Annotated in this window: 205 protein-coding genes and 2 pseudogenes (2 of these 207 cut by a window edge); 118 read left to right on the forward strand and 89 right to left on the reverse strand. The window is 64.1% G+C overall.

Translation table 11 applies throughout. The features are described 5' to 3' along the window. Positions 1–191 carry the 5' portion of a DUF1521 domain-containing protein gene (locus QCE69_RS23550; RefSeq protein WP_309923536.1) on the reverse strand. The gene continues 730 nt to the left of window position 1, outside the view, so the window shows 191 of its 921 coding nt (coding positions 1–191); the start codon lies at positions 189–191; its stop codon lies off the left edge, out of view. A gap of 342 nt (positions 192–533) precedes the next feature. On the opposite strand from QCE69_RS23550, the gene QCE69_RS23555 reads away from it, so the two are divergent. Further along, the gene (locus tag QCE69_RS23555; protein WP_309933301.1) at positions 534–1,781 is read left to right on the forward strand and encodes a YadA-like family protein; all 1,248 of its coding nucleotides are present in this window, start codon (positions 534–536) and stop codon (positions 1,779–1,781) included. Between the two features lie 12 nt (positions 1,782–1,793). Here the strand turns inward: QCE69_RS23555 and QCE69_RS23560 are convergent, their stop codons facing one another. From QCE69_RS23560 to QCE69_RS23580, 5 genes are all read right to left on the reverse strand, one after another. Continuing rightward, positions 1,794–2,753, reverse strand: coding sequence for an ABC transporter permease (locus QCE69_RS23560; RefSeq protein ID WP_309933303.1), 960 nt, complete (start codon positions 2,751–2,753; stop codon positions 1,794–1,796). Between the two features lie 7 nt (positions 2,754–2,760). Further along, a complete protein-coding gene (locus QCE69_RS23565; RefSeq protein ID WP_409021239.1) occupies positions 2,761–3,744 on the reverse strand; it encodes an ABC transporter permease in 984 nt (327 codons plus the stop codon). Next, on the reverse strand, positions 3,744–5,309 hold the full coding sequence (locus QCE69_RS23570; RefSeq protein WP_309923544.1) for a sugar ABC transporter ATP-binding protein: 1,566 nt from the start codon (positions 5,307–5,309) through the stop codon (positions 3,744–3,746). The genes QCE69_RS23565 and QCE69_RS23570 overlap by 1 nt, the downstream gene beginning before the upstream one ends. Before the next feature lie 70 nt (positions 5,310–5,379). Beyond that, complete coding sequence (locus tag QCE69_RS23575) at positions 5,380–6,387, reverse strand: ABC transporter substrate-binding protein (protein ID WP_309933306.1); 1,008 nt, start codon at positions 6,385–6,387, stop codon at positions 5,380–5,382. Positions 6,388–6,503: 116 nt separating this feature from the next. Further along, positions 6,504–7,592, reverse strand: coding sequence for a LacI family DNA-binding transcriptional regulator (locus tag QCE69_RS23580; RefSeq protein ID WP_309933308.1), 1,089 nt, complete (start codon positions 7,590–7,592; stop codon positions 6,504–6,506). A 213-nt stretch (positions 7,593–7,805) separates the two neighbouring features. On the opposite strand from QCE69_RS23580, the gene QCE69_RS23585 reads away from it, so the two are divergent. After that, entirely contained in the window at positions 7,806–8,606 is an 801-nt protein-coding gene (locus QCE69_RS23585) for a phytanoyl-CoA dioxygenase family protein (protein WP_309923549.1), read from the forward strand. After that, positions 8,603–9,538: an aldose 1-epimerase gene (locus QCE69_RS23590; protein ID WP_309923551.1), complete on the forward strand. Its 936-nt coding sequence runs from the start codon at positions 8,603–8,605 to the stop codon at positions 9,536–9,538. Before QCE69_RS23585 ends, QCE69_RS23590 begins: the two co-directional genes overlap by 4 nt. Before the next feature lie 803 nt (positions 9,539–10,341). Here QCE69_RS23590 and QCE69_RS23595 read toward each other — a convergent pair. The 4 genes from QCE69_RS23595 to QCE69_RS23610 all read right to left on the reverse strand — a co-directional run bounded on the left by QCE69_RS23595 (position 10,342) and on the right by QCE69_RS23610 (position 12,730). Then, complete coding sequence (locus QCE69_RS23595; protein WP_309923554.1) at positions 10,342–10,650, reverse strand: hypothetical protein; 309 nt, start codon at positions 10,648–10,650, stop codon at positions 10,342–10,344. Between the two features lie 114 nt (positions 10,651–10,764). Then, a complete protein-coding gene (locus tag QCE69_RS23600; RefSeq protein ID WP_309933309.1) occupies positions 10,765–10,986 on the reverse strand; it encodes a hypothetical protein in 222 nt (73 codons plus the stop codon). 152 nt (positions 10,987–11,138) lie between these two features. After that, complete coding sequence (locus QCE69_RS23605) at positions 11,139–12,440, reverse strand: type II toxin-antitoxin system HipA family toxin (protein WP_409021228.1); 1,302 nt, start codon at positions 12,438–12,440, stop codon at positions 11,139–11,141. Then, on the reverse strand, positions 12,437–12,730 hold the full coding sequence (locus tag QCE69_RS23610) for a helix-turn-helix domain-containing protein (RefSeq protein ID WP_309933312.1): 294 nt from the start codon (positions 12,728–12,730) through the stop codon (positions 12,437–12,439). Before QCE69_RS23610 ends, QCE69_RS23605 begins: the two co-directional genes overlap by 4 nt. Positions 12,731–13,077: 347 nt before the next feature. On the opposite strand from QCE69_RS23610, the gene QCE69_RS23615 reads away from it, so the two are divergent. Next, complete coding sequence (locus QCE69_RS23615; RefSeq protein ID WP_309933314.1) at positions 13,078–14,289, forward strand: putative DNA modification/repair radical SAM protein; 1,212 nt, start codon at positions 13,078–13,080, stop codon at positions 14,287–14,289. Between the two features lie 10 nt (positions 14,290–14,299). Continuing rightward, entirely contained in the window at positions 14,300–15,715 is a 1,416-nt protein-coding gene (locus tag QCE69_RS23620) for a UdgX family uracil-DNA binding protein (RefSeq protein WP_309933316.1), read from the forward strand. A 3-nt stretch (positions 15,716–15,718) separates the two neighbouring features. Here QCE69_RS23620 and QCE69_RS23625 read toward each other — a convergent pair whose 3' ends face one another. Further along, positions 15,719–16,507, reverse strand: coding sequence for an SDR family oxidoreductase (locus QCE69_RS23625; protein ID WP_309923565.1), 789 nt, complete (start codon positions 16,505–16,507; stop codon positions 15,719–15,721). A 384-nt stretch (positions 16,508–16,891) separates the two neighbouring features. On the opposite strand from QCE69_RS23625, the gene QCE69_RS23630 reads away from it, so the two are divergent. The 3 genes from QCE69_RS23630 to QCE69_RS23640 all read left to right on the forward strand — a co-directional run bounded on the left by QCE69_RS23630 (position 16,892) and on the right by QCE69_RS23640 (position 21,195). Then, positions 16,892–17,665, forward strand: a complete 774-nt coding sequence (locus QCE69_RS23630; RefSeq protein ID WP_309933318.1) for a DUF4410 domain-containing protein — start codon at positions 16,892–16,894, stop codon at positions 17,663–17,665. A gap of 81 nt (positions 17,666–17,746) precedes the next feature. Beyond that, positions 17,747–19,018, forward strand: coding sequence for a cardiolipin synthase (gene cls / locus QCE69_RS23635; protein ID WP_309923569.1), 1,272 nt, complete (start codon positions 17,747–17,749; stop codon positions 19,016–19,018). A gap of 107 nt (positions 19,019–19,125) precedes the next feature. Then, entirely contained in the window at positions 19,126–21,195 is a 2,070-nt protein-coding gene (locus tag QCE69_RS23640) for an EAL domain-containing protein (protein WP_309934170.1), read from the forward strand. A gap of 23 nt (positions 21,196–21,218) precedes the next feature. Here the strand turns inward: QCE69_RS23640 and QCE69_RS23645 are convergent, their stop codons facing one another. Beyond that, positions 21,219–22,757 (reverse strand): DHA2 family efflux MFS transporter permease subunit, encoded by a 1,539-nt coding sequence (locus tag QCE69_RS23645; RefSeq protein WP_309933319.1) that lies wholly within the window; start codon positions 22,755–22,757, stop codon positions 21,219–21,221. Positions 22,758–22,901: 144 nt separating this feature from the next. Here QCE69_RS23645 and QCE69_RS23650 point away from each other — a divergent pair, with 144 nt between their 5' ends. Both QCE69_RS23650 and QCE69_RS23655 read left to right on the forward strand, forming a co-directional pair. Next, positions 22,902–23,345 carry a MarR family transcriptional regulator gene (locus tag QCE69_RS23650; RefSeq protein ID WP_309923573.1) on the forward strand — a complete coding sequence of 148 codons (444 nt, stop codon included), beginning with the start codon at positions 22,902–22,904 and terminating at the stop codon, positions 23,343–23,345. A 94-nt stretch (positions 23,346–23,439) separates the two neighbouring features. After that, positions 23,440–23,733, forward strand: coding sequence for a DUF4148 domain-containing protein (locus QCE69_RS23655; protein WP_309923574.1), 294 nt, complete (start codon positions 23,440–23,442; stop codon positions 23,731–23,733). A gap of 34 nt (positions 23,734–23,767) precedes the next feature. Here QCE69_RS23655 and QCE69_RS23660 read toward each other — a convergent pair whose 3' ends face one another. Both QCE69_RS23660 and QCE69_RS23665 read right to left on the reverse strand, forming a co-directional pair. After that, on the reverse strand, positions 23,768–25,477 hold the full coding sequence (locus QCE69_RS23660; RefSeq protein WP_309933321.1) for a POTRA domain-containing protein: 1,710 nt from the start codon (positions 25,475–25,477) through the stop codon (positions 23,768–23,770). 155 nt (positions 25,478–25,632) lie between these two features. Next, positions 25,633–27,306, reverse strand: coding sequence for a collagen-like triple helix repeat-containing protein (locus QCE69_RS23665; RefSeq protein WP_309933323.1), 1,674 nt, complete (start codon positions 27,304–27,306; stop codon positions 25,633–25,635). A gap of 611 nt (positions 27,307–27,917) precedes the next feature. On the opposite strand from QCE69_RS23665, the gene QCE69_RS23670 reads away from it, so the two are divergent. From QCE69_RS23670 to QCE69_RS23730, 13 genes are all read left to right on the forward strand, one after another. After that, positions 27,918–28,094, forward strand: coding sequence for a Flp family type IVb pilin (locus QCE69_RS23670; protein WP_309815697.1), 177 nt, complete (start codon positions 27,918–27,920; stop codon positions 28,092–28,094). A gap of 171 nt (positions 28,095–28,265) precedes the next feature. After that, the gene (locus QCE69_RS23675; protein ID WP_309933325.1) at positions 28,266–28,760 is read left to right on the forward strand and encodes an A24 family peptidase; all 495 of its coding nucleotides are present in this window, start codon (positions 28,266–28,268) and stop codon (positions 28,758–28,760) included. Then, on the forward strand, positions 28,757–29,230 hold the full coding sequence (locus QCE69_RS23680) for a pilus assembly protein (protein ID WP_309923584.1): 474 nt from the start codon (positions 28,757–28,759) through the stop codon (positions 29,228–29,230). The genes QCE69_RS23675 and QCE69_RS23680 overlap by 4 nt, the downstream gene beginning before the upstream one ends. Before the next feature lie 33 nt (positions 29,231–29,263). Further along, on the forward strand, positions 29,264–30,199 hold the full coding sequence (gene cpaB / locus QCE69_RS23685) for a Flp pilus assembly protein CpaB (protein ID WP_309933327.1): 936 nt from the start codon (positions 29,264–29,266) through the stop codon (positions 30,197–30,199). Positions 30,200–30,269: 70 nt separating this feature from the next. Further along, on the forward strand, positions 30,270–31,640 hold the full coding sequence (locus QCE69_RS23690; protein WP_309933329.1) for a type II and III secretion system protein family protein: 1,371 nt from the start codon (positions 30,270–30,272) through the stop codon (positions 31,638–31,640). Then, a complete protein-coding gene (locus tag QCE69_RS23695) occupies positions 31,637–32,920 on the forward strand; it encodes a fimbrial protein (protein WP_309933330.1) in 1,284 nt (427 codons plus the stop codon). Before QCE69_RS23690 ends, QCE69_RS23695 begins: the two co-directional genes overlap by 4 nt. A gap of 2 nt (positions 32,921–32,922) precedes the next feature. Further along, complete coding sequence (locus QCE69_RS23700; RefSeq protein ID WP_309815713.1) at positions 32,923–34,305, forward strand: CpaF family protein; 1,383 nt, start codon at positions 32,923–32,925, stop codon at positions 34,303–34,305. Continuing rightward, positions 34,298–35,287: a type II secretion system F family protein gene (locus tag QCE69_RS23705; RefSeq protein ID WP_404987425.1), complete on the forward strand. Its 990-nt coding sequence runs from the start codon at positions 34,298–34,300 to the stop codon at positions 35,285–35,287. The genes QCE69_RS23700 and QCE69_RS23705 overlap by 8 nt, the downstream gene beginning before the upstream one ends. Then, a complete protein-coding gene (locus tag QCE69_RS23710) occupies positions 35,284–36,264 on the forward strand; it encodes a type II secretion system F family protein (RefSeq protein WP_309923593.1) in 981 nt (326 codons plus the stop codon). The genes QCE69_RS23705 and QCE69_RS23710 overlap by 4 nt, the downstream gene beginning before the upstream one ends. Positions 36,265–36,274: 10 nt before the next feature. After that, the gene (locus QCE69_RS23715; protein ID WP_309933332.1) at positions 36,275–37,012 is read left to right on the forward strand and encodes a tetratricopeptide repeat protein; all 738 of its coding nucleotides are present in this window, start codon (positions 36,275–36,277) and stop codon (positions 37,010–37,012) included. Positions 37,013–37,049: 37 nt separating this feature from the next. Beyond that, a complete protein-coding gene (locus tag QCE69_RS23720; RefSeq protein ID WP_409021229.1) occupies positions 37,050–37,352 on the forward strand; it encodes a DUF3613 domain-containing protein in 303 nt (100 codons plus the stop codon). 21 nt (positions 37,353–37,373) lie between these two features. Next, on the forward strand, positions 37,374–39,104 hold the full coding sequence (locus QCE69_RS23725) for a TadG family pilus assembly protein (protein WP_309933333.1): 1,731 nt from the start codon (positions 37,374–37,376) through the stop codon (positions 39,102–39,104). Between the two features lie 13 nt (positions 39,105–39,117). Continuing rightward, a complete protein-coding gene (locus QCE69_RS23730; RefSeq protein ID WP_309923599.1) occupies positions 39,118–40,509 on the forward strand; it encodes a sigma-54 dependent transcriptional regulator in 1,392 nt (463 codons plus the stop codon). A 132-nt stretch (positions 40,510–40,641) separates the two neighbouring features. Here the strand turns inward: QCE69_RS23730 and QCE69_RS23735 are convergent, their stop codons facing one another. From QCE69_RS23735 to QCE69_RS23765, 7 genes are all read right to left on the reverse strand, one after another. After that, positions 40,642–41,514 carry an EAL domain-containing protein gene (locus QCE69_RS23735; RefSeq protein ID WP_309933335.1) on the reverse strand — a complete coding sequence of 291 codons (873 nt, stop codon included), beginning with the start codon at positions 41,512–41,514 and terminating at the stop codon, positions 40,642–40,644. A 305-nt stretch (positions 41,515–41,819) separates the two neighbouring features. Next, positions 41,820–42,776 carry a spore coat protein U domain-containing protein gene (locus QCE69_RS23740; protein ID WP_309923603.1) on the reverse strand — a complete coding sequence of 319 codons (957 nt, stop codon included), beginning with the start codon at positions 42,774–42,776 and terminating at the stop codon, positions 41,820–41,822. Continuing rightward, positions 42,773–45,244 carry a fimbria/pilus outer membrane usher protein gene (locus tag QCE69_RS23745; RefSeq protein ID WP_309933336.1) on the reverse strand — a complete coding sequence of 824 codons (2,472 nt, stop codon included), beginning with the start codon at positions 45,242–45,244 and terminating at the stop codon, positions 42,773–42,775. The genes QCE69_RS23740 and QCE69_RS23745 overlap by 4 nt, the downstream gene beginning before the upstream one ends. 61 nt (positions 45,245–45,305) lie before the next feature. After that, positions 45,306–46,085, reverse strand: a complete 780-nt coding sequence (locus QCE69_RS23750; protein ID WP_309933339.1) for a molecular chaperone — start codon at positions 46,083–46,085, stop codon at positions 45,306–45,308. 2 nt (positions 46,086–46,087) lie between these two features. After that, positions 46,088–46,597, reverse strand: a complete 510-nt coding sequence (locus QCE69_RS23755) for a spore coat U domain-containing protein (protein WP_309815740.1) — start codon at positions 46,595–46,597, stop codon at positions 46,088–46,090. A 176-nt stretch (positions 46,598–46,773) separates the two neighbouring features. After that, positions 46,774–47,061 carry a hypothetical protein gene (locus QCE69_RS23760; RefSeq protein ID WP_309933340.1) on the reverse strand — a complete coding sequence of 96 codons (288 nt, stop codon included), beginning with the start codon at positions 47,059–47,061 and terminating at the stop codon, positions 46,774–46,776. 124 nt (positions 47,062–47,185) lie between these two features. Then, a complete protein-coding gene (locus QCE69_RS23765; protein WP_309923611.1) occupies positions 47,186–48,307 on the reverse strand; it encodes a sn-glycerol-3-phosphate ABC transporter ATP-binding protein UgpC in 1,122 nt (373 codons plus the stop codon). Positions 48,308–48,564: 257 nt separating this feature from the next. Here QCE69_RS23765 and QCE69_RS23770 point away from each other — a divergent pair, with 257 nt between their 5' ends. The 6 genes from QCE69_RS23770 to QCE69_RS23795 are packed head-to-tail and all read left to right on the forward strand — an operon-like array spanning position 48,565 to position 54,614. Further along, the gene (locus tag QCE69_RS23770; protein ID WP_309923613.1) at positions 48,565–49,935 is read left to right on the forward strand and encodes a sugar ABC transporter substrate-binding protein; all 1,371 of its coding nucleotides are present in this window, start codon (positions 48,565–48,567) and stop codon (positions 49,933–49,935) included. Positions 49,936–49,963: 28 nt separating this feature from the next. Then, positions 49,964–50,893, forward strand: a complete 930-nt coding sequence (locus QCE69_RS23775) for a sugar ABC transporter permease (RefSeq protein ID WP_309923615.1) — start codon at positions 49,964–49,966, stop codon at positions 50,891–50,893. After that, a complete protein-coding gene (locus tag QCE69_RS23780) occupies positions 50,890–51,771 on the forward strand; it encodes a carbohydrate ABC transporter permease (protein WP_309923618.1) in 882 nt (293 codons plus the stop codon). Before QCE69_RS23775 ends, QCE69_RS23780 begins: the two co-directional genes overlap by 4 nt. 34 nt (positions 51,772–51,805) lie before the next feature. Beyond that, positions 51,806–52,786 (forward strand): sugar-binding transcriptional regulator, encoded by a 981-nt coding sequence (locus QCE69_RS23785; RefSeq protein WP_309815754.1) that lies wholly within the window; start codon positions 51,806–51,808, stop codon positions 52,784–52,786. A gap of 10 nt (positions 52,787–52,796) precedes the next feature. Next, the gene (locus tag QCE69_RS23790; protein WP_309933341.1) at positions 52,797–53,546 is read left to right on the forward strand and encodes an SDR family oxidoreductase; all 750 of its coding nucleotides are present in this window, start codon (positions 52,797–52,799) and stop codon (positions 53,544–53,546) included. A 30-nt stretch (positions 53,547–53,576) separates the two neighbouring features. Continuing rightward, entirely contained in the window at positions 53,577–54,614 is a 1,038-nt protein-coding gene (locus tag QCE69_RS23795) for an NAD(P)-dependent alcohol dehydrogenase (protein ID WP_309933342.1), read from the forward strand. A 17-nt stretch (positions 54,615–54,631) separates the two neighbouring features. Here QCE69_RS23795 and QCE69_RS23800 read toward each other — a convergent pair whose 3' ends face one another. Next, positions 54,632–54,997, reverse strand: coding sequence for a VOC family protein (locus QCE69_RS23800; RefSeq protein ID WP_309923624.1), 366 nt, complete (start codon positions 54,995–54,997; stop codon positions 54,632–54,634). A 94-nt stretch (positions 54,998–55,091) separates the two neighbouring features. Here QCE69_RS23800 and QCE69_RS23805 point away from each other — a divergent pair, with 94 nt between their 5' ends. Next, positions 55,092–55,880, forward strand: coding sequence for an aspartyl/asparaginyl beta-hydroxylase domain-containing protein (locus QCE69_RS23805; protein ID WP_309933343.1), 789 nt, complete (start codon positions 55,092–55,094; stop codon positions 55,878–55,880). 5 nt (positions 55,881–55,885) lie between these two features. Here QCE69_RS23805 and QCE69_RS23810 read toward each other — a convergent pair whose 3' ends face one another. Both QCE69_RS23810 and QCE69_RS23815 read right to left on the reverse strand, forming a co-directional pair. After that, a complete protein-coding gene (locus QCE69_RS23810) occupies positions 55,886–57,010 on the reverse strand; it encodes a VIT1/CCC1 family protein (RefSeq protein ID WP_309933344.1) in 1,125 nt (374 codons plus the stop codon). Between the two features lie 118 nt (positions 57,011–57,128). Continuing rightward, the gene (locus tag QCE69_RS23815) at positions 57,129–58,133 is read right to left on the reverse strand and encodes a zinc-dependent alcohol dehydrogenase family protein (protein WP_309933345.1); all 1,005 of its coding nucleotides are present in this window, start codon (positions 58,131–58,133) and stop codon (positions 57,129–57,131) included. A gap of 101 nt (positions 58,134–58,234) precedes the next feature. Between QCE69_RS23815 and QCE69_RS23820 the strand changes: the two genes are divergently transcribed. The 4 genes from QCE69_RS23820 (at position 58,235) to QCE69_RS23835 (ending at position 63,413) form a co-directional block, all read left to right on the forward strand. After that, a complete protein-coding gene (locus tag QCE69_RS23820; RefSeq protein WP_309923632.1) occupies positions 58,235–59,104 on the forward strand; it encodes a LysR family transcriptional regulator in 870 nt (289 codons plus the stop codon). A 306-nt stretch (positions 59,105–59,410) separates the two neighbouring features. Then, complete coding sequence (locus QCE69_RS23825; protein WP_309815769.1) at positions 59,411–59,866, forward strand: 2Fe-2S iron-sulfur cluster-binding protein; 456 nt, start codon at positions 59,411–59,413, stop codon at positions 59,864–59,866. Between the two features lies 1 nt (position 59,867). After that, complete coding sequence (locus QCE69_RS23830; protein ID WP_309933346.1) at positions 59,868–62,102, forward strand: xanthine dehydrogenase family protein molybdopterin-binding subunit; 2,235 nt, start codon at positions 59,868–59,870, stop codon at positions 62,100–62,102. Positions 62,103–62,114: 12 nt separating this feature from the next. Next, complete coding sequence (locus tag QCE69_RS23835; protein ID WP_409017903.1) at positions 62,115–63,413, forward strand: c-type cytochrome; 1,299 nt, start codon at positions 62,115–62,117, stop codon at positions 63,411–63,413. Between the two features lie 33 nt (positions 63,414–63,446). On the opposite strand, the gene QCE69_RS23840 is transcribed toward QCE69_RS23835, so the two are convergent. Next, positions 63,447–63,716 (reverse strand): DUF1488 family protein, encoded by a 270-nt coding sequence (locus QCE69_RS23840; RefSeq protein WP_309923637.1) that lies wholly within the window; start codon positions 63,714–63,716, stop codon positions 63,447–63,449. Between the two features lie 460 nt (positions 63,717–64,176). On the opposite strand from QCE69_RS23840, the gene QCE69_RS23845 reads away from it, so the two are divergent. Further along, positions 64,177–64,623: a DUF3331 domain-containing protein gene (locus QCE69_RS23845; RefSeq protein WP_309923638.1), complete on the forward strand. Its 447-nt coding sequence runs from the start codon at positions 64,177–64,179 to the stop codon at positions 64,621–64,623. 374 nt (positions 64,624–64,997) lie between these two features. Further along, the gene (locus QCE69_RS23850) at positions 64,998–65,492 is read left to right on the forward strand and encodes an H-NS histone family protein (protein WP_309923640.1); all 495 of its coding nucleotides are present in this window, start codon (positions 64,998–65,000) and stop codon (positions 65,490–65,492) included. A 5-nt stretch (positions 65,493–65,497) separates the two neighbouring features. On the opposite strand, the gene QCE69_RS23855 is transcribed toward QCE69_RS23850, so the two are convergent. The 6 genes from QCE69_RS23855 to QCE69_RS23880 form a co-directional block, all read right to left on the reverse strand. After that, positions 65,498–66,979 (reverse strand): amidase, encoded by a 1,482-nt coding sequence (locus QCE69_RS23855; RefSeq protein ID WP_309933347.1) that lies wholly within the window; start codon positions 66,977–66,979, stop codon positions 65,498–65,500. Between the two features lie 26 nt (positions 66,980–67,005). After that, the gene (locus tag QCE69_RS23860; RefSeq protein WP_309923644.1) at positions 67,006–67,938 is read right to left on the reverse strand and encodes an LLM class oxidoreductase; all 933 of its coding nucleotides are present in this window, start codon (positions 67,936–67,938) and stop codon (positions 67,006–67,008) included. A gap of 123 nt (positions 67,939–68,061) precedes the next feature. Beyond that, positions 68,062–69,543: a monocarboxylate uptake permease MctP gene (gene mctP, locus QCE69_RS23865; protein ID WP_309923647.1), complete on the reverse strand. Its 1,482-nt coding sequence runs from the start codon at positions 69,541–69,543 to the stop codon at positions 68,062–68,064. After that, positions 69,540–69,740: a DUF3311 domain-containing protein gene (locus QCE69_RS23870; protein WP_309923649.1), complete on the reverse strand. Its 201-nt coding sequence runs from the start codon at positions 69,738–69,740 to the stop codon at positions 69,540–69,542. The genes mctP and QCE69_RS23870 overlap by 4 nt, the downstream gene beginning before the upstream one ends. 205 nt (positions 69,741–69,945) lie before the next feature. Then, a complete protein-coding gene (gene mnmD / locus QCE69_RS23875; RefSeq protein WP_309923651.1) occupies positions 69,946–70,689 on the reverse strand; it encodes a tRNA (5-methylaminomethyl-2-thiouridine)(34)-methyltransferase MnmD in 744 nt (247 codons plus the stop codon). Positions 70,690–70,706: 17 nt separating this feature from the next. Then, positions 70,707–71,420 carry a YceH family protein gene (locus QCE69_RS23880; RefSeq protein ID WP_309923653.1) on the reverse strand — a complete coding sequence of 238 codons (714 nt, stop codon included), beginning with the start codon at positions 71,418–71,420 and terminating at the stop codon, positions 70,707–70,709. Between the two features lie 397 nt (positions 71,421–71,817). Between QCE69_RS23880 and QCE69_RS23885 the strand changes: the two genes are divergently transcribed. Together QCE69_RS23885 and QCE69_RS23890 are read left to right on the forward strand one after the other, a co-directional pair. After that, entirely contained in the window at positions 71,818–73,290 is a 1,473-nt protein-coding gene (locus QCE69_RS23885) for a circularly permuted type 2 ATP-grasp protein (protein ID WP_309933348.1), read from the forward strand. 75 nt (positions 73,291–73,365) lie between these two features. Further along, complete coding sequence (locus QCE69_RS23890) at positions 73,366–74,442, forward strand: alpha-E domain-containing protein (RefSeq protein ID WP_309933349.1); 1,077 nt, start codon at positions 73,366–73,368, stop codon at positions 74,440–74,442. Between the two features lie 16 nt (positions 74,443–74,458). Here the strand turns inward: QCE69_RS23890 and QCE69_RS23895 are convergent, their stop codons facing one another. Further along, positions 74,459–75,532, reverse strand: a complete 1,074-nt coding sequence (locus tag QCE69_RS23895) for a putative zinc-binding metallopeptidase (protein ID WP_309923659.1) — start codon at positions 75,530–75,532, stop codon at positions 74,459–74,461. A 171-nt stretch (positions 75,533–75,703) separates the two neighbouring features. Here QCE69_RS23895 and QCE69_RS23900 point away from each other — a divergent pair, with 171 nt between their 5' ends. Genes QCE69_RS23900 through QCE69_RS23910 form a run of 3 tightly spaced genes read left to right on the forward strand, consistent with a single transcriptional unit; the run spans position 75,704 to position 82,701 of the window. Then, positions 75,704–79,150 (forward strand): transglutaminase family protein, encoded by a 3,447-nt coding sequence (locus QCE69_RS23900; protein ID WP_309933350.1) that lies wholly within the window; start codon positions 75,704–75,706, stop codon positions 79,148–79,150. 36 nt (positions 79,151–79,186) lie between these two features. Continuing rightward, a complete protein-coding gene (locus tag QCE69_RS23905) occupies positions 79,187–81,808 on the forward strand; it encodes a circularly permuted type 2 ATP-grasp protein (RefSeq protein ID WP_309933351.1) in 2,622 nt (873 codons plus the stop codon). Further along, a complete protein-coding gene (locus tag QCE69_RS23910) occupies positions 81,805–82,701 on the forward strand; it encodes a transglutaminase family protein (RefSeq protein WP_309923663.1) in 897 nt (298 codons plus the stop codon). Before QCE69_RS23905 ends, QCE69_RS23910 begins: the two co-directional genes overlap by 4 nt. Positions 82,702–82,713: 12 nt before the next feature. Here the strand turns inward: QCE69_RS23910 and QCE69_RS23915 are convergent, their stop codons facing one another. After that, complete coding sequence (locus QCE69_RS23915; protein ID WP_309923665.1) at positions 82,714–83,568, reverse strand: oxidoreductase; 855 nt, start codon at positions 83,566–83,568, stop codon at positions 82,714–82,716. 233 nt (positions 83,569–83,801) lie between these two features. Here QCE69_RS23915 and QCE69_RS23920 point away from each other — a divergent pair, with 233 nt between their 5' ends. Then, entirely contained in the window at positions 83,802–84,779 is a 978-nt protein-coding gene (locus tag QCE69_RS23920) for an aldo/keto reductase (RefSeq protein WP_309923667.1), read from the forward strand. Positions 84,780–84,809: 30 nt separating this feature from the next. Here QCE69_RS23920 and QCE69_RS23925 read toward each other — a convergent pair whose 3' ends face one another. The 3 genes from QCE69_RS23925 to QCE69_RS23935 all read right to left on the reverse strand — a co-directional run bounded on the left by QCE69_RS23925 (position 84,810) and on the right by QCE69_RS23935 (position 88,805). Continuing rightward, positions 84,810–86,363: a phospholipase D family protein gene (locus tag QCE69_RS23925; RefSeq protein WP_309933352.1), complete on the reverse strand. Its 1,554-nt coding sequence runs from the start codon at positions 86,361–86,363 to the stop codon at positions 84,810–84,812. After that, positions 86,360–87,730, reverse strand: a complete 1,371-nt coding sequence (locus QCE69_RS23930) for a TAXI family TRAP transporter solute-binding subunit (protein ID WP_309923671.1) — start codon at positions 87,728–87,730, stop codon at positions 86,360–86,362. The genes QCE69_RS23925 and QCE69_RS23930 overlap by 4 nt, the downstream gene beginning before the upstream one ends. 169 nt (positions 87,731–87,899) lie before the next feature. Further along, positions 87,900–88,805 (reverse strand): hypothetical protein, encoded by a 906-nt coding sequence (locus QCE69_RS23935; protein WP_309933353.1) that lies wholly within the window; start codon positions 88,803–88,805, stop codon positions 87,900–87,902. 273 nt (positions 88,806–89,078) lie between these two features. Between QCE69_RS23935 and QCE69_RS23940 the strand changes: the two genes are divergently transcribed. Continuing rightward, positions 89,079–90,032 carry a D-2-hydroxyacid dehydrogenase family protein gene (locus QCE69_RS23940; RefSeq protein WP_309933355.1) on the forward strand — a complete coding sequence of 318 codons (954 nt, stop codon included), beginning with the start codon at positions 89,079–89,081 and terminating at the stop codon, positions 90,030–90,032. Between the two features lie 9 nt (positions 90,033–90,041). On the opposite strand, the gene QCE69_RS23945 is transcribed toward QCE69_RS23940, so the two are convergent. Next, on the reverse strand, positions 90,042–90,464 hold the full coding sequence (locus tag QCE69_RS23945) for a hypothetical protein (protein WP_309933356.1): 423 nt from the start codon (positions 90,462–90,464) through the stop codon (positions 90,042–90,044). A gap of 163 nt (positions 90,465–90,627) precedes the next feature. On the opposite strand from QCE69_RS23945, the gene QCE69_RS23950 reads away from it, so the two are divergent. Continuing rightward, on the forward strand, positions 90,628–91,776 hold the full coding sequence (locus QCE69_RS23950) for a peptidyl-alpha-hydroxyglycine alpha-amidating lyase family protein (protein ID WP_309923679.1): 1,149 nt from the start codon (positions 90,628–90,630) through the stop codon (positions 91,774–91,776). Here QCE69_RS23950 and QCE69_RS23955 read toward each other — a convergent pair whose 3' ends face one another. Together QCE69_RS23955 and QCE69_RS23960 are read right to left on the reverse strand one after the other, a co-directional pair. Further along, complete coding sequence (locus QCE69_RS23955; RefSeq protein WP_309923681.1) at positions 91,777–93,717, reverse strand: MFS transporter; 1,941 nt, start codon at positions 93,715–93,717, stop codon at positions 91,777–91,779. It lies immediately after the preceding gene. A 301-nt stretch (positions 93,718–94,018) separates the two neighbouring features. Next, positions 94,019–94,942, reverse strand: a complete 924-nt coding sequence (locus QCE69_RS23960) for an AlkA N-terminal domain-containing protein (RefSeq protein ID WP_309933357.1) — start codon at positions 94,940–94,942, stop codon at positions 94,019–94,021. Between the two features lie 192 nt (positions 94,943–95,134). On the opposite strand from QCE69_RS23960, the gene QCE69_RS23965 reads away from it, so the two are divergent. After that, entirely contained in the window at positions 95,135–95,302 is a 168-nt protein-coding gene (locus QCE69_RS23965) for a hypothetical protein (protein WP_309923685.1), read from the forward strand. Between the two features lie 27 nt (positions 95,303–95,329). On the opposite strand, the gene QCE69_RS23970 is transcribed toward QCE69_RS23965, so the two are convergent. Together QCE69_RS23970 and QCE69_RS23975 are read right to left on the reverse strand one after the other, a co-directional pair. Beyond that, positions 95,330–95,692, reverse strand: a complete 363-nt coding sequence (locus QCE69_RS23970; protein WP_309933359.1) for a hypothetical protein — start codon at positions 95,690–95,692, stop codon at positions 95,330–95,332. A gap of 104 nt (positions 95,693–95,796) precedes the next feature. Next, positions 95,797–96,537 (reverse strand): GntR family transcriptional regulator, encoded by a 741-nt coding sequence (locus QCE69_RS23975; RefSeq protein ID WP_309923690.1) that lies wholly within the window; start codon positions 96,535–96,537, stop codon positions 95,797–95,799. Between the two features lie 162 nt (positions 96,538–96,699). Between QCE69_RS23975 and QCE69_RS23980 the strand changes: the two genes are divergently transcribed. The 5 genes from QCE69_RS23980 (at position 96,700) to QCE69_RS24000 (ending at position 104,647) form a co-directional block, all read left to right on the forward strand. Beyond that, entirely contained in the window at positions 96,700–97,920 is a 1,221-nt protein-coding gene (locus QCE69_RS23980; protein ID WP_309933360.1) for an aminotransferase class V-fold PLP-dependent enzyme, read from the forward strand. After that, the gene (locus tag QCE69_RS23985) at positions 97,917–98,681 is read left to right on the forward strand and encodes a 2-keto-4-pentenoate hydratase (RefSeq protein WP_309933362.1); all 765 of its coding nucleotides are present in this window, start codon (positions 97,917–97,919) and stop codon (positions 98,679–98,681) included. The genes QCE69_RS23980 and QCE69_RS23985 overlap by 4 nt, the downstream gene beginning before the upstream one ends. Positions 98,682–98,706: 25 nt before the next feature. Continuing rightward, positions 98,707–101,760, forward strand: coding sequence for an FAD-linked oxidase C-terminal domain-containing protein (locus QCE69_RS23990; RefSeq protein ID WP_309933364.1), 3,054 nt, complete (start codon positions 98,707–98,709; stop codon positions 101,758–101,760). Positions 101,761–102,010: 250 nt separating this feature from the next. Next, positions 102,011–103,300, forward strand: a complete 1,290-nt coding sequence (locus QCE69_RS23995) for an MFS transporter (RefSeq protein WP_309923699.1) — start codon at positions 102,011–102,013, stop codon at positions 103,298–103,300. Positions 103,301–103,498: 198 nt separating this feature from the next. After that, a complete protein-coding gene (locus QCE69_RS24000) occupies positions 103,499–104,647 on the forward strand; it encodes a DSD1 family PLP-dependent enzyme (protein ID WP_309934175.1) in 1,149 nt (382 codons plus the stop codon). 7 nt (positions 104,648–104,654) lie between these two features. On the opposite strand, the gene QCE69_RS24005 is transcribed toward QCE69_RS24000, so the two are convergent. The 3 genes from QCE69_RS24005 to QCE69_RS24015 form a co-directional block, all read right to left on the reverse strand. After that, complete coding sequence (locus QCE69_RS24005; protein ID WP_309933366.1) at positions 104,655–105,692, reverse strand: FUSC family protein; 1,038 nt, start codon at positions 105,690–105,692, stop codon at positions 104,655–104,657. A 175-nt stretch (positions 105,693–105,867) separates the two neighbouring features. Next, a complete protein-coding gene (locus QCE69_RS24010) occupies positions 105,868–106,512 on the reverse strand; it encodes a LysE family transporter (RefSeq protein ID WP_309925265.1) in 645 nt (214 codons plus the stop codon). Positions 106,513–106,665: 153 nt separating this feature from the next. Then, positions 106,666–107,394: a hypothetical protein gene (locus QCE69_RS24015; protein WP_309933368.1), complete on the reverse strand. Its 729-nt coding sequence runs from the start codon at positions 107,392–107,394 to the stop codon at positions 106,666–106,668. Between the two features lie 387 nt (positions 107,395–107,781). On the opposite strand from QCE69_RS24015, the gene QCE69_RS24020 reads away from it, so the two are divergent. From QCE69_RS24020 to QCE69_RS24070, 11 genes are all read left to right on the forward strand, one after another. Next, positions 107,782–108,990 (forward strand): efflux RND transporter periplasmic adaptor subunit, encoded by a 1,209-nt coding sequence (locus QCE69_RS24020; protein ID WP_309933369.1) that lies wholly within the window; start codon positions 107,782–107,784, stop codon positions 108,988–108,990. A 1-nt stretch (position 108,991) separates the two neighbouring features. After that, positions 108,992–109,684 (forward strand): ABC transporter ATP-binding protein, encoded by a 693-nt coding sequence (locus QCE69_RS24025; RefSeq protein WP_309933370.1) that lies wholly within the window; start codon positions 108,992–108,994, stop codon positions 109,682–109,684. A gap of 6 nt (positions 109,685–109,690) precedes the next feature. Continuing rightward, on the forward strand, positions 109,691–110,845 hold the full coding sequence (locus QCE69_RS24030; protein WP_309923712.1) for an ABC transporter permease: 1,155 nt from the start codon (positions 109,691–109,693) through the stop codon (positions 110,843–110,845). A 9-nt stretch (positions 110,846–110,854) separates the two neighbouring features. Then, positions 110,855–112,021, forward strand: coding sequence for an ABC transporter permease (locus QCE69_RS24035; protein WP_309933372.1), 1,167 nt, complete (start codon positions 110,855–110,857; stop codon positions 112,019–112,021). 140 nt (positions 112,022–112,161) lie between these two features. Continuing rightward, positions 112,162–112,554 (forward strand): tautomerase family protein, encoded by a 393-nt coding sequence (locus QCE69_RS24040; RefSeq protein ID WP_309933373.1) that lies wholly within the window; start codon positions 112,162–112,164, stop codon positions 112,552–112,554. Positions 112,555–112,707: 153 nt separating this feature from the next. Then, positions 112,708–114,177, forward strand: coding sequence for an alkaline phosphatase family protein (locus tag QCE69_RS24045; RefSeq protein WP_309933374.1), 1,470 nt, complete (start codon positions 112,708–112,710; stop codon positions 114,175–114,177). A gap of 149 nt (positions 114,178–114,326) precedes the next feature. After that, positions 114,327–115,412 carry a linear amide C-N hydrolase gene (locus tag QCE69_RS24050; RefSeq protein ID WP_309933376.1) on the forward strand — a complete coding sequence of 362 codons (1,086 nt, stop codon included), beginning with the start codon at positions 114,327–114,329 and terminating at the stop codon, positions 115,410–115,412. A gap of 88 nt (positions 115,413–115,500) precedes the next feature. Beyond that, entirely contained in the window at positions 115,501–116,223 is a 723-nt protein-coding gene (locus tag QCE69_RS24055; RefSeq protein ID WP_309933377.1) for a DUF3348 domain-containing protein, read from the forward strand. A gap of 10 nt (positions 116,224–116,233) precedes the next feature. Beyond that, positions 116,234–118,570 carry a DUF802 domain-containing protein gene (locus QCE69_RS24060; RefSeq protein WP_309933379.1) on the forward strand — a complete coding sequence of 779 codons (2,337 nt, stop codon included), beginning with the start codon at positions 116,234–116,236 and terminating at the stop codon, positions 118,568–118,570. Next, positions 118,567–119,214 (forward strand): OmpA family protein, encoded by a 648-nt coding sequence (locus QCE69_RS24065; protein ID WP_309815917.1) that lies wholly within the window; start codon positions 118,567–118,569, stop codon positions 119,212–119,214. The genes QCE69_RS24060 and QCE69_RS24065 overlap by 4 nt, the downstream gene beginning before the upstream one ends. Continuing rightward, a complete protein-coding gene (locus tag QCE69_RS24070; protein ID WP_309933381.1) occupies positions 119,207–119,782 on the forward strand; it encodes a DUF2894 domain-containing protein in 576 nt (191 codons plus the stop codon). The genes QCE69_RS24065 and QCE69_RS24070 overlap by 8 nt, the downstream gene beginning before the upstream one ends. Positions 119,783–119,797: 15 nt before the next feature. Here the strand turns inward: QCE69_RS24070 and QCE69_RS24075 are convergent, their stop codons facing one another. The 9 genes from QCE69_RS24075 to QCE69_RS24115 all read right to left on the reverse strand — a co-directional run bounded on the left by QCE69_RS24075 (position 119,798) and on the right by QCE69_RS24115 (position 129,911). Further along, the gene (locus tag QCE69_RS24075) at positions 119,798–120,781 is read right to left on the reverse strand and encodes a transketolase family protein (RefSeq protein ID WP_309923729.1); all 984 of its coding nucleotides are present in this window, start codon (positions 120,779–120,781) and stop codon (positions 119,798–119,800) included. After that, on the reverse strand, positions 120,778–121,620 hold the full coding sequence (locus QCE69_RS24080) for a transketolase (protein ID WP_309923731.1): 843 nt from the start codon (positions 121,618–121,620) through the stop codon (positions 120,778–120,780). The genes QCE69_RS24075 and QCE69_RS24080 overlap by 4 nt, the downstream gene beginning before the upstream one ends. A 26-nt stretch (positions 121,621–121,646) precedes the next feature. Continuing rightward, positions 121,647–122,975, reverse strand: a complete 1,329-nt coding sequence (locus QCE69_RS24085; RefSeq protein ID WP_309933382.1) for an MFS transporter — start codon at positions 122,973–122,975, stop codon at positions 121,647–121,649. A 71-nt stretch (positions 122,976–123,046) separates the two neighbouring features. Further along, positions 123,047–123,796 carry an SDR family NAD(P)-dependent oxidoreductase gene (locus QCE69_RS24090; protein WP_309923736.1) on the reverse strand — a complete coding sequence of 250 codons (750 nt, stop codon included), beginning with the start codon at positions 123,794–123,796 and terminating at the stop codon, positions 123,047–123,049. A gap of 93 nt (positions 123,797–123,889) precedes the next feature. Continuing rightward, the gene (locus QCE69_RS24095) at positions 123,890–124,783 is read right to left on the reverse strand and encodes a LysR substrate-binding domain-containing protein (protein WP_309923739.1); all 894 of its coding nucleotides are present in this window, start codon (positions 124,781–124,783) and stop codon (positions 123,890–123,892) included. A gap of 4 nt (positions 124,784–124,787) precedes the next feature. After that, positions 124,788–125,378 (reverse strand): peroxidase-related enzyme, encoded by a 591-nt coding sequence (locus tag QCE69_RS24100; protein WP_309933384.1) that lies wholly within the window; start codon positions 125,376–125,378, stop codon positions 124,788–124,790. A gap of 39 nt (positions 125,379–125,417) precedes the next feature. Next, positions 125,418–128,042: a PAS domain-containing protein gene (locus QCE69_RS24105; RefSeq protein ID WP_309933385.1), complete on the reverse strand. Its 2,625-nt coding sequence runs from the start codon at positions 128,040–128,042 to the stop codon at positions 125,418–125,420. Between the two features lie 240 nt (positions 128,043–128,282). After that, positions 128,283–128,459, reverse strand: a complete 177-nt coding sequence (locus QCE69_RS24110) for a hypothetical protein (protein WP_309923743.1) — start codon at positions 128,457–128,459, stop codon at positions 128,283–128,285. A gap of 75 nt (positions 128,460–128,534) precedes the next feature. Next, positions 128,535–129,911, reverse strand: coding sequence for a gluconate:H+ symporter (locus QCE69_RS24115; protein WP_309923745.1), 1,377 nt, complete (start codon positions 129,909–129,911; stop codon positions 128,535–128,537). A 415-nt stretch (positions 129,912–130,326) separates the two neighbouring features. Here QCE69_RS24115 and QCE69_RS24120 point away from each other — a divergent pair, with 415 nt between their 5' ends. From QCE69_RS24120 to treA, 6 genes are all read left to right on the forward strand, one after another. Beyond that, entirely contained in the window at positions 130,327–131,208 is an 882-nt protein-coding gene (locus QCE69_RS24120) for an RNA polymerase sigma-70 factor (RefSeq protein WP_309933387.1), read from the forward strand. A 141-nt stretch (positions 131,209–131,349) separates the two neighbouring features. Next, positions 131,350–131,829, forward strand: coding sequence for a carboxymuconolactone decarboxylase family protein (locus QCE69_RS24125; RefSeq protein ID WP_309933389.1), 480 nt, complete (start codon positions 131,350–131,352; stop codon positions 131,827–131,829). 56 nt (positions 131,830–131,885) lie between these two features. Next, positions 131,886–132,275, forward strand: coding sequence for a cupin domain-containing protein (locus QCE69_RS24130; RefSeq protein WP_309925267.1), 390 nt, complete (start codon positions 131,886–131,888; stop codon positions 132,273–132,275). 98 nt (positions 132,276–132,373) lie between these two features. After that, positions 132,374–133,378 carry a LysR family transcriptional regulator gene (locus QCE69_RS24135; RefSeq protein WP_309933390.1) on the forward strand — a complete coding sequence of 335 codons (1,005 nt, stop codon included), beginning with the start codon at positions 132,374–132,376 and terminating at the stop codon, positions 133,376–133,378. A gap of 109 nt (positions 133,379–133,487) precedes the next feature. After that, positions 133,488–133,997: an Ohr family peroxiredoxin gene (locus QCE69_RS24140; protein ID WP_309933391.1), complete on the forward strand. Its 510-nt coding sequence runs from the start codon at positions 133,488–133,490 to the stop codon at positions 133,995–133,997. Positions 133,998–134,200: 203 nt separating this feature from the next. Continuing rightward, positions 134,201–135,781: an alpha,alpha-trehalase TreA gene (gene treA / locus QCE69_RS24145; protein ID WP_309933393.1), complete on the forward strand. Its 1,581-nt coding sequence runs from the start codon at positions 134,201–134,203 to the stop codon at positions 135,779–135,781. A gap of 18 nt (positions 135,782–135,799) precedes the next feature. On the opposite strand, the gene QCE69_RS24150 is transcribed toward treA, so the two are convergent. Beyond that, the gene (locus tag QCE69_RS24150) at positions 135,800–136,036 is read right to left on the reverse strand and encodes a 4-oxalocrotonate tautomerase family protein (RefSeq protein ID WP_309815964.1); all 237 of its coding nucleotides are present in this window, start codon (positions 136,034–136,036) and stop codon (positions 135,800–135,802) included. Positions 136,037–136,073: 37 nt separating this feature from the next. After that, on the reverse strand, positions 136,074–136,784 hold the full coding sequence (locus tag QCE69_RS24155) for an SDR family oxidoreductase (RefSeq protein WP_309923758.1): 711 nt from the start codon (positions 136,782–136,784) through the stop codon (positions 136,074–136,076). 178 nt (positions 136,785–136,962) lie between these two features. Between QCE69_RS24155 and QCE69_RS24160 the strand changes: the two genes are divergently transcribed. Continuing rightward, positions 136,963–137,685, forward strand: a complete 723-nt coding sequence (locus tag QCE69_RS24160) for a haloacid dehalogenase type II (RefSeq protein WP_309923760.1) — start codon at positions 136,963–136,965, stop codon at positions 137,683–137,685. A gap of 41 nt (positions 137,686–137,726) precedes the next feature. On the opposite strand, the gene QCE69_RS24165 is transcribed toward QCE69_RS24160, so the two are convergent. From QCE69_RS24165 to QCE69_RS24180, 4 genes are all read right to left on the reverse strand, one after another. After that, positions 137,727–138,020 carry a DUF1330 domain-containing protein gene (locus QCE69_RS24165; protein WP_309923763.1) on the reverse strand — a complete coding sequence of 98 codons (294 nt, stop codon included), beginning with the start codon at positions 138,018–138,020 and terminating at the stop codon, positions 137,727–137,729. 107 nt (positions 138,021–138,127) lie between these two features. Then, complete coding sequence (locus tag QCE69_RS24170; protein WP_309923766.1) at positions 138,128–139,009, reverse strand: oxaloacetate decarboxylase; 882 nt, start codon at positions 139,007–139,009, stop codon at positions 138,128–138,130. Positions 139,010–139,117: 108 nt separating this feature from the next. Then, a complete protein-coding gene (locus tag QCE69_RS24175; protein ID WP_309933394.1) occupies positions 139,118–139,981 on the reverse strand; it encodes an amidohydrolase family protein in 864 nt (287 codons plus the stop codon). A gap of 6 nt (positions 139,982–139,987) precedes the next feature. Continuing rightward, a complete protein-coding gene (locus QCE69_RS24180; protein WP_309933395.1) occupies positions 139,988–141,271 on the reverse strand; it encodes an MFS transporter in 1,284 nt (427 codons plus the stop codon). 136 nt (positions 141,272–141,407) lie between these two features. Here QCE69_RS24180 and QCE69_RS24185 point away from each other — a divergent pair, with 136 nt between their 5' ends. Together QCE69_RS24185 and QCE69_RS24190 are read left to right on the forward strand one after the other, a co-directional pair. Continuing rightward, a complete protein-coding gene (locus QCE69_RS24185) occupies positions 141,408–142,289 on the forward strand; it encodes a LysR family transcriptional regulator (protein ID WP_309933397.1) in 882 nt (293 codons plus the stop codon). 24 nt (positions 142,290–142,313) lie between these two features. After that, positions 142,314–143,492, forward strand: coding sequence for an alpha/beta fold hydrolase (locus QCE69_RS24190; RefSeq protein WP_309933399.1), 1,179 nt, complete (start codon positions 142,314–142,316; stop codon positions 143,490–143,492). A 16-nt stretch (positions 143,493–143,508) separates the two neighbouring features. Here the strand turns inward: QCE69_RS24190 and QCE69_RS24195 are convergent, their stop codons facing one another. Then, positions 143,509–144,414 (reverse strand): phytanoyl-CoA dioxygenase family protein, encoded by a 906-nt coding sequence (locus QCE69_RS24195; protein WP_309923775.1) that lies wholly within the window; start codon positions 144,412–144,414, stop codon positions 143,509–143,511. Between the two features lie 698 nt (positions 144,415–145,112). Here QCE69_RS24195 and QCE69_RS24200 point away from each other — a divergent pair. Further along, positions 145,113–146,333 carry an acyltransferase gene (locus QCE69_RS24200; protein WP_309933400.1) on the forward strand — a complete coding sequence of 407 codons (1,221 nt, stop codon included), beginning with the start codon at positions 145,113–145,115 and terminating at the stop codon, positions 146,331–146,333. Between the two features lie 122 nt (positions 146,334–146,455). On the opposite strand, the gene QCE69_RS24205 is transcribed toward QCE69_RS24200, so the two are convergent. Both QCE69_RS24205 and QCE69_RS24210 read right to left on the reverse strand, forming a co-directional pair. Next, positions 146,456–147,658, reverse strand: coding sequence for an MATE family efflux transporter (locus QCE69_RS24205; protein WP_309933401.1), 1,203 nt, complete (start codon positions 147,656–147,658; stop codon positions 146,456–146,458). A gap of 336 nt (positions 147,659–147,994) precedes the next feature. Continuing rightward, positions 147,995–149,368, reverse strand: coding sequence for a sigma 54-interacting transcriptional regulator (locus tag QCE69_RS24210; RefSeq protein WP_309923783.1), 1,374 nt, complete (start codon positions 149,366–149,368; stop codon positions 147,995–147,997). Positions 149,369–149,817: 449 nt separating this feature from the next. On the opposite strand from QCE69_RS24210, the gene QCE69_RS24215 reads away from it, so the two are divergent. After that, on the forward strand, positions 149,818–150,681 hold the full coding sequence (locus QCE69_RS24215) for a response regulator (RefSeq protein WP_409021230.1): 864 nt from the start codon (positions 149,818–149,820) through the stop codon (positions 150,679–150,681). Here the strand turns inward: QCE69_RS24215 and QCE69_RS24220 are convergent. After that, positions 150,639–151,643: a diguanylate cyclase domain-containing protein gene (locus QCE69_RS24220; protein WP_309923788.1), complete on the reverse strand. Its 1,005-nt coding sequence runs from the start codon at positions 151,641–151,643 to the stop codon at positions 150,639–150,641. The genes QCE69_RS24215 and QCE69_RS24220 overlap by 43 nt on opposite strands. 1 nt (position 151,644) lies before the next feature. Further along, complete coding sequence (locus QCE69_RS24225; RefSeq protein ID WP_309933403.1) at positions 151,645–155,613, reverse strand: response regulator; 3,969 nt, start codon at positions 155,611–155,613, stop codon at positions 151,645–151,647. A 202-nt stretch (positions 155,614–155,815) separates the two neighbouring features. Between QCE69_RS24225 and QCE69_RS24230 the strand changes: the two genes are divergently transcribed. Genes QCE69_RS24230 through QCE69_RS24240 form a run of 3 tightly spaced genes read left to right on the forward strand, consistent with a single transcriptional unit; the run spans position 155,816 to position 157,122 of the window. Continuing rightward, positions 155,816–156,058 carry a hypothetical protein gene (locus QCE69_RS24230; protein WP_309933404.1) on the forward strand — a complete coding sequence of 81 codons (243 nt, stop codon included), beginning with the start codon at positions 155,816–155,818 and terminating at the stop codon, positions 156,056–156,058. 34 nt (positions 156,059–156,092) lie between these two features. Then, on the forward strand, positions 156,093–156,269 hold the full coding sequence (locus QCE69_RS24235) for a DUF3563 family protein (protein WP_309923793.1): 177 nt from the start codon (positions 156,093–156,095) through the stop codon (positions 156,267–156,269). 25 nt (positions 156,270–156,294) lie between these two features. Continuing rightward, positions 156,295–157,122 carry an alpha/beta hydrolase gene (locus QCE69_RS24240; protein WP_309923796.1) on the forward strand — a complete coding sequence of 276 codons (828 nt, stop codon included), beginning with the start codon at positions 156,295–156,297 and terminating at the stop codon, positions 157,120–157,122. Here the strand turns inward: QCE69_RS24240 and QCE69_RS24245 are convergent. From QCE69_RS24245 to QCE69_RS24255, 3 genes are all read right to left on the reverse strand, one after another. Next, positions 157,111–157,758, reverse strand: coding sequence for a VC0807 family protein (locus QCE69_RS24245; RefSeq protein WP_309923799.1), 648 nt, complete (start codon positions 157,756–157,758; stop codon positions 157,111–157,113). The genes QCE69_RS24240 and QCE69_RS24245 overlap by 12 nt on opposite strands. 136 nt (positions 157,759–157,894) lie before the next feature. Further along, complete coding sequence (locus QCE69_RS24250; protein WP_309923801.1) at positions 157,895–158,224, reverse strand: hypothetical protein; 330 nt, start codon at positions 158,222–158,224, stop codon at positions 157,895–157,897. A gap of 150 nt (positions 158,225–158,374) precedes the next feature. Continuing rightward, positions 158,375–159,265, reverse strand: coding sequence for a LysR substrate-binding domain-containing protein (locus QCE69_RS24255; protein ID WP_309923803.1), 891 nt, complete (start codon positions 159,263–159,265; stop codon positions 158,375–158,377). Between the two features lie 82 nt (positions 159,266–159,347). Here QCE69_RS24255 and QCE69_RS24260 point away from each other — a divergent pair, with 82 nt between their 5' ends. Continuing rightward, positions 159,348–160,115, forward strand: coding sequence for a sulfite exporter TauE/SafE family protein (locus QCE69_RS24260; protein WP_309933406.1), 768 nt, complete (start codon positions 159,348–159,350; stop codon positions 160,113–160,115). A 177-nt stretch (positions 160,116–160,292) separates the two neighbouring features. Here QCE69_RS24260 and QCE69_RS24265 read toward each other — a convergent pair whose 3' ends face one another. The 7 genes from QCE69_RS24265 to QCE69_RS24295 form a co-directional block, all read right to left on the reverse strand. After that, positions 160,293–160,736 (reverse strand): hypothetical protein, encoded by a 444-nt coding sequence (locus tag QCE69_RS24265; protein WP_309933408.1) that lies wholly within the window; start codon positions 160,734–160,736, stop codon positions 160,293–160,295. 284 nt (positions 160,737–161,020) lie between these two features. After that, positions 161,021–161,224, reverse strand: coding sequence for a cold-shock protein (locus QCE69_RS24270; protein WP_008347993.1), 204 nt, complete (start codon positions 161,222–161,224; stop codon positions 161,021–161,023). A 324-nt stretch (positions 161,225–161,548) separates the two neighbouring features. After that, positions 161,549–162,820: an ABC transporter permease gene (locus tag QCE69_RS24275; protein WP_309933409.1), complete on the reverse strand. Its 1,272-nt coding sequence runs from the start codon at positions 162,818–162,820 to the stop codon at positions 161,549–161,551. A gap of 33 nt (positions 162,821–162,853) precedes the next feature. Further along, the gene (locus tag QCE69_RS24280; RefSeq protein ID WP_309933410.1) at positions 162,854–164,371 is read right to left on the reverse strand and encodes a sugar ABC transporter ATP-binding protein; all 1,518 of its coding nucleotides are present in this window, start codon (positions 164,369–164,371) and stop codon (positions 162,854–162,856) included. Between the two features lie 17 nt (positions 164,372–164,388). Continuing rightward, the gene (locus QCE69_RS24285) at positions 164,389–165,363 is read right to left on the reverse strand and encodes a substrate-binding domain-containing protein (protein WP_309933411.1); all 975 of its coding nucleotides are present in this window, start codon (positions 165,361–165,363) and stop codon (positions 164,389–164,391) included. Between the two features lie 75 nt (positions 165,364–165,438). Further along, positions 165,439–166,548, reverse strand: coding sequence for a LacI family DNA-binding transcriptional regulator (locus QCE69_RS24290; protein ID WP_309923813.1), 1,110 nt, complete (start codon positions 166,546–166,548; stop codon positions 165,439–165,441). Between the two features lie 96 nt (positions 166,549–166,644). After that, positions 166,645–167,226 (reverse strand): DUF1349 domain-containing protein, encoded by a 582-nt coding sequence (locus QCE69_RS24295; protein ID WP_309933412.1) that lies wholly within the window; start codon positions 167,224–167,226, stop codon positions 166,645–166,647. 145 nt (positions 167,227–167,371) lie between these two features. Between QCE69_RS24295 and QCE69_RS24300 the strand changes: the two genes are divergently transcribed. Further along, positions 167,372–168,724, forward strand: a complete 1,353-nt coding sequence (locus tag QCE69_RS24300; RefSeq protein WP_309933414.1) for a DUF308 domain-containing protein — start codon at positions 167,372–167,374, stop codon at positions 168,722–168,724. A gap of 15 nt (positions 168,725–168,739) precedes the next feature. On the opposite strand, the gene QCE69_RS24305 is transcribed toward QCE69_RS24300, so the two are convergent. The 4 genes from QCE69_RS24305 to QCE69_RS24320 all read right to left on the reverse strand — a co-directional run bounded on the left by QCE69_RS24305 (position 168,740) and on the right by QCE69_RS24320 (position 172,563). Further along, complete coding sequence (locus QCE69_RS24305; RefSeq protein WP_309816050.1) at positions 168,740–168,997, reverse strand: hypothetical protein; 258 nt, start codon at positions 168,995–168,997, stop codon at positions 168,740–168,742. A 128-nt stretch (positions 168,998–169,125) separates the two neighbouring features. Beyond that, positions 169,126–170,187 carry a glycosyltransferase family 2 protein gene (locus tag QCE69_RS24310; protein WP_309933416.1) on the reverse strand — a complete coding sequence of 354 codons (1,062 nt, stop codon included), beginning with the start codon at positions 170,185–170,187 and terminating at the stop codon, positions 169,126–169,128. A 1,002-nt stretch (positions 170,188–171,189) separates the two neighbouring features. Continuing rightward, the gene (locus QCE69_RS24315) at positions 171,190–171,435 is read right to left on the reverse strand and encodes a hypothetical protein (protein WP_309923820.1); all 246 of its coding nucleotides are present in this window, start codon (positions 171,433–171,435) and stop codon (positions 171,190–171,192) included. 75 nt (positions 171,436–171,510) lie between these two features. Further along, positions 171,511–172,563: a LacI family DNA-binding transcriptional regulator gene (locus tag QCE69_RS24320; protein ID WP_309933417.1), complete on the reverse strand. Its 1,053-nt coding sequence runs from the start codon at positions 172,561–172,563 to the stop codon at positions 171,511–171,513. Between the two features lie 147 nt (positions 172,564–172,710). Between QCE69_RS24320 and QCE69_RS24325 the strand changes: the two genes are divergently transcribed. From QCE69_RS24325 to QCE69_RS24335, 3 genes are read left to right on the forward strand one after another with little or no spacing between them, the layout of a single operon-like run. After that, positions 172,711–173,790, forward strand: coding sequence for a fatty acid desaturase family protein (locus QCE69_RS24325; RefSeq protein ID WP_309933419.1), 1,080 nt, complete (start codon positions 172,711–172,713; stop codon positions 173,788–173,790). A 20-nt stretch (positions 173,791–173,810) separates the two neighbouring features. Continuing rightward, positions 173,811–174,119: a non-heme iron oxygenase ferredoxin subunit gene (locus QCE69_RS24330; protein WP_309933421.1), complete on the forward strand. Its 309-nt coding sequence runs from the start codon at positions 173,811–173,813 to the stop codon at positions 174,117–174,119. Between the two features lie 4 nt (positions 174,120–174,123). Beyond that, a complete protein-coding gene (locus QCE69_RS24335; RefSeq protein ID WP_309933422.1) occupies positions 174,124–175,365 on the forward strand; it encodes an FAD-dependent oxidoreductase in 1,242 nt (413 codons plus the stop codon). 9 nt (positions 175,366–175,374) lie between these two features. On the opposite strand, the gene QCE69_RS24340 is transcribed toward QCE69_RS24335, so the two are convergent. Beyond that, positions 175,375–177,330 (reverse strand): Cache 3/Cache 2 fusion domain-containing protein, encoded by a 1,956-nt coding sequence (locus tag QCE69_RS24340; protein ID WP_309933423.1) that lies wholly within the window; start codon positions 177,328–177,330, stop codon positions 175,375–175,377. A gap of 95 nt (positions 177,331–177,425) precedes the next feature. Continuing rightward, entirely contained in the window at positions 177,426–178,298 is an 873-nt protein-coding gene (locus QCE69_RS24345) for a DMT family transporter (protein ID WP_309933424.1), read from the reverse strand. Positions 178,299–178,673: 375 nt separating this feature from the next. On the opposite strand from QCE69_RS24345, the gene QCE69_RS24350 reads away from it, so the two are divergent. Continuing rightward, entirely contained in the window at positions 178,674–179,963 is a 1,290-nt protein-coding gene (locus QCE69_RS24350; RefSeq protein ID WP_309923833.1) for an MFS transporter, read from the forward strand. Between the two features lie 49 nt (positions 179,964–180,012). On the opposite strand, the gene QCE69_RS24355 is transcribed toward QCE69_RS24350, so the two are convergent. After that, the gene (locus QCE69_RS24355) at positions 180,013–181,002 is read right to left on the reverse strand and encodes a LacI family DNA-binding transcriptional regulator (protein WP_309923834.1); all 990 of its coding nucleotides are present in this window, start codon (positions 181,000–181,002) and stop codon (positions 180,013–180,015) included. Between the two features lie 196 nt (positions 181,003–181,198). On the opposite strand from QCE69_RS24355, the gene QCE69_RS24360 reads away from it, so the two are divergent. The 3 genes from QCE69_RS24360 to QCE69_RS24370 all read left to right on the forward strand — a co-directional run bounded on the left by QCE69_RS24360 (position 181,199) and on the right by QCE69_RS24370 (position 184,514). Further along, positions 181,199–182,029: an NAD(P)-dependent oxidoreductase gene (locus QCE69_RS24360; protein WP_309923836.1), complete on the forward strand. Its 831-nt coding sequence runs from the start codon at positions 181,199–181,201 to the stop codon at positions 182,027–182,029. Further along, positions 182,026–182,934 (forward strand): SMP-30/gluconolactonase/LRE family protein, encoded by a 909-nt coding sequence (locus tag QCE69_RS24365; protein WP_309923838.1) that lies wholly within the window; start codon positions 182,026–182,028, stop codon positions 182,932–182,934. Before QCE69_RS24360 ends, QCE69_RS24365 begins: the two co-directional genes overlap by 4 nt. A gap of 233 nt (positions 182,935–183,167) precedes the next feature. Continuing rightward, positions 183,168–184,514, forward strand: coding sequence for an MFS transporter (locus tag QCE69_RS24370; RefSeq protein WP_309923840.1), 1,347 nt, complete (start codon positions 183,168–183,170; stop codon positions 184,512–184,514). An 85-nt stretch (positions 184,515–184,599) separates the two neighbouring features. On the opposite strand, the gene QCE69_RS24375 is transcribed toward QCE69_RS24370, so the two are convergent. Next, entirely contained in the window at positions 184,600–185,388 is a 789-nt protein-coding gene (locus tag QCE69_RS24375) for a FadR/GntR family transcriptional regulator (RefSeq protein WP_309933425.1), read from the reverse strand. 141 nt (positions 185,389–185,529) lie between these two features. Between QCE69_RS24375 and QCE69_RS24380 the strand changes: the two genes are divergently transcribed. From QCE69_RS24380 to poxB, 6 genes are all read left to right on the forward strand, one after another. Then, positions 185,530–186,375 (forward strand): NAD(P)-dependent oxidoreductase, encoded by an 846-nt coding sequence (locus tag QCE69_RS24380; protein WP_309933427.1) that lies wholly within the window; start codon positions 185,530–185,532, stop codon positions 186,373–186,375. A gap of 122 nt (positions 186,376–186,497) precedes the next feature. Then, the gene (locus QCE69_RS24385; protein ID WP_309923846.1) at positions 186,498–187,244 is read left to right on the forward strand and encodes an amino acid ABC transporter permease; all 747 of its coding nucleotides are present in this window, start codon (positions 186,498–186,500) and stop codon (positions 187,242–187,244) included. Next, positions 187,241–187,894 carry an amino acid ABC transporter permease gene (locus QCE69_RS24390; protein ID WP_309923848.1) on the forward strand — a complete coding sequence of 218 codons (654 nt, stop codon included), beginning with the start codon at positions 187,241–187,243 and terminating at the stop codon, positions 187,892–187,894. The genes QCE69_RS24385 and QCE69_RS24390 overlap by 4 nt, the downstream gene beginning before the upstream one ends. Next, entirely contained in the window at positions 187,878–188,606 is a 729-nt protein-coding gene (locus QCE69_RS24395) for an amino acid ABC transporter ATP-binding protein (RefSeq protein WP_309923850.1), read from the forward strand. The genes QCE69_RS24390 and QCE69_RS24395 overlap by 17 nt, the downstream gene beginning before the upstream one ends. Before the next feature lie 73 nt (positions 188,607–188,679). Next, entirely contained in the window at positions 188,680–189,477 is a 798-nt protein-coding gene (locus QCE69_RS24400) for a transporter substrate-binding domain-containing protein (protein ID WP_309923852.1), read from the forward strand. A 358-nt stretch (positions 189,478–189,835) separates the two neighbouring features. Beyond that, on the forward strand, positions 189,836–191,557 hold the full coding sequence (gene poxB, locus QCE69_RS24405; RefSeq protein ID WP_309933428.1) for a ubiquinone-dependent pyruvate dehydrogenase: 1,722 nt from the start codon (positions 189,836–189,838) through the stop codon (positions 191,555–191,557). A gap of 73 nt (positions 191,558–191,630) precedes the next feature. Here poxB and QCE69_RS24410 read toward each other — a convergent pair whose 3' ends face one another. The 3 genes from QCE69_RS24410 to QCE69_RS24420 all read right to left on the reverse strand — a co-directional run bounded on the left by QCE69_RS24410 (position 191,631) and on the right by QCE69_RS24420 (position 193,918). Continuing rightward, entirely contained in the window at positions 191,631–192,554 is a 924-nt protein-coding gene (locus tag QCE69_RS24410; RefSeq protein WP_309933430.1) for a hypothetical protein, read from the reverse strand. Next, positions 192,488–193,282: a DUF899 domain-containing protein gene (locus QCE69_RS24415; protein WP_309933432.1), complete on the reverse strand. Its 795-nt coding sequence runs from the start codon at positions 193,280–193,282 to the stop codon at positions 192,488–192,490. The genes QCE69_RS24410 and QCE69_RS24415 overlap by 67 nt, the downstream gene beginning before the upstream one ends. Positions 193,283–193,408: 126 nt before the next feature. Then, positions 193,409–193,918 (reverse strand): DUF6622 family protein, encoded by a 510-nt coding sequence (locus QCE69_RS24420; protein WP_309933434.1) that lies wholly within the window; start codon positions 193,916–193,918, stop codon positions 193,409–193,411. Between the two features lie 432 nt (positions 193,919–194,350). On the opposite strand from QCE69_RS24420, the gene QCE69_RS24425 reads away from it, so the two are divergent. Next, positions 194,351–195,310 carry a bile acid:sodium symporter family protein gene (locus tag QCE69_RS24425; RefSeq protein ID WP_309933435.1) on the forward strand — a complete coding sequence of 320 codons (960 nt, stop codon included), beginning with the start codon at positions 194,351–194,353 and terminating at the stop codon, positions 195,308–195,310. A gap of 74 nt (positions 195,311–195,384) precedes the next feature. On the opposite strand, the gene QCE69_RS24430 is transcribed toward QCE69_RS24425, so the two are convergent. Continuing rightward, on the reverse strand, positions 195,385–195,945 hold the full coding sequence (locus QCE69_RS24430; protein WP_309933437.1) for a thioredoxin family protein: 561 nt from the start codon (positions 195,943–195,945) through the stop codon (positions 195,385–195,387). 634 nt (positions 195,946–196,579) lie between these two features. On the opposite strand from QCE69_RS24430, the gene QCE69_RS24435 reads away from it, so the two are divergent. The 9 genes and pseudogenes from QCE69_RS24435 to QCE69_RS24475 all read left to right on the forward strand — a co-directional run bounded on the left by QCE69_RS24435 (position 196,580) and on the right by QCE69_RS24475 (position 206,765). Further along, entirely contained in the window at positions 196,580–197,866 is a 1,287-nt protein-coding gene (locus QCE69_RS24435; protein ID WP_309933439.1) for a glycine betaine/L-proline ABC transporter ATP-binding protein, read from the forward strand. After that, positions 197,863–198,756: a proline/glycine betaine ABC transporter permease gene (locus QCE69_RS24440; RefSeq protein ID WP_309933440.1), complete on the forward strand. Its 894-nt coding sequence runs from the start codon at positions 197,863–197,865 to the stop codon at positions 198,754–198,756. The genes QCE69_RS24435 and QCE69_RS24440 overlap by 4 nt, the downstream gene beginning before the upstream one ends. 86 nt (positions 198,757–198,842) lie before the next feature. Continuing rightward, positions 198,843–199,724, forward strand: coding sequence for a glycine betaine ABC transporter substrate-binding protein (locus QCE69_RS24445; protein ID WP_309933441.1), 882 nt, complete (start codon positions 198,843–198,845; stop codon positions 199,722–199,724). A gap of 46 nt (positions 199,725–199,770) precedes the next feature. Then, a pseudogene (gene glyA / locus QCE69_RS24450) lies at positions 199,771–201,065 on the forward strand (serine hydroxymethyltransferase). Between the two features lie 45 nt (positions 201,066–201,110). Next, positions 201,111–201,998 (forward strand): dihydrodipicolinate synthase family protein, encoded by an 888-nt coding sequence (locus QCE69_RS24455; RefSeq protein ID WP_309923874.1) that lies wholly within the window; start codon positions 201,111–201,113, stop codon positions 201,996–201,998. A 6-nt stretch (positions 201,999–202,004) separates the two neighbouring features. Continuing rightward, positions 202,005–203,336, forward strand: coding sequence for an FAD-binding oxidoreductase (locus tag QCE69_RS24460; RefSeq protein ID WP_309933443.1), 1,332 nt, complete (start codon positions 202,005–202,007; stop codon positions 203,334–203,336). Positions 203,337–203,354: 18 nt separating this feature from the next. Then, positions 203,355–204,848 (forward strand): aldehyde dehydrogenase, encoded by a 1,494-nt coding sequence (locus tag QCE69_RS24465; RefSeq protein ID WP_309933445.1) that lies wholly within the window; start codon positions 203,355–203,357, stop codon positions 204,846–204,848. 16 nt (positions 204,849–204,864) lie between these two features. Next, the gene (locus QCE69_RS24470) at positions 204,865–205,632 is read left to right on the forward strand and encodes a pyrroline-5-carboxylate reductase (RefSeq protein WP_309933446.1); all 768 of its coding nucleotides are present in this window, start codon (positions 204,865–204,867) and stop codon (positions 205,630–205,632) included. Between the two features lie 131 nt (positions 205,633–205,763). Then, a complete protein-coding gene (locus QCE69_RS24475) occupies positions 205,764–206,765 on the forward strand; it encodes a LysR substrate-binding domain-containing protein (protein WP_309933448.1) in 1,002 nt (333 codons plus the stop codon). A gap of 6 nt (positions 206,766–206,771) precedes the next feature. On the opposite strand, the gene QCE69_RS24480 is transcribed toward QCE69_RS24475, so the two are convergent. Then, complete coding sequence (locus QCE69_RS24480) at positions 206,772–207,224, reverse strand: YaiI/YqxD family protein (protein ID WP_309923885.1); 453 nt, start codon at positions 207,222–207,224, stop codon at positions 206,772–206,774. A 3-nt stretch (positions 207,225–207,227) separates the two neighbouring features. After that, positions 207,228–207,932, reverse strand: a complete 705-nt coding sequence (locus QCE69_RS24485) for a GntR family transcriptional regulator (RefSeq protein ID WP_309923887.1) — start codon at positions 207,930–207,932, stop codon at positions 207,228–207,230. Positions 207,933–208,101: 169 nt separating this feature from the next. On the opposite strand from QCE69_RS24485, the gene QCE69_RS24490 reads away from it, so the two are divergent. The 15 genes from QCE69_RS24490 to QCE69_RS24560 all read left to right on the forward strand — a co-directional run bounded on the left by QCE69_RS24490 (position 208,102) and on the right by QCE69_RS24560 (position 227,213). Beyond that, positions 208,102–209,376, forward strand: a complete 1,275-nt coding sequence (locus QCE69_RS24490) for a glucarate dehydratase family protein (RefSeq protein WP_309923890.1) — start codon at positions 208,102–208,104, stop codon at positions 209,374–209,376. A 45-nt stretch (positions 209,377–209,421) separates the two neighbouring features. Then, entirely contained in the window at positions 209,422–210,738 is a 1,317-nt protein-coding gene (locus tag QCE69_RS24495; protein WP_309923892.1) for an MFS transporter, read from the forward strand. Positions 210,739–211,304: 566 nt separating this feature from the next. Beyond that, positions 211,305–211,694, forward strand: coding sequence for a hypothetical protein (locus tag QCE69_RS24500; protein ID WP_309923894.1), 390 nt, complete (start codon positions 211,305–211,307; stop codon positions 211,692–211,694). A gap of 38 nt (positions 211,695–211,732) precedes the next feature. Beyond that, positions 211,733–214,744 carry an enterotoxin A family protein gene (locus tag QCE69_RS24505; protein ID WP_309933449.1) on the forward strand — a complete coding sequence of 1,004 codons (3,012 nt, stop codon included), beginning with the start codon at positions 211,733–211,735 and terminating at the stop codon, positions 214,742–214,744. Between the two features lie 330 nt (positions 214,745–215,074). Beyond that, entirely contained in the window at positions 215,075–216,673 is a 1,599-nt protein-coding gene (locus QCE69_RS24510) for an ABC transporter substrate-binding protein (protein WP_309923898.1), read from the forward strand. A gap of 11 nt (positions 216,674–216,684) precedes the next feature. Beyond that, complete coding sequence (locus tag QCE69_RS24515) at positions 216,685–217,665, forward strand: ABC transporter permease (protein ID WP_309933451.1); 981 nt, start codon at positions 216,685–216,687, stop codon at positions 217,663–217,665. A 17-nt stretch (positions 217,666–217,682) separates the two neighbouring features. Beyond that, positions 217,683–218,615 (forward strand): ABC transporter permease, encoded by a 933-nt coding sequence (locus tag QCE69_RS24520; protein ID WP_309933452.1) that lies wholly within the window; start codon positions 217,683–217,685, stop codon positions 218,613–218,615. 12 nt (positions 218,616–218,627) lie between these two features. Further along, positions 218,628–220,316: an ABC transporter ATP-binding protein gene (locus tag QCE69_RS24525; protein ID WP_309933453.1), complete on the forward strand. Its 1,689-nt coding sequence runs from the start codon at positions 218,628–218,630 to the stop codon at positions 220,314–220,316. A gap of 38 nt (positions 220,317–220,354) precedes the next feature. Continuing rightward, positions 220,355–221,566 carry an acyl-CoA dehydrogenase family protein gene (locus tag QCE69_RS24530; protein WP_309923907.1) on the forward strand — a complete coding sequence of 404 codons (1,212 nt, stop codon included), beginning with the start codon at positions 220,355–220,357 and terminating at the stop codon, positions 221,564–221,566. Between the two features lie 34 nt (positions 221,567–221,600). Beyond that, positions 221,601–222,944 (forward strand): LLM class flavin-dependent oxidoreductase, encoded by a 1,344-nt coding sequence (locus QCE69_RS24535; protein WP_309923910.1) that lies wholly within the window; start codon positions 221,601–221,603, stop codon positions 222,942–222,944. A 112-nt stretch (positions 222,945–223,056) separates the two neighbouring features. After that, positions 223,057–223,317: a hypothetical protein gene (locus tag QCE69_RS24540; protein WP_309923913.1), complete on the forward strand. Its 261-nt coding sequence runs from the start codon at positions 223,057–223,059 to the stop codon at positions 223,315–223,317. Positions 223,318–223,436: 119 nt separating this feature from the next. After that, complete coding sequence (locus tag QCE69_RS24545; RefSeq protein ID WP_309933455.1) at positions 223,437–224,411, forward strand: sulfonate ABC transporter substrate-binding protein; 975 nt, start codon at positions 223,437–223,439, stop codon at positions 224,409–224,411. A gap of 57 nt (positions 224,412–224,468) precedes the next feature. Beyond that, positions 224,469–225,617: an FMNH2-dependent alkanesulfonate monooxygenase gene (gene ssuD / locus QCE69_RS24550; RefSeq protein ID WP_309933456.1), complete on the forward strand. Its 1,149-nt coding sequence runs from the start codon at positions 224,469–224,471 to the stop codon at positions 225,615–225,617. Positions 225,618–225,624: 7 nt separating this feature from the next. After that, positions 225,625–226,410: an aliphatic sulfonate ABC transporter permease SsuC gene (gene ssuC / locus QCE69_RS24555; protein ID WP_309933457.1), complete on the forward strand. Its 786-nt coding sequence runs from the start codon at positions 225,625–225,627 to the stop codon at positions 226,408–226,410. Further along, the gene (locus tag QCE69_RS24560; RefSeq protein ID WP_404987429.1) at positions 226,407–227,213 is read left to right on the forward strand and encodes an ATP-binding cassette domain-containing protein; all 807 of its coding nucleotides are present in this window, start codon (positions 226,407–226,409) and stop codon (positions 227,211–227,213) included. Before ssuC ends, QCE69_RS24560 begins: the two co-directional genes overlap by 4 nt. Positions 227,214–227,252: 39 nt before the next feature. Here the strand turns inward: QCE69_RS24560 and QCE69_RS24565 are convergent, their stop codons facing one another. Then, complete coding sequence (locus tag QCE69_RS24565) at positions 227,253–227,891, reverse strand: NAD(P)H-dependent oxidoreductase (protein ID WP_309923925.1); 639 nt, start codon at positions 227,889–227,891, stop codon at positions 227,253–227,255. Between the two features lie 227 nt (positions 227,892–228,118). Between QCE69_RS24565 and QCE69_RS24570 the strand changes: the two genes are divergently transcribed. The 3 genes and pseudogenes from QCE69_RS24570 to QCE69_RS24580 form a co-directional block, all read left to right on the forward strand. Further along, a complete protein-coding gene (locus QCE69_RS24570) occupies positions 228,119–228,712 on the forward strand; it encodes a nitroreductase family protein (protein WP_309933458.1) in 594 nt (197 codons plus the stop codon). 82 nt (positions 228,713–228,794) lie between these two features. Further along, a pseudogene (locus QCE69_RS24575) lies at positions 228,795–229,493 on the forward strand (GNAT family N-acetyltransferase); the annotation flags it as partial. A 187-nt stretch (positions 229,494–229,680) separates the two neighbouring features. Beyond that, positions 229,681–229,714, forward strand: the 5' portion of a protein-coding gene (locus QCE69_RS24580) for an LLM class flavin-dependent oxidoreductase (RefSeq protein WP_309933459.1). 1,319 nt of this gene lie beyond the right edge of the window; 34 of the gene's 1,353 nt are visible here — the first part of the coding sequence; it begins with the start codon at positions 229,681–229,683; its stop codon lies beyond the right edge, outside the window.

Consider the following 229,714-nt stretch of genomic DNA (forward strand, 5'->3'; position numbering starts at 1 on the left):
GTCTGTTGCGAGAAATTGTTATAGCTCGACGTCTGATAGCCGCCGCCGCCGCAGAAGGGGGGCACGGGTGCTGGCATCGGCATCGGCATCGGCGCGGGCTGGCACGCGGGCGGCGTGGCAGGCCCGTTGCAGAAGCCGCCGCCGAACCGGCCTGGAATCCGCGGCGGCAGCGGCGGAAACGAAGTTTGCATGTTGACTGCCGAATTTGCCGTAAGTGAGAAAGTCATAAGAACGTCCTGATTGAGCGAAGGTTATGGTGATCTTTCCATGCAGTCGAACAAGCGCGACACGGAGTCGCGTCGTGTTCAAAGCTGCGAACAAAGTTTAAGTTTCGATAACCCGACGCGGGTGCTACATAGTTATCGCAATAACAAGGCATAACAATGCACATTGAATCTCGCTCCGGATTTTGGTCATGACCGGATACCACCTTTGCAAAGCCGGCGTGACTATCCTCTGAAATCACTGATATCAGGCGAGCGGCGCACAGTGCGCTCCTCGCGATCGAGAAGTTATCCAGTGAGGAATGGAAAGTGACAATCAGCGTCGAAGTAAGGGAGCCGTGCCCGGTGCAGGCGGATGACAACAAGCTGGCTCGCATGGAAGGTTCGGGCGCGGCAACGATGCGCCATGCGCTGACGGGCACGGTCAGGGCATTGACGCTGATCGGCCTCGCGGGTGCGAGTTCGCTAGCCGTCGCGCAGGGCGATGTGACGGACGCGTTCTCGAGCGCGAGTGTACAAAGCGTACATGCGTCCGAGACCGTGAAGACGGTATCCGCGCAACAAGTCGAGCCCGCTCGATCGCGCCGCAAGGGACGCGTCAGCATGCGCTTTGCGAGCGATGCAACTCCTTCCGTTGCGTCGAAAGCGACGACTGTCAAAGCCGCGAAGCCTTCAAAGCGGTCCACGCCGGGCAAGCGCGCCGCGTGGCGCAAGCAGAGACTCAAGCCGCTTCCGGGCGCGCTGCGATCCTATGCGACAGAGCCGGGACAGCGAAGCAGCAAGCGTGCTCCGGCGCATCCGGCCAGCGCCATCCGCCCGCAGCCTCGGACCGAAGCAGCGCGGCCGATGGCCATCGAGAAAGTGTTTCGCGCGGTCTCGCTTGCGGAGATCCAGGAAAATGACGAGAGCGTGCTCGCCGCTGCGCCGGTCGCCGCCACGGACACGGCGGCGCCGGCAGACGCTTCGGGAACGGATGGGCACGGGCAGGCCGCCTCCCTTAACGGCATCACGGCGCACGCGCTGGTTTCACAGGCGGCCCAGGCCACAGCCGCGAACAGTCTCGCCATCGGTAACGACTCACTGGCAAGCGGCGCGCGTTCGAGCGCGGTCGGCAACGGCGCCGTGGCAAGCGCGGCCAATTCAGTGGCGCTGGGCGCGGACTCGCTTGCGGACCGCGAGAACACGGTGTCGGTCGGCAGCGCGAGACACGAGCGGCAGATCACCAACGTCGCGCCGGGAACAGCAGCCACGGACGCCGTCAATCTCGGGCAGATGAACAATGCGATAGGCGGCGTGAACAGCCGCATCGACGATGTGGACCGGGTTGCGCGGCGCGGCATCGCGTCGGCGGCGGCGCTCAATATCGTGACGCCGTATCTGCCGGGACGCACCACGGTCAACGCGGGTCTGGCGAGTTATCGCGGGCAGTCGGCGCTTGGCATCGGCTTGTCGCGCTGGAACCAGAAGGGGACGGTCAACTACAACCTGGGCGTGTCCACGGCCGGCGGCAACAGCACGATTGTGCGCGTGGGCATCGGCATCGTCCTGCGAGCGTGAGCGCCACTGGATTCATCGCGCGACGGGCGTCTCCGTCGCGACGCCGCGCTTCAGCACCCGCGCCTGCAACACGATGACGAGCAACAGGAACATGCCGCGAATCACCGACTGCCAGTACGCGGACAACGAGATATAGCCCAGCCCGTTCTCGAAGTTGAGCAGGTTGAACACGAGCCCGAGCAGCGCCACGCCGGCGATGGTCATCGCGATGGAACCCTCGCCGCCGGTCAGCCGGGTGCCGCCGAGCACCACGGCAGAGATGGCGAACAGTTCCCAGCCGACGCCTTCGTTCGGCTGGCCCGCACCGAATTGCGCGGCGAGGATCGCGCCCGCGATGCCCGCGAGCAGACCGCTGACGGCATACACGAAGACGAGCGTGCGATCCACGTTCAGCCCCATCAGACGCGACGCTTCCTCGCTTCCGCCGATAGCCAGCGCATGCCGTCCAAAGCGCGAACTGCGCAGCGCCAGCCAGCCGATCACCGCGAGCACCGCGCAGACGATGCCTGGAATCGGCAGCCCGAGAAAATCCCCCTGGCCGAAGGCGGCGAAATTGGTATCGGACGAAATGGCGACTGCATCGTTATGACCGAGCAGCAGCGCGAGTCCGTGCGCACCGAGGCTCGTTGCCAGCGTGACGATGAACGGCAGGATGCGCATGTGCGTGATGACGAGTCCGTTCAGCACGCCGACCGCGAGGCCCGCGAGCGAACCGGCAAGCACGCCGGCCACGACGCCATGTCCGCTGGCCAGCGCCGCCACGACGCTCGCCAGCGCGGCCACTGCGCCGACCGAGAGATCGATGCCGCCCGTGATGATGACGAAGGCCATGCCGATGGAGATCAGCAGGAACATCGAGTTGTAGCGCCAGAACGACGTGATGTTGTAGGCGTCGGCGAAATGCTCGTAGCGCGTGACGCCGAGCACGAGCAGCGCGGCGAGCGCGATCAGGATGGGCAAGTTCTTTTTCATGAGCGGCTCAGCCTCGCTTGCGTTGCACGTACACGGCGGCGATGATGATCGCGGCCTTCAGCACGAGCGCGGCGGCGTCCGGAATGCCGTGCGCGAGCAGCGTGTAGCGCAGCAGCTGGATGATCAGCGCGCCGATCAGCGTGCCGGTGATATGGGCCTTGCCGCCCGTGAGCGCGGTGCCGCCCACGGCGACGGCCGCAATGGCATCGAGTTCCACGCCCAGGCCCACGACGTTCGCATCCGACGACGAATTCACCGAGATCGAAATCAGCCCGGCGAGCCCCGCAAGCGCCGCGCACGCGGTATAGGCGAGCATCTTCACGCGGGTGGTCGGAATGCCCGAGAGATAGGCGGCGGCTTCGTTGCCGCCCGTCACGAGCAGGTACTTGCCGAACAGGGTCTTGCGCACGATCCACGTGAACACAGCGACGAGCACGAGCATCAGCAGGATCTGGAACGGCACGCCCGCGACCTTGCCGAGCGCGATCCACTGGAACGCGGGATTGTTGAAGGCTTGCAGGCTGCCGTCGGTGACTACTTGCGCAATGCCGCGTCCCGCGATGAACAACACGAGCGTCGCGACGATGGGCTGCACGTTCAGGCGCGTGACGAGAAAGCCGTTGAAGACGCCGCACACGGCGGCGGCGAGCACCGGCAGCGTGAACGCGAGCACGATGCCGAGCGGGCCTGCGATGTTCGTGAAGAGCATCGGCGCGAGCGCGCCGGCAATCGCCATCGAGGCGCCCACGGAGAGGTCGATGCCGCCCGTCGCCACGACCAGCGTCATGCCGATGCCGACGATCACGATCGTCACCACCTGCGTGAGATTCACGTTGAAGGTCTGCAGCGACACGAAATGCTGCGTGAAGATCAGGTTGAAGACGATCATCGCGAGCAGCACGGCAATCTCGCGCTGGATCGCGATGCCACGTCGTTTCTTCGCCGGCGCGGCGGACGCGAGGGCGCCGGCCGGTTGGGTCTTGTCGATCATCATTCGCTTCCTCGCGCAGTCGTTTCCACGGCTTCGGCCAGCGTCGATTGTTCGCCCGCGCCGTAGGCGATGGCGTCCATGATCGCGGCCTCGTTCATCTGCGCGCCGTCCAGTTGCGCGACGGTCTCGCCGTCGCGGATCACCACGGCGCGGTCGGCGACCGCGGTCAGCTCTTCGAGTTCGGATGCCGACAGCAGCACGGCGAGCCCCGAATCGCGCAGCTCGCGCACGATCTTCGCGACATCCGCCTTCGCGCCGACATCGATGCCGCGCGTCGGTTCGTCGAGCAGCAGGAGGCGCGGCTGCGTGGCAAGCCAGCGCGCCAGCAACACCTTTTGCTGGTTGCCGCCGGACAATTCGCGGATGGGCTGGTCGGGTGAACGCAGCTTGATGCCGAGCGACTCGATGAAGCCATCGACGATCTCGCGCTGCCTTGCGACATCGACGACGCCGCGTTTCGTCAACGCGGGCAGGCAGACGAGCGTGAGGTTGTCGCGCACGGAGAGCTCCGGCACGATGCCTTCGGCCTTGCGGTCTTCCGTCAGATAAGCGACGCCGCGCGCGATCGCATCCTTCGGCGACTTGAACGCAGCGCTCTCGCCGTTCACGGCCAGCGTGCCCTTCGCGGGGCGGTCCGCGCCGAACAGCAGGCGCATGGTCTCGGTGCGGCCCGAGCCGAGCAGACCCGCGAGGCCCACTGCTTCGCCCGCGTGGACGTCGAGCGATACGTCGGTCACTTTCGCGCCTGCCGCCAGGCCTTGCGCGGCGAGCGCCACCGGGCCGCGCTTCGCGAGATTCGCTTCCTTCACCGCGCTGTCTTCGTGCACGACGGCGGCGAGCGTGCGGCCGAGCATCGTCGTGACGAGCTTGAGCTTGTCCATCTCCTGCATCGTGCTTTCGGCGACGGTCTGGCCATCGCGCATCACCGTGACGCGGTCGCATAGCGCGTACAGTTCATCGAGCCGGTGCGAGACGAAGATCACTGCGCGGCCGTCGTCGCGCAAACGGCGCACCACGCTGAACAGCAATTCGACTTCACGCTCGTCGAGCGAGGACGTGGATTCGTCCATGATGACCATCTTCGCGTCCGACGACACCGCGCGCGCCAGCGCCACCATCTGCTGGATCGCGGTGGAGTAGTCGAGCACCGGTTTCTTGACGTCAATATGCAAACCGAACGATTCGAGCAGTTCCGACGCACGCCGCTGCACGCTCTTCCAGTCGATCAGGCCAAAGCGGCGCGGTTCGCGGCCGAGAAAGATGTTCTCGGCAACGGAGCGGAACGGCACCAGGTTGATCTCCTGATAGATCGTGCTGATGCCTGCCTCGCGCGCTTCCTTCGGCGTGCGGAAATCGACTTCGCGGCCGTCGAAGCGCACCGTGCCTGCGCTCTTGCGATAGGCGCCGGTCAGGATCTTGATGAGGGTCGATTTGCCCGCGCCGTTCTGGCCGATCAGCGCATGCACTTCGCCCGCGGCAACGGTGAGGCGCGCGTGCTTAAGCGCGGCGACGCCGCCGAAGGCGATGTCGATGTCCTGCATGTCGAGAAGGGGAGTCTGAGCCATGCCGTGAGTCCGTCGAAATGAAAAAGCGAGCGCCCGCTTTCAGGCGCCCGCAAGACACACACACTTCGCTTCAGTACCCGTACTGCATGCTCGCGTCGACGTTGCTCTTGTCGTAGAAGCGGTCGGACACCTTCACCCACGGCGGAATCGTTTCGCCCTTCGCATACTTCTGCGCGACGTCGCAGGCCAGCGGGCCGAAGAACGGACTCGACTGCACGCTCGCGCCGAGTTCGCCGGCCTTGATGGCTTCGAGACCGCCCTTGGTGCCGTCGATGGTCACGATCTGGATGTCCTTGCCAGGCTGCTTGCCGGCCGCCTTGATCGCGGCGATGGCGCCGAGCGCCATTTCGTCGTTGTGCGCGTAGACGGCGGTCACGTCCGGATGCGCCTGGAGCAGCGTCTCCATGACCTGACGGCCCTTGTCGCGTGCGAAGTCGCCGCTCTGCGACGCCACGATCTTCATGCCCGGGTTCTTCGCGATGACATCGTCGAAACCCTTCTTGCGGTCGTTCGCGGCGGATGCGCCCGTCGAGCCTTCCAGTTCGATGATGGTCGCCTTGCCGTTGGTGGCTTTCACAAGCCAGTCGGCGGCGCGGTGACCCTGATCGATGAAGTCGGAGCCGATGAAGGTGATGTAGTCCTTGCCCGCCTTCGCCATCGACTGGTCGATGTTGCGATCCACAAGGATCACCGGAATGCCCGCCTTCTTGGCCTGCATGACCACCGGCACGAGCGGCTTCTCTTCACGCGGCGGAAACACCAGCAGATCCACGTGCTGCGCGATCATGCTCTGGATGTCCGACACCTGCTTCGCCGCCGAACTGTTGGCATCGGTCATGACCATCTGCCAGCCGCACTTCGCCGCGATGTCCTTGAAGCTCTTGGTTTCGGCCAGGCGCCACGGGTTGTTGCTCTCCGTCTGCGCGAAACCCACCTTCAACGGTTTCTTGTTCGGGATTTTCGGCAGGCCGTCGTCGGCGGCATGCGCCGCGCCGATACCGGCGGCGAACGTCAGGGTGGCGAGTACGGCAGCGAGCGGGCGCAGGCCCAAGCGTGATTTCTTCTCTAGCGACAGCATGTCTTCCTCCATAGGATGGTTTGCCTTTTTCTAGTGATGCCGATGCTTGTGTTGCCCGGTCTGCGTGCTGCGAGAGTGTTCTGCGTTCCTGCTGCGCGGTGGCGGTTTATTAACCGTCAATCGCTAATATTATTAATGGCGAGCTGCTTTGTTTCGCTGATGACCCTGACCGAGCCGCGCTCGATCAGCGGTCCGTCGATCTTTACGGTGCGGCGCCGCACCGGCGCGCCCGCGGTGCGGTTCTCTTCCTCCTGCAACAGCGTGTCCACCGCCCAGCGGCCCAGTTCATAGTTGGGCAGCACCACCGTCGACAACGGCGGATGCGTATGCCGCGCGATTTCCTGATCGTCGTAGCCGAGGACGGAGACGTCGTCGGGCACGCGCAGGCCGAGTTGCTTGAGCGCCTCGATGGCGCCGAGCGCCATCAGGTCGTTCGCGCAGAAGATGGCGGTGGGCGGGTTCGGCTCACGCATCAGCGCAAGCGTCTGTTCGAAGCCGGTGTGCGGGCTCCAGTCGCCTTCGCGCACGAGTTCCGGCGCGAACGGCAGGTCCGCCGTGGCAAGCGCCGTGCGATAGCCCTTCAACCGGTCGCGCGCGGCGTCCTGCCAGGGCTCGCCGTTGATATAGCCGATGCGCCGGTGGCCCGCGCTCAACAGGTGATCGGTGGCGCTGTGGCCGCCCGCGACTTCGGCGGGCACCACCGAGGACACGTTCGCCTCGTTCGCATAGCAGTTGAGCAGCACCGTGGGCACGCGGGCGAGCGCGGCCGGCAGCGTCACGCGGCGCGTATAGACGGTGGCGTAGATGACGCCGAGCACGTCCGGATTGCCCAGCGTCGCATCGAGCACGCGCGCTTCAATTTCCGCATTGCCGTGTGTCGAATAGACCGCGAGCATGCGGCCATGGGCGAAGGCTGCGTCGCGCGCGCCGTCGATGCTCACGACCGGATGCGGACTCGTCGAGATTTCATCGGCGAGATAGACGATCAGGTTGCGTTCGCTTGCGTTGCCGAGCGGCTCGGCCGGCTCGCGCTGCGTCATGCGATAGCCGAGATCCTGGGCCGCGCGCAACACCTTGTCGCGCGTGGCGTCCGAGAACTTCGCGCCGCTCGCGTTGTTCAGCACGAGCGAAACCGTGGACTGCGAGACTCCGGTGAGTTTCGCGATGTCGGTCATCGTCGGGCGGCGTTGCGTCGTCTTTTTCATCGTGCAGGCCGCGTCGGGCGGCTGGATCCTTTTCTGTTGTTCGACAGGCCAGGCAGGGCGAAACTTGTCACTAATATTAGTGATGAATGCTGCGGAAAGCACGCATTTCTTGGTCATATTGGCTCAGGGTTTTCACCGGTTATTACTAATAATATTGACGAATCGATTACGCGCGTGCGATTCTGCTTTGACCAACGCTCAAGGAGACGGCGCATGGGCAAGTACGACGAAGGCACGCGAGACACACTCGCCGCATCGTTCGAGCGGGACGGTTTCGTCGTGCTGCGCAATCACTTCTCGCGCGCGACGATCGAGGCTTGGCGCGACGCCTTCGCGCCGCTGCTGCAACCGCATGTGGAGCAGGCGCTCGAGGCCTCGACCAGCGGCAATCGCGGACCGGGCCGCTATTACGTGACGCTGCCGTTCGAAGGCGGCTTCGCGGACCCGGCCATCTTTTGCGACGAAGACATCGTGGGCATCGTCGAAAGAGTCGCCGGGCCGGATCCGGTGATGTGCCAGCTCGCCACGGACACGCCGGTGCTTGGCTCGGTGCATCAGGAGTGGCATCGCGACACGCCGCCGCTCTTCGACGACGCGCCCGAGACGCCTTCCTTCCAGCTCGCGGTGAACTTCCCGCTCGTCGATGTCGACGACAGCAACGGTCCGCTGGAAACCACGCGCGGCACGCATCGGCTGTCTCGCGACGAGGCGCTCGCCGGTCTGGAAGCGGGGCGGTTCCCGGCGGAGCGCGTGCCGATGCAAGTCGGCGACGTGATGATTCGCGACGTGCGCGGCTTGCATCGCGGTACGCCGAACCTGACCGGTGAGCCGCGCCCGATGGTCGTGATTGGCTACAGCCGGGCGTGGTATTTCCGGCCCGAAGTGCATATCGACGTGCCGCGCGACGTGTTTGCCGCGTTGCCCGCGCGCGCACGGCGTCTGCTGCGTTTCAATCCGCAAGTGGATGAGACTGCGCGGACCTTCGATGAAAACTACCGGCAGTTCGCATATTGAGCACGCCTGCTTCCGCACGTCTCGTCGAGTTGCGCCACGAGGGGCGGCGCGTGCTGTTGGCGCCGGACATTGGCGGCGCAATTGCCGCTTTCGACGAATTCCGCGATGGTCGGACGGTTCACTGGCTGCGTCCTGCTACGTCGGAGGCGCTGGCTGCGCGCGATCCGCTGGGCATGGCGAGTTTTCCGCTTCTGCCGTACTGCAATCGGATTCGCGATGCGCGGTTCGTTTTTCAAGGTGCGGTTGTGGATCTGTCCGGCGATGGGAACGCGTTTCCGCACGCATTGCACGGTAATGCCTGGCGCTTGCCTTGGCGGGTGGACGATTTTTCGGATAGGCGGGCGCGGCTGGCCTTGCGGCATGAGCCTTCTCCGGAAGCAGCGCACCACTGGCCATTTGCCTATGAAGCAGCGCAGGACTTCACACTCGACGCCGATAGCCTGAGCGTAACGCTGTCCATGCGCAATCTGGCCGATCGGCCTATGCCGTTTGGCATGGGGCATCATCCGTACTATCCGCGCAGCGTTAATACGCGCATTCATGCGCGCGTCAGGGCGATGTGGCACAGCACTTCTGATCTGCTGCCCACGCATGCCGGCGCGCATCCCAGCGTGGACGCAATGGCGTCGCAAGAAGGCATGTCCGCCGATGCCTTCGATCTCGACAATAACTATGCTTGCTGGTCGCGCACTGCGATTGTGGAGTGGCCCGATGAGCGTCGGTCTGTCACGCTTTCTGCCGATCCTCGCTTCGCGCATATGGTCGTGTATGCGCCTGCGGCGTATCCGGATTTGCTTTGCGTCGAGCCCGTGAGCAATGTGGCCGATTGGGTCAATCTCTTTTCTGTCGAGCACGCGTTGAAGGGTGGGGCGGTGTTGATGCCCGGGGAGTCTGCCTGCGCTTCGTTCAGGTGGATGACTCGGTTTGATTGAGTCCCTTCCCCGGGTGGGCTCTTGACCCTCGCCTGTGCTTTCATGAACTTCCCGGTTTCGCGTCGGTCTATCGGCACTGCCCCTCCCCGGGGCGGGGGTAACTTTCTTTGCGTGCTGCAAAGAAAGTCACCAAAGAAAGCAGCTTTCCTACCGCCCAGCGTCACCCCACGGCGCAGCACAGAACCACGCTTCTGGCCCGGCAATAGCGAGTGCCCTCAAAATCCCCACCCGGCTTGGATCGCAGACCCACTGAGACAAACTGCCGTTTAGCCAACTGGTGCAGCCATTGATAGCGCCGGCTCAGCGCTACGCGCTGCCGCAGGGCATGCAAGGGAAACCGTCGAAGGATCTATGCAGTGCTTTGGGAGGGATGCGGCGGTGACGCCCGGTCTCCCTGGCCCGGCAGTAGCGTGTGCCCTCAAGGCCCACCGGCTTGGATCGCGGACCCACTGAGACAAACTGCCATCTAGCAAACTGGTGCAGCCATTGAAAGCGCCGGCCCAGCGCTACGCGCCGCCGCATGCAAGGGAAACCGTCGAAGAGTCTATGCAGTGCTTTGTGAGGGATGCGGCGGTGACGCCCGGTCTCCCTGGGCCGGCAGTAGCGAGTGCCCTCAAGGCCCCCCGGCTTGGTTCGCAGACCCACTGAGACAAACTGCCGTTTAGCAAACTGGTGCAGCCATTGAAAGCGCCGGCCCAGCGCTACGCGCTGCCGATGGGAACGCAAGGGAAACCAACGCGGGTTGGATGTGTTTGGGGTTGGCGATACTGCCGGGCCGTTTCGGCAGTATCGCGCTGCTTTTTTTAATTGGATTTCGCTGCGCCGCCGCTCGACGTGCCCGAATCCATGCCGCTCTTCTTGTTCTTCTGCATCTTGCTCGAGCCATGTTGCGAACCCATCGTGTTCGCACCCGATGCGCCAGACGTCGTGCCCGTCACCCCCTCGCTGTTCGGCGTGCTCATGCCCGTGCCGCCCTGGCCAGCGCCGTTACCGCCCGCCGTGCCGCCCCCAGCGCCGCCTCCGGCTCCGCCGCCCGCGCCCTGCGCGAATGCCGCGCCCGACAAAGCCAGCAACATCGTGGAAACCAGCAAGCCCTTCTTCGCGCTCTTCATGATGTGTCCTCCCATTTATGGATGATTGCGCATAGGCCGTCAGGCTCGACGCCGCAGCTATGCGCCTTACATCGCGCAAGGCTCGTGCCTCGCAAACAGGAAAGACCCAACGCGTCAGGCCAGCGCCTCGTCACACCATTCAATCGCCCAAGCCCGAGCGCAGTGCAGCGCATCCGATTCGTTCGCAAATGTGTCCAGATCGCCTGAGTCGAAAATCTCCAGTTGCGCCGCCGGTTCGCCATGAGCACGCGTGATCCGCGCGTGAGCGTAAAAGCCGCCGTCCTGGTCGTGACGGGCCGTGCAGTCGATGTGGAAAGTCTTGTAGTCGAAGCGCATCACAATCTCCAGTTTCCGTTTGGGGCAGGGCAAGGTTGGAGGCGTCGCAAAGCCTTCGCAAAGCCTTCGCGAACCCATCGCGAACCCATCGCAAAACCATCGCAAAACCGTCGCAAAACCATCGCAAAACCATCGCAAACCCTCCGCAAGAGTCAAACCCATGCCATCGCGCGTTGCATCTGAGCGTTCTCGAAGGCGGGCGCGAAGGCCTCCAGATCGGCGGCGCGCATGCCGATTTCCGCCGATTGCGCCACGCGCCGCCAATCGGCAAGCGCGCTGGTGACTTGTCGAAGAATGCGCTCTGCGCTGCTGTCGGACAGTCTGAAATAAAGGGCTTCCCGCATGACGGCATCGATGGAATCGACCGGGCCGTCCGTTTCATTGATCCATAGCTTCAGCTCGGGATCCTTGTCCGGAAAAGGGTTCAGGTCGAAGGCCGGCGCGAGTTGCCATTGGCCGTGCTCGACATGCAGGAAGCCATGGTTCTGAAGGTGATCGTCGACGTTGGTGATGAGCAGATTGAAGACGAGCCGCCGCCACAGTTCTTCCAGGTCGCGTCGCGGATCGACGCACCGTGCGACGATCACGTCCGCAATCTCGGTGTAGGCATGATCGTCGGTGCGCGACGCCTGGAGCATCGACGCCGCCGACAAATAAGGAATGCGTCCGCCCGACGCCGCGCGGTCGAAACGCCGCACAAGGGCCACCGGGACGTCTTCCGACACGACAATGCGCGCGTGGGCCGCCCTGATGCCCGCCGCGTCGGCCAGTCTCAAGGCGAGCACTTCGCCACGCGTGACACAGCGCTCGTCCTGAACGCTGGGAAACTTGCCGATGGCAAGATGGCCGTCCTGGTCGAGCAACGTGCACTTGGGACGCATGCCACCGAGCGACGTGCCCCGGCCCCGAAGGTATTGCAGGTCCGCCTCGGTTTCCTGATTCAGCTCGACCGCACGGGAGGCGCCGATGAGTTGAGCCAGTTCGATCAAAGGCGGCGTGCCCCGGTCGCGCGGCGCATGGGGCCGCAGGAAACGGCCATTCGCGTCCGTCAGCCTGAGCGCACCAACGCGGCTCTGGTCGTCAACGCCGAGCAAGTAATCCAGCTCGGTGAGCGCCGCGCTGGACGGCGGTTCTCCGTTCAACCGCGCGGCGCGCCGCTGCTTCGCATGATCCCGTGCAATGACCCGGCACCCCCAGCCATCCGGCTCAGTATCGGCGAACGCGAAATGGAAGATCGAATCTTCACGGCTCGGCGCCCTGCGAAATTGATGGCCCTCGACCAGCGGCAGATCGGGCGAGATTTCAAAACGGTTGTCAGCCGAGAGCCAGGCGTGATCATAGGCAAAGGTCGTGCTCTGACGGGCGCCGTCCTTATTGAAGGTCAGCGCACCCACCGGAATGGCACTGTCTCCCACCACGACGCGCACATTCTGGCGCACGGCAGCACCTCTCATAGCGCCCCCGATTCAGGGGTGATGCGCTTCTTTCGAATGCGCTGCGGTAACTCCTGGTTCATCAGCGTGAGGCCTATCTCGTCGGAGGCCGAGTCCAGCAGGCCATCTATCTTGTCCAGTTCGCCCAGAATCATGAATGCTCGCGCGATCAGTCCGATAGGAATGCGCGCGTCGCCATGCTCCAGGCGTCGCAAGGTGGCGACCGATGTCTGTATGCGTTCGGCCATCGACGCTTGCGTAAGACGTCGGCGCCGGCGCGCCAGCGCGAGATCGGCGCCCAGCTTTTTCAAAGCACGGGCAACGGGCGGAGGGGGCAACCCATTTTCGGCTGAACCGCTCACATGTGAGCGATTATCATTTTTAGGCATGCACCAGTGAGCGGTTAGATCAAGGTGGAATATTTTTACGCATTATCGACAGGGAAGCTTCTGGAAGTCAATAAATTCGGATCAAACGCTCATGCATGAGCGATAAATCGGCTTTGACGCTCGCATATGAGCGCTTAAATAGCATTGAATAAATTTTGAAACGCCGGGCCCGCAACCTGCGGAAGTGTTGCGACAACTCCCCAGTCAACCTCCTTCTCAACCCTCACCCGACATGAGATACTGTATATAAACACAGTATCGCCCTTAAGATGGAACTCTCCGAAAAGCTCGAAATACTCGCCGACGCCGCCAAGTACGACGCGTCGTGTGCGAGCGGCGGGGCGCCCAAGCGTGAATCGCGCGGCATCGACGGCCTCGGCGCCAGCACCGGCTCCGGCATCTGCCACAGCTTCACGCCGGACGGGCGCTGTGTCTCGCTGCTCAAGATTCTGCTGACCAACTTCTGTCTGTACGACTGCCAGTATTGCGTCAACCGCCGTTCCAGCAACGTGCCGCGAGCGCGCTTCACGCCCGACGAAGTCGTGAACCTCACGCTGGACTTCTACCGCCGCAATTACATCGACGGGCTGTTTCTCAGTTCCGGCGTGATCCGCTCGTCGAACTACACAATGGACCAGCTCGTGCAGGTCGCGAAATCGCTGCGTGAGAAACATCACTTTCGCGGCTATATCCATCTGAAGACCATCCCCGACGCCGATCCGGAACTCATCGCGCTGGCCGGCCGCTATGCCGACCGGCTGAGCGTGAACATCGAGTTGCCGACGGAAATCAGCCTTGAACGCCTCGCGCCCGAAAAAAGCGGCCGCACCATCAAGCTCGCCATGGGCAACATTCGCGTCGCTCGCGAGGAGTCGGAAGCGGAGCCGCGCGCGCCGCGTTTTGCGCCGGCGGGGCAGAGCACGCAAATGATCGTCGGCGCCGATGAAACCGATGACCGCACCATCCTCGGCACCGCCGAAACGCTCTATGGTTCCTATCAGCTGAAGCGCGTGTACTACTCCGCGTTCAGCCCGATTCCGGACAGTCCGTCGGGCGTGCCGTCGAAGGCGCCGCCGCTGCTGCGCGAACACCGCCTCTATCAAGCGGATTTCCTGATGCGCGGCTATGGCTTCAACGCGGCCGAACTGCTTGGCGATGCCGGCAACCTGCCGCTCGACGTCGATCCGAAACTTGCCTGGGCGCTCGCCCATCGCGAACGCTTTCCGGTCGATCTGAACGCTGCGCCAGCGCGGATGATCGCGCGTGTGCCGGGCATCGGCATGCGCAATGCGAAGCGCATCGTCGAATTGCGGCGCGCGCGGCGAGTGCGCTACGACGACCTCGTCCGGCTGCGCTGCGCGATGGAAAAGTTGAAGCCGTTCGTCGTGACGGCCGACTACAAGCCGCCGCTGGCGGACACGCCGTCGGAGAACTTGCGGCGAGCGCTTGCGACCGGACCGGTACAGCTCTCATTGATCTGATGCTGATCTGATGCGCATCATCTCCATCGACGACGATTTCGATGCCTGGCGCACCGCCGCGCTCGATGCGCTCGCGCAGGGCCTCGCGCCCGAGTCGATCGACTGGCGCACGGCGCAGGCCGAACCGGCGCTGTTCAACGAAGCCGCTCCTCAACAGGATGCACGGGATGCGCCACGGATCCGCGTGTCGCGGGAGTTGTCGGCGCTGCTGAAGGACGCCGCGCATTTCCGCGACGAGCGTCGCTGGAGCTTCCTCTACCGGGTATTGTGGCGCTGGGCGCAAGGCGACCGCTCTGCGGCCTCCGCCGCCGATGAAGACGGCGCGCGTCTCTACAAGATGGCCAAGGCGGTGCGGCGCGCCCAGCACGACATGATCGCGTACGTGCGGTTTCGCCAGCGCGATGCGGCGCTCGGCGCGCCCGAATACGTCGCGTGGTACGAGCCGGATCACGACGTCCTCGCCTGGGGCGCCGAGCATTTCGCGGCGCGCATGGGCCGCTCGACCTGGCTGATTGCAACGCCGGACGGCGCCGCGATGTTCGACGGCGCGCGCCTGCAACTCGAACGCCGCCGTGCGCTGGCGTCGGAACATGCGGTCGACACGCCCGACGCCGCCGAAGGCCTCTGGATGACCTATTACCGCAGCATCTTCAACCCCGCGCGGCTGAACGAGTCGGCGCTCGAACAGCATATGCCGGTGCGCTTCTGGAAAGGGCTGCCGGAGGGCGCGCTGATCCCGCAGATGGTCAGCGCGGCACGTGGCGGCGCGCGCCGCGTTGCGCAGGCGTCGAGCGTGGGCGCGCTCGGCGGCAAGGCCGTGCAGGTCGACGCCCACGAAGCCCAGCCCGAACGCGACGCGCCCACGTCGCTCGATAGCTGCCGCCGCTGCGATCTCTGGCGGCACGCGACGCAGGCGGTGCCGGGCGCGGGACCGTCGGGCGCGCGCATCATGCTGCTCGGCGAACAGCCCGGCGATCAGGAAGACCTGAAAGGCGAGCCGTTCGTCGGCCCGGCCGGACAGTTGCTCGACGAAGCCATGCGGCGCGCCGGCGTTCCGCGCGAGCAGGTGTACCTGACCAACGCGGTGAAACACTTCAAATGGGAGCCGCGCGGCAAGCGGCGTCTGCACAAGACGCCCGCGCAGCAGGAAGTCGACGCGTGTTCGTACTGGCTCGAACAGGAACTGCACGACGTGGGCGCGCCGGTCATCGTCACGCTCGGTGCGACGGCGCTGGCGGCGCTGTTCGGCCGCCGCGCGACGCTCTCGGCGCATATCGGCCGCGTGGTGACGTACAAGGATCGACAGGTCGTCGCGACCTATCACCCGTCCTACGCGCTGCGCCAGAATGATGAGGCCGCGCGCGAGCGCACTGTCGCGGCCATCGTCGAAGCACTCGAAGAGGCGCGCCGCCTCAGCGGCGGCTAGCCGTCAGAACGCCGCGCGGATCACGCCGCCATCGGCACGCAAGGCTGCGCCGTTGGTTGCCGCCGAAAGTTCGGAACACACATAGGCCACCATGTTGGCGATCTCCTCGGGCGTGATGAAACGCTTGAGGATCGAAGTTGGCCGGGCTTCCTCGAAGAACTGCGTTTCGAACTCGTGGAAGCTCTTCCCGCCCGACAGCTTCTCGACGAATTCCGTCACGCCTTCCGAACTCGTCGGACCCGGCAGCACCGAATTGACCGTGACGCCGGTGCCCGCGCAGGTTTCCGCCAGCCCGCGCGCCAGCGCGATCTGCGCGGTCTTGGTCACGCCGTAATGAATCATCTCGACGGGAATCTGCACGCCGCTCTCGCTGCTGATGAACACCACGCGGCCCCAGTTCTTCTCCTTCATCTTCGGAAGATAGGCGCGTGACAGGCGCACGCCGGACATCACGTTGGCGTTGAGAAAGCGCAGCCATTCGTCGTCGCTGATGTCCTCGAAGGGCTTCGGATCGAAGATGCCCATGTTGTTCACGAGAATGTCGACGTGCGGAAAGCGCGCAACCAGCGTATCGACCTGGGCGGCGTCGGAGACGTCGCCGGCGAAGCCTTCGGCCTGTGCATCCGGAACCTGCTCGCGCAGTTTGGTGAGCGCGGCATCGACGGAAGCTTGCGAGCGGCCGTTCACGATCACGCGGGCGCCCTCGCGCGCGAGCGCCACCGCGATGGCGTGCCCGATGCCTTTTGTCGATCCAGACACGAGCGCGAGCTTGTTGGCGATCTTGAGATCCATCTTTCTCTCCTTGAACAGGTGTGACGGAATGCATCGCGCGGCGCGCGATGCGAAGTGATGACGTGACCGGCAGTAAACCAGAAGCCCGCCGAATCTGCATGAGCCCTGTCCCGCGCTGCATCTTTTGACTGGCCTGAAAGCCTTGCTGCGCAGGCCTTAGCGCCGGATGAAACCGCACGACATAAATGCGCGATGGCGGCATGAAAAGGCATCGTCCATAGTTGCGCCTGCGTGACCGGAACACCCCGCGGGACGTAGAACAGCAACGGAACCCAACGCCGTATCACGCACAGATGACATCACGGATCAGGACAGCAGCAAGACCGCCGCATCCTCGTCGCGCGATACGAACCGTCAACGAATCCACACTTCCGGAGCCACATCATGTTCAACCCGATCAACGCCTTCTTCAGCAAAACCCTCGCCGCACTGGTCGTCGGTACGGCGCTGCTGGCAGGCTGTGCCGACAACCCCGCGCAGGCCGCGGACGCGTCCGGCGCATACGCTCAGACGACGAGCGCGTCCGTGCAGACGCTGCGTCCCGATACCCTCTACGTCTACCCGTTCGCCAGCGATGCCAGCGACGTCAAGCTCGACAATCACGGCATGCTGTCGAAGCTCGGCGCGGCGATGTCCGGCGATTCACAGGCCGACAAGCAAGCGCAGGACGCCGTCGCTGCCCGCGAGGAAGTGGCGAACGAGATCGTCGCGAAGCTCCAGTCGATGGGCCTGCGCGCCATTCGCGCCGACGTCCCGCCGCCCGACGGCCAGAACGTGCTGATGATCGAAGGCAGTTTCAATACGATCGATGCGGGCAATTGCCGCCGCCGCATGGTGATCGGCCTGGGGGCGGGCGAGAGCCGCGTCGGCGCGACGGTGCAACTGGTGCTCAAGCCGGCCTACGGTGTACCGCAAGTGCTGGAACAATTCGACGCCAATGCCGACAGCGGCCACGCGCCGGGCATGGCGGAAATGGCCGGCGTCGGCGCGGCGGCGGGGCACGTGGCCAGTTCGCTGGCCGTGTCGGGCGGCTTGCACGCGGTCTCGGAAAAGAAGCATGCGGACGTCTCGTCGGACGAAAAACGTCTCGCGGACGCCATCGCGAAGCAGATCCAGAAACTCGGCCAGTCGCAGGGCTGGATGTCCGCGAAGAGCTGAGCAGGTAAAAACACCCGCACGCGGCCCGAAAACTGCTTCCATCGACATTCCGGACGCATGTTCGTTTCGCGAGGCCCGCGTATGCCGACGCTTGCCGTGATTGTTCTGACTGTCGTAGTGACGCTGATCGTCGTGCTCCTCATCGCCAATCTTTCGAGTGGCGAGAAGAAGATCGAACACAAGATAGAGCGCGAGTACGCCAGCGACGACCCGCAGTTCCTCCGCTCGATGGGCCTGCTGCTCGGGCCGCCCGTCATTGGCGGCAACCGCTTCGAGGTGCTCCTGAACGGCGACCAGATCTTCCCGAAGATGCTGGACGCCATCCGCGCCGCCCGCGACACGATTACCTTCGAGACCTTCATCTACTGGTCAGGCGGAATCGGCGAGGAGTTCGCCCAGACGCTCTCGGAGAAGGCGCGATCGGGCGTCTCGGTACATGTGCTGCTCGACTGGGTGGGTTCGTCGAAGATGGACAAGCGCTATCTGCACATGCTGCGCGACGCCGGCGCCGAGGTCATCCAGTATCACAAGCCGCATTGGACCGGCCTCGGCCGCATGAACGACCGTACGCATCGCAAGCTGCTGGTGATCGACGGACGCATCGGTTTCACCGGCGGCGTGGGCATCGCCGACGAGTGGACCGGACACGCGCAGGACGAAAAGCACTGGCGCGACACGCATTTCTGGGTCGAAGGCCCGGCGGTCGGCCAGATGCAGGCAGTCTTCATGGACAACTGGATCAAGGCGACCGGCAATGTCCTGCACGGTCCGCGCTATTTTCCGGAGATCGACGCGGCAGGCGACGGCCTCGCGCACATGTTCAGCAGCTCGCCCTCGGGCGGCAGCGACGACATGCAGCTCATGTATCTGATGGCGATCACCGCCGCGACGCACTCCATCCATCTGTCCAGCGCGTATTTCGTGCCGGACAAGCTGACGATCAACGCCATCGTCGAGGCGGCGAAGCGCGGCGTGCGGGTGCGCATCATCACGCCGGGCAAGCGCATCGACACGCATACGGTGCGGGAAGCGTCGCGCGCCTGCTGGGGCGACCTGCTGGCGGCGGGCGTGGAGATGTTCGAATATCAGCCGACAATGTTCCATTGCAAGCTGATCGTGGTCGACGAGTATCTGGTGTCGGTCGGCTCGACCAACTTCGACAGCCGCTCCTTCAAGCTGAACGACGAGGCCAACCTCAACATTTACGACCGCGATTTCGCGCGCCGCCAGACCGCGATTTTCGACGACGACGTGACGCACGCGAAACGCATCACGCTGGACGACTGGCGGCGCCGCCCGCTGACCGAAAAGCTGCTTGAGCGCGTCGTCGCGCTGCTCGATCCGCAGCTCTAACGTTTGCGTGAAGTGCTTTGCGAAAAATTCCGTTGGCGACCCTAAAGGTCGGATTCCGGAAGCCGATAAGACGCTCACTCAAACGAGTCTTCGGTCCATTGGCGAACATGCACGGCACCTACAATCTCTGGCTGGTCGCGGCATCGCTGGTGGTCGCGACGCTTGCTTCATTTACCGCACTCGACATTTCGGCACGCATCGCCAACCTCGCGCAGTCGCGCGGCCGGCAAATCTGGCTGGCCGGCGGCGCCGCTTCCATGGGCATCGGCATCTGGTCGATGCATTTCATCGGCGTGCTGGCCTTCCAGCTGCCAATTCCCCTCGGCTATGACCTCAAGATCACCGCCGGATCGCTCGGCATCGCGGTGCTGGTGTCGTTCTTCGCGCTGCATGTGATCACGGGCAAGCGCCTCACGGCCCGACGGCTCGTCGCGAGCAGCCTGCTGATGGGCGCCGGCATCGCCGCCATGCACTACACCGGCGACGCCGCCATGCGCATGCAGCCGGCCATCACCTACGATCCGGTGCTGTATGCGGCGTCGATCGTCATCGCCGTGGTGGCGTCGGGCGCGGCGCTGTGGATCGCGCACACGCTCTCGGCCGCGAACCTGCGCAACATGATGGCGAAGCGCGTCGGGTCGGCGGTCGTGATGGGCATCGCCATCTGCGGCATGCACTACACCGGAAACGCGGCGGCGGAATTCGTGCCGGGCTCCATCTGCGGCGCGGCCAACGATGTCGATGCGCACTGGCTCGCCACCACCGTCGCGCTGTTCACGTTTGCGATCCTCATCATCACGCTGGTACTGTCGCGCTTCGACGCGCGCACCGCCTTGCTGGCCGGCTCGGTGTCGCGGCTGAACGGCCAGATCGTCCGCATGGCCACCTTCGACACGCTCACGGATCTGCCCAACCGCCGCACGATGAACGAACGCATCGAACGGGCGATCCGCCATGCGACGCAGCAACGCAGCCGCTTCGCGATCCTCTTCATGGACCTCGACGGCTTCAAGACCATCAACGATTCGCTCGGCCATACGATCGGCGACGAAGTGCTGAAGGCGTTCGCGCGCCGTTTGCAGGAATGCGTGCGCGGCGGCGATACGGTTGCGCGTCTGGGCGGCGACGAGTTCGTCGTGATGCTGGAAAACCTGAACGCGCCCACCGACGCCGAGAAAATGTCCGAGCGTATTCTGGACACGATGAAACAGGGGCTGATGGTGTCGAGCCATCCGTTGCAGGTGATGCCAAGCATCGGCATCGCGCTGTATCCGCAGGACGGCGACAGCGTGGAGGCGCTGCTCAAACACGCCGACATCGCGATGTACGAGGCGAAGCGCGGCGGACGCAGCACCTATCGCTTCTTCGAGGCGAGCATGAACGAGGCGGCCGTGCGCACGCTGCAGATCCAGCAGGCGCTGCACGAGGCGTTGAGCGGCGGGCATTTCTACCTGCTGTTCCAGCCGAAATTCCACGGCAAGAGCGGCGACCTGGCGGGCGCGGAGGCGTTGATCCGCCTCGACCATCCGCAGATCGGCACACTGACGCCGCTCGAATTCATTCCGATCGCCGAGCGCTCGGGGCAGATCGTGCAGATCGGTTACTGGGTGGTGCGCGAGACCTGCCGGCACTTGTCGCGCTGGCGCGCGGAGGGCCGCCCGCCGGTCAAGGTGGCGATCAACCTGTCGCCGCGGCAGATGCACGAGGCAGATCTCGTCGAAAACGTCATGCGGATCGTGCGCGAAGAGGGCGTGCCGAGCGAACAGATCATGTTCGAGATCACCGAAACGGTGGCGATGCAGGACGCGCCGCGGACCATCGAGATGATCCGCGCGTTCCAGGAGAACGGCATCGAGATCGCCATCGATGATTTCGGCACCGGTTATTCGAGTCTTGCCTATCTGCAACGCTTCCGCGCCAAGCAGTTGAAGATCGACCGCTTCTTCACCAACGGGCTCGACGAGAACGGCCAGGAAGGCCGCGCGATCGTCTCGGCGATCATCGCGCTCGCGCATTCGCTGGACATGGACGTGGTGGCGGAGGGCGTCGAGACGGGTTCGCAACTGAACCGGCTGCAGGACATGGCGTGCGACGAAATGCAGGGCTTTCTGCTCGCCATGCCCCTGTCGGCCGAGGCGTTCGGCGGGATGCTCGAAAAACGCACGGTCAGCGTCTGAGGCGCCGCTGACGGTGGCTGCGCTCAGTCCATCGCCGCGTGCGCGATGTTGTCGTCGGCCGTGCCGTTTTTGGCGGGCCGGATCAGCAACAAGAGCGGTACGACCAGCAGCGTCGCGACGAACATCAGCTTGAAGTCGTTGATATAGGCGATCATCGTCGCCTGCTGGGTAATGGTCTGGTTGAGCATCGCCATGTCCTGCATCGAGCCGTTCAGGATGGACTGCATCGCCGGATTGAACGGCGTGACATGCGCAGCCAGGTCCGCGTGCGCGATCTGCGTGTTGCGCGTCATCAGCGTCTGCACGATCGAAATACCGATACTGCTGCCGATATTGCGCGCCAGGCTGTAAGTGGCGGTGCCGTCGGCGCGCAGGTCCGGCGCCAGTGTCGAGAAGGTCAGCGCCGACAGCGGCACGAACACCAGCCCCAGCCCGAAGCCCTGGATCACGCCGGGCCACACGATATCCGACGCCGACAGCACGATCGTGTAGTGCATCATCTGCCACAGCGCATACGCCGACACCAGGAAGCCCGAAAGCAGCAGCACGCGTGCATCGACGTGTTTGAGCAGCCGGCCCGCCATCAGCATCGCCAGCATGGTGCCCGCGCCGCTCGGCGCCGTGACGAGGCCCGTGGTCGCGACCGGATAGTTCATCAGGTTTTGCAGCATCGGCGGCAGCAGCGCGCGGGTCGCGTACATCACCGCGCCGATCACGAAAATGAACAGCGTGCCGGTCGCGAAATTGCCATCCTTCAACAGCTTGTACTTGAAGAAGGAGCGCGGGCCGGCCGTCGCCGTGTGCGCAATGAAGAACACGAAGCTCAACGCGGCGAGAATGGCCTCGATGCGGATTTCCATCGAGCCGAACCAGTCGAGTTGCTCGCCGCGGTCCAGCATCGCCTGGAAAGCGCCGATCGCCAGGCCCAGGGTCGCGAAGCCGAAGGCGTCGAACTTCACCGCGCGGCGCGCAACCTGGGCCGGCAGGAACGTCGTCACACCGAACAGCGCGAACGCGCCGATCGGTACATTGATGAAGAACACCCAGCGCCAGTTGTAGCTGTCGGTGAGCCAGCCGCCGAGCGTCGGGCCGAGAATCGGGCCGACCATCACGCCCATGCCCCACACGGCCATGGCCTGGCCTTGTTTCTCGCGCGGATTGATGTCGAGCAGGATGGATTGCGACAACGGCACCAGCGACGCCCCGAACACGCCCTGCAACAGCCGCGACGCGACGATCTGCGCCAGCGTCTCCGACAACCCGCACAAGGCCGACGCCACCGTGAAGCCGGCAATGGAGATGCACAGCAGCTTCTTCACGCTGAGCTGGTCGGAGAGCCAGCCGGTCAGCGGCGTGGCGATGGCGGCCGCGACAATATACGAGGTCAGCACCCACGTAATCTCGTCCTGCGACGCCGACAGCGCGCCCTGCATGTGCGGCAGCGCCACGTTGGCGATGGTGCTGTCGAGCGTCTGGATCAGCGTGGCGAGCATGATCGAGACGGTCAGCATGCCGCGGTTGAGAGGCGCCGCGGCGCTTGCTGTTGATGCTTCGGAGGACATGGAGGCGGCCGCGCGTGACGGCAGATTGTAGATTGTAATCAGGGTGATGATAAGCACGCTTATTATAAGACGACGGCTGCCGCGCGCCAATGCGGACATAAACGGTGGATGCGCGGGAGGCTGTCTGTTCCCTATAATCGCGCGATGGAAACCCAACTCGACAAACGCTTCGGCTTCCTGGTCGCGGACGTGGACCGCCTGTGCGGCAACCGTTTCGACGAACTCGCGAAGTCGTCGCTCAATCTCACGCGCGCGCAATGCCGCGTGCTCGCCTATCTCTCGCATTACGGCGAGGTCAATCAGGCGCGTCTGGCCGGCTTGCTCGAAGTCGCGCCGATTTCCGCCGGAAGGCTGCTCGATCGCATGGAAGAGGGCGGCTGGATCGAACGGCTGCTCAATCCCGACGATCGCCGTGAACGTCAGGTGCGCATGACCGCGAAGGCGGAGAAAGCGCTCGACAGCGCGCGGCGCGTCGGCGACGAAATCACCGCCGAGGCGCTCGCAGGATTCACCCGCAAGGAAAGCGAGCAGCTTGTCATGCTGCTCCAGCGCGTGCGCGGGAATCTGAGCCGGATCGTCGATCGCTGAAGCGGCGCGAGGGGTGGCGGGGATGTGGCCCGTCTATTGCTGTTGCGATGCCAGCAAGTCCACCCGTCGCCATCCCTTCCGGAGAAAACCGATCATGAACAAACGCACCGCACCGTTGGCTGTCATCGCTTTGTCCGTCGCCGCGCTCCTGACCTTGCCCGCCGCGCCCGCGCTGGCGCAGGATTCCGCGGCTTCCACGCCGAAGCAGGTCAGGAAAGCGGAGCGCAAGCAGGCGCGCGCGAAGAAGAACGCCGAGCTGAAGCAGCTGGAGCAGAACGGCTACAACCCGTCCGGCGAGCAGACCAACTATCCGCAGAACCTGCAGAACGCGCAGGCGAAGATCAACGCGAAGAAGGCCGGCCAGCCCGCACCGGCTTCGGCGCCGTAATTTCAGTGCTGCACGCGCGGGCTCGCCCCGCGCGTCAATCCAGTTGATACGACAAGGTTGCATTCACGCGCGGGCTGCGCGAGGTGTTCTCGACGGGCGCATCGCCGACCGCCTTCGCCACCGACAAATCGATGCTGTAGTGCTTCGCATCGGACACGCGAAAGCCGATTCCCACCGAAGACAATCTGCGCGGATTCGCCGTGCCGCCATGCAGGTAGACGCGCGCGGCATCGAACGCCACGTACGGCGTGAAGCTCTTCAAGTACGTCATGCCGACCTCCAGCGGCCGGTTCACTTCGAACGACGCTCCCCAGCCCGAATCCCCCGACACCTCTCCCGGCTGATAGCCCAGCGCGAAACGCTGCGCGCCGAATGACACCTGTTCCGAAGTCGGCAGGGAATCGGGCGAGTATTGTCCGGTCGCGGACAGCACCGTGCCGATCTTCCACGGCCATTCGTTGCTTTGCGAGACGCTGGCGCCGGTGCGCACGAAGGTCAGCGAGACCGGATTGACGGGCGCGTAGCCGGCGATGTTCGTGTCCGCGCTCTTCGATGCCCCGAGCACGTCGAAGGCCTTCGCGACATTGAAGCTCCCGCGGCGCACAACGCCTTCGCTGATGCCGGTGTAATCGAGCTGCAACTGCGCGACCCGGACCTGCGAGCGATTGGCCAGATACGGATTGCCGGGCACGATCGTGTTCTTGAGGCGGTCCTCGTCATGCGAGGCGTACACCGTCGCCGTGCCGATCAGACTGCGCGCGTTGCTCAGCATGAACGGATAGACGCCGGAGAACGCGAGCTTGTCGTTGACCACCGTGCGTTCGATATAGGACGGCAAGCCAGGGTTGTCGACCGGATGGCCGTGATAGTGCGAGGCATCGATCTTGGCGGTGAAGCCGTCGGTGCCCACCGGCAGCGTGCCGTTCAGCGCGTAATAGGTCTGGTCGTCGCGGCCTTTCGGCAGCAGCGCGGACGCCGTCAGCGATTCGCCGAGCCCGAGCATGCCGTTCTCGGTCGCGCTCAGGATGCCCTGCACGCCCGGATGATTGAAGTCGATGCCCGTGCTGACGTTGAACGGCTTGCGTTCGACGTCGAGTTCGAGCGCCGTCGCGCCGTCGGTGGTTTGCGGCGGCGCGACGTTCACCTTCGCCTTCACGCCCGGAATCATCCCGAGCACGTTGACGTAACGTTCGAACTTCGCCTGCGTGAGCGGCCGGTCCGCCTCCAGGCGTTCGGCCACGGCGCGGATGCGCTTCTCGGCGGCGCCCGGATTGCCCTTCACGATGACCTTCGCGATATAGCCCTCGACCACCGTCACGCGCACGACGCCGTCCTGGAACGCCTGCGCCGGGATGAACGCGAAGGAGAGCGCGTAGCCGTGTTCCTTGTACATCGCGGTGATGCCGTTGGCGGCCTCGATCAGCTGGCCGACGGTCACGTCCTTGCCGACGAACGGCGTGAAGCGCGCGGCGATCGGTTCGAAGGGCAGCGACTTGACGCCTTCGATCTCGACCCTGGACGGCGTGAGGTGATGGGCGAGGAGCGCTTCGAGCGCGGGCGCAGGCGGCGCGACATTCACCGCGACGGGCGCCTTGGGCGGCGTGTTGACTTGCGGCAGGGCATCGAGCGGATTGCCGCCGACGCTGGCTCGGGGTGCGGGCGCGGTCTGCGCCTGCGCGGGGTGTGCCATGGGCGCCGTCAGTGCGGCGAGCATGAGCGCCCGTGTCCAGTCACGGATCTTCATTGTGTTGCCCTCGGTTGGTTGCGAGAACGTCGTGCGTTCGGATGACGCCGCGTTCTTCGTCGTGTGTCGTTATGGGTGCTGCGTGTCTTGCAATCTCACGCAGAGAGCAGGGAAGCGCAGGTTTCGTGGACCGCGCTCCCCTGCCGCGCGCCGGTTTAGCGCCGCGTGCCTCCCAACACGCCGCCTACCACGGCGCCCACCGTGCCCAGCAGGCCGCCGTTGTTGGCGGTGCCGCTGCTGGTGTTGCCGGTGGTGGTTGCGATTCCTGCTCCCGCGCCTGCGCCAGCGGAGGTAGAGGTTTGCGTGCTCGCGACGGTCACGCCGACGGCTGCACCGGTGATCGTCGTCACCGAGCCGAGCACGCCTGCATTGCCGGGCGATCCGGCGGTGCTGGCCGGTGCGCCGGTCAATGCGCCGACCAGTCCGGTGACGGGTGCGAGCAGACCTGCGCTGCCGGCGCCGCTGCCGGTCGATCCCGCGCCGGTTCCCGTGGCGCCCGCCAGCGCGCCGGTGACGCCGCCGACCAGACCCGTGACCGGTGCGAGCACGCCGCCTGCGCCTGCGCCGCTGCCCGTGCCACCGGCCGCGCCCGTCAGGCCGCCGACCAGACCCGTGACCGGTGCGAGCACACCGCCCGCGCCCGAGCCCGTTCCGCCCGCCGCGCCCGTTAAACCGCCGACCAGGCCGGTGACCGGTGCAAGCACGCCGCCCGCGCCCGTACCGGTGCCCCCTGCTGCGCCCGTCAGGCCGCCGAGCAGACCGGTGACCGGCGCGAGCGGATTGGCCGTCGAGCCGCCGTTGACGAGGCCGCCCACCGACGACACCGTTTGTCCCGTCGCCGAAACCAGGTTGCCGACGCCGGCCGTGACCGGATTCGCGCCGGTGCCCGTGACGCTCTTGCCGGCGTTGTCGAGCGTGCCGCCGAGGGTCGTCAGGAGATTGTTGACGGGCGCGCCGAGGCCGGTCACCGAGCCGACCGTCTGCGTCGTCGTGCCGACGACCGAGGTGATCGGCGTGATGGCCTGGCTGACCGTCTGCGTGAGTTGCGTGACCGGCGCGCTGGTGAGCGTGGTATCGAGCACGCCGCCGGTCTGATGGACCGCGTTGCCGACGATGCCGACGATGCTGCCCACCGGCGTCGTCACCGGGGCGAGCGGGGAGAGCGCGCCGGTGCCGAGACTCGACACCAGCGTGCCCGCGCTCGACACCGCGTCGCCCGTCTTCTGGACGACCCCGCCCACGCTGGCGACGGTGGTGCCCACAGGATTGGTGCTGGTGCCGATGGTGCCGAGGCCGGCCGACACGCCGTCGCCCAGCGTGGAGACAGCGCCGCCCACGTTCGATACGACGTCGCCCGCGGCTTTCGTGGTGCCCGGGCTGACGCCCGGCGCGGTCGTCGAGCCGATTGCCGTCCCGATGCCCGTGACCGTGTCGCCTGCCGCGGACACCACGTTGCCTGTTTTATCGACGACAGCCGCGACCGGCTGGACCGGCGTACTGCCCGTGCCGCCGCCGGTGCCGCCACCGGTTCCACCGCCGCCCGTGCCGCCGCCGCTCCCTCCACCGCTTCCACCGCCGCCATTGCTGCCGGTGGTGGTCCCCGAACCTCCGCCCGAGCCCGTTCCGGACCCGCCGCCCGAACCGCTGCCGGTTCCACCCGCACCGCCGCCGGTGCCCCCGGCATCGCCCGTGGAGATGCTTCCCGCGCCGCCCGGCGCCTTGCTCACGGACCCCGATCCGCCGCAAGCCGCGAGCGACAGCACGCCCGCAACCGCTGCCGCGATGATGGTGATCCGCAGGGTTTCGCGTCCGATGTGTCTCGTATTCATGTTGGCCCTCGATATGTTGTTTGAACGAACCGCGGGCGAATAACTGCATTAGGTGTGCCATCGCACGGACAGCGCGATCCCATTCGACGGCGGGCTTACGCAGCGCCAATCGCTTCAAGCACTTGCGGGGGTTGTCGAGAATGATTCTCGTGTGATGACGCGTTGCACCATTTGAAGTGTTTCGGGGAAACGTAACGTTACGAGAAACGGCTCGCGTAACGGATTGGAGGGTTACACGAGACAATCCTGTCAACCCGCACTCGTCATATATCAAACACTCAATCCATGCAGCCGGAATTTAATTCCTTTTTGGACACCAGCAATCGTCGCGCTTACTTAATGGAAGTTCGAAAGGCATGCTATCAAGCGAAGCCAAGCAAAAATTGAACAAAGTTGGGTCAGACGATTATTGATTTTGGGATGGCCATGCGTTATAAATCCTCTCAGCGACACGTCACACGAAATGCTCGCCGCGAGGCGCCAGACGTGTAGACGAGAGCGCAATACAAAACAGAGTTGGATCGCCTTTCGGGGGCTGACACTTAGGGTGCAGCAGAACCGGATGGTAGATGCGGCCAGAGAGAAGCAAACCCATCCGAGGGCCATTAATAATGAAAGCAACCTTCCTGCAGTTTCTTCGCGACAGTCGGGGAATTACCGCCATTGAATACGGACTGATTGCCGGCGTGCTTGCGCTGGGCATCATGGCGGCGGTCGGTGATGTCGCGGACCAGTTGAAAAGTACCTTCCAGGCAATCAAGACAGAACTGTCGAAAACCGGAACCTGAGAGAAGCCGGCTTTTCGCCGTTATACGGCAAGACTGCATGTGCGTTTAATGTTCTTCTCGCGCTGGCTCACGCCAGCGCGAGGATGTTTATCGCCTTGCGGTTTTGGAATATAAAAACATCCGGATTAATCCGGATGACGGTATTCGTTTGCCGGCGGATTTGTTTTCGACATGTTCTCGATCGGATCAGCATTATTCACGGGGTGGGCGTGCGCCGTTGCCATGTGCGACTGGCGACGCCGTTCCATCCCCAATGCGCTCGTTCTGGCGGGCGCCGCGTGCGCGCTGGCGCTTGCGGCGGCCCGCCTGTCGCCGTTCGAAACGCCGCCCGGCGCCGGGCTGATTGGACTCGGCGCAGGCTTCGCCGCGCTGCTGCCGTTCTGGCTGCTCGGCATGATGGGCGCCGCCGACGTCAAGACGTTCGCGGTGCTCGGCGCCTGGTGCGGGCCGCGCGCGCTGCTCGGCGTCTGGGTGGCGGCCAGCCTGTGCGCCGCGCTGCATGCGCTGCTGCTGTTCGCGCGCCGCCGCACTACGGTTGCGCTGGACGAGTTGTCCACCGGCATGACGCTCGCCGAACGGCGGCGCAACAGCACGCCGTACGGCGCGCTGCTCGCGGTGGCCGCGCTCTGTCATCTCGCGCTGCATGCCGCCGGAGTGCCCTTATGACGCCCGCACGTCAAACCGGCAGATCCAGCCGCCGCGCCGAACGCGGCAACATGGCAATCGAATTCGCGATCGTGTTCCCGCTGTTCTTCGTGGTGTTCTACGCAATCGTCACCTACAGCCTGATCTTCGTCGCGCAGCAGTCGCTGACGCTCGCGGCCGAGGAGGGCGCACGCGCCGCACTGCGTTTCCAGGATGGCGCGGCAACCGTCGATGACTCCCTCGCGCTGCGCAGCACCGCTGCCTGCACGGCCGCGAAGGGCCTGACGAACTGGCTCGCCGGACTGGCCGACTGCACCGCGACGCCGGCCCCGTGCACCTATGACACCTCGATGCGCTGCATCCAGGTGACGCTCGACTATCAATACGCGCAGCGTCCGCTGGTGCCGACGCTGCCGCTCTTCGGCCTTGCGCTGCCCGACTCGCTCGTGGCGCGCGCGATGGTTCAACTCGATCCGGACAACGTGCTATGAGCACGCGCCTGCCGGTCCACTCGCCCTGACACCATGGCCAATCTCACTCGCACGCTTGCCATCCTGCTGTTTTCGGTCGCGGTCATTCTCGGCATCTTCGCCGTGATGCTCGCGCGCCATCCGGCGCCTTCCCCCGAGCGTGACCGGACGCCGGCGCAGCCCGCCGCGCTTGCCACGCCGCAACGGCTCGCGCCGGTCGTGATCGCCACGCGCGATCTGGCCGCGGGCAAGCCGCTCGACGCCGACGCCCTGACCGTGCGCATGCAGGCCGAACCCGCGCCGGGCACTTTCGGCGATGCGTCCGCGATCGTCGGCCGCGTGCCGCTCGTCGCCGTGCCGAAGGGCGCGCCGCTCACCGCCGAAACGCTGTCGAGCGGCCTCGCGGACGTCGTCGCGCCCGGCGAGCGCGCGGTGGCCGTGCGCATCGACGAGACCAATGCGGTCGGCAATTTCGTGCGGCCGGGCGATTACGTCGACGTCTTCTTCACGCTGAAACGCGAAGGCGCATCGGGTGATGTGGAGATCGGCTCGACGCAGGCGCGCCTGCTTCTGTCGAAGGTGCGCGTGCTGGGCGTGGGCGACGCGTCGATCGGCCGCGCGGGCGGCAAGGAAGCGAAGGATTCCGCGCTGCGTGCGGGCAGTCCGCGCACCGCGGTGCTCTCGGTCCGCACCGCCGATGTCGATGCGCTGACGCTCGCGGAAAACGCCGGCCGTCTGGTGCTCGCGCTGCGCAATTCCGCCGATCCCGAAGCGCCGCCGCCGCACGCGTTCGCACCGCTGTTCGCCGCCGCGAAGCCCGACGACGGCGCCGCGCGCGCCGCCGCCGGCCTCTCGCTCGGCACGCTGGCGGGCGCACGCACCGCGAGTCGCGCGGTGGAACCGGCACGTGTCGCACGCGCGCCGCGCGCGGCGACGGGCGATGGCATCGAAGTGATACGCGGCGGCCGGGCGGAGCAGGTCGCGTACTGACAGTCAGGGCAAGAACGGAACGCGGACAGCGCGGCGAATCACGATGACAAGAAACCAGCAAGACGAAGGCATGAAGAAATCGACGGGATGGAAACGGGCGGCGCTCCTCGGCTGGGTGGTCGTGGTATGCGGCGGCACCGTGCAGACGGCGGCGGGGGAAACAGCGGCTACGACGGCGTCGCCCTCGCGCGGCCAGGTCATTGCGCTGTCGACGGGCGCGCAGATGTCGCTTGCGCCCGGCAAGACGGTGACGCGGGTGGCGATCGGCGATCCGGCCGTCGCCGACGTGAACGTGCTGAAGGGCGGCGGCGTGCTGCTCGTCGGCAAGGCGGCGGGCTCGACCAGCCTGATGCTGTGGCAGCGCGGCAGCGGGACGCCGCTCTCCTATACGGTCGACGTGGCCTCCGGCGCAGGCGCCGCGCTCGCCGAAAGCGACGCGCCGCAAGTCCGCGTGCTCGGCAAGACGGCGGTGCTGACCGGCAGCACGCCGAGCGTCGGCAAGCATCAGCGCGCGGCGGCGGCGGCGCGCGCGTCGGTGGGCAAGGACGGCGCGGTCGTCGATGCCTCGACCATCGCGACCCGCAGCGTCGTGCAGGTGGACGTCAAGGTGGTCGAGTTCAGCAAGTCGGTGCTCAAGGAAGCCGGCTTCAACCTGTTCTCGCAGAATCACGCGGGTTTCGCGTTCGGCACCTTCGCGCCGAGCGCGCTCAGCAACGTGTCGGGCGGCGCGACCAGTCCGCTCGCCGTCACGGCCACCTCGCCGATCGGTTCCGCATTCAACCTGCTGCTCAATTCGACCTCGCGCGGATTGTTCGCCAACCTAAGCTTGCTGGAAGGCAACAATCTGGCGCGCGTGCTGGCGCAGCCGACGCTGGTGGCGCTCTCGGGACAAAGCGCGAGCTTCCTCGCGGGCGGCGAGATTCCGGTGCCGGTGCCGCAGTCGCTCGGCACGACGACGATCGTCTACAAGCCATACGGCATCGGCCTTTCGCTGACGCCGACCGTGCTCGGCCCGGAGCGCATCGCGCTGAAGGTGGCGCCCGAGGCGAGCCAGCTCGACTTCGCGCATGCGATCACCATCGACGGCGTCTCGGTGCCCGCGCTCACCACGCGCCGCGCGGAAACGGCGGTCGAACTCGGCGACGGCGAGAGCTTCGTGATCGGCGGGCTGGTGGATCGCGAGACGGCCTCGAACGTCAACAAGGTGCCGCTGCTCGGCGACCTGCCGATCATCGGCGCGTTCTTCAAGACCTTGCAGTACTCGCAGCAGGACCGCGAACTGGTGATCATCGTGACGCCGCATCTGGTCGCGCCGATCGCCCGCAACGCTCCGTTGCCCGCGACGCCCGGCGAACAGTCCGAGCGCCGCGACGGGCCGGTATGGCGCTCGTTCATCGGCGGCTCATTGTCTGCCGAAGCCGCGCCGGGATTCTCGCGATGACGCCCGTCGAAGCTTCCGCGCTGCCGGCGCGCTTCCTGTGCGCGAGCCCCGACAGCGCGCGGCTCGACTGGCTGCAACGCGCGCTGGCGGGCGCGGGCCCGGTGGAAGCCGCGCCGTGGGACGTGGCCGGACTGACTGGGCGCATCGGCGAGCGGGCGCCGGGCGTCGTCTTCATCGACTTCGGCGCGAGCGGCGACGCCACGCAAGCGAGCCTGCTGGCGCACGCGGCGCGCGACATGTATCCGGCCGTGCCGATCGTCGCGCTGGGCACGCTGGCGACGCCGGCCCCGGCGCTCGCGGCGCTGCGGGCGGGCGTGCGCGATTTCGCCGACGTGAGCGGCGCGCCCGCCGACGTCCTCGCGATCGCGCGGCGTCTGCTGGCCGAACGGCCGGCTCCGCGCAACGAGCCGGTCAGCCGCCAGGGCAAGCTCACGGTGCTGCTCGGCGCGCGCATCGGCGTGGGCGTGAGCACGCTCGCGGCGAACCTGGCGGTGAGCCTGCAAAAACGCGCGGCGGCGGCGCAGCGCACCACGGCGCTGCTCGACCTCGGCCTGCCCGCGGCGGACAGCGCCTTGCTGCTCGACACCCGCAGCGAACTGCATTTCGTCGATGCCGTGCGCAACCTGCGCCGCTTCGACGAGACCTTCGTGAACACCGCCTTCGCGCGTCATCCGAGCGGGCTGGCGCTGACCGCGCTGCCTGCCGATCTCGGCGAGATGCGCGCGATTTCCTTCGCCTCCGCGACGAGCACGCTGAACCGCCTGCGCGCGTATTTCGATCAGCAGATCGTCGATCTGGGCGGCTTCTCGAACCTCGAATTCGTCGGGCAGGCCGTGCGTGCCGCCGACGAAGTCTGGCTCGTGTGCGATCCGAATGTCGCCTCGGCGGTTTCGGCGGTCGCCTTGCTCGACGCGTTGCGCGCGGGCGATGAAAGCGAGCCGGACGAAGCCAAACCACTCGGCCTCATCGTCAACAAGTTCGACGCCGCGCTCAACTTCGGCGCCGACCAGCTGGCCGAGCGTCTCGACCTGCCGCTTGTCGCGGTGCTCCCGGAGCGGGCCCAGGCGCTCGGACGCGCGGTGAACCAGGGCCGGCTGCTGGCCGAGTGCGCCGAACGCGATCCGTATGTCCGCGCGCTCGCGCCGCTGGTGGCGCGCCTGCACGGTGAAGCACCGGGCGAGGCGGCCGCGCGCGACGCACAGTCGGCAGGCGGCCGTGCGTCCCTCCGCTCGGCGCTGGGCGCCGGGCAATTCCTTCCCAACTTTCTCAGACGGTCATAACGATGGTTCAGGACTTCAGCAAGGACATCGCGTTCGCGAACGATCTGGCCGAAGACGCCGTCGCGTTCGCCCAGTCGCAGCAGTTCCAGGACGTGGCCACGGCCGCGCACGAACATCTGCTGTCGCGCATCGAGGAACTCGGCGCGGAATTCGGCCGCTGGTCGCGCCAGGCGATCCAGCAGTTCGTCGATCTGGAGATGGACAGCTTCGTGCGCCTGCGCCGCATTCCGCTCAATGAGAGCGAAGTGCGGCTGGTGGCGGCGGCGCTGACCAAGGAACTCGCGGGTTTCGGCCCGATCGAGGACCTGCTCGCCGATGCCGCCGTGGAGGACATCCTCATCAACGGCTATAGCGACGTGTATGTGTCGCGGCACGGCATCCTCGAAAAGATTCCGGTGCGCTTTGCCGACAACGCGCACCTGCTGCGCATCGTGCGGCGCATTCTCGCGCCGATCGGCCGGCGTCTCGACGAATCCAATCCGATGGTCGATGCGCGCCTGCCCGACGGCGGCCGCGTCAACGTGGTGATCGAGCCGCTGTCGATCGACGGGCCGGTCGTGTCGATCCGCAAGTTCCGCCGCGATCCGCTGCGTCCGGATGACCTGCTCGCGAACGGCACCTTCAATCAGGACATCGCGACGCTGTTGCAGGCGGCGGTCGAGGCGCGCTGCAACGTGCTGGTCTCGGGCGGCACGAGCTCGGGCAAGACCTCGCTGCTCAACGCGCTGGCCTTCTTCATCCCGAAGCACGAACGCGTGGTGACGATCGAGGACACGGCGGAGCTGTCGCTCAACCATCCGCACGTGGTGCGGCTCGAAAGCCGGCCGGGCGGCTTCGACGGCGCGGGCGTCGTGTCGATCCGGGACCTGTTGCGCAATACGCTGCGGATGCGTCCGGACCGCATCATCGTGGGCGAAGTGCGCGGCGGCGAAGTGCTCGAAATGCTCCAGGCGATGAATACCGGCCACGACGGCTCGATGGGCACGGTCCACGCCAGTTCGCCGCGCGAGTGTCTGTACCGGCTGGAAATGCTGGCGGGCTTCGCGGGCTTCCAGGGCACCGAGGCGAGCCTGCGGCGGCAGATTGCCAACGCCATTGATTTCATCGTGCAGATCGGGCGGCTCTCGAACGGCCGGCGCCGGATCCTCTCGGTTACCGAAGTCACCGGCCTTTCGGACAACATCATCGCGATGCAGGAGTTGTATCGCTATGAGCCGTCCGTCGACATGAACGGCGACGAACAGGACCGCTGGAACTGGCTCGGCATTCATCCGAGTTCGCCGAAGCTCGCGAAATTCCGTCAGGCGCAAGGTGTGGCGATGTCGGAAGGCTTCGGGCAGACGGGACGCTTCGGCGGCGGTTTCGGCGGGGGCTTCAGTGGCTAGGGGCGTCGCGCTCGTCGCGATGCTGGCGCTGCTGTGCGCGGCGGCGGCGCTCATGCTGTGGCGGCGCAGCGCCCTGCGGCGTGAACGGGCGCTGGCGGAACGCTTCGTCGAGCGGCAGGTGCAGACCGCGAGCGCGGCGCACGCCGCCGCTCCGCACGCGTCGCACGCGGCACAACCGCCCCGGCCCGCGCCGGGCGCGCCTGCCGCCGAGATGCAGACGGGCGTCCGGGCGCGCATCGCGCAAGTGCGCGCGTTCGTCGGCAATCTGCTGAACCGTGCGGGCATCGAACGGCCGGGCGCGCTCGTCGCGATCACGCTCGCCGTTGCCGGCTGCGGCGCGCTGTGGGCCGGCGTGCGCGCGGGAGCGGCGATCGGCGCGGGCGTCGCGGCGTTCGTGCTGGTCGCCGTCTACGCGTGGCTGACGTGGCGCGCGCAGAAACGCTACCAGCGCATCGTGCGGCAACTGCCGCCTTTCCTCGACGGCATCGTGCGGATGATCGTCATCGGCCACAGCGTGCCGGCGGCGTTCCAGAGCGCGCTCGGCAGCGCCGAAGCGCCGCTCTCCGAATGCCTGAACCGCGCGCTGCCGATGCTGCGCACCGGCATGGAAATCGATCACGCGCTCGGCGCGGTGGCGCGCATCTACCGCGTGCGGGAACTGGAACTGGTGGGCTCGGTGCTGCGCGTGTCGGTGAAATACGGCGGCCGCTCCGACGTGATGCTCGACCGCATGGCCGCCCTGATGCGCGACCTGGAGCAGGCCGATCGCGAACTCATCGCGCTGTCGACCGAAACGCGGTTGTCGTCGTGGGTGCTCGGACTGCTGCCCATCCTGCTCGGCACGATGGTGATCCTGACCAATCCCGCGTACTTCGACGCCATGTGGACCGACACGCTCGGCAAGCGCCTCGTCTACATGGCGGTGGCGTTGCAGGCGCTCGGCGCGTGGATGCTGTACCGGCTGGCGAGGGTACGGACATGACGATCACGCCTGCCTTGCTCGGCGCGCTCGCGCTCGCCGCCGCCGCGCTGGCCGTGAGCCTGTGCGGCGTGCTGGCGTTCGGCCGCCATCTGCGCATGCAGCGTTCGGCGCGCACGCTCGATCACGCGTTGCAGGATCGTGCGGCGGCGTCGCTGTCGGCCGCCGCTGCTGCTGCGCCGGCCACGCGCCTCACGCCGCCGCCGGCGCGCGGCCTGTTCGCGGCGCTGGGACGCGCGAGCGTTGCGTGGCTCGACACGCCGTTCGGGCGCATCGCGGTGGCGCCGGAAGACCGGCGTTTGCTGGAACGCTGCGGCTATCTCGATGTCCGTGCGCGCGCCCGCTTTCTCGCGGCGCGCATTGTGGGCGCGCTCGGCGCGCCGCTCGCCGTCTTCGCCGTCGCGCATGGCGGCTTGAGCAGCGCGCGCTTCATGCTGCTGATGTTCATGGCGCTTTCGGCGGGTTTCATGGCGCCGAAGTGGTTCGTGCGGCGGCGCGCGCAGGCGCGTCAGCGCGCGGTGGAAAACGAGCTGCCGATGTTCGTCGACCTGTTGCGGCTGCTGCAGGGCGTCGGGCTGTCGCTCGATCAGAGCCTGCAGGTGATGATCCACGACTTCGGCAACGTGCTGCCCGTGCTCGCGCGCGAACTGGCGCTGGCGCAGGCGCAGTTCGTGACCGGCCGCACCCGCGAGCAATCGATGAAACGTCTCGCCACGAGCTACGAAAACGACGACCTCGCCGCCATCGTGCGGCTCATCATCCAGGTCGAGCAGCACGGCGGCGCGGTGCAGGATCCGCTCAAGCAGTTCGGCGACCGGCTGCGCGAGGCGCGCCGCGCGGCGCTGCGGGCGCGCATTGGCAAAGTCACCGTGAAGATGACCGGCGTGATGGTGCTCACGCTGCTGCCCGCGCTGCTGATCATCACGGCCGGGCCGGGTTTCATCGCGGTGGTGCACGCGCTGGCAGGACTTCATCGATAACGGAATGCTCATGACTCGCTCCACGACCCTCTTGCGCCCGCTGCTCGCGGCGCTGCTCTGCGCGACGCTCGGCGCGTGCGCGACCAAGCAGGAGAACGGCTACGGCCTGGGCATCCAGGCGGAACGCCAGGCCGCGCTCGATCAGGCGCAGCAGAAGGACGCGCCGCCCGATACGCCCGGCATGTACCTCGCGCTGATCGACCGGATGCAGGCGCAGGGCTTGTGGTACGCGTCGCTGGCGCACATCGATGCCTACGAGCAGCAATACGGCGAAGCGCCCGACACGATTCTGTTGCGCGCCGATGCGCTGCGTCAGACCGGCCAGCCCGAGGCCAGCGCGGCGGCCTACGCGCGTCTCGCCGATACCCCGCTCGCCGCGCGCGGCCTGCGCGGCCTGGGATTGCTGGCGGGTGCGAAGGGCGATTTCACGCACGCCGCCGAACGTTTCGAGGCGGCTTCGAAACGCGCGCCGACCGATGCCACGATGCTCTCTGACCTCGGTTATGCGCGCTTGCGGATGGGCGATGTCGAAGGCGCGCGCGTGCCGCTGATGAAGGCCGCTGAGCTCGCGCCGGGCAACCCGAAGATCCTGAGCAACGTCGCGCTGTATCTGCTTGCCAGCGGCCAAGCCGCGAATGCGCAAGGACTGATGGACCAGCAGAAGTTCACGGCGGATGTGCAGCAGGCGATCCGCGGCGATGCGAAGCGGGTTGCCGATGCGGCGCGGCCGCGCGTCGCGGCGCGCTGATGTCGCACGAACGAAGTTACCGAACCACGAGGCAACGATGAAACGACTCCCCCTGACGATGCTGGCCGCCGTGCTGGGCGCGGCGCCCGCCGCCGCCTTCGCGCAGGTCGCGAACCCGCCGGCGGCGAGCGAGATCGGCCACACCACGCAGGCCTGGCTCTCGCTCCAGGCCAGCAATGCCGCTGCCGCGCCCGCGCAGCCGATGCTGGGCGCCGAGGCCAGCGCGGCCTACGACCGCTATTTGAGATCGTTCGAGACGGCGATTCCGGCGCGCTTCGGTTCGTCGCTCGAAGACGCCGGGCGGCCCGCGCTCGACGTCAACCATCACAACGCCAACTGATGCAGTTCCGCAGCCCACGTCATGAAAGCGCACCGCACCTTCCGACCGCACCTTGAGCGCCAGCGCGGCGCGGCGGCGACGCTCGCGGCGATCTGGCTCATCGTGGCGGTCGCGGCGCTGGGCGCGCTCGACATCGGCAATCTGTTTTTCGCACGGCGCGCGTTGCAGAGCGTCGTCGATCTCGCCGCCAGCGCGGGCACGCAGTCGCTGTCGAGTTCGTGCGCGCGCGCGACCTCCGCGGCGACCGGCAGCGCGCTCGTCAACGGCTTCGACGCCAACGCCGCCGGCAACAGCCTGAGCGTCACGTGCGGGCGCTGGGACGCGCAGGCGAACGCCGCGCCCGACCATTTCTCGACCAGCGGCACGCCCGTCAACGCCGTCAAGGTGAGCGCGGCGCGCATGGTGCCGTACTTCTTCGTCAGACCGTCGAGGCAGGTGACGGCGACGGCCATCGCCCGGGCCACGGACATCGGCTCGTTCTCGATCGGCACGACGCTCGTCAGTCTTGGCGCGGGCCAGCTGAACAGCCTGCTGAACGCGCTGCTCGGCACCAGTCTCAATCTGAACCTGGTGTCGTACCAAGGACTCGCGAACGCCCAGGTGCGCGTGGGCGATCTCGTCACGGCGGCGGGCGTCGGCACCGTGGATCAACTGCTCGGCCTGCAACTCAGCGCGGGCGATATCGCGAAACTCATGCTGAAGGCGCTGCAAACCACGTCCGTCGTGAACACGAATCTCTCGACGGCGATCGGCGCGATGGGCGCCATCGTCAACGCGAACATTCCGGGCAACCAGACCATCGCGCTCGGCAGCAAGAACGGCTCGCCCGGGCTGCTGTCGATTGCGCTGGCGAACACGCAAAGCGCGCTCGACGCCACCATCAATCCGCTCGAAGCGCTGCTCGTCTCCGCCGAGATCGCGCAGGCGGGCAAGGCAGCCGTCATTCTGAAGCCGAGCATCGACCTGGGGCTGCTCGGTTCAGTGACGCTTTCGGTGCAGATCATCGAGCCGCCGGCGCTGGCCATCGGCGAGGCGGGGCAGGACGGCAACGGCAACTGGCGCACGCAGGCCAGCACGGCGCAAGTGCGGGCGGTCCTCGACGTGAGCCTCGTGAAGCTGCCGAACATCCCGCTCATCCCGTTGCTGAGCGGCCAGATGATTCATCTGCCGCTGTATGTGGATGCGGCGTCCGGCACCGCGTGGCTCGCCTCGACGCAATGCGCCGGTCCGCCGCTGACCCGGCGCTCGGTGATCGGCGTGCAGGGCGGCATCGCCAATGTGTGCGTCGGCGACCTGACGGCCAATGCGGCGTTCGGCGCCTGTTCCGTGCCCGCGACGATTCTCAACGTGCCCGGCGTGGCCAGCGTGAGCCTCGCCGCTGCCCTGCCCGCGACGATGCCCGCGTCGGCGGCGCCGAACATCACGTTCGACGGCGTGAGCGGCAACGCCGACGACTACCAGACCGTGCCGTCCGCGCCGGGCGCATCGCTTGCGAATGGGCTGAGCGGGCTGAACAAGAGCCTCTCGGGCACGCTGAAGATTTCTTCGCCCATCTTGCCGACCGTGCTGACCGATCTGTTGAGCGGCATCGTCACGGGCTTGCTGGGCGGCGTCGTCGCCACGCTGCCGCAACTGCTCACAGGCCTCGACACCGTGCTGCTGCCGGTGCTCCAGGCGCTCGGCGTGCAAGTGGGCGCGAGCACGATCCACGACCTGTCGCTGACCTGCGGCGAGTCGCAACTGGCCTATTGATTGATTGATCGACATGAGACAGAACACCAGAATCGACGGCCTCGACATTCACGTATGGGAGGGCAAGGCCGACATCGTCGAGCGCGTGGTGCGCGCGATGTCCGGCCAGGACGTCGACGTGCTGCGCGCCGACGGCACCGCCATCAGCGCGCCCCGCGACGCCGAGCGTCCCGCTCTCGCGATCATCAGCGTGAGCGTGATCGACCACGGCGCGTTCGTGCTGCGCGACTGGGAGGCGCGGCATACGATGCCGGTCGTGTGGGTCGGCGCGGCGCCGCGCGAGCGCGATCCGTCGGTGTTCCCCGCCGACTATTCGCACATCCTGCCGCTCGACTTCACCGGCGCGGAACTGCGCGCAATGGTCTGCAAGCTCGCGCGGCAACTGCGTGCGCATGGCGAGGATACGCAGGCGTCGGAGGATCTGATCGCGCATGCGGACTGCATGAAGGCGCTGCTGCATGAAGTCGATACCTTCGCCGATTGCGACACCAGCGTGCTGGTGCATGGCGAGACCGGCGTCGGCAAGGAACGCATCGCGCAGTTGCTGCACGAGAAGCACTCGCGCTACGGCGAAGGGCCGTTCGTGCCGGTGAATTGCGGCGCGATTCCGGACGGGCTGTTCGAGTCGCTGTTCTTCGGTCATGCGAAGGGTTCCTTCACGGGCGCGGTGATGGCGCACAAGGGCTATTTCGAACAGGCCAACGGCGGCACGCTGTTCCTCGACGAAATCGGCGATCTGCCGCTTTATCAGCAGGTCAAACTGTTGCGCGTGCTGGAAGACCAGGCGGTCACGCGACTCGGCTCGGCGACGCCGTTGCGCCTCGAATTCAGGCTGATTGCGGCGAGCAACAAGTGCCTGCCGCAGCTCGTGAAGGACGGTGTCTTTCGCGCCGACCTGTATTACCGGCTGGCGGTGATCGAGCTCAAGATTCCGTCGCTGGAGGAACGCGGCGCGCCCGACAAGATCGCGCTGTTCAAGGCTTTCGTCAGCGAAGTGATCGGCAAGGACAAGCTCGATACCTTGCCGGACCTGCCTTACTGGCTCGCGGACGCGGTCGCCGACATCTACTTCCCCGGCAACGTGCGCGAACTGCGCAACCTGGCGGAACGGGTCGGTGTCACCGTGCGACAGCTCGGCGGCTGGGACGAGTCGCGCGTGAAACGCCTGCTGGTGCTGGCGCGCAACCAGCAGCAACCGTCGGCGGGAGAAGGCGCAACCGACCTGCTCGTTGATCGCAGCAAGTGGGACATGAACGAGCGCAACCGGGTGATCGCCGCGCTCGATGCGAACGGCTGGCGCCGGCAGGATACCGCGCAGCATCTCGGCATCAGCCGCAAGGTGTTGTGGGAGAAGATGCGCAAGTTCCAGATCTTCGACGAGGAACCTGAAACCCGGCCGATGTAGCGCCGCGTCGCCGCATGCAAATTGCGGCGCACCAAAAAAAACGCCGGCGCACGCATGCGCCGGCGAAGTTCTGGCTTTACGAGGGCTGCCAGAAGCTCTTGGGAAACGGGTTCTAACTGCTGTACCTCGTTTTCATGCCGCGTTTGCAATGCGCATGGCGTGGCCAGCTTCGCGTCGTTTCGCGGGCGCTTTCGCCGTGCGCACGCCGGGCACCTGGTCGATGCCGAACGCCGGGCGCGCCAGGAAGAAGCCTTGCGCAAGCACATGCGGCCATTGCGCGAGCCACTGCGCCTGCGCGGCGGTCTCAACGCCTTCGACGACGATCGACACCTTGAGCCGCGTCAGCAGCGCGAGCACTGCCGAGAACACCGTGCAGGCATTCGGGCAGCTCGGCGCTTCGGCGAGCAGTTCCTTCGCGATCTTCACCGTGCCGAATTCGATCGGGCCGAGCGCCGCGAGACAGGCGTAACCGGTGCCGAAATCGTCCATCGAAATATTGACGCCCTTGTTGCGGAAGCAGCGCACGAGCTTCTTCATGCCCGGAAAACGCGCGAGATCCTCGCTTTCCGACAGCTCCAGTTCGAGGCACTCCGGCGCGACGCCATGCGCGCGGCAGATGCTGTCCATGCGCTCGGCAAAACCGGGCAACGCCGCGATGGACGGCGGCACGTTCACTGCCACCGGATAGTGCGCGCCGCCGGCGGCGCGCCACGCGGCCATGTCGGCGGCCACGCGGTCCATCACGAACCAGGTGAGTTCGAGCATCACATCGGCGTCCTTGAACGCCGCGCAAAATGCGCCTGGCAGCTGCAGTCCGAACTCCGGATGACGCCAGCGAATCAGCGCTTCCATCTGCGCGAGTTCGCCGCTGTCCACCCGATAGATTCCCTGATAGGCGATGCAGAACTCACCAGCCCGCAGGCCCTGGAGTACGCGATGCCTCAATGCATGATCTGAGTCCGGCGCGGCGATCGCTGCGGGCGAGCCGTCTGTCGTTCTTTTCATGCTGATTCCATCCCTCCCCGTTGGTCACGCAAGGAATTGCAGGAGTCGTGCCAGTTGTGCGGGCCAGAGGTGATGTCTCGCGAATTTTCCGCGTGTTACGGCTGGATAACGTTTGCGGCGGTGTTTCGTCCTACGGAAGGCCCGGTGGAGTATGAAACGGATGCTTCAGTTACGTAACGTCCCGCCCGTGTTACGCCGCTCGGGGCGGAAAACCTCGCTGGCCGGGACTTCGCGCTTTTGCCGGACCTTTTGCAAGTTGTACGAGCCATGCGTTGAACTTTTGTAATCCGGACGCGTGGCAGAGTTCAATACGTGATGGTCGCGATGATCGTATCGGTATAAGTGCCCGCGCTCGGCGTGGTTTGCGGCGGCACTCGGCCGTAGACGGTAATGGACTGATTCGAGCCCGTGCCGGTGCCGCTCGCGATGCTCGTGCCGTTCGTGCCGTCGCCCCAAGGGAACGTGAGCGCGGCATTGGTGTAGAGCTGGTAGCGGACCTGCTCGCTTCCTCCGCCTTTCGTCATGCGCCGGTCCGCGACGCTCGCGCCGCTGCCGCTGCCCGCCGAGAGTGTGATCGAGTAAGGGTCCTGGTTGGTGCACGTGACGCTCAGCGTGCCGCTCGCGGTGAGCGCGCCGTTCAGCACGCCCGCCGCGCCGAAATTGATGTTGGTCGCGGAAAGGGAGCAGTCGTTGATGACCGTCGCCGATACGGCGAACGAAAGCGGCGTGGAGTTCGCGGTGACCGTCGAGCAGCTGGGCGGCACCAGGACATACGCCTGATAGTTCATTTCCGCCTGTGCCGTGCCGCTGAACAGCGACAGATAGCTTCCTGCAACTACCGTGTTCTGTCCCGCGCCAACCCGGCCATAGATGGTGATGCTCCGGCTCACCGAGGACTGGCCGATCGGAAAGGTCAGGTCCACGGCGACCGGGTCGAAGGACGACCCGCGTGATCCCCAGACCGTGGTCAGCGCGGCATCGGTAAGAAGCTGGTACGTCAGCGTATTCGCGCCGCTGGTGAGCACGCGAGGCAAGATCGTCGAGCCGCCGCTGCCCGTGCCGAAGCCGATGCACACGCGCACCGGCGGATTCAGCGCCGCCGGCGTGCAGGTCAGATTTACCGTGCCCGTCGCCCGCACGTCCGTCGAGGTGGCCGGCGTCACCGTGCCGAAGTTCACACCCGACACCGTCGCGCTGCACACCTGCGCCTGCGCCGTGGCGCTCAGCAGCAGGAACGCGAAGAACAGCACGATGCGCTTCATGGCGCCGCCGTTCCGCAGGTGAACGGGCCGAGCGTCGGCAGAGCATGGGCTTGCGCCTCGTAGGGCACCTGTAGTTCGCAGTGCTTGCCCGCCGGCGCCGCGTCGATCGTATTCGTTTGCGCGAGGTCGTCCACGAAGGCGAGGCCGTCGTAACCCACGATGTACTGCTTGCCGGTCTCGCGATGCGTGATCTGCGTTCCCACGGGCAAGGGCTGGCCGTTCGCACTCAGAAGGAGCAGCCGCGCGCCATGGAAGCCTTGCAGCGGGAAACGCGCGAGCACGCCCGCGCGCGCCTGCGGGGCGAGATTCAGCTGCGTGGTGGCGACGGCGGTATCGGCGGGAAGGCCGAGCGGATCAATGGCGAGATGGTTCGCCTGGTAGGAAACCAGGTCCGGCACCAGCAGATGCCCCGCCGAATTGGTCCTGCCGATTTCGCGATTTTCATGCAGCACGGGCACGCCCGCCACGCCGTCCGTCGAGACGAGCGCGAAGGCGTCGTCGATACGGCGGCCCGCGAGCACGTCGCCGGCCATCAGGACGATGGAGCCGGATGCGTCCAGTTCGCCATAAGTGCGTGAATCGACATTCGCGACGGACGCCAGCACATCGCCGTATCGGCCGCGATAGGTGCCCTGCGCGAGCGACTGCTGGATGCCGTTCTGGCGCGCGGTCTGGACCTGCCAGCCGAAGCCGCCGCCGTAATCGGCCGTCTTCGACACCGCCGCGCCGAAGATCGGCTTGCCGTGATCCGTGCCGGCATTGACGCTGCCGTTCAGCGCGCCGCCGAGCACGAAACTCAGCGCCACGAAGACGCCGGTCGTGCGGGTGTCGCCGAAGTCGTGATAGACGCTCGCGGACAGCGACGCGCCGCGCGGCAGACTGGTCGTATAAGCCAGCGAGCCGATGCGCGAATCGCCGTAATACGGATCGTCCAGGCCGACGAAGCTCGCGCTCGCCGTGCTCGACGAACCGAGCGCGCGCAGCGGTGCGGCGAGCGTCGCGCGATAGGTCGCGCGCGGCACGGGCGTGCCTTCGGCGGCGGCCAGGTCGCTGTAGTGCGGCGTGGCCCGCTGCGCCTGCAAGTCGATGGAAATGGCCGGCGTGCGCCATTGCCAGCCCGCCGCGATCTGGAAGCCGCTGCCGCCGGTCGGGGCTTGCTGCGGAATTGCCGTGGCTTGCGGGGCAATCGACGAGAAGCCGTTGTAGTAGCCGGCCGGATAAACATAGCGCGGCGCCGGATTCTCGCCGCCGTTGCCCGCGCTGCCCGCCACCGCCACATTCAACACGCCCCACTGGCCGATGCCGAACAGCATGCCGATGCCCGCGTTATAGACGCCGCGCGTGATTTCGCTGTGCGCTTCGAGCGTGAATTCGTCGGTGATGCCGCGCCGCAGCGACGCCGACAGCGACGGCTCGCCGGCGTAGTCGAATGACTCGAGCGAATAGGCGCGCCGCACGAAGCCCGCTTCCACCGAAAAATCCGTGAGGCCGCGCGCGAGCAGGCGGGCGTCGATGTAGAGCGGCACCGTGGTCATCACGCTGCGCCCGAGCGTATCGCGGCTCACGATGACGGCTTCGCCCGCGCCGTTGATCGCGGGCACCGCATTGATGACGAACGGTCCCGAAGGCGCATTGCCGCTGAACTGGCGCACGTTGTTCACATACAGGTCGACCGCGCTCGGCACGGCCGCCGAGCCGGCCAGCGCGGGCACCGGATAGGTGATCAGGTCCGGCCGCAGCGAGAAGTCGCGCGACACCTGCGCGCCGCCCATGCGCACCGGCCGCGTCCACGTGAGCGAAGACGAGATGGTGTCGCCGAGACGCGTGGTCACGAGCGTGTCGGTATTCGAATGGGTCCACGAGGTATCGAGCCGCACGTAGCGATGCCGGTCCTCATACCAGTACGCAGTGCCCGTGTTGTCGAACACGCCGCCCGGATAGAAGAAGCGCTGCTCGCTGAAGAGGCCGTATTGCGTCGGCGAGTTGGTCTGCACCGTCGCGTCGTAGTTGATGACGAGGCCGGTGCCGGTGGCGGCCGTCGGCGGGCGCGCGGGCGTGTTGGCGAGCGCGGCCGGCAGACGGCGGGAATCGTTGGTTTCCAGGTTGATGCGCTGCCGCTCCGGCTGGTACGTGTAGCGCAGGCCGGGCACGAAGCCGAGTCCGACGCGGCCCTGGGCGTCGGGACGCAGGTCGTCGGTGCGCAAGCCGAGGTCGCGTAGCTCGTTGATCGTCGTGTAGATCATCGTGTCGGTGATGAAGAACTGCGCGATCTTCTGCGTCGACACGCCGTTGATGGCCACTTCGAGATACAGCTCGCCCGTGGCGCCGCCGCCCGCAACGGGGAAGCCGCCGCGCAAGGCGGCAAGCGTCGCGGGCAGGTCGCCGGCGGCGAGCGTCGCCGGCACGTCATCGGCGCGCGCCGGCACGCAGGTCGAAGTGAATACGCAGACCGGCAGCACCCAGCGCATGCGCCTGAAGGCATGCCTGCGAGTGTGGCACGAGTGCCGGTGGGGCGAGCGCATCCACGGGTCACTGATCAGGTTGCGGTCCGACGACGCTCACGGGCATCGTCACCGGTTCGCCGTTCACGAGCGCCTTGAGCGTCGCCGAGGTCACGCCCGAAGGTGCGCCCTGCACCGGCCAGCGGCGCGCCGCGTGCGGCAGGGCGTATCCAAGGAGGCCGGGGGACACCTGGGTCGAATGGCCATTGGGCCAGTCGAGGTGGACGCGGCTCAGTTGCGCATGGAGATCCGTGTGGTTCGCCGCGCGCAGCATCAGGGTGTCGTGGCCGTCCGGCGCTTCAGTGCGTTCGAGCGACAGCGCAAGTGCAGGCACCTGGTCCTCCTTGGCGCCGACGAACACCGGCACCGAATAACGCAACTGCATGCGTACGCCGGTCGAGGAGGCGGCCTGGCCGTTCGGCAATTCGTCGATCAGCAGCCGATAGGCTTCCTCGCGGACCAGCGGGGTCGTGCTGACGCGCAAGATGCGAACGGTCTGATCGCCACCCGGCGCGACATTGACGATAGGCGGACTCGCGACGATGGCAGAAGTGCGGTCCAGATGATCTGCATCGATCGTTTGCGTCCATGCGAACACACGCACCTGCGCGTAGAGCGGCACGGTGCCGTCGTTATGCAGCGTGAGGGCGGCGGCGGGTTTCTCGGCGGACAGGTCCAGCCGGATCGGCGAAACCTGAAGCGCGGCGCCCCACGCGCTGCCCAGCTGCGAGAGCGTGAGCAGCGCGAACGAGTACAGCAGCCCCCGCCTCACCCGGCGGAGGACTCGACCTGCCTTCGGATCACGCATACCTAAAACGTGATGGTCGCGGTGACCGTCGACGTATAGGTACCCGCTGCCGGAGTGGTCTGCGGCGCGACGCGGCCGTACACCGTCAGCGTCTGTGCCGCACCGTTGCCGGTGCCCGCCACCGTGTCCGTGGCGACCGTTTGCCCCCAGATCAGCGTGCGGGCGGCGTCGCGATAGAGCTGATAGGCGACGGTCGGAACCGGTGTGCCCGTTCCGCCCAGCAAGCGGGCGGGGATGGTTGAGCCGGCGACCGAGCCTGCGTCGAGCCCGACGTTATAGGCCGCGCCGTTCGAACACGTGACCGACAACGTGGTGGTCTGGTCAATGTTCGCGGCAATGACGCCTGAAGTACCGAAGTTCAGCGGATTCGCTGTGATGTTGCAGTCGTTCTGCAACGTCAGGGAGACCACGAAAGTGGTGGTCTTGGTAGCGGCTCGCGCTCCGAAGGGAATAAGGGGCCCCGTGGCTAACGCGAGTGAAATGAATGAAACCGCAATCGAGTGGCGACGCATTCTTCACCTCAGAATATTTTTTTATTGATATGTCCGTGTTCGACAACGTTTGCGCCGTTAGCGCAAAAGCGGTCTACACCTCGGTGGACGTTTCCATTCTTGTTCAATCTTCACACCGAAGACGTAACCGTTTGTAACGAAAGCAACAGATTAACGGAATGCTGCAACGCACTCTTTTAAAAGGCGATTTCTACAACGGCTTTGTTTCGTGTTTGTGTTTTGTCAGCTTCGGCGACCTGGAAATCGGCGAAATATTGTCCGGTAAGGACGCGATATTGCCCCGCTGCCGAGCAGGCGACGGCGGGCCGACGGGCGTCGGTATCGAGGGTGCAGACTTCGTAGATGGTCAGCGAAACAGCGAGCTCGGCGCTGGTCGCGGCGAGCGTGGAGGGCGCCGCTCCGAACACGAGCAACAGGGTGAGCACCGCGGCCGACGCCGCGAGCGAGCGAATTCGAGATGCCATGGAGTTCACGAGACACGAGGTGAAGTCGGCCGCGAAGCAGGACGGCCGAGTGCGCCAGTCGGCGCGTGTTCTCGTTTACGGCAAATCCTCCATTAACTTGACGAAACGCAGCCGTTTCGGCGTGTCAGGCCGTGGCCGTCTGCGCCACCGGCCGCATGCGTTCGAGCGCGCTGCCGTCTTCACGGAACAGATGCACGTGACGAATGCTGAAGCCCGCGTTGAGACGCTGGCCTTCCACGGCGCTCGACTCGCCCGAGCCTTTCACCTGGATCACGAGACCGTTGGCCAGACGCAGATGCAGCAGCGTCTCGCCGCCGAGATGCTCGATCACCATGACCTCGCCGGTCAGGCCGCTGTCGATGTCGCCGCCGCATGACTCGATGAAATGTTCCGGCCGGATGCCGAGCGTCAGCGTCTCGCCTGCCTCGAGCGCGCCGGCGGCAAAGGGCAGCGTGAGCGCCTCGCCGCCCGGCAGCTCGATGGTGACGCCCAGATGGTCCGCGCGCATGACGCGCACGTCCATGAAGTTCATTTTCGGAGAGCCGATGAAGCCGGCGACGAAGCGGTTATGCGGCGTGCGATACAACTCGAGCGGCGAACCGATCTGCTCCACGCGTCCGTGATTCAGCACGACGATGCGATCCGCCATGGTCATGGCTTCGGTCTGATCGTGCGTGACGTAGATCATCGTTGCGTTCAGTTGCTTGTGCAACTTGATGAGCTCGAGGCGCATCTGCACGCGCAGCGCGGCATCAAGATTCGAGAGCGGTTCGTCGAACAGGAAGACCTTCGGCTCGCGCACGATGGAACGCCCGATCGCCACGCGCTGGCGCTGTCCACCGGACAGCGCGCGCGGCCGCCGTTCGAGCAGCTGGCCGATTTGCAGGATTTCCGCCGCGCGCTGCACGCGTTCCTTGATCTGCGCTTCGGGCAGCTTCAGCATGCGCAGCCCGAATGCGATGTTCTCGTACACCGACATGTGCGGATAGAGCGCATACGACTGGAACACCATGGCGACGCCGCGCTGCGACGGTTCGAGTTCGGTGACGTCTTCGCCGCCTATCAGGACTTGCCCGGAGTCACAGCGTTCGAGACCGGCGATGGTGCGCAGCAAGGTGGACTTGCCGCAACCCGAAGGGCCGACGAAGACCATGAACTCCCGGTCCGTGACTTCGATCTCCACGCCCTTCAGCACGTCCACGCCGCCGAAGGTCTTGCGGATCTGCTGCAAATGAACTGCGCTCATGCGTTGTCTCCAGTGTGCTGCTGCGGCAGCGCAGCATCGGATGCATCGGCGATTTTTGTTCTTGACAACCTGTTCGGGCCAAAATATACAATTGTAAAACCGAAATTACAAGTGAAACGGAGCGTATGATCTGAAGCCGAACGAGGCTTCGTAACAGGCTCGTTGCACGCTCGTTGCACGTCTGGGCGCGCAGCAAAGAAGCACGAACGAACTGAACCCGACCGCATACCCGCTCGATAAAAACCAAGGAGACAGGCATGAAGAAGCGCTTCATCCCGGCCACGCAATTCGGCCCGATCAAACACATCGCGGCAGTGGCGCTACTGGCGGCAAGCGCGGCGTTCGCGGCATCGAATGCGCAAGCCTGGACCTTGAAGGAAGCCGCCCAGCCCTACTCGGGCACCACGATCAAGGCCATCTTCCTGGACCGTCCCGGCTACAAGGCCGCGCAACAGCTCATTCCGCAGTTCGAGAAAGAAACGGGGATCAAGGTGCGCTGGGAAGTCATTCCTTACGAGAACACGCGCGAGAAGGAAGTGCTGAACTTCGTCGGCGGCGGAGATCAGGACATCGTGCTCGTGGACGTGGTGTGGATCGGCGAATTCGCGAGCAACAAGTGGCTCGTGCCCATCAAGAAGTTCACCGACGACCCCAAGCTCGCGGATCCGAACCTGAACCTGAAGGGCTTCTTTCCCATCCTGCTCGATTCGTTCGGGTCGTGGGACAAGGTCACCTACGGCCTGCCGTTCGATAACTACTCGGGCCTGATGTTCTACAACAAGTGCATGTTGAAGGACGCGGGTTTCGACGCACCGCCCAAGACCTGGGACGAACTCCTCAACGTCTATGCGCCGAAGCTCACGAAGGGCGACAAGTTCGCCTTCGCGCTGCAATCGAGGCGTGGCGAAACGCAGTCGGCGGACAGCTTCATGCGCGTGCTGTGGCCCAACGGCGGCTCGCTGCTCGATGCGAAATTCAAGTCGAACCTGATGTCGCCGCAATCGCAGGCGGGCCTCGAATACCGGCAGAAGCTGATGAAATACATGCCGCCGGGCATCGTCGACTTCGATCACGCGGAAGCGGTGAACGCGCTTGCGCAAGGGCAGGTCGCGATGATCACCGAATGGTCCGCGTTCTATCCCACGCTGACCGATCCGAGCAAGTCGAAGCTCGGCAACTGTCTCGCCATTACCACCGAGCCGAAGGGCCCGGCGGGTCTGAAGCCCGCGCTCGGCGGCTTCTCGCTCGCGGTGAACGCGAAGTCGAACGCGAAGAAGCAGGCGGCGTCCTGGCTCTTCATCCAGTGGATCACGTCGGAAGCCATGGCGAAGCCGTATCTCGATGCGGGCGGCGTGCCGGCGCGCATGGCGGTGTACGAGGACAAGGCCGTGCAGGACAAGTATCCGTTCGTCAAGCCGATGGTCGAATCGTGGCAGGGCGGCGTGCCGGATTACCGGCCGCGTTTCCCGGAATGGCCGGCGGTGTCGGAAGTCATCGGCGAATGGGGCAGCAAGATGATGCTGGGCCAAGTGACGGTGAAGGAGGGCGCGCAAACCATCGGTCAGAAGACCGAGGACATCCTCAAGAAAGCGGGCTATTACGACGGCAAGAAGCCCTTGCTGAAGTAACCCGTTCACAGGAACCGGAGGCGATCGAATGGCATCACCCGCACTGCACGCGAGAGGACCGCGCAAGCCCGCGCGCTATTTCGGCATCCTGCCGCGTTCGCCCGCCTTCTGGTTCCTGATTCCCGCCATCGCCGCGCTGGCGATCATTGGCATCTATCCGTTGCTGCTCGCGCTGTACAACTCGTTTCATCAGTACAAGCTCGCGGATCTGGGCTCGGGCACGCCCTTCATCGGGGTCGACAACTACATCGCCACGCTCACCGATCCGTCCTTCTGGGGCGCGCTCGGGCGCACCGCGCTGTTCCTGTGCGTGACCTTGCCGATCGAAGTCGCGCTCGGGCTGTTCGCGGCGCTCATGCTGCATCGGACCGAACTGCCGTGGATGCGCGCGGCGGCCCGCGTGAGCCTCGTAATTCCGATGGCAACCACCTACGCGGTGGTCGGGCTCATCGGGCGGCTGATCTTCAATCGCCAGTTCGGCGTGGCGAACTACCTGACGGGTCTGATCGGCATTCCGCCGCAGGACTGGCTCGCCGACCCGACGCTTGCCTTCGTCTCCGTGATGATCATGGATATCTGGCAATGGACGCCGTTCTGCGCGCTGATCCTGCTCGCGGGACTCTCCATGGTGCCGAAGGAAGCGGAAGAGGCGGCGCGTCTCGAGACGCCGAAGTGGAGCATGATCCTGTGGCACTTGCAGCGGCCTTATCTGCTGCCGGGTCTCACGGCCATCCTGATCCTGCGCTCCGCCGACATGTTGAAGATGTTCGACGCCGTCTTCACGATGACGCGCGGCGGACCCGGCGCCGCGACGGAGTTCATCAGCGTGTACATCCAGCGCGTGGGCTTCCGGCTGTTCGACCAGGGCATGGCGTCCGCGCAGGCCATCATCCTGCTGGTCCTGACCATCGTGCTGTCGCGTCTTTACATTCGTTTCGTGTATCGGGAGGCTGCGTGAGTTCATCTGTCCCGCAGGCGTCGAATGGCGCCCTGTCGTCACGCGCGAAACGCGCCCGCGCCGCGCGCAGGCGCGTCACCGTATGGCATTTCCTGGGCCTTCTGGTGGTGTTCCTGTCGTCGGTCTTTCCGTTCTACTGGATGGTCACGACGAGCCTGAAAAGCCAGGCCGATGCGCTCGCCTACCCGCCGAAGTGGCTCTTCTCGCCCACCTTGCATCACTACTCGGCGGCGCTGTTCGAACATGATGTCGCGGGCAGCCTGCTGAACTCGCTGATCATCGCGAGCAGCACCACCGTGCTCGCGATCCTGCTCGGCGCCCCCGCTGCCTACGCGCTGGCACGCTATGAATTTCGCGGCAAGGAGGACCTGTGGTTCTGGTTCATCTCGAACCGCATGGTGAGCCCCGTGGTGCTGGCCGTGCCGTTCTTCCTGATTGCGACGAAGCTCGAACTGGTGGATACCCATATCGTGCTGATCCTGCTTTACCTGACGTTCTCGTTGCCGATCGTCGTCTGGATCTGCACAGATCAGTTCCGCAACATCCCCATCGAACTCGACGAAGCCGCGCGTCTCGACGGCGCTTCACCCTGGCGCGTGTTCTGGCGCATCAACCTGCCGCTCGCGATGCCGGGCATCGTCGTCTCGGCAATCTTCGCGTTCATCTTCTCGTGGAACGACCTGCTGTATGCGCTCGTGCTGACACGCAGCGATGCCATTACGTCGCCGGTGGCGGCAACGAGCTACATGAGCGGCTATGAATTGCCGTGGGGCGAGATCATGGCGACCGGCACGCTGATCGTCCTGCCGATGGTGGTGTTCGCGCTGGCCGTGTCCGGCCGGCTGGTGCAAGGGCTCACGATGGGCGCGGTCAAATAGAATCACGGCGACCATCATTGAACACTGGAGCAACATGAGCAAGAGCGCACCGACCATCGCCGTGGCGGAAACCGACGAGGCCATCGATTCTGAAGAGGAATTGCAGGCGCGCGTCGCGTGGCATTACTACGTCGGCAACCTGACGCAGCAGGAGATCGCGCAGCGCATCGGCAGCAACCGCGTGCGCGTGAACCGGCTGCTGGCCGCGAGCCGCGAATCGGGTCTCGTGCAGATCACGATCAACAGCAAGATCGCGCCGTGTGTCGCGCTGGAAGAGGCGCTCGCCAAGCGCTTCGGACTGGAGTGCGCGGTCGTCGTGCCGACCGGCGCCGACACCGAAGCCAACAATGCGGCGCTCGGCATCGGCGCGGCGAACTATTTCTCCCGGCAGATCAGCGCGGGACAGACCATCGGGCTCGGCTGGGGCCGCACCATTCGCGCGGTGCTGCGCGCCATGCCGCAGCGCTCCTATGGCGCCATTTCGGCGGTGTCGCTGCAAGGCGGGCTGTCGCATTGCCCGAGCATCAATACCTTCGACATCGTCTCCGACTTCGCCAACATCTGCCGCGCGGACAGCTATCTGTTTGCCGCGCCAATCTATGTGAGCAGCCAGAAGGCACGCGACGTGATCCTGCAGGAAGAGACCGTGCGCGAAACCTATGAACTCGCGCGCAATGCCAGCCTCGCGTTGCTCACCGCAGGCGATCTCACCGAGTCGCTGGTCGTGACCTACGGCATCGACAACCCTGAGCAACTGCGCACGCTGCAGAAGGCTGGTGCGGTCGGCGACATGCTCGGGCACTTCATGGATGAAGACGGCGAGCTGATCGATCATCCGCTGAACCGGCGCACCGTTGCCATCACGCTGGAAGACCTGCGCAAGATCCGCCGCGTGGTGCTCGTGAGCGGCGGCAAGAAGAAGTTTCATGTGACGCGCGCGGCGTTGCGCGGACGCTATCCGTCCGTGCTCGTGACCGATGAAGAAACCGCACAGCGCCTGTGCGAGACACCTTGATACCTGACCCATGAGCTCGACCATCGACAGGAATCGCGAGTTTGCCGGCAAGACCGTGCTCGTCACGGGCGCGGGCAAGGGCATTGGTCATGCGACCGTGCATCTGCTGACGGAGCGCGGCGCGCGCGTGATCGCGCTGAGCCGCAGCCCCGCCGATCTCGATGCGCTGCGCAACGAGACCGGCTGCGAAACCATCGCCGTGGATCTCGCCGATGCCAACGCCACGCGCGAGGCCGCACGCAGCGCGCAGCCCGTGGACCTGCTGGTCAACAACGCGGGTCTCGCGGTGCTGCAGCCGTTCCTCGAAACGAGCGTCGAAGCCTTCGACCTGACGATGAACGTCAACCTGCGGGCCGCAATGATCGTCGCGCAGGAATGCGCGAAAAACATGATCGAGCGCGGCGTCGGCGGGTCGATCGTCAACGTGTCGAGTCTCTCGGCGAACGTGGGCTTTGCGTTGCATGCCGCGTATTGCGCATCGAAGGGCGGCATGGACGCGCTGACCCGCGTGATGGCCACCGAGCTCGGACCGCACGGCATTCGCGTGAACGCGGTGCTTCCCACGGTCACGATGACGCCGATGGGCGAACGCGCCTGGAGCGATCCCGCCAAGTCCGGCCCGATGCTGGCGCGCATCCCGATGAATCGCTTCGCGCAGCCGCTCGAAGTGGCGCGCACGATCGCTTATCTGCTCGGTGAGGATTCGAGCATGGTGAGCGGCGTGAGCCTGCTTGTCGATGGCGGATTCCAGGCCTGCTGATCCCGCTTGTTCAACATCAAAGGAAAGATGATGGAAGCACTGGTTCTCGAGGAAGCAAGGCGCATCAGTCTGCGCCCGTTCAGCCTGCCGCAAGTGGTGGGACCGCGCGATGTGCGCATCAAGATTCACACCGTGGGCATTTGCGGCAGCGACATCCATTACTACCAGCATGGGCGCATCGGGCCGTTCGTCGTCAATGAACCGATGGTGCTCGGGCACGAGGCTTCAGGGACCATCGTCGAAGTGGGCGAGGAGGTCACGCACCTGAAGACGGGCGACCGGGTGTGCATGGAGCCGGGCGTGCCCGACATGGAATCGCGCGCCTCGCGCGAGGGGCTGTATAACCTCGACCCGAAGGTGCGCTTCTGGGCCACGCCGCCGGTGCATGGCTGTCTCGCGCCCTATGTCGTGCATTCGGCGGCCTTCACCTACAAGCTGCCGGACAACGTGAGCTTCGCGGAGGGCGCGATCGTCGAACCGCTCTCTATCGGACTGCAAGCCGCGAAGAAGGCCGCGATCAAGCCGGGCGACGTCGCCGTGGTGCTCGGCGCGGGCACGATCGGCATGATGTGCGCGCTGGCCGCGCTCGCGGGCGGGTGCAGCCGCGCGATCGTCTGCGATCTGGTGCAGGAGAAGCTGGATCTGATCGGCGGCGTGCAGGGCGTGACGCCGGTGAATATTCGCGAACGCCGTGCGCTCGACGTGGTCAAGGAACTGACCGATGGCTGGGGCGCTGACATCGTGTTCGAGGCGAGCGGCAACGAGAAGGCCTTCGACGGCATCGTGGACCTGCTGTGTCCGGGCGGCTGTCTCGTGCTGGTCGGCATGCCGCAGCATGCCATTCCGCTCGATGTGGTCGCGGTGCAGATCAAGGAAGCGCGGATCGAATCGGTGTTCCGCTACGCCAATATCTTTCCGCGCGCCATTCAGTTGATTGCCTCCGGCAAGCTCGATGTCAAGCCGTTCATCTCGCGCACGTTCCCGTTTGCGGAAGGCATCAAGGCATTCGAGGAAGCGGCGAGCGGCGTGCCCACTGACGTGAAGGTGCAGATCGTTCTGGAAGAGTGATTCGCGGAGCGCCCGGGTCAGAACAGCGCCTCGGCGACGTGCCACAGCACGCCAGAAGGATCGAACACGAAGCCGACCTTCATTCCCCAGCTCTGCACCGCGGGCGGACGCGCGGGATTGACTGGAAAGCTTCCGCTCAGCGCGGCAGGGTTCGTGTCGCGCCACCAGGCATCGAGATCGCGCACGAGCATCTGCAACATGAAGTTCTCGGCCAGTTCCTTCACGTAGAAGTTCTGCAGGATGAAGCTGAAGCCTTCGGACTTCAGCATCGCGATGTTCTCGTCCTGATGCGTGATGCGAAAGCCGAGTGCTTCATAGAAGCGCTTGGACAACTCGAAGTCTTTAGCGGGAACGAAAGGGCGCAGCGAAAGAAGTTGGCTCATTCGGAAGGTCGGCGAAGTCAAAACGGCAGTGTACCGCGCGCGTCACTCGGTACTATGATGTAACGGTCACCGTCGATCATCGCCGAGGCCGAATGTGAAACGCAAGGATCTGCTCTACATACTTGTTCTGTCGATTCTTCTGTTTTTTGCGCCGGCCTTCTGCATAGCCTTTATTGCATGCGGATTCGCGGACTTCCAGCGCAGCCGGCAATTCAATCTCGCGAGCTGGCGTCGCTACTTTCTCGGCAATGGCCTGCTCACGTGGGTGCTGTCGCCCTTCAATCTTTTGGTGGATCTGATGTGCACGCGCAATCGCGGCATCTATGCGCTTGCGGATTTGCCCGAAGGGCATCAGGAAGAAATTCGTCACGTCATTGGCGCGTTCCGGAAAAACCTGCCTTATGTTCAGGCGCATCTTGCCGCGCAGATGCCCGACAAGCGCCGGGGCATGTGCTTCGCGCGTTGGTATGGCGTGCCGGTGGAAAGCTCGATCGACTTGCCTGAATTCAGCCGCAGCTTCAAGTATGTGCAGACCATCGGCATATCTGTGTTCAATGAGCGGCAAAGCACCTCGGTCCATTACGGGCCTTTGCGGCTCACGTTACGTTGCCTGTATAACCTGAATCCGGTGCAGGACGAGAACGTTTATATCAATGTGGCGGGGCATCGGCATTACTGGCATGACGAGCCGCTCTTCATCTTCGACGATACCCTCGTGCATCAATCCATCAACGATTCGGACCGCCTGCGCTATTGCATCTTTCTCGACGTGCTGCGGCCCACGCACTTCGGCCGGGTGCTGCATGCGCTCGTGACGGGCGTGCGTTTGAGCGTGATGTCGGTGCGACGCGTGTTCTATGCCAACTGGGAGATGATTCGCTGATTGAGTCACGACAGCGATACGCCGAGCAGCTTGCCCAGTCCATAGGTGCCGCCCGCCGCCACGAGTCCGATCAGCACTTGCCTTGCCGCTGAAAAAAGCGCGCTGCGTCCGTTGAACAGTGAAGTAAATACGCCGATGCCCGCCAGACCCAGCGCGCTCAATGCCATGCATTGCGCAATGCCGTTCGTGCCGCTCGACCAGAGAAAGGGCACCGCAGGAAACATCGCGCCGATGGCGAACAACGCAAACGACGCCAGCGCGGCCGTCCACGGATTGCCGCCGAGTTCGCGTGGATCGAGTCCCAGCTCTTCGCGTGTGAGGGTATCGAGCGCCTTGTCCTTGTCGAGCATGATCTGCGCGGCGACGCGGCGCGCTTCCGCTGGTTCAACGCCCTTAGCCTGATAGATGAGCGCGAGTTCGTGGCGCTCGGCGTCGGGCATGTGATCGAGTTCGTCTTTCTCTTTCGCGATCTGTGTGCGCGCCAGTTCCCGTGCGTTGGTGACGGACAGCCATTCGCCGAGCGCCATCGACGTCGCGCCGGCGATCAGGCCGGCGAACGCGGTGAGCAGGACGGCCCGGCTTCCGGCGCCGGCGCCCGCGACGCCCATGATGAGACAGAAGTTCGATACGAGGCCGTCGTTCGCGCCGAGCACGGCAGCGCGCAGGTTGTTGCCGGAGGCCACGCCGCGATGCCATGTTTCGGCTGCAGCAATCGCGCTGCCCTTGTCGAGTCCCTTGTTGCGGCTCACCACGTCCTGCACGATGTCCGCGTGATGGCGCTCTTCCATCGACATCTGCGCGGCATCGGGTTGTCCGGCGTACTTGTCGCGATCGGCCATCTCGTTCGCCGCGACTGAGCGGAGCACGAAGTCAGGTCCGAACACGCTGGCCAGCGTGCGCATGATGCGCGTTTTCAGGCTCAGGCGATGCTCACGAATGGGCACGCCATTCGCCTTGAGCTTCGCCGCCCAGATACTGGCGTGACGGCGCTCGGCGTCGGCCAGTTCGGCATAGACGCGCCGTTTGTCTTCTTGCGGTTCGGCTCGCGCCAGGGTGTCGTAGAGCGCGGCGCTGTCGAGTTCATCGGCGAGATTGGCCGTGAAGCGCCTGAGTTCAGCATGCGAAGCCATGAAATCACCTTGGATGTTTCGTCTTGTACCTCTCAGGGTAATGACGAAGCCGTTCGAGGTTGCCAATAGCCCCATAAGCCACGCTAAGTGCGAATGTCTTCGCGTCTCATCAAGCTGCTCAGGAACTCACTTGAGCATCCACGTCCACCACGATCTTTCCCTGCGCTGCACCGCTCAGAAAGGCTTCATACGCGGCTTCCGCGCCATGCAGATCGAAGCGGCGCGGGTCCACGCGCGGCGCGAGCCTGCCCGCTTCAGCGAGTCGCGCGGCTACACGCAGCATCTCACCGTGATGAGCGCGATGTTCTCCGGTCAATAGCGGATACAACGTGAACACGCCCGAATAGCTTGCTTCACGGAAGGACAGCGGAGCCAGCGCATGATTGCCCCATCCGAGTGCGCTGACGACATGGCCGAAGTGCCGGACCGCTGCGAAGGATGCGTCGAGCGAGGCGCCGCCGGCCGTGTCCACCACGACGTCGAAGCCGGCGCCTTGGGTATGTTCGGCGACGTAGTGTTCGGCGCTCACAGTCTTGTAATCGATCGGTGTGGCGCCCAGGCTTTCGATAAAGGCGTGATCCTTCCGGCTGGCCGTGGCAAACACCTGTGCGCCCAGAGCCCGGGCAAGTTGCACGGCGACGTGTCCCACGCCGCCGGCACCGCCCTGGACCAGCACGGTCTGTCCGGCCTGCACGCGCGCACGGTCCACGATGCCCGCATGAGCGGTGATGAAGGCGAGCGGCAGGGCGGCCGCATCGTGCAAGGAGAGATTCGCGGGCTTGTGGGCGAGCAGCGCGGCATCGACCGAGGCGTATTGCGCGAGCGAACCCTGTATGCCGCCGACGCCGCCGGTCATGCCATATACGGCATCGCCGGGTTTGAAGGCATCGACGCCGGGTCCGACTGCTTCGACGATGCCCGCCATGTCGATGCCCAGCACGAGCGGCAGCGGATGCCGTGCATGCTCTGCGGCGCCTGCACGAATCTTGGTATCGAGCGGATTGAGGCCGCTTGCGGCAATGCGCACAAGTACTTGCCCGGGGCCGGGTTCGGGACGAAGCATGTCGACGAGTTCGAGCGGGCCGTTGTGCCGGTTCAGAACGAGTGCGTGCATGGTGGGCATCGCGAGCTCCTTGAGAGGTTGAACGCTGGTTTCGTTGCGCTCATACTCAGTCATGCAGGCAAGCATGTAAATCCACAGATTCGCACGGCGATCATACAAAAATGAATGGACCCGATCTCGACTGGAGCGACGTGCGCGTGTTCCTCGCCATCGCGCGAAGCGGCACGCTCGGCGCCGCGGCGCGCGCGACAGGCCAGACGCAGCCCACCATGGGCCGCCGCCTGCGCGCGCTGGAGGAAACGCTGGGTCATGTGCTGTTCCAGCGCACGAGCGACGGCTTCGTGCTGACCGATGAAGGCGCGGCGGTCTTGTCGCATGCCGAGCGCATGGAAGAAGAGGCGCTGAGCTTCACGCGCGCGCTGGCCGGACAGGAAGCGTCGCTTACCGGCTTGCTGCGCATCTCGTCGTCGGACTGGTTCGGGGTTCATGTGCTGACGCCGGTATTCGCGCGCTTTCTCGCCAAGCATCCGGATGTGCAGATCGAGCTCGTGACGGATGCGCGCCGCTATAACCTTGCGCGTCGCGAGGCGGACCTCGTGTTCCGCATCACGCCCTTCGATGAGCCTGATGTGGTGCAGCGCAAGCTCATGCATATCGATTACGCACTGTACGGACGCCGCGATCTCGCACAACCTTCCCTGGGCGATGGAACAGGGCAGACACTCATCAGCATGGACAGCGCCTTCGATCATTTGCCGGACGTGCTGTGGGTCAAGCGCGCGCTGCCTAACGCGAGGATCGTCTTCGGCAGCAACAATCGCGATGCCCAGGCGCGGATGTGCGCGTCCGGTGCAGGGTTCGCGGTGCTGCCCTGTCCGCTCGGCGATGCCGATGTCCGCCTGAAACGCTGCGACCTTGGCGAAACACCGCCGGGCCGCGACGTATGGATGGGTTATCACCGTGACCTCAAGCGAGTCGCGCGATTGCGCGCGCTGCTTGAGGAAACGCTGTCTGCTCTAAGCAAAGCTTAGTCATCGCATGTTATCGGCGCGGACTAATTTGCATTGCAACTAACCCTCTTTTTTGCCTGAAGCCTTTGAGCTTGTTCAAAGCCAACGCTTACACAAGCCTCAAAGGAATATCGAAGAGAATAGGGCTGCGGAGATTAAGGCAAGTCGATAGCGGTCGGGAGCGATTGCGCGTGCCGCCTGTCGAGCTTGTTTTAAAAAGCGAGGCTACAATCCGCTAGCTCTTTCCGCTCGATTTCACGCCGGCTGTCTCCCCGCAGCCGGCCATTTGCGCTATCCGCCATATCTACTCTTAAGCCGGAGCCGCTCATGACCACACTTGATATCAACGGCCAGACTCATACGGTCGATGCCCCGCCCGACATGCCCGTGTTATGGGTCTTGCGCGATCTCGTCGGACTCACCGGCACCAAGTTCGGCTGCGGCATTGCCCAATGCGGCGCCTGCACGGTTCATCTCGACGGCGTCGCCGTCCGTTCCTGCGTGTTGCCGGTGGCGGCAGTCGGCGAGCGCAAGATCACGACGATCGAAGCAGTCGGCGACACGCCCGCAGGCAAGAAAGTGCAGGCGGCCTGGCGCAAGCTCGATGTCGTGCAATGCGGCTACTGTCAGTCCGGGCAGGTGATGTCCGCCACGGCCCTGCTCGCGACCGTACCCGATCCTGGCGACTCCGACATCGATGCCGCCATGGCCGGCAACATCTGCCGCTGCGGCACTTATCACCGCATTCGCGCCGCCATCAAGCAGGCAGCGAAGGAGGCGTGACATGTCGCAAGGACTGATCGAGGCGGGCCGACATGCGGCTCGTACCGGCTTCTCGCGCCGCGCATTCCTCAAGTGGGGCGTGACGGCGAGCGTGGCCGCGGGCGGCGGACTGCTGGTCGGCTTCAGCCTGCCCGCCGCGAGCCAGGATCAAGGCAAGGGCAAGTCGGTGATCGGCGGCGATGGCGTCGAGACGCCGCAGGACGGCGTGTTCGCGCCGAATGCCTTCGTGCAGATCGACAAGAGCGGCAAGGTCGTGCTCATCATGCCGAAGGTCGAGATGGGCCAGGGCGTCTATACGTCGCTGCCGATGCTGATCGCAGAGGAACTCGAGGTGCCGCTCGATCAGGTCACGATCGATCACGCGCCGCCGAATGAAAAGCTCTTTACCGACCCGCTGCTGGGCGGTCAGCTGACGGGCGGCTCCACGTCCATACGCTATGCGTGGGAGCCTATGCGCAAAGCCGGCGCGGCCGCGCGCATGATGCTCGTCGCGGCAGCCGCGCAGCAGTGGCAATGCGATGCGGCGTCGTGTCAGGCGCAGGGCGGCAAGGTGGTCGATGCATCGGGCGAGCGCAGCGCAAGCTATGGCGATCTCGCCGAAGCTGCCGCGAAGATGCCCGTGCCCACGGACATCAAGCTCAAGGATCCGAAGGACTTCAAGATCATCGGCACGCCGGTGAAGCGGCTCGACTCGCCCGAGAAAGTCGACGGCACCGCGATGTTCGGTCTCGACGTGCGCTTGCCTGACATGGTGTATGCCGCCATCGTCAACTGCCCGGTCTTCGGCGGCACGGTCGTGTCGTTCGACGACAGCGCCGCGAAGAAAGTGCCGGGCGTGCGCCAGGTCGTCAAGTTCGACAACGGCGTCGCGGTCGTCGGCGATCACACGTGGGCCGCGAAGCGCGGTGCGGCTGCGCTGAAGGTCGAATGGAACGAAGGCGCGGGCGCGAAGCTGTCCACGCGACAACTCGTCGACGACATGGCGCAGGCCTCGCAGCGCAGCGGCGCCGTCGCGCGCAAGGAGGGCGATGCCGGCAATGCATTGTCGGGTGCGAAGACGCGCGTGGATGCCGTGTACGTCCAGCCCTTGCTTGCGCATGCAACCATGGAGCCGATCAACTGCACCGTGCATGTGCGCCCGGACGGCTGCGACATCTGGCTCGGGACGCAGGTGCCCACGCGGGTTCGCGATGCCGGCATGCAGGCCACGGGCTTGCCCGCCGACAAGATCGTCGTGCACAACCATCTGCTCGGCGGCGGCTTCGGCAGACGGCTCGAATTCGACATGGCGACGCAGGCGCTCAAGATCGGCAAGGCGCTGGGCGTGCCCGTCAAGGTGACGTGGTCGCGCGAGGAAGACATCCAGCACGACATGTACCGTCCGTGCTATTACGACCAGCTTTCGGCGGGACTCGATGCCAACGGCAAGCCGGTTGCGTGGACGCATCGCATCGTCGGGTCGTCGGTGCTGGCGCGCTTCGCGCCGCCTGCCGTGAAGAATGGCGTGGATCCGGACGCCGTGGAAGTCGCGGCCGATCTCCACTACGACCTGCCCAATCAACTGATCGATTACGTGCGGCTCGAACCGCATGATGTCCCCACTGCCTTCTGGCGCGGCGTGGGACCGACGCGCGGCACCTTCGTCGTGGAGAGTTTCATCGACGAACTCGCGGCGCAGGCCAAGGCCGATCCGGTCCAGTACCGGCGCGACCTGCTGGGCAAGTCGCCGCGCGCGCGCAACGTGCTCGATGTCGCGACGCAGGCGGCCGGCTGGGGCCAACATGCGCTGCCGCAAGGTCAGGGACGCGGCGTCTCGGTGATGCACGCCTTCGGCAGCTTCTTTTCGATCGTCGCCGATGTGAGCGTCGACAAGGAAGGCGAGGTCAAGGTAGAGCGCATCGTGTGCGCCGTGGATTGCGGCATGGCCGTGAACCCGAACACGATCGAAGCGCAAGTGCAGGGCGGCATCATCTTCGGCATTACGGCGGCGCTCTATAGCGAGATCACGATCAAGGACGGCCGCGTCGAGCAAAGCAATTTCACCGACTATCGCATCCTGCGCATTCATGAAACGCCGCCGGTGGAAGTGCATATCGTCAAGAGCACCGAAGCGCCTGGCGGTATCGGCGAACCCGGGACGGCCGCGCTCGCGCCGGCCATCACCAACGCGATCTACGCGGCAACCGGGAAGCGGCTGAGGCAGCTACCGGTCGGCAGCCAGTTGCGCAGCGCCTGAGGGAGCCCGTCCATGAAGAACGCATTCAAGCCTCTGTTCGCGGCGCTGTATGCGGCAGGCATGGCCTTCTGCCTGTCGCCCTCCGCTGCCACTGCCGCCGATACGGCGAACGACGCGCTCGTCGCACGCGGCGCCTATCTCGCGAAAGCCGGCGACTGTGTCGCGTGTCACTCGATTCCAGGCGGCAAGCCGCTCACGGGCGGCCTGAAGATGATGACGCCCGTCGGCGCCATCTATTCGACCAACATCACGCCGGACCCTGAAACCGGGATCGGCCGTTACACGGAAGAAGACTTTGCGCGCGCCTTGCGCAAGGGCGTGGCGAAGGATGGTCATAACCTCTATCCCGCGATGCCTTATCCGTCGTACGCGAAGATCAACGACGACGACATGCACGCGCTCTATGCGTACTTCATGCATGGCGTCACGCCGGTGAAGCAGGCGAATCGCGAAGCGGACATCAAGTGGCCCATGAACATGCGCTGGCCGCTCAAGTTATGGAATATGGTATTCCTTGAGAACGGCGTGTATCAGAACAAGCAGGGCAAGGATGTCGCGTGGAATCGCGGCGCTTACCTGATTCAGGGGCTGGGACATTGCGGCTCGTGTCATACGCCGCGCGGTATCGCGTTCCAGGAAAAAGCCCTCGATGAAAGCGGCAGCGCGTTCCTGACCGGCAGTCCGCTCGATAACTGGTTCGCCTCGAACCTGACCGGCGAGCACAACACGGGCATCGGCCGCTGGTCGGAACAGGATGTCGCCACGTTTCTGAAAACGGGCGCCAACGCGCATGCCTCGGCATTCGGCTCGATGACGAGCGTCATCAACAACAGTACGCAACATATGGACGATGCCGACATCACCGCCATGGCGCAGTATCTGAAATCCCTGCCGGCAGCAGGCGGCACGGGCGCGCCGGCGTATTCGTATGATCCCAGGGCGACGCGCGTTTCGCTCACGCGGCCGGCCGCTTCCGACGCGGGGGCGCGTGTTTATACGGCGTACTGCATGCATTGCCACGGCGTGGACGGACGTGGTTTCGCACCAATGCTGGCGCCGCTCGCGGGCAATCCGAATGTGCTGGAAAAGGATGCGTCGTCGCTGATCAACGTCACGCTCAACGGCACGGAAGATATCGTCCTTCAGGGCGTCCCCGCGCCTTATCCGATGCCGCGCTATGCACCGGTCCTGAATGACCGGCAGATCGCCGACGTGCTGACCTTCATTCGCGGCGCGTGGAACAACAATACGCCGGCGGTCGCGCCGGACGACGTGGCAAAGATGCGCAAGGCAACTCAGGCGGCGCGCTAGACGGATGCATGGCGCGCGCTTGAGCGGTTTGCCTCACGAAGCAAAGTCGATGACGTCGAGGTGAATGGCACTGGCCGGATGAGCAAGAAACTTCCGGTGTACCCGCGCGCTGATGCGTTCATAGCCATCGCTCAAGGCTTTCAGCAGACGCTCGTCGCTAGCGCCGGCGGGCGCCCAGAAACATTGCTCCAGCGCCTTGCGGGTGATGTTGCACTGAATGGCCTGCTCGCGGGAAAACGCAACGAAACTGACGGACGCACGGTCCGCAGAGATGCTTGCATGGATCGGGAGCTTGCTTGTCATGATCCGACAGGAGTGTCCAGGGCGCCGGTTTTATTGTGTCAGAAATCGACGCATGCGCGCACTCCGGATCGAAAGCGAAACCTGTCTGGATCGCCTGATGTTCCTTACTTCATTCAAGTGAAGAATTCCGCCTTGAGCCTGCCTGGCGGCGAACGTCCGTTCGTTCAAACGAAGTTTGCTTGAGATGGCCTGGCTTGCAAAAGCCTGAGCGCGTCGCACTTGAGTAAGCGATGGCGTTCGCGAACATGTATTTCAGGAAAAATGGAAACAAAACACGGTCCATGTGTACTACTCTAGGAACGATAATCCTAAGCGGCAGTGTCGCCCGGTTCATTGGGCGAATTCACTAGCGCGACAATCCGGCTCGGCAAGCGGAACGTGTCTCGCATTCCCGTCATCACATCGGCAACGTTCACCCGGTCGCTGTTGCGGTGCGCGTCGTCGCGAACAGGAGCGGAACATGAAGAGTCCATCGATGATGGATCCCTGGAGCCGTACCCTGGCCATGCTCGACAAATCGGGCCGGCTGTCCGAGGCAGCCGACAATCCCGCGTCCCTGACGCGAACTCTGGTGCGCAAGGTGCCGGTCAGAGGCAGCTTTGCGCCGGACAACGAGACTGGCCGCGTGAACATTCGCGTGCTCGAACGCCTGAGCGCTTCGACTCTTGCGCTGTCCTGGCACGATCCCACCTCCTTCAACTATTCCGAGCAGGTCTGGTCGCTCTGCACGGCGCGCAAGCGCGGCACGTGCGCATTGAGCGGACAGGCGATCCGGCGCGGTCAGCCGGTGTACCGGCCAAGACGGGTCGGCAGGTCGATACCCCTCAACAGCGGCGCGATGATCCTCGCCCGGGCAGTCATGGTCACGCCGCTGGAGCCGGAAGAAGAGGCGCTCGCAGTCGGATGACGAAAGTCATCTCAGGACAGGCGCGCGTCCCAACTATAGAGAAGACGTTGCACCAGGATTGCGCGTCCTGTTCATTCGTCTGATCGGCAGCTCGACATCGGGCGCTTGATAAAGACCGGATGAAGTAAGAACAGGCTGGTCTAGTGCCTCGTCAGAGCGCGATAAAGGTAATCTTTTGAGCATGAGCGCATCGCCGCGGCGTGCGCCGGATAAGATTTCCTGCAGCACAACTTCGCAGGATTGCAAGGTTATGCCGAAGTTATGGCGCAGCCTCAGACAAGCCATGGACTGTCGCTGCTTGACCGGGCCACGTGGCCGCTTCAAGTGTCGCTCTAGGTGTCGTTCCAAGGCCGCTTCATGTTTCAGGAGGAACAATGGCTACTCTGGCGCAGCTGGAAAACCAGATTCAGGAATTGCAGCGTCGCGCGGATGCCTTGCGCGAGGAAAAGTCACTGGAGGCTATCGCCAGTATCCGCGCGCTCATGCAAGAGTACGGGTTGACCATGTCGGATCTGGTCAAGGCAGGGTTGGGAAAGATGCGCGGCCGTCCTGCCGGCTCGCGGAATACATCAGCCAGGACCGGCAGAGGTCAGGGAACGAAGCTGCCGCCGAAGTATCGCGATCCTGAATCGGGCGCTACCTGGAGCGGTCATGCGCGAGCGCCCGCGTGGATCAAGAATGCGCCGGACCGCAGTGTCTATCTGATCGACGCGGCGGCGGACAAGCCTGCCTCGAGCAGAGCCGCATCGGCTTCGCGCGCCGCGGGTGCGAAGCGTGCGCGCAAGAGCGGCGCGAAGAAGGCCCCGAAGCTGTCGGACCGTGCCGAGCCCGGTACCAGTCAAAGAGCCGCGCAGCGCGCCGTGGCTTGACCCGGTCAAGTCAGCTGGTCAAGCAACGGGCTCCGTTGTGTGGCGTAGTTGCTTGCACGTTCATACGCAAGCCCAAGCCGAAGTACGTCGAGATCCTGCTGCACCGGTCCCATGATCTGCAAGCCCGCCGGTAAGCCGTCCGCATTGAAGCCGGCAGGCGCACTGAGTGCGGGAAGCGAAGCCATCGTGGCGGGGACCACCGTCTCCATCCAGCGGTGATACGAGTCCATATTGCGCCCGGCAATGGCATGAGGCCAGTCGAGTGAGGCATCGAACGGAAAGACCTGGGCCGAAGGCATCACCAGGAAGTCGAAGCGTTCGAATAGCGTATTGATCGCCTGATACCATGCGGACCGCTCGCGCACGGCGCGCGAAATGTCTTCGCTTGTCAGCTTCAGGCCGCGTTCTATCTCCCATACCGCTTCGGGCTTGAGCAGCACTCGTTTAGCGGTGTCGCGCCAGAGCGGGCCGTTCGTTCCTGAAAACGTCAAGCTGCGCAGATCGATCCAGGCGCGCCACAGGCGTTCCGGATCGAAGTCCACGCGCGCGGCTTCCACCACGCAGCCGATGGTGTCGAAATGGCGCAAGGCCGCTTCGCAGGTGGCCATCAAGCCCGGCTCGGTCGGCAAGTGTCCGTTCAGGTCGCCAAGCCAGCCGATGCGCTTGCCCCGCATGTCGCACTCCAGCGCGTGTGCGAAGTCGGTATGTTGTTCGCTTCTGCGTGAGAGCGGCGCGCGGGCGTCGAAGCCGGCTTGCACGGACAACAGCAGGCCAAGGTCCGGTATCGAACGCGCCATCGGGCCCGCCACGCTGAATTGCTGGAAGAACACGTCGTCGCTTGGCGCATAGGGCACGCATCCGGGCGTCGTGCGAAAGCCGAATACATTGTTGAACGAGGCCGGCGTGCGCAGCGAGCCCATCATGTCCGATCCATCCGCGCAGGGCAGCATGCGCAACGCCACGGCAACAGCCGCGCCGCCGCTACTGCCGCCGGCGGAGCGCGTCGGGTCGAATGCATTGCGCGTGGTGCCATACACCGGGTTATAGGTGTGGCCGCCCAGGCCGAATTCCGGCGAATTCGTGCGGCCCACGAAGAGCGCGCCGCCTTCGCGCATGCGCTCGAAAATCACCGCATCGGTCTGGCTGACTTCACCGGCGTAGATAGGCGAGCCCTTGCTCGTGACCATGCCCGCAACCGGCAGGATATCTTTCGGCGCTTGCGGAAAGCCGTGCAGCGGCCCGAGGCTGTTGCCCGCGGCCAGTTGCGTGTCACGCTCGCAGGCTTGCCTGAGCAAGGCGTCCCTGTCCTGCAATGCCACGATGGCATTGACCACCGGATTGAACCTGTCGATTTGCGCGAGATGAGCCTGCATGACCTCGACGCATGAAACCGCGCGTGAATGAATCGCGCGCGACAGCGCAACGGCGCCGAGGGACACGATATCGTCGCTCGGCGGAAGATCGGGAGTGGCGTCGGATGCGGTCATGGTCTCGTTGAAGATAAGCCGTGGGTTCAATGATGAAACTGCGGAAGCACGCTGGCCGCGAGTTCCTCGATGATGTCGCGCGCAGGCCGCCGCTCTGACGTCACGTTGAGCGTGACATGATGCGTGCCGTTGTCGCGCATCCGTTGCAGGATGTCGATCAGCGCGCGATGCCCGGTGCGATAGCCCAGCGCAAGCTCGTGCGCCGGTTCGGCGGGATCGTCGGCGAGTTCGAGGCGCATCGCCACACCGAAGGCGCGAAACGCACCGCCCGCCGCGCGCTCCACGGCCGCGCGCCACATGCTGTAGCGGCCGCGCTGTGCTTGCGGTTCGCGGTGATAGGTCATCCAGCCGATCGAATGGCGCGCGATCCAGTCCACGCTCTGGCCGCCCGACCCCACGGCAAGCAACGGAATGGGCGCGGCCTGGCGCGGCAGCAAATAGAACTCGGGCGCAGCGTCGCTTGCGTGATCGGGGATGACGGTCGAAGGCGTGGCAACGGCCGCGGCAAGCGTGTCCCAATGCCGTCGATACAACTCGCGCCGTTCCTCCGGATCGCGGCCGAATGCGGCATATTCCGGCGGCCGGTCGCCTGAGCCCACGCCAAGCACGAAGCGTCCACGCGACAGATCATTCACCGAGAACGCCGCCTTGGCGACATGCAGCGGATGCCGCAGCGTCAGCACGATCGCGCCGCTGATCAGCGCTGCGCGCTGTGTATTCGATGCGAGCGCACCCAACAGCACCCATGGGTCGAGGTGTCCGACGGGGTCCGGATAATCGGCGCTGTTGAGCGGCACGTCGCGCACCCAGAGCGCGCGAAAGCCCAACTGGTCCGCCAGCCGCGCGAGTTCGATCTGCTCGTTGAAGTCGACCACGCTCTGGTGGTCGCCGGTGATCGGCAAGGTCAAGCCGATGGAAAGCGCATTAGGGGCGAACACCTGGTTCGCGATGGAGGACATGACACGCAGGGCATCGGAATGGAGTCGACGTCGATGGTATCACCGCGACTCGTATCGGCGCGTGGATGAAAAAGAGCCCGGCGCCTGTGCGGGGCCGGGCTCCTTCATGCCGCTGATGTGGAATCAGGCGGCGGCGACTGCGGTGCGTCGCGTGACCAGCGACACCGCGAAGGTCACGATCACATTCACGACCAGCGCGATGATGCCGATGTACAGCGGCCAGCTGGCGTCGCCGGCATGCAGCACATAGACCGGCTTGAGTCCTTGCGAGATGGCGAGTCCGGTGCCGAGCACGATGCCGCAGAGCCACCCGAGGAACAGCCCCGGCGTCGTCAGGCGGCGCGTGAAGAGCGTGAACACGATGGCCGGGAAGATCTGCAGGATCCACACGCCACCGAGCAATTGCAGGTCGATGGCATATTGCGTCGGCAGGAACACGATGAACAGCAACGCGCCGAACTTCACGACCAGCGACACGACCTTGGCCGTCGATGCTTCCGAAGCCGGCGTCATGTCGGGCGAGACGAGCGGACGCCAGAGATTGCGCGTGAAGAGATTCGCGGCGCCGATGGACATGATGGCGGCGGGCACGAGCGCGCTGATCGCGATGGCGGCCGCCGCGAAGCCGACGAACCACGACGGAAACAGCGTGCCGAACAGCGCCGGCACCACGTCTGAAGCGGACTTCACGTGGATGCCTGCGGCAATCGCCATATAGCCGAGCAGGGCGATCAGGCCGAGCAGCAGCGTGTAGGCGGGCAGGAAGATCGCGTTCTTGCGCACGGTTGCGGCGGACGACGACGACAGCACCGCGGTCATCGTATGCGGATACATGAACGCGGCAAGCGCCGAACCCAGCGCGAGCGATGCATAGGCGGTGAACTGGCCGGGCTTGAGAATGATGCCGGTCGGACCGCCCTTCGCCTTGAAGTATTGATCGGCGGCGTCGAAGACGTGGCCATAGCCGCCCAGCTTGGCCGGAATCAGCCACACGGCGGCGATCACCACGATATAGATCATGATGTCCTTCACGAAGGCGATCATGGCCGGCGCGCGCAGGCCACTCGTGTAGGTATAGAGCGCGAGGATCACGAACGCGACGATGAGCGGCAGTTCACCCGTCACGCCGAGCCCCTTGATGACGACCTGCATGCCCACCAGTTGCAGCGCGATGTAAGGCATCGTGGCCACGATGCCGGTTATTGCCACGGCTGCTGGAAACCATTTGCCGCCATATTCGCCCTGTACGTAATCGGCGCCGGTGATGTGGTTTTTCGCATGCGCGATTTTCCATAGCTTCGGCATGACGGCGAAGACGAACGGATACACGATGATCGTATAGGGCAGCGCGAAGAAGCCGTACGCGCCTACGGAATAGACGAGCGCGGGCACGGCAATGACGGTGTAGGCCGTATAGAAATCGCCGCCGACCAGGAACCACGAGATCACCACGCCGAACTGACGGCCGCCGAGGCCCCATTCGTGCAACTGGGTGAGATCGCCGCGTTTCCAGCGCGCGGCAAAGAAGCCGACGATGGTCACGAGCGCAAAGAACGCGATGAAGATGCCCATCGCGAGCGGATCGACTGGAGTGAGATCGTTCATTTGAGGCCCCTGTACACGACGTAAAGCAGGAGCGACGTGAGCGGCACCCACAAGAACTGATACCAGTAGAAGAATGGGAATCCGCCGATTGAAGGACGGGTGTCGTTATAGAACGGCAGCCACAGCAAGGCTACGTACGGAATGAGTAGCGCAATCCACAGCCAGGGGCTGCGTGGCGCATCGTTATCGGGTTCCAAGACCTTTCTCCTCGTGAATCTGCGCTGACAAGAACGTGCCGCCGCGTCCGCGCCATTCGATTCGCCGATCGAAGCGAGGACCGCGCCGCCAACGGGTGCGCATTATCCGGGATATTCCGGAATATTGCCGGAAGCTTCAGAGAAGAGATGAACGGAAAAAGCTGTATTACTGATAGCTTTCTGTCGTGATTGACAACCGCAAAGATTACAAAACAATTTCATCGCTAACCGATGCGCGCTTGCCGACTAGCATCGCGCGCTTGCCGCCAAAGCCGCGCACCTTGCGATATTCGAAACCGTTCTGAAGCAGCGCGCGCTTGACCTGGCCCGCGCTCGTATAAGTGGCGAAGCTGGCGTCGTCGCTTGCGATGGCGGCTAGCGAGGCGAACAGTGCAGGCGTCCACATGTCCGGATTTCTGGCAGGCGCAAAGCCGTCGAGATAGATCGCGTCCGCTGTCGTGCCGTCCTGCTTCAGGCGCGGCATGACATCGATCACATCGCCGAAAGCGAGCGTGAGCGTCACTGCGCGTTGTTCCAGTTCAATCCGGTGACTGCCCGTCACGAGCACCGGCCACGCGGCCGCGAGCGTGTCGGCCAGGGGCATGACGGAGGCATCGTCGATGATTGCCGCATGCGCGCGGCGCAGGTCGGCGGCACTGAACGGATGCTTCTCCACCGAAATGAAGTGAAGAGACGCGGGACGTTGAGGATCGGTGCGCCACGCGGCCCAGGTCGCAAGAAAGTTGATGCCCATGCCGAAGCCCGTCTCCAGCACGTCGAAGCGCGGCTTGCCGCGCCATCGTTCGGGCAGGCCATTGCCGTTCAGGAACACATGGCGCGCTTGCGACAACGCCCCGGCGGCGCTGTGATAGATGTCGTCATGACGGGGCGACCAGGGCGTGCCGTCGTCGCGAAACACGAGCGGTGCCGGGACAAGCGGTTCGTGCATGAGCGCAACCCGATGGATCAGGCATCCGGCGACGGTTGATCGAGTGCAATGCCCAGTTCGCCGGCCATGCGCACGACCATTGCACGCAATTGCACGACTTCGTGAGCCAGCCGCTTCTGTTCCGACTTGAGCGCTTCGAATTCCGAAGCCGAAAAGCCTTCGCCGCCTTGCGCCTCGCGCGCAAAAGGCTCGCTTGCGCTCACGCCGATTTCGCCGCACAGCAAGTGCATCCAGCGGCTTTCGCGCTCACCGGGCACGCGCGGCAACCTGACGACACGGGGCGGTTCGTTGCCGGCCAGTTCATCGAGAAAGCTTTCCACCGACGATATGTCCGCAAACGCGTGCAGTCTGGCGCTATTCGCGCGCAGTTCGGCGGCCGTTTGCGGTCCGCGTAGAAAGAGCGTGGCGAGCAGCGCGACCGACTGGCTCGGCACGCCAAGCACGCGGTTGACGTTGTGTTCGAAGCGCGGCACACGGCTGCTGCTGCCCTCGATCACGAGGCTCAGCCGCTTGAGACCGTCGATGGTCGTCAGCACTTCGTCTTCGCTGACGTTCATCACGGGAGAACGCGCAGTCTTCTGGTTGCAACCGGAGGTCAGGGAATTCAGCGACAGCGGATACGTGTCTGGCACCGTATGCTGTTTCTCGACGAGCACGCCAAGCACGCGCGCTTCGAGCAGGGTGAGTTCGCGCAACGCGGGACGGGGAGCGGCTTCGGATGGAGTGTTCATGGCGTCGTTCGGCTTGCTGGAAGACGCCTATCATACCGGTGGGGCGCGCACTGTCTTGCGGCATGGACCCGGACGGCGCGTCGTTCTGGTGCATGAGTTGGCATCGAGATTATCGGCTTGCGAGTTTTTACGAGGATCCAAACCGTTTTATCGATTGGCATTGAAGTTGCTTTTTTGTATTCGGCACTGGGCTGCCCACGCAAACGATGCGCGGTACGATCGACCTTGCTGAGTCGACTTACCTGCACGCATCTCGCTTCGAGGTCGCCTAACGGCGTGACCGGTATGACCGGCGCGCCGCGTCTTTCAGGCTCTTCAGGCATTGCGGGAGTGCAACCAGAAATACGAACGCCGGGGCACCGCCACCCCGGCTTGCACTTCATATGGAAGACCGGTTATGACGCAAGCATTCTTCAACGAGATGTTCGAGCGCAACGATCTCGAAGCGCGGGGCATGCCGGCAGCGGCGTTTCGCGCGGCGGGCGATCCCCGCACGCATTACCGCGACTTCATGAACTGGCTGACCGTGCAAAGCGAGCAGCAGATCGACATCAAGCGTGCGGAAGCCGATCTCAACTTCAGGCGCGTCGGCATCACCTTCGCGGTGTATGGCACCAGCGACGTGCCGGGCATCATTCCCGAGCGCACGATTCCCTTCGACGTCATCCCGCGCATCTTCCCCGCCGATGAATGGCGCGCGCTCGAACGCGGCCTGCGGCAACGCGTGAATACGCTCAATCGCTTCATTCACGACATCTATCACGAGCAGGACATCATCCGCGCGGGCATCATTCCCGAGGCGCAGATTCTCGGCAACGCGCAGTATCGGCCGCAGATGCGCGGCGTGAACGTGGCGCGCGACATCTATGCGCATATCGCCGGCATCGATATCGTGCGCGCGGGACAGGGCGAGTTCTACGTGCTGGAGGATAACCTGCGCGTGCCGTCGGGCGTGTCGTACATGCTCGAGAACCGCAAGATGATGATGCGGCTTTTTCCGGATCTCTTCGCGCGCAATCGCGTGGCGCCGGTCGCGCATTATCCGGATCTCCTGCTCGATACCTTGCGCGCCGCCGCGCCCGCCGCCGCCGGGAATCCGACCATCGTCGTGATGACGCCCGGCATGTACAACTCGGCGTATTTCGAGCATGCGTTCCTGGCCCAGCAGATGGGCGTGGAGCTGGTCGAGGGACAGGATCTGTTCGTCGATGACCATCAGGTCTTCATGCGCACCACGCAGGGACCGCAGCGGGTCGATGTCATCTATCGTCGCGTGGACGACGACTTTCTCGATCCGCTCGTCTTCCGTCCGGATTCGGCGCTCGGGGTGCCGGGTCTGATCGACGCATACCGGATGGGCAATGTATCGCTATGCAATGCAGTGGGCACCGGCATTGCCGATGACAAGTCCATTTATCCGTACGTACCGGACATGGTGCGTTTCTATCTGGGTGAAGAACCCATCCTGAACAACGTGCCGACCTGGATGTGCCGCAAGCCCGACGATCTCAAGTATGTGCTCGATCATCTGCCCGAACTCGTCGTGAAGGAAACCCACGGCGCGGGCGGCTATGGGATGCTGGTGGGACCCGCGTCCACTACGGCGCAGATCGCGGAATTTCGCGCGGTGCTGGAGGCGCATCCGGAGAAGTACATTGCGCAGCCGACGCTGGCGCTGTCCACCTGCCCGACCTACGTGGACGCGGGCATTGCGCCGCGTCATATCGACCTGCGTCCGTTCGTGCTCTCGGGTACCGACGTGCGCATGGTGCCGGGCGGACTGACGCGAGTGGCGTTGCGTGAAGGATCGCTGGTGGTCAATTCGTCCCAAGGCGGCGGAACCAAGGACACGTGGGTACTGGAGCGCTAGAACATTCACTGACGAAAGCTTGAGCATGGCACGCCATGCGGTATTGAAGACAACGACAAACCACCGGGAACACCCATGCTGAGCCGTACCGCGGATCATCTCTTCTGGATGGCGCGCTATACCGAACGCGCCGAAAACACTGCCCGGATGCTCGACGCGAACTATCAGCTTTCGCTCCTGCCGCAGTCCGACGAATACGCGGAACTGGGCTGGCGCGCGATGTTGTCGATATCGGAGTTGAGCGGGATCTATTCAGCGGCGCACCATGGCATGAAGAGCCGTGACGTAATTGATTTCATGGCGGCCGACCTCTCCAATCCTTCGTCGATCATCAGTTGCCTGCGGGCCGCGCGCGAGAATGCGCGCGCCGTGCGCAGTTCCACCAACAGCGAATTGTGGGAGTCGCTCAATACGACCTGGCTCGACGGTCAGCGCATGCTCGCCGATGGCATTCTCGAACGCGAGCCTTATACCTTCTTCGAATGGGTGAAGTTCCGCTCGCATCTGTCGCGCGGCGTGCAGCTGGGCACGCTGGTGAAGGACGATGCTTTTTATTTCATGCGTCTCGGGACTTTCATCGAACGCGCGGACAATACGGCGCGGATTCTCGATGTGAAGTTCGAGATGATGGAGCAACGCGACGATACCGCCGCGCAGCCGTTCGACTATCACCACTGGGTGGCGGTGCTGGGTTCGGTGTCGGGCTTCGAGGTGTATCGGCGGGTGTATCGCGATGTCATCACGCCGGAGCGCGTTGCTGGACTGCTGATCCTGTATGGCGACTGGCCGCGTTCGCTTGCCGCGAGCATCGCCGAAGTGGAGCAGCTGATCGCGCAGGTCACGAAGGGCCGCGACACGGATGCCGGGCGACTGGCGGCGGAGTTGAGCGCGGAACTGAGGAACGGGCGGATCGGCGACATCCTGCAAGCCGGATTGCATGCCTACCTCGTCAGTTTCCTTGCGCGCGTGAATGACCTGGCGGGCCGGGTGAGCCGCGAATTCCTGTTGCCGATTGCGCCTGAGCCTGAGCCTGAGCCTGAGCAGACCCAGACCCAGTCCCAGTCCCAGTCCCAGTCCCAGTCCCAGTCCCAGTCCCAGTCCCAGACGCTGTCGCTGTCGCAAACCCAGACGCAATCGCAGAGCAAGGGCTGAACGCGTGCATTGGGCTTCAGCGTTTGGCCGCCGCCGCGACGACGCGATGCACGAAGCGCAGCTTGTCGAGGACCGGAGGCGCAAGCGTGAACGGATAACCGTCCGGCATGCCGAGGCTGCGATTCAGGCTATTGAGCACATAGGTCAGCGGATACCAGCGCTTCATCAGGTTATCGAAGCTGGCGTCCTCGACAGGCGTCTGGTCGGTGAGCGTCGGCTCGTCCGGCGTGTCCGGCACGAGCACGAGGCCGCAGGACACCGCCGTGTCGAGCGTGTCGACGATATGCAGGTAGTGCGCCCAGGTTTCCGCCCAGTCTTCCCAGGGATGCATCGTCGCGTAAGCGCTGATGAAGTTGTCCTCCCACTGCGCGGGCGGTCCTTCGTGATAGTGGCGGTCGAGTGCGGCGGCGTAGTCGGCCTGTTCATCGCCGAAGGCCGTACGGAACGGGTTGATGCGCCCGGTATCGGCGATCAGCCGGTCGAAGAAATAGTGTCCGGACTCGTGCCGGAAATGCCCGAGCAGCGTGCGATACGGCTCGTGCAGCGAAGCGCGCGTCTTCTCGCGATGCGCGTCGTCGGCTTCGGCGACGTTGAGCGTGATGATGCCGTTGTTGTGCCCGGTCATCACGCCGTGGCCTTGCGAATCAGCTTCGAGGAACTGGAATTCGAGGCCGCGCTCGGGGTCGGTCTGGCGCGAGACAACTTCGAGGCCGAGTTCGGCGAAGGTATAGAGCAGCCGGCGCTTGGCCGCTTCGATGCGATACCAGAAGACGCGGTTATCTGGATTCGACAGATTGGGAATCACGCTGGTGAGCTGGCAGGAGCAGCACAAGGCATCCGCGGGCGTGTCCTCATCGGTGGCAGGAACGACCCAGTTGCAGACGTTCTCGACGGCGTAGTTGTGGCACGGCCGATAAAGCTGATCATTCGCGAGCGGATGCAGACTGCGCCAGCGGCCGTCTTCGGTTTCGTCGAATGCGCTGATCTGATTGATCTCGGGAATGTAACCGAGTCGCGCGCCACACTTTTCGCAATGCGTGTTTTCGAAAAAAACAAGCTGATTGCAACGGTTGCAGTGGAAGGTTTTCATCGTGTGGCCGGTATGAGTAAAGCCGCGCGGGATGGAGATTGCGGGCGCTGGCGGCGGAGCTTTGCGCAAGCTTCGTGCCGCGCGGGCGAGAAGGCTTCCACGACTAGCACGAGCGCGCGGGCCGTCTTTTTCGGTGCGCGGCGTCATTCGATTTGAACAAAGGAGTGCGGTGTGTCCATTCGTGTCGCGTTGAACCATGTCACGCATTATCGTTACGACCGGCTCGTCGGTCTCTCGCCACAAGTCGTGCGTCTGCGGCCGGCTCCGCATTGCCGTACGCCGGTCGTGTCGTATTCGATGCGCGTGGAACCCGAAGAACATTTCATCAACTGGCAGCAGGACGCGTTCGCCAATTACCAGGCGCGGCTCGTGTTTCCCGAGAAAACGCGCGAGTTCAAGGTGACGGTCGATCTCGTCGCCGAGATGGCCGTCTACAATCCGTTCGACTTTTTTCTGGAACCGGCTGCGGAAAAATTTCCGTTCGCTTATGCGCCGGAATTGCTGCACGACCTCGCGCCGTACATGGTCAAGCGCGAGCCGACGCCGCGATTTGCGACTTTCGTCGAAAGTATCGATCGCACGCCGCAGCCGACCGTGGATTTCCTCGTTGCGCTGAACCAGCGGCTGGCGAATGAAATCCGCTATCTGATCCGCATGGAGCCCGGCGTGCAGACGCCGGAGGAAACGCTCGAAACGGCGGCGGGATCGTGTCGCGATTCCGGCTGGCTGCTGGTCGAGGCACTGCGGCATCTCGGGCTGGCTGCGCGTTTCGTATCGGGCTACCTGCTGCAACTGGCGCCGGACACGAAATCGCTCGATGGTCCGAGCGGCACCGAAGTCGACTTCACCGATCTCCATGCCTGGTGCGAGGTGTACTTGCCGGGCGCGGGCTGGATCGGCTTCGATCCGACCTCGGGCCTGCTGGCGGGAGAGGGCCACATTCCCGTCGCCTGCACGCCCGAGCCCGACAGCGCCGCGCCCGTCTCCGGCGCGGTGGACAAGAGCGAAGTGGCGTTCGATCACACGATGTCCATCGCACGCGTGCTGGAAACGCCGCGCGTGACCAAGCCGTACAGCGAGGAAGACTGGCAGGCCGTGCTGCGCATGGGCGAGCAGGTGGACGTCAAGCTGGACGAAGGCGATGTGCGCCTGACGATGGGCGGCGAGCCGACCTATGTGTCGGTGCGCGACCGCGATGCACCGGAATGGAACACCGATGCGCTGGGTCCGACGAAGCGCGCCTACGCGGTGTCGCTGATGGACAAGTTGCGCGCGCAGTACGGTGCGCGCGGCTTTTTGCATATCGGGCAAGGCAAGTGGTACCCGGGCGAACAGCTTCCGCGCTGGGCGCTTTCCCTGTTCTGGCGCGCGGACGGCGAGCCCTGCTGGCACGATCCAGCGTTGTTCGCGGACGAGCGTCAGCCGGCGTCTTTTACCTCCGACGATGCCGGGCGTTTTATCCGGCATCTTGCATGCAAGCTTTCGCTGGATGCGAAATACGTTCAGCCCGCCTACGAGGACACGTGGTACTACCTGTGGCGCGAGCGCCGGCTGCCGGTGAACGTCGATCCGTTCGACTCGCGTCTCGATGACGAACTCGAACGCGCGCGCCTGCGCCGGGTCTTCGACGCCGGTCTGCCTTCCGTGACCGGCTATGTGCTGCCCATTTCCCGCGACGAAGGCCCCGCGTTGCAGCCCGGCGTGTGGACCAGCGGTCCGTGGTTTTTCCGCGATGAGCGCATGTATCTGATCCCCGGCGATTCGCCGATGGGCTACCGCTTGCCGCTGGAGTCGCTGCCTTGGGTTTCGCAGGCCGACTATCCGTGGCAGCACCAGCACGACCCTTTCGCTCCGCCCGTGCCGCTGCGTACGGCAACGGAATTACGCATGCAATATGCCGATCTGGATGTTGCATCAGGCATGCAAAATACCGGCTCGGCGGACGCGGTCGCTCGGGGCGAAAGCGGTGCTTCGACCAGCGGCGCGAGTGCAGGCCTTCCCCGGCGCGGTCAATCCGCCGCCGACACCCTCCGCACGGCGCTCTGCGTGGAAGCACGCGATCCGGCGCGCGCCGCCGGACCCAAAGCGGAAGCCGAGGCGTTCGAGAAACTCGGCAACGGCAACAAGCTGATCCACGTGTTCATGCCGCCGCTGACCGCGCTCGATGACTACCTGGACCTGCTGGCCGCCGTCGAATCGACCGCCGCCGATCTCGCCATGCCGGTGATCGTCGAGGGCTATCCGCCGCCGCGTGATCCGCGTCTGAAGATGCTGCAGGTCACGCCGGACCCGGGCGTGATCGAAGTGAACATTCATCCGGCGGCAAACTGGACAGAACTCGTCGAGCACACCGAGTTCCTGTACGCGGCTGCCCACGAGACCTACCTCAGCCCGGAGAAGTTCATGCTCGACGGCCGCCACACCGGCACTGGCGGCGGCAATCACTTCGTGCTCGGCGGGGCCACGCCCGGGGACAGCCCGTTCCTGCGGCGTCCTGATGTGCTCGCCAGCCTCATCGCGTACTGGCTCAATCATCCTTCGCTGTCGATGCTGTTCTCGGGTCTCTTCATCGGGCCGACCAGCCAGGCGCCGCGCGTGGACCAGGCGCGCAACGACCAGGTCTTCGAACTCGAGCTGGCGTTCGCCGAATTGCAGCATCAGTTGGACCGGCTCGGCGGGCGCGACAGTGCGGCGGTGCCGCCGTGGCTCATCGACCGCATCCTGCGCAATATCCTGATCGACGTGACGGGCAACACGCATCGCGCGGAATTCTGCATCGACAAGCTGTATTCGCCGGAGGGCGCCACCGGCAGGCTCGGGCTGCTCGAACTGCGCGGCTTCGAAATGCCGCCGCATGCGCGCATGAGTCTGGTGCAGCAACTGTTGCTGCGCGCGCTGGTGGCGCGCTTCTGGGACACGCCCTACACGACGCGCCTGACGCGCTGGGGCACCGAGCTGCATGACCGCTTCATGCTCAGTACCTTCGTGCAAATGGATTTCGACGACGTGCTCGCCGAGTTGCGCGAGGCCGGCTTCGCCTTCGAGCGCAGCTGGTTCGAACCGCATTTTGAATTCCGTTTCCCGCTGGTGGGTTCATACGACACCAACGGCATCGCGCTGACCATCCGCAACGCGCTCGAACCGTGGCACGTGATGGGCGAAGAGGGTTCCGCCGGCGGCACGGTGCGTTACGTGGATTCGTCCGTCGAGCGGCTGGAGGTGCGCGCGCTGGGGTTGAACGGCAACCGGCACGTCGTGACCGTGAACGGCGCAACGCTGCCGTTGCAGCCGACCGGACGCGTCGGCGATTACGTCGCGGGCGTGCGGTTTCGGGCGTGGTCGCAGGCGGCGTCGCTGCATCCGACCATCGGCGTGCATGCGCCGCTCACCTTCGATATCGTCGACACCTGGACGGGGCGCGCCATCGGCGGGTGCCAGTACCATGTCGCGCATCCCGGCGGACGCAACTACCAGACTTTCCCGGTCAACGCCTATGAAGCAGAAAGCCGCCGCCGCGCCCGCTTCTTCGCGACCGGACACACGCCCGGCACGATGTCCGTCGAAGCGCGCGAACGCAGCCTTGAATTTCCGTTCACGCTCGACCTGCGTTATCGTTGAAATGCATTCATCATTCAAAAGGTAAGCGGGAAGACTTTGGCCTATCAATCGACCTTGCCCTTCGACATCGCCGCCGCCCGCGCCGATGCGCTCGCGCTGCTGCGCACGTTGCCGGGGCGGCCGGGGCACTGGGACGAGTTGCGCGCTGCCTCGGGCGCCTTGCGCGAGCCGTGGCGGCAGTTCTTCGATCTGCTGGGCGAGCAGGGCATCGCGCGCCTCGACGACGGCGTCGCCGCGGTGGCCCAGCAAGTGCGCGACAACGACATCACCTACAACGTCTATGCCGACAACGGCAAGCCGCGTGCGTGGTCGCTCGACCTGTTGCCGCTCATCATCGACGAGGCGGAGTGGGCGGGCATCGAGCGAGGCGTCGCGCAGCGCGCGCGGCTGATGGAAGCCATCGTCGCCGATGTCTATGGCCCGCAGACCTTGCTGCAGCGCGGTCTGCTGCCCGCTGCGCTCGTGTTCGGAAATCCGGGCTATCTGCGTTCGGTGAAGGGCTTCGTGCCGCCGCTCGGGCGCTTCCTGCAGATCGTCGCGGTCGATCTCGCGCGTGCGCCCTCGGGCGAGTGGACCGTGATCGCGCATCGCACCGAGGTGCCGTCGGGTCTGGGCTACGTGCTGGAGAACCGGCTGATCGTCGCGAGCCTGTTCGCCGATCCGTTCCGCGCGATGCGCGTGAGCCGGCTCGCGGCGTCCTATGCGCAGCTGATTGCGACCATCGCGCAGGCCGCGCGCGCCACGATGCGCGACGACGAAGGCGGCCGCAGCAGCGCGGACGACGTGCCGCACATCGCGTTGCTGAGTCCCGGTCCGTTCAGCGAAACCTATTTCGAACATGTGTTCCTGGCGCGCTATTTCGGCGTGACGCTCGTGGAAGGCAAGGACCTCACGGTGCGTCATGACAAGCTCTATCTGAAGACGCTGGCCGGCCTGTCGCGCGTGCATGCCGTACTGCGCCGTCTTGACGACGCCTTCTGCGATCCGGTCGAACTGCGCGCCGATTCGAGCATCGGCGTGCCCGGTCTGCTGCAGGTCATGCGCGCGGGCAACGTGATGGTGTCGAACGTGCCGGGCGCGGGCTTCACGGAATCGCCCGCATTGAACGCGTTCCTCCCGGGCATCGCGCAGGCCCTGCTCGGCGAGACGCTCGAACTGCCCACCGTGCCGACCTGGTGGTGCGGCGAGGAAGCGGCCCGTCGCGAGGCCTTCGAACGATTCGACAGCGCACTCATCGCCCCGACCTGGCCGGGTGCGCAGGCGGACCGGGCGCCGGGCATCGATGCGGGCGTGCAGGTGCTGGCGGACTGGCGCGAGCGCATCGAGCGCGCGCCGGATGTCTTCACCATTCAGCCGCATCAGCCGTTCTCGTGTGCGCCGCGCTTTCACGATGGCGCGCTGGGTTCGCGCCCCTGCGTGCTGCGCGCCTATGCGGTCGCCAATCCCGAGGGCGGCTGGAGCGTCGTGCCGGGCGGCTTCACGCGGCTGGCGGCCGACCATCGCGCGACGGTGTCGATGCAGTTCGGCGGCAGCAGCGTCGATACCTGGGTGATGTCGAGCCAGGCGGGCGGTTCGGTATCGCTGCGTCCCACGCCGATCCGGCCCGGCGATCTTCGCAAACATCGGACCGTGTCGAGCCGGGCGGCCGAGAATCTTTTCTGGGCCGGCCGTTACGGCGAACGTGCCGAAAACAATGTGCGCCTGTGCCGTCTGCTGCTCGGCATGCTCGAAGGAAGCGATGCCGAGGAACTGTTTCCGACGCTGGCCGAACTGGCCGCGCAAAGCGGCCTGATCCCGTCGGGCGATACGCTCGCGCGCGCCACGCCACAAGCATTCGAACGCGTGTTGATCGCGGGCTTGCCGGAGACGCGCATCGGCACCAGCATCGGCAGCAATCTCGCGGATCAGGCGCGCGTGGGCGGCGAGATTCGCGACCGGCTCTCGACCGATCACTGGCGCGTCATTCTCGCGTCGCGCAACGACTTTCGTGATGCGCTCGTGCGCCTCGATCTCGACGAGTCCCGCGCCGAAGGCATCCCGCGTCTCGGCCGCAGCTACGATCGCGTGTTGCTGATGAACGCGCTCGAACATCTCGCGACCCAGCTCTGCGCGATCAGCGGCGCACAGGGCGACCGCATGACGCGCGACGAAGCATGGCGCCTGCTGTTCATCGGCCGGCATATTGAACGCGTTTCGACGATGGCGACCATCCTGCGCGTGGTCGCCGAATGCGGCACGCTGGCTTCGCCCGCAGGCTTCGACCTGCTTCTGCAATTGTTCGACAGCACGCTGACCTATCGCTCGCTATATCCGGGAAGACTCGAAGTGCCGGCGTTGATCGATCTCATCGTCGTCGATCAGACGAACCCGCGCGGGCTATACGGCGTCCATGCGCGCTTGCGCGTGAAGCTCGAGGAAATCGCGGCGGCGGCAGGCGGCGCACGGCGCTTGCAAGCCACGCGCTTCGCCGATCTGCTCGCGCCTGCCGACGCCTTGCCGCCGCTCGCCACGCTGTGCGAAACGCGCGGAGCCGGCCGCCATGATGCGCTGGTTGGGTTGTGCGACAGGCTGGTTGCATCGATGAACGCCGCGTCCAACGAAGTGAGCGCGCGCTATTTCAGCCACGCGAACACGCCGGCCGCGCAGGTGTCGTCATGAACATCGGCATGCACGATACCGTGCTCGCGGTGACGCACCGCACGACCTATCGCTACTCGACGCCGGTGGAGATCGCGCAGCACCTGGCGACCATCCGGCCGTTGCACTGTCCGTGGCAACAGGTAATTTCGCATACAGAACGCATTGAACCAGTGCCATCGTATGTGCATAGCCGCGTCGATTCATTCGGCAACGACGTGCTGTACTTCTCGCTGGACGCGCCGCACGAGCGTCTTTCGATGACGAGCGAAACCACCGTGCGCCTGACGCCGCGCTGGACCGCACTGGATGCGGAGGCGACGCCGCCTTGGGAAACCGTCGCGGAACGGCTGCGCTATCACGCAGGCGAGGCGTTCCTCGCGCAGGGCGAGTTCTGTTATGCGTCACCCAATATCCCGCTGGCGCACGCGTTTCGCGAGTATGCGCAGGCGAGCTTTCCTGCGGGCAGGCCGCTCGTCGCGGGCGCAATCGATCTGATGCACCGTATCCACGCGGATTTTGAATACAAGCCTTCTTCCACGTCGGTCGATACGCCAGCTTCGCGCGCATTCGAATTGCGGCATGGCGTATGTCAGGACTTCTCGCAGGTGATGATCGGCTGCCTGCGCGCGCTGGGCTTGCCCGCGCGCTATGTGAGCGGCTACCTGCGCAACGATCCGCCGCCGGGACAGCCGCGCCTCATCGGCGCGGATGCCTCGCATGCGTGGGTGTCGGTGCATTGTCCGCAGAGCGGCTGGATCGACCTCGATCCGACCAATGACGTGCTGGCCGATCTGGATCATGTGACGCTCGCCACGGGCCGCGACTACAGCGACGTGTCGCTGTTGCGCGGCATGATACTGGGCGGTGGCGCGCATCACATGGATGTCGCGGTGAACGTGCTGGCCTTGTAACGGCCTCTTGCGTTACTCGCCTTCAGGAAAGTCCGCGCCCACGGAAACCGCTTCCCAGCTGTCGAAGTCCTTGCGCAAGGCGTCGATCTTCACGCGCGCATTCGTCACCGCGGCCTTGCCGAGCAGCAGGCGCAGCGGCGGGTCCTTGCTTTCCACGGCCTGGATGATCGCTTCGGCGGCGCGCACCGGGTCGCCCGGCTGCTTGCCGCTGTAGCCACGCATCGTATCGGTGCGCGCCTGCGCGGTGCCGGCGTAATCGGCGATCGTGCGCGGCGCCTCGTTCGCCGAGCGTCCCGCCCAATCCGTACGGAACGGACCCGGCTCGACGATCAGCACCTTGATGCCGAGCGGCGCCAGCTCATGCGACATCGATTCCGACATGCCTTCCACCGCGAACTTCGTCGCGTGATAGAAGCTCACGCCGGGGAACGCGATGATGCCGCCAATCGACGAGACATTCACGATGGTGCCGTGCTTCTGCTTGCGCATCTGCGGCAACACCGCGCGCGTCATGTCGACCAGGCCCCAGACGTTGATGTCCACCATCTTGCGCACTTCGTTCAGGTCGCTCTCTTCGAACGAACCGAAGTAACCGATGCCCGCGTTGTTCACGAGCACGTCGATGCGCCCGAACTTGTCCGTCGCCGCCGTTACCGCGGCCTGCACCTGCTCGGGCACGGTGACGTCGAGTTGGAGCACGAGCGCGAGGTCGCCGTATTGTTTGGTGAATGCTTCGAGCGTCTTCGGATTGCGCGCGGTAACGACAGTCGGATAGCCGAGCGCGAGGGTCTTTGCGGCAAGATCGCGGCCGAAGCCGGTCGAGCAGCCGGTAATGAACCAGATGGGTTGAGCAGCGGGTGTCGTCATGGGAAGCCTCTTCAGTTCAGTCAAGGGAATGAAAGCGTTCGGCGGGATGATGCGACGCAGGGCATGTTAGCAGGGGCTGCGTATTCCAGCGCAAATGGTCCGGATGGTTCACGTGACTCTGAAACATGCCGGGCAGCGCGATTCGCTGCATTGTTATAAGGTGCGAAGTTTCGCAGCATGCGCAAGAGCATGCGCGCTCGCAGTTCCTTTCGCTTCGCAAGGAGATTTGCACGATGGATTACGTGAAACTGGGTACGACCGGCCTCGACGTCTCGCGGCTCTGTCTCGGCTGCATGACCTATGGCGTGCCGGAACGCGGCACGCATCCGTGGTCGCTCGACGAGGAGAAGAGCCGTCCGCTCATCAAGGAAGCGCTGGACGCAGGCATCAACTTCTTCGACACCGCCAATGTCTATTCCGACGGTACATCTGAGGAAATCGTGGGACGCGCACTGCGCGACTTCACGAAGCGGGACGACATCGTGATTGCGTCGAAGGTGTTCAACCGCATGCGGCCCGGCCCGAATGGCGCGGGCTTGTCGCGCAAGGCCATTTTCAACGAGATCGACAACAGTCTGCGGCGCCTGGGTACCGATTATCTCGACCTGTATCAGATCCATCGCTGGGACTATGCGACGCCGATCGAGGAAACCCTTGAAGCGCTGCACGATGTCGTGAAGGCAGGCAAGGTGCGCTATATCGGCGCGTCGTCGATGTATGCGTGGCAGTTCAGCAAGGCGCTCCATACCTCACGCGCGAACGGCTGGACCGAGTTCAGGACCATGCAGAATCACCTGAACCTGCTCTATCGCGAGGAAGAGCGCGAGATGCTTCCGCTGTGCAAGGACCAGGGCATCGGCGTCCTGCCGTGGAGCCCGCTCGCACGCGGCCGTCTCACGCGTGACTGGGACACGACCAGCGCGCGTCAGGAAACAGACACCTTCGGCAGCACGCTGTACAAGACCGACGAAGCCGATCGCGCCGTAGTCGAAGCCGTGGCGGCGCTGGCTCAGAAGCGCGGCGTGCCGCGCGCGCAGGTGGCGCTGGCATGGGTCGCGCAGAAGGCGCCGGTGAGCGCGCCGATCATCGGCGCCTCGAAGCCCGGTCATATCGGCGATGCGGTCGCGGCCTTGTCGCTGAATCTCACCGCGGAAGAGATCGCTGCGCTGGAAGCGCCGTATGTGCCGCACGCAGTGTCGGGATTCAAATGATCCATGCGCGTTGAAACGAGACCGCGCGGCTCATAGCTGCGATTCGATCGGCAGCAGCCCGAGCATCCAGATACCCGCGCGTTTCAGCTTGGACACATCGGGCTCCGTTTCAAGCACGGTTGTCGTGCCGTCGGCGGCGGTGTCGATCCATACCATGCGCTGATGGCCGGCGCCGTCGTCGCGCAGTTCGACGCGCCAGGCCAGGCGGTCGATCTGCTTGCCGATGCCGTCCGCCACTTCCGTAGCGGCCTGCGCACTCTCGCAATACACGCCGATTTCCGTGTTCAGCTGCACGGAGCGCGGATCGAGATTCATCGAGCCGATGAAGATGCGCGTCCGGTCGAACACATAGGTCTTCGCGTGGAGTGAAGCCTTGGACGAACCGAATGTGCTCTGCTTTTGCATTTTGTCTTCATTATTCGATGTGACGGGCTTAAGTTCATAAAGCGTCACGCCGGCTTCGAGCATGTCGCGGCGATAGCGCTGATAGCCCGCATGCACCGCCGCCACATCCGTGGCCGCGAGTGAATTGGTGAGCACAGTGACGTGCACGCCGCGCGCGGTCATCGAACGCAGCCATTGCACGCCTTCGCTGCGCGGCACGAAATACGGCGACACGATCAGCACGTCCTTGCCAGGCTCGAAGTCCAGCGCCTTGAATTGCGACATCAGATGCCCTTCGCTGTCGCCGGGCGCGCGGGTGATCTTCGCGGGATCGTCATAGAGCAGCGTGGCCTTGCCCCAAGAGAAGGCTTCATCGTGTGCCTGAAGCACGTCGGCCATGCGCTGCCGGACTTGCGCGACATAAGGCGAATGACGTTCCGCCAGCAGATAGGCATCCAGTTTGTCGCGATAGCTTCGCAGCGCGTCGGGATCGGCGGGACGGCCCACGAGATATTCGATGGGATAGGCCGCCGCCGAATTCCAGTAGAGATCGAATGCCTTCGACACGTCGCGCACCACGGGTCCATGCACCAGCACATCGAGATCGCCGAACGACACCGTGCTGGATGCGCCGAAGTATTCATCGCCGATGTTGCGGCCGCCGAGAATGGCCGCCTGGTTGTCGGCGACGAGCGCCTTGTTGTGCATGCGGCGATTCACGCGGAAGAATTCCATCGCCGAGCCGAGCTTCTTGAAGGTGCGGTTCGCCACCGGATTGAAGAGCCGCACCTGGATGTTCGGATGCGACGCGAGCGCGAGCAGGAAGCGGTCGTCGGCATTGGTGCCGAGGTCGTCGAGCAGGAGACGCACGCGCACGCCGCGATCCGCTGCCCGCATGATCGATGCCGCCATTTCGCGGCCGGTCAGGTCGTCGTGCCAGATGTAGTACTGCAGGTCGAGCGAACGTTCGGCGCGCTCGCTCAGGATCACACGGGCAATAAGCGCGTCCATGCCGTTGGGAAGCAGATGGAAGGCGTTGTCGCCCGGATGCGCTTGTTCGCTCGTCGAGAACGCCCGGCCCAGGGACGTGCCGGCGGTGTCGGTGAAGGCTTGCGTCTGCATGCGTCCCGCCTGCGGCGGCAGGCTGGCGCAAGCGCCCAGCAGCAGCGCCAGCGCGGCCAGCCATGCGCGCAGGCTCATCGCGGGCTCTCCGTCGCGCGATCGTGCAGCGGCGCTGTACCGGCACGCCGCCGGCTTTCGCTGAGACGCGCGCGCACGAAGCCGATGTGTTCGCGCAGTACGTAGAGTGCATCGACATGGGCGAGCGGCATCTTGAGCGTGTTGAGCGACTCCTCGATGTAGTCGAGTTCGACGAGCAGCGTACGCCTTTCGTTTTCGTCGACGAGCTTCATCGCGCCGCGTTCCACCGCGATCAGCGCGCCGTAATAACGATAGATGCGCGAACGCACGCGCCAGCGATAGAGCCAGGGCACGATGCGCAGCGCCGGAAGGATCAGCACCGCGACCGGCAGCAGCAGCACGAGCGCGCGGTCCGCGACGTTCGCAAGCCAGAACGGCAGCGTGCGATACAGGAAGCTCTTGCCCGAGCGGTAGTAGCGGCTGGCATCCTCGCTGATCGGAAACTCGTGCGCGACGGCGCGTGGAAACTGCCCGGCGGGTTGCAGCAAGCTTGCCGTGCCGTGGACCTCCTGCGCGGCTTCGATGAGCAGATCGGACAGCGCGGGATGCAGGCTCGGCCGCGCGACCAGTTCGAGCATCGGGCTCACCAGATGCACGGTCTCGGGCGGAATGAGGCGGCCCAGGTCGAGTATGCCGGGCGGCAGTTCGATGTCGTCCAGATACGGGAAGAGGCGCGTATAGGCGCGCGCTTCCGTGAAGTTCATCACGGAGACGCCGGGCACGCGCAACAGACGCAGCATGAGGTCGCGCGTGGCGGAGTCGCCGGAGAGCAGCACGGCGTCCGCTTCGTTGCTGACCAGTTGCGTGGCGGCCTCCAGGCCGTCGGTCGGGAGCAACTGCGTGCCGGCGCCCGGATAGATGCCGTTTGCTGCGAGCAGCTTGAGCGACAGCGTGCGCGTGCCGCTGCCTTCACGGCCGATGGCAATCCGCTTGCCCTCCAGTTGCGACAGCAGGCTTAGCCCCTTGCCGCGATAGAACACCACCAGCGGCACATACGACACGCTGCCGAGCGAGACCAGCTTCGACGCCTGTTCCTTCGTCGCGATGCCGCCTTGCACGAGCGCGAGATCGACATGCTGTTGCGGATCGAGCAGGCGGTCGAGGTTCTGCACGGAGCCGTCCGAAGGCAGTACGTTCAGCGTGATGCCGTTGCGCGCGAGGATGCCCGCGTATTGCTTCGAGATGACGTAGAACGAGCTGTCGGGCTGGCCCGCGCTCATCGTGATGGTGCGGGGCGGCGCGGGATCGACGAGCCAGTAGACCAGCGCGGAGATGATTGCAATGACCAGCACGACGGGGCCCGCGGTCCAGATGACGTCGTGCAGGACCCCTTTCACGTGATCGTCGGGCAGATGAGGGCGCTTCATGCGATGTCTCGTCATGAGCGCGTGCTCGTGGTTGCCTGGGCGTCGGGGAAGACATCGGGCATGGCGTGCCTCTGCCGGAAGCGGCGTTGATCCGCAGTGTAACGCCTCGTGCCGGCAAAGCGACAGGGCCGGCGCAAGGGCGTTCGAACCATGGGTTCGCGGCTGCCGGTCATGCCCAGTGCGCAGGCACCCACACCGCGCCGGCATAGTGGCCCGGAATCCAGATGGCACGGCGCGGCGCGACATAGATGACCTTGACCGGCGGCGGGGGCGGGGCTACAACCACCGTCTTGACCGGCGGTGGCGTCGTCACGACGACTGCGCGGGGCGGCGGGGGAGGCGTCGTCACGACCACGGTCGCCGGCGGCGGAGGCGGCGGCACGATCAAGGGCGCGGCAACCACGGTAGCCGACCCCGTGACGACAGCCGCGCTCGTCGTGGTGACCGTGCCGCCGCCCGATACCGTCGTGACATGCGCGCCGTTCGTAGCGGTCGCGCTGCCCGACGTGACCACGACGCCCGGCGCCACGCTCGTCGCGCTGCCCGCATGCGTGACGGTGCCGCCGCTGGCCGTATTGACCGTTCCGGAGCGGTTGCAGGTATAGCCCGCGCATTGGGTCGATGCCGTATGTGTCGACGTGTTGCCGTTCGGACCCGTCACCGAGCCCGACGAGTTGTATTGGCCCGGCGCGGTGCGCGTGACGGTATCGGTGCCGGTCGCGGTCTTGCCGTTCGGGCCGGTCGCGCTGCCGGTGTGCGTGCAGCTGCCGCCGGCGCAGCTCGTGTCGCCGGCATGCTGGACGGAGCGGCCGTTCGGGCCGTATGCAGTGCCCGTGTTGCTGAACTGTCCCGGCGCGGTGCGTGTCACCGTGCCTGAGTTGGTGGCCGTGCGGCCCCAGCGATTTTCGACGCCGCCCGCATGCGAGCAGCCGCCGCCGCCGCAGGAACCGACATGCGCGCCCTGATACTCGCCGCGCCCGGTATAGGCGGTGCCGCCGCGTGCCCAGCCCGCGAAAGCGGAGCCGCTGCACAGCGCGAGCGCTGCGGCGGTGGCGGCAACGAGCAGGGTATGCATGCCGCGCTTCTGAAGACTTCTGTTTGATGCGAAAGTCGAACGGGTATTCACGGGATGTTCCTCTCGGTTGCCTGAGCCACGTTGTGCTTCGTGTGGCGACGGAACGGACTATAGAGGCAGCCTCGTCGAAAGTCCCGCGATGACTTGTTTCACGCGATGTCATCGGTCGCAGCGGCCCGCCGCAAGGCGTCCCGACATGATTTCGCGGCTTGCGTCACACTAGCGGCTGCCGCGGATCCGCGCATTCGTCACAACAAAATCGAAGGCTTCATCATGTCCAGTTCTTCACGCATCAAGGTCGCGGTGCTCGACGATTATCAGAACCTCGCCCGGTCGATGGCCGACTGGTCCGCGCTCGAACCGCGCGCCGACATCACCGTCTTCAACGATCACATCGCCGAACGCGAGGCGCTGCTCGAACGACTGCAACCGTTCGATGTGATCTGCGCCATGCGCGAACGCACGCCGTTCCCGCGCGACATCATCGAGCATCTGCCTAACCTCAAGCTGATCGCATCCACCGGCTCGGCCAACGCATCGATCGATCTGGAAGCCGCGGCGAAACGCGGCGTTGAAGTGCGGCATACGGGCTATTCGTCCACGCCGACGATCGAGTTCACCTGGGCCCTGATCCTCGCCATGGTGCGCGACATTTCCGGCGAGAACCGCTCGCTGAAAGAGGGCGGGTGGCAGATCGGTCTCGGCACCGAGCTTGCCGGCAAGACGCTCGGGCTGCTCGGGCTAGGACGTGTAGGGTCCGCGGTCGGCGTGATCGGCCGCGCGTTTCGCATGAACGTGATCGCGTGGAGCCAGAATCTCACCGCCGAACGCGCGGCGGAGAAGGGTATCGAACGCGTCGACAAGGACACGCTCTTCAAGACCTCGGACGTGCTCTCGGTTCATGTGCGCCTGAGCGAACGGACGCACCATCTCGTCGGCGCGGCGGAGCTCGGTCAGATGAAGCCGACCAGCCGGATCGTCAATACATCGCGTGGGCCGATCATCGACAATGCGGCGCTGATCGATGCGCTGAAGTCGAAGCGTCTGGCGGGCGCGGCCATCGACGTGTACGACCAGGAGCCGCTCGCCGCAGACGATCCGCTGCGCTCGCTGCCCAACCTGCTCGCGACGCCGCATATCGGTTATGTGTCGGAGGAGCTGTATCGCACGTTCTATGGCGATACGGTGCGCAATATCGTCGAATGGCTCGATGCCCGCAAGGACTGAATGCCACGCCTATTGGCCCTGTGAAGGCGGTTGCGGATTGTTCGCGGGGTTCGTGTCGTACTTGCGGATCTCCGTGATCGCCTCGCTTGCTAGCGCGTGGAGATCCGCTTCCAGTGCATCGGCCAGGGCCTGCTCATAGACCTCGTCGCCGTTCACGTAGAAGGTGAACGCTTCGAGGTACTTCGCCTTCTTCGCGGGATTTTCGATGGTGTCGCGCGTCCATCGATACAACGGATAGCCTTCGACGCCATCCCGCTCCGCCTGCGCCACATAGTCCGCGAAGGCGTCGTACTGGCAGATCAACGTCGCGTGATGTTTCGCGAGCTGGGCGCCGAGCGGCGCAAGCTTGCCGTCGAAGCGATCCTGACGCGCCATCGCGGCGCATTCAGGCGTGAGCCTGATACGAACCTGAAACAGCAAGCTTGAGTTCATGACGTCCTTTCAGTATTGAAAGCAATGGAAGCGCTCGCGTGCGCGCGCTGCAACTCTTGCACTACACTCCCGAAGCATCGCGAAGCACGCCAGCCCACGCCAGCCATCACCGTCTCTTCATTGCAGTTCCTCATTGCAGGCGACGAACAGGAGGAGGGTAACAATGAGTCTTCGGCATTCGATGTACTGCCCATGTTGCGATACTCATCCGGCTGGCGCAAGCCGCCGCCGTTTTCTTGCGCTGGCGGGTCAGGGCGCCGCGGCGCTCGCGCTGTTCCCGCATCTCGCGTACGCCGATAACGACGTGCCGTCGATTCCCTACGACTCCGTGCCCGATCCCGTGCGCTTGCCGCGCGACATGTACTTCGGCGAATGCTCGGGCGTCGCGGTCAATTCGGCGGGTCATGTGTTCGTGCTGTCGCGCGGCAACAGCACCGGGCCGGCCTACGGCGCGGCCGCTGCGCAGTTGCTGGAGTTCGACCGCAATGGACGCTTCGTGCGCGAGATCGGTCATCGTCTCTATGCGTGGTCGTTCGCGCACACCGTGAAGGTGGACCGGCAGGACAACGTCTGGGTGACGGACAAGGGCTCGGACATGATCATCAAGTTCACGCCGGAAGGGCGTGTGGCGATGGTCTTCGGCCGCAAGCAGGAAGCCGCGGATGAAGAGACCGCGCCGCTCAAGCATCCGAACCCGCCCTTGCCTTCGGAGCCGGGACGCTTCCGCCAGGTCACGGACGTCGCATGGGATACCTCGGGCAACACCTACATCAGCGATGGCTACATCAATTCGCGCGTGGCGAAAGTGGATCGCGACGGCAACTGGCTCAAGTCATGGGGCGACCGCGGCACGGGACCGGGGCAGTTTCATACGCCGCACAGCATTGCCGTCGATGCGAACAACATGGTCTATGTCGCGGACCGCAGCAATCGCCGCATCCAGGTCTTCGACGGCGAAGGCAACTTCCAGCGGCAGTTCACCATCGACGTACCGGTGCCGCCGGATGCGCGTCCGGCCATCGGCAACATGCCCGATGAGGCGGCGCTTGCAGCAGGCACCTTCGCGCCGGGATCGCCTTGGGCCATCTGCATCTCGCCGGGTCCGAATCAGGTGCTCTATTCCGCCGATGCCTTCCCCGGCCGCATCTACAAGCTGTCGCTCGACGGCAAGCTGCTCGGCGTGCTCGGCCGCTCCGGCAAGCAGCTCAAGCAGTTCGGCTGGATTCACGAGATGGCATGTCCTGCCGAGAACACGTTGTTCGTTGCCGAGTTGCTCAACTGGCGCGTGCAGAAGCTGGTGCTGCATGCGTGATCATGGACCGCTGCGTCGCCTGGAGCCCATCGACATGATGGGCCTGGGCTGTGCGTCGCGCCGTTCTTCGCGCCATGCCCGCAGCGTGTCGAGGGCCACCGAGTTGCGCACGTAGCGATGCCAGACGAAGGCGAGATCGAAGATCAGGATGGCGAGCCACCACGCATAGAGGAAGAACAGGCCGCCGAGCACGACGGGCCACAGTGGCTTGCCCGCCAGATCGCCCCATAGCCTCACGCCGACGATGAGCACCATCATCAGCGTGCCCAGCGCGACGAGCATGCGCCGTCCCCAATGCGGTTTGCGCGGCGCTATCCAGCCGCTGAGCGCGCAGACCAGTCCGGCCAGCACGAAGACCGCTTTGCCGACGAGTGGATCCGCGACATCGCGATGCAGGATGTCAGCGAACGGGCTTGCAAGGAACGCGGCGACGCCGCTCACCAGCACGAACCAGAAGAGGAGCGCGCCGGCCGCGAATGCGGCGAGGGCGACGATGCGCCATCGCAGCCATGCGCCCGTGCGATGCGTGCCGCGTGCCTTCACGAGCCGTGGGATGCGCGCGGCGATCGTGGTGCCCATCAGCAGGCAGGCGAGGGCGAATACCGAGCGTGTGAGATAAATGAACTCGGGCGCCGTGCTGGCGGAACCCGCGCCCGAATCCGATGATGCCGTGACGGCCTTGTAGATGAAGAACACCGCCAGAAGATGCAGGGCGAAGCTGAGCAGATAGGGAATCGCCGTGCTGACGAAGCCGCGTGCGCGCCTGTCTCCCGGAGGAGTTGCTGTCTTCTCGCCGAGCACGACGTTGTCGATGAAGTGGCCGAAGACTTCGGAGTCGGTCCAGTAATCGGTATGCGCCTTGCCGGGCAGCCAATAGCGCGAGAAGCCGATGTCGTCGGCGTGTTCGTCGAACTCGAATGCGCGGCAGCCGCGGTGATCCAGGAACGCGCGCGCCGTGTCGAGCGCGAAGCCGACGGGATCTCCGTAATCGTAATAGTTGCGCCACTTGATCGGCGCCGGCAGCGTGAGCGCTCCGCCCGGACGGTCGACCTGCGTGACCGTATCGCCCTGTACTTCGCTTCTCAGCTGCATGCCTTCCCATAGCTTGGGCCAGAGCAGGATGTGCTTGTCGATGGGCGAACCGATGGTCATGAAGCCGCGCAGGCTCTGCACCCAGTCGGTGCTGATGACCTGCTTGCCGTCCTTCGGGTCCGCCACGGTGGGCATGGACAGCGCCTGCAGGATGCCGAGAAAGCTGATGACGGTGCCTTCGCTGTGCGCGACGACATAGACCTCGGGCGCGCATTGGCAACGCTCGGTGGCGAGCGCAACGAGTCGTTCCATCACGCGATGAAAACGGAAGACGATGGTGTCGCGATGCTGCTTGAAATCCGCGACGAGCTGCACGTCGCCGACGTAGTCGCGCAGCATCGGCGCGAGATCGAACTTGAAGATGCCTGCTTTCTCCGCGACGGCAAGCAGGCTCTGCATGACTGCGACGGTCTCGACGATCTCTTCCACCACGCCCGCGGCCAGCGAGAAGTCGGCAGGCTCGAGCTTGCGTTCTTCGACGTTGAGCATGTAGGCCGCCTGCGCGCGGCTGACGATGGAAAGGCCCCAGGCCTTGCTCTCCTCGAGCGTGTCGTCCTGCTTGACCACTTCGCGCGGGATGTCGGCCCAATAGACCTCGGCGAAGCCCAGCGCCGAGTAGAAGTCGCGCTGCGCCGGCGTGTAGGGGCTGGTCGCCGGAAGATCGAGCTGGCGCACGTCCACTTCGCCGACTCCGGCGATATCGAAGTAGCCGAGGGGCATGACGGGCAGCGGCGGATCGTAGCGCGCACCGAACTGGCTGGCGACCGAGCGCACCGTGTCGCTGTGCAACTGGTTGCCGATGCCGTGAATCGCGACCACGATCTTCTGCACGCGTGGTGCGATGGGCATTTCAGCCGCAGATTCAGTAGGGGGTGAGCCAGACCATGCGTTCCCAGAGCCGGCTTGTGCGTCGAGGGATGAGGCGTTCATGTGCGTCTCCCGATGGCGTTGCGTCAGCGCTTCTTGGTGTCCCTGCGTGGTATGGCATGAATGGGCCGGTCTGGTGGGTCGCCCGCATGCCCGGCCGCGTTCGCGATGCTCGAAGGAGATTAGTTCATTTTCAATGACAAGGGGACGACTTTGGGCGTGGGGCATTCGCGGGCTGACGCGGCGCCTTGGCATTTTGCGTGCGTAATGCTGCATGCAAGATTCAACCGCCGCGCGACTGTCCCGTGGCGATCGCCACGCCGTTCCACAGATGCATTGCCGCGTAGGCGCGCCATGGCCGCCAGCGTTCCGTGCGAGCGCGTTGCTGCGCGGGTTTGACGAGCGACGGATCCCGTCTGGCGATGGCCTGCATGAGCACGAGGTCGGCGTCGGGCCAGGCATCGGGATCACGCAACGCGCGCATCGCGACATAGCCGACCGTCCAGGGTCCGATGCCGGGCATCGCGAGAAGATCGCGCTGCAGTTGGGCGGTATCGGCGCCGGGTGTGTCGAGCGGCAGCGCGCCGGAAGCAACGGCCTGGGCGAAGTGCTGCACGGCCTGGACGCGCTTCGTCGGCATGCCGATCTTGTCGAGATCCGCTGCGGCGAGTTCGGCCGGCGTCGGAAAGCGCCACGCGGTACCCTCGTGCGGGTGCCCTTCGATAGGCCTGCCCGCACGCTGGACGATGCGGTTCATGATGGTCGAAGCGCCTTTCACGCTCACCTGCTGTCCGACGATGGTGCGCACCACCAATTCGAAGCCCGACCATGCGCCCGGCACGCGCAGGCCCGGCGCGGCTTCAACGAGCGGCGCCAGGATCGGATCGGCGGACAGGCAGCGAGCGATCTCGCGCGGGTCGGCGTGCAGGTCGAACATGCGGGATAGCGGCGTCGCGAGTTCCTGCGCATGGCGCGCCGCGGCGCCTTCCACTGTCACGACCAGACGATGTTTGCGTGCATGCGGCCGGACTTCGATCGTACCGTCGTCGCCGCGCCATTCGATCGCCCGCCGATAGACGCCGTCATCGACCGATTCCACCCCCGCCGACGCCCGCCCGCCGATGAAGCCCAACATGCGGGTCCAGTCGAACGGACGCCTGAAGGGCAGTTCGAGCGAAGCGCTCGGTGCGTCAATGGTTGAATGCATTCTGAATGCAGGATGCCGGATGGTCGAATGAACGCCGATCTTAACCCCTTCGGCCAGGCTGACCGGGCTGCACGGGAAGCGGATGAAGCAGCGGCGCACTCATTCCCTGCTAAGTCTCGGCGATGACAATGCTTCTCACAGGCAGCACAACCCGCAGCCCGATCCAGCCAACGCAAGATAAAGGAGCTTGTCATGAACGCCTTCTCGATCAGCATCGCCGCCATCCTCTTGACCGCCGCCCTTGCCGCCGTAGCGCCCGTCTCGCACTATGCGCAGCACGAAATCGCCGCGCTGCGCGCGCACGAAGCCAACACCCGCGCCCTGGTGCAGCCGGGTGCGGGAAGCGGTCTTCAGGCCTGAGAGGGCAGGTGATATAGCGAAGGTGCGTTACGGGCGGCGCGCAAGCTGCAGGGTTTGCGCGTTCACGAGCTGTTTGAACTCCGCATCCTGGGACAGCAGCTGGCGCGCACTCATGATCAGTTGCGGGCGGCGGTCCCACTGATCGGAACGCACGATGCAGCGCGACAGGACATCGGTATAGATGGGACGCATCCCTTCCCGGTCATGGCCGGCGGTGAGATGGGCGAGGCGGAATTTCTCGTCGCGCGTGAGACTGCGGCTGAGGCAGTCGACAGTCTGCCGGTCCATTGCGGCTTGCGCCGCTTCGAAATCCGGCGATCGGTAGGTAGCGAAAGCTGTGACGGCAAGCACCGCGCCGAGCGCAATGCACGCAGCTCGAAATCTGGTCAAGTTGATCCCCGATGGAAGGCTCTGACGGCCAATCGGGTCGTATCCTACCTTACATCTGACGTTATGGTGCGGACGCTACATTACTTCGTGTGGTCTGACGCGCGTTAGTCTCCAGCCGACTTTCTTTTCCTTGCCGCCGGCGCCTTCACTGTCGTCAGCGTGCGTTCGGCCAGCACCGCGTCGCGCTTGGAAAGCAGGTGCCGGCGCAGGATCTCGCCCATGCGCTTGCTGTCGCGCGTCTCGAGCGCCTCGATCATGTCTTCATGATCGTGAATGGCGCTGTCCCACTTGGGCGTCTGGAAATTCGAGCGAAAGCGCAGCGCCATCAGGCGACGGTTGATCGATACGTAGGTCTGGCGCAAGGCCGTATTGCGCGCGGCTTCGTTGATCCTGTCGTGGATGGCCTGATTGCGGCTGTAATAGCCGGAGAGGTCGTTCTGCGCGCGGCAGGCGAGCATTGCATAGTGCAGCGCCTTGATTTCCGCGATTTCGAGCGGCGTGATGCGCTCGCACGCCAGTTCGCCTGAAAACGCCTCGAGCCCGCTCATCAATTCGAACATCTCGCGAATTTCCAGCTCGCTCATTTGCGATACCGACGCGCCGCGATTCGGCGAGATATCGATAAGGCCTTCGGCCGCCAGCACCTTGAGCGCCTCGCGCAAGGGGGTGCGCGAAATCCCCAGCGTCTCGCAAAGCTTGCGTTCATTGAGCTTGACGCCAGGCGCGAGCAAGCCTTCGACGATGAAGCCGCGCAAGTGATCGACAACGGTGTCGTGCAGGCGCAGACGCTCGACCCTGGGCAGCGACTGGGCGAGATGGGATGACGGTAAATCGGGATTTTGCATTCAATACCTCGAGTTTCTTTTGCGGCAATTTTAACCCAGCCCTAACGGAAAAAACCGCCAGCGGGTTATCCCTAGGCCGTTCGACCTATGTTTTCCTTTACCCCGGCAAGTCACCGCGTTATTGTATTTTGCATGCAAAATCACATTTAAGGACGCGATTTCATGCTCAAGCTCGACTTCCATCCCGCCGGCCGTCACTTCCTTCAGATTCCCGGACCGAGCCCGGTGCCCGACCGGATCCTGCGGGCGATGAGTTATCCGACCATCGATCATCGCGGTCCGGAGTTCGGCGCGCTGGGGCTGAAGGTGCTGGAGGGCATCCGGAAAATCTTCAAGACGGACCAGCCCGTGGTGATCTATCCGGCGTCGGGGACGGGAGCATGGGAAGCGGCGCTCTGCAACACGCTGAGTCCGGGCGACACGGTGCTGATGTATGAGACCGGCCACTTCGCGACGCTGTGGAAGAAGATGGCCGAGAACCTCGGGCTCAAGCCGGAGTTTCTCGGTTTGCCGGGTATCGAAGGCTGGCGGCGTGGCGTGCAGGCGGACCAGATCGAAAAGCGTCTGCGCGAGGACACGCAGCATGCGATCAAGGCGGTCTGCGTCGTCCACAACGAAACCTCGACCGGGGTGACCTCCGACATTGCCGCGGTTCGCCGTGCCATCGATGCCGCTTCGCATCCTGCATTATTAATGGTGGATACCATTTCCGGGCTGGCCTCGGCGGATTATCGGCATGACGAGTGGGGCGTCGACGTGACTGTTTCCGGCTCGCAGAAGGGGCTCATGCTGCCGCCGGGAATCAGCTTCAACGCGGTGTCGCGGAAGGCGCGCGAGGCAGCGAAGCGCGCGACGCTGCCGCGCGCGTTCTGGGACTGGACCGACATCATCGAGATGAACCAGCAGGGCTACTGGCCCTATACGCCGAATACGAACCTGCTTTACGGGTTGTCCGAGGCGCTCGACATGATTTTCGACGAAGGGCTGGATCAGGTCTTCGCCCGGCATCAGCGGCTGGCGGCCGCCTGTCGTTCGGCGGTCACGGCCTGGGGGCTCGAGATCCAGTGCGCGGATCCCGCGGTCTATTCGCCAGTGCTGACCGGCGTGATGACGCCCGAGGGCGTCGATGCCGATGCCGTGCGCAAACTCATCTACGAACACTTTGATCTTTCGCTGGGGACGGGCCTGGGCAAGGTGAAGGGCCGCATGTTCCGCATCGGGCATCTGGGCGACTGCAACGATCTCACGCTGATGGCCGCGCTCACCGGCTGCGAAATGGGCCTCAAGCTGGCGGGCGTCGCGCTGAAGGGCAGCGGCGTAACGGCCGCGATGGACTATCTGACGAGCCACGTCGCGAAGCCAGCGTTCAAGGCGGCTGCATGAGCGCCGCATTCGACGCCCACGCGCTCGCCCGGCTTTTCGTGGAAACGCGCGCGCATCGCGCGCAGCTGGATTCGCTCCCGGCGGGCTTGCGTCCCGGTCATTCCGACGAAGCCTGCGCCGCGCAGGATGCCACGTTGCGCGCGCTGGATGCGGCCATCGGCGGATGGAAGGTGGGCGCCAAGTCGGCGGACGGACCCATTCAGGGTGCGCCGCTTCCTGCCAGCGGCGTGCAGCCGTCCGGTGCGCGCCTTGCGATGTCCGCGTTCGGCCGGGCAGGTCTCGAACTCGAAGTGGCCTTCAGGCTTGGACGGCGTTTCGAGCCCGGCAGCGGGCCGTATGCAGAAGAGGAAGTCCTCGCGTCGATCGAGTCGGTGCATGCCGCGATCGAGATCGTTGCGAGCCGCTTCGCCGCGTGGCCCGATGTGGACAAGCTCTGGCAACTCGCGGATCTGCAGAACCACGGCGCGCTGATCGTGGGCGACGGCGTCCCGTACGACGCCTCGTATCCATTCGTCGCGCCGGTCATGACGTTCGAATACGACGGCGCCCCCCTGTTCGACGACACGCCCGCCAACCCGGCGGGCGATCCGCGCAGATTGCTGGCGTGGACGGTGAATCACTGCGTGTCGCGCGGACATGCGCTCGAACGCGGCACGGTGCTGACGGCGGGCTCGTACACCGGCATGGCCTTCCCGAAGGCGCCCGGCACGGCGCTGGGCAGGATCGAAGGTCTGCCGCCCGTCGAATTGCATTTCGCATAACGCATTCAGCATTCAGACAGCGACAATGCTCAACTCTCCGACCGACCGGCTCGTCAAACCTATCCATCTGATGCCCGCTTCGGCGCGCGCTCGTCCGGGGTCGTCGCCGACGCCCTTGCAGGCGCGCCTCCAGCGCGAACTGAAGGGCGACGTGCTGTTCGATCCGGCGTCGCGCGGACGTTATGCGACCGATGCGTCGATCTACCAGATCATGCCGCTCGGCGTCGCCGTGCCGAGGGATCAGGCGGACCTGCGTCTGGCGTTGCAGATTGCCGCGGATCAGGGCGCGAGCGTGCTTGCGCGCGGCGCGGGTACGAGCCAGTGCGGGCAGACGGTGGGCGAGGCGCTCGTCATCGATACGACGAAGTGGCTCAACAACATCGTTCACTTCGACAAGGAGGCGCGCACCGTCACGGTCGAGCCGGGTGTCGTGCTGGATCATCTCAATGCGTGGCTGAAACCGCACGGGCTGTGGTTTCCGGTGGATGTATCGACGAGCGCGCAATGCACGATTGGCGGGATGGCGGGCAACAACTCGTGCGGGTCCCGGTCGATGGAATACGGGATCATGGTGCACAACGTCGACGCCATCGATGCGATCCTCGCCAACGGCCATGAAACGCGCTTCGGCAAGCTCGCGGACATGCCGCAGGACGCGCGTACCCGGGATCTCGTCGAGGCCGTGCGCGGCATTGCGCTGCGCGAACGCGCTGAACTGCGTGAACGCATCCCGAAGGTGTTGCGGCGCGTGGCCGGCTACAACCTCGATCTGTTCGACTGCCAGAGCCCGCTGCCCTTCAACGATGACGGCCAGCCCAACCTGGCCAATCTGCTCGTGGGTTCGGAGGGCACGCTCGCGTTCAGCCGGCAGTTGACGTTGAAGCTTGCGCCGTTGCCTGCGCACAAGACCTTGGGCGTGGTGAACTTCCCGACCTTCTGGGCGGCGATGGACATGACGCAGCACATCGTCAAGCTCGGCCCGGTTGCGGTGGAGCTGGTGGACCGCACGATGATCGACCTGGCTATGTCGAATCCCGCTTTCCGTCCGGTGATCGGCAAGGCGCTGACTGGCAATCCCGAGGCGATATTGCTCGTCGAATTCGCAGGCGCCGAGCGCGATGAGCAAGTGACCAAGCTGGCCCGTCTCGTCGAACTGATGAGCGATCTCGGCCTGCCGGGTTCCGTCGTCGAAATGCCCGAAGCGGGCCCGCAAAAGGCGCTTTGGGAAGTCCGCAAGGCCGGGCTGAACATCATGATGAGCATGAAGGGCGACGGCAAGCCGGTGTCCTTCATCGAAGACTGCGCGGTGCCGCTCGAACATCTCGCCGACTATACGGCGCGGCTGACGGAAGTGTTCCGCAAGCACGGCACGGAAGGTACGTGGTACGCGCATGCGAGCGTCGGCACGCTGCATGTGCGGCCGATCCTCGACATGCGCCGCGACGGCGCCGGCAAGATGCGCGCGATCGCGGAAGAAGCCGCGGCCATGGTGCGTGAATACAAGGGCGCGTATTCGGGCGAACACGGCGACGGGCTGTGTCGCGGCGAATGGGTGGCCTGGCAATACGGTCCGCGCATCAACGAAGCGTTTCGCGACATCAAGCAATTGTTCGATCCGGAGAACCGGCTGAGCCCGGACCGGATCGTGGCGCCGCCAAAGATGGACGATGTCGCGAATTTCCGCTTTCCGCCTTCGTATCGCGAGTGTGCGGTCGAACCGTTGCTCGACTGGTCGGCGTGGAATGTCACGCGCGATCCGCTGACGGGCGACGAAGGCGCACCGGGTTCCGGCGGCGATCGTTCCGGCGGTCTCGCGAAAGCGCTCGAAATGTGCAACAACAACGGCCATTGCCGCAAGTTCGACGCAGGCACGATGTGTCCGAGCTATCGCATCACGAAGGACGAGCAGCATGTCACGCGCGGCCGCGCCAATACGCTGCGTCTGGCGCTATCGGGGCAACTCGGCGAGGCCGGCCTGGCCAGCCAGGATGTCAAGGAAGTGCTCGACCTGTGCGTGTCATGCAAGGGCTGCAAGCGCGATTGTCCGACGGGTGTCGACATGGCGCGCATCAAGATCGAGGCGCGCGCGGCCTGGACGAAGCGGCATGGCTTGCGGCTGCGTGAAAGAATGATCGCGTATCTGCCGCGCTATGCGCCTCTTGCAAGCCGCATGCCGGCGCTTGCCAACGGGCTCGAGGCCAACATGCCGGGCGCGGCGCGCTGGCTGAAGACGAAGCTGGGCCTTGCGCCGCAGCGTGGCCTGCCGCGTTTCAGCACGCCGTTTCTCGGCGATGCAGCCGCAAAACAAGTTGCGTCCGCAACCAAAGAGGTCCTGCTGTTCGTCGATACGTTCAACAACTACATCGAGCCTGAGAACGCCCGCGCTGCGCAGCGGGTGCTCGAAACGGCGGGCTACGCCGTGCATCTGAACGTGAAGGCGGGTGAGCGGCCGTTGTGTTGCGGCCGCACGTTCCTGTCGGCGGGACTCGTCGACGAGGCGAAGGCCGAGGCGCGCCGTACGCTCGATGTATTGCTGCCGTTTGTCGAGCGCGGCGTGGCCATCGTCGGACTCGAGCCGTCGTGCCTGCTCTCGTTACGCGACGAATTCCTCGGCTACGGCTATGGTGAAGCGGCGCGCAGGCTTTCGGAGCACTCGTTCCTGTTCGAGGAATTCCTGGTGCGCGAAAAAGCGCAAGGGCGATTGCATCTTGAATTCAATATGCTGGATGCAAAGAAGGCGCTGCTGCACGGACATTGCCATCAGAAGGCTTTCGACGCCGTGCGTCCGATCGAGCAAGTGCTGGGCTGGATTCCGGGCCTTAGCGTGAAAACGATCGAATCGTCGTGCTGCGGCATGGCCGGAAGCTTCGGCTACGAGGCGGAACATCATGCGGCGTCGCAAGCGATGGCGGAGTTGTCGCTCCTGCCGGCGGTGCGCGAAGCCGGCGACGCGCTGATCGTGGCGGACGGGACGAGTTGCAGGCATCAGATCGCGGAGGGCGCACAAAGAGACGCCCTGCACGTGGCGCGCGTCCTTGCCATGGCATTGCATACACGGGCAACGGATTCAAGAGACTGAATACCGCTTCATCCATCGACGCACACATCGAGCACACAAGCGGGCCGTAATGAGCCGCGAAGGAGACGAGACATGACATCACCGCGCAAGCCCCGCATCCGCAAGCTGCATCGCCGCATGCAATAGCCGCCTTAGGCCGGCTGCCAGCAATCTCATCCGACGTACCCAAAGGAAGTCCCGCATGACGTGATGACCGGAGCCCGGCCTGCGCAGGGCGCCGTGTTCACGCACGCGGCTACACAAGGAGACGATGATGTTCCGTCGAGCCACGACGCGCGTGCTGCTGCTGCTATGCGCGATGTATTTCATCACCTATATCGACCGCGTGAATGTCAGCACGGCGGCCAGCCAGTTCGGGGCTGAACTGGGTCTTTCGCATACGCAGGTCGGCTTTGTGTTTTCGGCCTTCGCGTACCCGTATCTCGTGTTCCAGATCATCGGCGGCTGGGTAGGGGACCGCTTCGGGCCGCGCCGCACCCTGACGCTGTGCGCGATCATCTGGGCCGGCGCCACCGTGCTGACCGGCCTCGCGGGCGGCTTCGCGTCGCTCATCGTGGCGCGAGTGCTGCTGGGCCTGGGCGAAGGCGCGACCTTCCCGACGGCGACGCGCGCGATGTCCAACTGGATGCCGGCCGATCAGCGCGGCTTTGCGCAAGGGACTACGCATGCCGCATCACGCATCGGCAATGCGGTTGCGCCGCCGCTCATCGTGTGGCTGATGGTGGCGACGAGCTGGCGCGGCGCGTTCCTGGTCACGGGTGTCATCAGTTTTGCGTGGGCCATCGCCTGGGTGTTCTATTTCCGCGACAACCCGCGCGACCATCCGCGCATCACGGAAACCGAATGCGCCACCCTCGCCACGTATTCCGGCGTGAAGGAGCGCGCGCCCGTGCCGTGGCGTACGCTGCTGGGCCGCATGGCGCCGGTGACGGCCGTGTACTTCTGCTACGGCTGGGTGCTCTGGCTGTTCCTTGGCTGGATTCCGCAATACTTCCTGCACAGTTATCACATGCAGCTTGGCAAGTCCGCGCTGTTCGCGTCGGGTGTGTTCTTCGCGGGCGTGCTTGGCGACTGGCTCGGCGGCTCGGTCACGGATCGCATCCTGCGCAAGAGCGGTAACGTGCGCCTCGCCCGCAACGTGATGGTCGGCGTGTGCATGTTCCTCACGCTGCTGTCGCTTGCACCGATCATGTTCGTTTCCAACATTTCGATCACACTCGCCGCCGTCTGTCTGTCCGCGGGCTTCTTCTTCAACGAGATGACGATTGGCCCGATGTGGTCCGTGCCGATGGATATTGCACCCAAGCATTCCGGTACCGCGGCCGGCATCATGAATTCAGGTTCGGCGCTGGCGGCGATCATCAGTCCGGTGGTGGGCGGCTGGCTGATCGACCGTACCGGCAACTGGAACCTGCCGTTCACGGTTTCAATGATCCTGATGGCGGCGGGCATCATCCTGTCGTTCATGATGCGGCCCGACCGGGTGCTGGAGGTGCAAACGGAAGGGCAGGATGCAGCGCACGCGCGCAAGTTCGTCTAGTTGGGTGAATGCCGCGGTTCAATGCGTTTTGCATGCATTGGACCGCGGCAAATGGAGCCTTCTTGCAGCGTTCAGACCGAGGCCGCGCAACCCGTAAACACCCGCAACGACAAAGCTGGAATTTTGCGTAATGCATTCATCATGCCGCATGCAGCGATATGATCGGAAACTGACTTCACATTGACTCCCGCCATCGCCATGACGCTTGCGCCTCCACCCGCCGCCCGATCTGGCGATCCGCTCACCTCAATTGCCACGCCGTCGCTCCTGCTCGACCTCGAAGCCTTCGAGGCCAACCTCGCCGCGATGGCGGCATTCGCCGCTCATCAGGGCGTCGCGCTACGCCCGCATGCGAAGGCGCACAAGTCCAGCGAAATCGCGAAGCGGCAGATCGAGGCCAGTGCGGTGGGCGTGTGCTGTCAGAAGCTCTCGGAGGCGTATCCGTTCGCGGCAGCGGGTATTCGGAGCATTCATGTCAGCAACGAGTTCGTCGGCGCCGACAAACTGGCGATGGCCGTCGAACTTGCATCGCACGTGCGGCTCTCCGTGTGCGTCGATGCGCTGCCGCAGGTGCAGGCCCTTGGACGTGCAGCGGCCGAGGCCGGCGTCAAGATCGACGTGCTGCCCGAAGTCGATGCAGGACAGCATCGCTGCGGCGTCACCGGTGAGGACGCCTTGCTCGAACTCGTGGACGCCATCGCGGCGCAGCATGCCCTGCGCTTCGCCGGCATCCAGGCGTATCACGGCGGCATACAGCATGTCGTCGACTGGAATGCCCGCAAGACCGCCGCTGGCCACGCGGCCGATATCGCCGCGGGCTACGTCCGGGCGCTGGACGCGCGCGGCGTGCGCTGCGGCGTCGTGACGGGCGGCGGCACCGGTACGGTCGAATTCGATGCTACGAGCGGCGTGTTCACCGAATTGCAGCCGGGCTCATACCTTTTCATGGACGGCGACTACGGCGGCATCGGCTGGGACGGGGCATTGCACTGGCGCCATAGTCTGTTCGTGCTTTCGACCGTCATGAGCGCGACCCGTCCAGGCATGGCCGTGTGCGACGTCGGCTTGAAAGGGCTTGCGGTGGATTCAGGCTTGCCGCGCAGCGCCCACTGGCTCGACGGCCGCAGCGCGCCCGTGTTGAATTACGTTGCCGCGAACGATGAACACGGCATGCTGCGTGCAAAAGACCATCCCGAGGACGATTTCGGAGCGCTCGTCGGGGAACGTCTTCTGTTGCCGCCGGGACATTGCGATCCGAGCGTCAATCTCTACGATGAGTACGTCTGCTATCGCGGTGGGCGCGTCGTCGACATCTGGCCCATCGACGCACGCGGCCTCTCACGCTAGCTCCGCGTCACTTGGGCGGATAGAGCGTGCTGATCAGCGCATCGAGATCGGCGACGATGAGACCGATGACGAATTGCGCCGCTTCCTGTGCTCCGTGAGTCGGCGCCTGCGCGGCGAGCGCCGTCTTCAACGCGCTGACTGAAGCCCGCGCCTGCTCCAGTTTGTCGCCATCCTGCTGCGGGGATGCCAGCACGCCTGCCAGCAACTCGAAGAGCGCCTGCAACGTCCGGCCCATATCGCCGAGACGCGCCGCGCAGGATTGCCGGTCCAGACCCGCCACGGCCTTCGCGAGAAAAGTCGTGTCGCTGTGCAGGCGCTGCAGAAAGGGCGCAGCCTTGTCGATGCCATCGGAGCGGCTGTTATGTACGAGCACGATGATGTGCTCGCGCTCCGCTTCCTTCAGGGCGTCGTCGAGCGCCTTCTGTGCAGCCACGCTTTGCGCTTCGAGTTGCGATTCGCGCGCCGCGTCCTGCGCGCCGGTCAGATAGAGGCCGATGAGCTGGCCGAGACTTCTCAGCGTATCGGCGACGCTGTGATGCGCGGCCCGCAACGCGCGATTCGGCCAGAGCGCGGTCACGACAAATGCGGAGATGGCGCCAATCAGGATTTCCAGCACGCGATGCAGCGGGCGCTCGAACGGTGAACCTGAACCTGCCGGAATCAGCACGACGATCACCAGCGTCACACAGGCCAGCCGGAACGCGGGACGCTTCGCGCTGACGGCCGCAAGCGGGATCAGGGCAACGGTGAAGACCGCGAGCGGCGGCGCGCCATACTGCATCGCGACGATGCCGAGCACGCCGGCCAGCGCACCGATGCACGCGCCGATGATCTGATCCCGCGCCGTGTCCACGGCTTGCGTGAGGCTCGGCTGTGTGACGACGACGAGTGTCGTGATGAGCGCCCAATAGCCTTCGGGCAGTGCGGCGAGACGCGCGGCGCTGTAACTGATGGCGCAGCTCATCAACGTGCGCAACAGACGGCGTGCTTCGGGTGCGCCGAAGAATGCATACAGGCGGCGCCGGGTGCGGGTGATCGCAATCATGCTTGGCATGGTGTCGACGAACGGGTCGGTGCTGCATTATGCCAAGGTGTCATGCCGCAAGCCCGCGCCATGCACGAGAAAGCAGGTGAGTCAGCGAAACGAAAGGAACACGAAGCTCGCCTTCAGTCTTTTGCATTCAAGATGCCGGATGGCGTTTTGTGTTCTGCATGCAAAATCACAAGCCGGCTTTGCCCGCGGTCAACAGCAGCCGCAAGCCGAGCGCCGCAATGACGCCTGCCGCGACGCGATCGATCCACTTCTTCGCTCGCAGATAGAGGTCGCGCGGCCGCTTGCTGGAGAAACCCAGCGCGACGATGGTGTACCAGCCAGTCTCGATGGCGAACACCATCGGCGGCAGGACGAAGTAGCACCACAGCGGCGGGTGCTGCGGCAGGAGCGCCGCGAAGATGCTGCCGTACCAGATTGCGGTCTTCGGATTGCTCAGTTGCGTCGAGAGGCCGAGCCAGAACGATCTTCCGGGGCTCTGTTTGCGGGGCGAGGCATCGGTTGGAATCGACACCTGCATGGGACGGGCAGCGCCGCGCCAGATGTTCCAGGCGATGTAGACGAGGTACAGGCCGCCGGCTGCCTTCAGAGCCACATACAACCATTCGACGGCAACCAGCAGCGTGTACAGCCCGGCGAGCGCGATGCCGCCGAAGAAGATGCCGCCAACGCCCATGCCGAGCGCCGTCGCCAGTCCGTCGGCGCGCGAAACGCCGATCGAGTTGCGCGCCACGACCACGAAGCTCGGACCGGGAATCATCGCGCCCAGCAGCAGGGAAAACAGAATGGCGAGTACGGCGTTCGAAGCATGCATCGAGGCGGACATCGTATCGACTCCTTGTATGAGGCATGCAAAACGCATGATGCAATACGCGTGATGCAAAGCGCACGATTGCATGCTGCATGCATGATACGCCCGGGCAACATGCACACCTCGGGCAGGACGCGTCGTGTACGACGCCCCCGGCTATTTGACGAGCCGCAGCCGCCGCGTCACGATCGACCCGTCCTTGCGGTCGACGAGCCATGCCGCCGCGACGCTGCCGTTCAATGTCGAGGTTCTGCGCGTGATGTCGGTGGGTTCTTCCTCGGAGGGGGCGCTGTGCGTGACGTCGTCCGTCAGGTAGGGCGGTTCGAGGGCGCACACGAGGACGATCGCGAAATCGCCGTCGCCGTGTTCATGCGAGAAGTTCGGCAGCAACGCCCGGCCCGTCACCGTGGTGCGCGCGCCGCCGTCCGGTTGCAGTTGAATGACGTCGAAGGTCTGCACGAACCCCTTTGCCCTGGCTTCGGCCGCGACGACGAGCTTGCGGCCGCTTTGCCCCTTGACCGTCTGCTTCAGCAGGATGGCGTTCGGGTTGCCGGGCGCCGCGAGCGAAACATTGACCGTCAGAACCTTCTTCTTCGACTGATAGCGCACGCCGTATGTCACTGGAATGACGAACACAAAAGTGCGGTCTGCCTGCGTGGCGCCCGCGCCCTGCGGCTGACTGGCGCCCTGTACGCCGCGTGCAACCGATGCGCCGTGCTCCCATCTGCGGAACGGCTGTGACAGGAACGTCCGCACCCGGCTCGTGATCGAGGGCGCCTGGCCCGGCGCGGGGCGGCCGGCGAGTGCGTCCCGCACGTGCTCGGGATCGTCGCCCGCGAAACCGGGCGGCAACGACTCCACCGCAAGAATGTTTTCACTCGTCACCCCGCTCGCAGCACCGGTCGTCCGTTCCGCATGCGCGCCATGCGCCTCCGCGGCGCGCGCGGAGGCGCAGCAGCATAACAATGCCCAGACGGCACAGGCGACAAGGCGTCTTTGTTTCGAGAAAAGCACGTACTTCTCCTGGCGCAGGACGCCGAATCCACGATATAGGCCGTATCTTAAATGGAAGCTTCTGCTTTGGCAGTCTGGCTCGCAGCGGACGCAGCCGCCGGATCACGCGAACGAGCCGCCGGCATTTTGCACGCGGAATGATGCATTCAAAATGCCATTCCCCGCGCGGCCGCGGATGGGCCAGGTCGCGGCGCTATACTGGACGTCCATTCACCGCACACTGGTCCGCGATCCCAAGCAGCGGCGCACGTTCGAAAATTGGCTGAACACGACCTCGAAAAATTAAAGATCGACCGGGGACCCTCCGCTGCGGTGCCACGGCGCCGGCGCCACTGGCTCCGCTGGGCAATCGCCGCGCTCATCGTCCTTGCGTTGATCGCCGTCGCATTCAGGCTCACCGGGCCGCAGGCCGTGGAAACGGCCACTGTCACTTCCGCCTATCCATCGCAGAGCTATACGCTCCTGAACGCGACCGGCTATGTCGTGCCGCAGCGCAAGGCCGCAGTGGCGTCGAAGGGGCAGGGCCGCGTCGAATGGCTCGGCGTCCTCGAAGGCTCCGTGGTCAAGCAGGGCGAGGTGATTGCCCGTCTCGAAAGCGACGATGTCGCCGCATCGCTCGCACAGGCTCAGGCGCAAGTGAAGGTCGCGCAGGCCAACCTGCAACTCCAGCGCGCCGAACTCAAGAACGCCGAAGTCGATCTCAAGCGCTATCGCATTCTCGTGCCGCAAGGCGCCATTCCCGCGACGCAGTACGATGCCGCGCTCGCCCGTTTCGACAAGGCGCAGGCGTCCATAAACAGCGACGAAGCCGCGATCCTCTCCGCGCGCGCCAATGCACAGGCGGCGCAAGTGGCCGTCGACCAGACCGTGATCCGCGCACCGTTCGACGGCGTCGTGCTCGAAAAGCACGCCAACGTGGGCGACAACATCACGCCGTTTTCATCGGCGTCCGACAGCAAGGGCGCGGTCGTCACCATCGCGGACATGAAGACGCTCGAAGTCGAGGCCGACGTCGCCGAGTCGAACATCGCCCGTATCGCCGTGGAGCAGCCGTGCGAGATCCAGCTCGACGCGCTGCCGGACGTGCGCTTCGCGGGCCGCGTGTCGCGCATGGTGCCCACCGTCGACCGCTCGAAGGCCACCGTGCTCGTGAAGGTGCGTTTCGTCGATCGCGACGCGCGCGTGCTGCCGGACATGTCCGCGAAGGTCGCGTTCCTGTCGAAACCGGTGCCGCCCGATCAGAAGCAGGCGGTCATCGCGGTGCAGCCATCGGCGGTCGTGACGCGCGGCGGCAAGCAGGTGGTGTATGTGATCAGCCAGGACATTGCGCACGAAATACCGGTGACGTCCGGCGCGCGCATCGGCGATCTGCTCGCCGTGCAGGGCGTCAAGCCCGGCGACGTGGTCGCGCTGTCGCCCGGCGAAACGCTCAAGGACGGCGCCCGGGTCACCGTGGCGAAGAAGTAGCGTGAGCACGCCGCCGCTCGTCCAGATCAGCCACGTCGCGAAGTCGTATCGGCGCGGCGTGCAGACCGTGCCGGTGCTGACCGACATCACGCTGTCGATTGCTGAAGGCAACTTCGTCGCGCTGATGGGGCCGTCCGGTTCCGGCAAGAGCACGCTGCTGAACCTGATCGCGGGCATCGACCGGCCCGACAGCGGCGAACTGCTCGTCGGCGGACTCGACATCACGCGTCTGCCCGAAGCCGCGCTGGCGGACTGGCGCGCGGCGAATGTCGGCTTCATCTTCCAGTTCTACAACCTGATGCCGGTGCTGTCCGCTTTCGAGAACGTCGAGCTGCCGCTGATGCTGACGCGCCTCACGCGCCACGAACGGCGCGAGCGCGTCGCGATGGTGCTCGACATGGTCAACATGGCCGACCGCATGAGCCACTATCCGTCCGAGCTGTCGGGCGGGCAGCAGCAACGCGTGGCGATTGCGCGGGCGCTGATCACGGACCCGAAGCTGATCGTCGCCGACGAACCCACCGGCGACCTCGACCGCACCTCCGCCAGCGATGTCCTTGCCATGCTGCAACGCCTGAACAGCCGGCTCGGCAAGACCATCATCATGGTCACGCACGATGCGCACGCCGCCGGCGCGGCGAAGGCGCTCGTGCATCTGGAAAAGGGAGAGCTGACCGATGGCGCCCGGCCTTGAACTGTCATGTATCTCGCCAAGCTGATCCTGCGCAACGCGCTGCGCCACCGCTTGCGCACCGCGCTGACGGTGCTCGGGCTCACCATCGCGGTGCTCGCCTACGGCCTGCTGCATACGGTCGTGGACGCGTGGTATGCGGGCGCATCGGCGGCGTCGAATGCGCGGCTCGTCACGCGCAATGCCATCTCCCTCGTGTTCCCGTTGCCGCTCGCCTACGAGAACCGCCTACGCGGCGTGGAAGGCGTCACGCTGGTCGCGCGCTCGAACTGGTTCGGCGGCGTCTATCGCGATCCGAAGAACTTCTTCGCGCAGTTTGCCGTATCGGACAACTATCTCGACCTCTATCCGGAGTTCATCGTCAGCGAAGAAGCGCGCGCCGCATTCCAGCGCGATCGCAAGGGCGTGCTGATCGGCAGGCAGCTTGCCGATCAGTTCGGCTTCAAGGTCGGCGACGTGATTCCGCTCAAGGGCACGATCTATCCGGGCACTTGGGACTTCGTCGTGCGCGGCATCATGGAAGGACGCGACGAATCCACCATCACGCGGCAACTGCTGATGCACTGGGACTATCTCAACGAGACCATCCGCAAGACGACGAAACGCAATGTCGATCAGGTCGGCGTGTATGTGGTCGGCGTGAAGGATCCGGACCAGGCCGCGGCCGTCTCGCGCAATATCGACAGCGTCTTCAAGAACTCGCTCGCCGAGACGCTCACCGAAACCGAGCAGGCCTTCCAGCTGGGCTTCGTCGCGATGTCGAACCAGATCATCGCGGCCATTCGCGTCGTGTCGTACGTGGTGATCCTCATCATCATGGCCGTGATGGCCAATGCCATGGCCATGAGCGCGCGCGAGCGCATCACCGAGTATGCAACGCTGAAGGCGCTCGGCTTCGGCGCGGGCTTTCTCTCGGTGCTGGTGTTCGGCGAATCGATCGCGATCTGCGCGATCGGCGGCGGCATCGGCATTCTCGCGACGCCGCCGCTCGCGGAAGTCTTCAAGCACGCGACGGGTGGCGTGTTCCCGGTCTTCCGGGTCTCGCACGAGACCATGCTGTTGCAGGCCGCCTGCGCGTTCGTGGTCGCGCTGGCTGCGGCGATCGTGCCGGCGGTGCAGGCCAGCCGGGTGCGCATCGTCGAAGGCCTGCGGGCCATCGGCTGAGGGCGCGCGATGGCCATTCCCGTCTCCTATGTCGCGCGCAACCTGTGGGCGCGCCGCCTCACGACGGCGCTCACGGCAGGCGGACTCGCGCTCGTCGTATTCGTGTTCTCGACGGTGCTGATGCTGGATGCGGGCCTCAAGAAGACGCTCGTCTCGACGGGCGAGGCTGACAACGTCGTCGTGATCCGCAAGGGCGCGGAGACCGAGATCCAGAGCGCAATCGATCGCGGGCAGGCGAACGTGATGGAGATGCATCCGTCCGTTGCGATGAACGGCGACGGCCAGCCGTTGGCATCGAAGGAAACGGTGGTGCTGATCTCGCTCACCAAGCTCGGCAGCAGCACGCCCGCCAATGTCGTGATTCGCGGCGTGTCGCCGATGGGCCCGCAACTGCGGCCGCAAGTGAAGCTCACGGCGGGCCGCATGTTTCGCAGCGGCTCGTCGGAGATCATCGTGGGCAGCAGCATCGCGAAGGGCTTCGGCGGCACGCGCATCGGCGATCATCTGCGTTTCGCGCAACGCGACTGGACCGTGGTCGGCCATTTCGATGCAGGCGGCAGCGGCTTCGATTCCGAGATCTGGGGCGACGTCGATCAACTGATGCAGTCCTTCCGCCGCACGAGCTTTTCGTCGATGGTCGTGCGGCTCGCGCGCAGCGACGCGTTCGAGCGCTTCAAGGCGGATATCGACGTCGATCCGCGTCTTGCACACGAAGCCAAGCGTGAAAGGATCTTCTACGGCGATCAGTCGAAGGCGCTCTCGACCTTCATCAATATCCTGGGCTTCACCCTCTCCATCATCTTCTCGATCGCGGCGATGATCGGCGCCATGATCACGATGTACGCGTCGGTGGCGAACCGCGTCGCTGAAATCGGCACGTTGCGCGCGCTCGGGTTCAAGCGGCTCGACGTGCTCGGCGCGTTCATGCTCGAAGCCTTGCTGCTCGGCCTGACCGGCGGCGTCGCGGGATTGTGCTGTGCTGCGTTGATGCAGTTCGCATCGTTCTCCACGACCAACTTCCAGACCTTCGCGGACCTGTCGTTCCGCTTCATCCTGACGCCGTCGGTTATCGTGCGGACACTGCTGTTCTCGCTCGCGATGGGCTTCGTCGGCGGCTTTCTTCCGGCGCTGCGCGCGTCACGCATGAATATCGTCGATGCGCTGCGCACGCGTTGACCGTGCTTCTCGATCATTCGATTTTTCTGCATCGTCGCTTCCAAACTTTGCCATGTTCGCGGCGGACGCGGCGGCGTAGAGTCGCCACATCGGGCGATGCCCGCATCGCTCATCGTACTCATCGCGAAGGAGAATTCATCATGCCGCTCGTTCACATTTCGCTTCTGAAAGGCAAGCCGCGCAAGCACCTTCGCGCCATCGCCGACGGCGTTCACGAGGCGCTCGTCGAGACCTTCAAGGTGCCCGCCGACGATCGCTTCCAGTTGATCCAGCAATTCGAGCGCGACGATTTCATTTACGACGACGGCTATCTCGGCGTGGACCGCAGCGACGATGTCGTGTTCATCCACATCACCGCGAGCGACTGGCGCGACACGGCTACCAAGCAGGCGTTCTACCGGGCGCTGGTCGCGAAGCTCGTCGCGTCTCCTGGCTTGCGACCCGAGGACGTGATGATCGTGCTCGGGCCGAATCGCCGCGACGACTGGTCTTTCGGACGCGGCATCGCGCAGTACGTCGAGAATGCCGCATGAGGCTCAGGCGCTCCACGTGAAGGTGGAAACCGGGAATGCGCCTTGCTTCTCCCCGGCACCCACAAGCCGTTCGCCTTCGATGTGACGAAGCGCAACCGCGCCCCGGCACGAACATGAAGGCGTGCGAGAAAAGCACTTACACGGAGCGCCATCATGACCGACAAGCCGTCCAAGCCCGTCTCCATCGAACCCGATGCAATACGCCGGCGCCTGCTCGCGGCGCTCGCCAGTTCGGCGATGCTGTCCGCCTGCGGTGGCGGCGGCAACGACGACAACTCCGGCACGGTCACGCCGACGAGTCCCATCGGCACGATCCCGGCGGATCGCGCTAACCTGCCGCGCCCCGCCTTGCCGGCGCCCGCGACATCGGGCATCGATCACATCGTGCTGGTCACGATGGAAAACCGCTCCTTCGATCACATGATGGGCTGGGTTCCCGGCGTGGAAGGCACGCAAACCGGCAGGCAGTTCACCGATGCGTTCGGCACCGTGCAAACGAGCTTCTCGCTCGCGGCCAATGCGGCGTTCGGCTTCCAGGGCTGCCAGTATGCGGACCCCGATCATCAATACGACGCGGGCCGCACGCATCTTGCGAATGGCGCGATGAACGGCTTCCTGCTGACCCCAGACACGAACGAGACGCGCGGCGACCTGTTGCCCATCGGGTACTTCACCGGCGCCGATCTCGACTTCTATCGCCAGGCCGTTGCGCAATACACGGTCTGCGACTACTACATGAGCGGGATTCTCGCGGACACGTTCCCGAACCGCGTCTACCTGCACAGCGGCGAGACCGACCGGCTCAGCGATACGCTCGATACGTCATCGCTCTCGACCATCTGGGACCGCCTCGACGCGAAGAACGTCTCATCGAAGTACTACTTCCACGACGTGCCCTTCACCGCGCTCTACGGCACGCGCTATGTGGGACGTTCGAAGCTGTTCTCCGACTTCCTCTCGGATGCGGCGGGCGGCAATTTGCCGTCGTTCTGCATGGTCGATCCGAGCTTTGCCGGCGAGGCGAACGGCACCTCGAACGACGATCACCCGCACGCCGACGTCCGCAACGGCCAGGCCTTGCTCGGCCAGATCTACGAGGCACTGCGCGCGGGTCCCAACTGGAGTTCGACGCTGATGATCGTCGTGTACGACGAGTGGGGCGGCTTCTTCGAGCACGTCGCGCCGCCAGTCAAGTCGCTCTCGGTGGCGGAGCAGAAGCTCGGCAACGATGGCCGGCTGGGCTTTCGCGTGCCTTGCATGCTGCTCGGTCCGCGCGTGCGCGCGGGCAGCGTGTCGCGCTATCCGTTCGATCCGAGTTCGATCCATCAGCTGCTGGCGTGGCGCTTCGGGCTCGATCCGCTGGGCGTGCGCGCAAGCGATCCGACGACCTTCAACATGGCCTATGCGCTCGACCTGAGCGATGCGCCCCGCACCGATGCCCCTGCGTTCGTTGTGCCGCCAGGACCGTTCGGCCTCGAATGCTCGAACACGCCTTCGAGCGGAACGGGACTCGGCACCGTGGACAAGCGCGCGGGCGAGGGCGCGGCGCAAACGCTCACGCCCGGCGGCCGCTTTGCCGATCTGCGTGCGAAGGCCACGACGCTGGGCTTCCCTTCGAATTGATGCAACAGTCCGTCTGAAATACCGGTTCGACGCGAGGCGCATATGCGTGCATCATGTGCGTTCGCGTCGCGGGCGCCGTTTCGCAGGGTCCGTGGCCTGATGAAGCATGAGGCAGCTGTTCCTATCATCGACACAAGGACTCCATGGTCATGACTCGTCTGTTGCAGAAGCTCACGTGGTTCATCGCGCTTGCATGGCTCTCCACCTCGCTCGCGCTGTCATGCACACGCGTGCTCTATACGGGCGACAAGGGGCTCGTGGTCACGGGACGCTCGATGGACTGGTCCGAGGACATGCGCTCGAACTTGTGGGTGATGCCGGCGGGCATCGAGCGCGACGGCAATGCCGGGCCGCGCTCCATCAAGTGGAAGTCCAAGTACGGCAGCGTGGTGGTGTCGGGCTATGAGATCGGCAGCGTGGACGGCATGAACGAGCGCGGACTCGTCGCCAATGCGCTGTACCTTGCCGAGACCGACTACGGCAAGCCCGACCCGAAGCGCGATCCGATGTCGATCAGCCTGTGGGCGCAATACGCGCTCGACAACTTCGCGACCGTGGCGCAGGCGGTCTATGTGCTGAGTCGCGAGCCCTTTCAGATCATCGCGCCGCCCTTGCCGAACGGCAAGCCGCTGACCATCCATCTGTCGCTCTCGGATGCGCGCGGCGACTCGGCCATCCTCGAGTACATCAACGGCAAGCTGGTGATCCACCAGGGCAAGAAGTACAAGGTGATGACCAATTCGCCCATCTACGACGAGCAGCTTGCCATCGATACGTATTGGAAGAGCGTCGGCGGGCTCGGCTTCCTGCCGGGCACGAATCGCGCGGCGGACCGCTATGTGCGCGCCTCCTTCCTGCTGGACGCCATTCCAAAGCAGGCCGATCCGAACTACCTCGCGGGCGTGCCGCAGCAGTCGTATGCGTTTCAGGCAGTGGCCAGCGTGATGAGCGTGGTGCGCTCGGTCAGCGTGCCGCTCGGCATCAGCACGCCGGAGCAGCCGAACCTCTCTTCGACCATCTGGCGCACGGTGGCGGATCAGCAGAACCTCGTCTATTACTTCGATTCCGCCACGCGCCCCGACACTTTCTGGGTGTCGCTCAAGAAGCTCAACCTGAGCCCTGGCGCGCCGGTGATGAAGCTGACCATCGACGGCGGGCAGGTGTTCTCCGGCGAAACGGCGGGCAGTTTCGTGGCGACGCCGGCCTTTGCCTTCATGCCGGCGAAAGCGCCCTGACAGGCGCGCGATGGCCGCATGACGGGCAAACGGGGCGAGCCACGCGCGCGGGCAGGTAAAATACCGTCCTTTTGCCTCTGGTGATCTCGTGCAAGGCCTTAAGCGCACGGCATTCAGCGGCCCGGCGCTCGTGCGCCTGCTGGCGCAATGTGCCGATCTCGAAGTCCACGAACCTGCGCAATCGCTGTCGGACCGCCTGAGCCAGTGGCTCGGCTGGACCGATGCGATCGCGCTGTCCACCGCGCTCGGCACCGATCCGCAGCCTGTCGCCAGTCCGCGATCCGCTTCCGGCGATGATGCAGCGGCAGGTGCGCAGACGCGCGCGCGCCTCGTGAGCGCCATCACGCGCGATGAAAGCGGCGAGCCGGGCCTGCATGGCCGGCGGCGGACGACGGCAGTGCAGACGCCGCCCGATGCCGTGCAGATCGACTTCGCGATCTTCCGCCAGCACTATTTGTCGTTGCAGCAGACGATGGAGTCCGACATCGGCGAGTTGCGCAGCCGGCTGCGTGCGTCTGTGGCGGCCCGTGCGGGCGGCATGACGCGTCTCGCGGTCGTCGATGCCGTCATGGAGCGTACCTTCGCGGCGCGCGAACGCACGCTGCTGGCGCAGGTGCCTGTGATCCTCGGCCGCCACTTCGAGCGGCTCAAGCGCGGCCAGATGCAGGCCGAAGCCGATACGGGCACTGCCTCCAACGCGTGGCTCACGGCGTTCCGCACGGACATGCGCAACGTCCTGCTCGCCGAACTCGAAGTTCGTTTTCAACCGGTCGAAGGCCTGCTTGCGGCGCTTCGTACTCAGTCTCAGTAACTGGCACGCTATGCCCCGAAATTTCGTCAAAGTCGCAGTCTTTCTGGTGGGCCTTGCAGCGGTGTGCGGCATCGCCATCGGCTATATCGTTTCGAATCCGCTCGCGTTCGCGGTGACCGTGTTGATCGGCGCCTGCTATGTCGTCGGCGCGCTGGAGCTGCGCCGCTTCCAGCAGACTACCGACGCCTTCGTGCAGTCCTTGGACGCGCTGCTCAATGCGCCGAAGAGCCTTGCCGTCTGGATCGATACGGTGCCACCAGGCCTGCGCAACGCAGTGCGTGCGCGCGTGGAGGGCGAACGCGCCGGTCTGCCCGGACCCGCGCTCACGCCGTATCTCGTCGGGCTGCTGGTGCTGCTGGGCATGCTCGGCACGCTGCTCGGCATGGTGGTGACGCTGCATGGCACCGGCGCCGCACTGGAAAGCGCAACGGACCTGTCCGCGATCCGTGCCTCGCTCGCCTCGCCGATCACGGGTCTGGGTTTCGCATTCGGCACCTCCATTGCGGGTGTCGCGACATCGGCGATGCTGGGTCTGTTGTCGGCGCTGTGCCGGCGAGAACGGCTGCACGCCGCGCACGCGCTCGACACGAGGATCGCCACGACGCTGCGCGCGTTCACGCAGACCCATCAGCGCGAGGAAGCATTCAAGCTGATGCAGAAGCAGGCCGATCTGATGCCCGCACTCGCCGAACATCTGCACGCGATAATGCACGCCATCGAGCAACACAGCCTCGCCGCGCACGAGCGGCAGATCGCGAGCCAGGGCGAGTTTCATGCGAAGACGGAAACGGCGTATCGCAGGCTGGCGACGTCGGTGGAACTGTCGTTGAAGCAAAGCGTCGCCGACAGCGCCCGCGCCGCCAGCGCCGCGCTCCAGCCCGTCATGCAGGCGACGATGGATGGCATCGCGCGCGAAACGGCCGCGCTGCACGTCACGGTCGAACAGGCGGTGACGCGCCAGCTCGACAGTCTGAACACGGGCTTTGAGGCATCGGCGACGAAGGTCGCAGGCATCTGGAATCAATCGCTCGATGCGCAGCGTCTTGCGAACGACGCGCTCGCGGAGAAGTTCGAGGCACGCTCGATCGTGCTGGTGGACGGCATCGCCACGCAGATGAGCGGCGTCAGGGAAGGGCTGGACAGTTTCGTCACCAGGCAGCGTGAAGCCAGCGACGCACAGACCGAGCGCATGGCCGCTTCTCTGGACCATTTCGCTGACACCTTCGAGCAGCGCTCGACGCGTCTGGTCACGGAAGTATCGACAGAGATGGCCGGCGTGAAGCAGGGCCTCGATACGCACGTCGGGCGCATGTCCGCTTCGATGGAGCAGTTTGCCTCGGCATTCGAGGCACGTTCGTCGAGTCTCGTCGACGGCATCGCGGCGCGCATGGAACAGGCCACGTCCGGCATGTCGGAAGCGTGGCAGAAGGCGCTCGCACAGCAGACCAGCAGCGGCGAACAACTCGCCGCGCAGCACGAACAGGCGCTTGCCAACGCTGCCGCGACCTTCGAAGGGCACGCGGCGTCGTTGCTGGATTCGATGAACCGGGCGCATGCAGCGTTGCGTACGGAGATCGGCACGCATCACGATGCGCGTCTCAGCGCATGGACCGATGCGCTCGGCGCGCTCGCCGCGACCTTGCGCGAGGAGTGGCAGAGCACGAGCGCGTTTGCCGCGAGCCGTCAGCAGGACATCTGCGACACGCTCGCTCGCACTGCAAGCGAGATCTCGGAGCAGAGCAAGCTGCATGCGAACGAAACCATCGCGCAGATCGGGGAGCTGGTGCAGGCGGCTTCCGAAGCGCCGAAGGCTGCGGCCGAGGTCATTGCCGAACTGCGTCAGAAGCTCTCCGATTCCATGGTCCGCGACACCGCGATGCTCGACGAGCGCGCGCGTCTGCTGGCCACGCTGGAAACGCTGCTCGATGCGGTGAATCACGCATCGACCGAACAACGCACGGCGGTCGATGCACTCGTGACCGGCTCGGCCGATCTGCTCGAACGCGTGGGCACGCAGTTTACCGGCAAGGTCGATGCCGAGGCCGCAAAGCTGAACGATGCGGCCGCGCATGTGACGAGCGGCGTCGTCGAAGTGGCGAGTCTTGCCGATGCCTTCGGCGCGGCCGTGCAGGCCTTCGGTGAATCGAACGAGACGCTGGTCGCGCAGCTGCAACGCATCGAAGGGGCGCTGGACAAGTCGCTCGCACGCAGCGACGAGCAACTCGCGTACTACGTTGCGCAGGCACGCGAGGTCATCGATCTGTCGATGATGTCGCAGAAGCAGATCGTCGAGAACCTGCAACATCTGGCCGGCGAGCGCGGCGCACACGGAGCGAAGGCCGCATGAACGAGGAGATCGACGGCGGCGTCGAGACCGCGGCGCCCGTATGGGCGGCATTCGCCGATCTGATGTCGGTGTTGCTGGGCGCGTTCGTGCTGATACTCGTCGCCGTGCTCGGCGTGCAGCTGCAGTTGTCGACGCGGCTCGAACAGGCCATCAAGCAGCAGCAGAAAGAGACCGAGCGTCGCAAGACGCTCGAACAGGCGCTCGCGGGGCCGCTCGCCTCGGGACGCGTGACGCTGGTGAACGGCAAGATCGGCATCAGCGGCAACGTGCTGTTCGCGTTGAACTCGGATCAGCTGCAGCCGCAGGGTCGCGATGTATTGAAGAGTCTCGCGGGTCCGTTGACCGCGTATCTGGGATCGCACGAACAGATCCTGATGGTGAGCGGTTTCGCCGATGATCAACAGGTCCACGAAGGCAACCGTCGCTTCGCGGACAACTGGGAACTGTCGGCCAAGCGCGCCCTGACCGTGATGCGCGCGCTGATCGATGCGGGCGTGCCGTCCTCGTCGGTGTTTGCTGCGGCATTCGGCTCGGAGCAGCCGGTGAGCTCGAACGCCGATGATGCGGGCCGCGCGAAGAACCGGCGCGTGGAGATTTCGGCGGTGCCGCGTCCGGTCAATGCAGCGGTGCCCGCGCATGACTGACAGCGTGACGCGTGCGCGCGAGATGCTCGACGCATGGCGCGAGCGTGGCGACGCACGCGTGGGCGGCATGTCATGCCGCATCATCGAAGCGTTGACGCAGCGCGCCTCATATCATGAAGGTGATGCAAGGCGTGTGCTGGATGCGCGTCTCGCCGCGCTGCTCGACGCGCAGGAGTCTGCGGATGAACCTACCGCGGTCACGCAGGACACCTTTGACACGCCGTTCGCCGCATTGCTCGACGAGTTGAACCAGCGCGCGCAAGCCCGTCCCGCGCCCGCCGAGTATCTCGATTCATTGCGCGCCGTGTGGACCTCGGTCAGCGCGGAGAAGCGCCTGCGCGAGTCGCTTGCACAAGTGCCGAAGAATGCGGGGCCGCTCAATTCAAGCAGCCTCGTGCATCGTTCACTGGCGCTGATGGGTGAAGTGTCGCCGGATTATCTGCAACACTTTCTCGGCTATGTCGATGCGCTCTCGTGGATGGACGCACTGACGCTCGTGAGTGCCCCGGTGAAGGATGCGCCGCGCGCGGCCTCGCAGAAGAAGACCGCGCGCGGCAAGGCGCGCTGAAGCTGCCGGACTGCGCTATGCGAGCCAGCCTTTGATGGAACGTGCGATAGCGTTGGTCGAAATGCCGTAGCGTTCGTGCAGCGTCGGCAATGCGCCGGCATCGAGGAACGCATCCGGCAAGCCGATCTGCCGATACGCGCACGACACGCCTTCAGTCAGCAGCGTGGTGGCCACCGCTTCGCCCAGGCCGCCGATCACCGTATGATTCTCCGCCACCACCACGAGCCGCCCGGAACGGCGCGCTTCGCGGATGATCGTCGCCGTGTCGAGCGGCTTGATCGTGGGCACATGCAGCACCGCGACATCCACGCTGTCCTTCTGCAGCGCCTGCGCCGTTTCGAGCGCGCGCATGGTCATGATGCCGGACGAGATGATGAGCACGTCACGGCCGTCGCGCAGCAGCTTTGCGCGGCCCAGTTCGAAGTGGTAGTCGTATTCATCGAGCACGGCGGGCACGTTGCCGCGCAACAGGCGCGCATACACCGGCCCCTTGTGCGCGGCAATGGCCGGGACCATCTGCTCGATGTCGAGCGCATCGCACGGGTCGATCACGGTCATGTTGGGCATCGCGCGCATCAAGGCGAGATCCTCGGCGGCCTGGTGGCTCGGGCCGTAGCCGGTGGTGAGTCCGGGCAGCGCGCAGACGATCTTTACATCGAGATTGTCTTCCGCAATGGTCTGGTGGATGAAGTCATAGGCGCGCCGCGTGCCGAACACGGCGTAGGTCGTCACGAAGGGCTGCGCGCCTTCGTGCGCAAAGCCTGCCGCCGCGCCCATCAGCAGCTGCTCGGCCATGCCCATCTGGTAATAGCGCTCCGGGAACTCCTTGGCGAAGATATGCAGGTCCGTGTACTTGCCGAGATCGGCCGTCATGCCGATGACGTTCGCCTTCGTGCGAGCAAGCTCACACAACGCATGACCGAAGGGCGCCGAACGCGTGACCTGTCCTTCGCTTGCAATCGAGGCGATCATCGCGGATGTTTTCAAACGAGTGCTCATGCCTGTCTCCCTGCTTCAAGTGCTTCCAGTGCCAGCTTCCATTCGTGCGGATCGACGCGGATGAAATGGTTCTTCTCGCGCTGCTCGAGGAAGGGCACGCCGCAGCCCATCTTCGTATCGCACACGATGATGCGCGGCTTCGCCTCCTTCGAATTGCGAGCGTTGTCGAAGGCCTGCTTGACGGCGTCGATGTCGTTGCCGTTGACACGCTGCACATACCAGCCGAAGGCGTCGAGCTTCTCGACCAGCGGCTCGAAGGACATGATCTGCGTTGAGGGGCCATCGGCCTGCTGATTGTTGACGTCCACCATCGCGATCAGGTTGTCGAGCTTCCAGTGCGCCGCGGACATCAGGCCTTCCCAGATCGCGCCTTCATCGAGTTCGCCGTCCGAGAACAGCGTGTAGACGAAGGATTTCGAGCCCTTGCGTTTCAGGCCAAGGCAACGGCCCACCGCGATCGTCAGACCCTGGCCGAGCGAGCCGCCCGACATCTCCATGCCGGGCGTGTAGCTCGCCATGCCGGACATCGGCAGGCGGCTGTCATCGCTGCCATAGGTTTCGAGTTCCTCCGGCGGCAGGATGCCCGCTTCAAACAGCGCGGCATACAGCGCGATCGCATAGTGACCGTTCGAGAGCAGGAAGCGGTCGCGGTCTTCCCACTCGGGATCGTCGGCGCGGTAATGCATCGCGCCGAAATACGCGACCGCCAGTACGTCGGCGATATCCAGCGCCTGGCCGATATATCCCTGGCCCTGCACCTCGCCCATCAGAAGCGCGTTGCGGCGAATGCGCCAGGCACGTTCGGCGAGGGTCGTCTCCTCGATGACGGGACTGCTCATGGTTGTGTCTCCTTTGAATAATGCATTCAGCGATTGACCGTCCGGGCCGGCACGAAGAACACCAGCACCGCGCCCACCACGACGGCCGCCGAGATGAAGATCAGGCCGGCGGTGGACTTGCCCGTGAAGTCGTTGAGCCAGCCGACGATGGCGGGCGAGAAGAAGCCGGCGAGATTGGCGAAGCAGTTCACCGCCGCGATGCCCGCCGCCGCCGACATGCCGCCCAGCACGGCGGTGGGCAATGACCAGAACTGCGATGACGACGCGAGAATGCCGGCCGCCGCGACGCTCACGCAGACGATCGAGGCGCCCACGCTGCCGAGCATCGGCAAGGTGGCGAAGCCGGCGGCGGAGATGAGCTTCGGGATCGCGAGATGCAGGCGGCGCTCGCGGCGGCGGTCGGCACTGGCGCCGATCAACGGCAGCGCGACGATCGCGCAGAGATACGGAATGGCAGTGAGGATCCCGACCCACAGCGGGTCCGCGACGCCGGTCCTGCGCACGATGGTCGGCAGCCAGAAGGTGAGCCCGTACTGGCCGAGCACGACGCAGAAGTAGATGGCCGCCATGAGCCACAGCCTGCGGTCCGCGACGAATGCGCGGATCGACACATGCTGCACTGTCTGCGCGTTGTCCTTGTCGACGTTGCGCCGGAGCAGGGCCTTCTCGTCATCCGTGAGCCACTTCGCGCCGGCGATCCCATCGTCGAGATAGAACAGGATCGCGACGCCGAGGCACAGCGAGGGCAGCGCTTCGAGCATGAAGAGCCACTTCCATCCGGCCAGCCCATGCGCGCCCTGGAATGCATGCATGATGTAACCGGACAGCGGACCGCCGACGATGCCCGCGAGCGGAATCGCCATGAAGAACAGCGAGAGCGCCTTGGCGCGGCGCGCGGCCGGGAACCAGTACGTCAGGTAGAGGATCACGCCGGGCGCGAAGCCTGCCTCGGCCACGCCGAGCAGGAAGCGCAGCGCGTAGAACTGGGTGGGCGTCTGGACGAACACGAAGCTTGCCGAGATCAGCGCCCAGGTGAGCATGATGCGTGCGAGCCACTTGCGCGCGCCTACGCGGTGCAGGATGACGTTGCTGGGCACTTCGAAGAGGAAGTAGCCGAGGAAGAAGATGCCTGCGCCGACGCCATAGATGGTCTCCGAGAAGCGCAGGTCGTTCAGCATCTGCAGCTTCGCAAAGCCGACGTTGACGCGGTCGAGATACGCGCCGAGGTAGCACAGCATCAGGAAGGGAATGAGGCGGCGTCCGACCTTGGCGTAGGTCTTCGTTTCGAGGCTGGCGGCATCGTCGGCGGAAGCGAAGCCGGCCGCGGCCACCGGTGTGGCGAGTCTGGATTTCATGAATGTCTCCTGCCATGGAGCGCCCCGGTTGTTCCGGGTGCGCTGGTGGGTGCATCTGTAGGTGCGTTCGATCAGTGGATCAGCATGCCGCCGTTCACGTCGAGCGTGACGCCGGTGAGATACGACGAGAGATCGCTCGCGAGGAACAGGCAGGCGTTCGCGATGTCGGCGGCGTCGCCGAGTCGGCCGAGCGGAATGCCCTTGATGATGTCGGTGCGCATCTCGGGCGTGAGCTTGTCGCCGGTGATGTCGGTCTGGATGAGGCCCGGCGTGATCGAGTTCACGCGGATGCGGTCCGACCCGAACTCGCGCGCCATGGCTTTCGCGAGGCCCAGCACGCCGGCTTTCGCCGCGCTGTAGTGCGGTCCGCCGAAGATGCCGCCGCCACGCTGCGCCGATACCGACGACATGCACACGATGCTGCCGCGCTGCTGCTTCTTCATCTGCGGAATGACGGCCTGCGACATGTACAGCGTGCCGCGCAGGTTCACGCCGATGACGGCGTCGAAGTTGTCCGCGCCGATCTCCAGCGTCTTGATCGGCTGCGTGATGCCCGCGTTGTTGATAAGCGCGTCGATGCGGCCATAGCGCTCCGTCGTCGCTGTCGCGGCGGCGACGCAGGCGGCCTTGTCGGTGACATCGCAGGCCAGGCCGAGATGGCCTTCGCCTAGGTCGTCGGCGGCGGCTTGCGCATCGGCTTCCTTCAGGTCGAGCACGACGATGCGTGCGCCCTGTGCGGCCAGTGCCCGCGCCGTGGCCTTGCCGATGCCGCGCGGCGAGGCCGCGCCCGTGACGATCACTACCTGGTTCTCGAGCAACATCGCTGTCTCCGTTGATGGTCTGGTGTAGGCGCAGTGTCTTCGCCTTCAGCCTGACGATCAACGCAGTTTGGCTCAACTATTGCTGAGAAATTTTCAGGTATCGATATGCTGTGCCATTTGTTGATCCATCCACGCGAGGAACTTGGCGACGCGCGGCAGGCCTGCGTTCTGGCTCGGGTAAACCAGATGATGTGCGCCCACTTCGACCGCATATTCACGACCGAACACTGGCGCCAGCGTGCCGCGTGCGAGATGGCGCGAGGCCAGCATCGTGCTTTCCAGTGCGATGCCATGACCCAGCGCCGCCGCCTCGAGTGACATGTATGAGCGGTCGAACGAGAAGTCGAACGCCTTGCGCCTGACCGCCACGCCGAACTTGCCGAACCACTGCTGCCATTGCACCAGCGGCGACTCGGAGAGGATCAGGCGGCGTTCCAGCAGATCGTCGGGCGAGGCGACGGGAAAGCGTTCGAGATATTCGGGCGAGGCCAGCGGCGCGATGGTCTCGTGGCGCAGGGTCCGGATCTCGACATCGCTCCAGTGTGCATAGCCGTGACGCACGGCGATGTCGTAGTAACCCGAGGTGAACGACACATCCTCGTACGAGCACGCCAGGTTCATCTGGATGTCGCCGTTCGCTTCCTGGAAGGCGGCGAGACGCGGCAGCAGCCACATCAGGCCGAAGCTCGGGCTTGAATGGATCCGCAGGATCTCGACCGAGGTTTCACTCGATGCGCGTTCGGTGGCGCGATTCAGTTCGGCGAGCGCGCCCGTCACGTCGGACAGATACTGCGTGCCGGTCGGCGTCAGCACGAGTCCGCGTCCCAGGCGCGTGAACAACGGCCGCCCGACGATGCCTTCGAGGTTCGCCAGTTGATGGCTCACCGCGGAGGGCGTGAGGCCGAGTTCGTCGGCGGCGCGGTTGACGCTCTTCGTCCGCGCCACGCTTTCGAAGGCGATGATGGCTTTCAGCGGAGGCAGGCGCATCGGCTTACTGCTTCGGCTCGCGCGGCACGCGTCCCATCAGGAAGAATTCGTCGTTGGGCCGCATCGAGATCACGTTCGCCATGCGGTTCGACAGGCCGAAGAACGCCGTGATGGCCGCGATGTCCCAGATGTCTTCGTCATTGAAACCGTGCGCGCGCAGCGTGACGAAGTCGCTGTCGTCGACGCTGCCCGACGCGCGGCAGACCTTCAGCGCGAAATCGAGCATCGCGTGCTGGCGCGGCGTGATATCCGCCTTGCGATGATTCACCGCGACCTGATCCGCCACCAGCGCGTTCTTCTCGTAGATGCGCAGGATCGCGCCATGTGCGACGACGCAATACAGGCAGTCGTTCACGGCGCTCGTCGCGACGACGATCATCTCGCGCTCGCCCTTGCTCAGGCCGCCTTCCTTCAGCATCAGCGCATCGTGATAGGCGAAGAAGGCGCGGAACTCGGCGGGGCGGTGCGCCAGCGTGAGAAACACGTTCGGCACGAAGCCGGCCTTCTCCTGGACCTCGAGGATGCGAGTGCGGATGTCGTCGGGCCGGTCTTGCGGTTGGGGAACGGGATAGCGGCTGATGGGCGGGGTCGTCATGGCGTCGTCGTGAATGAAGGCGTTGATCGAACGCTCATTCTAGTTCGACGGCGCGCCGCGTGTGGCAGTCAGCGAACCCAGCAGCTTGAGCAGGCTCTCCACGTTCACGGGCTTGACGAAGTGATAGTCGAAGCCCGCCGACTGCGCGCGCAACCGGTCTTCGGCCTGACCATAGCCGGTGATCGCGATCAGCAGCGGCATGGTCTCGCCCTTGCGGCGCAGGCGGCGCGCGAGTTCATAGCCATCGATATCGGGCAGGCCGATGTCGAGCAGCGCGACGTCCGGTTCCAGCAGCGGCGCCGCTTCGAGCGCTTCCGACGACGAATACGCCACCTGCGCGACATGACCTTCGGACTCGCACAGCATGGCGAGCGAATCGGCGGCGTCGCGGTTGTCATCCACCACGAGAACGCGCAAGGTCTTGCGCGCGGTGCGCGTGCCCTGATCGGCGAGCGCGAGCGCCGAGTGCCGCTCATGATGATGCAGGCGCGGCAGGCGAATCGTCACGGTCGTGCCGAGTCCCGGGCCCGGACTCTGCACGCTGATGGTTCCCTTGTGCATCTCGACCAGCTTCTTCACCAGCGAAAGCCCGATGCCGAGCCCGCCGTTCGAACGGTCGAGCGTGCGCTCGCCCTGCGAGAACAGCTCGAAGACCTTCGGCAGGAGATCCGCCGAGATGCCGGTGCCGGTGTCGGCGATGACGATCGCCACCGCTTCCTCGTCGGCGCGCACGCTCACGGTGATGCGGCCGTTTTCGGGCGTGTACTTGCTGGCATTGTTCAGCACATTGACGAGGATCTGCGACAGACGCGTGACGTCGCCGCACACCCAGGTGGTGGCATCGGAGACATCGACGTGAATGGATTGCGCGCGCGCCTCGACCATGCCCGCGATCGCCTCGACCGAGTGATACACCGCCGTGCCGACGAGGATCGGTTCGAGCTGCAGTGCAATGCGTCCCTGCGTGATGCGCGACACTTCGAGCAGATCGTCCACGATGCGCGTCATGTGCTCGACCTGCCTGCGCATCAGATCGATCAGGTCGCGCAGATGCGGCTCGCTGTCCTTGTCCTTCTGCAGCAGCGCGATGGCGGTTCGCAACGGCGCGAGCGGATTGCGCAGTTCATGGGCGAGCATGGCGAGGAACTCGTCCTTGCGCCGTCCCGACTCGCGCAGCATCAGTTCCATGTGCTTGCGCTCGGTGATGTCGATCACGCTGCCAATGATGCGCAGCGGCTTGCCGTCCTTGCTGCGCTGGAGCAGCGCGCTGCCTTGCATCCATCGTTCGCCGTGCAGATTTCGCACGCGGAATTCAAAATGCCCGCCGGGGTTCTCGCCGGCGGCAAGACTGCGCATGTAGCGGTCGAGCGACGCGCTGTCCTCGGGATGCACGCGCGTCAGCGCCGCGTCATAGGTGAGCGTCTCGTGGATCTGGCGCTCGCCGCCGGTTTCGAGGAAGAGCGTCCAGGTGGCGAGTTCGAGCGAGGCGATGTGGATGTTCGCGGCCTGCATGGCCACCGTGAGGCGCAGGCTGCGCGCTTCGATGGCGGCCTGCGCCTCGTAGCGCGGCGTGACGTCGGTGGTCGTGCCGAACCATTCCTGCAGCTTGCCTTGATCGTCGTGGAGCGGGGCGGCGTGTGCCTGCACCATGCGATACACGCCGTCGCGCCGATACATGCGGAAGGTGAGCGTGCGCGCGGCGCCTTGCTCCAGTGCGTCGAGCCAGTCGCGCTGGGTGCGTTCGCGGTCGTCCGGATGAATGAATTCGAGCCATCCCCAGCCGGACAGCGCCTCGGGCGGGACGCCGGTGAAGCGCTCCCATTCGCCCCCCGACGGACGGATCTCGCCGTTTGCATCGGCGGACCAGACGAGCGCTCCCGTTGATTCCACCAGCGCACGATAGCGCCGCTCGGAGAGGCTCAGGCGGTCTTCGTCGGCGCGCTGCGTGCTGATGTCGAAGCTCACGCCGTAGACGCGCGTGAGCACGCCTTCGCGGTCGAACTCCGGATGCCCGCGCATGCGCAGCCAGCGGCGCGTGCCGGGATCGGGCTCGAGCACGAAATCGAATTCGAACGGACCGCCGTCGCGCAAGGCCTCGGTGAGGTTGCGCTGAAAGGGCGCGCGATATTCCGGAGCGACCCGGTCCCATACTTCCGAGAGCAGCACGGCTTCCGTGCCGGGGGGAAACGAGTAGAGCGCCGCGAGCTGCGCGGTCATGCGCACCACGCGCGTCTTCATGTCCCATTCCCACGCGCCCATGCGCGCGCCGGCAAAGGCCGCCTGAAGACGCCGCTCGCTGGCTTCGTACATGGCCCACGCATGGCGGCATTCGTGAATGTCGATGGCCACGCCCACGGTCTCGCCGATCAGCCCTTCTTCGTCGCGCCGCGCCTGCAGATGCAGCGTGTGCCAGCGGAATGCGCCGTCCGCGCGCAGCAGGCGCACATCGACGTTGCGCAGCAGGGTGCCGTCGCGCATGAGCCGCAGTGCATCGAGCACCGGAGGGATGTCGTCGGAATGGACGAAGGCGTTCCAATGCCGCCCCGACAGCTCTGCAAGCGCCACGCCGAGATAGCGGCACGCCCAGGGATTTGCGTATTGGATAGTGCCGTCGCGTGCGGCGCGCCAGACGAATGACGGCAGGAAATGAGCAGGATCGTGCATGGGCGTCCTTGCTTCCGCTGACTCGTTGTCGGCGAGACGCGTCGCCGTACGCGGCATCGAACGCTGCGATAGCCTGGGGCTACCATACAACAAAAGCGCCGCCCGGGACGCTCATGGCAGGCACTCTTGCCGCTTGTCAGGTGAGTCGAAAAAAATCAGGAGTAATTTCTACGCTGCAAGCAGCGAACGCTGTTGCCGAAACCCGCGCCTGCCCATTGCGAAAGAGCGGGATTTGGCGTATCAGCCTGCTTCGCCCACTTCCTTCGGGTCGGGCAGCTTGCCGGACTGGCCGCCGCTTGGCCGTTCGGGTTCGTTCTTCAAGTCACGCTTTTGCTCGTCGGAAAGCCGCCGGTCAGCGACGTTCGGGTCGTCGGGTGTCTGTTTCGGCGGGGTCGGACGGTCGTTCTCATCGGTCATGATGTGCGCTCCCTGTTCGTCATGAGATCGGAATCGTGTTCACAGGAGCGCATGTCGCGTGCCAGCGTGCGGGCCTTATGTCAGGAGATTCCACAGCACCAGCGTGAGCACCAGCCCGACCACCGAAACGATGGTCTGCAAGATCGACCACACCGCGACCGTGCGCTTCAGCGTGAGACCGAAGTATTCGCGCACCATCCAGAAGCCCGCGTCATTGACGTGGCAGAAGAACACCGAGCCCGCGCCGATGGCGAGCGCCATCAGCGAGTTGTGGGTCGCGGTGAGTCCGCTGACGACCGGCGCGACGATCCCCGCCGTGGTCGTCGTGGCGACGGTCGCCGAGCCGGTCGCCTGACGCAGCGCGACGGCGATCAGCCATGCGAGCAGGATCAGCGGCAGGTGCGTGCCGACTGCAATCTTGCCGATGGTCACGCTGATGCCCGCGTTGACCAGCATCTGCTTGAGACCGCCGCCCGCGCCGATGGTCAGCAGCAGCGCGGCGATGGGCGGCAGGCTCTTGCGCAGGATGCCGCCGACGCGTTCCCGCGCCATGCCGCGCGACCAGCCCAGCATCACGATGGCGAACAGCACGGTCAGCGCGAGCGCGACGAGCGGTTCACCGACGAAGTCGAGCATGTCGTACAGCAGCGTGTCCTTCGTGAGCGCCAGCTTGGCGACGGTGCGGCCGAGCATCATCACGACGGGCAGCAGGATGGTCACCAGCGAGATCGCGAAGCCGGGTGTGGCCGCGCCTTCGTCGCGAGTGGTGAACAGCTGGCCGATTTCCTCGGGCGCCTCGATATGCAGCCGCTTCGACAGCCAGATGCCGTAGACCGGTCCGGCGAGAACGACAGCAGGCAGCGCGACGAGCAGGCCCAGTCCGAGCGTCAGCCCGAGGTCGGCATGCAGCGCGCTCACGGCGATCAGCGGACCGGGGTGCGGCGGCAGCAGCGCATGCAGGGTGGTCATGCCGGCGAGGGCAGGAATCGCGATGCGCAGGATGGGTTGCCCGGAGCGGCGCGCCATGACGAAGATGATCGGCACCATCATCACGAGGCCGACTTCGAAGAACAGCGGCAGCCCGACGATGATCGCGACGAGCGCCATCATCCACGGCAGCCTGCGCGGTGTGGAATGGTCTAGGAGGGTGGTGACGAGCCTGTCGGCGGCGCCGGATTCGGCCATCAGCGCACCGAGCATGGCGCCGAGCGCGATGATGATGCCGACGTCGCCGAGCAGCGCGCCCGCGCCCTTGCTGAACGCCTGCGCGATGGCTTCGAGCGGCTGATGCGCGGCGAAGCCTGCCGCGAACGTGCCCACCAGGATGGAAAGGAACGGCGCGAGCTTCAGGACGCTGATGGAAACGATGATGATCGCGAGGCCGAGTGCGCAGGCGATGAGAAGCTGGGTGTCGTGGGCGGACCAGGGGGCGAGGGTTGTCGTTGGGTTCACTGTGGTCTTGAGGTGGTTCTTGAGATGACGCTTGCTCTGACGTTCGATCTGACGCGGCTGAGTGCGACGCCAATACGATTACGGTTTGCTTTCGCGGTGCGGGTCGTGCCAGCTTCCCGCGAGGCCGTGTCGTAATAGCATTTTTCGCGGCGCCGGTCAAAAAATCGGACCAATCGGCCGGCGCGCCGCTCAGTTTAAGCAGAGACGCACGCGCTTGCATTTTGCGTTCTGCACTTTGCATGCGAGATGGCATTTTGCACTTTGTATTCGAGATGCCGTCCGTCGACGAGACGAAACCGGCGTCGCGGCTGAACGAACGGGGCGGGCCGTCGTGCGTCCCGGCGCAGGCTTGCGCTACGATTCTGTATGGACCTTTTTCAGAGGCTTGAACCCGCACGGATCCGGAGCCGACACCATGGATGAAGCCACGCGCGAGTTCGATCGCCTGCGCCCTCGTCTGCAGGCCATTGCTTACCGCATGCTGGGTTCGGTGGCGGAAGCCGAGGACATCGTCCAGGATGTCTGGCTGCGCTGGCATGCGGCTGCGCGCGTGGCCATCGAGAATGCGGAGGCGTGGCTGGTATCGGTCACGACGCGTCACTCGATCGACCGCCTGCGCGCCGCGAAGATCCAGCGCGAGCACTACACCGGTATCTGGCTTCCCGAACCGCACATCACCGAGCCGCCCGCGACACCTGAGGAAATGACGGAACGGGCCGACGATGTCTCCGTCGCTTTCCTGATGCTGCTCGAACGTCTGACGCCGGAGGGGCGTGCCGCCTTTCTGCTGCGCGAGGTATTCGACGCCGACTACCCCGAGGTGGCGCGCATCATCGGCAAGACGGAGGCCGCCTGCCGTCAGCTCGTGAGCCGCGCCAAGGTGCAATTGCGCGAGGAACGTCCGCGCCGCACGGTGTCGCCCGAGCTTCATCGGCACGTGCTGCTGGCCTTCGTGAGCGCGCTCGAACACGGCGACTTCGCATCGATTCATGCGATGCTCGCCGACGAAGCCACGCTCATCGGCGACGGCGGCGGCCGCGTCCAGAGCTTCCCGGAGCCCATGCGGGGCGGCCGGCGCATCGCGCAGCTTTTCTATGCCGCATATCTGCGCTACGGAAGCGAAGTGCGCGTGGAACCGGTGATGCTGAATGGGCAATGGGCGTTGCTGCGCTTCATCGAGGGCAAGCTCGAGTCCGCGCAGTCGTTTGAAATCGAGCAGGATCGCATCGTCAACATCCAGGTGCAGCGCAACCCCGACAAACTCGAACGGATCGCGGCCTGGCTGGACAGCCAGTAGGGAAGTGGACAACGATTGATGCGCAGCAGGCAACAGCGTGCGGCCTGCCGCGGGTCTACCGTCCCCAGCCGCGCAAACCTACGATGACATCCATGCCGGGCCGCGCCCGCGGTCGGCTGAACCCACCTGCATGGAGCCGTCATGTCGCAGCGCATCAACTACGTTCACCAGTCTCCCGAACTCTTCAAGAAGTTTTATGAATTCAGCAACGCTGTCGCGGAATGCGCGATCGAGCAGACCGTTCGCGATCTTGTCTCGCTGCGCGCATCGCAGATGAACGGCTGCGGCTTCTGCGTCGACATGCATGTGAAGGAAGCCAAGATTCATGGCGAGCGTGAACTGCGCACGCATCATGTAGCAATCTGGCGCGAGTCCACTTTGTTCTCGCCGCGCGAACGCGCCGCGCTCGCCTGGACCGAAGTCCTGACACGTCTCCCGGAGCATGGCGTGCCCGACGAGCTGTATCAGCGCGTGCGTGAGCAATTCAACGAAAAGGAATTGTCCGACCTGACCTACGCCATCATGGCGATCAACGGCTGGAACCGCGCCAACGTCGCGTTCCAGACGGTGCCGGGTTCGTCCGACAAGGTGTTCGGCCTCGAGAAGGCAAACCTGTCCTGAAGCCTCGGACGCCGTCCTTTTACCTGCGGAGACTCATCGTGCAGAACATCAGACGCATGGGACTGGCGCTCGCCCTCGGAAGCGCGGCGCTCTTTGCCCAAGAGGCGCGGGCGGCGCCCGAGGCCGTCGTCACCGAGTTGATGACCCGGCCGTTGCCGGACTATCCCGGCAAGGAGGCGTTGATGATCAACGTGGACTATCCGCCGGGCGCGGTGGATCCGGTGCATCGGCACGATGCGCATGCGTTCGTCTATGTCGTCGAAGGGTCGATCGTGATGCAGCTCAAAGGCGGCAAGCAAGTGACGCTGAAGCCGGGCGACACCTTCTACGAAGGTCCCGACGACATCCACACGGTCGGCCGCAACGCCAGCATGACGAAGCCCGCGAAGTTCATCGTGCTGTTGCTCAAGGATAAGGGCAAGCCTGTGCTGACGCCGGTGAAATAAAACCGGAACCAGGCGCGAAAATTTTTTTCAGCAGGCGATGTCACAAACCGGGCGGCGCAAACGTCTTGTAAGTCAGAGCCACTCCGTTTAGCGCCGCCATGCCACTGGACCTCGTTTCTCATTCCGACGATTCGCTCGCCTACAGCTTCAGCACCAGTTATGCGGGCGTCGTTTCGTTTCTGGCCGTCGCCAATGAAGGCAGCTTCGCGAAAGCGAGCGATCGCCTGGGCATCGGCCGCTCCGCCGTCAGCCGCAACGTGCAGAAACTCGAAGCACAACTCGACGCGCGCCTGTTCCTGCGCACCACGCGCAGCACGTCGCTGACGCGCGAGGGCGAACTCTTCTACAAGAATTGCCAGCCGGGCGTCGAACGCATCGTGCAGGCGCTCGAAGACATGCGCGAACTACGTAATGGACCGCCGCGCGGACACCTGCGCATCGCCTCGACATCGGGCTTCGGCCGCAAGGTCGTGGCGCCGCTGCTGCCCGGCTTCAATGCGCGCTATCCGGACATCGCGCTGGAACTGCTGCTGAACGATGCGGCATGCGACTTCACCGCGGATCGTGTGGATGTCGCGTTCCGCGATGGCCATATCGACGATTGCGAGGTCGTCGCGAAGCAACTCATACCAATGCAGATGATCGTCTGCATGTCGCCCGGCCATGCGCGCGAACATGGGCTGCCGCGCAGCATCGAACAACTGGAGCGGCATCGCTGCATCAGCTTGCGCACGTCGTCCGGCCGTATCGCCGAATGGGAATTCAAGGTCAACGGCGTGGCGCACAAGGTGATGCCTCATGCGCGGCAAATCTTCAACGATATCGATCTGATGCTGCAGGCCGTGATGGATGGACAGGGCATCGCGCAACTGCCGGCCTATCTCGTGTGCGATGCGTTGAAAGCCGGCCGGCTGGTCATGTGTCTCGCCCAGTACGCGCCGGACGATGGCGGTCATTACCTGTGCTATCTCAGCCGCAAGCATCTTCCCACGCGCGTGCGCGTGTTCGTCGACTACATGACGGAGCAGACGCGCGCGCTCGATCTGCATTGCCTGACAACCACGATCAGCAACGCAACGCGCCCATTGAGCGGCGCGGATTGATGCGTGCAGGGCAACACCGTGCGTCCGCCGACGGGACTACCGGACGCGCGCCGGCATGCATACGATGCATGCTGGACAGACGTCGGGCATGCGCATCGAAGAGACCATCATGGCATCACTCACTCCGCCTTCCACGACTCTGCTCGACAAGTACCAGGGCCAGGACACGCACACGCTGTATTCGACGACCGTGACGATCACCGGCGGCGACGCGGGCCATGGCCGCGCCTCGGGCAAGGCACGCTCCGACGACGGCAATCTCGATCTCGAACTGCGGCTTCCCGAGTCGCTGGGCGGCGCCGGCGGCGGCACGAACCCGGAACAGTTGTTCGCGGCCGCCTATGCCGCCTGCTTCCATGGCGCCCTCACGCTGCTCGCGACCCGTGTGGGCATCGAAGTCGCGCAGGCCGCCGTGTCCGTCACGGTGAACTTCGCGCGCGATCCGGTCGATGGCCTCTTCGTGCTCACCGCGCATACCGAGGTGCAGCTTCCCGGCGTCGAGCGCACCGTCGCCGAGGAACTCGTGCGCAATACGGAACGCTTCTGCCCCTACACGAAGATGGCCCGCAAGGGCATCGTGAATATCGTTGTGCTCGCGGGAAACGCGGACCAAGCGTAACGAGGGTTGCTACTCGCGATCAAGCGTTCTATGCTTCGCCGTGCTGCCGAACGAACCCATAATCAAAAGCGCTGCTTGAGCGAGACCAGTCCGGTTCAACATCCTTCGAGGGAGGGAGCATGATCGCACTGTCTTCGCACGGCGCAGGGTCTGACGCGTCATCGCGTGAATCCGCAGCGACACGACGAGCAAGCACACGCCGAATGCTCGGCGTCTGGTTCTTCCTGAGCATCGCCGCGAGTGCGGCGCATGCCGACGCCACCAGCGGCTATGTGTTGCCCCCGCCGCCGAGCGAGCTTTATGGCGATCTCTTCGTCGCGGTGCAGACGCAAGGCGTCTATCCCGATCAGAAGACCTTCGTCGATGCGACCCCGAAGATGGATCCCGCGCAGATCCTGCAGGCCTATCACACGCAGATGTCCGCGCCAGGTTTCGACCTGAAGGCATTCGTCGCGCAATACTTCACGCCGCCCACGGATCAGAGCATTACCCCACCGCCGGGTCAGTCATTGCGTGATCATATCGACTGGCTCTGGCCGAAACTCACGCGCCTGACGACCGTAGCGGACGTGCCGCCGAACAGTTCGCTGATCCCGCTGCCGAAGTCGTATGTCGTGCCGGGCGGGCGTTTCCGCGAAGGTTACTACTGGGACACCTATTTCACGATGCTGGGCTTGCAGGAAGCGGGCCGCGAAGATCTGGTCGACGACATGCTCGATAACTTCGCGTATCTGATCGACACGATCGGCCACATTCCCAACGGTAATCGCACTTATTACGTGAGCCGTTCGCAGCCGCCGTTCTTCTCGTACATGGTGGAACTCGCCGCGCAGAAGGAAGGCGGGCGCGTGTATCAGAAGTATTTGCCGCAGTTGCGCCGCGAGCATGAGTACTGGATGAAAGGCGCGCGGTCCTTGCAACCGGGCGAGGCGAAACGCAATGTCGTGATGCTGCCCGACCGGACGGTGCTCAACCGCTATTGGGACGAACGTGACACGCCGCGTGACGAGTCGTATCTGGAGGACGTGACCACCGCGAAGCAGGCGAGCAGTCGTCCGCCGAATGAAGTCTATCGGGACTTGCGGGCGGCGGCCGAGAGCGGCTGGGACTTCAGCTCGCGCTGGTTCGGCGACAACATGACGCTCGCGACCATCCGCACCACCTCCATCATTCCCGTCGATCTCAACAGCCTGATGTTCCACCTGGAAACGACGATTGCAATCGGCTGCGGCGAGGTGCGCGACTTCGGATGCGTCGGCGAATACATTGGCCGCGCGGCGAAGCGGGCGATCGCCATCAACAAATATTTGTGGAACGACAACGGCTATTACGGCGATTATGACTGGCGGCTCGCACAGCCACGCAACAATCCGTCGGCCGCCATGCTTTATCCGTTGTTCGCAGGCGCCGCTTGGCCGGATCGCGCACAGAAGACGGCGAACACTGTCGCCAGGATCTTGCTCAAGCCGGGCGGTCTCACCACGACGACCTTCAATACGTCACAGCAATGGGATGCGCCGAACGGCTGGGCGCCCTTGCACTGGATAGCCGTGCAAGGGCTCAAGCGCTATGGGCGCGGTGACCTCGCGCGGCCAATCGGCACGCGCTTCCTCGCGGACGTGAACAACGTCTACTCGATGCAGCAGAAGCTTGTTGAGAAGTATGTCGTCGAAGGCGAGGGCACGGGCGGTGGAGGCGGCGGCGAATATCCGTTGCAGGACGGCTTCGGCTGGACCAACGGCGTGACGCTCAAGTTCCTCGATCTCTACGCGCCAGGGCAATGATGCGCTCGACGTGAGGCGTCAGCCCGGCCCGGCCTGCTTCTGCCGGCGATACGCCTGCACCGGCAGGCCACCCACGCCCCAGTTGTCCATGTCCACTTCCTCGATCACGACGAAGGTGGCGTCCAGCGGCTTGTTCAACACGTCGAGCAACAACTGGCTCACGCCTTGGATGAGCCGCGCCTTTTCAGCGGCGGTGACGGCGTTCGTGCCTGGCGTCGTGCCCTCGCGCGTTACTTGAATGGTTACGATCGGCATGGGTGGCTCCTTTGAACATCGGTTGTAACGACCGTCATCAATGTCCCGCGCTCTGGCCGCCATCGACGTGAAGAATCTCGCCGGTCACGAACGACGCATTGTCGAGATACAGGACCGCCCCGGCGATGTCGCTCATTTCGCCCATGCGTCCCACCGGATGCAGTTTGCCGAGCGCTTCGTGCGTGTCAGGCGCATGCATGGGCGACTTGATGATGCCGGGCGAGACCGCATTGGCGCGAATGCCGGACTTCGCGTACTCGATGGCAAGCGACTTGGTAGCGGCATTCAGGCCGCCCTTGGTCAGCGAGGCGAGCACCGAGGGCACGCCGCTCACCGCGTGATCGACGAGGCTGGTCGTGATGTTGAGCACATGCCCGCTATGGTTCTTCTCCATCTGTTCGATGGCAAGCTGCGTGACATGGAAGAACCCATTGAGGTTCACGTTCAGCATCGCCGCATAATCCTCCAGCGTGTATTGTGTGAAGGGCTTGGCGATGAAGATGCCTGCGTTGTTGATCAGCGTATCGATGCGGCCGAAGTTTTCGATCGCCGCATCCACCACGCGCTGAGCGGTGGCGCGTTCGCCGATGTCGCCCGGCACGGCAATGATGTTCGGATCGTCGGCTTGCTGGATGGAACGCGCGGTGGCGACCACGGCATGACCCTGCGCGCGGAATGCCGCGACGATCTCTGCGCCGATGCCTTGCGACGCACCCGTGACGATAACGACTTTTTGCGTATTGCTCATGATGAACCTCGATAAGAGAAAGGGGCCTGTTGCGGATCGGCCTGTTGGCTCCGATGGCTTGTAATCTAGGCGCTTCGAGGTTCGTTGCGTACACCCGCGGTGGACTTTCAGTCTTGCGCGGCAGGAACAAATGGTCCGGCATGACCGTTCATTCAAACCCCAGGAAGGGAGCATTCCGGTGAGCTTGTCCCAGGTAAAGGCTTTCGTTTTCGATGTGTTCGGCACGGTGGTGGACTGGCGCGGCGGCGTGACGCGCGAGGCCGATGCATTCCTGAAGCGTCACGGGCATCCCGGCGCGCGGCCCGATGTCTTCGCCGATGCCTGGCGCAGCCGTTATGTGCCTGCCATGCGCAAAGTGATCAGCGGGGAGCGGCCGTTCGTCAGGCTGGACGTGCTGCATCGCGAGAATCTGCTGGACGTGCTGCCCGAGTTCGGCATCGATGCGAGCGCGGTCCCGCCGGAAGCGCTGGATGACCTCAATCTTGCGTGGCATCGGCTCGATCCATGGCCGGATTCGGTCGCGGGCTTGCAGCGCCTGAAGGCGCGCCATATCATCGCGCCGCTTTCAAACGGCAATATCAGGCTGATGGTGGACATGGCGAAGCGCGCCGGCCTGCCGTGGGATGCGATCCTCGGTGCTGAAATCGCGCAGATCTACAAGCCGGCGCCGGAGGCCTATCTGCGTACGGCCGAAGTGCTGATGCTCGCGCCCGCCGAGGTCTGTCTTGTCGCGGCGCACAACAACGATCTTGCGGCGGCAAGGCAATGCGGGCTGAGGACGGCGTTCATTGCACGGCCGCTGGAGCACGGTCCCGGTCAGACAAGCGACCTGCAAGCCGAAAGCGATTGGGATGCTGTGGTGAATGACATGAACGAACTGGCCGATGCCGTCGGCGCATGAGCGCGACGGACATCGGCCGGATACTACGGTTCAGAGATGAATCAGGCCGCGCCTTCGACGATGCGGAAATCACGCACCACGGCGTCGCCGAGCACGCGCAGCGCTTCCTTGTAGGTGTCGCTGTTGTACGCGGCAATGGCGGCTTCGAGCGAATCGTACTCGACCACGACGGTGCGCTCGAGCGCGCCTTCGCCTTGCGCCAGGGCCGCGACGCCGCGCACCAGCGGACGGCCGCCGCCTTCCTTGATGGCCTGCGTGGCAAGCTTCGCGTATTCCGCAGCCTGCTCGGGCTTCATGATCGTCTTGTACACGCTGACCCAATAACCTTTTGCCATCTGTATCTCCGTGGTTTGAACGGCGCCCTGGCGCCTCGAGACGGACGCCATGCGTCAAGCGCGCGTGCGTCCGGTTGCGGCGGCCAGCATAGCAAATATTCGGGCGATCAATCGGCGGCGTACTTGCGGTCGAGTTCGTCGAAGAGCGGTTTGTTCACGAGCCTTTGACGCTCCGCAAATGGCGCAACGACCGCGGGATCCTCGTCGAGCCGGCCTTGCGACTTCAATGCGCCCAGCGCGTTCTGCATGCCGCGCACCGCGCCTTGCAGTGCCGCATTCGCATACAGCACGAGGCTGAAGCCGAGCTGCTGCAGGTCGGCGCGGTCCGTCACCGGCGTCTTGCCGCCAATCACGATGTTGATCAACTGCGGTGCGTCGAGCAGCTTGGGCAGCGACGCGATCTGCTCCGGCGTTTCGATCGCTTCGACGAAGAGAATGTCGGCGCCTGCTTCCACGAAGGCGCGGGCACGTTCGATGGCCGCGTCGAAGCCCTCGACCGCGCAGGCATCAGTGCGGGCAATGATCTGGAAGTTCTCGTCTTCGCGCGCATCCACCGCAGCGTGGATCTTGCCGACCATTTCGCTCGTCGACACCACCGCCTTGCCAGCGAAATGCCCGCATTTTTTCGGCATCACCTGATCTTCGAGCTGGATGGCATCGGCGCCCGCGCGTTCGAGCGTGCGCACCGTATGGCGCACGTTGAGGGCATTGCCGAAGCCGGTGTCGGCATCGACGAGCAGCGGCAGATCGACGGCATCGCGGATGCGCGCGGTATGTTCAGCAATTTCCGCGAGGCCGACAAAGCCGAGATCCGGCATGCCGAGCGACATGTTCGTGACGCCCGCGCCCGTGATGTAGATCGCTTCGAATCCCAGGTCCGCCACGACGCGCGCGCTCATGGCGTTGAAAGCGCCGGGCAGCAGCAGTCCGCGCCGTGCCTCGACCAGTTCGCGGAAGGCGGCGCGGCGGCGGGAAGAAGATGTCGTCATGGCAGAGTTCCGAAAAAAAGTGGAATAGAGCGTCTCGATGCGCCCGGCGTTTGCCATGCTAACGCGGGCGTCGCCTCAGTGCTTGCCTTCGCTCGTTCTTCGTTTCTGTTAATCGAAACGAAACAGCGTGCGCGCCGAGTCGCGGATGACCGCCGTGCGCTGCGCGGCGTCCGGAATCCAGCGGTCCAGCGCGGCGCGCGAGTCGTCGTATTCGATCAGGCTGCGATGCTGCGTATGCGGCCAGTCGCTGCCCCACACGAGCCGTTCGGGGCCGAAGGCATCGAGCAGGGCGGCGGCAAGCGTCTGGCCGAGCGCCGTGCCGTTTTCGCCCACGACATTTCGATACGCCGCCGACAGTTTCACCCACACCTTGCCGCTCGATGCTGTCGTCAGCAGATAGCGGAAGCCTGGATCGGCGGCGCCGTGCGCGGGGTCGGGACGGCCGAAATGATCGATCACCACGGTGCAGTGCTGTTCGAGCAGCGGCGTGATGAGCAGCGGCAGGTCGATGGCGTTGCGATGGATCTCGACATGCCAGCCCAATGCGTTGACGCGTTCGAACAGGCCGCGCCAGTGCGCCGCCCGCACATCCGGCAACGCCAGTCCGATAAGATTCAGACGCATGCCCACGACGCCCTGTTCCGCAAGCCGATGCAACGCGGCGTCGCTGATCGAAGGATCGATGACGGCCACGCCGCGAAAACGCTGCGGATAGCGTTGCAGGACATCGATAAAAAACGAGTTGTCCGTGCCGAGAAAACTCGGCTGCACGAGCACACCATGCGAAACGCCGTTGGCGCGCAGGTGCGCCGCGTAGTCATCGAGGGTCGCGTCATAGTCGGGTGCATGACGGCGATGCGGCGCGAGCGGCAGGCCGCGCACGAAGACATGCGCATGACTGTCGATGGCGTCGATGGGGGCGTGCGCCGCCTCGAGCCACTGCTCGTTTCTGGTGTCGAGTAATTGCTTCATGGCGTGTCAGACATGGTTGGGCGAACGTTCGCGCGCTGCGCCGGGTCCAGCATCCGTGGCGATGCGGCGGCCTCGGGTCTCCGGCAGCAGCAACGCGGCGATGACCACGAGTCCATAGGCGATGCCCGCATCGATGCCAAGCGCCTGTCCGATCGGCATTGAATTGCCCATGTGTCCGACGAGCACCGGAAACACCGCCGACACCACGCGTCCGAAGTTGTAGCAGAAGCCCACGCCCGTGCCGCGCACGCCTTGCGGATAGAGCTCGTTGAACAGCGCGCCGAGCGTGGCGGGAATGCCGGCGGAGAACAGCCCGAGCGGAAAGCTCAGGATCAGCATCGCGAGATCGCCGATGGGCAGGAACACATAGATGTTGACCGTGATGGCGCAGCAGACCGCGAAGAAGATCACGTTCCTGCGGCGGCCGATCCTGTCCTGCAGCCACGCGCTGACGAAGCAGCCGACGATGAACGCCGAGATCACTACCGCGAGATAGCCTCCGGTGCCGAGCACGGACAGATGGCGTTCCGTTTTCAGATAGGTGGGCAGCCATGTGGTGATGGCGTGATAGCCGCCATGCGCGCCCAGCCCGATCAGCCCGCCGACGATCGTCGTGCGCAGCACCGATGGATGAAAAATGCCGGCGAGGATCGAGAATGTGCCTTGAGGGCGGACGTCGCCGGCTTCGGCGGTGCGCACGGCGCGAGGCGGCTCTTCGATGTTGCGCCGCATGTAGATCACGAGCAGTGCGGGAATCAGGCCGATGGCAAACAGCACGCGCCAGGCCCATTCCGGCGAGACCCACGAGAACACGATCATGTAGAGCAGCACCGCGCCCGCCCAGCCGAAGCCCCAGGCGCTCTGCACGATGCCCATCGCCTTGCCGCGATGTTCCGCGCGAATCGTCTCGCCGAGCAGGACCGCGCCGGCCGTCCATTCGCCGCCGAAGCCGAGTCCCTGCAAGGACTTGAGCACGAGCAGCTGTTCGAAGTTCTGCGCGAAGGCGCTCAGGAAAGTGAATACAGAAAACCACAGCACCGTGATTTGCAGCGCCTTGACGCGGCCGATGCGGTCCGACAGCACGCCCGCCAGCAGGCCGCCGAGCGCGCCCGCCACGAGCGTCGCGCCGCCGATCAGGCCCGCCTGGCCCTTGCCGATGCCCCAGGTCGCGATGAGCGTCGGGATGACGAGGCTGAAAACCTGCGTATCGACGCCGTCCAGCGCCCAGCCGGCGAAGCACCCCCACAGCGTGCGTTTTTCAGCTGTGGATACCTCTCGGTACCAGTTCATGTCCTGTCTCCTGCGCGGATTCACGTCCGCCTCTTGTATCGATGAATGCAGATTGCCCGTGCATTCTAAAAACCAAAATCCGCCTCGCATACTATGGATATGTTCGTTTTTCATAGCATTTTGATATGCTCGCACCATGGAGACCCGCAACCTCAAATACTTTCTTGCCGTCGCCGATGCGGGCAGCGTGACCCGCGCCGCCGAAGTGCTCGACATTGCCCAGCCCGCCTTGAGTCAGGCGTTGTCGCGCATGGAGCGGGATCTCGGCGTCAAGCTGTTCTCACGCACGCGGCGTGGCGCGCAGTTGACGCCGGCGGGTGAAGCCATCGTCGAAGATGTGCGCCTGAGCGTGGCGCGCATCGAGGCCGCTTCGCATCGCGCAAGGGAGATCGGCGCGCAGCGAGGTGGCCGCCTGACCATAGGTTTTGCTTCGGCTGCGCTGTTCAGTCTTCTGCCGCGCGCCATCGCCGCCCTGCGCGCCGAAGTGCCCAACGTCGAGTTGATGCTCAAGGAGATGAGCAACGCGGAACAGGCCAGTGCGCTGGAGCAGGGCACGATCGATATTGGTCTTTTGCATACACCGGTCGCGGTGGGTGGGCGGATGCGCGAGAAGCTGATCGTCCGCGAGCGGCTGCTCGCTGTGCTGCCGCAAACTTTCCGTACCGGCGAAGACGGCAAGGTCGGGCTCAAGGATCTCTCGGACGCGGGCCTCGTGTGGTTTCCCGGCGATCAATTACCCGTGGTGCGCGCTGGCATTTTGAGTGCATTTCGCCAGGCTGGATGTGAGGCGAATGTCGTGCAGGACGCGAACCGCTCCTTGACCGTGCTCGCTTGCGTTGCGGCGGGATGCGGTGCATCGTTGCTGCCGCAATCGGTGACGGCGCTGCAATTCGCGGGCGTGCGCTTCTGCGACGTGCGCGACGGAGACAACCTGCCGCCCTTCGAGCTGAGTGCAATCTGGCCGATGCGTTCGCGTCCCACGCTGGCAGACCGCTTCGCCGCGCTGCTCGAAGGATGATTCCAATTCAGAAGCGATAAAGAAATGAGCGACCCGTTGATCGATCTTCCTCTTCCCGAAGGCATTCGCGCGCGCAATGTCGACAACGGCAATGGCCTGTCGATGCATGTTCTCGAAGCCGGATTCGATGCGCCGGACCGGCCGTGCATCGTCCTCTTGCATGGCTTTCCCGAACTGGCGTATAGCTGGCGCAAGATCATGCTGCCGTTGGCCGCGGCGGGTTATCACGTCATCGCGCCGGACCAGCGAGGTTATGGCCGGACCACGGGCGCCGACACTTCCTTCGATGCCGACCTCACCCCATTCGGTTTTCCGAATCTCGTGAGCGATGTGCTGGGACTGGTCTCGGCGCTGGGCTATCGCCGGGTGGCGGCGGTGGCCGGCCATGATTTCGGCTCGCCCGTGGCGGCATGGTGCGGCGTGATACGGCCGGATGTATTCGCGTCGGTCGTCATGATGAGCGCGCCGTTTGCCGGACCGCCCGCATTCGCTTTCGATACCGCGCAGGACGATCCATCGCGCGCGCGCATCGATGTGACGGCCGCCTTGATGAAGGACGCTGTCGACGGGCTCGCGTTGCTCGATCCGCCGCGCAAGCACTATCAATGGTATTACTCGGGTCCGCAGGCGGACCAGGACATGCGGCATGCGCCGCGAGGGCTCGCCGCGTTCCTGCGTGCCTATTTCCATGTGAAGAGCGCGGACTGGGCGGGCAACCGGCCGCATGCGCTCGATGGCGTCACAGCGGACCAGCTCGCCTTGCTGCCGACCTACTACGTGATGAACGCGGACGCCACCATGCCCGCGACGGTTGCCGAACATGAGCCGAGCGAAGAGCAGGCCGCTTCATGCGCGTGGCTCACGAACAGCGATCTGGAGATCTATGCGAGCGAATATGCGCGCACCGGTTTTCAAGGCGGCTTGAACTGGTATCGCTGCGGTACGGATGCGCATCAGGCAGCCGCGTTGCGGACCTGGTCGGGCGCGACCATCGACGTGCCGGCATGTTTCATCGCGGGGAGCAGCGACTGGGGCGTGTATCAGCGTCCCGGCGACTTCGATGCGATGCGCCTGCTGACGTGCCGGAATTTCCGCGCCGCGCATCTGATTGAAGGGGCGGGACATTGGGTGCAACAGGAACAGCCGGCCACCGTGGCCAGCCGTATCCTGCGTTTCCTGAGGCAAGACGCGCCCGCGTTCTAGCAGACGTGTCCTTGCATCACTTGGCCGGCGTGCGGCCCTTCTTGATGAGACGCGCGACGCGATGTGCACCGAGCCGCCATTCGTACGGATTGGTGTAGTCGAACTCCTTGACCTTGCGATACAGGTAAGGCCAGAAGGAGCCTTGAGCGCGCCGTGATTCATGTACGCGCTGGTCGCGCGACAGTTTCCGGTTGTCGTTCCAGGGGAAGCTGCGCACTTCGCTCGATGCCCGCCGCGGCAGGCCGAACACCAGCGAGTAAGCGTAGCGCGGCGCATTGGACGGATTGGGGCCGGCAAAGTGCAGCGTGCGCCCGCCATGGATCGTGCAATCGCCGAGCTGCAACGGGCAGATCACCGCTTCATTGACTTCAAAACCCGACGTGCATTCGAGCCCGTGCGTGGTGGGATCTCCGCCGATCGGCCCATGCGGCAAGACCGGGCCCAGATGCGATCCGGGAATGAACTGCATGCAGCCATTCTCGAGCGACACCGGTTGTAGCGGGAACCAGAAGTTCACTTCACGATGTTCGATACGCGGGTCGGTGAAGGCCTCGTCCTGATGCCAGGGCGTGACGGCTTCGGTATGCGGCGGCTTGTGGAAAAAGCTGTCGCTGACGAAGCGCGCCTTGGGTCCGAGCAACTGCATCGCCACGCGCTGCGCGCGCCGTGCCAGGTCCATTTCGAGCAGGCTGCGCTCGAAATGTGAAGGGTGATGCAACTGGGCGAGCTTCGGCTTTTCCGGCCCTTCACCTTCAGGGTAGAAGTCGAAGAGCAAGCCTTCGTTGAATCCCGCCTTTTCGCGCAGCAGGCGGTCACCCACACTGCGCAAGGTCTTGAGTTCCGCGTGCGTCGCGACGTTTTCCAGACGGAGAAAGCCGTCCTTCCAGAAGCTCCCGCACTGCGATTGGGATAGCGTTGTCATCTCCCTTGTCGCCCCGCTCAAAAGATTCCTCTGCCGGTTTATAAAATCCGGTCAGTGGAACAGCACACAAATTAACGCACTGTTCGGTATCGCACAGTACGCCACCCTGGCCCCCTAAAACCCGGCATAAAAACTGCCGCTTTATTCTTCAACTTTTTTCAACGCGACAGAGGACGAAAAGCTGTAACGGACAGCTTTCAGCGGTGTCGGTAGGTATTGCCTGAAGCGTAAGACGGATACAAAAAAATTTCCGGTTTGCATCTGTTTCGTCAAGAAATCGGAAAGCTTTGCGTGCGATTGCACTAACTTCAGCAACAGTCTAACGAGAAAAGCCTACGAATAGCTTTCGAAACAGTGCTCGCTGAAATGTCGTTTGGTTGGGTAATGCACCAACGGATACTACTTTGTCGGATATTGCCGGACGACACGGCGGCATTTAACTAGAGTCTTCGTTAATTGAGCCGTCACGCATTCTTTTACTGCACGAAAAAATACGGAAAGAAGCTTTCAATTTATTAACTCATAGCGTGCCGCACCGCAAAGCCAGAAGTTGTATCCATACGTGTATCAAGTTTCATCGTGTAAGAGTCTCCGGAATTGCGCTGATTTGTAGGAACTACGGCCTGTGCACCCGTGTCCACGGGCCTCGCGGCCTGTCAAGTTTTTGGAGGTCGGAACGAACCGCGAGGAGAGGAGTGATGGAGAAAGGACGTGTTGCCGCGCTCGACGCAGGACGGGCGCTCGCGATCGTCGGGGTGGTCGGCGTACACCTGTCGTTTCAGTTTCCCAATTTGCCCGGAACCGTAGCATTGATCGCGCGCATGGGGCAGTACGGCGTGCAACTGTTCTTCGTGATCAGCGCGATCACGATCTTCATGACGCTCGAAGTGGATCACGCGCGCTGCGCGGATGCGCGCCACGTCACGCTGCGCTTCTATATCAAGCGCTTCTTCCGCATCGCGCCGCTGTATTACGCGGCCATCGCCGTCTATGGGCTCATCAGCTACGGCGCGACGCGATCAGGCATCGAACGCGCGTGGATACTCGGCGCGCACGGCCCGATGGACGTCCTTCTCAATCTGGTATTCCTGCATGCGCTCTCGCCGACGGCCATCAATAACGTGGTGCCGGGAGGCTGGTCGATCGGCGTCGAAATGCTGTTCTACATGATCGCTCCGCTGCTGTTCTTTGTCGCCGTGGATCGCACGCGCCTGATGCTCGCCACGGTCGTCTTGCTGGCGATATCGCTCGGCGTGATGTCGATGAGCGAATGCCATCGGACGCTCGAGTGCAATGTCGCCAACAATACCTTCGGCTATTTCTGGCCACCGGTGCAAGGACCGTGCTTCATCGTCGGCATGTGGGCATGGTATGCGTTCCGCTCGCATCTGCTCGGCGCGTCCACGGTCACCCGGCGCGTGTGCCTGTTTTACTTTGCGCTCGCGATAATGTTTGCGCTGGTAACGGGCGCGCTTGGCGTCTGGTTCGACAAGGCGCACGCACTGGCGCCCATCGCGGCGGCGTGCAGCGCGGTGGCGTTCCTGCTGTTCGCGTGCTCGCAGCAGGCGCGCAAGCATCACGGCATGCCGCGCGCCGCCTCTCGCATGCGTTTCACGGGACTGCGGCGTTGCGCCGCCGCGCTGGGACGCGAAAGCTATGGCATTTATCTGTGGCACTTCATCTGCGTGTACCTCACCTTCCATTTCTTCGATCGCGTCTTCGGGCAGAAGAACGGCGAGACGTCCATCGCGCTGTTCGGCGCGACGCTGGTCGGCGTGCTGGCCGTGTCGTATGCGCTGTCGCGCGCGTCGGACCGGCTGATCCAGGGACGCGCGACGCGGTTGTCCCGACGCCTTCTGGCAAGCGTCGACCGGCGTTTTCACCTGACGCGCGAAGCCCGGGCATCGGCGTTGAGATAGCCCATGAAAGAAACCTGCCGCCCTCCCAGCCGAAACAACGCGATACTCGCCACCAGCGTGACAGCTTCGGTGAGCGCGACGGTCATCCAGATTCCGCGCGGGCCGAGCCATGCGGTCAACAGTCATAACATCGCCAGCAACAGCAGCCAACTGCGCATGAGCGCCACGAGCATCGATGCGAGCGCCGCCTCGATGGCCGTCAGATAGCCGCTGATCGCCACGTTGATCGCGGCGGGCACAAATGCCAGCGCGCACCACGGCAAGGCCTGATGCAACAGCGCTTGCGCCGCGGCGTCGCCGGGCACGAAGAGGTCGCCGAGCGGCTGTGCAAACGCAAGGCAGGCGAGAGCGGCAAGCAGCGCGAAGCCGGTAGTGGTAACGAGCCCGGTGGTCAACGCGCGTGAAACGGCGTGCGCATTGCCCGCGCCGCGCTGAAAGCTCACGATCGGCTGCATGCTTTGCACCAGCGCGACCATCGTGACCGAGGCAATCATCGTCACATACTCGACGACTGCGAACGCGACCAGCCCGGTATCACCGAGCGCCCGCAATACCGCGTGATTGAAGGCGAAGATCGTGACGCTCGGCGCGATCTCGCCCAAGAATTCCGACACGCCGTTATAGGCCATGCGCCACGCATGTCCGGGCGCTGCGAAAGCGCGCGCGACAGGGCGCAAGCGACGCGCGCGGACGACGTGAAAGGCGAACATCGGCACGCACGCCAATGCCTGACTGAGTCCTGCCGCCCATGCCGCGCCGCGCATGCCCCATTGCAGATGACCGACCATCCACCAGGTCAGTGCGACATCGGCAATGCCGCTCGCGAACAGGCAGGCAAGGCCGAACTTTGCGGCGCCTTCTATACGCAGGAAGAGTTCGAGTGCATAGCACGCGGTTGGAAACAGCACGAAGGGCGCGTAGGCACGGAGGAATTGCGTCGCAAGCATGGCGAGATCGCCGCGCGCGCCGGTCAAGTGCACGAAGGTATCGGCATGGATGAGAATCGCCAGCGTGAAACCCGCGCCGCACGCGCCGAGCAGCCATAGCGCCTGCGTGAAGGCTTCGGCTGCTTCGCGTTCGCGCTGCTCGCCAAGCAGTCGCGCAACGAGCGTCGAACCACCCACGCCGATCATCACACTGAATGCATAAGGCAAATAGAGCAGGGGAACCAGCAGGTTCAGCGCGGCAAGCGCATCGGCGCCGATGTAACGTCCGATGAAAATGCCGCTGATGACCGAATGCATGCAATAAACCCATGCAGCGAGCACCGTGGGAATGGCGAGATCAGTGAAGTGCCGAAACAGGGAATCGCTTGACGAATGCATGACGACAAAACCGTGCGTGACTCGCGGGGTAGGTCAACCGGAGCACGCGACGTTTCGATCATGCGCGGCGAGGCAATGACATGGCACGGCGGACGCAGGCCGAAGCCGTTCAGGCGACAGGACTGCGCAACGCATTCTGGCGGCGCGAGATCACGCCAGCGGGCTCAACAGCAATGGGACATGCGCGGGTGGCATCTTGCATGCCGAATAATGAATGCAACTTGCATCGATGACGATGCAGGCATTCGAGCGCAGCGCGGGAGAAGAGGTTCCTGAAAACATGCGTAACCGAATCATGATTCGCATGCAGTATTCAAACGGCAAATGATGTGAAAGTCAGCTCCCCGACGCTTCCATCGGCCGGTCGGATTTGACCCGCAAGCCATACGCCGTCAGCATGCGATACAGCGTGACGCGCGAGATGCCCAGTTCGTCGGCTGCTTCGCCCAGACGTCCCCGATGGCGCAGCAAGGCGACTTCGATCGCCTGCCGCTCGGCGGCTTCGCGCGCCTGTGCGAGCGTCATCGGCGCGGCCTCCGCATACTCGCCGAGTTCGAGGTCGCTTGCCAGAATCTGACGTCCTTCCGACATGACGATGGCGCGGCGCACGCGATTGATCAGCTCGCGCACATTGCCGGGCCAGCCGTAGTTATGCAGCGCCGCGATCGCGCACGGCGAGAAGCCACGCAGACGGCGGCTCGCATCCTTGCGAAAGCGTTCGAGCATGTGGTTCGCCAGCAGTTCGATGTCCTTGCCGCGCACGCGCAACGGCGGCTCGTCGATCTGCAGCACGCACAGACGGTGATACAGGTCCGCACGAAACCGTCCTTCGATCATTGCGGCCTGCATGTCGACGTGCGTGGCCGAGATGATGCGCACGTCGACGTCCGTCGAGTCCTGTCCGCCGAGACGTTCGATCTTGCGTTCCTGCAGGAAGCGCAGCAGGCTCGCCTGGCTTTCGAGCGGCAAGTCGCCGATTTCATCAAGGAAGAGCGTGCCGCCGTCAGCCGCTTCCACCCGGCCGATCTTGCGTTGGTTCGCACCGGTGAACGCGCCGCGTTCATAGCCGAAGAGTTCGGATTGCAGCAAGTGAGGCGGAATGGCGCCGCAGTTGATCGCCACAAAAGGCTGTTCGCGGCGCACGGAACGCTCGTGGATGGCCACGGCCGTGAGTTCCTTTCCGGTGCCGGATTCGCCGGAGATGAACACGGGCGCGTCGGTCATCGCCACTTTGCGGACCGAGCGATACAAGGCCAGCATGGCGTCGCACGAGCCCACCATGCCGCCTTCCACGCAGTCGTCCTTGCGGGTGTCGCGGGACGCATTGTCGTGCAGCGACACCATGCCGTACGCGTGCCCCACTGCATCGACCAGACGGTCCGCCGCGGAGGGCACGGTCACGTAGTCGAAACAGAAGTCGCGGATGAGGCGGCAGATTTCCGGGCTGTCGACGTAATCGGCATCGACAGTCGCAACCCAGCCCACCTGATAAGTGGCGAGCATTTCGCTCAGGAGCGCGGGTTCGCTGGCGAAGCCGCGCCGGGTCAGATCGACGATGCCCGCCGCCGCCCGCTTGCCCTGCTTCGAGGATTTCGCAGGCTTGGCCGGATCGATGCGTTCGATGGTCCAGCCGCGTGCATGCAGCCGTTCGGAGAGTTCTTCCGATACCGTGCGGCCCGCGAAATAGAGTGTTCTGGTTTCCCCGTGCATGGCTGTTGTTCCCGTTCTTATATATGCAGAAGCAAGTATGCATTGGAATGCATCGTGACGACACGTCTCGCAAACGATAAGCGGAATTTGAATGTTTGCATTGGTCGGCGGATATCGATTAGCAAATGCAAGGCATTTATTGCTTTACGTTCGTTCGAAACCGGCAAGCCTTGCAGCGATTGGCTGCCGCCATGGCGAAGATATGTCGCCGCCGGCGCCGGTCGCGCATTGCCGTGCAGTGCTTGAATGAATAAAATTTGGCGGATCATGAAATATCAGATAATTCTCGGGTAGATGCGATTTGCGTTTGCAGCGTGCGCAAGTCGAGCGTAAAGTTCATCAATGTTTATCGTCTGACGAATTTCCCGCGAAACATGGACACAGCCGAAAACTCCCCTTCTGTTTCTGTATTTCAGCCGCGTTTGCTTCTCGTGGACGACGACCCGGCGATGATTCGCATCATCGGCGAGATGCTCGCGGAATGCCCCGATCAACGCTTCGCCACCACCGGCGAGGCCGCGCTTGCCTTGGCGCGCGAATCCACGCCGGACCTGATCCTGCTGGATGCCAATCTGCCGACCATGACCGGCTTCGACGTCTGCGAGATCCTCAAGCATGACGCGAAGCTGTCGCGCGTGCCCGTGATCTTCGTCACGAGTCACGATGCACCGGCGCTCGAAGTCGATGCCTTCAACATGGGTGCCTCCGATTACGTCATCAAGCCGCTGGTCGCCGCGCGCCTGCAGGCACGTGTGCGCGCGCAATTGCGTCTGACGGACCGCGCGCTGCACATGCGGGCCCGCTCGCATGACGCGGATGCGCAGGCATCGGCATCGGCGGGGACGGGCGTGCGGCTGCTCGGCATCCTCGGCAACGATACGGCGCTGGCGCAACGTGACGCGCTCGAAGCGTTCGGTGCGCTGGATGTCGTCACGGATCGCGAGGCCGCGCTGAATCTCATCGCGCGCGACGAGCCGGACGCCATCGTGCTCGATTCCCGTTGCAGCAACGCACCCGGCGAAACGCAAGCGCTCGAACAGACCGTCCGCGCCTTGCTCGCGCCGAATCTGCTTGTGCCGCTCATCGTGCTCGCCGATGCCTGCGACGCCGAAACCGAACGCCGCATCCTCGATGCAGGCGCGGCCGATGTCATCGCGAAACCCGCCAAGCCCGCCGTGCTGCAAGCGCGCGTGCGTGCGGCGCTCGCTTCCACCCGCCGGGCGCGTGAGGCGCTGCGAGCGGCGCTGGAGGCATCGGCGGGTGCGAATGTTCATCCGTTCCCCGTGTACGTGCGTGACCCGCGCGGCATGTGATCTTCGTTCGTCGCCGCTCGCATTGCTTGCGGCGCTACTGCGAAGCGCGCGCGTCCTGCGCGTTTCGCCTCATAGAGCGCATCGTCGGCGGCCTTGAGCAGCATGTCGGGCGTGCTGCCGCGTGCCGGCCGCACGGACGCCACGCCGACCGAAATCGTCACGCGCGTTTCCACCTCCGATGACACATGGCCGATGTCGAGCGCGCGCACGCCATCGACGATGCGTTGAGCAATGCATTGCGCGCCCGCGAGATCGGTCTTCGGCAACAGGCAGGCGAACTCCTCGCCGCCATAACGCGCAAGCTTGTCGTACGGGCGGCGCAGCGCATCCGCCAAGGCCTTTGCAATGGCCTTGAGACAGGCGTCGCCGGCCAGATGTCCGTAGTGGTCGTTGAAGCGCTTGAAGCAATCCACATCCACCATCAGCAGGGCCAGCGAAGTTTCTTCGCGCGCGCACTGGCGCCAGTCCGCGTGCAGGTCCTCATCGAACTTGCGGCGGTTGGACACGCCCGTGAGTCCGTCGAGCAAAGCACTGGCGCGCAGCAGGTCGCCCTGGAATTTGATTGTCAGATGCGTGCGCACGCGCGCTTTCGTGACGACCGGATTGATCGGCTTGCTGATGAAGTCCACGGCCCCCAGTTCGAGCGCCTTGACTTCATCGTCGGCGCGGTCCTGCGACGTGATGAAGATGACGGGCACGTCGCGCGTGAGCGGATCGGCCTTCAGGCGGCGGCAGACTTCGTGTCCGTCGAGATCATCCATTACGACATCGAGCAGGATCAGGTCCGGCGCTTCGGTACGGCATACCTGGAGCGCCTGCTCGCCGCTGGTTGCCATGAAGATATCGCACACATCGTGCAGCAACTCGTAGAGCACGCGGATGTTGAGCGGCTCGTCGTCGGCGATCAGAAGCTTGGGACGCCGGTTCACATGCAGCAGCCAGGTTTGCAGAAGCGCTTCCATGTCAGACCTGCTCCAGCATGTCGCGCGCGATCTTCGACGCACGCGCGAAGTCGAGCGCCCTGACGCGCGCGAGGAAATGCTCGAAGTCGTCGCGCTGCCCGCTGGGCGCAAGCGCCGACAGGTTCTCCGAGAGCGCGATGGCCTGCAGGTTCGATGCATCGAGCAGGTTCACGATAGTCGTGAGGCGCTCGCGCCAGTCTTGCTCATCGAGCGGATCTGGCTGTGCGGGAGCCTGTGACGGCGGGGTCGCGTGCGCGAATGCGTGCGTGAGTTGATCGACACTCGATGCGAGCAGTTGCTGCATGCGTGGCAGCCCGGCGCGGATGGAAGCAAGCGCGCGGTCGTCGTCATCGCGATGGAGCAGATCGCTTTCGAACTGGCTCGCAAGCTGCGCGAGCGCGCTGGCGCCCACTGTCCCCGCACTGCCCTTGATGGCGTGCAGCACCGAGGCGGCGCCGTTTGCGTCGTGATCGGCGAGCCGTCCGGCCAAACGGGCCAGTTGCGCTTCGGCTTGCGAGCCGAAGTCGCCGGCCACCTGATGGATCAGATCCAGATTGCCGCCGAAACGCGCGATGATCGAGCCGCGTGCCTCGATCGTCGTCAATGCTGCGCCCGGTTCGCTTGCCGTTTCAACCTGTGCCCGCGAGCGCAACACGGCAACGAGCCGCTCCACGTCGATCGGCTTGCCGACGTGATCGTTCATGCCCGCTTGCAGGCAACGCTCGCGATCCGCGCCGGATGCATTGGCGGTCATTGCGATGATCGGCAGCGCGGCGAAGCGGCTGTCGGCGCGAATCAGCCGCGTGGCTTCCAGGCCGTCGAGATCGGGCATCTGCACGTCCATCAACACGGCGTCGAAGTGCATGTCGCTCGCGCACACGCGCTCGACGCCTTGGCGTCCGCCTTCCGCCAGCGTCACGTGCGCACCCTCGGCGTGCAGCAGGCCTTCGGCGACCTGACGGTTGAGCGCGTTATCCTCGACGACCAGCAGCGTCATGCCCGCGAGACGCCGCGCGCCGGCGGCATCGCCAAGCGCTGGCGTATGGGACGACCGTGTGCCGCCCGGTCCCGGCAGTGCCGCGCGAATCGCGTTGACGAGCTGCTTCGGCGTGACGGGCTTCGTGAGGAACCCGGCGAAAGGCGCGCTGCCTTGCTCCTGCGATTCACGCAAGGTCTCGCGGCCGAACGCCGTCACGAGCAGCACCAGCGGCGCTGGAGCGCGGCCCTTCATCGTGCCGATGAGCCTGGCGGCGTTCAGCCCGTCGAGGCCCGGCATGCGCCAGTCCAGCAGTGCGATGTCATAGGGCGCGGGTCCGCGCGCGGCCTCGCCGATGCGCTCGACTGCCTCGATGCCGCTCGTGACCACGTCGGCCTGCCAGCCCAGCGCGCGCACCGTACGCGAGAGGATCTCGCGCGCGATCGCGTTGTCGTCGGCGATCAGAATACGTGCGCCATGTTCGAGGACCGGACTCTCATCAGGCACTGCTACGGCCGCGCGTTCGATACCCAGCGTGATGTCGAACCAGAAGCGGCTGCCTTCGCCGACACGGCTCTTCACTTCGATCCGGCCACCCATCATGCCGACAAGGCGCTTGCAGATGACGAGCCCAAGTCCCGAGCCGCCATAGCGCCGCGAGGTCGAGGCCTCCGCTTGCGTGAAGCCTTCGAAGATGCGTTCCAGTTGCTCTGCGCTGATGCCGATGCCGCTGTCGCTCACCGAGATGCGCACGCGCGCCGTTTCGCCGGCCGCATCGCGCGAGCTGTCGAGAAGCTGCATGCCGACGACGATCTCGCCGCTCGACGTGAACTTGAGCGCGTTGCCCGCGAGATTGATGAGCACCTGTTGCAGCCGGAAGCCGTCGCCGACCAGCACGCCGGGCACGGCCGGGTCGAGATCGAACAGCACTTCGACATCTTTCGCGCCCTGATTCCCCGAAAGCACGACGCCCAGTTCCTCCAGCAGTTTCTCGGGCTCGAACGGATGAATGTCCAGTTGCAGCTTGCCTGCTTCGATCTTCGAATAATCGAGGATGTCGTTGAGCAGGTTCAGCAGCGACCGCGCCGCCATTTCTGCCTTGCCGATGTAGTCCTGCTGCCTCAGATTGAGCGCGGTGGACTGCACCAGATGCAGCATGCCGAGGACTGCGTTCATCGGCGTGCGAATTTCGTGACTCATGTTCGCGAGGAACGAGGACTTCGCCGCACTGGCGGCATCCGCCTGTTCCTTCGCGTTGCGCAGATGGAACTCGAGTTCGTACTGGTCAGTGATGTCGTAATTCACGCCCGTCATGCTCATGGGCTTGCCGTGCGCATCGCGTTGCACCCGCAGGCCGCTCTGGATGCGGCGCGTGGTGCCGTCGGGCAGGACGATGCGGAACGGCGGCAGGGCATCGGCAGTGCCCGCGGCCACGGCGCGCAGGCCGGTATCGACGCCCTCGACATCCTCGGCATGAATGCGGCGGCGCCAATGTTCGTAATGCAGGCCGTTGTCCAGCAGTTGCGGCGGGTACTGGTAGATCTCGAACATGCGCGCATTCCAGTGCAACTTGTCGGTGGCGAGATCCCACGACCAGATGCCCAGTTCGGCGATGTCGGCGGCGAGGAGCAACTGGTCGCGCGCATCGGCGAGTTCGCCGCGTTCCTTCTTCTGCCGCGAGATATCGGTAATCACAGATACAAAATGCAAAGCACCATCAAGGCGCATGGCCCCGGTGGAGACATGCGCCGGGAACGAAGTGCCGTCCTTGCGCAATCCAGACAGCTCGCATTCGGCCGTTGCGACGCCTGACTCGCCCTTGAATTGCATTATGTATTCGTTATACGCGTCGAGATGCGGCGGCGGCACGAGCATGCGGATGTTCTGCCCGATGATCTCGCTCGCTGCGTAGCCGAACACCCGCTCGCCGGCGGAATTGAAGGAGCGGATCGCGCCGCGCTCGTCCACGGTAATGATCGGGTTGATCGCCGTGTCGAGCACAGTGCGCGTGGTCGCGAGGCTGCGGGCCAGTTCCTGCTCGACGCGCGTGCGTGCGTTGATCTGGCGCACGAGGCTCGAGCCGAAGAGGGCCAGCACCAGTGCCAGCATCCCGGTGATGGCGGCATGCCAGAGCGTGTCGCGCCACCACGGCGCGATGATCTCGTCACGCGACAGCGCCGCCGCGACGAACAGCGGATAGTCCGGCAACTCGCGGAAACTGTTGAGGCGCGTGATGTGGTCCTGCGACGAGTTGATCGTGAAAACACCCGAGCGGCCTTGTTCGAGGTGCGCGCGGAACAATGTCGTGTCGATCACGTTCTTGCCGACGAAGCGGTCCTCGAATGGGCGGCGTACGACCATCGCGCCGGAGTTCAGCACGAGCACCGCCGCGCCGTCCTCGCCAAGGTCCAGGCTTTCGTAGAAGCTCGAGAAGAAGGTGACGTTGATGGTCGCCAGCGCGACGCCCGCGAAGCTGCCATCGGGCGCGTCGATGCGGCGTGAAACCGGCACGATCCATTTTCCGGTCGAGCGGCTCTGCACCGGCACGCCGATATGCGTTCCCTGATCCGTGTGTGTGCGGTGGTATTCGAAATACTCGCGGTCGGAGTTGTTGAAGCGTTGATCCAGCACCGGCTGCGAGTTGACGATCCAGGTGCCGTTCTTGTCGTAGATGAACAGGCCGTTCAACTGCGGCAACTGCTCGACCCGCGAGACGAGCGAGCGATGCAGGCGCGCCAGCGCCTCCGGGCCAGTCCCGTCTTCCTCGACGCGTTCCACCATGCCGAGCAGCGTGACATCGGCTTGCCTGAAGGTGTCGTTGGCGTGCTGCGCCATTGCGCGCGCGAGGTTGGACGTGGCGGTGGTCATCTCGTCGAGCTGGGCGCGACGGGCGGCGAGACTGCGCCATACGTCGGTGCCGATCAGCAGCACGCAGACTGCGACGATGAACACCGTCATCCTGGAGGTGAGCGAATGACGACCGGGGCTGGGCAAGCCGTTTATCTCCGAGTGAGCGTGGCAAGGGGCAGGCCGGGGCGCAAGGACCTAAGGCTGCCGTATCTTATCGCGCCATTCGCAGGTGGCCGGCTGTCGCGCCGGCCGAGGCTTTGCGCGGCTGTTCAGGCTGTTTACGGCACCCGTGTGGGACAGCTTGATCCCTTATTTCGGGAATTTTCCCCGAACATTCGCAGTTTGGATGGTTGTAAGACACAGCGCGCACGGCCTTGGACGTGTTGGCTACGTGCTGACTTTCAGTTTGAAAGCGTTGGCCGAGGTCCGACACGGTTCCGTGGCAGCGCGCGCCAAAGCCTTGCTGGACAAGCATTTCGCGAAACTGGCACGGCCGGTGCATTGCTATTCCGACACCCGCCGCCTCAGCGACTTCCTGATCGAACCAAGCATCAGTGAACCAATGAATGAATCGCTCTGCCGGCATTGAAACGCATGACCTGCTGCCGAAAGTGGAGCGAACCATGTTGGGAATCCTGATCGACGTGTCCAGGGAAATTCTTTTGCCCCATCTGATCTGCTGGGTCCGCGTGCTGCTCAACCGCGCCGAACACGGCCGGCGCGATGCCTGGCTGGAGTCGTGCGCCGACATCGGCGAACTCGAACGGCGCATGCGCGCATGCGATCAGACGGACGCCTGACCTCATCATCCATCCGCCCTCCACCATGTCGACGACTTCGAAGAACGATAAAGCCGCTGTTTCCGTGATCGCCCTGCATTGCTCCGGCTCGGGCGCAAACCAGTGGCGGCCCTTGCGCGAGACGCTTGCCTCAATGAGTCCTCGGCACGCGTTCTTCGCGCCTGAGCACTACGGCTGCGACGGCGTCGGTCCGTGGGGCGGCGAGCGTGCCTTCACACTGGCCGACGAAGCGGCCCGCACGGTCGATATCATCGATCGTCATCCGGGCCAGGTTCATCTGGTCGGTCATTCGTATGGCGGCGGCGTGGCGTTGCGCGCGGCGCTCGAACGCCCGCGCGACGTGGCAAGCATCACGCTGTACGAGCCCTCCGCCTTCAACTTGCTGAAGGGCATGGGCGCGGACGGCGCGCGCGAGTTCGCCGAGATCCTTGCGATCGCCTCGCGCACGGCGGAGGGCGTCGTGGCCGGCGACCTGCGCGGCGCCGCCACTGCTTTTGTCGATTACTGGGGCGGAGAGGGCGCGTTCTCGGCGTTGCGGCCTTCGGTGCAGTCAATGCTCACGCGCTGGGTGCCGAAGGCGCCGCTCGACTTTTGCGCGCTGATCCACGAACCGACACTGCCCAGCGCCTACGCGAAGCTGCGCATTCCCACCCTCGTGATGCGCGGCGAACATGCGCCCCCGCCGACGCGGCTCATCGCGGAGATCCTCAGCACGCTGATGCCTGTCGCGCAACTCATGACCGTGCCGGATGCCGGGCACATGGGGCCGCTCACGCATGCGGACAAGGTCAACGAAGCGATCGCGCGTCATATCGCGCAGTGTGGCGAAGCGCTCGAAAGCCTAGCCGAGTAGACCGTCGCGGGAAGGACCGCTCTCACCCTGGCGTTCGATGAGTCTCGCGCGAAACCAGAAGGTCCACGCCAGCAGGCCGCCGTACATCGCGTAGCTCACGACAGGCGACACGACCAGATAGCGTTCCACCGGCCAGGTCCACGCGAACCAGAAGCGCAAGGCGGTTTCGGCCGTCAGCCCGATGCCCCAGACGAGCGTCATGAGTCGCAGCGAACTGCGCAGGCCGGCGCTTTCATTCCAATAGGCTTCGAAGCGCTCGGCGCCGTTTTCCTGTTCGCGCGTGACAGTGGCGCGCGCCAGATAAAAGATCAACGGGCGGTCGAACAGGAGCGAGATGAGGAAGACGATGCCGGTGGCGCCCGCGGCGAGCGATTCGCGCACGAGCAGGATGCGGGGACTGCCGCCCAGTGCGAGCAGCACGATGGACAGCGCGATGCCGAACAGGACCAGTGCGGAGAGCGCGTCGACGCGCCTCGTGCGTGCGAACTCGGCGAGACTCCAGACGAGCGGTGGTGCAGCCGATGCATATAGCGCCCCGACATCGCCCCAATGCGGCAGCGCGAGCCGGTAAGCGAGCCACGGCAGCAGAAGATTGGCAACGAGTTCGAGCAGCAGGCCGGGCTTGATCTTTTTCATGAGCTCGCGGAAGGGAATCGCGCGGTGCGCGAGAACATCTTGACCTTGAGCCCAGTATAAAAGATCAGCCGTGCTGGAATAGGGGAGATTGGCCGCCCGCTGCGTGGGCGGCTTTTTTTCAAGCCCGGCGCGAGTCTTACTTTCTGCCCGCCGCGGCGGCGCCATTCGCACTGTTCGCGCCATTCATGCCATTGGCCGTGCCCGCATTGGCGGCATTCGGGTTGTAGGTCGAGTTGTTGTTATAGCCGGGATTCGTCGTATTGCTGTTGGCGTTGTTCGAATACGCGTTGTTGTTCGAGCGCAGTGGCTTGGGCTGCAGCGTCTGGTTGATGATGCCCATCTGCCCCATCTTCTTCGCGGCCTGGCTGTCGGCATTGGCCGCCGATGCAAAGCACAACCCGGCCGCGCCGGCGATCAGCGCGATGTGCATGGCGCGTCGCGGCGCGCGCGTGGAAACTTTCTTCATGACCGCCTCCTGTTTGGCGCTTGTCGTGTGAGCAAGCATATGAACGCGCTAAAGCGCGTGGCAAGCACTTAAGCATATAGGGTCGTGCAAGCCGAATGCCCAGTACAGAAAGGGTTTTGCCTAGGGGATTCATCGGATGTGAGGCACGCTTCAAGCGTGTTGGGCCGCTTCCTTGAGCGCCTCGGCGAGCAGGCGTGCATGCGGTGTCAGCGCGTCGAAGTCGCGCGCGCACAGGTGCAGGCGGCGCGTGGCCCATGGCTCCGAGAGCGGCACGATGGCGAGCTCCGGCCGTTCGAGCATGCGCGCCGATGCCTCCGACAGGATCACGAGCCCGATGCCCGCCGCCGCGAGCATGCCGACATTGTCGACGCTGCGCATGCGGATGCGATAGTTGATCTGCCGCCCGATACGCGAGGCGCGCTCGGCCAGATGCATTTCAAGCGCGGCATCGGAGAGTCCGACGAACGCTTCTCCGACGATCTCCGCAAACGCCACCGCGCGTTCACCCGCGATGCGATGCGACCGGTGCGCCACGACGACCAGTTGATCCTGCGCGATCAGATGCGTCTGGAGCATGCCGAGATCCGTGGTATCGGAGACGACGCCGAGATCGGCGCGACCCTCGGCGATGATCTGCACGATGTCGACGCTCGGACGTTCATCGAGGTCGATGGAGAGATCGGGGTAATCGGCGAGGAAGCGTGCAAGCCGTGGCGGCAGCAGCGTGGCGAGCGCGGCGGTGTTCGAGAGCAGCTTGATGCGGCCTTTGAGGCCGGTGGCGAAGGAGCGCAACTCGCCGCGCATCTGCTCGACCTGGCCGAGAATGGCGCGTGCATGCCGCGCGAACGCTTCGCCGGCGGCGGTTGCCTGCACCCCGCGCCGGTTGCGCTCCAACAGCGGCGCACCGAGCGCCGCCTCCATGCCCGCGATGCGTTCGCTCGCGGAAGCCAGCGCGAGGTGCATGGCCTGCGCGCCCGCCGTGATGCTGCCGCGCTCGATGACGGTCAGGAACAGGCGCATGTCGGTGAGGTCGAAACGCATGACGCATGCTTCGGCGGAACCGAAGTCTCACATTGGAAATGCCAGATTGTAAGCGTGCAGTCCTGCCGATAGCATCTGTCGCATGCAATCCATTCTTCTCGTCAGCGGCGCAGGTTTTCTCGCGGGGGCCATGAACGCACTGGCCGGCGGGGGCTCGTTTGTCAGCCTGCCCGCGATGATCGCCGCCGGCTTGCCACCGGTTCAGGCGAACGCTTCGAGCACCGTTGCATTGTTTCCCGGCGGCGTCGTGAGTGCCTGGGCGTATCGCGACGGGCTCGGGCCAGTCGGCTCGGTGCCTATCCGCTGGATGCTGGTCGTGACGTTGATCGGCGGCTTCGCAGGGGCGGCGCTGCTGCTCTCCACGTCGTCGAAGACCTTCTCCTTCGTGTTGCCCTGGTTGTTGCTGTGCGCGAGCATCACGCTCGCCTTCGGGCGCAGGCTCGGCCAAACCTTGCGGCGCCGCTGGCGTATCGGCGCGCCTGCCGTGCTGTCGATTCAATTCGTGCTTGGCGTGTATGGCGGCTACTTTGGCGGCGCGGTCGGCATCATGATGATGGCTGTCTGGGGACTGCTCGATGCACGCGATCTGAAGAGCCTCAATGCGCCGCGCACGCTGCTGGTGAGCGCGGCCAATTCGGTTGCGGTGCTCACCTTCGCGGCCGCGCACGCCGTTCGCTGGCCCGAAACCATCGCCATGCTGCTCGCGGCGATGCTCGGCGGCTACGGCGGCGCACAGCTCGGCCGGCGCGCGCCGCCGCAACTGATCCGGGCGGGCACCTTGCTCGTCAGCGCCGGCATCACGATCGCGTTCTTCGTGAAGACCTACGCGCCGACGCTGTTCCACCGATAAAGCCTGTCCCGATGCACGGAGGCGATCATGATTCCCGCGCTGCTTGAAACCATCGGTGTGCTGTCCCTGCTGGCAAGCGTGCTGGCGAAGATCGCCTGGCTCTGCGATGACCCTTCGCGTGATGCGAAAGTCCCACATGCTGTGCGTTTCCCGCAAAGAGCACGCGAGGTCCGACGCTCAATGCGAGCCGGGAGCCAGGCCAGGAAGGCCGAGCGCGCTGCGCGCCGCGTCGTAATCGCGGATGAAGCGCGGATCGTCGTCCATTTCACGCGTCATCCAGCGCGTGAGGTCGTCGCGGCAGGCAGAATCGGCGATATCAGCGAAGCATGGCGAGTTCGCCGACATCATGCTCGCGGCCCAGTAGAAACCGAATAGCGCCTGCTTCTCGGCGGGGTCCATCGTGATTGCGTGAGGATCCTTGCCGGAGAACCAGCGATCGAGCTTCGCTGCAAGCGCTGCCTCGGTCTCATGGCTGTCGTAGGAGAACACATAGCCGCCGCCAGCCTGAGCCGTATGGAAATCGTTGAGCACGACAGCGGAAGCAAAGCGCGCGGCGCGCGTGTTCAGGGCGAATGACTGTGCATGGGCGTCGCAAGCGGCAAACCACAAGGCGAAGAGCAATGCATTTGTTTTTTGCCGTACGCCTGCACGGCATTTTTTCCGATCGCTTGCATGAATCACGGTATATGAAAGAAAGAATTTCGCCTAAGCGCGGGGCGGCCAAGCTAAAAATCATATTAATTCTACGGAATTCCGCCGCGTGCCGTGCGAAACGGAAACCTTGCACATTGCATGAGGCAAGTCCGCACGAGCCCGGAACACAAGGCCGGCATTTCAATTCCTGGGTTACCAATGCAAAACGGCCCTTGCGGGCCGTTTCGTGCCTGAAGGCTGAACCGCCTGACTTACAGCGGCTGGATCGTCGAAGCTTGCTTGCCCTTGGGGCCTTGCTTGACTTCGAAGCTCACCTTCTGGTTCTCCTGGAGTGACTTGAAACCCTTGGATTGGATTTCGGAGAAATGTGCAAACAGGTCTTCGCCACCGTCATCCGGCGTAATGAAGCCAAAACCCTTTGCATCGTTGAACCACTTAACAGTACCCGTTGCCATTTGTCCAAACCCTTTTGAGACGTATTCGGTTGAAGATGCGCTCTGAAATTTCGAGCGGCAGAGAGTTTTACCACGCCAGAACGCGAACTTCAAATAAGCGTTTCTGCTAAGAGACGTGACATTACATCGTCATACTCGCTGCAGCCAGTCTTGTCCGCCCGAATGTTTAGTTCGGAGACGCTATGTTCGGACTTTAATCAGGGGCGTGGATATGATTATCCATGACTTTCAGCCAGCCAAAAACAAATAAACATCATGCAGAGCACAGGTTATCCCTTTGGACACGGCCGTAGTCCCGCTCTGGAACCGGGTGCCGAAGGGGGCTCATCCTCCGCGCCCGGTGAAGCGCTTTAGCAGCCCGCGCTTGCCGATGTCAGTCTGCTGCAGGAATACCGCAATCACGATGATGAGCCCCTTGAGCACCAGTTGCGTGTTGCTGTCGATATCGTTGAGCAGGAGGATATTGCTCAAGAAGCCGAATATCAGCACGCCCGCGACCGTGCCCGACACACGTCCGACCCCGCCCGCGAGACTCGTGCCGCCGATCACCACGGCGGCAATGGCGTCCAGTTCCCAGCCCATGCCCGCATCGGCCTTGCCTTGCCGGTATTGCGCTGCGTAGAGCACGCCGACCAGCGCGGACAGCAGCCCCGAAAGCGCATACGCGGCCGTCTTGTGACGCGCGACGGAGAGCCCCGAGATCAGCGCGCACTTCTCGTTGCCGCCGATGGCGTACAGGTACTTGCCGAACACCGTACGGTTCATCACGAAGCCAACCACGACCGCGATCGCCAGGAAGAACAGCGCGGGCACCGGCACCACGTTGAAGAGCAGGGCGCGCAAGGCCTCGATGTCCGTGGTGGCGTTGGTGCCGCTGTAGATCGAATAGACCGCCGTGTCCTGGCCGGCAATCAGGCGTGCCGCGCCGAGCACGCCGACCATTGCGGCCAGTGTGACGATGAAGGGCTGCATGCGTCCGCGGGTGATGATCCAGCCGTTGAGCGCGCCGACCGTGAAGCCCGCGAGCGGCACGATGCCCATGACCGCGAGAAGCGGCATGCGATGCGCGCCATGCAACGCGATGCCGGCGCAGGCCAGCAACGCCGCGACGAGCGCGATGCCTGCCTGCGGCAGCACGCTCGCGGGCCGTCGCGCGGTCTTCAGGTTTCTTGTATTCAAAATGCCGCGTGCGATGCCGGACACGGTGAAGACGATGACGAACACCGCTATCGCCACCAGCACGAGGGATGCGTGGGTCGCGCGATTCCAGCCGTCGGTGGTGAGCAGCATGGCGGTGAGCACGCTGCCGAGGCCCATGATCGCGCCCACCGAGAGATCGATGCCCGCCGTGATGATGACAAGCGTCATGCCGATGGAGATCACGCCGACGTTCGCCACCTGACGGAACACGTCCGAGATATTGGCGCTCGACAGGAAGATGTTGGCGCCGTCGGCGGCATGCGGCGACGTAAGTGCGCCGACCACCAGCAGCACGATGAGCCCCAGGTAGTACTTGAGCGTCGTGAGGAAGGTGCTCAGATGTCGCTGGCGGGCGCTGGCCGCGGGCTCGGCGAGTTGGTCCTGCGCATGCAGCATGATGAATGCCTCCGTGTCTTCGCCCGGCTTGATTCAGGGCGATGCCATCCTGATGAGCACGTCGCCTGAAAACTGCTCGCGTTTCAGCACGCCGCGCGCGCGTCCTTCACACATCACAAGGATGCGGTCGCACAGCAACATCAGCTCGTCGATCTCCGAGCTCGCGACGATCACCGTCACGCCGCCGCGCGCGGCCGCCAGCACTTGCCGGTAGATCTCGGCCTTGGCGGCCACGTCCACGCCGCGCGTCGGTTCATCGAGCAGCAGGATGCGCGGCCGGGTCATCAGCCACTTGCCGATGATGAGCTTCTGCTGGTTGCCGCCCGATAACGTGCTGGCGACCTGCGCGAGACTGCGATGCTTGACGTTCGACGCGCGCGCCTGCGATGCGGCCCATGCGTGCATGCGTGCGCGCCGATACAGCGGAAAGCCCGGCGCGCGCGATAGCGAGGGCAACAGCAGATTCGCTTCGAGCGAGTGATCGAGCACGAGGCCGTCTTTCTTGCGGTCCTCCGTGACAAACGCGAGTCCGGCGGCGGCCGCGCGATCCGGCGAGTCGATCGCGCGCGGCTGGCCGGCAATGCGAATCTCGCCGGTGCGCCGATAAGGCGACACACCGAAGATCGCTTCGAGTATCTCGGTCTTGCCCGCACCGAGCAGTCCCGAGATGCCGAAGACCTCGCCCTGCTGCACGGCGAACGAGACCTCGGCCACCGGCGCGCGTGCTGCGCCGCCAAGCGTGAGATCGCGCACTTCGACCGCAAGCGGGCGCGCCTGAGGCGCTTCAGCTTCAGTGCGCTCGGGCGGCGCGAAGTCCTTTCCGATCATCATCGAAACGAGCGCCTGCGAGGACTCCACATGCCGCATCGGCAGCGTTGCGATGCGCCGCCCATCGCGCAACACGGTCACGCGGTCCGCGACCGCGAAGACTTCGCTCAGGCGATGACTGATCAGCACGATACCCATGCCGCGCTCCCGCAACGCGCGGGTCAGGCCGAGCAGCGCGCGCGTTTCCGTGTCCGAAAGAGCGGAGGTGGGTTCGTCCATGAAGAGGACGCGCGCGTCGGCGAGCAGCGCCTTGGCGATCTCCACGAGTTGCTTCTCGCCGACGCGCAGCGTGCCGACGAGCGTCTCCGGCCCAAGGCGAAAGCCCAGTTGCGTGAGCACGTTCATGGCGGCGGCGCGCATCGCGCGGCGGTCGGGGAAGCCCATGCGCGTGCGCATCTCCTTGCCGAGGAATATGTTATCGACGGCGGACAGCGTATCGACGAGATTCAACTCCTGATGAATGGTCGCGATGCCGGCGCGCGCGGCGTCGTTGACGCTCGACATGCGCGTGGCCTCGCCGCGCACACGGATGCTGCCTGAATCGGGCGCATACAGGCCGCCCAGTATCTTCATCAGGCTCGACTTGCCCGCGCCGTTCTCGCCGACGAGCGCATGAATCTCGCCCGCGGCGATGTCGAAGTCGACGCCCGCGAGCGCGGGACTGCCGTTGAACGATATCGACAGGCCCGCGGCCTCGACGAGCGGCGCAGTGACGGTTGCCATGACGCGTGTCCGCTCGTTCAGTGGCTCGCGATGTACTGCTTGGCGTTAGCGGCGAAGATGCCCTGGGTCGGCAGCGTCACTTTCTTCGGCACCTTGTCGCCGTGCAGGACCTTGAGTGACTCGCGGATGCCTTCGGCGCCCGGCGTGGGATACATGAAAGTGCCGGCGAGCAGACCCTGTTCGACCCACGTCGCGCCTTCCTGCGGCAGGCCGTCGATGCCCACGAACTTGATGCTCTTCTCTCGGCCCGCATCCTTCGCGGCGAGATAGGCGCCATAGGCCATCGGATCATTGTGCGCGTAGACCACGTCGATCTTCGGCTGCACCCGCAGGACGGTCTTCATGTAGTCATAGGCCTTGTCCTGCTTCCAGTCGCAATCCACCCGTTCGCCCACGCGCTTGACGCCTTTCTCCTTGGCGAGCGCCTTGTCTGCGCCGTCGTGACGGTCGTGAGCGGGCTGTGCGCCGAAGCCGCCCCAGATCTCGACGAGACTGCCTTGCGCCTTGCCCGGCCCACCCATCAGCTTGACGATGAAGTTGCCCGCTTCCTCGCCGATCTGCACGTTGTCGCCGCCGATGAACTGCGTGAACTGCTCGCCGTTCACTTCGCGGTCGAGCACGAACACGGGAATGCCTGCCTTGAAGGCCTTTTCCACGACGCCGGTGAGCCCGGCCGACTCCTTCGGCGAGATGAAGATGGCATCCATCTTCTGCGCGATGAAGTTCTCCATGTCGGCGTTCTGCTTGTCAGTGCGATCGCCTGCGTCGGCGATGATGAGCTCGACCTCAGGATGCTTCGCGGCCTCGGCCTTCATGTCCTTGTTGAACTGCACGCGCCAGGGTTCGACGGTCGTGACCTGCGAGAACCCGAAGCGATATTTCTTTTGCTGTGCGAACGCGGGCTGCGAGGTGAGCGCCGCGAGCGATCCCACTGTCCCGGCCAGCGGCACGGCGATGAGACTCGCGGTGATGATGCGTCGTTTGCTGTCCATTGCGTCTCTCCTGATGGGTTGGCCAGCTTGTGCGTGGTTTTTTAACGCCGAAAAATAAAACGTTATAGTGCGCCGCTAATGATCGGCGAGCGTCGCCCGCCTGCGGCCGCGCCCGGCGTTCTGGTGCGCCGGCTGGGTCTCCGCGCTGTCTTCCTTCTCCGTTGATCTGCGAGGCGGCGCGGTGCTCTCCCGCACGCGCAAGTCCGCCCGCATGCGCAAATGCACCGGCTCCGCGGCTTCGCCCTGCAACTGCTTGTGCAGCAGTTGCCAGATCGCTCCGCCCACCGCTTCAACCGGCTGATGAATCGAGCTGATACGGGGATGCAGCACGGACATCCATGGCGCGTCGTCGAAGGAGAGCAGCGAAATATCTTCGGGCAGGCGCAGCTCGGCATCGCGAATGGCACGCAGCGCGCCGAGCGTCGCCACGTTCGCGCCCGTGAACAACGCAGTGGGGCGCTCGCGTTCCGCCAGCAGGCCGAGCGTGACCGTATGGCTCTCGGTATCGGTCATGCCGCAGACGACGATGCGCGCATGACGCGTGAGGCCCGCGCGCTTCATCGCCGCGAGATAGCCGTCCGCGCGCTCGCGGCTGTTGACCAGATCGAGCGCGTTGACGATGAACGTAATGCGCTTGTGGCCGAGCGCGATCAGATGTTCGGTGCCGTCGCGGGCGGCGCGCCGGCTGTCGGTGGTGACGGTGTTGGCGGGGAAGCTGTCGTCCACGCGGTCGGCCATGACGAGCGGGACATCGCATTCACGCAGCTCGTCGATCGCGTGGGCATAGCCGTGGCAGGGAATGATGATCATGCCGGCCACTTGCCGTGACAGCACGAAGCGGATGCGCTCCGCCTCGCGCTCGGGATCTTCCTGCGCATGCGCGAGCAACAGGCGATAGCCGCTCGCCAGCGCGTGGTCCTCGACAACACACAATAGTTCGATGAAGAACGAGTTGGTGAGGTCCGGCACGACGAAGCCGATGGACGTCGAGCGGTTGCTGCGCAGTTCCGCCGCCAGGCTGTTGCGCCGGTAGCCAAGCTGGCGGGCCGCCTCCCAGACCTGCTGGCGGCGCGCGTCGCTGACGCCGTCGGCGCCCGCCATGACCTTCGACGCGGTGCCGAGCGAAACGCCGGCCGCGTTGGCGACATCCTTGAGCGTGCTGGTGATCTTCTTTCTTGAGTCCAAGGCGCGTTGACCGTCCGTATTCTGAAACGTTTCAGAATAGTAGAAAGTGTCGTGCGAAGGCGCAAATGAGTGTTTTTACCGAGCCGGCCGCAGGGTCTATAACGCGACGTCGTGCAGACCCTTGACGACGGGCGGTCCTACTTTGAAGTCCGAGAACCGGACCTCGAGACCGCCGCGCTCGGGCGTGCAACACATGGGTCCGACGTGCCACCCCGAGCCCGAGTGTGCTGGAAAGGGCGCGAGACGCATCAGGATCCAGTGCTTCTCGTCCGCGCTGCATTGCACCTTCAGCACGTTCTCCAGCACCGTGATGCGCAAGCGGAAGCGGTTTGCGTCGGCACGCGCGCCGAGCGACCAGTCGGAGAGACCGTCGGTCAGGACCGTGCTGAAGGTGAGGGCGCCGTCGTTGTACTCGGCGCCCGCCTTGACCCAGCGCTCGGCGCTTGCGCGCACCATGAGGCCCGCCTGGTCATAGAGCGCGGAAAACGCGCCTTCGACCGTTACTTCAGCGGTAAAGTCGCCTTCGACGGTTGCGCCGAACACATGGCCGTTGTCGCGTACGAAGCCGTAATGCGTCTTGCGCCAGAAATCGGTGCTGGCGTCGGTGGTGACATGGAGCGTATCGCCGTCGAGCTTCCATTGCGCGGGCTCGTTGATCCATTGGCACTGGTCGAACATGGCGTCTCCGTCGCGTGGGTCGCGGCGCCAGTATGGCATGGCTCGTCTCACGGCAGGCGCCGGATCATGATGCGGTGCAGCGCGCGATCTGCACTAACATGAACGATGAATGCGCATGCGTCGTCCCCGTTCAAAAGGAAGAACGATGGTCAAGCTGATGATGATCCTGCTGGGCGTGGACTATCTGCGCAATCGCTGGCGCAGCCTGATGGCGATCGGCTGGCTGTTGCTCATGGTCGGCATCGGCGTGTTCATCGATGCGCTCGACGGCGCGCTGGGTTTTCCCATCGAGCTCGTGGGCTGGCTGTTGCTGATCGAGAGCGTGCTTTCGCTGGCGGTGGCATGGGCAGGCGTCGGCGGACAGCGCAGGCTGCGTCATGCGAAGGGTATCGTCTTCCTGCTCACGGCCGCGCTGATTTTCGAAGGCAATCATCATGGCCACTTCATTCTGTCGATGCTGATCGGCGTGGCCTTCGTCTTCGATGGACTGCTTCAGGCGACGTCCGCGCTCGTCGTGCGCTACCGGCGCTTTCGCGTGGCGCTCGGGTTTGCGTTCTTCGAGATCCTGCTCGGCGTCTTCATGCTGCAACCCTATCCGACGCACTACAAAGGGACCGTGCCCTATTGCGTCGGGGCATTCTTCATCTTCGCAGGGATCAATCTGATCCTGATCGCGACCCGCGTCCGCAGGTTGACGGGCAATCCCGCATTACACGAGGCAGAGGTCGCGCGTCCTCTACAGCCTGCGCGTGAATGGGACGGCCCGCCCGCCGATGACGAGCCCGCGCTCACCGTGCATGTGTGGACGCCAGTGGGATCGTCGAAGGCGGAGACACAGTGGCATCCGGTCGTGGACCGCTATATCGCGGCGGTGGACCGCAACGGCGTCATCTCGACGGGACATGCGGCGCTCGAAGCGCCTGGCGGGCTTTATGTGAGCCTGTATCCGGCGGTGGAGATCGACCGCTCGCCGGACGACTTCGCGCGCCTGTTGCGTGCCACGCGTGAGAACGACGTGCCCGGCACGTTCCAGCCGAGCTATGAGTTCGAATCGAAAGCATGGTGTCCGTCGACGGTGCGCGTGCGTATTCGCAACTACGACCCCGCGCGGCTCGATAGTTTCTGGCGCAACTATCGGCAGGACACGACGTATAACCTCACGCACCGCAATTGTTCGAGCAGTGTCGCGCGTGCATTGGACGCTGCGCTGGAAGGAGCGGCGGGGCGCCTGTATGGCACGCATGCCGGCGGGGGCGCGCTGGTTCGCATGATTCTGACGCCGGAGTTGTGGGTCGCCGCGCAGATCCGCAAGCGCGCCGTGACGATGGCGTGGACGCCCGGTCTCGCGCTCGACTATGCCCGTGCGCTCAGCATGGTCGCCGATCCGCGGCCGTATGGGTGGCTCAAGGTTGCGCGCATGGCGTTGACGAAGATGCGCGACTCGCGGCGCGCGTGGCGTGGGGAAGGACCGCTTGCAGAGAGTGGCGAACGGGATTAGGCGCGTGCGAATCCGTCAGAGGTCGAGTTCGTCCTCGGCCTTGCGTGCCCGGCGTTCTTCATTGGCGCGGCGTGCGCGCAGGCGTTGGCGCGACAGCTGGGCGATGACTTCACCCGTGCTGGCGCCCGGCGGAATTTCGTTGCGAATGACCTTCGGCACCATGGGCAGACCCATGCGTTGTCTGCGCAACGCGCGCGCGATATGGGTGCGGCACTCCTGCCCGTGACAATCCCATTCGTCACGGATTCGCTCACAGTAGGGACATTTTTCCATCCCGGCAGTTTATCGCGAATCGCCGAAAGGTCTGTAAGCCGGGCGCGCCAGAAGAACGTGCTGACAAGCGAGTCAGCGTGCGGGCGAAGGAAGCGCAATCGATGCCTCCCGCCCGCACGCTGGCGCGCTCATCCGCTGAACTGGTTCGAGGCGCTCGAACGCCGCTCGCGCTGATGATGATCGAGACTGCGCCGCAAGACCTTCTTCACGAGCCCTTTAAGGAAGTGGATCGAACGATCCGCGCGCACGTTCAGATCGAAAGGCTTGAGCTCGACGACTTCGCGGCCGCTGCGTTCGGCGAGCGTCGTGCGCGTCTTGCGGTGATCGACCGCCATTGCCGACAGCGTCTCGGAGGCCTGCTTGAACGATGCGCGATCCACGCGCGCGCACACATGGCAGGCGCGATGGAACAGCTTGTCGAACACAGTGAGCCAGTAATCGTCCATCTCGCCGCCGTTGCAACGTGCGAGCGCTTCGCGGCCATTGAGATGGAGATCCTCGACATCGTTCAGCGAGGCGCATTGCGTGATGCTGCCGAAGCGCCGGCGATAACCGATGAGCGGCGTCGGGACGCGATACAGGCTGCTCGCGCGGAGATACGTGGAGGGCACCACGGCCGCATCCTCGTAATGACGTCCGACAGGGAACGGCGCTTCGTCGAACAGGGAGGTGCGATAGACCCGCGCCCACACGAAGGTGTGGAAGTCGTCGGCGAAGTGCTGCAGCGCGGCCCGGTCCATGGGCGCGCCGCCGCGCGTGTCGCCGTCCACGATGTTGATCTCGTCGAGTTCGCGGCCTTCGTCGTCGATGATCTTGACGTTGTATTCGACGATATCCCACTTGTTCTCGGCCAGCACCGGAATGATCGACTCGCCGAAGCCCTTGAGGAAGACGTCGTCGCCATCGAGAAAGCCGACATAGGGCGTGCGCACCGACTTGAGGCCGGTATTGCGCGCCGCGCTCAGGCCACCGTTCTCCTGATGCACGAGTTCGATATGCACGCCGCGGTCGCGCTCGACAATCGCGCGCGCGGCGGCATAGGTCTGGTCGCGAGATCCGTCATCCACCACGATGATCTTCATTGCATCGATGCAGGGCTGGCTCAGGAGGGACTCGAGCGCTTCCTCGATGTAACCCTCGATGTTGTAAGCCGCGACGACGATGCTAAGCAGCGGGGTCGTGTCTCGCAAGGAGTCACTCTCAAACGGCATATATGACGCTCTCCGTCGATGATTGGGCTATGTCTCCTTGCATCGTGTGCAAGGAGCCTCGTCAATACGCGACGTGTGGCGAAACAGAGCCTTTCGCGCCAATGCGAAAAATGCTCCGCCCAACGCGCCACACGGCGAGTCATGCAGTGGTCTGTCAGTAACGGCGGGCTCGTTCACCGTGTAACGGCGGGGAGAGCCATTCGGAATGCCGATGCGGCGCAGCCAGTCACGCAGGACTTGCGACAAGCAAGCCGCATGATCGGTCTGTCGACGCTTATTGTTGGTGCATGTCGCGTCATTCGGCCGGCCCCGGAAGCCCCGGCGTGACGCACATGTCAATCGAGCCAACGCCATACAGCACGTTGTAAGGGGCGGGTTCCCCAGCGTTTTTTCACTTCACTGACGCCATTCCTGCTGTCACCGAGTTACCGTGCCTGTTCTATGCGGAACTCCCTGACAGATCAGGCTGATTGCGTGGCCTGCATGTTAGCCGCTCAAAAAAGACCAGATTGCGCGACTGGTCAAACCAGTCATCGAAGTCCTGCCTCTTTGAAGACAACAATACGAAATCGTTCACGCACTACGCGTACTTATTGCATTGCGCGTGCATCCGTTACCCTTCCTGAATCTTGCGGTGTCACTTCAGTGATAACCCTTACTATGCTCCGGGCTCAAGTTTGCCTGCTCCGTGCGGTCCGCCACATGGGAGTGACATCAAACCCTCTGATTAGTGACAAACCGTTTCATTTTGCAAGCACGTATAGCAAGCGCAGGCATATTTTTCATGACAACTCCGATCGCGCCGCAGGACGCTGAAAAATATGCTGATCACGTCCAGATGTGATGCGGGCTGGACAACCATGCAGTTCGTTACAGCAGAAGCAGTCGAGAGGCTTTAGCAAGCGTAATGCCACTGCATGTCTGCTTCGGCTTCTTGATCTGAATGGCTGCAATGAAAGGAAAATGAATGAATTACAGGTTTCAACGATGCTTGTAGAGCGACTGTCCGAGTGCTTGCTCTGAAGGCTGGGTCAGCCATGCGTCCTGACGAGGGCTGACACCGGAGCCCGGTTCATGCATGTGCTGCGTAACAGCATAGATGACTTTTGATTGATGCAAAGGGCCATCGTGCAGCAAGCCTGACGAGGCGGGCGTTTCGGTTTGCGCATAAGTGAGCGCGGGCACTGCCATGGCGACGGCCAGCAGGGCCGCAAGAGGCATTTTCATGAGCGTCTCCTTGATCGTGTGGGAACTCACGAAGCAGGTTAGGCGCGCAGAATGAGTGCAAGCTTAGCCGCCTTCTCAGACGTTCTCCGGCGTGTAGAGCTGCGCGGGCAACGGATACTGACTCGCCAGTGCGGACTCGCCGGGGAGTGCCTGCAAGGCGCGTAACATGGCCTGCACGGCTGTTTCGGCAATGCGTTGCAGCGGCGTGTCGATCACCAGATCGATGACGCCTTCCACAAGCGCTTCGTAGCGGTCCGGCATCAGATCGCTGCACACGGTGACGATGCGTCGCTCCGAAGCCTCTTCACGCAGCGCGCGAATCACGCCGCCCACACCGCCGCCGGGAATGTAAAGGCCGGCGAGATCGGCATGGCGCGCGAGCATCGCCAGGGTAGCTTCGTAGGCGAGTTGCTTGTCTTCGAGGTTGATCTGCGTGTCCAGCACGCGCAATCCTGGTGCATGTTCGCGCAGATAGGAACGAAAACTGATCTCGCAGCTTTCCTGTCCCACATAACGCGGTGTGCCGACGAACACGCCCACCGTCCCTTCGTTGCGATGGGCCAGCCGGCTCACGGCCCATGCGGCGGTGCGTCCGCTCTTGCGCGGATCGACGCCGATGTAGCCGGCGCGCAATGGCGCGCTCAAGTCCGATAACAGCGTAACCGTGGGCTTGCCTTGCGCGTGCAGGGTTTCGATCGCGGCTGTCACATGCGGATGATCGACAGCCACGACACCGAGCGCGTCCGCGCTATCGCCCAGTGCAAGCAGCGTGCGGGCGATCGAAGCCGGATCGAGTTCGTCCATGTATTCGATGACGGCCTTGCAGTCCTCGGGTTCGTGTCGCGCGGCGGCGTCGGTGAGGATGCGCGCAAAGCTCTGATAGAACGGATCAGCGCGTTTCTGAAGACAGAAGCCCAGTGTGTGGCGCTCGCGGCGTTCGCCGCGCTGCGCGCGCAAGCGCTCCCGCATCAATCCGGCGCCGTGATAGCCGATGCGTTCGGCGGCTTCGATGACGCGTAGCGCGGTGCCATCGCGGACGCTCAGACGCCCGTTGAACACGCGATCGACGGTTGCCGGACTCACGCCGGCCGCTTCGGCCACTGACTGAAGTGTGGGACGCTTGCTCATCGATTGATGTAAATGATGGGTTTCAAACGTGCGCAATGATGCTTAAAGATAGCAAATGCGCGCGCATATTGCGTGCGGGAAACGTCGCTCCTATTATCGATTCCAAGAAGAACCCATGATGTGAATCCAATCAAAGCTTGAGGTGACATGATGGAATCGCGGCAGCCCGGGGAGACGGGCGAGCATGAGCGGCATCGCGCATACCGGCTGATCGATGGAGACGGAGAGCGGGCGAAGCTGGCCGGTCTCGTGAATGCGGAGTGGTACAAATGCGCCGTTCCGAGGCCGGTGATGAAAGGCCTGATGCAGCGAAGCGATGCTCGTGCGATACGCGACACGCTGCTGTGGTATGCGGCCATCGTCGCGAGCGGCGTGCTTGCATGGTTCGCCTGGCGCGCGCATTCGCCATGGGCGATTCCCGCGTTCTTCCTGTATGGCACGCTGTATTGCAGCCCGGCGGATTCGCGCTGGCATGAGAGCGGTCACGGCACTGCATTCAGGACGGCATGGATGAATCAGGTGCTGTATCAGATGGCATCGTTCCAGGTGTTCCGTCGGCCCACCGTCTGGCGCTGGAGTCATGCGCGACACCACACCGACACCCTGGTGGTAGGCCGCGACCGCGAGATTGCCGTGCCGCTGCCCACCGACTGGCTGAGCCTCGCGCTGAACGTCTTCGCGCTGAAGCACGCGGCGGCGGAGGTACCGAAGATGATCTCGGCGGCGTTCGGCGAAATCGGCGAGGAAGAAAAGACCTTCGTACCCGAATCAGAATGGCCGAAGGTGATCCGGGAAGCACGCATTCATCTGAGCATCTATATCGCGGTGATTGCGTCGTGCTTCGTGTTCCGCTCGATCCTGCCGTTGCTTTACGTCGGTTTGCCGAGCCTGTATGGCGCGTGGCTCTACCTCTACTTCGGTCTCACGCAGCATGCGGGCATGCCCGAGAACGTGCTCGATCATCGCAAGAACTGCCGCACCGTGATGATGAATCCGGTCTTCAGGTTTCTTTACCTGAACATGAACTATCACGTCGAGCACCATATGTTTCCGATGGTCCCTTATCACGCGCTGCCGCGTCTTCACGATGCCGTCAAGGACGACATGCCGCCGCCTTATCCGAGTTCGCTCGCGGCCTATGCCGAGATCATTCCAGCGCTGATGCGGCAAACGCGCGATCCGTCGTATCACGTCGAGCGGCCCGTGCCGGCCGCCACGCAGCCCTGAGCCCCGAAGGAGACAAGAGCATGACGCAATGGATCGATGTAGCCGCGCTGGACGACATAGAAGACGAGGATGTCATGCGCTTCGACCATGACACGCGCACGTTCGCGATCTATCGCGTGAACGACGCCGTCTATGCAAGCGACGGCCTGTGTACGCATGAACAGGTTCATCTGAGCGACGGCTTCGTCATGGATCATGTGATCGAATGCCCGAAGCACAACGGCCGTTTCGATATCCGCGATGGCCGGCCCCTGTGCGCGCCAGTATGTGAAAAGCTCAGGACCTATCCGGCGAAGGTCGAGGGCGGTCGCATCTTCATCGAGATCTGATGCCATGACCGACCAGCACGATGCCCGGGCGATGGTGATCGTCGGTGCGGGGCATGCCGGCGGGCGTGCCGCGGCTGCGCTGCGTGAGTTCGGATGGCGCGGGCGCATCGTGATGATCGGCGCGGAGCCGCATCTGCCTTATGAGCGGCCGCCTTTGTCCAAGCAAGTGCTGACCGGCGAGCGCGATGTGTTGCAGTGTGCGCTGCGCAGCTGCGATGCATGGGAGGCGGACCGGATCGAGCACAAGGTGGCCAGCGTCCGCGGCATCGTGCCGGGTTCGCGTGAAGTGATGCTCGCCGATGGCAGCCGCATCGCGTATGAAGCCTTGCTGCTGGCTGCCGGAGGACATGTACGCAAGCTCTCTATCCCCGGCGCGCAGCTCGACGGCGTCATGACGCTGCGCACCCTCGACGATGCCTTGTGCATCGCGCCGCGTCTCGTCAGCGGAGCGCGCGTGCTGATCGTCGGTGGCGGGTTCATCGGGCTGGAGGTGGCGGCGTCGGCACGCATGCGGGGTTGTGAGGTCAGCGTGATCGAAGGGGCGGCGCGGCTGCTTGGACGCGCAGTGCCCGAAGGCATCGCGCACAGCGTGCAGCATCTGCACGAGCGCAATGGTGTCGCGATACACGTGGGTGTTGCACCGGTCGAGATCGCTCGCACATCACAAGGCGTGCTGCGCGTCCTGCTGTCGGACGCGCGTTCAATCGATGCGGACATCGTGATCGTCGGCATCGGTATCGAACCCGCGGACGAACTGGCGCGGGACGCCGGTCTTGTCGTGAATCGCGGCGTCATCGTGAATGCGCAACTGGAAACGTCGGCGCCGAGCATCTTCGCGGCAGGCGATATCGCGATCCATCCAAGCCGCTTCACGGGCGCGCCCATCCGTCAGGAAACCTGGCACAACGCCGAAACCCAGGCGCGCACAGCTGCCCGGAACATGCTCGGCGCGCAGGCCGCTCATGACGATGTGCCCTGGTTCTGGTCCGATCAGTACGACCATCAGTTGCAGGTGGCGGGCGAGCCGTTGCTCGGCACGCGCACGGTGCGGCGCGCGCCGGGAGAGTCGGCTTCGATGGACTTTCATTTCGACGCGGCGAACCGGCTCGTGGGCGTAAGCGGATTCGGCCCGGCTCACGTCATCGCGAAAGACATGAAGCTTGCGCGCATGCTCGTGGAGCGCGGTCTGTCACCGTCCGCGGATGTGCTCAGCGATGCAGGCTTCCGGTTGAAGGCACTGCTTTGAAGCGGCGCGTCAGACGCGGAAGCGGCTGACTGCTTCTTCGAGTTGCCCCGCCTGATCGCGCAGTTCGGCGGCGGAGTGTTCGGCATTGCCGACGAGCGTCGCATTCTGCTGCGTCGCTTCGCCGATCAACATGACCGCGCTGTTGACCTGCTCGATGCCGCTCGCCTGCTCACGCGAGGCCACGTCGATCTCGCCGACGATGGCGTTGACGCGCGCCACGCGTTCGAGAATGCCGTTCATCGTGCTGCTCGCTTCCTCGGCGATGCGATAGCCGTGCGAGACCCGCGCGGCCGACTCGGCGATGAGCGCTTCGATTTCCTTCACGGCGCCCGCGCTGCGTTGCGCGAGCACGCGCACTTCGGCGGCGACCACCGCGAAGCCCTTGCCATGCTCGCCTGCGCGCGCGGCCTCGACCGCGGCATTGAGCGCCAGGATGTTGGTCTGGAACGCGATGCCTTCGATGGTCGCGGTGATGTCGGCGATGCGACGCGCCGATGCATCGATATCGCCCATGGTCTGCACCACGCGCGCAACGGCGTCGCCCCCGGCGCGCGCCGCATCCGATGCCGACGACACCAGCTCGCCAGCTTGCGCGGTGTTGGCGGCGTTCTGCCGCACGGTGGACGTGAATTGCTCCATGCTCGCGGCCGTTTCCTCGACGCTCGCGGCCTGCGTGGCGATGCGCGTGGCAATGTCGCTGCTGTCCGAAGCAATCCGGCCGGTCCCTTCGTTCATGCCGGCCGACGCATGGCGCACCTGCACGACGATGCCGGCGAGACCGCGCGCGATGCCGTCGATGGCGCGCATCAGGCGGCCGATATCGTCTTCGCGCGCACTGTCGATGCGGACCGTGAGATCACCAGCGGCGATGCGTTCGGAAGCGCGCGTGATCTTGTCGATGGGATGCCCGACGAGCCGCGCGACCGCATAGAGCAGCACGGCGACCAGCATCACGACGACGATGAGCCCGATGGCAAGGAACACATTGCGGCTGTGATCCACGTCCGCGAGCAGTTCGTCGCGATAGGCAATGCCGCCGATCATCCATTGCCATTGCGGCACGCTCATGTAGACGATCTCCTTGGTGCCGCCATGCACGCGCGGATCGGCGCCGGGAATGTCGGCGCCTTCGAACACGAGCTTGCCTTCGCGTGTATCGAGCATGTGCGCGAAGGGCGCGACGCGTTCGTCCATGCTCTGGCCTTGCGCTCCGGGATGCACCAGCAGCTTGCCGCGATTCGCGCCATTCGATGCATCGACGACGAAGTGATAGCCGCTCGCGCCGATCGCCAGCTTCGCGATGGTGTCCTGCAGCGCGGCGAACTCCGCGGTGACGTCGACGCCTACGAACAGCGCGCCGATCACGCGGCCGGACGTGTCCACGACCGGCTTGTACTCGGTGATGTATTGCTTGCCGAACAGCGCCGCGATGCCGATATACGGCTTGCCGGAGAGGATCGGCGCATAGGCCGGGCCCTTGCGGTCGAGCAGCGTGCCGATGGCGCGCGTGCCGTCCTGCTTCTTCAGCGACGTCGTGACGCGGACGAAGTCGTCGCCGGTGCGGGCGAAGATCGTCGCGATGGCGCCGCTGTCCGCGAGAAACGCATCGGGAATCGTGAAGTCGTTGTTGAGGGGCTTGTCGCCGGCCAGCATGGTTGGTGTCGACGTGCCGGCGATCTCGACCGTATGCGCGGGGTCGAGCGTGAACGAAGACGGCAGGCGATGCGCGAACAAGGTCATGAAGCGCGAGACTTCGGCGCTCACGGCCTTGTCATAGAGGCCGATCATTGTGGCAATGGACCGGTTCTCGCTCTCGACACGCGCCAGCGCATGCGTGTCCACCTGTTCTCCGGCGCGCTTCGTGACAGCGAGGGTAAAGAAAGCAATGGCGATCGCCGTGAGCGCGCAGGCGAGCACGGCAAACTGGGTCCCGACGTTCATGCGGGCCAGACGAGTTCGAAACATGGGCAGTGGTTGAACGTTATATGTAGTAGTGGTCCTTATCGGCAGCCGGCGCGTGCGTCTTTAATTTTTCGCTTGGGGCAGGACACCGCAATGTGCTAGCGGCGCTGACGCATCGCGAGCGCGACGCCCGAGAGCGTCAGTGCCATCGCCATGGCTTCGCGTGCGCCGAGCGGCTCGCCCAGCGTGACGGCCGCGGCGACGATGCCCATGACCGGCACGAGCAGCATGCCGATGGCGGCGACCTCGGCGGGCAGCCGGCGCAGGGTGGCAAACCACGCCAGATAGCACGCGCCCATCGGTACGAGGCTCATGTAGACCATGACGGCCCAGCCATCGAACTTGAGCGCCGCGAACGAAGGATGCTCGATCAGCGCGCCGAGCAGGACCATCGGCGCGCAGCCGATGCCGACTTGCCAGGCGACCAGCGTGATCGGCGCGACGGGCATGGGTCCATGCGTGATGACCGTGCCAAGCGCGAACAACACTGCCGCCGCCAGCGCAAAGGCGATGCCGGCGAGCTTGCCGCCATCGAACGAAAATCCGTGCCCCGAAAGCAGGACGATCACGCCGGCCAGGCCCAGAGCGAGGGCGCAAAACCCGGCGAAGGAGGGCTTGCGCTTCGACATGGGCCACGCGAGCAGCATGGCCCAGATCGGCATGGTGTAGACGAGCAACGCGCCTTCGCTCACGGATAGCCATTTCATCGACAGCGTGGCGAAACCCATCCAGGCGAACACGTTGATCGCGGATGCGAGGAGCAGGCGCGGAACACATGCGCGCGGCACGCGAAGGTTTTCCCCGGCAAAGACCGCGATAAGGCTCAGCAGAACGGCGGCCGTCACGCCCGCGACGCCGCGGGAGAAGAGCGGCGGCCATTCGCGCAGCAGAACCTTCATGGCCGGCCAGTTGAGCGCCCAGCCGATGGCGGTGACAAGCAGATAGATGAACCCCGTGAGACGAGAAGGCATGACGCGCGCGATGCGTTGCGATGGATGAATGGGGCTCGATCTTACAGGCGCGCGTAGACGCGGTTGGAATACAAAACACCTGATGCATAAAACCGTTCGCTTCTGGGAAAAATCGTAGAAAACGATTAACTTCTCGGTTGAGGCTTGCTCGGATCCCGCCAGAATGCCTGTGGGGCCGTGCTGTTGTGCGACCTAGGGCAAACACCAGGATGGTCAGTCCGGTTCAAAACGACTATTCTTGATAAAACGTTTTCCAAAACGGCTGTATGGGTGACCTTCTGGTGCCTCCGGATGGATCCGCCCGCGGCGCTCGTCGCCCAATCCATGCAACAAAGAACGCGGCACGACGAGCGCCGCCGCGTCCGGAGACTCTTCATGAACACTGTCGTTGCCGGCGTCGTACGAACCGCCAGCCGTTATCGCTGGACCGTGTGCGCGCTGCTCTTCTTCGCCACGGTCATCAACTACATGGACCGGCAGATCCTCGGTCTGCTGGCGCCAATGCTTCAGCACGACATCGGCTGGACGCAGGTGCAGTACGGCCGCATCGTCATTGCGTTCTCGGCGTTTTATGCCATCGGCCTGCTGTGTTTCGGGCGGATCGTCGACTGGCTCGGCACACGCATCTCCTATGCGGCTGCGATGTTCATCTGGAGTATCGCGGCGATGCTGCACGCAGCCGTCGGGTCGGTGATGGGCTTCGCGATGGTTCGCGCACTGCTCGGCATCGGCGAAGGCGGTAATTTCCCGGCCGCGATCAAGACCACCGCCGAGTGGTTTCCGCGTCGCGAGCGTGCACTCGCCACTGGCATTTTTAATTCAGGTGCAAACATCGGCGCGGTCTTTGCGCCCGCGCTCATTCCGGCTCTGGCGGTGGCTTTCGGCTGGCGCGCGGCGTTCGTGCTGGTGGGCGCCGTCGGCCTCGTGTGGCTCGTCGTGTGGTTCGTGATGTATCGCCAGCCGGACGGCAGCGCGCACGACGACGAACTCGCCGATGAAGGCGACGAGGCGAAGATCGCCGACGCCGCCCATGCGAAGGCCGGCGCACCGGGCTTCAAGGAACTCATCAGGAAGCGCGAAACGTGGGCGTTCATCGTCGGCAAGTTCCTGACGGACCCGGTGTGGTGGTTCTATCTGTTCTGGCTGCCGAAGTGGCTCAATGAATCGCGTGGCATGGACATGCAGCACATCGGCCTGCCGCTCGTCGTGATCTATGCGATCACCACGGTGGGCAGTATCGGCGGCGGCTGGATCTCGTCGGCGCTGCTGCGCTCGGGCTGGACCGTGAACGCGGCGCGCAAGACTGCGATGCTGATCTGCGCCTGCGCGGTACTGCCCATCGCGTTCGTCTCGCAGGCGGAGAACCTGTGGGTCGCGGTGGCGATCGTCGGTCTCGCGGCGGCGGCGCACCAGGGCTGGTCGGCGAATCTGTTCACGACCGCATCGGACCTGTTCCCGCGCCGCGCGGTGGGTGCGGTGGTCGGTATCGGCGGCATGGCTGGTTCGATCGGCGGCGTGCTGTTCTCGGAAGTGATCGGTCAGGTATTGCAGCGCACGGGTCACTACTGGGTGCTGTTTGCGATCGGTGCGTCGGCTTATTTGATTGCATTCGCAATCATGCATGTACTGACGCCGAAGATGACGCCGGCGAAGCTTGCCGGTTGAGTTTGCGCAAGACCGGCGCGCAGGCCGCGCGCCGTGCATCATGCGTGCATCAGGTCGCGGCAGCCGTGGATTCACGCACGATAAGCCGCGGTTCGAACATGGAATTGCCCGGATCGGGATGTCCGGCGAGCGCGTCGATGAGTTTCTGCATGGCGAGTTCGCCCATCTTCTCGCTCTGGATGTCCACTGTAGTGAGGCCGGGCGCGGCATAAGCGCCGTACGGGACGTTGTCGATGCCGGTGACGGAAACGTCATGCGGCACCCGTATGCCGAGTGTCGCGGCTTCCTTCATGAAGCCGAGCGCGATCAGGTCGTTGTAGCAGATCACCGCCTGCGGCCGCTTCGGTCCAAGCATCACGCGCGAGCACGCCTGTTCGCCCGCGATGGAAGTCGGTGCATGGGCTTCATAGACATCGAGTTCGAGGCCCGCTTCGGCAAGGCAATCGCGAGCTCCGCGGATGCGCTCATCGTTGATGCGCGCATGCTCGAAGCCGAGGTAAGCGATACGCCGATGCCCCAGGTCGAGCAAGTGACGCGTCAGCATGTAGGTGGCAAGGCGGCTGTTGATGCCGACGCTCGGAATCGGCAGCTCGGCATTGCGCAGAAGCACGACCGGTTTGTCGAGTTCGAGCATCCAGTGCGCCTCTTCGTCGGGCAGGCGCGAGCTGACGAGCAAGCCGTCCACGCGTTGCGCGAGCGCTTCGATGAGGGGACGCTCACGAGCCTGGTTCTCGTCGATGTCGACGAGCAGCAGCGTGTAGTCATGACGCAGCGCGATGCGGTTGGCGCCCTTGACGACGTGAGTGAAGTGCGGATTGCTGATGTCCAGGATGGTGAGTCCGATGGTGCGGGTCTTGCCGGTGATCATTGAGCGTGCCAGCGGATTCGAACGATATCCGAGCGTCTCGATCGCCTCCTTGAGCCGTGCTTCAACAGGCGCCGAAAATCGTTGCGCGCCGTTGATGTATTTGGAAACTGTCGCGACGGATACGCCCGCTGCGGCAGCAACGTCGCGAATGGTTGAGGAATTTTTTTTCATTCGGAGGGTAACGTTTTCGCAGAATTGACGAATTGTCGCAGAAAATAGGGAAACTCGGAAAACGGATCTGCATTTTGAATGATGTGTTATGCATTCAAATCCTGTCCAGCTCTTCCGCAGACTGCGCCGTCGACGCCGAAAACGTTTTCTTCCTTTTTGCTTTCAACGCAGTGCAACGTATCTCCAAGGAGTTTCGATGAATCAGCCAACGGCAGCGGGCAAACCGTTCAAGCGTCTGCTTCTTACCGGCGCAGCCGGCAACCTGGGCCGACAGCTGCGCGGTGCACTCTCGCAGTGGGCGGACGTGGTAAGGCTCTCGGACATTGCGCCGCTCGACGATGCCGGACGTCATGAAGAGACAAGCGCCGTCGATCTCGCTGACATTGCCAAGGTGATGCAGCTTGTCGAAGGCGTGGATGCGATCGTGCACCTGGGCGGTATCTCCATCGACGCCCCGTTCGATGACCTGATCGAAGCCAACATTCGCGGTACCTACAACATCTACGAAGCGGCGCGTCGCCATGGCGTGAAGCGGGTGGTGTTTGCGAGTTCGAATCATGCGATCGGCTTTCATTCCGTGACCGACGTGCTCGACGCCGACTCGCCGCAGCGGCCCGACAGTCTCTACGGTGTGACGAAGTGCTTCGGCGAGTCGCTGTCGCGCTATTACTTCGATCGCTTCGGCATCGAGACCGTCTGCCTGCGCATCGGTTCGTCGTTCGAGGAACCGAAGAACCCGCGCATGCTGGTCACTTACCTGAGCTATCGCGACTTCATCGAACTCGTGCGCTGCTCGCTGTTCACTAATCGCGTGGGACATACGATCGTGTACGGGGCATCTGACAATCCGGTGAAGTGGTGGGACAACTCGAAAGCCGGTTTCCTGGGATTCAATCCGCAAGACAGCTCGACGCAGTTCAACGAACTGTTCCCGCCGAAGGCGCCGACCGCCGATTACGACGATCCCGCCCAACGCTTCCAGGGCGGGCAGTTTGTCATCGGCGAGCCGATGGAGCGCAAGCGATGAGCAGCGCCGAGCGCGTGGAGCGTCTCGACCCGGCGGGCGCCGCGACGGTCGGCGAATGCCCGGTCTGGCGCGCGAAAGAGGGCGCGCTGTACTGGGTCGACATTCCGGCACGGCGCATCGTCCGACTCGTGCTCGAGAGCGGACAGCGCTCCGAATGGACCTTCGCTGAACAGGTCGCATGTATCGCATTCGATGCCGCCGGACAGATCGTCGCCGGCATGGAGAGCGGCATTTTTGCCGTGACACTGCATGACGACGGTGATGCCTGCGCCGCGAAGCTCGCCGCGCCCTCGTTCGCCGCACCAGGCATGCGTTTCAACGACGGCCGCTGTGACAGGCAGGGCCGTTTCTGGGCGGGCACGATGGTGCAGGACATGTCGCTCGCGAGTGCGGCCGGCGCGCTATACCGCTTTGATGGACATGGCGTGCTGTCGGACCCGCTTGTCGAGGGTTTGATCACGCAGAACGGATTGGCCTGGTCGCCCGACGGCAAGATCATGTATCTGTCGGACTCTCATCCGCAACGTCGCCTGATCTGGGCATTCGACTTCGACGTGGACAGCGGCACGCCCGGCGCACGACGTGTGTTTGCCGACCTGCATCATCACACGGGACGTCCGGACGGCGCAGCGGTCGATGCGGACGGTTGTTACTGGACATGCGCGAACGATGCCGCGCGCCTGCTGCGCTTCACGCCGCAAGGCCGACTCGACCGCGAAATCGCGTTGCCGGCCAGCAAGCCCTCCATGTGCGCGTTCGGCGGCAGCGACCTCTCGACGCTTTTCGTCACGACGATCCGCCCGTCAACGAACGCGACTGACGACGACGGTCATGTGTTCGCGCTGAACGCAGGCGTGCAAGGATTACCGGAACCGGAATACGCCGGAATGTTACCGGTCGCATGACGGGTACGAAGCGGAACGATCCGTTCACATTTTCTTCGATATATGGCGTCGCAAATGCTGGGATGCAAGTCGTTCCAGCACCGGATTGGCGCATGCCGTTCCGGTTGCCAGCCGGTCTCCGGAACCGATACCAAGGCTAAACACCAATGCTGAAGTTCCTCCTTAAAGAGTAGGCTCCGCAGGTATCCCGAGTACCCGCGATCCAGCGATTCTTCTATCCGGAGGAGACATAGATGGACCTTGAAACTCGCACCATGAAGCGCGTGATGGTTCGCCTCGTGCCGTTCCTGATTTTGTGTTACTTCATAGCCTATCTGGACCGCGTCAACGTCGGCTTTGCAGCATTGCAAATGAACAAGGCGCTCGGCTTCACTGCGAGCATGTTCGGGTTCGGCGCCGGTATTTTCTTCATCGCGTATTTCTTTTTCGAGGTTCCGTCGAACCTGCTGCTCGAACGATTCGGCGCGCGCCGCTGGATTGCGCGAATCATGTTCACCTGGGGCATCCTCGCCGCCGCGATGGCATACATACCGCACATCGCGCAAGCTACGGGTCTGTCCAACGCCTACGTGTTCTACGGCTTGCGGATCCTGCTTGGCATCGCCGAAGCGGGCTTCTTCCCCGGCATCATCTTTCTGCTGACGCTGTGGTTTCCGGCCAAGTACCGGGGGCGCGTGGTCGGCTATTTCATGGCGGCGATTCCGCTCTCGACCGTGATCGGCGGCCCGATTTCCGGTGCGCTATTGCAGATGGACGGTATGGGCGGGATGCAAGGCTGGCAGTGGCTTTATTTGATCGAGGCCATTCCGGCACTCCTGCTTGCATTCGTCGTGTATTTCTACCTCACCGACAAGCCCAAGGATGCGCACTGGCTCGCGGATGACGAGCGCAAATGGCTGGTCGACCGTCAGGCGCACGAGCGCGCGCATCGCGAATCGGTGCATGCGTTCAGCGTCAAGGAAGCGATCTTCAATCCCCGCGTGCTGGCGATCGCGCTGATCTACTTCGGCGCCAATGCCACCAACTATGGCCTGAGTTTTTTCCTGCCCCAGATCGTCAAGGCGTTCGGCCTCACCAATCTGCAGACGGGCTTCGTGACGTCGCTGCCTTACGCGGTCGGTGTCGTCAGCATGGTCTTGTGGGGACGTCATTCGGACCGCAAGCTCGAGCGTCGCTGGCATGTGGCGATTGCGTTGATGGTCGCGGCCGGCGGCATCGCTGTCTCGGCCGGACTCGACGATCCGGTCTTGAAGATGATCGCGCTGTCGATTGCGGGCTTCGGCATCTTCGGCTGCCTGCCGGTGATCTGGACCTTGCCTGCATCGTTCCTGTCGGGCGCTGCGGCTGCCGGTGGCATCGCCGCAATCAACTCGCTCGGCAATCTCGCCGGGTTCTTCGGTCCTTACGCAATGGGCTGGATCAAGGACAGCACGGGCGGTTTCGGCGCGGGGCTGCTGTGTCTCGCGGGGGCAGGCATGGTCGGCGTGGCGGCGGTTCTGCTGCTGCACCATGACTCGGCGCTGGAGACCATCTCGGGCGCCCACGACGTCAACGATGCGGAGCCCAAGCTTGCGCGCTGAGCGAGCGTGAGTGCGGGTGTTGCGAAAGACAAGGGACCGCGGAAAGAACGCGGTCCTTTTGCATTTTTAATTTTGCATCATGGATTCAATCGGTCGGTGTCTGCGCGCGGCGCAGGCGTTCCCGGCTGTTGATCAGATGAAGACGCATCGCCGTGCGGGCGGAGTCAGCGTCGCCGCGTTCGATTGCATCGGCGATCTGTTCGTGTTCCCGATTCACCCGTGTCAGGTATTCAGCGTGGCGTTCGGGCGCGACAGGCGTTGCGGTAAGGCGCGTGCGCGGAATCATTCGCGCGCCCAGATGCGCCATGATCTCCACGAAATAGCGGTTGCCGGTCGCCTGTGCGATTTCCATGTGGAATCGCAGGTCCGGTGCGACGGTATCGGCTTGTCGGTCGACGTTCCTCGCGAAATCGACGAGTGCGGCGCGCATGGCCTTCACGCGTGCGGCATCGCATCGCAGGGCCGCAAGTCCTGCGCTCTCGGTTTCGAGGCTGATGCGCAATTCGAGGATGGCCAGAGCGTCGAGAGAGCCGGGGACATCGGCGGGATCGATCTGCAGCAGCGGCGCCGCGGCCGATTCGCAGATGAACGTGCCGATGCCATGGCGCGTTTCCACGAGTCCTTCCGCTTGCAGGCGCGACAGCGCTTCGCGTACCACGGTGCGGCTCACGCCGTAGTGCTGCACCATTTCTGCCTCGGTAGGAAGGCGGGCGCCGGCCTTCAGTTCGCTCGCATCGATCTGTGCGCGCACGGCGTCCACCATGCGCAGCGTGAGGCTTCGGCGCGTGCCTGAAGCGCTGTTCGGAGCAGTCGACGATGCATGCACAGAAGAAAGGGAATCCGCGTGATTGTGAGGATCGGGCGATTGCGTCACGGCGTTCTCGTTGGAATGGGTTTTACACACATTGACAAATCGGTTGGCAAATGATGATATGCGTCATGCGGTGATATGACAACGTACAAGAAGATGCGTGCAGGGTAATCCCTAGCCGAATCTCGCAGGAGACATGATTCGATGGAACAACGAAATAAAGCTTCGTCACGCGAGCACTCGGCTCGCTTCGAAAGACTGCTGCTCACCGGCGCCGCTGGAGGTATCGGGCAGGCCATCAGGCATCGGGTTGCCGAATTTGCGCACCACGTGCGCATTTCCGACCTTCCTGGCGTACTCGTCAGCGAGGCTGCGCTGCACGAGGAAATCGTGCCTTGCGACCTTGCGGACCGTGAGGCCGTTGACACGCTGGCAAGCGGGTGCGAAGCCGTCATCCATCTGGGCGGCGTATCGGTGGAGCGTCCGTTCGAGGAAGTGCTCGAAGCGAACATCAAGGGCGTGTTCAATCTCTACGAGGCAGCGCGCCGACAGGGCGTGAAGCGCATCGTGTTCGCCAGTTCGAATCACGTCACGGGTTTCTACCGCCAGGACGAGATCATCGATGCGACGGCACGCAAGCGTCCCGATGGCTACTACGGACTGTCAAAGTCCTTCGGCGAGGACATGGCGCAGTTGTACTTCGACCGCTACGGCATCGAGACCGTGAGCATCCGCATCGGTTCGGTTTTTCCGGAGCCCAAGGATCGCCGCATGATGGCGAGCTGGATGAGCCAGGACGATTTTCACGACCTGTTGCGCCGCAGTCTCTTCACGCCCGATGTCGGCCACACGATTGCCTTCGGCATGTCCGCCAATGCGCACACGTGGTGGGACAACCGCTGCGCAGCGAATCTCGGCTTCGTGCCTCGTGACTCGTCGGAACCGTTCCGCGCAAAGATCGAAGCCACACCGCCGCCCCTTCCGACCGATCCCGTCGCGGTCCTTCAGGGCGGCGCCTTCACGACTATCGGACCGTTCGACCCGGTTTAATGCATGCAAGATTCATTATCACGAATCGTAGTATGTCGTCATACATCCAGTGCAGGATCGAATCAGCGGCGTGAAAGCCGTCATAGCGTGTAGAGCGCCAACCTGACAGAGACATCGCCTCCATGTTTTCACTCGATTTTTCACCCCTGTGGCCTTATTGGCCGACGTTCCTGCTAGGGGCGTGGCTCACGCTCAAGATGACGTGCGTCGCGGTCTTCTTCGGCTTGATCGTGGGGATGCTCGTGGCATTCGCGAAGCGCGCCCGTGTACCTGTGCTGACGCGCCTCTGCATCATCTATATCGAGGCGGTGCGAAACACGCCGTTCCTCGTGCAGATCTTTCTGCTCTATTTCGGACTGGCGAGCATCGGCTTGCGCATGCCGACCTTCGCGGCCGCTGCGCTTGCGATGACGATCAACATCGGCGCCTATGCAGCCGAAATCATTCGGGCGGGTCTGGAATCCGTGCCGCGTGGACAGATCGAGGCGGCGGAATGCCTGGGCTTGCCGAAATGGCGCATCGGCTGGCATGTGATGTTGCAGCCGTCGATCGAAAAGGTTTATCCGGCGCTGACGAGCCAGTTCCTGCTGATGATGCAGGCGTCCGCCATTGCATCGCAGATCTCCGCGGAAGAACTCACGGCCGTCGCCAACACCGTGCAGTCCGATACCTTCCGTTCGCTCGAAACCTACATCGTGGTCGCGGGCCTGTATCTCGTGCTCTCGCTGATCATCAAGCTGATCGCGTGGCAGGTCGGCGAGCATCTGTTCAAGCGTCGCCGCGCGATCCGTCTGGCGGCGAAGAGGGCCGGCAAGGCGCCGCCCGATCCGCAACGGATCGATACGGTCATACCCGGGGGCGCGGCATGAGCGGCGGATTCACGGCTGCGCACCTGGCCTACCTGGTGCAATCGATCGGCTGGACCGTGGTGTTGTCGCTGCTCGCGTTCGTGCTGGGCGGCATCGGCGGCTTCGTCGTGATGCTCGCGCGCATCTCGCCGCGCGCATGGGTGTCGCGCGTCGCGCTCGTTTATATCGAAGCCATTCAGGGCATCCCGCTGCTGATCCTGCTGTTCATCGTGTATTTCGGCCTGTCCGTGTATGGCTATCAGGTGCCCGCGCTGTTCGCAGCGGGCCTTGCCCTGATGGTGTATTCGAGCGCGTATCTCGGCGATATCTGGCGCGGCTGCATCGAGGCGATGCCCAAGCCGCAATGGGAAGCCTCGGAATGCCTGTCGCTGTCGCGCTGGCAGACATTGCGGCTCGTGATCATTCCGCAGGCCATGCGCCTCGCATTGCCGCCCACGGTCGGTTTCCTCGTGCAGCTCATCAAGATGACATCGCTTGCTTCGGTAATCGGCTTCATCGAACTGACGCGCGCGGGCCAGATCATCAACAACTCGATCTTCCAGCCATTCCTCATCTTCGGCGTGGTAGGCGCGTTTTATTTCGTCCTGTGTTATCCGCTTTCGCGCTGGAGCCAATCGATGGAGAACAAGCTCAATGTCAGCAATCGTTAAGGTCGACGATATTCACAAGAGCTTCGGCTCCAATCATGTGCTCAAGGGCGTGTCGTTCGAGGTCAACAAGGGCGAGATGATTGCCGTGATCGGCGCGAGCGGCTCGGGCAAGAGCACGGCGTTGCGATGCATCGACCGGCTGGAGACCGTCGATCAAGGTCAGATCGAGGTCTGCGGCATCCGCGTCGACGACCCCAAGGTGGACCTTCATCACTTGCGCCGTGAAGTGGGTATCGTGTTCCAGAGCTATAACCTCTTTCCGCATCTGACGGTGGAAGAGAACATCATGCTTGCGTTGCGCCACGTGAAGAAAATGTCGCGCGACGAGGCACGGCGCATTGCGTTGAATGTGCTGGAGCAGGTTGGACTCGGACAGAAGGCAGACGCATATCCTGAGCAGCTGTCCGGTGGACAGCAGCAGCGAGTCGCGATTGCGCGCTCGCTGGCGATGTCGCCGAAGGTGATGCTGTTCGACGAAGTGACATCGGCGCTGGATCCGCAACTCACCGGCGAAGTCCTTCGCGTCATGGAGGATCTTGCCGCGGACGGCATGACCATGCTGCTGGTCACGCATGAAATGGCTTTTGCCAAGCGCGTGGCGGACCGCATCATCTACATGCATCAGGGGCGGGTCTGGGAAGTCGGCGACGGCAGCATGCTCGATTCGCCGCAGACGCCGGAACTGCGCGCTTTCCTCGATAACGGCCTGTGATTCCTGTTTCACGCAAGCACGCATTCGACTCACGCATCAATCCACGCAACAACCATAACGACGGAGACGTAACTTGAAAGCCAAGACTATCCTTGCACGCGCGGCCCTTGCCACGCTGATGCTGGCAGGCGCGGTGCACAGCGCCATGGCCGACCAGCTCGACGACATCAAGAAGGCCGGCGTCGTGCGCGTCGCCATTGCAATGGGCACGCCGCTTTTCAGCTATGCCGACGAGAACCTGAAGCCCGCTGGATCGGACGTGGATACTGCCGCCGCGCTCGCCAAGGATCTCGGCGTGAAACTCGAACTGGTGCAGATCACCAATGCCGCGCGCATCCCGACGCTGCAAGCCAAGCGGGCGGACCTCGTGATCGCCGACTTGTCGATCACGCCGGAACGCGCAAAGGTGGTCGACTTCTCGAATCCTTATGCGGTGATCACGATCATCGTCGGCGGCTTGAAATCCATCAAGGTGAAGGACTATGCCGATCTCGACGGCAAGACCATCGGTCTCACGCGCGCAACCGTGAACGACACGCTCACGACGCAGCAGGCAAAGGGCGCGCAGATCCAGCGTTATGAAGACGATGCAACGCTCATCACCTCGATGGTGACGGGTCAGATCGACGTGTTCTCGAGCACACCGTCGAACCTGCAGGAAATGCAGCACCGCGCGCCTCAGCGCAACATCGAGATGAAGTTCGAGCAGAAGAATTTCGATCTCGGGATTGCGATGAACAAGGATCAGCCGCGTCTGAAGGAATGGGTGAACAACTGGGTGGGCACGAACATGAAGAACGGCAACCTGAACACGATCTACAAGAAGTATCACGGCCGCGATCTGCCGGACAACGTTCGCAAGGGTGCGTGACGCATAGCACGTCGCGGTAGCCTGAAGGCCCGCCAGGGCCATGAAGGAGGGCGGATAGCGCAGGGCGACGAGCCCTGACGCTATTCGCCCTTTTACATTTTGCATGCAGAAGGCAATCGGGCATTACGTATTCAAAATGCCCGATTTACCGCCTCTTCGGATCGTAGGGCAGGATCCGTTCACTCGCCGTGACGCGCTGCAGGCAAGGTACAAGACAATATTCACAGAGCCGGCATACACTTGCGTCTGCATTTTGCATCGTGCATTCAACGAGCCGTCGCTCGTTTGTGGCTCGTTGCGCTCCGAGTCCGCACGACTGCGCCATCTCCCGGCATCCCTTTCCACGCATGGAGCAAACATGGCCACTAAAACCATCGCCGATTACCTCGCAAGGACGCTTGCCGCAGCCGGTGTCGAGCGCATCTGGGGCGTCACGGGCGACAGCCTCAACGGACTCGCCTTCAGCCTGGATCGGGTTGGTTCGATCCGCTGGATGCATACCCGGCACGAGGAGGCCGCCGCGTTCGCTGCCGGGGCCGACGCCGCGACGACCGGCAAGCTGGCCGTCTGCGCGGGCAGTTGCGGGCCGGGCAATCTTCACCTGATCAACGGGCTCTACGACTGTCACCGCAACCATCAGCCGGTGCTCGCCATTGCCGCGCACATTCCGTCGACGGAAATTGGCCTCAACTATTTCCAGGAAACGCACCCGCAGGAATTGTTCAGGGAATGCAGTCATTTCGTCGAACTCGTGGCGAACGCATCGCAGTTTCCCCGCGTGCTCGAACGGGCGATGCGCGCGGCGCTGGATCAGCGCGGCGTCGCGGTGATCGTGCTGCCCGGCGATGTCGCGTTGAGCGAGGGCCCAGGTATCGAGCCTCGCTGGACGGCGAGCGCACCCGGCGCGATCGTTCCTTCCGACACCGAACTCGACAAGCTGGCCGGCCTCCTCAACGGCTGCGAGGCGGTGACGATCATGTGCGGCAGCGGCGTTGCAGGATCGCACGATGAAGTCGTGACGCTGGCGGACACGCTCGGTGCGCCTGTCGTGCATGCGCTGCGCGGCAAGCAGTTCATCGAGTATGAGAATCCATTCGATGTCGGCATGACGGGTCTCATCGGCTTCAGCTCCGGCTATCACGCGATGATGAATTGCGACACGCTGCTTCTGCTCGGCTGCGACTTTCCCTATCGTCCGTTCTATCCGCCGAACGCGAAGATAGTCCAGATCGACTGGCGCGGTTCGCAACTGGGGCGTCGCGCGCAGCTGGAGATGGGCGTAGTCGGCACTGTCAAGGAAACGCTCACGGCGCTGCTGCCGAAACTCACGCGCAAGGACGAACGACGCTTTCTCGACAATGCGCTCAAGCATTATGCGAGCGCCCGCAAGGGGCTCGACGATCTCGCCACGCCTTCCGCTCCGGGCCGGCCGATTCATCCGCAGTACCTGACCAAGCTGGTCGACGACATCGCCGCCGAAGATGCGATCTTCACGGCGGATGTCGGCACGCCGACGCTGTGGGCCGCGCGCTATCTGACGATGAATGGCAAGCGCCAGTTGCATGGGTCGTTCAATCACGGCTCCATGGCCAATGCGATGCCACAGGCGCTCGGGGCGCAGGCGGCGCATCCGCAGCGTCAGGTTGTGTCCCTGTCGGGCGATGGCGGTCTCGCCATGCTGCTCGGTGATCTGCTGAGCGCCGTGCAACTCGAGTTGCCGATCAAGGTCGTCGTATTCAACAACAGCCTGCTCGGATTCGTATCGATGGAATTGAAAGCGGCGGGCTACGTCGATACGAACGTGGATCTGAGCAAGACCGATTTTTCGCAGATCGCGAAGGGAGCGGGAATCTGGTCAGTGCGCGTCGAGGAATCGGAACAACTCGAAAGCGCGCTGCGCGACGCGTTCGCGCACGCGGGGCCGGCGGTCTTGGATGTGGTGACGTCCAAGCATGAACTCTCGCTTCCGCCGACTATCGAGCTCTCGCAGGCGAAGGGGTTCAGCCTCTATATGCTGCGAGCCATCCTGAGCGGCCGCGGCGACGAGATCATCGAACTGGCGCGCACCAATCTTCGTTGAGCCTGGACGACGAGCGAAAACAAAGTGCGTGCCTGGTTCGGAACATCCGCGTGGAAACGAGCGCGACACGCGCTCAGAAGCGATACGTGACGCCAACCTTCACGATCGGGAAGAAGCGCAGCTTGTCGGCCTTGTTCTGCAGATCCTGTTTTTCCGCGTCGACGTTTGCCTGTCCTGCTTCAGCGACGATATCGGCGGGCACGTCGAAGTCGATGTGCGGGCGGCCGTACGCGACGCCGGCATCGAAGAAGGCCGAGAAGCCCTTTTGCGCAACCGGCGTGTGGCCGAAACCAATGCCGAGATAAGGACGGACTGTCGGGAAGCGCGCCTTCGCGTGAATGCTTTGCCCGAGCGTCGAATACTGCACGCCATTGATGGTGTACGTGCCGTTCATGCTGGTCGCGGTGGCATCGACGTTATCGCCGCCGACGAGCGCGCCGGCTGTGATGCGAAAACCGACGGTGTCAGGCGCCGGAAAAAAATCGAAATAAAAGCCGCCGTGATAAATGCTCGCCGTTCCGTCGTAATGCAGGCCGCCGGCATTGAAGTCATGCGAAAAACGAAATCCGTTGAACTCGGCGCGCACATTGTCGCGGGTGCCGAGCGGTTCGGAGTAGCCCAGGCCGACGCCTTCGGTGCCGATCTGACCATAGATTTCGCGAGCGTGCGCAAGCGGCGTGGCAAGCGCGGCAAGCGTGCCGGCGAGGGCCGCAAGCGCGGCCAACGAGTTCTTCATTGCAAAAATTTCCAGGGATGGATTGGACGGAAGGGGCGTCCTGGCGAAAGCGGCGGGGGGTGCCGGCTGGTGCGAGAGGCCATGTGCGATGAGCTTGCATCGCGGATAGTTTCGATAACGGAAACGTTTGGCGGATTCTTTAGATGAAAAAGGGCGGCTACCAAGCCGCCCTTCTGGCAAACGGTATTTTCGACTTATTGTTTTTTCTTTGCGCTTTCCGCACGGAATGCGGCTTCGCCCGCGTCCGACACTTCGACCCATTTTCTGTCGGGCTGGGCATCCGCTGAGTAGCTGTCATGCCAGTTCCACCATTTATAGGTGGGGGTCTGCGGGTAACCTTCAGGTGAGTCTTCCCAGAGTTCCTGACGGCCCAGCGGCGTGATGTCGAGGTAGTTCCAGGTATTGCCCATCTGTTCATCGCCGCGATTGTTGATGAAGTAGGTTCGGTACAGGGTGTCGCCGTCGCGGAAGAAGACATTCGTGCCGTGCCATTCGTCCACGGCGAAGTCCTTGTCGAACTGATCCGTGATGGTGACCCACGGTATGTCCCATCCCATGCGTTGCTTCAGTCTTGTGATGTCTTCCTGCGGCGCGCGCGATGCAAACACCAGCGTCGTGTCGCGCGCATTCAGGTGGGCAGGATGCGCGACCTGGTCCGCGACCATCGAGCAGCCGCGGCAGGCATGATCGGGCCAGCCGAAAACGCCCAGCTCGAAGAACGCGCGATAAACGATCAACTGACGCCTTCCATCGAAGAGATCAAGCAGGCTTCGCGTGCCTTCGGGCGTTTCGAACTGGTAATCCGCTTTCACGGCCATCCATGGCATGCGGCGACGTTCAGCGGCAAGCGCGTCGCGTGCGCGAGTGTGTTCCTTTTCCTTCACGAGGAGCCGATCGCGCGCCGCCTCCCATTCAGCCGGCGAGACAACCGCCGGCGTTTGCATGGCCGGTTGCGGGCCGTTCCCTGCGTTTTCATCCGATGCAGTCATGACGTGTGTCTCCTCCTGAACAAGACCGTGAGTGTTGCGCCAGTGTGAGGCTGTGACGCGCGGTTCGGGAGTAACAAGTTTGACGCCATTTGCATCGGACTGTCTGGGGCAACGTCGTGCGCACCATCAAGCGGCGGCCGGACGGCACGCATCGAGCCCGCGCCAGTAGGTGATGAAGCGTCCTCCGAACATGCCTGCAACGAGTCCCGATATGGCCGCTTCGAGCGACGCATAGTGGACGAGCGAGGTGGCAAGCATCGTCGTGGCCATTTCAAAGCCGATCCAGAACTTGGCGATGAAGATGACGGCGATCAGCACAAGCGGAACGAAAGAGCCCGGCAGCATCACGGTGCGCGCAATCGGATCGACCATGAAACGCGAACGGCTCGCGGTGAACATGCCGCCCGCGATACCTGCTCCGACACCGATGATCCACGCCAGGACGGCGCTCCAGCCGGCGAACGGGTCCGACATCAGATGCGCGATACCCAGGCCGGCGAAGATCAGCGGCACCACGGCGAGTTTCGAAAGCGGCGCGGTGCTGGTCTGTAATGCCTTGATTCCACGATACAGAAGAAAGGCGAGCAGCACCCAGACCCAGGTAGGCGTGCCCTGAAGGATTGCGATTGATGACATGACGATCTCCTTGTTGTGATCACCGGACGACTCATGGGGCTGGCATTCGCGCCATGAGTCTTCGTTCTTGCGCAGCATGAACGAAACGAATTAGCGCGAAATTAAAAAACGGAACGGCCCGTATCGACGCAAGCGGCGTCAGAATTAAGCGAATTCAGAATAGAACCGCGCCGACAGGTAAAATGCGGCGCCTGATGGATTTTCCTTGCCGCACCGCGCGCGATCCGCGCCTGACGGCACGGCGATCAGGCAGCCCAGGTGCCCAGGCGGCCGCCCCACGAGGGCAATCTTGCTGCGCATGGCCCCATTTGTTTCGCACGAGATCACACGATCGTTCCTGCGCAGCCGGCGCCCCCGGCGCCGCGGCAGCCACCGCGGTTCCGCCAGGAAGGCACGAAACGCTACCCATACGACTTTCGAGGATTGTTTTTCATGTTTGCCCGCATCACCCGCCTTTTTCCGCTCTGGGCCGTGCTGGTTTCCATCGCTGCCTATGCCGAGCCTTCGTCCGTGACGGGCATCGCACCGCACGTCACGACGCTTCTGACCATCATCATGTTGTCGATGGGCGTCACGCTTTCCCTCGACGATTTCCGGCGCGTGTTCACGCGTCCCGCGCCCGTGATTGCCGGCATCGTTCTGCACTACCTCGTCATGCCGCTCGCCGCCTGGGTCATCGCCAAGGCGCTGCGCATGCCTCCCGACCTGACGGCCGGCATGGTGCTGGTGGGCAGCGTCGCGAGCGGTACCGCGTCGAACGTGATGATCTATCTGGCGCGCGGCGACGTGGCGCTGTCAGTCACGATCAGCGCACTGTCGACGCTGGTCGGCGTGTTCGCCACGCCGCTGCTTACGCGCCTGTACGTCGATGCATCCATCGTGGTCGATGTGCATGGCATGTTGATGAGCATCGTTCAGATCGTGGCGCTGCCGATCGTCGTCGGTCTCGTCGTCAATCATCTGTTCGGCAAGATCGTGCGCAAGATCGAATGGGTCTTGCCGCTCGTGTCGATGGTGTCGATTCTGCTGATCATCGCGGCGGTCGTCGGCGGTACGCAGAAGAGCATTGCCTCGGTCGGTCTCGTGGTGGCTCTGGGCGTGATGTTGCACAACGGCATCGGGCTGCTGGGCGGTTACTGGGGCGGACGTCTGCTCGGTTTCGACGAGGCTGTTTGCCGCACGCTTGCCATCGAAGTCGGCATGCAGAATTCGGGTCTTGCCGCGACGCTCGGCAAGCTGTACTTCACGCCGATCGCCGCGCTTCCGGGCGCCTTGTTCTCGGTGTGGCACAACCTGTCGGGCTCGATGCTGGCCGGCTATTGGGCGGGGCGTCCCGCCAAGGGCGCGACGCGGGATGAGGATGCCGATGCCGCCGTCGCTCGCCATAGCTAAATAAAAGCGGAACCGCTTGTTCCAGATAAGAGGCGTGCCGCGGGCACGCCTTTTTTTCTGAACGCGCCTCGTGATCACGCTCCCAGCAGTTCCCTGATCTTCGCCTCGGTCTCCGCATAACCGCCCTCGCCATAGCGCCGGTACACGATCTTGCCGTCCTGGTCGATCAGGTAGAGTGCAGGCCAATACTGATTGCCGTAGGCGTTCCACGTCGCGTAGGCATTGTCCTGCGCAACGGGAAAGTCGATACCGTAGCGTTGAATGGCCTTCTTCAGGTTCCCGGTGTCGCGCTCGAAGCCGTACTCGGGCGTATGCACGCCCACGACCACGAGTCCCTTGTCGCGATAACGCGCATCCCAGTCCTTCACATGCGGCAGCGTATGCGCGCAGTTGATGCAGTCGAAGGTCCAGAAATCGACCAGCACGACTTTTCCGTGCATTTGCTTCAGATTCAGCGGCGCGCTGTTGAGCCAGTTGTCGATGCCGGTGAATTCCGGCGCCTGGACCGCGATCTGCCGCGCCGGATCCGGTTCGGACGAGGCCCCCGTCGATGCGAAGGCGGTCAGCGCGGCCACCGCTCCGAAGGCGGCGATCATGGCGGCAGCGAAGGCGGCGATCTTGATGCGATCGAACATGAGGTTTCTCCTTTCCGGTTGGCGTGGAGCGTATTGAAGCGCGCGGATGTATCGGGCGCTTGTCCCGGTGGACGTCCTTCGGCATCACTGTGTATCCGGGGGCCTCGCAGATACATGGGGATACATGGAGAGCGTTCGTTCCGCCTTGCCCGAGGCAGGGATTGCAATAAAAGACCGAACGTTCCACACCGGTTTTCCGGAACGCGGGGCGAATATCGTCGGCGCAAGGACCACGTTCGTGCGCGGTTTCCGAGCCCTTAACCTCACGAAAAGTCATGCAGGACAGCACGTCTAGGTGCATTCCCTAGCGCCGCCGCATCAAGTCCACCCCGCCAGACCCGCTTCCGCTCAAGCTCGACGCCCGCAAAGCCGCATCCACACACGCTTCCAGCGATTCACCCGCTCCCGCACCGTTTCCCTGCATCGCTGCACCACGGGAATCCATTACCAGAAGTATCGGAAAGGGCGCAGGAAATGTCGGTGGATGATCGAAATTGACCCGTTACGCTTCATTCCAACGCAACGAACGCCGGAATGTGATCGGCGCTGTCGACCCGGATCGTACTCGAAGGACGCATATGGCAGACGTCCCCAACGTTTCGGTTTTTTCGAACTTGCCAGCTGGAATGAAACGATGATTCCGAACCTGACGCTCGCACCGGGCGACCTGTCAAAGACGGTTTCCGCAGAGCCGGACAGCCTGTCCCCGGCCCGATCCGTCGCCGCTTCGCAGACCGGGATCCTTACGGTCAAGAATCTCTCGAAGATCTTCGGCGCCAAGCCCGAGCGTGCGCAGGAACTCCTGAAACAAGGCCTCGGCCGCAACGAAATCTTCGCGCAGACCGGCAACATGGTCGCGGTCGATGACGTCAGCCTCGCGGTCAACGCGGGCGAAATCTTCGTCATCATGGGTCTGTCCGGCTCGGGCAAGTCCACGCTCGTCCGCTTGCTCAATCGCCTGATCGAGCCGACTTCGGGTCAGGTGATTCTCGAAGGCCGCGACATTGCGCCGATGAACGTGAACGAATTGCGCGCGGTGCGCCGCGAAAAAATGGCAATGGTGTTCCAGTCTTTTGCGCTGCTGCCGAACCGCTCGGTCATCGACAACATCGCGTACGGACTCGAAGTCGCCGGCAAGAAAAAATCGGAACGATATGACATTGCCCGCGCTGCGTTGACGCGCGTCGGCCTGGGTTCCTACGAAAAATTGCTGCCGAGCGAACTGTCGGGCGGCATGCAGCAGCGCGTCGGACTGGCGCGAGCGCTCGCGGTGAATCCCGCGGTGCTCCTGATGGACGAAGCGTTCTCGGCGCTCGACCCGTTGATCCGCTTCGAGATGCAGAACGAACTGCTGCGCTTGCAGAAAGAAGAACAGCGCACGATCGTCTTCATCTCGCATGACATCGAGGAAGCCGTGAAGATCGGCGGGCGCATCGGCATCATGAAAGACGGCCGGCTGATTCAGGTCGGCACGCCCGCTGAACTCATCCAATCGCCCGCCGACGATTACGTGCGCGACTTCTTCCGCAACGTCGACGTGTCGCGCTTCCTCGCGGCAGCGAGCCTGCTCACGAAGGTCGAGCGCGGCCTGATTGCCTGCGACGGCGGCGCACCATCCGAACGCTATCTGAACAGCCTGATCGACAGCGGCGCCGACTGCGGCTATGTCTGCGACGAAGCCGGACGCTATCAGGGATGCGTGACGCCCGCATCGCTGCACAAGAGCGGCGCGCGTCCGATTCGCGAAGCCTTGCTGCGCGACGTCGCCGCCGTGCCGCTCGACGCCGATCTGCACCGGCTCGCGGCCATCGCACTCAGTCAGGAACACGACGTGCCCGTCACCGACGAACAAGGCCGTCTCGCCGGCGTCGTCTCGTGCCGCACGATTCTCAAGCAGGTCATGGAGCGGAGGGCAGCATGAACGGTTCGAGCAGTTCGATTTTCGGCAAGTTCGCCGAGGACGCGGTCAATTTCTTGTTCTCACATTTTCGTGGCGGTTTCGATGCCTTTTCCGCCGCACTCGGCGCGGTCATCAAGGTGCTCGAAGATGGCCTGGGTGCGGTCCCGTTCATCGCGATGCTGGTGATCCTGATGGCGCTCGCGCTGTGGCGCAAGGGCGTCGTGTTCTCGGCATTCGTCGGCGTGGCGCTCTTCGCGATCAACTATATGGGCCTCTGGGCGCAGACGGTTTCCACGCTCGCGCTGGTGATTGCGGCGACGTTCTTCAGTCTCGTGATCGGCGTGCCGCTCGGCATCTGGGGCGCGCGCAGCAATCGCGCCGAAGTCGTGCTGCGCTCACTGCTCGACTTCATGCAGACGATGCCCGCGTTCGTCTATCTGATTCCCGCCGTGATCCTGTTCGGTCTCGGACGCGTGCCTGCCGTGATCGCGACCATCGTGTTCGCCATGCCGCCCGTCGTGCGCCTGACCACGCTCGGCATCCGCCAGGTGCGCGAAGAACTGCTCGAAGCAGGCCGCTCGTTCGGCAGCACCGATGCGCAGCTGCTGTGGAAGATCCAGCTGCCCAACGCGTTGCCGTCGATCATGGCAGGCGTGAACCAGACCATCATGATGGCGCTCTCGATGGTGGTGGTCGCATCGATGATCGGTGCAGGCGGCCTCGGTGAATACGTGTTGAGCGGCATCCAGCGGCTCGATATCGGCATCGGTTTCGAAGGCGGTCTCGGCGTCGTGCTGCTCGCGATCATCCTCGACCGTCTGACGGAAAGCTTCGGCGTCAAGGCAAAGAAGGCAAAGAAGAAGAAGGTCATCTCCACGCCGGTCACGCCTTCCAAGGCGGCGCAGACCTGAAAGAAGACCGAGAGAAGAAAGGCGCCGGCAACGACCGGCGCACTGGCATACCAGACCACACACAGACCCACCCATCCGGAGTCGAAATGAAGAACCTGTCCATCAAGGCGGTGCTCGCAAAGGTGGTGATGCCCGCTGTCGTCGCCTTCGGCGTGGCGTCCGCTCCGGCCATGTCGGCCGAGCCTCTCAAGATCGCCGTCACCAACTGGGCCGACGTGCTGGCCGTCGCCAATGTCGCGAAGTACGTGCTCGAGACGCAACTGAAGCAGCCGGTGCAATTCGTGCAGGCGGACATCGGCATCCAGTATCAGGGCGTCGCGCGCGGCGACCTGGACATCATGGTGGGCGGCTGGCTGCCGGTCACGCACGGTCAGTATGTGGCGCGCTACAAGAACGATCTTGATGACGTCGGCATCATTTATACGGGCGGCAAGAACGGCTGGGCCGTCCCGGCGTATGTGCCCGAGTCGCAGCTGTCGTCCATCGAGGACCTGAAGAAGCCCGACGTGCAGAAGCAGCTCAACGGCGTGATCCAGGGCATCGAACCGGGCGGCGGACTGATGCAGGCATCGGAGAAGACCATCAAGGCCTACGACCTCTCTGGCTATCACCTGCAATCCGCAAGCGAGGCGGGCATGCTCGCGTCCATCCAGCGTGCCTATCAGTCGAAGCAATGGATCGTCGCAACCGTGTGGAGCCCGCACTGGCTGTTCCAGAAATGGCAGATGCGCTATCTGAAGGATCCGAAGGGCACGCTCGGCGGCGAAGAACAGGTGCATGCATTCGCGTCCAAGCAGTTCGCAGGCAAGTTCCCGCGCGCCGATGTCTTCTTCAAGCATCTGAAGCTCAATCTCGCGGATGTGGAAGCGATCGAGTTCGAGGGCAACAGCACCAACGACTATGCGACGGCCGCAAAGAAGTTCGTCGATGCGCACCCCGACAAACTGAAGGCATGGCTGGCGCAGTAACGCCAACGCCCTGCCATTCGCTGCACGATCCACGCGGAGTCTTCCTGTGAACGCACATGCGCGCTTCTTTGGCGAGAGCCTGCAGAGCCACGATCCCGTCATCGCTGCGGAGATCGCGCTCGAACTGCGGCGCCAGCAGAGCCAGATCGAGTTGATCGCATCGGAGAACATCGTGTCGTCCGCCGTGCTCGAGGCGCAGGGCACGGTGCTGACGAACAAGATTGCGGAAGGCTATCCGGGCGAGCGCCATCACGGCGGCTGCGAGCACGTGGACCGGATCGAGGCGCTGGCCATCGATCGCGTCAAGGCGCTGTTCGATGCCGGCTTCGCCAACGTGCAACCGCATTCCGGCGCGCAGGCGAACACTGCGGTGCTCCTCGCGCTGCTGACGCCGGGCGACACCGTGATGGGCATGTCGCCCGATGCGGGCGGCCATCTTACGCACGGCGCGCGTCCCGCGCTCTCGGGCAAGTGGTTCAACGCCGTGCAGTATGGCGTGAGCCCGGAGACGCTCCGCATCGATTACGACGCGGTCCGGCGTCTTGCCGAGACACATCGGCCGAAGCTGATCATCGCTGGCTCTTCTGCTTATCCGCGTGCGCTGGACTTTGCCGCGTTCCGCGACATAGCGGATCGCGTCGGCGCGATGCTGATGGTGGGTATGGCGCAGTTCGCGGGCATCGTCGCGGCGGGCAAGCATGAGAACCCGTTGCCGTTCGCCGACGTGGTCACGTCGACGACCCACAAGACACTGCGCGGCCCGCGCGGCGGCTTCATCCTGACCAACCACGCCGACCTCGCGAAGAAGATCGATACAGCCGTGTTTCCGGGCGCGCAGGGCGGTTCGCTGATGCATGTGATCGCGGGCAAGGCGGTGGCCTTCGGCGAGGCGCTGCGGCCCGAATTCGGCGCTTACATCGAGCGGATGCTGCGCAATGCAAAGGCGCTCGGCAAGGTGCTGCAAGCAGGCGGCCTGCGTCTCGTCACGGGCGGCACCGACAACCCTCTCTGCTCGTGGATGTGCGCAGCAAGGGCATCACCGGCACGCAGGCCGAGAAGGCGCTGGAGCGCGCCGGCGTCACCTGCAACAAGAACGGCATTCCGTTCGATATCGAGAACCCGACCGTCACCTCCGGCATTCGCCTCGGGACGCCGGCCGGCACCACGCGAGGCCTGGGCGTCGCGGAGTTCGAAGAGGTTGGAGACATGATCCTGCAAGTCATCGCGGCGCTCGTGCGCGATCGCGGCGGCGACGAGCAGGTGGAGCGTTCAGTGCGCGCGCGGGTGCGCGAACTGTGCGCGCGGTTCCCGATTTACACGCGTGCGGAAGCGCTGGTCTGACGCATCGCAAACGACGACGCACGATCCTATTTCAGAGAGACGATCATGAGCTTCGAAGGCGTACATACCCCGCTGGTCACCCCGTTCAAGGTCGACGGCGAAATCGATCACGACATGCTCGGCAAGCATGCGGCGAATCTTGCCGGCCGCGTGACCGGACTTGGTGTGGGCGGCACCACGGGCGAATACTATGCGCTGAGCTTCGACGAGCGCGTGAAGACATTCGATACCGTGGCGCAGGCGGTGGGCGGCAAGACCTGGCTCACGGCGGGCATCAATGCAACCACCACAACTGAAGTGCTGCGCCTCGGTCGCGAGGCGAAGCGCGCGGGCTATGACGCGCTGCTGGTGGCTGCGCCTTACTACGTGCAGCCGACGCAGGACGAATTGCTGACGCATCTGCTGAAGATCGACGATGCGCTCGACCTTCCGGTCATGCTCTATAACTTCCCGGCACGCACCGGCACCGCGATCGGCGATGAAGTGCTCATGAAGCTGCTCGAGCGTCCCAACTTCGCCGCGATGAAGGAGAGCACGGGCGATGTCGCGCATCTCCATCATCTCGCGACGCAACTGCCCGAGCGCTTCGTCCTCAGTTGCGGCATGGACGACCAGGCGCTCGAGTTCTTCGCGTGGGGCGTGCGGAGCTGGGTGGCGGGCGCATCGAACTTCCTGCCCGAAGCGCATACGGAACTGCTCGAAACCTGCGTGAAACAAGGCGATTTCAACGCAGGCCGCAAGCTCATGAGGCAGTTGCTGCCCGTGCTCGAACTGCTCGAACGCAGCGGCAAGTTCATTCAGTATGTGCGTTATGGCTGCGAGCTTGCGGGCACGCGTGTGGGTCATGCGCGCGCGCCGCTCGGCACCCTCGACGACGAAGAGCGCAACGCTTTCGCGAAGCTCGTTCAACCTTTGCTGCGCAACGCTCAGTGAACCTGCATGGCCTCGAAACTGGAGTTCGCGCATCTGCCTGCCCCGGATGGCGTCAACGGCTGGTGGGAAAGCCTGCCGCCCGCCGCGCCCGCGAGGACCGTGACGGGTGAACACGCTTTCGACTACGTCGTGGTGGGCGGCGGCATTACCGGGCTGTGTGCGGCGCGGCGGCTGGCCGAGCTCGCGCCGGACGCATCCGTCGCGCTCGTCGAGGCCGATCGTATCGGCCGCTCGACGGCGGGCCGCAATTCGGGCTTCTTTGTGGATCTGCCGCACGACATCAGCAGCGAGAGTTATTCGCGCAGCGTAGAGGCCGACAAGGCCGATGTCCGTCTGCAACGGCACGGTATCGACTATGTGCGTTCGATCGTGAAGCAGCACGGCATCGATTGCGACTGGCGCGACGACGGCAAGTATCACGCGTCGGTCAACAAGAAGGGACATGCGGCCCTCACGCATTTCGCGGAAGGTCTTGCACGCATCGGCGAAGCGTGCGAATGGCTCGATCAAAACGCGATCGAGAAAGTGACGGGCACGCCGTTTTACGAGAGCGCGCTGTTCACGCCGGGATGCAGTACGGTTCAGCCGGCCGCGCTGATGCGCGGTCTCGCTGCGACGCAACCCGCGAACGTGACGGTGTTCGAGCTGAGCGCGGTGAAGGGCATGGACACGCGCGGCGCAACGACGCTGCTGAAGTTCGCCGGCGGCAGCATCACGACCGCGCGCGTCGTACTCTGCACCAACGCCTATGCAGCGACCTTCGGCGGCCATCCGAACGGCCTGCTGCCGGTCTACACGTTCGCGTCGATGTCGCGGCCGATGAATCCCGACGAGATCGCGCGGCTGGGCGGCATGCAGTCGTGGGCGCTGATTCCCGCCGACCCGATGGGCACCACCGTGCGCCGGCTCGCCAATCACCGCATCTGCATACGCAACCACTTTGCGTTCCGGCCGAACCTGTCCGTCTCGGACGGCGATCTCGCGAAGTCGCGACAACTGCATCAACGTTCGTTCGAACGGCGCTTTCCGATGTTGAAGGGCGTTGAGCTGCAATACACGTGGGGCGGGGCGCTGTGCCTGTCGGCGAACAATGGCGCGTTGTTCGGCCAGCGCGAGCAAGGCGTGTTCGAAGCGGTCGGCTGCAATGGTCTCGGGTTGAGCCGCGGTTCGGCATCGGGCAAGCTGATCGCCGAATACGCGCTCGGCGAATCCCATGCGTTGATCGGTCAACTGCTGCGACAACCGCATCCGCGTTCGTTGCCGATGCGGCCGATTGCCGATGTCGCGGTGACCGCCGCGATCTGGATGAAGGAATTCTCGGCGGGCGCCGAGCTTTGAATCTGTGAGGATAGACACATGACGACGCACCAGGAATGGACAAGCAAGGCACAAGGTCTGGCGCTCGATGGCCGCGCGCTGATTGCCGGGGCACGCTGCAACGCGGCGTCGAACGAAACCTTCGATACGCTCAATCCTTCGACGGGCAAGGCGCTTGCCGCGATTGCCAAGTGCGATGCGAAGGACGTGGACCGCGCGGTTGCAGCAGCGCGAGAGGCCTTCGAATCGGGCATCTGGTCGAAGGCCGCGCCATCGCATCGCAAGGCGGTGCTGCAGCGTCTGGCGCAACTCATCGACGACAACGCCGAAGAGCTCGCGCTGCTCGAAGCGCTCGAAGCCGGCAAGCCGATCAGCGAGTGCATGGGGCTCGACATCCCCGAGTCGGCGGCGTGCATCCGCTGGCATGCTGAAGCCACGGACAAGCGTTATGACGCGTTGTCGCCGTCGGGCGCGAGCGTCGTGAGCATGATCACGCGCGAGCCGATCGGTGTCGTCGGCGCGGTGTTGCCATGGAATTTTCCCGCGCTGATGCTGGCCTGGAAGGTCGGGCCGGCGCTCTCGGTGGGCAACAGCGTGATCGTGAAGCCAGCCGAGCAGACGTCCCTGTCTACCTTGCGCATCGCCGACCTCGCGCTCGAGGCGGGCGTCCCGTCGGGCGTGCTGAGCGTGGTCACGGGGCTGGGTGAGAGCGCCGGGCAGGCAATCGGCTGTCATGCCGACATCGACCTCGTGGCCTTCACCGGTTCGACCGAAACGGGCAAGCGTTTCCTGCGCTATTCCGCCGATACCAACCTGAAGCGCGTCGTGCTCGAATGCGGCGGCAAGAATCCGCAGGTGGTGCTGCCGGACGTCGCCAATCTCGATGCAGTCGCGGAACAGGCCGTCGCCGCCGCGTTCTGGAACATGGGCGAGAACTGCAGCGCCGGGTCGCGCATCATCGTGCATGCCAGTCACAAGGAGGCCTTGCTGCAGAAGATGCAGGCCGTGCTGGAAGGCTGGAAGACCGGCGACCCGCTCGATCCCGATGTGAAGCTCGGCTCGCTCATCGAGGAAGCGCATTACCGCAAGGTGCTGGGCCACATCGAGAAGGCGCGGGCCGAGGGCGCGCGCGTGGTGTGCGGCGGGCAGGCGACGCTTGCGGAGTCCGGCGGCTGGTTCGTCGAGCCGACCATCATCGATCAGGTCACGCCGGAGATGAGCATCGCCCGCGACGAGGTCTTTGGCCCGGTGGTGTGCTTTATCGAATATGCTGACGTCGACGAGGCCGTGCGCATCGCCAACGATACGTGCTATGGGCTCGCGGCATCGCTGTGGACCGACAATGTCAATCACGCTCACAAGGTGGCGGCGCGCATTCGTGCAGGCACCGTGACCGTCAACTGCTTCGGCGAAGGCGACCTGACGACGCCGTTCGGCGGCTTCGGGCAGTCGGGCTTCGGGGGACGCGACAAGTCGATTTACGCGCACGATCAATACTGCGAGCTGAAGACCACGTGGCTTAAGCTCGACTGACTACAGACGAGGAAGTATGCGGATTGGATTCGTCGGCACCGGCGCGATCACGCGGGCGGTCGTGACCGGGATGATCAGGTTCGAGGTTCCCTTCGAGCGTATCGCGCTGTCGCCGCGGAATGCGGACACGGCGGCAGAGCTTGCGAAACTGGATTCACGTGTCGAGGTATGCGCCAGCAATCAGGCGGTGCTCGATTCCTCGGACGTGATCTGTCTCGCGGTGAGGCCGCAGATCGCCGCCGATGTCCTGCCCGCGCTGAAGTTCGAGCCGCGCCATCATGTCATCAGCTTCATTGCCGGCAAGTCGCTTGCGCAGATGCGCGAATGGCTGGGTGACGTGGCGGCGGTGATTCGCGCCATCCCGCTGCCGGCGGTGTCGGAAGGCAAGGGCAGCACCGCGCTGTGTCCGCCGGATGCGGTCGCGCGCACGCTGTTCGCGCCGCTCGGAGCGGCCGTGGAAGTCGAAGACGAACATCAGTTCGATGCATTGTCCGCCGCCACCGCGACCATGGCGAGCTACTTTGCGTTGCTGGAAGAGCAAGCCTCGTGGCTCGTCGCGCAAGGTCTGCCGTATGCGTCGGCGCGCTCGTTCCTGTCGGGGTTCCAGGTGGGCCTCGCGCATGAAACCACCAAGGACGCCCGGCCGTACTCGGAGTTGATCGGCGAAATGTGTACGCCGGGCGGACTCAATGAACAAGTGACCAACGAGCTTGCGCAGCGGGGCACCTATCAGCATTACATCGAAGCGCTCGAACGGATCCTGAAACGCGTGCAGGGACGTTGACGGACGCTAACGGACCGGCTGCGGGTCGCCATCACCATCAAGACAGGCAATGAAATCAATAAAATGACTCATCAGCGGCGCCGCGTGCCGGGCGCCTGCAGGTGCCCGCAAGCCCTTCGAAGGTGATCCCGATGCAGAAGAAACAGCAGTTCGCCGACCGGCTGCTCGCACAGATGCCCTCGTTGCGCGCGCTTCGGTGCTTCGTCACCGCAGCGCGCTATGAAAGCTTCACGCAAGCCGCGGAAGTACTGTGCGTGACGCAGGCGGCTGTCAGCCGGCAAATCAAGGAGCTCGAGGACACGCTTGAAGTTGCGCTGTTCGAGCGCGCCGGCCGTCATATCGCGCTGACGGATGCGGGGCGCATCCTGTACAACGCGTCTTATCTGTCGATCATGAATATCGCGGAGGCGGCGCAGGCGGTGCGGCGCGTGGATCGTCACGCGCTCACACTGTGCATCTCGCATACTTTTTCGGCGCTGTGGGTGTCGGGCAGATTGCCTGCATTCCGTCGCCGCTTTCCGGAAATCTGCCTGCACGTGATGGTCACCGACCAGTTCATGGAACTGGACGATCTCATGGAACCGGACGTCATCATCACGAAAAATCCGCCGCGCGAGGCGGAGTACGAAGTGGAGCCGCTGTTTCACGACATCGTTTATCCGGTATGCAGCGTTCCGTTTCATGAACGCCACTTCCATGGCCGCACGCTCAAGCCGCTCGATCTGCTCCAGCATCCCACTCTGAGTCTTTCGCTGCTGGGGCGGGCGCAGGTGTGCGAGCACGTCGACTGGCGCGTATGGAAGAACTGGTTCCAGCAAGGCGACGGCTCGGAGCGCCTCGATCAGAACGACAACTTCGAGAGCAACGACTACCGCTTGCTGGTGGCGCAGGCCGAGGCGGGCGAGGGCACGCTGCTCGGCTGGCATCATCTCGTGCATCGCCAGGTGGAGCAAAAGAAACTCGTGCGGCCCGTCGACGATGCGCTCGTGTTTCATGACCGTCATCATTACCTGAGCACACATCGCAATGCGCGGGCGCGGCCGGAGTACATGCAGTTCCGGCAATGGCTCGACGATGAGATCGGCGCGATGATGCAGGGCTGGCCGTCCGAGCAGGCCAAGGTCGCGCAGTGATCCGCTTCAGCCGCGCGCGTGCCGGGCAAGGAACCGGTCGAGCTGCGCGGCGAACTGCTTGCCGTCGCGCGGACTATAAGGCGGCGGTCCGCCGGTAGCGACGCCGCTGCTGCGCAACTGGTCCATCATCGAGCGGATCGAAAGACGCTCCTCGATATTCTCTTCACTGAACCATTCGCCGCGCGGGTCCAGCGCGTGCGCTGCCTTGGCGAGCACGGCTGCGGCGAGCGGAATGTCGGCCGTGATGATGAGGTCCCCCGCCTGCGCCATCTCGACGATGCGCGCGTCCGCGACATCGAAACCCGCGGGCACCTGAACCGCCCGGATGAACGGCGAGGGCGGCGTGCGCAGGAACTGGTTGGCCACCAGCGTGACGGCGACTTTCACGCGCGGCCCCGCACGGAACAGGATGTCCTTGACCACGCTCGGGCAGGCGTCAGCATCGACGAGGATTTGCATGCGTCAATGGTCCGTCAGATAGTCGGGATGGCTCGCGCGGATTTCGTCGAGCTGGCTGAGCGTGCCGGACAGATGCGCGCGCAGGGCGGCATCGGCGGCATCGGCATTGCCCTGCTCGATGGCGTCGACGATGGCGGTGTGGTCGCGCACCACGGCCAGCGTCTTGCCTTCCACGGGCAGATGCAGGCGCCGCAAGCGGTCTATGTGTCCGCTCAGCCGGCGCACCAGGTCCCAGAGCTGCGGCACGCCCGCGGCTTCATACATCTGCCGGTGAAACGCATGATCCAGCAATGCGAACTGCTCGACGTCCTGCGGTTCCAGATAATCCATTTGTTCCGCGATCGTCGCGCGCAGCCGCGCGACCAGTGACGCCTTGTGCGCTTGCGCGAGCGTGCGCACGATTTCGAGTTCGATCGAGCGGCGCAGAAAGTGCGCCTGCAACGCCGATGCGACGCTGATCTGGCTCACGACGGTAGCGTGCTGCGGAAAGATGTCGACGAGACCCTCTTCACCCAGCTTGATGAGCGCGTCGCGCACAGGCGTCTGGCTCAGGCCGTAGCGCGTCGCCAGTTCGCTGCGTGACAGCACCGTGCCGGGCGCCAGTTCGAGCGACAGGATCAGCTCCCGCAGGCGTTCGAATACCTGCGGCGCCGCGTGGCGCGATCGGTCCAGGCGATGGGTCGCGCGCGGAGCATCGATATTACTCATATGAATGATGAAGCGTACTGAAACATTAGTACTATAGCCTGCCTTTGCGGCCCTGCCGAGCGGCGCGAGACCTCCGGAACGCTCGGTGATTTCCCTACTGACACACTAATGTATTAGTGCTTTACCATGGCTTCATTCTCGCTTCCGTCCATTCGCAGGAAATATCGCCATGACTCGACAGATCGCCATTACTCACGTGCGCATCACGCCGATTGCCTTTCGCGACGGCCCGCTCCTCAATGCCGCGGGCATCCACGAGCCGTGGGCACTGCGCGCGATCGTCGAACTGGAAACAAATGACGGACGAGTCGGCATCTCCGAAACCTATGGCGACGAACCCATGCTGCGGGTGCTGCACCAGGCGAAGGATCTCGTCATCGGCCTCTCGCCGTTCGAACTGAACCAGATGGAAGAGCGCGTGCGCGCGACCATCACGGCCACGCCGGGCGCCGTGGAGTTCGAACTCGCACCGGGCTCGCATGCCGCGAAGAATGCGCCGAAGGTCATCAGCACGCTGGAAGTGGCGATGCTCGACCTGCAGGGGCAGATCGTCGGCGCGCCGGTGGTGGATCTCCTGGGCGGCAAGGTGCGCGACGCCGTGCCCTACAGCGCGTATCTGTTCTTCAAGTACGCGGAACACATCGACAAGCCCTACGCGCCGGATGCATGGGGCGAGGGCATCAGCCCGGAGCAGATCGTCGCGCAGGCACGCCGCATGATTGACCTGTACGGCTTCCAGAGCATCAAGCTGAAAGGCGGCGTGTTCGAGCCCGCGCATGAAATCGCCTGCATGCAGGCGCTTGCCGAGGCGTTCCCCGGCATGCCGCTGCGTCTCGATCCGAACGCGAACTGGACGCTGGAGACGAGCATCAAGGCCGCGCCCCAGCTCGACGAAATCCTTGAGTATTACGAAGACCCGTGCCCTGGCCTCGACGGCATGGCCGAACTGCAAAAGCATACGAAGCTGCCGCTTGCGACCAACATGGTCATCACGACCATGGACGACTTCCGCAAAGGTTGCGAGATGGGTTCGATCAAGGTGCTGCTCTCGGATCACCACTACTGGGGCGGACTGCGGGCCACGCAGACGCTTGCGCGCATGTGCAGGCTGTGGGGCTTCGGCATGTCGATGCATTCCAACTCGCACCTCGGCATCAGTCTGATGGCGATGACCCACGTGGCGGCGAGCGTGCCGAACCTGACCTACGCGTGCGACACGCACTACCCGTGGCAGGAAGAAGAAGTCATCAAGGGCGGCCGCGTGAAGTTCGACAACGGCGCGGTGCGCGTGCCCGTCACTCCGGGTCTCGGCGTCGAGCTGGATCGGCAGAAGCTCGGCGAATTGCATGAGCAATATTTGTCATGCGGCGTGCGCAATCGCGACGACCTCTCACAGATGCGCAAATATCAGCCGGAATTCACCGGCAAGAATCCGCGCTTCTGATTCGAATAAAAAGGCGTTCGCAGCGCTACTCCAGGAGACATCTTCATGAGCACTTCCAGCGCGCTGTCGAGCGCCGTCCGCAAGATCAAGTGGCACGTGCTGCCGCTGTTCGTCGTGATGTTCATCGTCAATTACATCGACCGGGTGAACATCGGTTTCGTGCGTCAGCATCTGAGCGCGGACCTGGGCATCGGCGCTGCGGCCTATGGGCTCGGCGCGGGTCTGTTCTTCGTCAGTTATGCCGTATTCGAAGTGCCGTCGAACATGCTGCTGCAACGCTTCGGCGCGAAGGCATGGCTCACGCGCATCATGGTCACGTGGGGGCTGGCTGCGGTCGGCATGGCCTTCGTGAAGGGCGAAACATCGTTCTATGCCATGCGTCTGCTGCTCGGCGCGGCCGAAGCGGGCTTCTTCCCGGGCGTGGTTTTCTACTTCACGCAATGGCTGCCGCGCGATCAACGCGGCCGGGCCATGGCGGTCTTCCTGAGCGGCTCGGCGCTTGCATCAGTGTTCTCCGGGCCGATTTCCGGCGGCCTGATGCTGATCGAAGGCGCGGGCCTGCATGGCTGGCAGTGGATGTTCATCATCGAAGGCATGGCCTCCGTGGTGCTCGCGGGCTTCGTGTGGTTCTGGCTGGACTCGAAGCCGCGCGACGCGAAGTGGCTCACGCGGGAGGAACAGGATGCGCTCATCGCGGAGGTGGAAGCGGAACAGCGTCAGCGCGATGCCGCGCATACCGTGAAGCCCTCGTCGTGGAGCCTGTTGCGGGATCCGCAGATCCTGATCTTCTGCCTGATCTATTTCTCCGTGTCGCTGACCATCTACGGCGCAACCTTCTGGTTGCCGAGCATCATCCGCAAGATGGGGCATCTGAACGACTTCCAGGTCGGGCTCTTCAATTCGATTCCCTGGCTGATCTCGATCGTCGCGATGTATCTGTTCGCCGCTCTTGCTGGACGCTTCAAGTTCCAGCAGGCATGGGTGGCGTGCGTGCTGTTGATCGCGGCGGCAGGCATGTATGCCGCCGGTCTGGGCAGCCCGGCGTTCTCGTTCGTCGCCATCTGTTTCGCGGCCATCGGCTTCAAGGCGGCATCGTCGTTGTTCTGGCCCATTCCGCAAGGCTATCTGGATGCGCGCATCGCGGCGCCAGTGCTCGCGCTGATCAACTCGATCGGCAATCTCGGCGGCTTCGTGGCGCCCGCAGCCTTCGGCTTCCTCGAACAGAAGACCGGCTCGATCCAGGGCGGTCTCACGGGCCTGGCGATCATGTCTGTGGTGGCCGCGGTCATCGTCTTCCTGGCGCGCATGGCCCCGCGCGAGGGTCGCACGGCGCTCGGACTTCAATCTCGCCCCACGAAATAAGTCCTGACGGCAGCGCGCATTAGCTAAGACCAAAGCCTTGGTTTGAAGGGCGCGGCACGCGTATCAGCATGAATCGCATCCGGCGGCCGTGCATGGCTATAAGCGACAGTGCTATGTGTGGTACTTGATCGCCACCGTCCGAGCGGGCGACCTCACTATGATCAATCAACAGGCTTTTGGTACGTACCGTACCGATCCGTTTTGTCGATCGTCATTGCGAGGACTACATGAAGGTTCCCAGCACGAGTCAGAGTTTTCAGCCTAACGAAGCATCAGACGCCTGGTCGAACCAGCAAGTCTGCACTGAGCCGAGTCCACAGCCGGACCAAGCTGATTTGCCAGCGTGTCCGGTAGCGGGAGATCAACCCGCCGGCCAACTTGACGGGCGTAACGCGCCTGCCACCTGTGGCCAAGGGGACGACCTCAGTGCGTCGCCAATCTCCTCCAGCGGATCTGATGTCTCGTCCGCCAATGGGCTCTTAACGGATGCCCGACATGGCGATTCCACCGGGAATGTCCTGCATGAGCAAGTTCAGCAAAAGGTGGGGCAAGCCACAGCTTGGCGATTGAGCCTCGACAAGGGTGATGCGGACGAAACCAGGCATGATGCTCTTGGCGGCTCGCTTCAATCGCTCCCTCTCCCTGTCCCGAATGCGGATCGAACACCCGCGCAGGCTGTCAAGCCATCACCGGGCATCCTCAATGATCGGCCCATCATGGTGCGCACACCGACCGCCAACCTGCTGCAGGAGGCCGCCGGTTTTTTGCCACGTTCGCATCGCCAAGCGATGCCCATAGCCAAAACGCGCAACTGGCGGATGACCACGTCATCGAGAAACGCGATAAGCCCAAAGAGAAGCGCTTTCGCGAATACCGGGGCGGTGACGCCTTGCGGGAGCGCGCGCGTTCGTATGAACGATTCGATCAGTTTGACTATCTACGCACACGCGGCGTAACGGGGCGTGGAACCTGCTTCGGACTCGACACGGAGGCGATGCGCCGGATCGATGCAGCCTCGAACTCCCAGTTCGATCTGCAAACGGCAGTGCGATCGATGCGTGACGCCGCGCAATCGAACTCACCGGAGGCCGAAAAGATGTTTGATCGAGTGGACAGCTATCAGGCGAAGCAGCGCCAGGATGGACCACCGATCCTTGGTCACTATGACAGGGAACCGACGCAGTATCTCGCATTAATGAACCTGGAGCGCAAACAACGCCTGGAGGCGCTTTACCGTTCTATCGACAACTTGCAGTCGGGCGATCACGCCTTGGTGCTGCTCGGAGTCTACTCGAAGAAAAAAGCCGATTCCGAGATTGGTGGCCACGCCATTCTTATACAAAGGCAATCGAACGGTGAGTACTCGATTTTCGATCCGAACAACGGCGTCTTCAACTACAAGACGCGCGAAGCCGCGTCAAAATCGCTTGCTCGCTACTTTAATTCGGCGTATTCGGAAGTCGGTGGCAAGCTGAATCCGGACGCAATCACTGTCTACCGTCGGGTCCCTGCATCGACTCCCAGATCTTTCCTGTCCTCGCAGAACGTTACATTTCCGCAGGCTGAGCAAGACCTCCCGCTCGAGCCGTTTCTGTACGGTGCGCACGCGGACGATGCGAATGGTCTAACAGGCGCCGCGCTGTTACCACCGATGCTGCGGGGCATCTCGTACAGCAGCTACTGGGATGCCCTCGGTACGCATGCGATGCGTGATGTTGCAACGGGACGCGCTTCAGATCTGGCTGCTTCGACCGTGCAACTTAATGACGATCTGCACCGGGTTGGGCGCGGCATGCGAACACTCGGACAACTCAACCTGTTGCGCGACCAAAGCCGCTACATCGCGAGTCCAGACGTGCCCGACCGCGTCCGTCATGGGGGCGTGAGTCACGCCAATAGTGGAGCCACGCTGACCGTCGATCTGGCAAATCAGTTCATGCGTGGGTATCCCAGCGGTGAGGCGTCGCTACCCTTGCCCAACGACTTCGCATACATCGATTTCGAATTGGGCGAACCCGCGAGCGGGGGCGGCGACCCCGCAGCCCGCCATCGGCCCTTGATCGTGCAACGCCTCAATCCCTCTTCGAACTACAGAAACGATCGCTACCAGATCTATGATCCTGAGCACGGCGTATTTACTTATCGAGACTACGCTCACATGGAGCGGGCCGTGAGCGACGCGTTCCACGAGGCATACCAGGATTCGAGCGGCGTCCGATCTGCCAGCGTTACCTACTACGCTGTTCCTGACGATCACGCCAGGTCCAACGCGCTAGTCTCGTCACGTCCCAGCGGTGGGATCGGCAATCAGTCGCTGTCGAGCATTCGCGAGCGTTATATTGGCGCTTCGCCTCCGGTGCCCGACTTCGCGGCTCGCCCACAGCCGCCGAGTGTGGTGTTCAGCCCGACTACCTTGCCGAATCATGACGAATTCAAGCGCGGCAGCGATCTGTCCATGGAGACAAAGCCCTACGAGCGCTTTCGTCCATCGCGTGAAACGCCGGGTTCTCTGAAGGCGCGTGGTGGCTTCGAATCCGAGGAAGTATCGCTTCAGAATGTCAGTCTCGACGTGCATGATTTCGACATGGCGTCGAACCCGCGCACGACCGATGGTGCGGGCTATCTGAGCACGTTTGCGAGCTCCGTTGCAGCCCGGCGGCGCCTTGCTGCGCAAGGGCCTAACGGTTATATCTATTCGGTGGCGCCATCGCCGAACATGGTGTCGGTCAACGGCAGTCTTGGGGAATACTCGCGCAACCCGGAGAATCAGGAAGTTGCCGCGATGGGCCGCATCGATTACGGCCAGATCAGGGGCTGGTGGCAGGTGTCCAACGGTGAGGCAGGGAGCTTCGTCGCCAATCCGAACTATCGTTCGGACATCTTCGATACAACCCGCACAGCGGGTGCCCGGCCGGATTTGGCGCGCTTCCCCAACGGCGATCCGCCTTGGGGAGAGGCGCTGTGGCGTTCTTATGCCAGACCTGTCAAGCAGGGTCTTGAGACAGTCGGATGGCAGCCAGAAGGTGATCAGAATCTGACTCAAGCCAATTTTTACGCACACTCGCTGGGCAAGATCCGGATCGCGGAGGAGCGGCAATCCTGCCATCTCGACTATCGCGGGCCGACCACACTATGGGCTGGCGATCCGCCGAGCGCTCATTCTGGCATCCTGCTTTACGTCGACGGTTCGGGCAATGTGTACGACGACTATGTTTACAGGTCGGGGCCAAACCGATCCGATAGCGTAAGCCAGTTCCGTTTCAGCGACGACGGCCGTTTCCACCTCGCGAACGACACGAACCGCGTACTGGAGGTTCGAAGCGACGGCTACGTTTATACCGGACCGACACCCGAAGGGACGGGTACGAACGGCGTGTTCCGCTACGAAACCGGTCATTTGATTCACGTCGAAGACGGCAAGTATCTGTCGATCGGAAAGTTCGGCTATCAGCCGTACGTGTCAGCGACCGACTTGGGACGTCTGTCGAAATGGACCTTGACCGACCCGGGACTTCATCCGGTGACGCCACCCGCTGCCAACACGTTGACATATCACGAAAGTAATGCTGGCGACTCAGCCGCGCTGCGGGAATTCGAACGCGATCCCGACACCGCGCTTCCGCCTGGGTTCAACGGGTTTGTCACTCGTGTTCCCAGCATCGATTCCAATGCCTTGGGCGGCAGCATCGAAGATTTTGTGCAGAACACGGGAGCCGTATCAGCACCGAGGATTGCGGAGTGGCTTGGCCGACGGCATGTTGCGCTGCTGTTGCGCGATGGTACCTACCTGGTGCCGACGCCATACGGCCAGCTCGAGGCTCACAGGATCGACGGCATGCCGACGTGGCGGACGACATACGATTGGACCGAGCATGCACAAAATTGGCAAATGCTTGGAGAATTCCCACCCAGCCGGTACAGCGTGCCCGACGATGTCTGGCAATTAATCCAGGCACAAGCAGCACGGCGCGACAGGATGGAGAAGGAGTTATCCGCGCCCACATGACGCGAGCCCGATATACCGGGGACCGTGCATCGGGACGGGCTCGTGTGTCCTTCCATTCACCTTCGACGCGCTCGACTGCTTCTTCGAAGCCGATCACGCCGTGGCCTATGCCGCGCGCTGGGCGCGGCTGTGGATCGATCAACGAAGGCGCGGATGAGCAGAACATACCCTTTCCGCTCGTTTCCTCATAAGCTTTTCGCGCCGCCGTGCTTTTGCATATGCGGAACGCTTGGTTCTCTTGCATGCGATGCCGTTCTATCGTGAGCGGCGCGGCAACATCATGCCGCGTCATATCCGAACGACCACGGCACACAAGAGGAACGGCAGCACATGGCAGGTTTCAATCGGCGGGAATTCCTGGTTTCATCGGGCGCGGCGCTCGCGTCCGCAAGCCTGTCTTCACTGACTTTCGCACAGGGCGCGGCGCCGAAGCGGGGCGGCACGCTCAACATGCTAATCAATCCCGAGCCGCCCGTGCTCGTCTCGATCTTCCAGACCACGGGACCCGCGCTCGTCGCCAGCTCGAAGGTGCTGGAAGGGCTGCTCGCCTATGACTTCGATCTCAAGCCGCAGCCGCAACTCGCTACCGCCTGGAAGGTCAGCCCGGACGGCCTCAGGTACACGTTCACGCTGCGGCAGAACGTCAAGTGGCACGATGGACAGCCTTTCACTTCAGCTGACGTCGCGTTTTCCATCGACCTGCTGAAGTCGATTCATCCGCGCGGCCGCAGCACCTTTGCGAACGTCGTGCAGGTCACGACGCCGGACGCGCGCACTGCTGTCATCGAATTGTCGAAGCCCGCGCCTTATCTGCTGAAGGCGCTCTCCGCAGGCGAGTCGCCGATAGTCCCCAAGCATCTCTATGCCGCGGGCGATCCGTTGTCGAACCCGCATAACAATGCGCCTGTCGGCACCGGCCCGTTCCGCTTCAAGTCGTGGACGCGTGGTGCGAACATCGTGTACGAACGCAATCCGGACTACTGGGACGCAGGCAAGCCGTATATCGACGCACTCGTCTTCAAGGTCGTGCCCGATGCCGCCGCGCGTTCGGCCGCCTTCGAAACCGGCGCGCTTGATCTCGGCGGAGAGAACCCCGTGCCGTTGTCGGACTTGCCGCGTCTCACGCAGTTGCCGCAACTCGCGGTGGAGACGCGTGGCTATCGCTTCCTCGAGCCGCTCTCGGAAATCGACTTCAATCTCGATCATCCGGTCCTGAAGGATCTGCGGGTGCGTCAGGCTATCGCGCATGCAGTGAATCCCCAGATCGTGCAGAAGACGATTGCGTACGGTTATGCCGATGTCTCGCCCACACCCATCACGCCTGCTTCGCCGTATCACGATGCAAAGCTTGCACCGTATGCATTCGATACAGCGAATGCGGAGAAGCTGCTGGATGCGGCCGGTTATCCGCGCAAGAACGGCGGTCCGCGCTTCCAGCTGACGCACGACTATCTTCCCTATGGCGACATGTACCGGCGTCAGGCCGACTATGTGAAGTCCGCGCTGGCGCGCGTGGGCATCGAGGTCACGGTGCGCTCGCAGGATCTGCCGTCGTTCCTCAAACGCGTGTATGCGGACCGTCAGTTCGACTTCACGAGCATCGGCGTGAATACCTTGTTCGATCCGAGTGTGGGCGTGCAGCGTTTGTACTGGTCGAAGAACATTCGTCCGGGCGTGCCATTCTCCAATGCGCCGCACTACAACAACGCGCAGGTGGATAGCCTGCTCGAAGCGGCGTCGATTGAAACCGACGAGAGCAAGCGCATTGCGTTGTATCAGCAATTCCAGCAGATCGTGTATCGCGACCTGCCGATTCTCAATCTCGTCGCGCCGCGAATGGTCACGCTCGCGAATCGCCGCGTACGCAATCACACGGTGTCCGCGCAAGGCCTGGAAGGCAATCTCGCCGATGTGTGGCTGGCTGCATGAGGAGCGATGCGATGAACCGACGCAGCCGTTTCGCCGCCATAGCGAGACGCACGGCATGGCAGGCGCTGCCGAAGATGCTCGCCATCGTGATCGCCTACTTCTTCCTGCTGAAGCTGCTGCCCGGCGACGCCGCCGATGTACTGGCAGGCGAGTCCGGCTCCGCCACGCTGGAAACGGTGCAGGCCTTGCGCGCGAAGTTCGGCCTGGACCAGCCGGTGCTGCATCAGCTCGGTGCGTACCTCGGGCATCTTGCGCACGGCAGCCTCGGCTATTCGCCGCGCTATGACGCGCCAGTCATGCAGCTGATTCTGTCGCGCCTTCCCAGCACATTGATCCTGATGGGCACGGCGCTCGCGCTGGCCATCGTTGCAGGGATCGTGCTGGGCGCGGTCATGGCGCACTGGGCCGGCAAGTGGCCGGACCGCGTGCTCTCGGTGCTCGCGCTGCTGCTGTATTCGACGCCGGGCTTCTGGATCGGGCTGCTGGCCATCGTCCTGTTCTCGGTGCATCTCGGCTGGCTGCCGAGCGGCGGCGATGTGACGGTGGGCGCAAACCTGCATGGCTTCGCCCATCTCGCCGATCTTGCCCGGCATGTGCTGCTGCCGGCCGCGACGCTCGGCTCCTTCTTCGTCGCCATCTACGCACGGCTGACCCGCAGCGCGATGCTCGAAGTCACGCGCCAGGACTTCGTTCGCACCGCACATGCAAAGGGGCTGCATCCTTTGCGCGTGACGGTGCGCCATGTGCTGCGCAACGCCCTCATGCCGCTCACGACGATGGTCGGCATTCACTTCGGGACGCTGCTGGGCGGAGCGGCCGTGACGGAGACGGTGTTCAGCTGGCCGGGCCTTGGCCGGCTCGCGCTCGATGCCGTCATGGCCCGCGACTTCAGCGTGTTGCTCGGCGTGCTGCTGCTGTCCTCGTTGCTGGTGATCGTCGCGAACGTCGTGGTCGATCTGCTTCAGGCGTGGCTCGATCCACGCATCGCTTGACTCACTCATTCTCACGCATGGCTACTCCTTCACCTCATTCCGCCTGGCGACGCCAGCTCGCGGGCGCGTTGTTCGGCTCGCGCCGTGCACAGCAGGCGCCGTCTTCGCATGGCTCGCGCGGTGCATGGCATGCGCTGCTGCGCAATCCTTCCGCGCTTGCGGGCCTTGCGCTGCTGGCCGCCTTCATCGCACTTGCGCTCGGCGCCCCGCATTTCTTTCCTGGCGATCCGCTCGACATGGTTGCAGCGCCTTTCGAATGGCCGGGCGCTGATCCGCTTTACCGCCTCGGGACCGATTCGCTCGGCCGCGATGTGGCGGCGGGCGTCGCGCACGGTGCGCGCGTGTCCTTGCTGATCGGTGCATCGGCGGCGGCGATCGGACTCGTGATCGGCACGCTGGTGGGCGCGCTAGGCGGCTTCTTCGGCGGGCTGACCGATGACGTGCTCGTGCGCGTCACCGAATTGTTCCAGACGGTGCCTTCGTTCCTGCTGGTGATCGTGATCGTCGCGATCGGCAATCCGGGCGTGACGGTCATCGCGCTGGCAATTGGTATTGCCTCGTGGCCGACGGTCGCGCGGATCGTGCGCGCCGAGTTCCGTACCTTGCGACAGAGCGATTTCGTCCTCGCCGCGCGCAGTCAGGGCTTCAGTCATACGCGCATCATATTCGGGGAAATATTGCCTAACGCATTACCTCCGGTGATCGTGACTGCATCGGTGATGGTGGCGAGCGCGATCCTGATCGAATCGTCGCTGTCGTTTCTCGGCATGGGCGATCCGAACGTGGTGACGTGGGGCGGCATGATCGGCGCGGGCCGCGATTCGCTGCGCACCGCGTGGTATCTCACCGCGATTCCCGGCGCGGCGATCGTGCTGGCCGTGCTCGCGCTGAACCTGCTCGGCGACGGTCTCAACGACGCTCTCAATCCGCGCATGCGGCCGCTTTCCTGACGAGGTGAAGGCTTGACTCAACTTCTTGAAGTGCGCGGTTTGCACGTGGATTTCGGCGCGCATCGCGCGGTGCGCGGCATCGATCTGGATATCGCGGCCGGCGAGACGCTGGCGCTCGTCGGTGAATCGGGCTGCGGCAAGTCGGCTACGGCGCTCTCGCTGATGCGGCTACTGCCCGCGCCGGGGCGGGTGACCGGAAGCGTGCGTTTCGACGGACGCGACGTGCTCGCATTGAAGCCGCGCGACATGCGTGCACTGCGTGGGCGCGACATCTCGATGATCTTCCAGGAGCCGATGACCTCGCTGAATCCGGTGTTGCCGGTCGGCGCGCAGATTGTCGAAACCTTGCGGCAGCATGAATCGCTGTCGAAGCAGGCAGCGCAGCGGCGCGCAGTGGAATTGCTCGATCTCGTGCATGTGCCCGAGCCGCAGCGGCGCGTGGCGGATTATCCGCATGAACTGTCGGGCGGGCAGCGGCAACGCGTGATGATTGCGATGGCCGTGGCATGCCGTCCGCGTCTCCTGATCGCCGATGAACCGACCACCGCGCTCGACGTCACCATCCAGGCACGCATCCTCGAACTGCTCGACGAATTGCGCCGCGAACTGTCGATGTCGCTGCTGCTCATTACGCACGATCTCGGCGTCGTTGCGCAGCATGCGGACCGTGTCGCCGTGATGCTTGCCGGCGAGAAAGTGGAGGAAGGGCCGGTGGAACAGTTGTTCACGCGGCCGCAGCATGCTTATACGCGCGGGCTGCTGGGAGCGTCGCTGAACCTGTCGAACGAGGTTCACTACCGCGAATGGAAGCTGCCGGAGATCCGGCACGCGGCTTCCGCCGACGGCAAGGCGGCCTTCAACGTGACGCCTCTGGCGCGCGTGAACACGCCTCAGGAAAAGCAGGACGAAGGCGAACCCTTGTTGTCGGTAAGCGGCCTGACCGTCGACTATGCGCATCGCCACGGCAAGGGCATGGCGCGCGCGGTGGACGGTGTGTCGTTCGACATCGGACGCGGAGAGACCGTGGGTCTGGTCGGCGAATCGGGGTGCGGGAAATCCACGCTCTCGAAAGCGATCATGCGCCTCGTGCCCGCTTCGGGCGGCGCGATCCGCCTGCGCGGCACGGACCTCGCGCCGCTCGACGAACGCGCGTTGCGGCCGCATCGGCGCCACGTGCAGATGGTGTTCCAGGATCCGTATGCGTCGCTGAATCCGCGCCGCACGGTGGGCGCGATCCTGGAGACGGTGCTGGCGGTGAACGGCGTCGGCGATGCCCGTGCGCGCCGTGCGCGTGCCGCCGCAATGCTCGATCGCGTCGGTCTGCCCAGTACGGCGCTCGCGCGCTATCCGCACGAATTTTCGGGCGGCCAGCGGCAACGCATCGGCATTGCGCGCGCGCTCATCCTCGAACCCGCGCTGCTGATCTGCGATGAACCGGTTTCCGCGCTCGATGTCTCGATCCAGGCGCAGATTCTCAATCTGCTGGTGGAGTTGAAGCGCGATCTGGGTCTGGCCTATCTTTTCATCTCGCACGATCTTTCGGTGGTCCGGTATATCGCCGACCGCGTGCATGTGATGCATGGCGGACGCATTGTCGAGAGCGGCCATCATTGCGAAATCTGGCGCTCGCCCCGGCATGCCTATACGCGCACGCTGCTCGACGCCGTGCCGGCCCTCCAATTCGACGCGCAGGCCGCCTGACGGCCGGCCGCGCGCCAATCAAAAAACTGGAATGAACCATGTCACAAGACTCTCAAGCCCGCAACGCATTGCATGACGCACTCGCCGCGTTGCCCGCGCTCGCGGAAGCCATCGGTGCGGACGCCGCCGCACGGGAAGTGCGTCGCGATCTGCCGTTCGAGGCGTTCGCCCTGTTTCGCCGCTCCGGCCTCGGCAAGTTGCGCCTGCCGGTGGAGTGGGGCGGGCTCGGCGGCTCGCTCGAAGATGTTTTCCACGTGATCTCCACGCTCGCCGCGCACGAGAGCAATGTGGCGCATGCGCTGCGCATCCATTTCGACCAGACCGAAGCGTTGTTGTTGTCGCCGCGTACGCCGTTCAACGAAGTGCAGATCCGGCGCGTGGCCGAGGGCGCGATTTTCGGCGGCGCTTCGACCGAAGCCGGCACTTCGCGTCCCGGTGAGATCACTACGCAACTGCGTCGCGAGGGTAATCAATATCGCCTGAGCGGCCGAAAATATTATTCGACGGGCACGGCGTTCTCGGACTACGCGCGGCTCAATGTGCAGGACGAGCACGGCGAGTCGGTCAGCGCGATCGTGCCGGTGCAGCGCGAAGGCCTGCGCGTCCTCGACGACTGGGACGGCATGGGGCAGCGCATGACCGCCAGCGGCAGCCTGGAGTTCGACAATCTCGTCGTCCATGAGGACGAAGTCGCGCCGCGCGTGCAATCGACGCTCGTCGGACGCCACGGCAGCGCGCTGCGGCAACTGCATCTGGTGTCGGTCGCGGCGGGCATCGTGCGCAATGTCGTCGCCGACGCGAAGCGCTATGTGCTGAAGCACGGGCGTCCCGTGCTGCACAGCGCGGCGCCGACTGCGCGCGAGGACGGGTTCATCCAGCAGGTCGTCGGCGAGCTTTCGGCGCACAGTCACGCTATCGATGCGCTGATCGCCGAGAACGCGCGCGTGCTGGACCGGACGGCACGCGCCATCCGCAACGGGGCCGCCGATGCCGAAGCGCTCGTGCTGGCAGGCTCGCTCGCAACGGCGCGCACGCAGATCGTCGTCAGCAAGCTCGCGCTGCAAGCCGCGGAGCGACTGTTCGAGGCGGGCGGCGCGTCGGCGACTTCGCGCGCGCACAACTTCGACCGGCACTGGCGCAATCTGCGCACGATCTTCAGCCATAACCCGCTGTTGCATAAAGCGCGGGTGCTGGGCGACTACGAATTGAACGGCGTGACCACGCATCTGACCGAAGGCCGCGTTTTCTGAACCGGACGTTCCGAATTTTTCTGGAGTTTCATTCATGAGCGCTGCCGCTCCGCGCCAGTTGCATCTGAACATCAACGCGCTGCATTCCGGTTTTGTGCCGTCGGCATGGCGTCTCGCCGATGCCGATCCCGCCGCATTCATCGACGTGAACCACTATGTGCGGCTGGCGCAGATCGCGGAACGCGCGTGCCTCGACGCCATCTTTCTCGCCGATAACGCCGCGATCGCCGACCAGCTCGACATGCGGCCGATCACTGCGCTCGAACCGACGCTGCTGTTGACCAGCGTGGCGGCGGCGACCGAGCATCTGGGGCTCATCGCGACCGCATCGACGAGTTATAACGAGCCGTACAACCTCGCGCGCCGTTTCGCGACGCTCGATCTCATCAGCGGCGGACGCGCGGGCTGGAACATCGTGACGACGGCGGACTTGCCGTCCGCGCGCAATTTCGGCCTTGACGCCGTGCCCGATCATGCACAGCGCTATGCACGCGCCGACGAGTTCGCGACGCTCGTGAAGACGCTGTGGAACAGCTGGGAGGATGACGCGCTGATCGCGGACAAGGCCAGTGGCCGCTTCGTCGACCTCGCGCGCGTGCATCCGGCGGCGCATCGTGGCCGCTTCTTCAGTGTGCAAGGGGCGCTCAACCTGCCGCGCTCCGCGCAGGGCCATCCGGTGCTGGTGCAGGCGGGCGCATCCGGCGATGGCCGCGAACTTGCGGCCCGTCATGCGGAAGCGGTCTTTTCGGCTTCGCAATCGTTCGATGAATCGCGCGCGTATCGCGAGGATCTGAACCTGCGCGCGGCGCGTCATGGGCGTGGACCGGACGCCGTGAAGGTGCTCGCGGGCCTGACCACGATCATCGGCGGGACCGAAGCCGAGGCGCTGCGCCGGCGCGATGAACTCGTCGACCTGATTCCGTGGCGCTACAGCCTGAACCGTCTGGCGGGCACGCTCGGCGTGCCGGCCGATAGTCTGTCGCTGGACCAGCGTTTGCCCGACGACCTTCCGCCGCCGAATAACGGCAACGGCAATCACACTTTTTTCAACGCGACACTCGCCCAGGCACGCACGCACGGCTATACGGTGCGCGAACTGGTGCGCGCGCTCGCGGGCGGCGGCGGGCATCGTGTGATCGTCGGCACGCCGGAGCAGATCGCGGACGACATCGCCCACTGGTTCGAACAGGGCGCCGCCGACGGCTTCAACCTGATGCCCGATGCGCTGCCGGGCGGACTCGAAGCATTCACGGAAGGCGTGGTGCCGATCCTGCAAAAGCGCGGCATCTTCCGCCGCGCGTATGAAGGCAAGACGTTGCGCAGTCATCTTGGGCTGAGTGTGCCCGAGGGGCGCCGTGCGGCGGAGAAGGCTGCCTGAAGCGGTCCGTGCTCGAAATCGGGGCGCTGGAATGCATTGCAGAAAAGTTTGTTTGCCGGAATTTTTGCAACGGTCTAGATTCGAGGCATTCACGCTACGCAGGAGCGCAGCCATGCAGCACATCCTGACTCGTTACTGGCAAACCCTGTCGACTTCCGTACGGGAGAGGCGCGATCGCAGCCGGATGCGCGCATTCCAGCGCGTGCGCCAGGACTGTGCGTGCGGAACAGCCTCCGGCAAGACACAGCATGACGAACCGCCGAGCCGCACCGAGCGGCTGGAAACCATCGCGCTGTACGCGCGCGCGGGCTACTTCAACATGGGCTATACGGTGGACGTGTTCCAGTCGCCCGCCGATCTTCCGCCGGAGTGATGCCGTTTTTCTGAATTGATTATGACGATTGCTCGCTTAGCGATGGCTGGACCCGTTGCTAAGATCGATGAACCCAGACGGCATCACCGATGTCATCGTTCATCGCCAGAGGAATCCTCATGTTCGTTCCGGAAAATGTGTCGCGCCGCCGTGCGCTCGTCAGGCTCGCCGCACTGGGCGCGGGTATGACGGGGGCCTTCACCGCCGGCGGCGCGAGTGCCGCTGACACGTCAAAGACCTTGCGTATCGGCTATCAGAAATATGGCAACTTCGTCGTCTTGAAGGCGCGCGGCACGCTCGACAAGCGTCTCGCGGCGCAGGGCGTCACCGTGCAATGGCTCGAGTTTCCAGCCGGGCCGCAATTGCTGGAAGGCCTCAATGCCGGCGCGGTCGATATCGGCACGGTAGGTGAGACGCCGCCCATCTTTGCGCAGGCGGCGGGCGTGGATTTTGTCTATATCGCCAATGAACCGCCCGCGCCCAGGGCGGAGGCCATCGTCGTGCCGCAGCAGTCGCCGCTACGCTCGGTTGCGGACTTGCGCGGCAAGAAAGTGGCCTTGAACAAGGGGTCGAACGTTCACTATCTGCTGGTCGAGGCGCTGAAGAAGGCGGGGCTCGCCTATGCGGATATCCAACCCGTCTATCTCGCCCCCGCCGATGCACGCGCGGCCTTCGTTCAGGGAAGCATCGACGCATGGGTCATCTGGGATCCGTATCTGGCCGCCGTCGAGAAACAGGCGCATGCGCGGCAGCTCGTCGATGGCACGAACCTCGTCAGCAACGTGCAGTACTACCTCGCGACGCGCAGGATCGCGAGCACGCAAGCGCCACTCGTGCATGCGGTGCTCGACGAACTCGATCAGGTCGATCGCTGGGCGCGCGACAACGTGCCTGCGGTCGCGGCGCAACTGTCGCCGCTCGTGGGTCTCGATGCGGACATTCTCGAAACCGCGCTCAGACGCACGGCATACGGCGTGCAGCCGGTCACGAATGCCACGCTCGCGTATCAGCAGCGGATCGCGGATGTGTTCACGAATCTCAAGCTGATTCCGAAACAGCTCGATGTGAGCGCGGCGCGCTGGAACGTCGCCTGATGCGCGGACGCGCCTGCATCGATTTAAAAACGAGACGCTTACGCAAGGTTTATCGCAATGAATGTTTTCTGGTTCATCCCCACGCACGGCGACAGCCGCTATCTCGGCACCACGCAAGGCGCGCGCGCGGCGGACTACGATTATTTCAGGCAGATCGCGACCGCCGCCGATACGCTCGGCTACGAAGGCGTGCTGCTGCCCACCGGACGTTCCTGCGAGGATGCGTGGGTGGTAGCGTCGAGCCTGATTCCGGCGACGAGGCGTCTCAAGTTTCTCGTCGCGATACGTCCGGGCCTGAGTTCGCCGGGCCTGTCGGCGCGCATGGCAGCCACGTTCGACCGGCTCTCCAACGGCCGCCTGCTGATCAACGTGGTCACGGGCGGCGACCCGTCCGAGCTCGCGGGCGACGGCGTTTTCTACGACCACGATACGCGCTACGAACTCACCGATGAATTCCTGAGCATCTGGCGCGGCCTTCTGGAAAGCGCGCACGAGAACGGCAGCTTCGACTTCGAAGGCAAGCATCTGCGCTCGCAGGGCGGCAAGGTGCTGTATCCGCCGGTGCAGAAGGCACATCCGCCGCTGTGGTTCGGCGGGTCCTCGCCGGCCGCGCACGAGATCGCCGCAAAGCATGTCGATACCTATCTGACATGGGGCGAGCCGCCTGCCGAAGTCGGGAAAAAAATCACCGACATTCGCCGCCGCGCCGCCGCAGCAGGCCGCGACATCAAGTTCGGCATCCGGCTGCACGTGATCGTCCGCGAGACGGAGCAGGAGGCGCGGGCAGACGCGGAGCGCCTGATCAGCAAGCTCGACGATGAAACCATCCGCCGTGCGCAGGCTTCGTTCGCAAAGATGGACTCGGAAGGCCAGCGGCGCATGGCCGCGCTGCACGGCGGCAACCGCGAAGCGCTCGAGGTGTATCCGCACCTGTGGGCGGGCGTGGGCCTGGTGCGAGGGGGCGCGGGCACGGCGCTCGTCGGAAATCCGGAACAAGTCGCCAGATTGATGAAGCAATATTCGGAACTCGGCATCGACACTTTTATTCTGTCCGGTTATCCGCATCTCGAAGAGTCATATCGTTTCGCCGAACTCGTGTTCCCGCTGCTGCCGCGCGGCCAGAAGGCCACGCCCACGGGTCCGTTGTCGGGGCCCTTCGGCGAAGTGATCGGCACCTCGGAACTGCCGCGTGCGGCGCAGGGCTGAACGCGCGATGAAAATCGGAAAAAACATCACCCGGCATCTGTTGCCATGGGCCGTGCCCGTGCTGATCCTGATTGCCTGGGAAGGCGCGGCACGCAGCGGCGGGCTGTCGGTGCGCGTGTTGCCCGAACCGCTAGCGGTCGTGAAGGCGGCATGGACCCTGATCCTGTCCGGCGATCTGTGGGCCAACGTCAAGGTCAGTGCATGGCGGGCGCTCGCCGGTTTTGCGATGGGCGGCTCGGCTGGCTTCGTGCTCGGGCTGGCAACCGGTCTCAGCAGACCTGCGGAGATCGCGCTCGACTCGACCGTGCAGATGATCCGCAACATTCCCGCGCTCGCGTTGATTCCTCTGCTGATCCTGTGGTTCGGCATCGGCGAGGAAGCCAAGCTCGTGCTCGTTGCGCTGGGCGTGTTCTTTCCGGTCTACGTCAACACGTATCACGGCATCCGCTCGGTGGATCGTGATCTGATCGAAATGGCGAAGAGTTACGGGCTCTCCGGCGGCGCGCTGTACTGGCATGTGATCCTGCCGGGCGCATTGCCTTCGATTCTCGTCGGCGTGCGCTTCGCGCTGGGACTCATGTGGGTCATGCTGATTGTCGCGGAGACCATCTCGGCGCAATCGGGCATCGGCTACATGACGATGAACGCGCGCGAGTTCCTGCAAACCGATGTCGTGCTGGTCGGCATCCTGCTGTATGCGCTGCTCGGCAAGCTGGCGGACATGGCGGCTCGCCTGATCGAGCGCGCGACGCTGCGCTGGCATCCGTCCTGGCAGAACGAGGTGCGATCATGAGTTCAGTGAAACCGGCCGCCAGTCGGCAAGCTGACCCGCTCGGGCGAACGCCGACGCGGATGTCGCCGGTTGCGCGGCTGCCGGTCGGGCGCGACATTGCGGTCGCCCTGCGCGGCGTAGGCAAGCACTTCGGCGAACGGCGGGTACTGCATGACCTGGACCTGTCGATCGAACGAGGCAGCTTCGTCTCGATCGTCGGGCGCAGCGGTTGCGGCAAGTCCACGTTGCTGCGTCTGATCGCGGGACTGGAAGACAGCTCGACTGGCGACGTGCAACGCCACGCCGCGACGCCCGGCGACACGCTCGGCATCCGCATCATGTTTCAGGACGCGCGGCTATTACCGTGGAAAAGCGTGCTCGACAACGTGATGCTCGGCCTGCCGCGCAGCGCACGCGAGGACGCCCGCGCGACGCTCGCCGAAGTGGGTTTGAGCGGACGCGAACGTGACTGGCCCTCGCGTCTTTCCGGCGGACAGAAGCAACGGGTGGCGCTTGCGCGGGCGCTGTTGCATCGGCCGGATCTGCTGTTGCTCGACGAACCGCTCGGCGCGCTGGACGCGTTGACGCGCATCGAGATGCAAGACCTGATCGAGCGGCTGTGGCGTGAACATGGCTTCACCGCGTTGCTGGTGACGCATGACGTGCAGGAGGCGGTGTCGCTGGGAGACCGGGTCGTGTTGATCGAAGAGGGGCACATCACGCTGGATACGGAAGTGGCCCTGTCGCGGCCGCGCAGTCGCACGGCCGAACGGTTTGCCGAACTGGAGGAAGCGGTGCTGTCGCGCGTATTGCGCCGGACGTGATGACGAGTCGAGACAGGAGGCTGTCTCGACTCGCCTGAGTCAGCCTTGCACGATGCTCGCTTCGCGTTCCACCGCGTGATACGCATCGCTGTCATGTGCGCCGAAGGCCAGCGCGAAGCTCGCTGCCTGTCGGCCCACGGTGCGCAACTGCTCGACCACTTTCGGGTCCGAGCACGTATCCGCCGTGTCGAAGCGCGTTTCTAGCGTATTGACGGTGGCACCAAAGGGCGTGGGCCAGCCGCGCAACGCATGGACGATGGAACGCAGCGAGGTCAGCACCGTGCCCGCGGCCTGCCATCCATACGCTGTGACGATGCAGCCGACGGCGCGGCCGTCGAGATACGGACGTTCATCGCTGCGCAATTCCTCGAGGGTGTCGAGTGCATTCTTCACCAGCCCCGAGACGCCGCCGTGATAGCCGGGTGTGGCGATGACGAGGGCGTCGGCGCTGCGGACAGCCTCGATCAGTTCATGCTGCTCGTCGGTGAGCTGGCGTGTTTCCGGCGAGTAGTGCGGCAGGCCATGCAGGAAGGCGCCGCCGAACAGTTGCACGCGCGCACCGGCTTCCTGTGCGCCCTTTAATGACAAGGCGAGCGCGCGCTCCGTGGACGAAGCCGGACGTGTCGTGCCGCCGATTCCAACCACGAACGGGCGGCGCGCTGAGTGTTGTCGAGTCAAGATCGATGCTCCAGATGAACGGGCGGTCCGCCACGCAGCGCATGACAGTCCCGCGGATCATTCATGATAACCAGTGGCTCCTCGCACAGGAACGCATGATTTTCGCTAAGGTTATGCATCGAACGTTTCATTCCGTTTTTTATCTACTTGAGACGCTTTGCTTGGGCAATGCAAAATCTCGGGCAGGGCGCTTGAATTTTTTAACGTAACTTTCTCATTTACAGGCCATGACGGATCGACCCGCACAAACCGACCTTCCCATCCATTCCCTGCTTGCCGAACGCTGGAGTCCGCGCGCCTATTCCGACAAGGCTGTCGCCCATGAGCAGGTTCTCGCGCTCCTCGAAGCGGCGCGCTGGGCGCCCTCGGCGTTCAATGCGCAGCCCTGGCGCTTCGTCGTGTTCGAGAAAGCGGTGGATCCGAACGCCTTTGCGCGCGCGTTCACCACGCTCATTCCGTTCAACCAGACGTGGAATGCGCCGGCTCAGGTGTTGATCGCCGTGCTGGCAGATAGGCTGACTTCCAAGGGCACTGTGAACGCGACTGCGAGCTACGACGCCGGCGCCGCCGCCATGGCGCTGTTGCTGCAGGCCCATGCGCTTCGACTCGCGGCGCACCCGATGAGCGGTTTCGATGCTCCGGCCTTTCAACAGGCCTTCGATATTCCCGAGCGCTACGTGCCGCTCAGCATGATTTCGGTCGCGCATCACGGTGACGCCCAGGCGCTTCCCGCCCAGCTTGCGGAGCGCGAAGCCGCGCCGCGTGCCCGCCTGCCGCTCGAAAAGATCGCGCATTTCGGCGGCTGGCCGGGCGATGCCTGAACCCGGCGGGCGCTAGGTCCATGGCGAGGTTTGCGGTACCGTAGCGTATCGAGACCCTTTCACGGCCAGGAGCGCCCGACGTATGACGAGAACCAACGAACATCAGCAGCCCATCGGCGATGCGGTGAATGACTGGACCCCGCGCGAGCGGCCGGCCCGCATCGTCATTGAAGGGAAGCATTGCCGTCTCGAGCCGCTCGACGTGGACCGTCACGGCGCCGATCTCCTCGACGCCTATGGCCGCGCACAGGACGGACGCGACTGGACCTATCTGTTTGCGGGGCCTTTCACGGATGCCGACGCCTTTCGCGACTATCTGACGAAGGCCGCGGCCTCCACCGATCCGCTGCACTACAGCGTCATCGATTTTTCGAGCGGCAAGGCGGTCGGCACACTCGCGCTGATGCGCATCGAGCCTGTGCATGGTGTCATCGAAGTGGGCAGCGTGACCTTTTCGCCGCTGCTCAAGCAGACGCGCATCTCGACCGAAGCGCAATATCTGCTGATGCGTTATGCCTTCGATGACCTCGGCTACCGCCGCTATGAATGGAAGTGCGACAGCCTGAACGCGCCTTCGCGCAAGACCGCGCTGCGGCTGGGCTTCGAATTCGAAGGTATCTTCAGGCAAGCGATTGTCTATCGCGGCCGCAATCGCGATACCGCGTGGTACGCGATCATCGACCGTGACTGGCCGCGCGTGCGCCGTGGTTTCGAACGCTGGCTGGCGGACGATAACTTCGACGCAGACGGCAAGCAGCGCGCGTCGCTTGCGCAGTTGCGGGAGCATTGATTTCGGCGCGGCGTGCAATGCATTTCAGGCGCCGCGCGCTGAGCTATGCAGTTTTGCTTCGTTTGAAGGCCCTTTGCCGGGCTTGAGAATCGGGGAGCGTGACGCGGCCTGCCGTCAGGGCCGCCGTTCCGATCCATCAGGCTCTCAAGCAAGTTCTCAAGCGAAGGACGATCCCAGCATGACTCGACGAAGCGGGCATCTGCATCTTGGCG

The organism is Caballeronia sp. LZ032 (assembly GCF_031451315.1).
Taxonomy (GTDB): Bacteria; Pseudomonadota; Gammaproteobacteria; order Burkholderiales; family Burkholderiaceae; genus Caballeronia.

Bases quoted from the DNA above. Each gene is read 5' to 3' on its own strand.
- QCE69_RS23560 (WP_309933303.1), bottom strand. From the start codon at position 2,753: ATGAAAAAGAACTTGCCCATCCTGATCGCGCTCGCCGCGCTGCTCGTG.
- QCE69_RS23565 (WP_409021239.1), bottom strand. From the start codon at position 3,744: ATGATCGACAAGACCCAACCGGCCGGCGCCCTCGCGTCCGCCGCGCCG.
- QCE69_RS23570 (WP_309923544.1), bottom strand. From the start codon at position 5,309: ATGGCTCAGACTCCCCTTCTCGACATGCAGGACATCGACATCGCCTTC.
- QCE69_RS23575 (WP_309933306.1), bottom strand. From the start codon at position 6,387: ATGCTGTCGCTAGAGAAGAAATCACGCTTGGGCCTGCGCCCGCTCGCT.
- QCE69_RS23580 (WP_309933308.1), bottom strand. From the start codon at position 7,592: ATGAAAAAGACGACGCAACGCCGCCCGACGATGACCGACATCGCGAAA.
- QCE69_RS23585 (WP_309923549.1), top strand. From the start codon at position 7,806: ATGGGCAAGTACGACGAAGGCACGCGAGACACACTCGCCGCATCGTTC.
- QCE69_RS23595 (WP_309923554.1), bottom strand. From the start codon at position 10,650: ATGAAGAGCGCGAAGAAGGGCTTGCTGGTTTCCACGATGTTGCTGGCT.
- QCE69_RS23600 (WP_309933309.1), bottom strand. From the start codon at position 10,986: ATGCGCTTCGACTACAAGACTTTCCACATCGACTGCACGGCCCGTCAC.
- QCE69_RS23605 (WP_409021228.1), bottom strand. From the start codon at position 12,440: ATGAGAGGTGCTGCCGTGCGCCAGAATGTGCGCGTCGTGGTGGGAGAC.
- QCE69_RS23615 (WP_309933314.1), top strand. From the start codon at position 13,078: ATGGAACTCTCCGAAAAGCTCGAAATACTCGCCGACGCCGCCAAGTAC.
- QCE69_RS23620 (WP_309933316.1), top strand. From the start codon at position 14,300: ATGCGCATCATCTCCATCGACGACGATTTCGATGCCTGGCGCACCGCC.
- QCE69_RS23625 (WP_309923565.1), bottom strand. From the start codon at position 16,507: ATGGATCTCAAGATCGCCAACAAGCTCGCGCTCGTGTCTGGATCGACA.
- QCE69_RS23630 (WP_309933318.1), top strand. From the start codon at position 16,892: ATGTTCAACCCGATCAACGCCTTCTTCAGCAAAACCCTCGCCGCACTG.
- cls (WP_309923569.1), top strand. From the start codon at position 17,747: ATGCCGACGCTTGCCGTGATTGTTCTGACTGTCGTAGTGACGCTGATC.
- QCE69_RS23640 (WP_309934170.1), top strand. From the start codon at position 19,126: ATGCACGGCACCTACAATCTCTGGCTGGTCGCGGCATCGCTGGTGGTC.
- QCE69_RS23645 (WP_309933319.1), bottom strand. From the start codon at position 22,757: ATGTCCTCCGAAGCATCAACAGCAAGCGCCGCGGCGCCTCTCAACCGC.
- QCE69_RS23650 (WP_309923573.1), top strand. From the start codon at position 22,902: ATGGAAACCCAACTCGACAAACGCTTCGGCTTCCTGGTCGCGGACGTG.
- QCE69_RS23655 (WP_309923574.1), top strand. From the start codon at position 23,440: ATGAACAAACGCACCGCACCGTTGGCTGTCATCGCTTTGTCCGTCGCC.
- QCE69_RS23660 (WP_309933321.1), bottom strand. From the start codon at position 25,477: ATGAAGATCCGTGACTGGACACGGGCGCTCATGCTCGCCGCACTGACG.
- QCE69_RS23665 (WP_309933323.1), bottom strand. From the start codon at position 27,306: ATGAATACGAGACACATCGGACGCGAAACCCTGCGGATCACCATCATC.
- QCE69_RS23670 (WP_309815697.1), top strand. From the start codon at position 27,918: ATGAAAGCAACCTTCCTGCAGTTTCTTCGCGACAGTCGGGGAATTACC.
- QCE69_RS23675 (WP_309933325.1), top strand. From the start codon at position 28,266: ATGTTCTCGATCGGATCAGCATTATTCACGGGGTGGGCGTGCGCCGTT.
- QCE69_RS23680 (WP_309923584.1), top strand. From the start codon at position 28,757: ATGACGCCCGCACGTCAAACCGGCAGATCCAGCCGCCGCGCCGAACGC.
- cpaB (WP_309933327.1), top strand. From the start codon at position 29,264: ATGGCCAATCTCACTCGCACGCTTGCCATCCTGCTGTTTTCGGTCGCG.
- QCE69_RS23690 (WP_309933329.1), top strand. From the start codon at position 30,270: ATGAAGAAATCGACGGGATGGAAACGGGCGGCGCTCCTCGGCTGGGTG.
- QCE69_RS23695 (WP_309933330.1), top strand. From the start codon at position 31,637: ATGACGCCCGTCGAAGCTTCCGCGCTGCCGGCGCGCTTCCTGTGCGCG.
- QCE69_RS23700 (WP_309815713.1), top strand. From the start codon at position 32,923: ATGGTTCAGGACTTCAGCAAGGACATCGCGTTCGCGAACGATCTGGCC.
- QCE69_RS23710 (WP_309923593.1), top strand. From the start codon at position 35,284: ATGACGATCACGCCTGCCTTGCTCGGCGCGCTCGCGCTCGCCGCCGCC.
- QCE69_RS23715 (WP_309933332.1), top strand. From the start codon at position 36,275: ATGACTCGCTCCACGACCCTCTTGCGCCCGCTGCTCGCGGCGCTGCTC.
- QCE69_RS23720 (WP_409021229.1), top strand. From the start codon at position 37,050: ATGAAACGACTCCCCCTGACGATGCTGGCCGCCGTGCTGGGCGCGGCG.
- QCE69_RS23725 (WP_309933333.1), top strand. From the start codon at position 37,374: ATGAAAGCGCACCGCACCTTCCGACCGCACCTTGAGCGCCAGCGCGGC.
- QCE69_RS23730 (WP_309923599.1), top strand. From the start codon at position 39,118: ATGAGACAGAACACCAGAATCGACGGCCTCGACATTCACGTATGGGAG.
- QCE69_RS23735 (WP_309933335.1), bottom strand. From the start codon at position 41,514: ATGAAAAGAACGACAGACGGCTCGCCCGCAGCGATCGCCGCGCCGGAC.
- QCE69_RS23740 (WP_309923603.1), bottom strand. From the start codon at position 42,776: ATGAAGCGCATCGTGCTGTTCTTCGCGTTCCTGCTGCTGAGCGCCACG.
- QCE69_RS23745 (WP_309933336.1), bottom strand. From the start codon at position 45,244: ATGCGCTGGGTGCTGCCGGTCTGCGTATTCACTTCGACCTGCGTGCCG.
- QCE69_RS23750 (WP_309933339.1), bottom strand. From the start codon at position 46,085: ATGCGTGATCCGAAGGCAGGTCGAGTCCTCCGCCGGGTGAGGCGGGGG.
- QCE69_RS23755 (WP_309815740.1), bottom strand. From the start codon at position 46,597: ATGCGTCGCCACTCGATTGCGGTTTCATTCATTTCACTCGCGTTAGCC.
- QCE69_RS23760 (WP_309933340.1), bottom strand. From the start codon at position 47,061: ATGGCATCTCGAATTCGCTCGCTCGCGGCGTCGGCCGCGGTGCTCACC.
- QCE69_RS23765 (WP_309923611.1), bottom strand. From the start codon at position 48,307: ATGAGCGCAGTTCATTTGCAGCAGATCCGCAAGACCTTCGGCGGCGTG.
- QCE69_RS23770 (WP_309923613.1), top strand. From the start codon at position 48,565: ATGAAGAAGCGCTTCATCCCGGCCACGCAATTCGGCCCGATCAAACAC.
- QCE69_RS23775 (WP_309923615.1), top strand. From the start codon at position 49,964: ATGGCATCACCCGCACTGCACGCGAGAGGACCGCGCAAGCCCGCGCGC.
- QCE69_RS23785 (WP_309815754.1), top strand. From the start codon at position 51,806: ATGAGCAAGAGCGCACCGACCATCGCCGTGGCGGAAACCGACGAGGCC.
- QCE69_RS23790 (WP_309933341.1), top strand. From the start codon at position 52,797: ATGAGCTCGACCATCGACAGGAATCGCGAGTTTGCCGGCAAGACCGTG.
- QCE69_RS23795 (WP_309933342.1), top strand. From the start codon at position 53,577: ATGGAAGCACTGGTTCTCGAGGAAGCAAGGCGCATCAGTCTGCGCCCG.
- QCE69_RS23800 (WP_309923624.1), bottom strand. From the start codon at position 54,997: ATGAGCCAACTTCTTTCGCTGCGCCCTTTCGTTCCCGCTAAAGACTTC.
- QCE69_RS23810 (WP_309933344.1), bottom strand. From the start codon at position 57,010: ATGGCTTCGCATGCTGAACTCAGGCGCTTCACGGCCAATCTCGCCGAT.
- QCE69_RS23815 (WP_309933345.1), bottom strand. From the start codon at position 58,133: ATGCCCACCATGCACGCACTCGTTCTGAACCGGCACAACGGCCCGCTC.
- QCE69_RS23820 (WP_309923632.1), top strand. From the start codon at position 58,235: ATGAATGGACCCGATCTCGACTGGAGCGACGTGCGCGTGTTCCTCGCC.
- QCE69_RS23825 (WP_309815769.1), top strand. From the start codon at position 59,411: ATGACCACACTTGATATCAACGGCCAGACTCATACGGTCGATGCCCCG.
- QCE69_RS23830 (WP_309933346.1), top strand. From the start codon at position 59,868: ATGTCGCAAGGACTGATCGAGGCGGGCCGACATGCGGCTCGTACCGGC.
- QCE69_RS23835 (WP_409017903.1), top strand. From the start codon at position 62,115: ATGAAGAACGCATTCAAGCCTCTGTTCGCGGCGCTGTATGCGGCAGGC.
- QCE69_RS23840 (WP_309923637.1), bottom strand. From the start codon at position 63,716: ATGACAAGCAAGCTCCCGATCCATGCAAGCATCTCTGCGGACCGTGCG.
- QCE69_RS23845 (WP_309923638.1), top strand. From the start codon at position 64,177: ATGAAGAGTCCATCGATGATGGATCCCTGGAGCCGTACCCTGGCCATG.
- QCE69_RS23850 (WP_309923640.1), top strand. From the start codon at position 64,998: ATGGCTACTCTGGCGCAGCTGGAAAACCAGATTCAGGAATTGCAGCGT.
- QCE69_RS23855 (WP_309933347.1), bottom strand. From the start codon at position 66,979: ATGACCGCATCCGACGCCACTCCCGATCTTCCGCCGAGCGACGATATC.
- QCE69_RS23860 (WP_309923644.1), bottom strand. From the start codon at position 67,938: ATGTCCTCCATCGCGAACCAGGTGTTCGCCCCTAATGCGCTTTCCATC.
- mctP (WP_309923647.1), bottom strand. From the start codon at position 69,543: ATGAACGATCTCACTCCAGTCGATCCGCTCGCGATGGGCATCTTCATC.
- mnmD (WP_309923651.1), bottom strand. From the start codon at position 70,689: ATGCACGAACCGCTTGTCCCGGCACCGCTCGTGTTTCGCGACGACGGC.
- QCE69_RS23880 (WP_309923653.1), bottom strand. From the start codon at position 71,420: ATGAACACTCCATCCGAAGCCGCTCCCCGTCCCGCGTTGCGCGAACTC.
- QCE69_RS23885 (WP_309933348.1), top strand. From the start codon at position 71,818: ATGACGCAAGCATTCTTCAACGAGATGTTCGAGCGCAACGATCTCGAA.
- QCE69_RS23890 (WP_309933349.1), top strand. From the start codon at position 73,366: ATGCTGAGCCGTACCGCGGATCATCTCTTCTGGATGGCGCGCTATACC.
- QCE69_RS23895 (WP_309923659.1), bottom strand. From the start codon at position 75,532: ATGAAAACCTTCCACTGCAACCGTTGCAATCAGCTTGTTTTTTTCGAA.
- QCE69_RS23910 (WP_309923663.1), top strand. From the start codon at position 81,805: ATGAACATCGGCATGCACGATACCGTGCTCGCGGTGACGCACCGCACG.
- QCE69_RS23915 (WP_309923665.1), bottom strand. From the start codon at position 83,568: ATGACGACACCCGCTGCTCAACCCATCTGGTTCATTACCGGCTGCTCG.
- QCE69_RS23920 (WP_309923667.1), top strand. From the start codon at position 83,802: ATGGATTACGTGAAACTGGGTACGACCGGCCTCGACGTCTCGCGGCTC.
- QCE69_RS23925 (WP_309933352.1), bottom strand. From the start codon at position 86,363: ATGAGCCTGCGCGCATGGCTGGCCGCGCTGGCGCTGCTGCTGGGCGCT.
- QCE69_RS23930 (WP_309923671.1), bottom strand. From the start codon at position 87,730: ATGAAGCGCCCTCATCTGCCCGACGATCACGTGAAAGGGGTCCTGCAC.
- QCE69_RS23935 (WP_309933353.1), bottom strand. From the start codon at position 88,805: ATGCATACCCTGCTCGTTGCCGCCACCGCCGCAGCGCTCGCGCTGTGC.
- QCE69_RS23940 (WP_309933355.1), top strand. From the start codon at position 89,079: ATGTCCAGTTCTTCACGCATCAAGGTCGCGGTGCTCGACGATTATCAG.
- QCE69_RS23945 (WP_309933356.1), bottom strand. From the start codon at position 90,464: ATGAACTCAAGCTTGCTGTTTCAGGTTCGTATCAGGCTCACGCCTGAA.
- QCE69_RS23950 (WP_309923679.1), top strand. From the start codon at position 90,628: ATGAGTCTTCGGCATTCGATGTACTGCCCATGTTGCGATACTCATCCG.
- QCE69_RS23955 (WP_309923681.1), bottom strand. From the start codon at position 93,717: ATGCCCATCGCACCACGCGTGCAGAAGATCGTGGTCGCGATTCACGGC.
- QCE69_RS23960 (WP_309933357.1), bottom strand. From the start codon at position 94,942: ATGCATTCAACCATTGACGCACCGAGCGCTTCGCTCGAACTGCCCTTC.
- QCE69_RS23965 (WP_309923685.1), top strand. From the start codon at position 95,135: ATGAACGCCTTCTCGATCAGCATCGCCGCCATCCTCTTGACCGCCGCC.
- QCE69_RS23975 (WP_309923690.1), bottom strand. From the start codon at position 96,537: ATGCAAAATCCCGATTTACCGTCATCCCATCTCGCCCAGTCGCTGCCC.
- QCE69_RS23980 (WP_309933360.1), top strand. From the start codon at position 96,700: ATGCTCAAGCTCGACTTCCATCCCGCCGGCCGTCACTTCCTTCAGATT.
- QCE69_RS23985 (WP_309933362.1), top strand. From the start codon at position 97,917: ATGAGCGCCGCATTCGACGCCCACGCGCTCGCCCGGCTTTTCGTGGAA.
- QCE69_RS23990 (WP_309933364.1), top strand. From the start codon at position 98,707: ATGCTCAACTCTCCGACCGACCGGCTCGTCAAACCTATCCATCTGATG.
- QCE69_RS23995 (WP_309923699.1), top strand. From the start codon at position 102,011: ATGATGTTCCGTCGAGCCACGACGCGCGTGCTGCTGCTGCTATGCGCG.
- QCE69_RS24000 (WP_309934175.1), top strand. From the start codon at position 103,499: ATGACGCTTGCGCCTCCACCCGCCGCCCGATCTGGCGATCCGCTCACC.
- QCE69_RS24005 (WP_309933366.1), bottom strand. From the start codon at position 105,692: ATGATTGCGATCACCCGCACCCGGCGCCGCCTGTATGCATTCTTCGGC.
- QCE69_RS24010 (WP_309925265.1), bottom strand. From the start codon at position 106,512: ATGCATGCTTCGAACGCCGTACTCGCCATTCTGTTTTCCCTGCTGCTG.
- QCE69_RS24030 (WP_309923712.1), top strand. From the start codon at position 109,691: ATGTATCTCGCCAAGCTGATCCTGCGCAACGCGCTGCGCCACCGCTTG.
- QCE69_RS24035 (WP_309933372.1), top strand. From the start codon at position 110,855: ATGGCCATTCCCGTCTCCTATGTCGCGCGCAACCTGTGGGCGCGCCGC.
- QCE69_RS24040 (WP_309933373.1), top strand. From the start codon at position 112,162: ATGCCGCTCGTTCACATTTCGCTTCTGAAAGGCAAGCCGCGCAAGCAC.
- QCE69_RS24045 (WP_309933374.1), top strand. From the start codon at position 112,708: ATGACCGACAAGCCGTCCAAGCCCGTCTCCATCGAACCCGATGCAATA.
- QCE69_RS24050 (WP_309933376.1), top strand. From the start codon at position 114,327: ATGACTCGTCTGTTGCAGAAGCTCACGTGGTTCATCGCGCTTGCATGG.
- QCE69_RS24060 (WP_309933379.1), top strand. From the start codon at position 116,234: ATGCCCCGAAATTTCGTCAAAGTCGCAGTCTTTCTGGTGGGCCTTGCA.
- QCE69_RS24065 (WP_309815917.1), top strand. From the start codon at position 118,567: ATGAACGAGGAGATCGACGGCGGCGTCGAGACCGCGGCGCCCGTATGG.
- QCE69_RS24070 (WP_309933381.1), top strand. From the start codon at position 119,207: ATGACTGACAGCGTGACGCGTGCGCGCGAGATGCTCGACGCATGGCGC.
- QCE69_RS24075 (WP_309923729.1), bottom strand. From the start codon at position 120,781: ATGAGCACTCGTTTGAAAACATCCGCGATGATCGCCTCGATTGCAAGC.
- QCE69_RS24080 (WP_309923731.1), bottom strand. From the start codon at position 121,620: ATGAGCAGTCCCGTCATCGAGGAGACGACCCTCGCCGAACGTGCCTGG.
- QCE69_RS24085 (WP_309933382.1), bottom strand. From the start codon at position 122,975: ATGAAATCCAGACTCGCCACACCGGTGGCCGCGGCCGGCTTCGCTTCC.
- QCE69_RS24090 (WP_309923736.1), bottom strand. From the start codon at position 123,796: ATGTTGCTCGAGAACCAGGTAGTGATCGTCACGGGCGCGGCCTCGCCG.
- QCE69_RS24095 (WP_309923739.1), bottom strand. From the start codon at position 124,783: ATGCGCCTGCCTCCGCTGAAAGCCATCATCGCCTTCGAAAGCGTGGCG.
- QCE69_RS24100 (WP_309933384.1), bottom strand. From the start codon at position 125,378: ATGACGACCCCGCCCATCAGCCGCTATCCCGTTCCCCAACCGCAAGAC.
- QCE69_RS24105 (WP_309933385.1), bottom strand. From the start codon at position 128,042: ATGCACGATCCTGCTCATTTCCTGCCGTCATTCGTCTGGCGCGCCGCA.
- QCE69_RS24110 (WP_309923743.1), bottom strand. From the start codon at position 128,459: ATGACCGATGAGAACGACCGTCCGACCCCGCCGAAACAGACACCCGAC.
- QCE69_RS24120 (WP_309933387.1), top strand. From the start codon at position 130,327: ATGGATGAAGCCACGCGCGAGTTCGATCGCCTGCGCCCTCGTCTGCAG.
- QCE69_RS24125 (WP_309933389.1), top strand. From the start codon at position 131,350: ATGTCGCAGCGCATCAACTACGTTCACCAGTCTCCCGAACTCTTCAAG.
- QCE69_RS24130 (WP_309925267.1), top strand. From the start codon at position 131,886: ATGGGACTGGCGCTCGCCCTCGGAAGCGCGGCGCTCTTTGCCCAAGAG.
- QCE69_RS24135 (WP_309933390.1), top strand. From the start codon at position 132,374: ATGCCACTGGACCTCGTTTCTCATTCCGACGATTCGCTCGCCTACAGC.
- QCE69_RS24140 (WP_309933391.1), top strand. From the start codon at position 133,488: ATGGCATCACTCACTCCGCCTTCCACGACTCTGCTCGACAAGTACCAG.
- treA (WP_309933393.1), top strand. From the start codon at position 134,201: ATGCTCGGCGTCTGGTTCTTCCTGAGCATCGCCGCGAGTGCGGCGCAT.
- QCE69_RS24150 (WP_309815964.1), bottom strand. From the start codon at position 136,036: ATGCCGATCGTAACCATTCAAGTAACGCGCGAGGGCACGACGCCAGGC.
- QCE69_RS24155 (WP_309923758.1), bottom strand. From the start codon at position 136,784: ATGAGCAATACGCAAAAAGTCGTTATCGTCACGGGTGCGTCGCAAGGC.
- QCE69_RS24165 (WP_309923763.1), bottom strand. From the start codon at position 138,020: ATGGCAAAAGGTTATTGGGTCAGCGTGTACAAGACGATCATGAAGCCC.
- QCE69_RS24170 (WP_309923766.1), bottom strand. From the start codon at position 139,009: ATGACGACATCTTCTTCCCGCCGCCGCGCCGCCTTCCGCGAACTGGTC.
- QCE69_RS24175 (WP_309933394.1), bottom strand. From the start codon at position 139,981: ATGAAGCAATTACTCGACACCAGAAACGAGCAGTGGCTCGAGGCGGCG.
- QCE69_RS24180 (WP_309933395.1), bottom strand. From the start codon at position 141,271: ATGAACTGGTACCGAGAGGTATCCACAGCTGAAAAACGCACGCTGTGG.
- QCE69_RS24185 (WP_309933397.1), top strand. From the start codon at position 141,408: ATGGAGACCCGCAACCTCAAATACTTTCTTGCCGTCGCCGATGCGGGC.
- QCE69_RS24190 (WP_309933399.1), top strand. From the start codon at position 142,314: ATGAGCGACCCGTTGATCGATCTTCCTCTTCCCGAAGGCATTCGCGCG.
- QCE69_RS24195 (WP_309923775.1), bottom strand. From the start codon at position 144,414: ATGACAACGCTATCCCAATCGCAGTGCGGGAGCTTCTGGAAGGACGGC.
- QCE69_RS24200 (WP_309933400.1), top strand. From the start codon at position 145,113: ATGGAGAAAGGACGTGTTGCCGCGCTCGACGCAGGACGGGCGCTCGCG.
- QCE69_RS24205 (WP_309933401.1), bottom strand. From the start codon at position 147,658: ATGCATTCGTCAAGCGATTCCCTGTTTCGGCACTTCACTGATCTCGCC.
- QCE69_RS24210 (WP_309923783.1), bottom strand. From the start codon at position 149,368: ATGCACGGGGAAACCAGAACACTCTATTTCGCGGGCCGCACGGTATCG.
- QCE69_RS24215 (WP_409021230.1), top strand. From the start codon at position 149,818: ATGATTCGCATCATCGGCGAGATGCTCGCGGAATGCCCCGATCAACGC.
- QCE69_RS24220 (WP_309923788.1), bottom strand. From the start codon at position 151,643: ATGGAAGCGCTTCTGCAAACCTGGCTGCTGCATGTGAACCGGCGTCCC.
- QCE69_RS24230 (WP_309933404.1), top strand. From the start codon at position 155,816: ATGGTTGTAAGACACAGCGCGCACGGCCTTGGACGTGTTGGCTACGTG.
- QCE69_RS24235 (WP_309923793.1), top strand. From the start codon at position 156,093: ATGTTGGGAATCCTGATCGACGTGTCCAGGGAAATTCTTTTGCCCCAT.
- QCE69_RS24240 (WP_309923796.1), top strand. From the start codon at position 156,295: ATGTCGACGACTTCGAAGAACGATAAAGCCGCTGTTTCCGTGATCGCC.
- QCE69_RS24245 (WP_309923799.1), bottom strand. From the start codon at position 157,758: ATGAAAAAGATCAAGCCCGGCCTGCTGCTCGAACTCGTTGCCAATCTT.
- QCE69_RS24250 (WP_309923801.1), bottom strand. From the start codon at position 158,224: ATGAAGAAAGTTTCCACGCGCGCGCCGCGACGCGCCATGCACATCGCG.
- QCE69_RS24255 (WP_309923803.1), bottom strand. From the start codon at position 159,265: ATGCGTTTCGACCTCACCGACATGCGCCTGTTCCTGACCGTCATCGAG.
- QCE69_RS24260 (WP_309933406.1), top strand. From the start codon at position 159,348: ATGCAATCCATTCTTCTCGTCAGCGGCGCAGGTTTTCTCGCGGGGGCC.
- QCE69_RS24270 (WP_008347993.1), bottom strand. From the start codon at position 161,224: ATGGCAACGGGTACTGTTAAGTGGTTCAACGATGCAAAGGGTTTTGGC.
- QCE69_RS24275 (WP_309933409.1), bottom strand. From the start codon at position 162,820: ATGCTGCATGCGCAGGACCAACTCGCCGAGCCCGCGGCCAGCGCCCGC.
- QCE69_RS24280 (WP_309933410.1), bottom strand. From the start codon at position 164,371: ATGGCAACCGTCACTGCGCCGCTCGTCGAGGCCGCGGGCCTGTCGATA.
- QCE69_RS24285 (WP_309933411.1), bottom strand. From the start codon at position 165,363: ATGGACAGCAAACGACGCATCATCACCGCGAGTCTCATCGCCGTGCCG.
- QCE69_RS24295 (WP_309933412.1), bottom strand. From the start codon at position 167,226: ATGTTCGACCAGTGCCAATGGATCAACGAGCCCGCGCAATGGAAGCTC.
- QCE69_RS24300 (WP_309933414.1), top strand. From the start codon at position 167,372: ATGGTCAAGCTGATGATGATCCTGCTGGGCGTGGACTATCTGCGCAAT.
- QCE69_RS24305 (WP_309816050.1), bottom strand. From the start codon at position 168,997: ATGGAAAAATGTCCCTACTGTGAGCGAATCCGTGACGAATGGGATTGT.
- QCE69_RS24315 (WP_309923820.1), bottom strand. From the start codon at position 171,435: ATGAAAATGCCTCTTGCGGCCCTGCTGGCCGTCGCCATGGCAGTGCCC.
- QCE69_RS24320 (WP_309933417.1), bottom strand. From the start codon at position 172,563: ATGAGCAAGCGTCCCACACTTCAGTCAGTGGCCGAAGCGGCCGGCGTG.
- QCE69_RS24325 (WP_309933419.1), top strand. From the start codon at position 172,711: ATGATGGAATCGCGGCAGCCCGGGGAGACGGGCGAGCATGAGCGGCAT.
- QCE69_RS24330 (WP_309933421.1), top strand. From the start codon at position 173,811: ATGACGCAATGGATCGATGTAGCCGCGCTGGACGACATAGAAGACGAG.
- QCE69_RS24335 (WP_309933422.1), top strand. From the start codon at position 174,124: ATGACCGACCAGCACGATGCCCGGGCGATGGTGATCGTCGGTGCGGGG.
- QCE69_RS24340 (WP_309933423.1), bottom strand. From the start codon at position 177,330: ATGTTTCGAACTCGTCTGGCCCGCATGAACGTCGGGACCCAGTTTGCC.
- QCE69_RS24345 (WP_309933424.1), bottom strand. From the start codon at position 178,298: ATGCCTTCTCGTCTCACGGGGTTCATCTATCTGCTTGTCACCGCCATC.
- QCE69_RS24350 (WP_309923833.1), top strand. From the start codon at position 178,674: ATGAACACTGTCGTTGCCGGCGTCGTACGAACCGCCAGCCGTTATCGC.
- QCE69_RS24355 (WP_309923834.1), bottom strand. From the start codon at position 181,002: ATGAAAAAAAATTCCTCAACCATTCGCGACGTTGCTGCCGCAGCGGGC.
- QCE69_RS24360 (WP_309923836.1), top strand. From the start codon at position 181,199: ATGAATCAGCCAACGGCAGCGGGCAAACCGTTCAAGCGTCTGCTTCTT.
- QCE69_RS24365 (WP_309923838.1), top strand. From the start codon at position 182,026: ATGAGCAGCGCCGAGCGCGTGGAGCGTCTCGACCCGGCGGGCGCCGCG.
- QCE69_RS24370 (WP_309923840.1), top strand. From the start codon at position 183,168: ATGGACCTTGAAACTCGCACCATGAAGCGCGTGATGGTTCGCCTCGTG.
- QCE69_RS24380 (WP_309933427.1), top strand. From the start codon at position 185,530: ATGGAACAACGAAATAAAGCTTCGTCACGCGAGCACTCGGCTCGCTTC.
- QCE69_RS24385 (WP_309923846.1), top strand. From the start codon at position 186,498: ATGTTTTCACTCGATTTTTCACCCCTGTGGCCTTATTGGCCGACGTTC.
- QCE69_RS24390 (WP_309923848.1), top strand. From the start codon at position 187,241: ATGAGCGGCGGATTCACGGCTGCGCACCTGGCCTACCTGGTGCAATCG.
- QCE69_RS24395 (WP_309923850.1), top strand. From the start codon at position 187,878: ATGTCAGCAATCGTTAAGGTCGACGATATTCACAAGAGCTTCGGCTCC.
- poxB (WP_309933428.1), top strand. From the start codon at position 189,836: ATGGCCACTAAAACCATCGCCGATTACCTCGCAAGGACGCTTGCCGCA.
- QCE69_RS24410 (WP_309933430.1), bottom strand. From the start codon at position 192,554: ATGGGTCGAAGTGTCGGACGCGGGCGAAGCCGCATTCCGTGCGGAAAG.
- QCE69_RS24415 (WP_309933432.1), bottom strand. From the start codon at position 193,282: ATGACTGCATCGGATGAAAACGCAGGGAACGGCCCGCAACCGGCCATG.
- QCE69_RS24420 (WP_309933434.1), bottom strand. From the start codon at position 193,918: ATGTCATCAATCGCAATCCTTCAGGGCACGCCTACCTGGGTCTGGGTG.
- QCE69_RS24425 (WP_309933435.1), top strand. From the start codon at position 194,351: ATGTTTGCCCGCATCACCCGCCTTTTTCCGCTCTGGGCCGTGCTGGTT.
- QCE69_RS24430 (WP_309933437.1), bottom strand. From the start codon at position 195,945: ATGTTCGATCGCATCAAGATCGCCGCCTTCGCTGCCGCCATGATCGCC.
- QCE69_RS24435 (WP_309933439.1), top strand. From the start codon at position 196,580: ATGATTCCGAACCTGACGCTCGCACCGGGCGACCTGTCAAAGACGGTT.
- QCE69_RS24440 (WP_309933440.1), top strand. From the start codon at position 197,863: ATGAACGGTTCGAGCAGTTCGATTTTCGGCAAGTTCGCCGAGGACGCG.
- QCE69_RS24445 (WP_309933441.1), top strand. From the start codon at position 198,843: ATGAAGAACCTGTCCATCAAGGCGGTGCTCGCAAAGGTGGTGATGCCC.
- QCE69_RS24455 (WP_309923874.1), top strand. From the start codon at position 201,111: ATGAGCTTCGAAGGCGTACATACCCCGCTGGTCACCCCGTTCAAGGTC.
- QCE69_RS24460 (WP_309933443.1), top strand. From the start codon at position 202,005: ATGGCCTCGAAACTGGAGTTCGCGCATCTGCCTGCCCCGGATGGCGTC.
- QCE69_RS24465 (WP_309933445.1), top strand. From the start codon at position 203,355: ATGACGACGCACCAGGAATGGACAAGCAAGGCACAAGGTCTGGCGCTC.
- QCE69_RS24470 (WP_309933446.1), top strand. From the start codon at position 204,865: ATGCGGATTGGATTCGTCGGCACCGGCGCGATCACGCGGGCGGTCGTG.
- QCE69_RS24475 (WP_309933448.1), top strand. From the start codon at position 205,764: ATGCAGAAGAAACAGCAGTTCGCCGACCGGCTGCTCGCACAGATGCCC.
- QCE69_RS24480 (WP_309923885.1), bottom strand. From the start codon at position 207,224: ATGCAAATCCTCGTCGATGCTGACGCCTGCCCGAGCGTGGTCAAGGAC.
- QCE69_RS24485 (WP_309923887.1), bottom strand. From the start codon at position 207,932: ATGAGTAATATCGATGCTCCGCGCGCGACCCATCGCCTGGACCGATCG.
- QCE69_RS24490 (WP_309923890.1), top strand. From the start codon at position 208,102: ATGACTCGACAGATCGCCATTACTCACGTGCGCATCACGCCGATTGCC.
- QCE69_RS24495 (WP_309923892.1), top strand. From the start codon at position 209,422: ATGAGCACTTCCAGCGCGCTGTCGAGCGCCGTCCGCAAGATCAAGTGG.
- QCE69_RS24505 (WP_309933449.1), top strand. From the start codon at position 211,733: ATGCGCCGGATCGATGCAGCCTCGAACTCCCAGTTCGATCTGCAAACG.
- QCE69_RS24510 (WP_309923898.1), top strand. From the start codon at position 215,075: ATGGCAGGTTTCAATCGGCGGGAATTCCTGGTTTCATCGGGCGCGGCG.
- QCE69_RS24515 (WP_309933451.1), top strand. From the start codon at position 216,685: ATGAACCGACGCAGCCGTTTCGCCGCCATAGCGAGACGCACGGCATGG.
- QCE69_RS24520 (WP_309933452.1), top strand. From the start codon at position 217,683: ATGGCTACTCCTTCACCTCATTCCGCCTGGCGACGCCAGCTCGCGGGC.
- QCE69_RS24530 (WP_309923907.1), top strand. From the start codon at position 220,355: ATGTCACAAGACTCTCAAGCCCGCAACGCATTGCATGACGCACTCGCC.
- QCE69_RS24535 (WP_309923910.1), top strand. From the start codon at position 221,601: ATGAGCGCTGCCGCTCCGCGCCAGTTGCATCTGAACATCAACGCGCTG.
- QCE69_RS24540 (WP_309923913.1), top strand. From the start codon at position 223,057: ATGCAGCACATCCTGACTCGTTACTGGCAAACCCTGTCGACTTCCGTA.
- QCE69_RS24545 (WP_309933455.1), top strand. From the start codon at position 223,437: ATGTTCGTTCCGGAAAATGTGTCGCGCCGCCGTGCGCTCGTCAGGCTC.
- ssuD (WP_309933456.1), top strand. From the start codon at position 224,469: ATGAATGTTTTCTGGTTCATCCCCACGCACGGCGACAGCCGCTATCTC.
- ssuC (WP_309933457.1), top strand. From the start codon at position 225,625: ATGAAAATCGGAAAAAACATCACCCGGCATCTGTTGCCATGGGCCGTG.
- QCE69_RS24560 (WP_404987429.1), top strand. From the start codon at position 226,407: ATGAGTTCAGTGAAACCGGCCGCCAGTCGGCAAGCTGACCCGCTCGGG.
- QCE69_RS24570 (WP_309933458.1), top strand. From the start codon at position 228,119: ATGACGGATCGACCCGCACAAACCGACCTTCCCATCCATTCCCTGCTT.